Annotated in this window: 163 protein-coding genes and 8 pseudogenes (2 of these 171 running past the window's edge); 54 read left to right on the forward strand and 117 right to left on the reverse strand. The window is 59.3% G+C overall.

The annotated features are described in order from the left end of the window. Nucleotides 1–27, reverse strand: partial view of a helix-turn-helix domain-containing protein gene (locus CFter6_RS11905; RefSeq protein WP_150118720.1) — the start only. The gene continues 678 nt to the left of window position 1, outside the view; the window shows 27 of its 705 coding nt (coding positions 1–27); the start codon lies at nucleotides 25–27; the stop codon falls past the left edge of the window. Between the two features lie 225 nt (nucleotides 28–252). Here CFter6_RS11905 and CFter6_RS11910 point away from each other — a divergent pair, with 225 nt between their 5' ends. From CFter6_RS11910 to CFter6_RS11940, 7 genes are all read left to right on the forward strand, one after another. Next, nucleotides 253–1,017 (forward strand): SDR family oxidoreductase, encoded by a 765-nt coding sequence (locus tag CFter6_RS11910; RefSeq protein WP_061540099.1) that lies wholly within the window; start codon nucleotides 253–255, stop codon nucleotides 1,015–1,017. A gap of 39 nt (nucleotides 1,018–1,056) precedes the next feature. Continuing rightward, the gene (locus tag CFter6_RS11915) at nucleotides 1,057–1,911 is read left to right on the forward strand and encodes a fumarylacetoacetate hydrolase family protein (protein WP_061540100.1); all 855 of its coding nucleotides are present in this window, start codon (nucleotides 1,057–1,059) and stop codon (nucleotides 1,909–1,911) included. Nucleotides 1,912–1,922: 11 nt separating this feature from the next. Then, a complete protein-coding gene (locus CFter6_RS11920) occupies nucleotides 1,923–3,200 on the forward strand; it encodes an L-fuconate dehydratase (RefSeq protein WP_061540101.1) in 1,278 nt (425 codons plus the stop codon). A gap of 93 nt (nucleotides 3,201–3,293) precedes the next feature. Further along, the gene (locus CFter6_RS11925; RefSeq protein WP_061542337.1) at nucleotides 3,294–4,070 is read left to right on the forward strand and encodes an SDR family oxidoreductase; all 777 of its coding nucleotides are present in this window, start codon (nucleotides 3,294–3,296) and stop codon (nucleotides 4,068–4,070) included. A gap of 66 nt (nucleotides 4,071–4,136) precedes the next feature. Next, a complete protein-coding gene (locus tag CFter6_RS11930; protein WP_150118721.1) occupies nucleotides 4,137–5,693 on the forward strand; it encodes a sugar ABC transporter ATP-binding protein in 1,557 nt (518 codons plus the stop codon). A gap of 33 nt (nucleotides 5,694–5,726) precedes the next feature. Next, a complete protein-coding gene (locus CFter6_RS11935; RefSeq protein WP_050808548.1) occupies nucleotides 5,727–6,761 on the forward strand; it encodes an ABC transporter permease in 1,035 nt (344 codons plus the stop codon). Between the two features lie 79 nt (nucleotides 6,762–6,840). Further along, nucleotides 6,841–7,779, forward strand: coding sequence for an ABC transporter substrate-binding protein (locus CFter6_RS11940; RefSeq protein ID WP_061540103.1), 939 nt, complete (start codon nucleotides 6,841–6,843; stop codon nucleotides 7,777–7,779). 133 nt (nucleotides 7,780–7,912) lie between these two features. On the opposite strand, the gene CFter6_RS11945 is transcribed toward CFter6_RS11940, so the two are convergent. Further along, the gene (locus tag CFter6_RS11945; protein WP_061540104.1) at nucleotides 7,913–8,401 is read right to left on the reverse strand and encodes a GFA family protein; all 489 of its coding nucleotides are present in this window, start codon (nucleotides 8,399–8,401) and stop codon (nucleotides 7,913–7,915) included. A gap of 349 nt (nucleotides 8,402–8,750) precedes the next feature. Between CFter6_RS11945 and CFter6_RS11950 the strand changes: the two genes are divergently transcribed. Both CFter6_RS11950 and CFter6_RS11955 read left to right on the forward strand, forming a co-directional pair. Then, complete coding sequence (locus CFter6_RS11950) at nucleotides 8,751–9,062, forward strand: hypothetical protein (RefSeq protein WP_061540105.1); 312 nt, start codon at nucleotides 8,751–8,753, stop codon at nucleotides 9,060–9,062. 181 nt (nucleotides 9,063–9,243) lie between these two features. Next, nucleotides 9,244–9,528: a hypothetical protein gene (locus CFter6_RS11955; RefSeq protein WP_061540106.1), complete on the forward strand. Its 285-nt coding sequence runs from the start codon at nucleotides 9,244–9,246 to the stop codon at nucleotides 9,526–9,528. Nucleotides 9,529–9,552: 24 nt separating this feature from the next. Here CFter6_RS11955 and CFter6_RS11960 read toward each other — a convergent pair whose 3' ends face one another. Further along, nucleotides 9,553–10,350, reverse strand: a complete 798-nt coding sequence (locus tag CFter6_RS11960; protein WP_061540107.1) for a hypothetical protein — start codon at nucleotides 10,348–10,350, stop codon at nucleotides 9,553–9,555. A gap of 264 nt (nucleotides 10,351–10,614) precedes the next feature. Here CFter6_RS11960 and CFter6_RS11965 point away from each other — a divergent pair, with 264 nt between their 5' ends. Next, a complete protein-coding gene (locus CFter6_RS11965; RefSeq protein WP_061542338.1) occupies nucleotides 10,615–12,252 on the forward strand; it encodes a VRR-NUC domain-containing protein in 1,638 nt (545 codons plus the stop codon). Continuing rightward, on the forward strand, nucleotides 12,249–14,504 hold the full coding sequence (locus CFter6_RS11970; RefSeq protein ID WP_236904654.1) for an ATP-dependent DNA helicase: 2,256 nt from the start codon (nucleotides 12,249–12,251) through the stop codon (nucleotides 14,502–14,504). The genes CFter6_RS11965 and CFter6_RS11970 overlap by 4 nt, the downstream gene beginning before the upstream one ends. 13 nt (nucleotides 14,505–14,517) lie before the next feature. Here CFter6_RS11970 and CFter6_RS11975 read toward each other — a convergent pair whose 3' ends face one another. Beyond that, nucleotides 14,518–16,341: a phospholipase D-like domain-containing protein gene (locus CFter6_RS11975; RefSeq protein ID WP_236904655.1), complete on the reverse strand. Its 1,824-nt coding sequence runs from the start codon at nucleotides 16,339–16,341 to the stop codon at nucleotides 14,518–14,520. Between the two features lie 307 nt (nucleotides 16,342–16,648). Here CFter6_RS11975 and CFter6_RS11980 point away from each other — a divergent pair, with 307 nt between their 5' ends. The 3 genes from CFter6_RS11980 to CFter6_RS11990 all read left to right on the forward strand — a co-directional run bounded on the left by CFter6_RS11980 (nucleotide 16,649) and on the right by CFter6_RS11990 (nucleotide 21,674). Beyond that, complete coding sequence (locus CFter6_RS11980; RefSeq protein ID WP_150118722.1) at nucleotides 16,649–19,441, forward strand: DUF3857 domain-containing protein; 2,793 nt, start codon at nucleotides 16,649–16,651, stop codon at nucleotides 19,439–19,441. Nucleotides 19,442–19,474: 33 nt separating this feature from the next. After that, nucleotides 19,475–20,686, forward strand: a complete 1,212-nt coding sequence (locus CFter6_RS11985) for a DUF2059 domain-containing protein (protein WP_061540111.1) — start codon at nucleotides 19,475–19,477, stop codon at nucleotides 20,684–20,686. A 70-nt stretch (nucleotides 20,687–20,756) separates the two neighbouring features. After that, nucleotides 20,757–21,674, forward strand: a complete 918-nt coding sequence (locus CFter6_RS11990; RefSeq protein ID WP_061540112.1) for an energy transducer TonB — start codon at nucleotides 20,757–20,759, stop codon at nucleotides 21,672–21,674. 28 nt (nucleotides 21,675–21,702) lie between these two features. On the opposite strand, the gene CFter6_RS11995 is transcribed toward CFter6_RS11990, so the two are convergent. From CFter6_RS11995 to pcaC, 9 genes are all read right to left on the reverse strand, one after another. Next, nucleotides 21,703–22,698: a porin gene (locus CFter6_RS11995; protein WP_082814722.1), complete on the reverse strand. Its 996-nt coding sequence runs from the start codon at nucleotides 22,696–22,698 to the stop codon at nucleotides 21,703–21,705. 59 nt (nucleotides 22,699–22,757) lie between these two features. Beyond that, complete coding sequence (locus CFter6_RS12000; RefSeq protein ID WP_082814723.1) at nucleotides 22,758–23,552, reverse strand: phosphate/phosphite/phosphonate ABC transporter substrate-binding protein; 795 nt, start codon at nucleotides 23,550–23,552, stop codon at nucleotides 22,758–22,760. Next, the gene (locus tag CFter6_RS12005; protein ID WP_061540115.1) at nucleotides 23,549–24,307 is read right to left on the reverse strand and encodes an ABC transporter permease; all 759 of its coding nucleotides are present in this window, start codon (nucleotides 24,305–24,307) and stop codon (nucleotides 23,549–23,551) included. The genes CFter6_RS12000 and CFter6_RS12005 overlap by 4 nt, the downstream gene beginning before the upstream one ends. Next, nucleotides 24,304–25,248 (reverse strand): ABC transporter ATP-binding protein, encoded by a 945-nt coding sequence (locus CFter6_RS12010; RefSeq protein WP_061540116.1) that lies wholly within the window; start codon nucleotides 25,246–25,248, stop codon nucleotides 24,304–24,306. Before CFter6_RS12010 ends, CFter6_RS12005 begins: the two co-directional genes overlap by 4 nt. Beyond that, complete coding sequence (locus CFter6_RS12015; protein WP_061540117.1) at nucleotides 25,241–26,446, reverse strand: ABC transporter permease; 1,206 nt, start codon at nucleotides 26,444–26,446, stop codon at nucleotides 25,241–25,243. Before CFter6_RS12015 ends, CFter6_RS12010 begins: the two co-directional genes overlap by 8 nt. Further along, the gene (osmF, locus tag CFter6_RS12020) at nucleotides 26,443–27,372 is read right to left on the reverse strand and encodes a glycine betaine ABC transporter substrate-binding protein OsmF (protein WP_061540118.1); all 930 of its coding nucleotides are present in this window, start codon (nucleotides 27,370–27,372) and stop codon (nucleotides 26,443–26,445) included. Before osmF ends, CFter6_RS12015 begins: the two co-directional genes overlap by 4 nt. A 28-nt stretch (nucleotides 27,373–27,400) precedes the next feature. Beyond that, a complete protein-coding gene (locus CFter6_RS12025) occupies nucleotides 27,401–28,369 on the reverse strand; it encodes a fatty acid desaturase (protein ID WP_236904656.1) in 969 nt (322 codons plus the stop codon). A gap of 115 nt (nucleotides 28,370–28,484) precedes the next feature. Continuing rightward, complete coding sequence (locus tag CFter6_RS12030; protein ID WP_061540120.1) at nucleotides 28,485–29,087, reverse strand: DUF2726 domain-containing protein; 603 nt, start codon at nucleotides 29,085–29,087, stop codon at nucleotides 28,485–28,487. A gap of 88 nt (nucleotides 29,088–29,175) precedes the next feature. After that, entirely contained in the window at nucleotides 29,176–29,559 is a 384-nt protein-coding gene (pcaC, locus tag CFter6_RS12035; RefSeq protein ID WP_061540121.1) for a 4-carboxymuconolactone decarboxylase, read from the reverse strand. Between the two features lie 125 nt (nucleotides 29,560–29,684). Here pcaC and CFter6_RS12040 point away from each other — a divergent pair, with 125 nt between their 5' ends. The 9 genes from CFter6_RS12040 to CFter6_RS25600 all read left to right on the forward strand — a co-directional run bounded on the left by CFter6_RS12040 (nucleotide 29,685) and on the right by CFter6_RS25600 (nucleotide 37,261). Beyond that, nucleotides 29,685–30,119 (forward strand): YeeE/YedE family protein, encoded by a 435-nt coding sequence (locus CFter6_RS12040; RefSeq protein WP_061540122.1) that lies wholly within the window; start codon nucleotides 29,685–29,687, stop codon nucleotides 30,117–30,119. A 10-nt stretch (nucleotides 30,120–30,129) separates the two neighbouring features. Continuing rightward, nucleotides 30,130–30,564 carry a YeeE/YedE family protein gene (locus tag CFter6_RS12045; RefSeq protein ID WP_061540123.1) on the forward strand — a complete coding sequence of 145 codons (435 nt, stop codon included), beginning with the start codon at nucleotides 30,130–30,132 and terminating at the stop codon, nucleotides 30,562–30,564. Between the two features lie 211 nt (nucleotides 30,565–30,775). Next, nucleotides 30,776–33,217 carry a pilus assembly protein TadG-related protein gene (locus CFter6_RS12050; RefSeq protein ID WP_061540124.1) on the forward strand — a complete coding sequence of 814 codons (2,442 nt, stop codon included), beginning with the start codon at nucleotides 30,776–30,778 and terminating at the stop codon, nucleotides 33,215–33,217. A gap of 31 nt (nucleotides 33,218–33,248) precedes the next feature. After that, the gene (locus CFter6_RS12055; RefSeq protein ID WP_061540125.1) at nucleotides 33,249–33,908 is read left to right on the forward strand and encodes a hypothetical protein; all 660 of its coding nucleotides are present in this window, start codon (nucleotides 33,249–33,251) and stop codon (nucleotides 33,906–33,908) included. Between the two features lie 2 nt (nucleotides 33,909–33,910). After that, nucleotides 33,911–34,396 (forward strand): hypothetical protein, encoded by a 486-nt coding sequence (locus tag CFter6_RS12060; RefSeq protein ID WP_061540126.1) that lies wholly within the window; start codon nucleotides 33,911–33,913, stop codon nucleotides 34,394–34,396. 289 nt (nucleotides 34,397–34,685) lie between these two features. Beyond that, nucleotides 34,686–34,916 carry a hypothetical protein gene (locus tag CFter6_RS12065; protein ID WP_150118723.1) on the forward strand — a complete coding sequence of 77 codons (231 nt, stop codon included), beginning with the start codon at nucleotides 34,686–34,688 and terminating at the stop codon, nucleotides 34,914–34,916. After that, complete coding sequence (locus tag CFter6_RS12070; protein ID WP_061540128.1) at nucleotides 34,900–36,501, forward strand: aldo-keto reductase family protein; 1,602 nt, start codon at nucleotides 34,900–34,902, stop codon at nucleotides 36,499–36,501. Before CFter6_RS12065 ends, CFter6_RS12070 begins: the two co-directional genes overlap by 17 nt. Then, nucleotides 36,462–36,878 carry a hypothetical protein gene (locus CFter6_RS12075; RefSeq protein WP_061540129.1) on the forward strand — a complete coding sequence of 139 codons (417 nt, stop codon included), beginning with the start codon at nucleotides 36,462–36,464 and terminating at the stop codon, nucleotides 36,876–36,878. Before CFter6_RS12070 ends, CFter6_RS12075 begins: the two co-directional genes overlap by 40 nt. A gap of 152 nt (nucleotides 36,879–37,030) precedes the next feature. Beyond that, the gene (locus CFter6_RS25600; protein WP_150118724.1) at nucleotides 37,031–37,261 is read left to right on the forward strand and encodes a hypothetical protein; all 231 of its coding nucleotides are present in this window, start codon (nucleotides 37,031–37,033) and stop codon (nucleotides 37,259–37,261) included. Nucleotides 37,262–37,301: 40 nt separating this feature from the next. Here the strand turns inward: CFter6_RS25600 and CFter6_RS12085 are convergent, their stop codons facing one another. Beyond that, a complete protein-coding gene (locus tag CFter6_RS12085; RefSeq protein ID WP_061540131.1) occupies nucleotides 37,302–37,793 on the reverse strand; it encodes an SgcJ/EcaC family oxidoreductase in 492 nt (163 codons plus the stop codon). Nucleotides 37,794–38,269: 476 nt separating this feature from the next. Here CFter6_RS12085 and CFter6_RS12090 point away from each other — a divergent pair, with 476 nt between their 5' ends. Together CFter6_RS12090 and CFter6_RS12095 are read left to right on the forward strand one after the other, a co-directional pair. Continuing rightward, the gene (locus CFter6_RS12090; RefSeq protein WP_150118725.1) at nucleotides 38,270–39,511 is read left to right on the forward strand and encodes an alginate lyase family protein; all 1,242 of its coding nucleotides are present in this window, start codon (nucleotides 38,270–38,272) and stop codon (nucleotides 39,509–39,511) included. A gap of 61 nt (nucleotides 39,512–39,572) precedes the next feature. Next, the gene (locus CFter6_RS12095) at nucleotides 39,573–41,843 is read left to right on the forward strand and encodes a carbohydrate-binding protein (protein WP_205631467.1); all 2,271 of its coding nucleotides are present in this window, start codon (nucleotides 39,573–39,575) and stop codon (nucleotides 41,841–41,843) included. Between the two features lie 148 nt (nucleotides 41,844–41,991). Here CFter6_RS12095 and CFter6_RS12100 read toward each other — a convergent pair whose 3' ends face one another. Next, a complete protein-coding gene (locus CFter6_RS12100; RefSeq protein ID WP_061540133.1) occupies nucleotides 41,992–42,918 on the reverse strand; it encodes a LysR family transcriptional regulator in 927 nt (308 codons plus the stop codon). 105 nt (nucleotides 42,919–43,023) lie between these two features. Between CFter6_RS12100 and pcaD the strand changes: the two genes are divergently transcribed. Continuing rightward, the gene (pcaD, locus tag CFter6_RS12105) at nucleotides 43,024–43,815 is read left to right on the forward strand and encodes a 3-oxoadipate enol-lactonase (RefSeq protein ID WP_061540134.1); all 792 of its coding nucleotides are present in this window, start codon (nucleotides 43,024–43,026) and stop codon (nucleotides 43,813–43,815) included. A 1-nt stretch (nucleotide 43,816) separates the two neighbouring features. Here the strand turns inward: pcaD and CFter6_RS12110 are convergent, their stop codons facing one another. From CFter6_RS12110 to CFter6_RS12120, 3 genes are all read right to left on the reverse strand, one after another. Continuing rightward, nucleotides 43,817–45,142, reverse strand: coding sequence for an FUSC family protein (locus CFter6_RS12110; RefSeq protein WP_236904668.1), 1,326 nt, complete (start codon nucleotides 45,140–45,142; stop codon nucleotides 43,817–43,819). Between the two features lie 118 nt (nucleotides 45,143–45,260). After that, nucleotides 45,261–45,890, reverse strand: a complete 630-nt coding sequence (locus CFter6_RS12115) for a glutathione S-transferase family protein (RefSeq protein WP_061542340.1) — start codon at nucleotides 45,888–45,890, stop codon at nucleotides 45,261–45,263. A gap of 238 nt (nucleotides 45,891–46,128) precedes the next feature. Beyond that, on the reverse strand, nucleotides 46,129–46,647 hold the full coding sequence (locus CFter6_RS12120; RefSeq protein ID WP_150118727.1) for a hypothetical protein: 519 nt from the start codon (nucleotides 46,645–46,647) through the stop codon (nucleotides 46,129–46,131). On the opposite strand from CFter6_RS12120, the gene CFter6_RS25070 reads away from it, so the two are divergent. Beyond that, the gene (locus CFter6_RS25070) at nucleotides 46,634–46,810 is read left to right on the forward strand and encodes a type 2 periplasmic-binding domain-containing protein (RefSeq protein ID WP_205631468.1); all 177 of its coding nucleotides are present in this window, start codon (nucleotides 46,634–46,636) and stop codon (nucleotides 46,808–46,810) included. The genes CFter6_RS12120 and CFter6_RS25070 overlap by 14 nt on opposite strands. Nucleotides 46,811–46,884: 74 nt before the next feature. On the opposite strand, the gene CFter6_RS12125 is transcribed toward CFter6_RS25070, so the two are convergent. Together CFter6_RS12125 and CFter6_RS12130 are read right to left on the reverse strand one after the other, a co-directional pair. Continuing rightward, entirely contained in the window at nucleotides 46,885–47,763 is an 879-nt protein-coding gene (locus CFter6_RS12125) for an NmrA family NAD(P)-binding protein (protein WP_061540137.1), read from the reverse strand. A gap of 85 nt (nucleotides 47,764–47,848) precedes the next feature. After that, nucleotides 47,849–48,244, reverse strand: a complete 396-nt coding sequence (locus tag CFter6_RS12130; RefSeq protein ID WP_061540138.1) for a DoxX family protein — start codon at nucleotides 48,242–48,244, stop codon at nucleotides 47,849–47,851. Between the two features lie 124 nt (nucleotides 48,245–48,368). Between CFter6_RS12130 and CFter6_RS12135 the strand changes: the two genes are divergently transcribed. After that, complete coding sequence (locus tag CFter6_RS12135) at nucleotides 48,369–49,274, forward strand: LysR family transcriptional regulator (RefSeq protein WP_061540139.1); 906 nt, start codon at nucleotides 48,369–48,371, stop codon at nucleotides 49,272–49,274. Nucleotides 49,275–49,297: 23 nt separating this feature from the next. Here the strand turns inward: CFter6_RS12135 and CFter6_RS12140 are convergent, their stop codons facing one another. Next, nucleotides 49,298–49,558 carry a helix-turn-helix domain-containing protein gene (locus CFter6_RS12140; protein WP_061540140.1) on the reverse strand — a complete coding sequence of 87 codons (261 nt, stop codon included), beginning with the start codon at nucleotides 49,556–49,558 and terminating at the stop codon, nucleotides 49,298–49,300. Between the two features lie 479 nt (nucleotides 49,559–50,037). On the opposite strand from CFter6_RS12140, the gene CFter6_RS26945 reads away from it, so the two are divergent. After that, the gene (locus tag CFter6_RS26945; RefSeq protein ID WP_150118893.1) at nucleotides 50,038–50,190 is read left to right on the forward strand and encodes a DNA cytosine methyltransferase; all 153 of its coding nucleotides are present in this window, start codon (nucleotides 50,038–50,040) and stop codon (nucleotides 50,188–50,190) included. Here CFter6_RS26945 and CFter6_RS25075 read toward each other — a convergent pair. The 3 genes and pseudogenes from CFter6_RS25075 to CFter6_RS26185 all read right to left on the reverse strand — a co-directional run. Next, nucleotides 50,181–50,321, reverse strand: a pseudogene (locus CFter6_RS25075) (Sec-independent protein translocase subunit TatA/TatB); the annotation flags it as partial. The gene CFter6_RS26945 and the pseudogene CFter6_RS25075 sit on opposite strands and share 10 nt — an antisense overlap. Nucleotides 50,322–50,380: 59 nt before the next feature. Beyond that, nucleotides 50,381–50,590 (reverse strand): Sec-independent protein translocase subunit TatA, encoded by a 210-nt coding sequence (gene tatA, locus CFter6_RS12145; RefSeq protein WP_061540141.1) that lies wholly within the window; start codon nucleotides 50,588–50,590, stop codon nucleotides 50,381–50,383. A 259-nt stretch (nucleotides 50,591–50,849) separates the two neighbouring features. Further along, nucleotides 50,850–54,275, reverse strand: a complete 3,426-nt coding sequence (locus CFter6_RS26185) for a glycosyl hydrolase family 95 catalytic domain-containing protein (RefSeq protein WP_150118728.1) — start codon at nucleotides 54,273–54,275, stop codon at nucleotides 50,850–50,852. Nucleotides 54,276–54,792: 517 nt separating this feature from the next. Here CFter6_RS26185 and CFter6_RS26815 point away from each other — a divergent pair. After that, a pseudogene (locus CFter6_RS26815) lies at nucleotides 54,793–54,939 on the forward strand (malate:quinone oxidoreductase); the annotation flags it as partial. A gap of 363 nt (nucleotides 54,940–55,302) precedes the next feature. On the opposite strand, the gene CFter6_RS12160 reads toward CFter6_RS26815, so the two are convergent. From CFter6_RS12160 to CFter6_RS12170, 3 genes are all read right to left on the reverse strand, one after another. Then, nucleotides 55,303–56,160 carry an outer membrane protein assembly factor BamE domain-containing protein gene (locus CFter6_RS12160; RefSeq protein WP_061540144.1) on the reverse strand — a complete coding sequence of 286 codons (858 nt, stop codon included), beginning with the start codon at nucleotides 56,158–56,160 and terminating at the stop codon, nucleotides 55,303–55,305. Nucleotides 56,161–56,240: 80 nt separating this feature from the next. Then, nucleotides 56,241–60,338, reverse strand: a complete 4,098-nt coding sequence (locus tag CFter6_RS12165; protein ID WP_082814727.1) for a YadA-like family protein — start codon at nucleotides 60,336–60,338, stop codon at nucleotides 56,241–56,243. A gap of 115 nt (nucleotides 60,339–60,453) precedes the next feature. Beyond that, nucleotides 60,454–60,963, reverse strand: coding sequence for a DUF4019 domain-containing protein (locus tag CFter6_RS12170; protein WP_061540146.1), 510 nt, complete (start codon nucleotides 60,961–60,963; stop codon nucleotides 60,454–60,456). A gap of 563 nt (nucleotides 60,964–61,526) precedes the next feature. Between CFter6_RS12170 and mqo the strand changes: the two genes are divergently transcribed. Next, entirely contained in the window at nucleotides 61,527–63,245 is a 1,719-nt protein-coding gene (gene mqo, locus CFter6_RS12175; RefSeq protein ID WP_061540147.1) for a malate dehydrogenase (quinone), read from the forward strand. 196 nt (nucleotides 63,246–63,441) lie between these two features. Here mqo and CFter6_RS12180 read toward each other — a convergent pair whose 3' ends face one another. The 3 genes from CFter6_RS12180 to CFter6_RS12190 all read right to left on the reverse strand — a co-directional run bounded on the left by CFter6_RS12180 (nucleotide 63,442) and on the right by CFter6_RS12190 (nucleotide 65,577). Then, the gene (locus CFter6_RS12180) at nucleotides 63,442–64,143 is read right to left on the reverse strand and encodes a helix-turn-helix transcriptional regulator (protein WP_167351380.1); all 702 of its coding nucleotides are present in this window, start codon (nucleotides 64,141–64,143) and stop codon (nucleotides 63,442–63,444) included. 2 nt (nucleotides 64,144–64,145) lie between these two features. Further along, a complete protein-coding gene (locus CFter6_RS12185; RefSeq protein ID WP_061540149.1) occupies nucleotides 64,146–65,078 on the reverse strand; it encodes an NAD(P)-dependent alcohol dehydrogenase in 933 nt (310 codons plus the stop codon). A 199-nt stretch (nucleotides 65,079–65,277) separates the two neighbouring features. Continuing rightward, entirely contained in the window at nucleotides 65,278–65,577 is a 300-nt protein-coding gene (locus CFter6_RS12190) for a DUF1330 domain-containing protein (protein ID WP_061540150.1), read from the reverse strand. A gap of 114 nt (nucleotides 65,578–65,691) precedes the next feature. On the opposite strand from CFter6_RS12190, the gene CFter6_RS12195 reads away from it, so the two are divergent. Then, the gene (locus CFter6_RS12195; RefSeq protein ID WP_236904244.1) at nucleotides 65,692–67,353 is read left to right on the forward strand and encodes a glycoside hydrolase family 64 protein; all 1,662 of its coding nucleotides are present in this window, start codon (nucleotides 65,692–65,694) and stop codon (nucleotides 67,351–67,353) included. A 74-nt stretch (nucleotides 67,354–67,427) separates the two neighbouring features. Here the strand turns inward: CFter6_RS12195 and CFter6_RS12200 are convergent, their stop codons facing one another. Further along, nucleotides 67,428–68,312 carry a LysR substrate-binding domain-containing protein gene (locus CFter6_RS12200; protein WP_061540151.1) on the reverse strand — a complete coding sequence of 295 codons (885 nt, stop codon included), beginning with the start codon at nucleotides 68,310–68,312 and terminating at the stop codon, nucleotides 67,428–67,430. 218 nt (nucleotides 68,313–68,530) lie between these two features. Between CFter6_RS12200 and psrA the strand changes: the two genes are divergently transcribed. The 4 genes and pseudogenes from psrA (at nucleotide 68,531) to phnY (ending at nucleotide 73,995) form a co-directional block, all read left to right on the forward strand. Beyond that, nucleotides 68,531–69,634 (forward strand): iron-containing alcohol dehydrogenase PsrA, encoded by a 1,104-nt coding sequence (psrA, locus tag CFter6_RS12205; RefSeq protein ID WP_061540152.1) that lies wholly within the window; start codon nucleotides 68,531–68,533, stop codon nucleotides 69,632–69,634. A 159-nt stretch (nucleotides 69,635–69,793) separates the two neighbouring features. Next, the gene (locus CFter6_RS12210; RefSeq protein WP_061540153.1) at nucleotides 69,794–71,092 is read left to right on the forward strand and encodes an MFS transporter; all 1,299 of its coding nucleotides are present in this window, start codon (nucleotides 69,794–69,796) and stop codon (nucleotides 71,090–71,092) included. 126 nt (nucleotides 71,093–71,218) lie between these two features. Beyond that, a pseudogene (gene phnA / locus CFter6_RS12215) lies at nucleotides 71,219–72,456 on the forward strand (phosphonoacetate hydrolase). A gap of 81 nt (nucleotides 72,457–72,537) precedes the next feature. Beyond that, a complete protein-coding gene (phnY, locus tag CFter6_RS12220) occupies nucleotides 72,538–73,995 on the forward strand; it encodes a phosphonoacetaldehyde dehydrogenase (RefSeq protein ID WP_061542342.1) in 1,458 nt (485 codons plus the stop codon). A gap of 20 nt (nucleotides 73,996–74,015) precedes the next feature. Here phnY and CFter6_RS12225 read toward each other — a convergent pair whose 3' ends face one another. Then, nucleotides 74,016–75,719 (reverse strand): NAD(P)H dependent flavin oxidoreductase family protein, encoded by a 1,704-nt coding sequence (locus CFter6_RS12225; RefSeq protein WP_061540154.1) that lies wholly within the window; start codon nucleotides 75,717–75,719, stop codon nucleotides 74,016–74,018. Between the two features lie 87 nt (nucleotides 75,720–75,806). Between CFter6_RS12225 and pdxR (CFter6_RS12230) the strand changes: the two genes are divergently transcribed. Then, nucleotides 75,807–77,324: a MocR-like pyridoxine biosynthesis transcription factor PdxR gene (gene pdxR / locus CFter6_RS12230; protein ID WP_061540155.1), complete on the forward strand. Its 1,518-nt coding sequence runs from the start codon at nucleotides 75,807–75,809 to the stop codon at nucleotides 77,322–77,324. Between the two features lie 134 nt (nucleotides 77,325–77,458). Here the strand turns inward: pdxR (CFter6_RS12230) and CFter6_RS12235 are convergent, their stop codons facing one another. From CFter6_RS12235 to CFter6_RS12245, 3 genes are all read right to left on the reverse strand, one after another. Beyond that, the gene (locus tag CFter6_RS12235) at nucleotides 77,459–77,830 is read right to left on the reverse strand and encodes an EF-hand domain-containing protein (protein WP_061540156.1); all 372 of its coding nucleotides are present in this window, start codon (nucleotides 77,828–77,830) and stop codon (nucleotides 77,459–77,461) included. 78 nt (nucleotides 77,831–77,908) lie between these two features. Next, nucleotides 77,909–79,549, reverse strand: coding sequence for a S10 family serine carboxypeptidase-like protein (locus tag CFter6_RS12240; protein ID WP_082814731.1), 1,641 nt, complete (start codon nucleotides 79,547–79,549; stop codon nucleotides 77,909–77,911). A 506-nt stretch (nucleotides 79,550–80,055) separates the two neighbouring features. Next, nucleotides 80,056–81,165 carry an agmatine deiminase family protein gene (locus CFter6_RS12245; RefSeq protein ID WP_061540158.1) on the reverse strand — a complete coding sequence of 370 codons (1,110 nt, stop codon included), beginning with the start codon at nucleotides 81,163–81,165 and terminating at the stop codon, nucleotides 80,056–80,058. Between the two features lie 138 nt (nucleotides 81,166–81,303). Here CFter6_RS12245 and CFter6_RS12250 point away from each other — a divergent pair, with 138 nt between their 5' ends. The 4 genes from CFter6_RS12250 to CFter6_RS12260 are packed head-to-tail and all read left to right on the forward strand — an operon-like array spanning nucleotide 81,304 to nucleotide 84,631. Then, the gene (locus CFter6_RS12250; RefSeq protein ID WP_061540159.1) at nucleotides 81,304–82,197 is read left to right on the forward strand and encodes a LysR family transcriptional regulator; all 894 of its coding nucleotides are present in this window, start codon (nucleotides 81,304–81,306) and stop codon (nucleotides 82,195–82,197) included. A 6-nt stretch (nucleotides 82,198–82,203) separates the two neighbouring features. Next, the gene (locus tag CFter6_RS12255; RefSeq protein WP_061540160.1) at nucleotides 82,204–83,022 is read left to right on the forward strand and encodes a helix-turn-helix domain-containing protein; all 819 of its coding nucleotides are present in this window, start codon (nucleotides 82,204–82,206) and stop codon (nucleotides 83,020–83,022) included. 53 nt (nucleotides 83,023–83,075) lie between these two features. Continuing rightward, nucleotides 83,076–83,474, forward strand: a complete 399-nt coding sequence (locus CFter6_RS26820; RefSeq protein ID WP_335340277.1) for an FAD-dependent oxidoreductase — start codon at nucleotides 83,076–83,078, stop codon at nucleotides 83,472–83,474. Nucleotides 83,475–83,482: 8 nt separating this feature from the next. Continuing rightward, nucleotides 83,483–84,631, forward strand: coding sequence for an FAD-dependent monooxygenase (locus CFter6_RS12260; RefSeq protein ID WP_335340278.1), 1,149 nt, complete (start codon nucleotides 83,483–83,485; stop codon nucleotides 84,629–84,631). A gap of 1 nt (nucleotide 84,632) precedes the next feature. Here CFter6_RS12260 and CFter6_RS12265 read toward each other — a convergent pair whose 3' ends face one another. The 6 genes from CFter6_RS12265 to CFter6_RS12290 form a co-directional block, all read right to left on the reverse strand. Further along, the gene (locus CFter6_RS12265; protein WP_061540161.1) at nucleotides 84,633–85,772 is read right to left on the reverse strand and encodes a porin; all 1,140 of its coding nucleotides are present in this window, start codon (nucleotides 85,770–85,772) and stop codon (nucleotides 84,633–84,635) included. Nucleotides 85,773–85,816: 44 nt separating this feature from the next. Further along, nucleotides 85,817–87,025, reverse strand: a complete 1,209-nt coding sequence (gene mhpT / locus CFter6_RS12270; protein ID WP_150118729.1) for a 3-(3-hydroxy-phenyl)propionate transporter MhpT — start codon at nucleotides 87,023–87,025, stop codon at nucleotides 85,817–85,819. A gap of 139 nt (nucleotides 87,026–87,164) precedes the next feature. Then, on the reverse strand, nucleotides 87,165–89,021 hold the full coding sequence (locus CFter6_RS12275; protein WP_061540163.1) for a feruloyl-CoA synthase: 1,857 nt from the start codon (nucleotides 89,019–89,021) through the stop codon (nucleotides 87,165–87,167). Between the two features lie 81 nt (nucleotides 89,022–89,102). Further along, on the reverse strand, nucleotides 89,103–90,554 hold the full coding sequence (locus tag CFter6_RS12280; protein WP_061540164.1) for an aldehyde dehydrogenase: 1,452 nt from the start codon (nucleotides 90,552–90,554) through the stop codon (nucleotides 89,103–89,105). 40 nt (nucleotides 90,555–90,594) lie between these two features. Then, complete coding sequence (locus CFter6_RS12285; RefSeq protein ID WP_061540165.1) at nucleotides 90,595–91,425, reverse strand: p-hydroxycinnamoyl CoA hydratase/lyase; 831 nt, start codon at nucleotides 91,423–91,425, stop codon at nucleotides 90,595–90,597. 150 nt (nucleotides 91,426–91,575) lie between these two features. Beyond that, complete coding sequence (locus CFter6_RS12290; protein ID WP_061540166.1) at nucleotides 91,576–92,046, reverse strand: MarR family winged helix-turn-helix transcriptional regulator; 471 nt, start codon at nucleotides 92,044–92,046, stop codon at nucleotides 91,576–91,578. Nucleotides 92,047–92,329: 283 nt separating this feature from the next. On the opposite strand from CFter6_RS12290, the gene CFter6_RS12295 reads away from it, so the two are divergent. The 5 genes and pseudogenes from CFter6_RS12295 (at nucleotide 92,330) to msrB (ending at nucleotide 97,786) form a co-directional block, all read left to right on the forward strand. After that, a complete protein-coding gene (locus CFter6_RS12295) occupies nucleotides 92,330–93,247 on the forward strand; it encodes a LysR family transcriptional regulator (RefSeq protein WP_061540167.1) in 918 nt (305 codons plus the stop codon). Nucleotides 93,248–93,358: 111 nt separating this feature from the next. Further along, nucleotides 93,359–94,561, forward strand: coding sequence for an NAD-dependent formate dehydrogenase (locus tag CFter6_RS12300; protein ID WP_061540168.1), 1,203 nt, complete (start codon nucleotides 93,359–93,361; stop codon nucleotides 94,559–94,561). Between the two features lie 55 nt (nucleotides 94,562–94,616). Continuing rightward, nucleotides 94,617–95,129, forward strand: a complete 513-nt coding sequence (locus CFter6_RS12305; RefSeq protein ID WP_061540169.1) for an HPP family protein — start codon at nucleotides 94,617–94,619, stop codon at nucleotides 95,127–95,129. 285 nt (nucleotides 95,130–95,414) lie between these two features. After that, nucleotides 95,415–97,175: pseudogene (locus CFter6_RS12310) on the forward strand (cytochrome c biogenesis protein DipZ). A gap of 74 nt (nucleotides 97,176–97,249) precedes the next feature. Further along, nucleotides 97,250–97,786 carry a peptide-methionine (R)-S-oxide reductase MsrB gene (gene msrB, locus CFter6_RS12315; protein ID WP_205631491.1) on the forward strand — a complete coding sequence of 179 codons (537 nt, stop codon included), beginning with the start codon at nucleotides 97,250–97,252 and terminating at the stop codon, nucleotides 97,784–97,786. A gap of 130 nt (nucleotides 97,787–97,916) precedes the next feature. Here msrB and xylB read toward each other — a convergent pair whose 3' ends face one another. The 10 genes and pseudogenes from xylB to CFter6_RS12365 all read right to left on the reverse strand — a co-directional run bounded on the left by xylB (nucleotide 97,917) and on the right by CFter6_RS12365 (nucleotide 108,428). After that, nucleotides 97,917–99,404, reverse strand: a complete 1,488-nt coding sequence (xylB, locus tag CFter6_RS12320; protein WP_061540171.1) for a xylulokinase — start codon at nucleotides 99,402–99,404, stop codon at nucleotides 97,917–97,919. A gap of 15 nt (nucleotides 99,405–99,419) precedes the next feature. Continuing rightward, a complete protein-coding gene (locus tag CFter6_RS12325) occupies nucleotides 99,420–100,310 on the reverse strand; it encodes an AraC family transcriptional regulator (RefSeq protein ID WP_061540172.1) in 891 nt (296 codons plus the stop codon). Between the two features lie 37 nt (nucleotides 100,311–100,347). Then, nucleotides 100,348–101,439, reverse strand: a complete 1,092-nt coding sequence (locus CFter6_RS12330; protein ID WP_061540173.1) for an ABC transporter ATP-binding protein — start codon at nucleotides 101,437–101,439, stop codon at nucleotides 100,348–100,350. Between the two features lie 5 nt (nucleotides 101,440–101,444). Continuing rightward, nucleotides 101,445–102,479 carry an NAD(P)-dependent alcohol dehydrogenase gene (locus tag CFter6_RS12335; protein ID WP_061540174.1) on the reverse strand — a complete coding sequence of 345 codons (1,035 nt, stop codon included), beginning with the start codon at nucleotides 102,477–102,479 and terminating at the stop codon, nucleotides 101,445–101,447. Between the two features lie 66 nt (nucleotides 102,480–102,545). Further along, nucleotides 102,546–103,417 (reverse strand): annotated as a pseudogene (locus CFter6_RS12340) (carbohydrate ABC transporter permease). 8 nt (nucleotides 103,418–103,425) lie between these two features. Continuing rightward, nucleotides 103,426–104,304, reverse strand: a complete 879-nt coding sequence (locus CFter6_RS12345; protein WP_061540175.1) for a carbohydrate ABC transporter permease — start codon at nucleotides 104,302–104,304, stop codon at nucleotides 103,426–103,428. 67 nt (nucleotides 104,305–104,371) lie between these two features. Beyond that, a complete protein-coding gene (locus CFter6_RS12350; RefSeq protein ID WP_061540176.1) occupies nucleotides 104,372–105,649 on the reverse strand; it encodes an ABC transporter substrate-binding protein in 1,278 nt (425 codons plus the stop codon). A 189-nt stretch (nucleotides 105,650–105,838) separates the two neighbouring features. Next, a pseudogene (locus CFter6_RS12355) lies at nucleotides 105,839–106,839 on the reverse strand (NADP-dependent oxidoreductase). Between the two features lie 24 nt (nucleotides 106,840–106,863). Continuing rightward, on the reverse strand, nucleotides 106,864–107,718 hold the full coding sequence (locus CFter6_RS12360; protein ID WP_082814732.1) for an oxidoreductase: 855 nt from the start codon (nucleotides 107,716–107,718) through the stop codon (nucleotides 106,864–106,866). An 89-nt stretch (nucleotides 107,719–107,807) separates the two neighbouring features. Further along, complete coding sequence (locus CFter6_RS12365) at nucleotides 107,808–108,428, reverse strand: TetR/AcrR family transcriptional regulator (RefSeq protein WP_061540178.1); 621 nt, start codon at nucleotides 108,426–108,428, stop codon at nucleotides 107,808–107,810. Nucleotides 108,429–108,879: 451 nt separating this feature from the next. Here CFter6_RS12365 and CFter6_RS12370 point away from each other — a divergent pair, with 451 nt between their 5' ends. After that, nucleotides 108,880–109,971 carry a tartrate dehydrogenase gene (locus tag CFter6_RS12370; RefSeq protein WP_061540179.1) on the forward strand — a complete coding sequence of 364 codons (1,092 nt, stop codon included), beginning with the start codon at nucleotides 108,880–108,882 and terminating at the stop codon, nucleotides 109,969–109,971. 14 nt (nucleotides 109,972–109,985) lie between these two features. Here the strand turns inward: CFter6_RS12370 and CFter6_RS12375 are convergent, their stop codons facing one another. The 13 genes and pseudogenes from CFter6_RS12375 to CFter6_RS12435 form a co-directional block, all read right to left on the reverse strand. After that, nucleotides 109,986–110,486: a hypothetical protein gene (locus CFter6_RS12375; protein WP_061540180.1), complete on the reverse strand. Its 501-nt coding sequence runs from the start codon at nucleotides 110,484–110,486 to the stop codon at nucleotides 109,986–109,988. Between the two features lie 119 nt (nucleotides 110,487–110,605). Beyond that, on the reverse strand, nucleotides 110,606–111,178 hold the full coding sequence (locus CFter6_RS12380) for a TetR/AcrR family transcriptional regulator (RefSeq protein ID WP_061540181.1): 573 nt from the start codon (nucleotides 111,176–111,178) through the stop codon (nucleotides 110,606–110,608). Nucleotides 111,179–111,320: 142 nt separating this feature from the next. Beyond that, complete coding sequence (locus tag CFter6_RS12385) at nucleotides 111,321–111,833, reverse strand: GNAT family N-acetyltransferase (RefSeq protein ID WP_061542343.1); 513 nt, start codon at nucleotides 111,831–111,833, stop codon at nucleotides 111,321–111,323. Between the two features lie 56 nt (nucleotides 111,834–111,889). Continuing rightward, nucleotides 111,890–112,419 (reverse strand): annotated as a pseudogene (locus CFter6_RS26950) (lipocalin-like domain-containing protein). Between the two features lie 72 nt (nucleotides 112,420–112,491). Beyond that, entirely contained in the window at nucleotides 112,492–112,947 is a 456-nt protein-coding gene (gene arr / locus CFter6_RS12395) for an NAD(+)--rifampin ADP-ribosyltransferase (protein WP_061540182.1), read from the reverse strand. 90 nt (nucleotides 112,948–113,037) lie between these two features. Next, complete coding sequence (locus CFter6_RS12400; RefSeq protein ID WP_061540183.1) at nucleotides 113,038–113,433, reverse strand: RidA family protein; 396 nt, start codon at nucleotides 113,431–113,433, stop codon at nucleotides 113,038–113,040. A gap of 17 nt (nucleotides 113,434–113,450) precedes the next feature. After that, nucleotides 113,451–113,678 carry a hypothetical protein gene (locus CFter6_RS12405; protein ID WP_061540184.1) on the reverse strand — a complete coding sequence of 76 codons (228 nt, stop codon included), beginning with the start codon at nucleotides 113,676–113,678 and terminating at the stop codon, nucleotides 113,451–113,453. 293 nt (nucleotides 113,679–113,971) lie between these two features. Then, nucleotides 113,972–114,892, reverse strand: a complete 921-nt coding sequence (locus tag CFter6_RS12410) for an NAD(P)/FAD-dependent oxidoreductase (protein ID WP_061540185.1) — start codon at nucleotides 114,890–114,892, stop codon at nucleotides 113,972–113,974. Then, nucleotides 114,867–115,331: an RrF2 family transcriptional regulator gene (locus CFter6_RS12415; protein ID WP_061540186.1), complete on the reverse strand. Its 465-nt coding sequence runs from the start codon at nucleotides 115,329–115,331 to the stop codon at nucleotides 114,867–114,869. The genes CFter6_RS12410 and CFter6_RS12415 overlap by 26 nt, the downstream gene beginning before the upstream one ends. Before the next feature lie 125 nt (nucleotides 115,332–115,456). After that, a complete protein-coding gene (locus tag CFter6_RS12420) occupies nucleotides 115,457–117,289 on the reverse strand; it encodes a carbohydrate-binding protein (RefSeq protein WP_167351381.1) in 1,833 nt (610 codons plus the stop codon). 92 nt (nucleotides 117,290–117,381) lie between these two features. Further along, nucleotides 117,382–118,632, reverse strand: a complete 1,251-nt coding sequence (locus CFter6_RS12425) for a glycosyl hydrolase family 18 protein (RefSeq protein ID WP_236904247.1) — start codon at nucleotides 118,630–118,632, stop codon at nucleotides 117,382–117,384. 424 nt (nucleotides 118,633–119,056) lie between these two features. Further along, on the reverse strand, nucleotides 119,057–119,491 hold the full coding sequence (locus tag CFter6_RS12430) for a hypothetical protein (protein ID WP_061540188.1): 435 nt from the start codon (nucleotides 119,489–119,491) through the stop codon (nucleotides 119,057–119,059). Nucleotides 119,492–119,538: 47 nt separating this feature from the next. Next, complete coding sequence (locus tag CFter6_RS12435) at nucleotides 119,539–120,258, reverse strand: substrate-binding domain-containing protein (protein ID WP_236904248.1); 720 nt, start codon at nucleotides 120,256–120,258, stop codon at nucleotides 119,539–119,541. 283 nt (nucleotides 120,259–120,541) lie between these two features. On the opposite strand from CFter6_RS12435, the gene CFter6_RS12440 reads away from it, so the two are divergent. Further along, nucleotides 120,542–121,270 carry a hypothetical protein gene (locus CFter6_RS12440; RefSeq protein WP_061540190.1) on the forward strand — a complete coding sequence of 243 codons (729 nt, stop codon included), beginning with the start codon at nucleotides 120,542–120,544 and terminating at the stop codon, nucleotides 121,268–121,270. A gap of 44 nt (nucleotides 121,271–121,314) precedes the next feature. On the opposite strand, the gene CFter6_RS12445 is transcribed toward CFter6_RS12440, so the two are convergent. The 3 genes from CFter6_RS12445 to CFter6_RS12455 are packed head-to-tail and all read right to left on the reverse strand — an operon-like array spanning nucleotide 121,315 to nucleotide 127,050. Then, nucleotides 121,315–124,395, reverse strand: a complete 3,081-nt coding sequence (locus CFter6_RS12445) for an efflux RND transporter permease subunit (protein WP_061540191.1) — start codon at nucleotides 124,393–124,395, stop codon at nucleotides 121,315–121,317. After that, entirely contained in the window at nucleotides 124,392–125,531 is a 1,140-nt protein-coding gene (locus CFter6_RS12450; RefSeq protein ID WP_082814734.1) for an efflux RND transporter periplasmic adaptor subunit, read from the reverse strand. The genes CFter6_RS12445 and CFter6_RS12450 overlap by 4 nt, the downstream gene beginning before the upstream one ends. A 58-nt stretch (nucleotides 125,532–125,589) precedes the next feature. Then, a complete protein-coding gene (locus CFter6_RS12455) occupies nucleotides 125,590–127,050 on the reverse strand; it encodes an efflux transporter outer membrane subunit (RefSeq protein WP_082814735.1) in 1,461 nt (486 codons plus the stop codon). A gap of 167 nt (nucleotides 127,051–127,217) precedes the next feature. Between CFter6_RS12455 and CFter6_RS12460 the strand changes: the two genes are divergently transcribed. Next, nucleotides 127,218–127,853, forward strand: a complete 636-nt coding sequence (locus tag CFter6_RS12460; protein ID WP_061540192.1) for a TetR/AcrR family transcriptional regulator — start codon at nucleotides 127,218–127,220, stop codon at nucleotides 127,851–127,853. A gap of 78 nt (nucleotides 127,854–127,931) precedes the next feature. On the opposite strand, the gene CFter6_RS12465 is transcribed toward CFter6_RS12460, so the two are convergent. Then, nucleotides 127,932–129,125 carry a glycerophosphodiester phosphodiesterase family protein gene (locus CFter6_RS12465; RefSeq protein WP_061540193.1) on the reverse strand — a complete coding sequence of 398 codons (1,194 nt, stop codon included), beginning with the start codon at nucleotides 129,123–129,125 and terminating at the stop codon, nucleotides 127,932–127,934. A gap of 289 nt (nucleotides 129,126–129,414) precedes the next feature. After that, nucleotides 129,415–130,446 carry an MBL fold metallo-hydrolase gene (locus CFter6_RS12470; protein ID WP_061540194.1) on the reverse strand — a complete coding sequence of 344 codons (1,032 nt, stop codon included), beginning with the start codon at nucleotides 130,444–130,446 and terminating at the stop codon, nucleotides 129,415–129,417. 170 nt (nucleotides 130,447–130,616) lie between these two features. On the opposite strand from CFter6_RS12470, the gene CFter6_RS12475 reads away from it, so the two are divergent. Beyond that, nucleotides 130,617–131,180, forward strand: a complete 564-nt coding sequence (locus CFter6_RS12475) for a LysR substrate-binding domain-containing protein (protein ID WP_257722417.1) — start codon at nucleotides 130,617–130,619, stop codon at nucleotides 131,178–131,180. 11 nt (nucleotides 131,181–131,191) lie between these two features. On the opposite strand, the gene CFter6_RS12480 is transcribed toward CFter6_RS12475, so the two are convergent. The 3 genes and pseudogenes from CFter6_RS12480 to CFter6_RS12490 all read right to left on the reverse strand — a co-directional run. Then, a complete protein-coding gene (locus CFter6_RS12480; RefSeq protein WP_061540196.1) occupies nucleotides 131,192–132,409 on the reverse strand; it encodes an aspartate aminotransferase type Ic in 1,218 nt (405 codons plus the stop codon). A gap of 60 nt (nucleotides 132,410–132,469) precedes the next feature. Further along, complete coding sequence (ggt, locus tag CFter6_RS12485; RefSeq protein WP_236904672.1) at nucleotides 132,470–134,092, reverse strand: gamma-glutamyltransferase; 1,623 nt, start codon at nucleotides 134,090–134,092, stop codon at nucleotides 132,470–132,472. A 226-nt stretch (nucleotides 134,093–134,318) separates the two neighbouring features. Beyond that, nucleotides 134,319–135,038: pseudogene (locus CFter6_RS12490) on the reverse strand (GNAT family N-acetyltransferase); the annotation flags it as partial. A gap of 123 nt (nucleotides 135,039–135,161) precedes the next feature. Here CFter6_RS12490 and pdxR (CFter6_RS12495) point away from each other — a divergent pair. Beyond that, on the forward strand, nucleotides 135,162–136,646 hold the full coding sequence (gene pdxR / locus CFter6_RS12495) for a MocR-like pyridoxine biosynthesis transcription factor PdxR (protein ID WP_061540198.1): 1,485 nt from the start codon (nucleotides 135,162–135,164) through the stop codon (nucleotides 136,644–136,646). Here the strand turns inward: pdxR (CFter6_RS12495) and CFter6_RS12500 are convergent. The 22 genes from CFter6_RS12500 to CFter6_RS12615 all read right to left on the reverse strand — a co-directional run bounded on the left by CFter6_RS12500 (nucleotide 136,643) and on the right by CFter6_RS12615 (nucleotide 176,861). Next, a complete protein-coding gene (locus CFter6_RS12500; RefSeq protein WP_061540199.1) occupies nucleotides 136,643–137,026 on the reverse strand; it encodes a DUF427 domain-containing protein in 384 nt (127 codons plus the stop codon). The two genes, pdxR (CFter6_RS12495) and CFter6_RS12500, sit on opposite strands and share 4 nt — an antisense overlap. A gap of 338 nt (nucleotides 137,027–137,364) precedes the next feature. Further along, nucleotides 137,365–137,823: a hypothetical protein gene (locus tag CFter6_RS12505; RefSeq protein WP_061540200.1), complete on the reverse strand. Its 459-nt coding sequence runs from the start codon at nucleotides 137,821–137,823 to the stop codon at nucleotides 137,365–137,367. Then, nucleotides 137,820–143,519: an RHS repeat-associated core domain-containing protein gene (locus tag CFter6_RS12510; protein ID WP_082814736.1), complete on the reverse strand. Its 5,700-nt coding sequence runs from the start codon at nucleotides 143,517–143,519 to the stop codon at nucleotides 137,820–137,822. Before CFter6_RS12510 ends, CFter6_RS12505 begins: the two co-directional genes overlap by 4 nt. Then, nucleotides 143,516–149,251 carry an RHS repeat domain-containing protein gene (locus tag CFter6_RS25085; RefSeq protein ID WP_167351382.1) on the reverse strand — a complete coding sequence of 1,912 codons (5,736 nt, stop codon included), beginning with the start codon at nucleotides 149,249–149,251 and terminating at the stop codon, nucleotides 143,516–143,518. The genes CFter6_RS12510 and CFter6_RS25085 overlap by 4 nt, the downstream gene beginning before the upstream one ends. A gap of 448 nt (nucleotides 149,252–149,699) precedes the next feature. Next, nucleotides 149,700–150,119: a pentapeptide repeat-containing protein gene (locus CFter6_RS12530; RefSeq protein WP_167351383.1), complete on the reverse strand. Its 420-nt coding sequence runs from the start codon at nucleotides 150,117–150,119 to the stop codon at nucleotides 149,700–149,702. Nucleotides 150,120–150,177: 58 nt separating this feature from the next. Further along, nucleotides 150,178–153,501 carry an RHS repeat-associated core domain-containing protein gene (locus tag CFter6_RS12535; protein ID WP_335340329.1) on the reverse strand — a complete coding sequence of 1,108 codons (3,324 nt, stop codon included), beginning with the start codon at nucleotides 153,499–153,501 and terminating at the stop codon, nucleotides 150,178–150,180. Next, complete coding sequence (locus tag CFter6_RS27040; protein ID WP_061540207.1) at nucleotides 153,390–154,577, reverse strand: transthyretin-like family protein; 1,188 nt, start codon at nucleotides 154,575–154,577, stop codon at nucleotides 153,390–153,392. The genes CFter6_RS12535 and CFter6_RS27040 overlap by 112 nt, the downstream gene beginning before the upstream one ends. Next, nucleotides 154,541–155,911, reverse strand: a complete 1,371-nt coding sequence (locus CFter6_RS12545; protein ID WP_082814738.1) for an Ig-like domain-containing protein — start codon at nucleotides 155,909–155,911, stop codon at nucleotides 154,541–154,543. Before CFter6_RS12545 ends, CFter6_RS27040 begins: the two co-directional genes overlap by 37 nt. Next, nucleotides 155,908–164,679 (reverse strand): pre-peptidase C-terminal domain-containing protein, encoded by an 8,772-nt coding sequence (locus CFter6_RS12550; protein WP_150118731.1) that lies wholly within the window; start codon nucleotides 164,677–164,679, stop codon nucleotides 155,908–155,910. Before CFter6_RS12550 ends, CFter6_RS12545 begins: the two co-directional genes overlap by 4 nt. Continuing rightward, complete coding sequence (locus CFter6_RS12555) at nucleotides 164,646–165,323, reverse strand: IPT/TIG domain-containing protein (RefSeq protein ID WP_061540210.1); 678 nt, start codon at nucleotides 165,321–165,323, stop codon at nucleotides 164,646–164,648. Before CFter6_RS12555 ends, CFter6_RS12550 begins: the two co-directional genes overlap by 34 nt. Before the next feature lie 410 nt (nucleotides 165,324–165,733). Beyond that, nucleotides 165,734–166,237, reverse strand: coding sequence for a hypothetical protein (locus CFter6_RS12560; protein ID WP_061540211.1), 504 nt, complete (start codon nucleotides 166,235–166,237; stop codon nucleotides 165,734–165,736). A gap of 4 nt (nucleotides 166,238–166,241) precedes the next feature. Next, nucleotides 166,242–166,646 (reverse strand): type II secretion system protein, encoded by a 405-nt coding sequence (locus tag CFter6_RS12565; protein WP_236904249.1) that lies wholly within the window; start codon nucleotides 166,644–166,646, stop codon nucleotides 166,242–166,244. A 5-nt stretch (nucleotides 166,647–166,651) separates the two neighbouring features. Continuing rightward, nucleotides 166,652–167,170 (reverse strand): type II secretion system protein, encoded by a 519-nt coding sequence (locus CFter6_RS12570; RefSeq protein WP_236904250.1) that lies wholly within the window; start codon nucleotides 167,168–167,170, stop codon nucleotides 166,652–166,654. Then, nucleotides 167,167–169,584: a secretin N-terminal domain-containing protein gene (locus CFter6_RS12575; protein WP_236904251.1), complete on the reverse strand. Its 2,418-nt coding sequence runs from the start codon at nucleotides 169,582–169,584 to the stop codon at nucleotides 167,167–167,169. The genes CFter6_RS12570 and CFter6_RS12575 overlap by 4 nt, the downstream gene beginning before the upstream one ends. Further along, nucleotides 169,581–170,111: a hypothetical protein gene (locus tag CFter6_RS25620; RefSeq protein WP_150118732.1), complete on the reverse strand. Its 531-nt coding sequence runs from the start codon at nucleotides 170,109–170,111 to the stop codon at nucleotides 169,581–169,583. Before CFter6_RS25620 ends, CFter6_RS12575 begins: the two co-directional genes overlap by 4 nt. After that, nucleotides 170,111–170,824, reverse strand: coding sequence for a hypothetical protein (locus tag CFter6_RS12585; protein ID WP_150118733.1), 714 nt, complete (start codon nucleotides 170,822–170,824; stop codon nucleotides 170,111–170,113). Before CFter6_RS12585 ends, CFter6_RS25620 begins: the two co-directional genes overlap by 1 nt. A gap of 1 nt (nucleotide 170,825) precedes the next feature. Then, the gene (locus CFter6_RS12590; RefSeq protein WP_061540215.1) at nucleotides 170,826–171,365 is read right to left on the reverse strand and encodes a hypothetical protein; all 540 of its coding nucleotides are present in this window, start codon (nucleotides 171,363–171,365) and stop codon (nucleotides 170,826–170,828) included. After that, nucleotides 171,362–172,147 (reverse strand): hypothetical protein, encoded by a 786-nt coding sequence (locus tag CFter6_RS12595; protein ID WP_150118734.1) that lies wholly within the window; start codon nucleotides 172,145–172,147, stop codon nucleotides 171,362–171,364. The genes CFter6_RS12590 and CFter6_RS12595 overlap by 4 nt, the downstream gene beginning before the upstream one ends. After that, complete coding sequence (locus CFter6_RS12600) at nucleotides 172,128–173,837, reverse strand: GspE/PulE family protein (protein WP_061542350.1); 1,710 nt, start codon at nucleotides 173,835–173,837, stop codon at nucleotides 172,128–172,130. Before CFter6_RS12600 ends, CFter6_RS12595 begins: the two co-directional genes overlap by 20 nt. A 41-nt stretch (nucleotides 173,838–173,878) precedes the next feature. After that, the gene (locus CFter6_RS12605) at nucleotides 173,879–175,069 is read right to left on the reverse strand and encodes a type II secretion system F family protein (protein WP_061540217.1); all 1,191 of its coding nucleotides are present in this window, start codon (nucleotides 175,067–175,069) and stop codon (nucleotides 173,879–173,881) included. Nucleotides 175,070–175,110: 41 nt separating this feature from the next. Further along, the gene (gene gspG / locus CFter6_RS12610; RefSeq protein ID WP_061542351.1) at nucleotides 175,111–175,572 is read right to left on the reverse strand and encodes a type II secretion system major pseudopilin GspG; all 462 of its coding nucleotides are present in this window, start codon (nucleotides 175,570–175,572) and stop codon (nucleotides 175,111–175,113) included. A 47-nt stretch (nucleotides 175,573–175,619) separates the two neighbouring features. Further along, entirely contained in the window at nucleotides 175,620–176,861 is a 1,242-nt protein-coding gene (locus CFter6_RS12615; RefSeq protein ID WP_082814740.1) for a cytochrome-c peroxidase, read from the reverse strand. A 390-nt stretch (nucleotides 176,862–177,251) separates the two neighbouring features. On the opposite strand from CFter6_RS12615, the gene CFter6_RS12620 reads away from it, so the two are divergent. Then, nucleotides 177,252–178,451 (forward strand): IscS subfamily cysteine desulfurase, encoded by a 1,200-nt coding sequence (locus CFter6_RS12620; RefSeq protein WP_082814741.1) that lies wholly within the window; start codon nucleotides 177,252–177,254, stop codon nucleotides 178,449–178,451. Here the strand turns inward: CFter6_RS12620 and CFter6_RS12625 are convergent. From CFter6_RS12625 to deoC, 19 genes are all read right to left on the reverse strand, one after another. Continuing rightward, complete coding sequence (locus CFter6_RS12625; RefSeq protein WP_061540219.1) at nucleotides 178,448–178,852, reverse strand: VOC family protein; 405 nt, start codon at nucleotides 178,850–178,852, stop codon at nucleotides 178,448–178,450. The two genes, CFter6_RS12620 and CFter6_RS12625, sit on opposite strands and share 4 nt — an antisense overlap. Before the next feature lie 2 nt (nucleotides 178,853–178,854). Beyond that, nucleotides 178,855–179,673: an alpha/beta fold hydrolase gene (locus CFter6_RS12630; RefSeq protein ID WP_061540220.1), complete on the reverse strand. Its 819-nt coding sequence runs from the start codon at nucleotides 179,671–179,673 to the stop codon at nucleotides 178,855–178,857. A gap of 17 nt (nucleotides 179,674–179,690) precedes the next feature. Next, nucleotides 179,691–180,794 (reverse strand): ABC transporter substrate-binding protein, encoded by a 1,104-nt coding sequence (locus CFter6_RS12635; RefSeq protein WP_082814742.1) that lies wholly within the window; start codon nucleotides 180,792–180,794, stop codon nucleotides 179,691–179,693. A gap of 128 nt (nucleotides 180,795–180,922) precedes the next feature. Continuing rightward, nucleotides 180,923–182,086: a JmjC domain-containing protein gene (locus CFter6_RS12640; protein WP_061540222.1), complete on the reverse strand. Its 1,164-nt coding sequence runs from the start codon at nucleotides 182,084–182,086 to the stop codon at nucleotides 180,923–180,925. A 164-nt stretch (nucleotides 182,087–182,250) separates the two neighbouring features. Continuing rightward, nucleotides 182,251–183,435 (reverse strand): hypothetical protein, encoded by a 1,185-nt coding sequence (locus tag CFter6_RS12645; RefSeq protein WP_061540223.1) that lies wholly within the window; start codon nucleotides 183,433–183,435, stop codon nucleotides 182,251–182,253. 47 nt (nucleotides 183,436–183,482) lie between these two features. Next, nucleotides 183,483–184,400: a TauD/TfdA family dioxygenase gene (locus tag CFter6_RS12650; protein WP_061540224.1), complete on the reverse strand. Its 918-nt coding sequence runs from the start codon at nucleotides 184,398–184,400 to the stop codon at nucleotides 183,483–183,485. 52 nt (nucleotides 184,401–184,452) lie between these two features. After that, complete coding sequence (locus CFter6_RS12655; RefSeq protein ID WP_061540225.1) at nucleotides 184,453–185,406, reverse strand: TauD/TfdA family dioxygenase; 954 nt, start codon at nucleotides 185,404–185,406, stop codon at nucleotides 184,453–184,455. 24 nt (nucleotides 185,407–185,430) lie between these two features. Beyond that, complete coding sequence (locus CFter6_RS12660) at nucleotides 185,431–193,722, reverse strand: non-ribosomal peptide synthetase (RefSeq protein WP_061540226.1); 8,292 nt, start codon at nucleotides 193,720–193,722, stop codon at nucleotides 185,431–185,433. Next, nucleotides 193,719–197,231, reverse strand: coding sequence for a non-ribosomal peptide synthetase (locus CFter6_RS12665; protein ID WP_061540227.1), 3,513 nt, complete (start codon nucleotides 197,229–197,231; stop codon nucleotides 193,719–193,721). Before CFter6_RS12665 ends, CFter6_RS12660 begins: the two co-directional genes overlap by 4 nt. After that, entirely contained in the window at nucleotides 197,228–213,313 is a 16,086-nt protein-coding gene (locus CFter6_RS12670) for a non-ribosomal peptide synthetase (protein ID WP_082814744.1), read from the reverse strand. Before CFter6_RS12670 ends, CFter6_RS12665 begins: the two co-directional genes overlap by 4 nt. Nucleotides 213,314–213,386: 73 nt before the next feature. Continuing rightward, nucleotides 213,387–214,688 carry an MFS transporter gene (locus tag CFter6_RS12675; RefSeq protein WP_061540229.1) on the reverse strand — a complete coding sequence of 434 codons (1,302 nt, stop codon included), beginning with the start codon at nucleotides 214,686–214,688 and terminating at the stop codon, nucleotides 213,387–213,389. A 701-nt stretch (nucleotides 214,689–215,389) separates the two neighbouring features. Continuing rightward, entirely contained in the window at nucleotides 215,390–216,427 is a 1,038-nt protein-coding gene (locus CFter6_RS12680; protein WP_061540230.1) for an ABC transporter permease, read from the reverse strand. Continuing rightward, complete coding sequence (locus CFter6_RS12685) at nucleotides 216,424–218,001, reverse strand: sugar ABC transporter ATP-binding protein (protein WP_236904254.1); 1,578 nt, start codon at nucleotides 217,999–218,001, stop codon at nucleotides 216,424–216,426. The genes CFter6_RS12680 and CFter6_RS12685 overlap by 4 nt, the downstream gene beginning before the upstream one ends. Nucleotides 218,002–218,072: 71 nt before the next feature. After that, on the reverse strand, nucleotides 218,073–219,083 hold the full coding sequence (locus CFter6_RS12690; RefSeq protein ID WP_061540231.1) for a substrate-binding domain-containing protein: 1,011 nt from the start codon (nucleotides 219,081–219,083) through the stop codon (nucleotides 218,073–218,075). A 16-nt stretch (nucleotides 219,084–219,099) separates the two neighbouring features. Beyond that, nucleotides 219,100–220,137 (reverse strand): ABC transporter permease, encoded by a 1,038-nt coding sequence (locus CFter6_RS12695; RefSeq protein ID WP_061540232.1) that lies wholly within the window; start codon nucleotides 220,135–220,137, stop codon nucleotides 219,100–219,102. Between the two features lie 32 nt (nucleotides 220,138–220,169). Then, nucleotides 220,170–221,111, reverse strand: coding sequence for a ribokinase (locus CFter6_RS12700; protein ID WP_061540233.1), 942 nt, complete (start codon nucleotides 221,109–221,111; stop codon nucleotides 220,170–220,172). A gap of 4 nt (nucleotides 221,112–221,115) precedes the next feature. Continuing rightward, on the reverse strand, nucleotides 221,116–221,568 hold the full coding sequence (locus CFter6_RS12705) for an RbsD/FucU family protein (RefSeq protein WP_061540234.1): 453 nt from the start codon (nucleotides 221,566–221,568) through the stop codon (nucleotides 221,116–221,118). Between the two features lie 56 nt (nucleotides 221,569–221,624). Further along, nucleotides 221,625–224,015, reverse strand: coding sequence for an aldehyde dehydrogenase family protein (locus CFter6_RS12710; protein WP_061540235.1), 2,391 nt, complete (start codon nucleotides 224,013–224,015; stop codon nucleotides 221,625–221,627). Between the two features lie 3 nt (nucleotides 224,016–224,018). Then, on the reverse strand, nucleotides 224,019–225,083 hold the full coding sequence (deoC, locus tag CFter6_RS12715; protein WP_150118735.1) for a deoxyribose-phosphate aldolase: 1,065 nt from the start codon (nucleotides 225,081–225,083) through the stop codon (nucleotides 224,019–224,021). A gap of 288 nt (nucleotides 225,084–225,371) precedes the next feature. On the opposite strand from deoC, the gene CFter6_RS12720 reads away from it, so the two are divergent. Further along, nucleotides 225,372–226,163 (forward strand): DeoR/GlpR family DNA-binding transcription regulator, encoded by a 792-nt coding sequence (locus tag CFter6_RS12720; RefSeq protein ID WP_061540236.1) that lies wholly within the window; start codon nucleotides 225,372–225,374, stop codon nucleotides 226,161–226,163. A 105-nt stretch (nucleotides 226,164–226,268) separates the two neighbouring features. On the opposite strand, the gene CFter6_RS12725 is transcribed toward CFter6_RS12720, so the two are convergent. Next, complete coding sequence (locus CFter6_RS12725; RefSeq protein ID WP_150118736.1) at nucleotides 226,269–226,868, reverse strand: energy transducer TonB; 600 nt, start codon at nucleotides 226,866–226,868, stop codon at nucleotides 226,269–226,271. Nucleotides 226,869–227,215: 347 nt separating this feature from the next. On the opposite strand from CFter6_RS12725, the gene CFter6_RS12730 reads away from it, so the two are divergent. Then, complete coding sequence (locus tag CFter6_RS12730) at nucleotides 227,216–228,673, forward strand: sensor histidine kinase (RefSeq protein ID WP_061540238.1); 1,458 nt, start codon at nucleotides 227,216–227,218, stop codon at nucleotides 228,671–228,673. A 33-nt stretch (nucleotides 228,674–228,706) separates the two neighbouring features. Here the strand turns inward: CFter6_RS12730 and CFter6_RS12735 are convergent, their stop codons facing one another. From CFter6_RS12735 to CFter6_RS12745, 3 genes are all read right to left on the reverse strand, one after another. Further along, nucleotides 228,707–229,246, reverse strand: coding sequence for an acyl-CoA thioesterase (locus CFter6_RS12735; RefSeq protein WP_061540239.1), 540 nt, complete (start codon nucleotides 229,244–229,246; stop codon nucleotides 228,707–228,709). 163 nt (nucleotides 229,247–229,409) lie between these two features. Then, nucleotides 229,410–229,946, reverse strand: coding sequence for a response regulator transcription factor (locus CFter6_RS12740; RefSeq protein WP_061540240.1), 537 nt, complete (start codon nucleotides 229,944–229,946; stop codon nucleotides 229,410–229,412). Further along, on the reverse strand, nucleotides 229,936–230,686 hold the 3' portion of the coding sequence (locus CFter6_RS12745; RefSeq protein WP_061540241.1) for an ATP-binding protein. The gene runs 599 nt beyond the window's last position; 751 of the gene's 1,350 nt are visible here — the last part of the coding sequence; its start codon lies off the right edge, out of view; it ends in the stop codon at nucleotides 229,936–229,938. The genes CFter6_RS12740 and CFter6_RS12745 overlap by 11 nt, the downstream gene beginning before the upstream one ends.

Below are 230,686 nucleotides of genomic sequence, written 5' to 3' on the forward strand. Positions count from 1 at the left end.
GCTGGGCGTCTGTTGAAAGCTGGGCATGCGGGTTAAGGGCGGGTGATTATCTGTTGCATATTGCGGCATATCATTGCTCATTGGCAAGCCAGCCAGCGACCGGTCCCATCAGTTAATTAGATGAGCGGCTTCAATTATGTATTGCAAAGCCAAAATTTAACCATTAATATTGACCCAAGCGATTGGTCCAACCAATAGACCTATGGACCGAAATCAAACAGGTCCAGGCACGATAACAAGGAGACAGTTTTAATGAGGCTACAAGGAAAGCGCATCCTGGTGACTGCGGCAGGCCAGGGCATAGGGCGCGCCAGCGCCGTGATGTTCGCCCGCGAGGGTGCGCAGGTGCTGGCTACCGACATCAACCAGGCGGCGCTGGACGAAACCGCCGCGCTGGCCCGCGCCGCCGGCGCCGAGCTGGCCACCCGCCATCTCGACGTCACCGACGCCCAGGCCGTGGCCGCATTGGCGCAGACCGGTTCGCCTTTCGACGTGCTGTTCAATTGCGCCGGTTTTGTCCATCACGGCAGCATCCTCGATTGCACCGAACAGGACTGGGAGTTCTCCTGGAACCTCAACGTGTCCTCCATGTACCGCCTGATCCGCACGCTGCTGCCAGGCATGCTGGCGCAGGGCGGCGGTTCCATCATCAACATGGCGTCGGCCGCTTCCAGCGTCAAAGGCGTGCCCAATCGTTTCGTGTACGGCGCCACCAAGGCGGCGGTGATCGGCCTGACCAAGGCGGTGGCCGCCGATTTCGTCGCCAAGGGCATCCGCTGCAACGCTATCTGCCCCGGCACCGTTGAATCGCCTTCTCTCGAAGCGCGGATCAAGGAACAGGCGCGCCAGCAAGGCGTGCCGATCGCCGACATCGAGGCCGCGTTTGTCGCCCGCCAGCCGATGGGACGGGTCGGCAAGGCCGAAGAAATCGCGGCCCTGGCCTTGTACCTGGCTTCCGACGAATCTTCCTTTACTACCGGCGCCATCCATCTGATCGATGGCGGCTGGTCCAATTAATCAATCCCTGTTGAATAACGTCACCATGAAAGCGAAACCATGAAGTTGTTGAGATACGGCCAGAAGGGCCAGGAAAAACCCGGCGTGCTGGATGCACAGGGACGTGTGCGCGATTTGTCCGGCGTGGTAACGGATATCGCCGGCAGCTTCCTGACGCCGCAGGAACTGGACAAGCTGCGGGCGCTGGACCTGGACAGCCTGCCGCTGGTCGCCGGCACGCCGCAGCAGGATTTGCGCCTCGGACCTTGCGTCGGCGCCGTCGGCAAATTCATCTGCATCGGCTTGAACTATTCCGACCACGCCGCCGAATCGGGCATGGAAGTGCCGTCGGAACCGGTGGTGTTCAACAAATGGACCAGTGCGATCTGCGGTCCGGACGACGACGTCGAAATCCCGCGCGGCTCCCTGAAGACCGACTGGGAAGTCGAGCTTGGCGTGGTGATTGGCCAGGGCGGGCGCTACATCAGCGAAGCCGACGCCCTCAAGCACGTCGCCGGCTATTGCGTGATCAACGATGTCTCCGAGCGCCAATACCAGCTGGAACTGGGCGGCACCTGGGACAAGGGCAAGGGTTGCGACACTTTTGGCCCACTCGGCCCCTGGCTGGTGACCGCCGACGAAGTGGCCGATCCGCACGCCCTCGGTCTGTGGCTGGAGGTGGACGGTCATCGCTACCAGAACGGCAATACCTCGACCATGGTGTTCCAGGTGCCGGCGCTGGTCAGCTACCTGAGCCGCTTCATGAGCTTGCAGCCTGGCGATGTGATTTCCACCGGCACGCCGCCCGGCGTCGGTCTCGGACAGAAGCCGCCGGTCTACCTGCGTGCGGGCCAGGTGATGCGGCTCGGCATAGACGGGCTGGGAGAACAGCGCCAACGCACCATCTCACTTTAAAGAGAACCACGATGACGACAATTCGATCAATACGCGTGCTGGATGTGCGTTTTCCGACCTCGCAAATGCTGGACGGCTCGGACGCGATGAATCCGGACCCCGATTACTCCGCCGCCTATGTCGTTCTGGAAACCGACCAGCCCGGCCTGGAAGGGCACGGCCTGACTTTTACAATCGGCCGCGGCAATGAAATCTGCTGCGCCGCGATCAAGGCGATGGAACACCTGGTGGTCGGCCTCAAGCTGGACTGGATCAGCGCCGACATGGGACGCTTCTGGCGCCACATCACCTCCGACAGCCAGCTGCGCTGGATCGGTCCCGACAAGGGCGCGATCCACCTGGCCACCGGCGCTGTCGTCAATGCGGTGTGGGATTTGTGGGCCAAGGCGGAAGGCAAGCCGCTGTGGCGGCTGGTGACCGACATGTCGCCCGAGGAACTGGTGCGCGCCATCGATTTCCGCTACCTGACCGACTGCATCACGCCGGAAGAAGCGCTGGCCATGCTGCGCGCGCAGGAACCGGGCAAGGCCGAGCGTATCCGCTTGCTGCAGCAGGACGGTTATCCGTGCTACACCACTTCCGCCGGCTGGCTGGGTTATGAAGACGCCAAGCTGCGCCGGCTGTGCCAGGAAGCGATCGACAATGGCTTCAACCATATCAAGCTCAAGGTCGGGCGTGACCTGGAAGACGACATCCGGCGTGTCACCATCGCCCGCGAAGTGATCGGCCAGGAGCGGCAGCTGATGATAGACGCCAACCAGGTGTGGGAGGTTGACCAGGCCATCGATTGGGTTAACAAGCTGGCGTTTGCCAAACCCTGGTTCATCGAAGAGCCGACCAGCCCGGACGACGTCGAGGGCCATCGCAAGATCCGCGAAGGCATAGGCGCGGTCAAGGTCGCCACCGGCGAAATGTGCCAGAACCGCATTATTTTCAAGCAGCTCATCATGCGCGGCGCGATCGACGTGGTGCAGATCGACTCCTGCCGTCTCGGCGGCGTCAATGAAATACTGGCGGTGCTGCTGATGGCTGCCAAATACAAGCTGCCGGTGTGTCCGCATGCCGGCGGAGTCGGCCTGTGCGAGTATGTGCAGCACCTGTCGATGATCGATTATGTCTGCATTGCGGGCACCAAGGCGGGGCGAGTCACGGAGTATGTCGATCACCTGCATGAACATTTTGTCGATCCTTGCGTCATACGCAATGCATCGTACATGCCGCCGACGGCGCCCGGGTTTTCGATTACGATGAAACCTGAATCGCTGCAGCAATACCAGTTTCGCGGGTAGGGTGGGCACCTGTGCCCACGCAGTAGAATATCCAGCGTGGGCAAGAAGACCTGCCCACGCTACAAAAAAACAAATAAAAACGGAGACGGCAAAGTGGATCTACATTTAGCAGGAAAAGTGGTGATCGTGACCGGCGGCGGCGCAGGAATAGGTGCTGCGATTTCGCTGCAACTGGCGGCGGAAGGCGCGATTCCCGTGATCCTGGGCAAAAGCCAGCCGGCGCCCGAATTCAAGACGGCGTTGCTGGCCTTGCAAGGCAAGTCGCTCATCCTCCAGCTCGACCTGATGGATGAGGACAAATGCCGGCAGGCCGTGGCGCAGACCATAGCCGAATTCGGAAGGCTGGACGGCCTGGTGAACAACGCCGGCATCAACGACAACATCGGCCTCGACGCCGGCCGGGCCGCCTTCGTGCTGTCGCTGGAAAAAAACCTGATCCACTACTACACGATGGCGCATTTCTGCGTGCCGCACCTGAAAGCCAGCCGTGGCGCCATCGTCAACATTTCTTCGAAGACAGCCGTGACCGGCCAGGGCAACACCAGCGGCTATTGCGCCGCCAAGGGCGGGCAGCTGGCGCTGACGCGTGAATGGGCCGCTGCACTGGCGAATGACGGGGTACGGGTCAACGCCGTGATCCCGGCCGAAGTGATGACGCCGCTGTACCGCAACTGGATCGCCAGTTTCGACAATCCAGAGCAGAAGCTGGCCGCGATCACCAGCAAGATACCGCTCGGCAAACGGCTCACCACGGCCGAGGAGATTGCAGACACCGCGGTATTTCTCTTGTCGCAGCGCGCCGCGCATACGACCGGGCAATGGGTATACGTGGACGGCGGCTACAGCCACCTCGATCGCGCCTTGACCTGAATGCATCTTGATAGACTGATTTAACACGGTCAGCGCCAGCGCCGGCAGTGCATCATGAGAGTAGATATGCAGCAATCAGATATTCCTACGCCGGATTGCCTTATTTCGCTGGAAAACGTCACCAAGCGTTTTCCCGGCGTGCTGGCGCTCGACAACTGCCGCTTCGACCTGATGCGCGGCGAGGTCCATGCGCTGATGGGTGAAAACGGCGCCGGCAAATCGACGCTGATGAAAGTGCTGGCCGGGGTGTACCCGAAGGACAGCGGTGAAATCCGCATTGAAGGGCTGCCGGTCGAGATTCCCTCGCCGCGCGCTGCACAAGCGCTGGGCATCGGCATCATCCATCAGGAACTCAACCTGATGAACCACCTGAGCGCCGCGCAAAACATCTTCATCGGCCGCGAGCCGCGCGGACGCTACGGCCTGTTCCTTGACGAGGAAGCCCTGAACCGGCAAACCAAGGTGATTTTTGAACGCATGCGGCTGGACCTCGATCCGCGCACGCTGGTCAGTGAGCTGACGGTGGCCAAGCAGCAGATGGTGGAAATCGCCAAGGCGCTTTCCTTCGATTCGCGCGTACTGATCATGGATGAACCGACGGCGGCGCTCAACAACGCCGAAATCGAAGATCTGTTCCGCATCATCCGCCAGCTGCAGTCGCACGGCGTCGGCATCATCTACATTTCGCACAAGATGGACGAGCTGCGGCAGATTTCCAACCGCGTCACGGTCATGCGCGACGGCAAATACATCGCCACCGTGCCGACCGCCACCACTTCCATGGAGACCATCATCGGCATGATGGTGGGACGCCAGCTCGACAGCGGCGGCCAGGCCATGCCCGACACGTCCGCCAATGATGTTGTGCTGGAGGTGAGGGGGCTGCAGCGTGGCGCCCTCATCAAGGATGTCAGTTTCAGCCTGCGCAAGGGCGAGATCCTCGGTTTTGCAGGGCTGATGGGCGCCGGCCGCACCGAAGTGGCGCGCGCCATCTTCGGCGCCGACCGCATCGACGCCGGCGAAATCCGGGTGCACGGCGCCAAGGTGACGATCAAGTCGCCGCGGGATGCGGTAGCGCACGGCATAGGTTACCTGTCGGAAGACCGCAAGCATTTCGGCCTGGCTACCGGGCTGGACGTCAAGACCAACGTCGCCATGTCGAGCATGAACCGGTTCCTGACCCAGGGCCTGTTCCTGGACCAGGCCGCGATCCGCGACACCGCGCAGGATTTCGTGCGGCAGCTGAGCATCAAGACGCCGTCGGTCGATCAGCCGGTGCGGCTGCTGTCGGGCGGCAACCAGCAAAAGATCGTGATTGCCAAATGGCTGCTGCGCGATTGCGACATTCTGTTTTTCGACGAACCCACGCGTGGCATCGACATCGGCGCCAAGAGCGAAATCTACAAGCTGCTTAATACGCTGGCGGAACAAGGCAAGGCGATTGTGATGATTTCTTCGGAACTGCCGGAGGTGCTGCGCATGAGCCACCGCATCCTGGTCATGTGCGAGGGCCGCATCACCGGCGAACTGTCTGCCGCGGAAGCTTCGCAAGAAAAGATCATGCAACTGGCGACCCAGCGTGAAGAAAAGCGCGATGATCAGCGCGCGGCCCAAGCCGCTTGACACCCGAATCACTTACATACAATGAAAACCACCATGGCAAATATCCAGAATCCCGCGTCGCAAGCACAGCAGCCAGGCCAGGGCGTATTCGCGGCGGTCAAGGCCAAGATCTTTCATCCCGCCACCCGGCAGAAACTGCTGGCCTTCGCCAGCTTGCTGGCGCTGCTGGTGTTTTTCAGTTTCGCCTCGCCGAATTTCCTGGAAATCGACAACCTGGTCGGCATCCTGCAGTCGACCGCGGTCAATGGCGTGCTGGCGATCGCCTGCACCTTTGTCATCATCACCGCCGGCATCGACCTGTCGGTCGGCACCCTGATGACCTTCTGCGCCGTCATGGCCGGCGTGTTCCTCACCTACTGGGGCATGCCGCTCTACGTCGGCGTCATCGCCGCGATCGTGTTCGGCGCCTTGTGCGGCTGGATTTCCGGCGTGCTGGTGGCCAAGCTGAAGATCCCGCCTTTCATCGCGACGCTGGGCATGATGATGCTGCTCAAGGGGCTGTCGCTGGTGATCTCCGGCACCAAGCCGATCTACTTCAACGACACCGAGGGATTTTCAGCCATCTCGCAGGATTCCCTGATCGGCAGCCTGATTCCTGCCTTGCCGATCCCGAATGCGGTGCTGATCCTGTTCCTGGTTGCCATCGCCGCCGGCATCGTGCTGAACAAGACCATCTTCGGGCGCTACACCTTTGCTTTGGGCAGCAACGAAGAAGCGCTGCGGCTGTCGGGCGTCAATGTCGATTTCTGGAAAGTCGCGGTGTACACCGTGGGCGGCGCCATTTGCGGCATCGCCGGGCTGCTGATCGCGTCGCGGCTGAATTCGGCGCAGCCGGCGCTGGGGCAGGGTTATGAGCTGGATGCGATCGCCGCGGTGGTGATCGGCGGCACTTCCTTGTCAGGCGGCACCGGCACCATCCTCGGCACCATCATCGGCGCTTTCATCATGAGCGTACTAATCAACGGCTTGCGCATGATGTCGGTGGCGCAGGAATGGCAGACCGTGGTGACCGGCGTGATCATCATCCTGGCGGTATACATGGATATCCTGCGCCGCCGGCGCCAGTGAAAAGAACAGGTTTTGCAGGTGCAGTTACGGGCTGTTGCAGCAAGGCCCACCGTTTTATAACCATAAGAGGAGACTTGAAATGATAAAGAGAAGAGCAGTCAACATCGCCGTCGGCCTGGCGCTTGCGCTTGGATTCAGCGCCGCGGCGGTAGCCGAGGATGTCTATATTCCCCTGATCTCGAAAGGCTTCCAGCACCAGTTCTGGCAAGCGGTGAAAGCCGGATCGGAACAGGCCGCCAAGGATTTCAATGTGAAGGTATCGTTCGAAGGACCGGAAACCGAAGCCATGGTCGACAAGCAGATCGACATGCTGTCGGCGGCGCTGGGTAAGAAACCGAAGGCCATCGGCTTCGCCGCGCTGGACAGCAAGGCCGCCTTGCCTTTGCTGAAAAAGGCCCAGGCCGCGCATATCCCTATCGTTGCGTTTGACTCGGGCGTCGACAGCGACATTCCGGTGACTACCGCCACTACCGACAACAAGGCAGCGGCAGCGCTGGCGGCTGACAAGATGGCGGAGCTGATCGGCAAGGAAGGCGAAGTGGCCGTAGTCGCGCATGACCAGACCAGCCGCACCGGCATCGACCGCCGCGACGGCTTTGTCGAACGCATGAAGGCTTATCCCAAGATCAAGATCGTCAGCATCCAGTACGGCGCCGGCGACCAGCTGAAATCGACCGAGATCACCAAGTCCATCCTACAGGCCTATCCACATCTGAAGGGCGCCTTCGGCACCAACGAAGGTTCGGCCATCGGCGTGCTGAATGGCGCCAAGGAAACGAAGCGCAAGCTGGTGATCATCGGCTACGATTCCGGCAAGCAGCAGAAAGATGCGATCAAGGACGGCAGCATGGCCGGCGCCATCACCCAGAACCCGGTCGGCATCGGCTACAAGACAGTAGAGGCGGCGGTCAAGGCACTCAAGGGTGAAAAACTGCCGAAGGTGATCGATACCGGTTTCTACTGGTACGACAAGAGCAATATCAACGATCCCAAGATCGCTGCCGTACTGTACGACTGATCCGGTTTAAGTGCGAGCCTGATGCCGTTCAGCTAAGCCTGAACGGCATTTTTTGTTTACGCGGACCGTCGGTCACGCGAGATCTGTCCACGACCACTATGCCGTTTGGATATCCACTGAATGGCATTCCCCGTCATTTCAGCAAATCCAGCCGCTGATGCCATTCAAACAAGGATTCGTGCGGAAACTGCGTGAACTGCTTGTCCTTGCGGCCGGTCTTGACTTCCACCCATGGTGCTTTATAGGCCAGCAGCAGGTGGGTATATTCAGGCGGCGCCGGCAGCGGCGTATCGATGGCGGAAGCGAACGGGTGGACCAGTTCCGGCCATTCCGGGCTGTAGAGCCACAGCGCGCTGCCGCAGCGCCGGCAGAAATGTCGTTGCGCGGTGCTGGTATGGAGGCGTGATTCGCCTTGCCGTTTGAGTTTTGCATGGTAGACGCTGACATCGTCCTGGCCTTGCACCTTCAGGGTGCTGGCGTCGCCGCCGATGTTGACGGCGTATCCGCCGCCGCCCTGGGTCTTGCGGCAGATCGAACAATAACAGCGCTGGTAAGGATAGGGCGTATCGCTTTCCAGGCTGAAACGGACTGCGCCGCAATGGCAGGATCCCTTGAGTTTCATGGTTCTCTCCTAGTTATCGCCGCCTCCAGTATCGCCGATCCCGGCGGCAAGCCAGTGTTAAGCACCGAACATACAGGCCCGCTGTTGAAGTTCATCATGCTTCCCTCTTATTCCGGCGCCGCCGGTAATGGCTAGTGTCGTGTCACGGGCTCGATCACGACGATTGCCGTTTTCGGCAGCGAGCGAGCCGGCAGAACCGGCGCGCCGACCATCACTCCGATATCGCCCTCATCGCAAATTGCGCCGCCCAGGCGGCTGCTGGGGCCGGAACTCGAGCGCGTGAACATCGATGGCAGTATAGTTAAAAGAACCTGAAGCATTCAGCTGCAGGCAGATCAAGGAAATGGTTATGGAGCTGGTTCGTACTTACATGATTGAAACCACGAATGCCCTGTTTACGCTGGTCGTCACGGAAGCCGGCCATGGCGGCCCCTATAAGGCGACATATGTCGGGACGCGGCAGAAAGTCGAACTGCCATGGGTGGACAATCCCGGGCTGGGCGAGAAGGATCTTGACGGCGAAGCGGCAGACGTGGATTTCGATGTGCTGATCGCCACCTGTCATCGGCAGATCGCGCAACGCGGCGGCGAAATACTCGGTATCCAGGACATCTCGGTCATCGACGAGCGTCCTCGCAGAGACTGGGGATCCGGGCGCTGACAAATTCGCCGCCGCTGGCAAGCAAAAAACCTGCAGAATCGTTTTTCATGGAGAACTATTTGATCTCCAGCCCCTCTCATTCCCAATAAAAAAGCCAATGCCTGGAGCACCAGGCCGGTTGGCGCACGCCAACATTTCCACGAAGGTTGTTCATTTAACACCTGAGACAAGGAGATTTCTCATGAGGCCTATCAGTACCTACATCATTGAAACCGACAACGCACTTTTTACCCTGGTAGTTACGGAGTCGGATGACGGCGGTCCATACAGTGCGTCGTATATCGGAACCAGCCCGAAATTCGAACAGACCGATACGGATGACGACGCCGACCCGGTACAAGAAGATATCGAAGGCGAAATGGAAGACCCGGATTTTGACGTGCTGCTGGCGGCCTGCCATCGGGAAATCGTGGAGCGCGGCGGCAACATCGTCAGCATCGAAGATATATCTGATGATGAACGCTAACGTCTTTCCAGTAGCGACGCCCGATCAGAAGCGAACCTTCAGATAAGCGCTGGGCCCGACCAGCTTGACGCCCAGGTTGGCCTCATAGTTGGAGCTATCCCGGTACAGCTGGATCTTGGTGATGCCGTAGTCGGCGCCGATGCCGACATTCTTGAACGGAAACCACTCGACGCCGACATTGCCGTTATAGATATGGCCGTTGATGTTGCCGCCGTTTTTCTTGATGCCGGAAGCCTCGGCGTACAGCCGCACATTGTCGCTCAGCGCCGTGCGCACGCCCACTTCCAGCAGCGGCGCGATGGCGTTGTCGCTGCGCGAATCGCTGGCCGTGCCGCTGACGCCGTCCAGCGAACCGCGCGCCATGGTGTCGAGGTCGGCTTGGTAATAGGCGGCGCCGGCGCCGAGGCCGAATACCGTATTGCCGGATCCGAACCACCATTTATAGGCCAGTTGCGCCAGTTCCACCTTGAGGCGGGCATTGGCGGAAGCGTCGCCGGTGACGACCTGGCCGTTGACGGTGGCGGTGCGGGCGATGGCGGCGTCAAAATTGTTGGTGTAGCGGTAGTAATCGAACGCCAGGCCCTGGTGGTCGCCCAGCAGCACATCGGCGCGCACCCGGCCCAGCGTCTTGTGGTCGCGCGTCAGGTCGCCGGTTTCGGCGCGGCCGTATTTGGTGTTGACGCCGATATTGAAAGTCGGCTCGACATAATAGCCGCCGACCGACAGGCTGAAACGGTCCAGCGCCGGCGACGGATCGGCCAGCGCGCTTGCAGACGCCAGGCACAAGCCTGTTGCGGCCAGGGATTTGGTCACGATGCTCATCGGGAGATCCTCATTCAAGTTTATCCGCCTGGGGAGAAAATGCCTGGATAAAAGCTTAGCAGGAGCAACTTGGGGCGAATGAGCGATAGCTAACATTTCAGATTGGAATGCCAGGATTTTTTATGGCTGGCAGCGGCTCTTTGCGGCGCAAGCAAGGGGTTTTCAATGGTTGATATATACTGCAACATGACTGTATATTCATACAGTCAATCATCTTTCAACTTTTACCTGGCGCGCAATATGTCGAGCCGCGGTGTCCGTAACATGGTCAGAGTGCTGGAAAACCGTTTTTATTATCTCGACAATTTCCTTGCCGTGGTGGCATCGGTACGCGCCCGTTATCGCCATTTGCTGAACGGCGAGGAGCAGGCTTTCGTCTGCGGTTTCGAAGCGTTGCCGCTGGCGTCGCGTGCGTTGCTGGTGCGGATGGTGATGCGCAAGGGCGAGCTGTTTCGCCTGGGCCGGCTGAGCTATGATGAAATCGGCTGCGCGCGCAGCGCCGTGGCGCCCCTGATCATCGCCGGCTGGCTGGACGGCGAACCAGCCATCGATATCGTACAACTGTGCGGCCTGCTGACAAAAACCGAACTGGCGGCGGCGTTTCCGCTGTTGCCGCGCAATGTACGCAAGGCAGAGCAGCTTGAAATCCTGCGCGCCGAGCATGGCGACGCGCTACGCACGCTCGGCGGCTGGCGTATCGACGACCAGCTGCTGCGGCTGCGCATTGCGCCCCTGTGCGACCGGCTGCGGCTGATGTTTTTCGGTAACCTGCATCAGGACTGGTCGGAATTCGTACTGTCGGAACTGGGGATATTCAGGTACGAACAGGTCGATTTGTCGCTTGCACAAGGTTTCAGCAGCAGGCAGGACATCGACGATTACCTGCATCTGCACGCTTGCCGCGAACGGTTCCGCGACGGCGCAGCACCGCAAGCCGTGCTGGGCGACTTGCCAGGCGCGCCTTATCCGAACGACTGGCTGGAGCAGCGCCGCAGCAAGCTGCTGTTCCAGATCGCCCAGCATTACGAACGAAGCGCCGAGCTGGCGGCGGCGCTGCGCATTTATGCGGATTGCGCGTGGCCGGGCGCGCGCCTGCGCGCGATCCGGGTGCTGGAGCGCTGCGGCCAGCCCGATGCGGCTTTCGGACTGGCGCAGCAGGCTGAGTTGCAGCCGGAAAGCGAGGCTGAAAAACAGCAGCTGCTGCGCGTCATGCCGCGTTTGCGGCGCCAGCTTGGCCGTGGAAAGATGCCGCAAGCCGCCGCTGCGCCCATCATCCGCCACGACCTGGCGCTGCAGCGGGCCGAGCCCGGCGTCTCAGTCGAAACCGTGCTCGCCAGTCATCTGTCGCGCGCCGGCGCACCCGCGGTCTATGTCGAAAACACGCTGATCAACTCGCTGTTCGGCCTGCTGTTCTGGGATGCCGTTTTTGCGCCGCTCCCGGGCGCATTTTTCCATCCATTCCAGAGCGGCCCGGCCGACCTGCACAGCGCCGATTTCCGGCTGCGCCGCGCCAGCCGGTTCGACGCCGGTTTCGCCGAGATCGACAGCGGCGGCTACCGGCAGACCATCTGGCGGAACTTCCGCGCCAAGGCCGGCATCCAGTCGCCATTCGTATTCTGGGAGGCTATCGATGAACAGCTGCTGGTTATGGCGCTGGATTGCCTGCCGCCGCTGCATCTGCGGAAATGCTTCGAACGCATCCTGCAGGATATCAAGACCAACCGTTCCGGCCTGCCGGATCTTATCCAGTTCTGGCCGGCGGAAAAACGCTACCAGATGATCGAAGTCAAAGGTCCGGGCGACCGCCTGCAGGACAACCAGGTCCGCTGGCTGCACTATTTTGCCGAACACGGCATGCCGGTCGCCGTCTGTTACGTGCAGTGGGCGGAGCAGTGCGCGTGAGCGAACCCGCCTATATCGTAGCCGTCCGCGCGCTGTGCGAGTTCACGGCCAAGCAGGGCGACCTCGACCTGCGCTTCACGCCGGCGCCGACCGCTCTGGAAGGCATCGCCGGCCACGCCACGGTGGCCTCGCGCCGCGATGCCGGCTATGAGAAAGAAGTCAGCCTGAGCGGCCGCTGCGGACCTTTGCTGGTGCGCGGCCGCGCCGACGGCTACGATCCGGCTCTGAACCGGCTGGAAGAAATCAAGACCTTCCGCGGCGATCTGGAGCGCATGCCGGACAACCACCGTCATCTGCATTGGGCGCAGCTGCGAATCTACGGCCACTTGCTGTGCCAGGCGCGCCAGCTGCCGGAACTGCAGCTGGCGCTGGTGTATTACGACATCGGCAGGCAGAAGGAAACCCTGCTGACCGAATATGCGACTGCCGCCGGCCTGCAACGGTTTTTCGAAGAGCAGTGCGGCCGTTTCCTGGCCTGGGCGCAGCAGGAACTGGCGCATCGCGCCGCGCGTGACGAGCAATTGACCGCCTTGCGCTTCCCGCACGCCGATTTCCGCCCCGGCCAGCGCGCCTTGGCGGAAGCCGTATACAAGGGCGCCAGCGCCGGCCGTTGCTTGTTGGCCCAAGCGCCGACCGGCATCGGCAAGACCATCGGCAGCCTGTTTCCCTTGCTCAAGGCCAGCCCGGGCCAAGGATTGGACAAGATATTTTTCCTTTCCGCCAAGACCTCGGGCCGGGCGCTGGCGCTGGAAGCCACCGCGCGCATCAAGCAAAGCGCGGCTGGATTGCCGTTGCGCGTGCTGGAACTGGTTGCGCGCGACAAGGCGTGCGAGCATCCGGACAAGGCCTGCCACGGCGAATCCTGTCCGCTGGCCCAGGGATTTTACGATCGCCTGCCGCAAGCGCGCAGCGCCGCCGTTGCCAGCGGCGCGATGGATCGCGAAAGCCTGCGCGCAATCGCGGCTGAACATGGTGTTTGCCCTTATTACCTGAGCCAGGACCTGGTGCGCTGGTCAGATGTGATCGTCGGCGACTATAACTACTATTTCGACCTGAGCGCCATGCTGTACGGCTTCACCATGGCCAACCAGTGGCGGGTAGGGGTGCTGGTCGACGAAGCGCACAACATGATCGAGCGGGCGCGCAAGATGTATTCGGCCGACATGGAGCAAGCCGCTCTGAGGAGCGTGCGGCAAACGGCGCCGCCGGCGCTCAAGCGCGCGCTGGACCGTGTCAACCGCCAGTGGAACGCCCTGTACAAGACCCAGGAAGGCGAATACCAGCGCTACGCCGAGCTGCCGGATGCCTTTATCCAGGCGCTGCAACAGGCGGCGGCAGACATCACCGACTACATGGTCGAACATCCGGCCGCCGTCGACAGCCGCCTGCTGCAATTCTATTTCGACGCCATGCACTTTACCCGCATCGCCGAACTGTTCGACAGCCACTCGCTGTTCGACATCACACGGCAAGGCGGCCACGGCGCCACGCTATGCCTGCGCAACATCGTGCCGGCAACGTTCCTGGCGCCGCGCTTCGCCGCGGCCCATTCGACCACGCTGTTCTCGGCCACGCTCAGCCCCTGGCATTTTTACAGCAAGACGCTGGGCATGCCGGACAACACCGCCTGGCTCGACGTGCCGTCGCCGTTCACCGCGGACCAGTTGTCGGTGCGCCTGGTGACCGGCATTTCAACCCGTTTCCAGCATCGCGACCGTTCACTGGCGCCGATCGTGGAGCTGATTGCCAAACAGTACACAGGGCAGCCAGGCAACTACCTGACTTTTTTCAGCAGCTACGATTACCTGGAAAAAGTCGCCGCCATGTTCGCCTTGCGCTATCCCGATATCCCTTTGTGGCAGCAGGCGCGCCGCATGGATGAGCGAGAACGGGAAGGCTTCTTGTCACGGTTTACCGAAACTTCGCAAGGAGTGGGTTTTGCCGTGCTCGGCGGCGCGTTTGCCGAAGGCATCGACTTGCCCGGCGCGCGCCTGATCGGCGCCTTCATCGCCACCCTGGGGCTGCCGCAGATCAATCCGGTCAATGAGCAGGTCATGCTGCAGATGGATAAAATCTTCGGCCAGGGTTACGACTGCACCTACCTGTATCCCGGCCTGCAGAAAGTGGTGCAGGCCGCCGGCCGGGTGATCCGCACCCAGCAGGACCGCGGCGTGGTGTACCTGATCGACGACCGGTTTGCGCGGCAGGAAGTCAGGCAGCTGCTGCCTGCATGGTGGCAGCTCGGCTGCTGACCTTGTTCAAACATCAGGCAAACAACAGACGGTCGGTAAAATGCGAATCGTTGGGATCGAAATAGGGCAGGGCCCAGCGGTCGGTGGTAGATAAAAACCAGCCTACGGCAATCGCAGCCTGCTGTTTCGAGGCGGGAACTTGCCCTTTCATCGCTGCCGGCGCGCTGGCCGCCATCCGGTTCAGGAACTGGAAATGGTCGACCAGCCCCACGGCCTCGATGGCGAATACCGTTGCGACGTCGCCGTCGTGGATCGCCAGCAAGTTGTCGCCGTTCGCCTGTTCCCCGCCTAAGGCAAGGTTGGACGAACCGCAGAAGACAACAGGGTTGTCGCCATTGAAGCTGCATACGACAAATTTATGGTGGATCTGGTGGCCGACGCCGCCGATGGAACGGACCTGGTCAAACGGCGGAGGGAGTATCGATTTACCCGGCTTGCCGGTCACCAGCACGCCGGTTTTCTTGCCCGGCGCGTACAGGGAAATGCCGGTACTGCTGTCCGAAATGCCATAGCTGAAGACATTGCCGTCGGCGTGCAAATCATTCAGGGCGGCATAGACCGGACTGGTGCCGTTGTCGATCGCCATCACGGCGAACAGCACGCTGCCGTTGCCGGCGGGCTTGGTTTGTTCCTGCTGGATGCGGGCGGCGATGTCGCCCAGGTTCTGGGTGACAAATTCGGCCGTGTGAGGGGCGAAAGTGATATCGGTTCGCGGCGACGCCCCAGCGGGAATCGAGAAAGTGGCGGAGGAAAACGGCGATAGCAGATAAGCGCCCAGCTTGACGCCGCCATGCCAGACGGTCTCGAATAATTGCCCGTATTCGGCGGCGACACCGGGCTCGTCGAAGACCATGACGTGGTTGGAGTTGACGTACAGGCCTGTGACGGAAAAATTGGTCGATCCGGTCAGCACCTTCAGCGCGCTGTCCTTGTTGAAGGAAACAAACACCTTGTCATGGGCGTAGCGCTTGAAATGGCCGCGCAGGATATCGGCGGGGCTGACGGCAACAGCCCGGAACTGCGCCTCGAACTCATCCTCGGGCATGGGTTTTGCGGCCGAGTGATGCAGGGCCGCGTTGTCCAGGATGATCCGCACCCGGCCTTGCCTGCCCAGTTCCAGCAGGATCTTGCACAGGTCAGGTTCGTTCAGGTCATAGGCAAACACGTCGAGATACTGCGATGGATCCTGCAGCACCTCGTCGAGGAATTCGAAAATCCGCTCTCTTGCTGTCAGCCCGAGCCAGGCGTATTCGTCGGCAAAGGTGTACTGCATGCCGTCTTCGTTGACGCCGGATATCTGCGCAGTGTCAAACAGCAGTTCCCTGGTATTGGGCCGGATCAGCGCGTTGATGCCGAAATGATGGGTAAACGCCTGCGACTGCGTGTAGCCGCGGGTAAACCCGAGCTTGAACTTGTTTTTTGCAAACGGCCCTACGTATGCGCTGACCGACACGCCTAGCGTTTCGTCGAGGGCAAGCAATGACTGCTTGTCGTCAAAATAGCGCGGGATCACCGTGTAGGTGTATTCGCCGAAAAACGGCGTGAGTCCCTGGTGGACAGAGCCGGGCACATGCAGCCAGCGAAACTTGTGTATTGGCGCATTCACCGTCGAATTCGGCGGATCGCCCGGATCCTGGGCATGCGCGCCGGGACTTTCAAACTGCAGCGTGTTGTACAGGTAGTAGGGTGGCAAGCCATCGGGCTGGCAGCGGATCGTGAAACCCGCCAGGTCCTTGCTGCTTTCAGGCTGCAGCAGGTTGAACGCCAGCAGGGTCTTGCAGTCGCCGATATGGGCGGTGACCGACAGCAACTGGGATTGATCCGTGACAGACGCCATCGCCATCCTCCGCATTCAGTTAGACATGTTCCGGTTATCGAAGCACGATTTGCCCGGTGAAGCAGGCGTCCAACCCGATTGAGGAGGGATTACAAAATACTAGCGAATGAATGTTACCCGACGATGACTTGGTGAAACCGGGAGAAAATCTTCAGCATTTCGGTAGGAACGATGATCGAAATAGATATTTGCCACATTGCAATATTGATATTTCCATGGCAGGATACGCAAATAATTTTGCACACATATCGGTCTGAATAACATAGTGCAAAAAGGGGGAATATAAGTGGGGCGTCTGAGATTCGAAGTGGCATCAAAAAGTCTTTTCCTGTTTTTTTTGCTTGTTTTTTCCGGCTTTGTCGCCGCAGCTTCCAGCGACGTACAATCCGCATCGGATAAGCCTGCTCCTCAGGCATTGTCGCGCGACAAATTTGCGGAAAACGCATTCGAGAAAGGCGTGCCGGTTCCTGACTGGGTGGACCAAATATCGGTTATCCCGAGCGGGCTAGATAGCAATCCGCTCACCATGCGCCTCGCCGACGTTTATTTTTACGTCGACCAGCAAACCTCCATCTTCACCCATCGCGCAATCCAGGCCAATGAAGCATCGACGCTTGCCAGAATCGGGCAATCCGAAATTACCTTCCAGCCGGATTATCAGCGTGTGCAACTGCATATGCTGCGGGTGCATCGCGGCAGTCAGATACTGGATAAACAAAACGAAGCCGATATCCGTTTTCTGCGCCGCGAACCGGAACTGGATTCCGGTATCTATGGCGGGTCGGTAACCGCCGCGATTGTGATTAATGACGTGCGGGTGGGCGATACTCTGGAAATCGCCTACACGGTGATTGGGAAAAATCCCGTATTCGGCCATCGTTTCTTCGATGCCGCGGCCTGGGACAACATCTATCCGACGCTTAAGCGGCGCATTACGCTGAACGCGCCGGAGGGCCGGCCGATTCAATACCGGGTAATCGGCGCCAATCAGAAAAACCTGCCGCAGGCAAAGGAATCCCGGGTTGGCAACAGGCGCATCGTACGTTTCGAAGCCAGCGATATGCCGGTGACCGACCTGGAATCGTACATGCCGTCGGATTATCAGGCATTACGCTGGGTCCAGTTTTCCGAATTCGAATCGTGGAAGGACGTGACGCAGTGGGCCGACGGCCTGTTCACCGTGAATGCGGCGCCGACCGCCTTGCGCGATGCAGTGGCTGCCGCGCGCGCCGAGAGCAACCCGCGCGCAAAGGTAATGAAAGCGCTCGAATTCGTCCAGAACGAGATTCGTTATCTGTCAGTCTCGATTGGCGAAAATTCTCACAAGCCATACCCGCCTGAACAGGTGCTTGCGCGTCGTTACGGCGACTGCAAGGACAAGTCCTTGCTGCTGGTTGCCATGCTTCGGCAGCTCGGCATTGAAGCCGCTCCCGTGCTGGTGAGCACCTCCCACAAAAAAGACCTGGACCAGGTGTTGCCCTCGCCGCAGCTGTTCGACCACGCCATCGTACACGTGGTGGTGCAGGGCAAATCTTATTTTCTTGATCCGACCCGTCTTGGCCAAGTCGGCGAACTGGATCGCATGGGGCAGCCGCTTGCCTACTCGCAGGCATTGATAATTGCGCCAGGCACGGACAAGCTGGTGAGCATCGCCCCGCCGAGCAACGAGGAACTGATCACCAACACCCGGATAGAACGCGTCACCGTCCAGAAGATGAGTGAACCGGTGCTGATGTCTGTCCAGCTGCAATATGCAGGCGCCGATGCGGAAGGAATGCGCAATGGCCTGGCTCAGCTCAGTCCAGTGCAGTTGCGCAAGTTCTATGAAGGCAATATCGCAAAACGTTATCCGGACGCGGTGTTGCTGGGGGAGCCGAAGGTTAGCGATGAGCGCAATGAGAATCGCGTCTCGGTCGAGATCCAGTTCCGTATCCGCGATTTTTTCCAGGTCAACGGCGACAGGTGGTCGTTGCAATACGAGCCAAACAATTTGCGGGGATTGTTCCATGTGCCGAACAACGCGAACAGAAATGCTCCGCTTGCGGTGCCAAGTTTTCCTTCGATTGGCCGCTACCAGCTGGAAGTGACCTTGCCGGACGAGTTCGACGCTCGCTATTCGCCGTCCCATGCCACCTTGCAAAACCCCGCATTCAGCTTGAGCGAGTCGCTGTCGTTTTCCGGGAAAGTCATCAAGGTAACGCTGGAAATGAAACTGCTCGCCGACCGCCTTGCGGCGAACGACACCGCGGCCTTCCTGAGCGATCTGAACAAGGCCGGGCGAATGCTGCAGGGTACGCTGTACATAAAACAAACCGATCTAAGAACTGCCAGTGCAAATATTCCTTCCGATGTGCCATTCAAGCAAATGGTGATCGAACGCCTGGAAAAAATCGTCAAGGGTACTGCACAGGTGATCGCCGACGCCAAGCTGACCGGCCGCGACTCCAGCGCCGCCAGTTGCGAACGGGCGCGGGTAGAAGCTTATCTCGGGCGTAATGCGGAGGCAGCCGCGGACATCCAGAATGCCATTCGTCAGCAACCGAATACGCCGGAGATTTTGCGATGTCGCGCCGAATTGGGACTTGTGGCCGGGGATTTCAAGGCCAGCGAACAGGATTTTTCACGCGTCATGTCTTTGGGGCTGTCGGACGACGTGATTTTCCTGCAACGAGGGATTGCCAATTTTTATCTGGGAAAACAGGATGCTGCCATAAGTGATTTTTCGAAGGCGATCAGCCAGGCCAAGGGGAGCAACGAAAAGACCCGTGCCGTGATTTGGCGCACGCTTGCCTCGCAGCGTAGCGGGATGGCGGCAGTTGCCGACACTGCCGCCCAGACCACGGACGAATGGCCGGGCGCCGCCTTGGCCATGTTGTCGAACAAGACAACACCGGAAGTAATGTTGCGAGTGGTGCACAAAGAGAGCGGCAACGCCCTGGAGACGGCTTTGGCGGAGGCCTATTTTTATCTCGGCCAGCACTATCTGCAGGCAGGCGACAAGCTCAAGGCGCGTGTGTATTTCCAACATTCTGTCGATAAAGGCGTGTTGTACAGCGAATACCACTTCGCCGCACGCCAGGAACTGGCGCGGCTGAAATAATTCAACAATAAAAAACAGATCAGGGATGGGCCTATGAAATTCTTGCGCTACGCTATTTTTATCGCACTCGCGCTTGTCGCTGTGTCTTCGTTCGCACAGGAGGGGCAGGAATTAACCCAGGCGCACAAGGCGACCATCGAACGGATGTTGAAGGGGCTTCATGCAGGAGAGATTGCACAAATAGGGATGAAGCAAGGTTTTGATGCTTTGGAAGCATCAGATCCCCAAAGCGCCGCGTTTGCCCATCAGATCATGGATGGAATTACGCCGAGCCAGTTCCTCCAGAAACTCGTTCCGGTATATGCCAAATTCTTTTCCATCGACGATGCACAGGCGATTGCTCGATTTTTTGAGACCCCTGCCGGCATCAAGGTGTCGGAAACCATGCTGCAAGCTTTTGCCGTTGGCAAGAGGCCAACATTCGAGCATCTGTCTTCAGCCGACCGGCTTGCTCTAGGCGCATTCGAACAAAGTCATGCAGGCCAGATGTTCGGCCGCTCGGGAACAGGAATAAGGGCAGAGACCGGACATATGTTTCAAGACCTGGGGCAAGAAATCGTAGTGAGAAAGATGAAAAAGGCGTTTGCTCCTGTCGTGAAAGAACTGGACGCTCACTTGTCGAACGACGCCAACGATAATTTTTCGGCAGTCGGTGCATCGAGCCCTGTCAATAATCAAGCCGACGTCTTCGAGCAGGTAGCGGCGCTTGCGCTGGATGCCACCAAGCAGTCGCAGGCGATCGCGACGCGTTATCAGACAGAGCTGCAACAGCTTGGAGCCGAGACGGTCCTGAGTCCGGAAAACCTGGTATCGCAGGCCGCGATTACGGACGGTAAGCGAAAAATTCAGCTTTTGAACGATGACCTTGACCAATTCCTGCAGTCGAGTGACGACATGCGCAAGAAATTTTTCAACAAAATGGATGCCATCTCGCTGCCTCCCAGATACAAGGAAGCCTTCATGCGAGGAGCCGAGCGAAGCCAGGCGGCGATGTTCGACGAAAACCTGAGATTCAGCGAAAATCAGCGGACCCTGGCTGAGCTGTACCAACGCGTGCTTGACTTTGCCGAAGCACGCCTTGGACGAGTAACTGTCCGCGACAACACATTGGTGTTTTCCGAAACGGCAGACCTGGAGATTTTCCGGTCGCTGCAAGCTCAAATCAAGGTCGAAAGCCAGCGCGAAAAGGCTCTCAACCAGGAAAGCCGGGAGCGCGTAAAACAATTAATGCAGGGCATGCGCTGACATGCCTGGCCACCATCTATCGCGCATTTTCAGCCTTCCCAAACCGCACCATTCATGCAAAAGAATTGAAATGATGATCGTATCCCGTGGTTTTTCGATGCTGCCGCCGGTACGTCGGCAGGCGCTTGCCGCCGTCGGCGCTGCACTGCTTTCATTGAGCGGTTGCGCTTCGCTTACGCTGGCGCCAGCCTATGTGGCAAGCTCCGAAAATGTGTACACTCTGGCATCCCGTCCGGCAAGCAAGATTGCACTCGGTCCATTCATACAAAACGGCGAAACATTGAATAAGCTGACGCTTCGCGGCAGCCCATATGATTCACCATACAACGGTTCTTATGTCGAATACCTGAAAGCCGCGTTGCGCACTGAGCTGGAAGCGGCAGGCAAGCTGGACGAAACATCTACACTTGTTGTCTCCGCGGAGCTCCTGGAGAATTCCCTTGATGCGGCGTCGCCTTCCGAAAATACTGCCAGGATCAGCGCACATGTCATGGTGATGCGCGAAGGTTACAAGGCCTTCGACAAGGTTGTCAGCGCTGAAAGCCAGTGGCCGTCTTCTTCCATGGACGCGGTTGCAATTTCAGCGGCACGGCGCAACTATCCTGAAACCGTGAAGAAATTCCTGGCGAACCTGATTGAAAATCGCGACTTCCAGATAGCTATCATGCCGTTAAGACTACCGCCCGCAGCCATGAAAGCCAGCGCCACGCGCGTCTCGCCGGACGATATCCTTCCCGGCAATTGCGCAAAACCGGAGTATCCCAGGGTAGCGTTGCGCTATGAGCAGGAAGGCAGCGTCACTGTGAGGCTGGTTCTCGATACCGACGGTCATGTTATCGACGGCATGATTGAAAGAAGCAGCGGCTTCACGGCTTTGGATGACGCCACGATGCAAGCCTGGTTTATCTGTCGTTTCAAACCCGCAATTCGGAATGGCGTACCGATAAAGTCGACAGTAAGAATGAAATACATCTGGCGGCTAGAGTAAACGCGATTGAAGTGGCGTCGGAATTTCGCTAAAACGAATACTGCATGCCAGCCTGGCCGCCGCTCAGCCGGCCGCTCTGGGGATTGCGGTCGGTGTCGGCCTCGACATACAGCTTGGTGCGTTTCGACAGGCTGTAGCGCGCCACCGCCAGGAACTTGTTGTCGACTGCGCCGTCGGCGGTGGTGCGCCAATAGGCGGCGGTCAGTTCCCATGCCGGAACCGGGACATAAATGACGCCGATGCCGTTGGTGATCAGGCTGCGGGTGCCGGTATAGGGTTCGTTCCTGGTGTGATAGTGCACCAGCTGCGCCGTGACCGGGCCGATCTCGTAGTAACCGCCGGCGGTAAACGTAGTCTGGCCGCTGCCGTTGATGCCGCCATAGGCAATCGCCGCGCCGAACGGATGGCCGTTGTACATCAGGCTGGCGGCCTGCATGCTGCCATGCTGGGTGCCGGCCTGTTCGCCGGCGGCGTAACTGAGGTGGCCGATGAAATCGGAGAAACGGCCGGTATAGACGATGGCATTGTCCCAAGCGTAATTGAGCTGGTGGTTGACCGACGGCGACCAGCTGGATACGTAGGTCGGGTCGCTCAGCCACGAGCCGGCGTAATACAGAGCGTTGTACTGGCGGCCGAGGGTCAGCTCGCCATAGCTGTTGCTCAAGCCGATATAGGCGGTGCGGCCAAACAGGCGGCCGCCCTGGTTCAATTGTCCGTTGTCTAGCGAAAACCCGTTTTCCAGGTTGAAGATGGCCTTCATGCCGCCGCCCAGGTCCTCGCTGCCGATCAGGCCCCAGCGGCTGCCGGCCCAGCCCAGTTCGGCGCCGTCCACCACCGATAAGCTGTTGCCGGCCTTGGTCTGCTGGTAGCGCACGCTGCTGTCGATAAAGCCGTACAGGGTCACGCTGGTGCTGGCGATCTGCGCATTGGAAGCGCTGGATGCAAGGGCCAGCAAGGCGGCGGGGGCGATGCGCGAAAAGTGAGGAGAAATGCGGGGAGAAATACGGGTAGCGAATGTTTTCATTGTTTTTACTGAGTGTGGTTGGTAATCAGTTGCGCGCAGCACGCGCGATCGGCGCGGTGCTACCAGTCGGCCAGGCCGTCGGTCCGGTTCTGTTCCGCCTTCAGTGCGCAGATGCGGTAATCCTGCTGATCCAGGATGGAAAAGCCACTGATGCGCATGGCGCCGCGCGCGTTTTCCAGTTCCGGCGCCTCGACACTGGCCGCGAGGGCTCGGCGCAGCGCCGCCAGCGTGGCGCGTGCTGTAGCCGACGAGGTAATCAGCGGCAGGCCGGGCATAAGCGCAGTGAAGCCGATTGCCGCCAGGCGGGAGAAAGTCTCGGGCTCCTGGCGGCTCAGGAAGTAGGCGCTGACGCAATCGAGCGCGGCAATGTCAGCCTGGCCGCCGGCGACCAGCCGGGCCGACTGCCGATGGGCGCCGCTGAATACTACTTGCGAGAAAAATCTGCCGTTGACGGCGAATGGCGCAACCGCGCTGCGCAGCGCGTGATAGCCGGATTGCGAATGACGCTCGTTGCAGGCTGCAACAGTGCCGCCAAACGCCTGCAATGGTTTTGCCGCGTCCTCTTGCCGCACCCACAAGCTGCTGCTGTAATTTGCCTGCTCGCAGCCGGGCACATCGAAATGAAAGGCGCCGACCACTTGCACCTTGCCATGTAAAACCGTCGATACAGGATAACCGCAGGTCTGGCTCAGCAACAGGTCCGGCTCCTGCCAGTGCTGCAACAGATCTTGCGGCTGGCCGAGCCGATCCGAGACATTGTCCACGCCTTCCAGCCTGAGGTAATGGCGCAGTCCGCTCCAGAACTCGTCCAGGCTGGCGGCCGGAAACGGGTACATCGGCAACGCACACCTCATGCATTGCCTCCGCCATGCAAGCCTGCCTGCGGCGTCCAGCGCTGCGACAACAGGTCAAACAGCTGGTCGGCCACGATTGCCAGCAGCGCCACCAGCAGCGCCCCCTGGATCACATAGGCGGTGTTGAAACCGCTCAGGCCGACGATGATCGGCAGCCCCAGCGTCTTTGCGCCGACGGTGGATGCAATCGCCGCCGTGCCGATATTGATCACCACCGAAGTGCGTACGCCGGCCAGTATGACCGGCGCCGCCAGCGGCAGCTCAACCCGGTACAGTATCTGCCAGCGGTTCATGCCGATGCCGCGCGCAATTTCCAGGATGGCCGGCGAGATCGAGGATAAGCCGCTCATCGCGCCTTGCGCCACCGGCAGCACGCCGTACATGACCAGTGCAATCAGGGCAGGGGTTTCGCCGAAACCGATCAGCGGTACTGCCACAGCCAGCACTGCGACGGGAGGAAACGACTGGCTGATCGCCAGCACCGTTTCCAGGGAAGAGCGGAACGGCCGTCCTGCCGGCCTGGTCACCAGCAGGCCCGCCGCCACGCCGCCCACAACCGCAACGGCGCCCGACAGCAGCACGATGCTCAAATGCGCCAGCACCAGCGTGGTAAATGCATCTTGCATGTACATGGGACGCGCCAGTTGCGGGAAAACCGCGGCGAACAGCGGCGCCGTCAACGGCATGCCGAAGGTAAAAGCCAGCAGCAACAGGCTGCTGACGGCGAGCCAGCGATGGCGCTGGAGCCGCTTCATCGCGGCGCCTCGAGCAGGTCGGCGAAATGCAGCACGCCGGCCGCCCGGCCTTGCTCGTCGACTACCGGCAGGCTGTGCGCCTTGCGCGTGATGAAGGCGGACAAGGCTTCGCGCAGGGTGCTGCTGCTGCGGATCGGTTCGCCGAGTTCAATCCCGGCCATCTCCGGTTCGGTGCGTACCCGGCCGGCGATCTTGTCCAGCCCGAGCAGGCGGATGCCGACGTCGCTCTGGCCGACAAATTCGCGTACAAACTCGTTTTCCGGGGACAGCAGGAAGTCGCGCGGCGTGCCTTGCTGCACGATGCGGCCATGGTCCATCAGCACGATCCGCTGGCCCAGCGCCAGGGCTTCATCGATGTCATGGGTCACCAGCACGATGGTCTTGCCGGACAGCTTGTGGATATTCGCCAGCTCCTGCTGCAGGCTGGCGCGGGTCACCGGATCAAGGGCGCCGAAGGGTTCGTCCATCAGCAGCACGTCGGGATCGGCCGCCAGTGCGCGTGCAACGCCTACCCGTTGCTGCTGGCCGCCGGACAGCTGGTCGGGATAACGATGGCGGAATTTTTCGGGGGGCAGGTGCAGCAGTTCCAGCAGTTCGCTGACGCGCTCGTGGATCTTTGCTTTTGGCCATTTCAGCAGGACCGGGACGGCGCTGATGTTCTGCTCCACCGTCCAGTGCGGAAACAGGCCGACCGACTGGATCGCATAACCGATACGGCGCCGCAATTGTTCCGGCGAGTGTTCGACCACCGGCTTGCCGTGCAGCCTGATACTGCCGCTGTCCGGTTCCAGTAAACGGTTCAGCAGTTTCAGCAAGGTCGACTTGCCGGAGCCGGAAGTGCCGATCAGCACCACGAATTCACCGTCCTTGATGGTCAGGGACAGCTCGCTGACCGCTGGCCAGCCGTTGAACGATTTGCTGACTTCGCCGATTTCAATCATGGATTTTTCTCCTGAAGATGGCGATCGCCACCTTGAATAGCGTATCGACCCCGATGGCCAGCAGGATCACCGGGATCACGCCCAGCAGCACCAGATCCAGCGCGCTGCTCGACATGCCCTGGAACATGAGGACGCCGAAACCGCCGGCGCCGATCAGCGCCGCCACCACCGCCAGCCCGATGGCCTGCACCGTAGTGACGCGGACGCTGGCCAGGAACACCGGCAACGCCAACGGCAGTTCGACGCGGAAAAAGATCTGCCAGGGCGACATGCCGATGCCGCTGGCGGCCTCGCGCACATCAGCCGGCACTTGCTCCAGCCCGGCCAGGGTGCCGTGCGCCATCGGCAACAGCGAATACAAGGTCAGCGCCAGCAATGCCGGCGGCAGGCCGACGCCGCCGATGCCTGATTGCGGAAACAAGCTGCCCAGCAGCGCCAGCGGGCCGATCAGCAAGCCGAACAGGGCAATCGAGGGAATGGTCTGGATGACGTTGAGCACCGGGAACAGCAGCTTGCGCGCTCGCCGGCTGCGAAAAGACAGGGCGCCAAGCAGGGCGCCGAGCAGCACCGCGGGCAATACCGAAAACAGCACCAGCTGCAGGTGGCGCAGCAGCGCCAGGTTGAATGCTTCCTGGTGATTCTGGTATTCCTTCAGCAGCGACAGGCTATCCAGGTAACCCGATGCGAGCAGCGCCGCTATCGGCGCCAGCGCCGCCAATATCAGCGTTACCCGCGCCGGCAAACCGAGGCCGAAGCCGCGCAGCGCCTCCGCCAGTTGCAGCCAGGCAGTCAGCAGCAACAGCCAGAAGGCGCCGCCGAACGAGATCCGCGCCAGGGAATCAGCCTCGCCGCTGCGTAGCTGGGCTTCATGTCCGGCCAGGGCCAGCAGGCCGCCGCTGAGCGCCGCCGCTGCCGTCAGCAGGATAATATAAGTAAGGCGGCAGGGCCGCAGCCAAGGCGCCGCGAGCAGCGGCAGGGCCGGCAGCGCCAGCAGCCAGTAGCGCGCGGCAAGCTGGCTGAGCAAGATACCCTGGCCGCTGAGCAGCCGGTTAGGCGCATAGGTCAGCAAGGGCAGGTTGGTGGCGGCGACGATAGCGACGATCACCAGCAGCAGGTGCACCGGGTTGTGCAGCTTGAGTGACGGCAGCGCGACGTTGCCCACGCGCCATGGCTGGTTGGCCAGACGCGCCATGGTCATTTGATAAAACCTTTGCTGCGCAGGTAATCGCCGGCGACCTTGCGGCCGTCGCGTCCTTCGATGGCGATGCCGGCGTTGAGTTTCTGCAGCGTAGGACTATCCAGCGACAGGAACACCGGCTTCAGCAGATCCGCGATCTTGGGATATTTCGCCAGCACCTCGGCGCGGATCACCGCGGTCGGCGCATAGACCGGCTGCACCGACTTGACGTCGTCCAGCGCTACCAGCCCCAGCGCAGCCAGCGCGCCGTCGGTGCCGTACACCATCGCGGCGTTGACGCCGGAAGTCTGTTCCGCGGCAGCCTTGATCGTGGCCGCCGTATCGCCGCCCGCGAGGGTCAGCAGCTGGTCCTGTTTCAACTTGAATCCGTAGGTGTTTTCGAAAGCTGGCAAGGCGTCCGGGCGCTCGATGAATTCAGCCGAAGCCGCCAGCTTGAAGTGGCCGCCCTGGCTGATCCAGCGGCCCAGGTCAACCAGGGTCTTGAGCTTGTTGGCCTGCGCCACATCCTTGCGCACTGCGATCAGCCAGGTATTGTTGGCGGGAGACGGCGTCAGCCATGCCAGCTTGTTTTTATCGAGATCGAGTTTTTTCACCAGCTGGTAACCCGTTTCAGCATTTTTCCAGGCTGGATTCTTTTCGTCGGAAAAGAAAAAAGCGCCGTTGCCGGTGTATTCAGGATAAATGTCGACCTCGCCCGAGATCAGCGCGCCGCGCACTACCTTGGTGGTGCCCAGCTGCAGGCGGTTGACGGTCTTGATGCCGTTGGCTTCCAGTACCAGCTGGACCAGGTTGCCCAGCAGCGCGCCTTCGGTATCGATCTTGGAACCGACGCGGACCGGTTCGGCGGCCTGGGCCATGGGGGAAAGCAGGGCAGCGGCCAAAGAGGTGGCCAAGGCAGCGGCCAGCAGGCGAGTGTACAGACTCATGTTGACTCCGTTAGATAGCAATGCCGGTTCAGGCAAAGGGATGGATATCGGCAATCACCGGTGTGCTGCGATGGCGCCACAGCAGCGGCAGGTAGCCGCGCTCGACAAAGCCGTCGCTGCGCTCCAGGTAGGTCTCGCGTTCGGCCAGATAGGCTTGTCGTAGGTGGAACCATGGCAGTCCGGGATGCAGGTGATGTACAAGATGGTAATTCAAATTCAGGAACAGCAGGCGCCAGGGCCATGCCGCTTCATTGATTACCGAACGTCCATGTGTGGCTTCGACCGCCCGGTGTTCGTAGAAAGAACGCACCATGGTCAGGCTGAGGGCCGGATAAGCGACGGCGAAAAGGTAGAACCACGGGGATATTCCGGCGCCGTGCAGAAACAGCAGGAGCGCTGCCAGCAGCGTCAGGTGCCAACCCCAGGTAACAATGGTTGTCCGGTTGGGCTGCCGCCACGCGCTGCGGACGGTCTGCGACCATGCCAGCGCCGGCCCGGCCAGCAGGCGGCCGCCGGAGGTATTGCGGAAGCGGCGCAAGGCCCTTCCCAACGAGCTGCGGCTCTCCAGCGACACGTAATAGGTTTCCGGATCGGCGCCAGGCAGCGTCAGTATCTTTTCATCGCGATGATGGGCAAGGTGGCTGTCGCGATATACCGCGTATGGATACCACACTGCCAGCGGCAGCTGGCCGAACAAGGCGTTGAAACGGGCATGGCGGGTCGGATGACCGTGTATCAGCTCATGCTGCAGGGACATGTACCAGGCGCTCAGTGCGATCAGCAGAGGGGTACCGAGCCACGGGCCCAGTTCGCGCCAATGCAGCACGGTGGCCAGCCAGCCGCCGTAGATCAGGGCAATCAGCCCCCAGGTAGGCAATTCCAGGCGCGCCAGCCATGCTGCGGCCAGCGTCTTTTCTTCCGCCGGGGCTACAGCCGCGGTCAACAGCTCAGGTTGATCAAGGAAATGGAATTTTGGGTCGTGAGGTAAAAAGTACATGCGCGGCTCTCTTTCCATTAGCCGCGAATATATAGTAGGTATATGCCAAGAAAGAACGAATCATTTTGAACAACTATATACGGAATAAATATATGCCTTGGACGCCCGGCGCCGTTCAGGCGCCTGCGGCTTTTCTGCCCTGGGGAATGCCCTCCAGTTTGCGCGCCATGCCGAACAATTGCTGTTCAAGGATTTTGATCTTTTTTTCCTGCATGATTTCGACTGCCGATTTTTCCGCGACGGAGAGAGGGACAGCCGGGAATATTTTCCTGATTTCTTCGATCGAGGGCAGCGGAACAGCCGGCCAGCGGATGAGTTTTATGCCTGCGGCTGCCATGGCGCTGTTTTTTCTGGCGTCGCGTTTTTGTGCAGCCGCGCCGGCGTGGGATTTGTCGTCGATTTCAATACCCGCAAGGACGTCCAGGGAGCCATTGCAGATGACGAAATCCAGGCTTTTTGCACTGATCGTGTTGAACGCGCCTCCTTGTTTTTTTGCATCGATGCAGCTCGAAAGCGCCACCTGGGCCAGGACCACATAACCCGGAAGGGCGTCGATCAGTTCCCAGTACATTTCCCGTTCGTTCGGGGTCAGCAGCGCCTTGCTTTTGTACTGGTAGCCGCTCTTGGCGTCTGTTGCCTTGCCTTTTTTACTCGCCAGGGCAGCAATAACCGCCAGGACGATCAAACCGAGGATGATTAAACCGAATGCCTTTAGCATTTATTTCCCCTGATGGAATTTTTGCAACTTTATCAGCTTTAACGAAAGGGCAGCACATTTCGTCTCCAACTTTCGATCTGTAAACTCATTAGGGACCGGCCGACGCCATGTCAGCCAGAACCTCCTGGGCGGCGCGGAAAGCATCCACTGCCAGCGGCACGCCGCAGTACACGGTGGCATGCAGCAGCACTTCCTGTATTTCCTCCATCGTCGCGCCGTTGTTGCGGGCGCCGCGCACATGGCCTTTCAGTTCCTGGGTGCGGCCCAGCGCTGTCAGCATCGCCAGCGTCAGCAGGCTGCGGGTTTTCAGGTCGAGGCCGTCGCGCTGCCAGACCGTGCCCCAGGCGTTGCGGGTAATGTATTCCTGCAGCGGGCGCGTGAAGTCGTCGGCGCCGGCGAAAGCCTTGGCCACGAATTCCTCGCCCATAACCTGCTTGCGCATTTCCAGGCCGTCTTCGAATTGTTTGTCCATGCTGTCTTTCCTTTATCTGGAGGATTGATCTTGTCTTCTTTGGATCAGGCGCCGTATCAATCATGCGAGAATAAACAAGTTTCATCAACGGCCACGCAAAATATTCGTCCTCATGAGGAAAACCGATGTCTATCGACTGGAATGCATTCACACCATGGCCCGCATTGCTGGGCGGCCTGCTGATCGGCCTGGCCGCCGCCATGTTCGTGCTGCTCAATGGCCGCATCGCGGGCATCAGCGGAATCCTGGGCGGGCTGTTGCAGCCGGCGCCGGGAGATGCAAGCTGGCGCGCCGCGTTCATCCTGGGCCTGGTCGGCTCGCCGCTGGTATACGCTTTATTTGCAACGCTGCCAGCCGTGCAGATTGATGCCGGTTTCGGCGCCTTGACGGCGGCGGGGCTGCTGGTCGGCATCGGCACCCGTTATGGTTCCGGCTGCACCAGCGGCCACGGCGTCTGCGGCTTGTCGCGCCTGTCGCCGCGTTCGCTGGCGGCTACCGTCGTCTTCATGGGCTGCGGTTTCCTCACTGTCTACGCGCTGCGCCACCTGTTTGCCGCTTAAGGAAAAATCCATGCTCATCGTTACATCGTTGCTTGCCGGCCTGGTGTTCGGGCTGGGATTGATCGTATCCGGCATGGCGAATCCGGCCAAGGTGCTTGGTTTCCTCGATCTCGGCGGCGCCTGGGATCCGTCGCTGGCGTTCGTGATGGCCGGCGCCATCGCGCTGGGACTGGTGGCGTTTTCTTTTGCAAAAAAACGCAGCACGTCCTTGATCGGCGCCGAGATGAAGCTTCCGGCGGCGCGCCGTATAGATCGCCGCCTGCTGATTGGCAGCGCCTTGTTTGGCGCAGGGTGGGGGATTGCGGGCATCTGCCCAGGGCCGGGCCTGGTCGACCTCGGCATGGGCGAGACGAAGGCGCTGGTGTTTGTAGCGGCAATGCTGGCGGGCATGGCCGTGTTCGAGATTGCTGAAAAGCGCCGGCACGCGGACAAATCGCCGCATTGAATGATGTAGTGCCGGGGCTGCAGTTCTGCAATCCTTTCCATCGACGATCCAATATGTGCGCGTAGACTTGTTCTCGCCAGCGTCATTATCCCGTAACAAAACCTAGTTACCATCCGGAAAGATTTTTAACGCATGTTTTTAACACGCGTTGCCAAGAGCGGTGGATCCACCGCTCATTCGCGCAAATTTACTTTCCAATCAGGATGTCCACATGGTGCTGAAGCGATGCTTGCCGGACGTGAACAAGTGGTCTCGCTCCGGACGCCGCTGCCGCTTGCCGCGGCGCGAATTTAGCCACATACCCAATCACACCTACAGCCGCGGCGCGATACTGCCGATCGGGATCTTTTTCCTGGCGGTGCTGTGCGTCGGCATATTTTCCGTCTATAACATGGCGCAGGTGACCAGCGACAAGCGGCGCCTGGTCAACGCCGCCGATGCGATTGCCTACAGCACCGCCAATATCGCCGCGGAAGGCCTGAACTACACTGCCTACACCAACCGCGCCATGATCGCCAACTACCAGGCGGTGGGCCAGATGACGGCAATGTGGTCGAACATGACCATGTCGGACCAGTACTGGAAAAACAATACCAAGGTGATGAAGGCCACCGCTGCGCTGACCAAGTTCATCCCCTATATCGGCACCGGCCTGTCGAGCATTCTTAATGCCGTCTCCACCTTCGGCAAGTACTGGGAAAAAATCGTCGACGGCGTGCGCGTCACCAGCCAGGTGCTGGCCAATGCCGGCACCGCCACCACCTCGCTGACCAACTACGCGATTTTCGCCTCGCAGCAGGTGCACCTGACTACCACCGTCTCGGCCATGATCGCGATGCAAAAGGAACTGCTGACGGCCAACGCACCGCAAGCCGAGTATGTGCCGCAGACCATCATGTACCAGGTCGCCAAGAGCGTGGTGGACTTCGGCAGCATGATCAAGCTGCACCAGCCGCCGCGCAAGTTCATGGGCAGCACGGAGATGAAGACCAAGCTGCCGGACAGCACCGGCACCGCCGATTTCAACCTGGTGCACCGGGTGATGATGCAGGACATGATCAAGCTGACCAGCGCCATGGGCGGCCGTCGGCTGTTTCCCAACGCGGTGGGCCTGTGGGCGGTGGACGGCTGCAACCTGAGCGGCATCAACGGCATCCTCACCGGGCTCTCGGCCAACGGCCTGGAGCAGATCGTGCCGGCGCTGCAAGGCAATGTCGCGGCGGACGTCATCGGTCCGGTGATTGAAGCATTCATGAATACGGTGGGCCTGATCGTCAGCCCGATCATGTGCCTGTACGAGCGCACCGGCGGCACCCGCATGATCCAGATGCAGGACGGTACCTATGCCTGGAGCAATATCGACATCATGGAGATCAATCCGCACCTGTTCAACATCCACATCCCGATGGCCGGCGCGGTGACCATGTCCAAGGTCGGCCGCCAGGGCATGGACAAGAACCAGGAAGTGCCTGAAGACCTGGCCAAGTTCGTGGACGTGGTGAAAGATACTTCGTCCTGGAAGAAATCGTTCTGGGGCGAGGCTACCGGCATCGACGACTGCATGTATTTCACGCTGCCCAGCGGCGAGCTCTATGCGCCGCGCATAAGCGGCGCCTGCGGCTCGCTGTCTGCCGGCGCGGCCAAGAAATACTACGAGCGCGGCGTCATGAATATAGCCAAATCCTCCGGCGAGCGCGCGATGAAGGGCCAGCCGCAAATCGCCACAGCCAGCCAGACGCTCAACAACGCCGCCATGGCGACCCTGGAACCGGTGATCAATGCGGCGGGCGCAGGCGTCAATTCCTCCAATTCCTCAGAGTCCGCAGTAAATCTTCCAGACGCCAATGCCGGCAACCTGACCGGCGTGCTGGGCGGCGCTCCGGCCGGCATGCCGGCTTCCGGCGCCGCACTGAATGCACCTAATCCCGGCAGCGCCGATTCGGAAGTAGCGGTAGCGACGGCGATGGCGCAGCAGGCGGCGAATTTCCAGCAGCTGTCCAGCCTGGGCGGCAATGTCGCCAGCTCCATCTCAAACATGCTGGGCAGCGGTTTTTCGCTCGCCACCTCGGCGTTCGACGATCCGCTGGACGCACCCAACGGTTTTGTCCAATTCATCCTCAAGGCCCTGGGCCTGGGCGATTTGATCGACGTCCTTAGCATGCGCACCTCGCGCGGCACCGAAACGCTGTTCCAGAAACCCGGCCTGGGCGGCGTGGTGGCGGCCGACATGGGCCTGCCGGCGGAACGCTTCGGCCTGTGGGAAATGCGCGGCGCCAACATGGGCAACTACCAGCTGGGCGACCGCGAAGCCAGCAACCTGTTCGTGGCCAGCAAGGAAGTACAGGACAACGCCCTGAAGGATATCGGACCGTCGTTCGTGGTGGCGCTGCAGCAGAACGTCGACAAGACGCCGCTGCGTGCGGAAAGCAAATTCAACCTCGGACGCGAGCCCATGCATGACTACGATACGGAACTCAAGCAGGACTACCTGAAAGCAATCGGCAAGGCGCGCGTTTATTATCGGGCGCCGGTGGAGCGCTGGACCACGCGCGGCCAGATCGTTTCGCACGCCAACCTGATGCTGCCGTACTGGAACGCCCGGCTCGAAGGCTTGAACTACCCTGAGAAAGCACTGTTTTTCATCATCAACTGATCATCAACTGAACCCCGGCCGGAAAGACTTCATGCTCATGCTGCCCACCCGATCCACCGCATTGCCCAGGCTGCGCTGCCAGCGCGGCCAGGCGCTGGTCGAATCCATCATTGTCTGCAGCCTGTTCATGGTGTTCCTGTTCGGCCTGCAGTGGGTGTGGCGCTTCGGCGAACTGGCGCAGCTCAATGCCGAAGCCCCGCGCTTTGCGATCTGGGAGCGTACCGCTTACAAGACCAGCGGCGGCGCCGAAACGCAAGCGCTCTACAGCAGCGACGGCAACCTGGCGCCGCAGGTATTCCGCAACGTCTACCTGACGCCGCGCGGTGCGCGCCAGTCGCAAGGCGAGGGCAGCACCGCCTTGATGCAAGACCATCCGGACTGGATGAGCACCGCAGCGCGTTTTTTTACCGGCACGATGAAGGGCGCGACTTTCGGCTCACTCTCCGGCAATGCCTTGAGCGTAGTCACCAATTCAGACAAAACACCCGGCGGTCCGATGGGCTTCGATCCCACCCACAACACCTTGACCAGCCTGAAGCTCGATGACAAACCCTACGAGCGGGTGCAGGTCAACGGCGCCATCGGGCTGAGCGATTTCATCACCGATTTCCTGCAGCAGCGCTTCGGCATCGCGCCCGGGCCGACAGCCTGGCCGCCGGCGGCACCAACAGCACCGCGCTGGGCAGCCTGACCATGGTTACCAATTCCTGGTCGGCGCCGGGAGCGGTGGCGATCAAGCGCATGTTTGACGAGCTCAATCCGCTGGCTCCCAGCAACAATGTCGGCATGGTGCTCAACAACGGCAAGTACGGCAACCTGTCGCAGCTGATCGGCGGCGCCTCCGGTTTCGGCAGCAATTACCGGGTCGACAAGGTCGGCATCAACCCGGCGCAAGTGTCGACGCTGGTTTCGCAGGGCATGGGTTTTGATTACGACAGCCTGAAAAACCCAGGCGACCTGATAAAAATATTCAAGCCTACCGATGAATACAAGGAAAGCTTTGTATTCAAGGCGGCCACCATCGAGCCCGAATACGTCGGCATTATCTGCAAGGCGAAAGTACCGAATTCGATCCGGTTGACGCAGTACACCCAGGATGAGCTGTGCCCATCCGGCACGGTGCGCGCGCGTACGATTTCCATGTTCGACAATCCGGCGTGGCGGTTTGTCGCGCCGTAGGACGACATTTGGAATGCGGCGAGAGTTTTAAGAAAATTCATTAATATTCAATGTGTTGTAGATGAATCCTATGATTTAGATTAAATTCAGAGCGAAACTCAAAAGCCTTTTTATTCAATGGTTTACATCAATACCCTGTGAATTTAGATGAAATAACGAAGGTGCGCTTCCCCGGCCACGCACATGCTCCGCTAGGCAGTCATAATTCCTGGCAAGGATAGCCGCCGGTTCAAAACGAGGCAGGTATGCCGTTGCGCCAGCTTCTTTGTTTTTTGACATGGCGAAATATGTGCGGCGTCGTGAAGAATATATATATAATTTCCGCAGGGCAAATTTGCCCCTCATCATTCAACGCCAGCCTTCCCCAGGCCGAGTGGATCTTGATTCAACCGGCAGGCCTCAAGATTTTACAGATCGTCTTTCGGCTGCTGCATTGCTGTCTACAAGCCAGGTTTTTCTTTCCCCTGAAAAGGGCTCAAAAATGATAGTTTTTGGAGAAGAAAATGAATCGGAATTTTAGTGGATTAGCGTTAATTCTCAGCTTCGCCTGTTTTACTTCCAGCCTTGCCGTCGGCGCCATCATCACCAGGCAAATACCCAGCAGCGGCACGGTCAATATCCCTGCCACCACTGTCGGTGTCGACGGATTGTCCTCGCCTGAAATCTCACCGGTATTTTCGAACGCGCCAGATCTTGCCGACGGTCCTACCGCCGCGGGTACGGCAGGGTTGACCGGTAAAAGCGGAACGCAAAGCACCACCAGCGTGCTGGCGCGGGTGGCGAAGTTCAAGATAAACCGCAGTATCGCCAGGACGCAGGGCAAAGGACAGTGGACCGAAGCAGTAGGCAGAGATGCGCCCGACCGTCGGGTGCAAGTCAGTTTTGACGGCGAAAATTCACGCAATCAGCGGTTGGCAAGCAACGGCAACCAGTTTTCCATAGAACCGCCGGACCAGGGACTGTGCGCCGGCAACGGCTACGTCATGGAATCGCTGAATGACGTCATGAAAGTCTACAACCGCAAAGGCGTCGCATTGAGCGGCGATATCGCACTGAATGCGTTTTACGGCTATGCGCCGGCAATCAACCGCCAGGCCACGCCGCGTGTCTTTGGCCCGTCGATTACCGACCCGGCCTGCTATTTCGATCCGGATGTAAGACGCTGGTTTCACCTCGTGCTGACGCTGGACACCGATCCCGCCACTGGTGCGCAAACCGGCAAGAACCATCTCGACCTTGCGGTCAGTTCGTCTGCCGATCCGCTTGGGAGCTGGACGGTATACAAGATCGCCGTGCAGGATGACGGCACGCAAGGTACGCCCCAGCATGCAAATTGCCCATGCCTGGGCGATTATCCGCATATCGGCGCAGACGCCCATGGCATCTACCTGACAACCAATGAATTCCCGTTTTCCGGCGGCTTCAACAGCGCCCAGATATATGCCATATCGAAAAAAGCGTTGGTCAGCGGCAGCGCTTCGATACAAGTGGTACAGCTGGACACGGCCGACTATTTGCTCGACGGCAATCCGGGATTCACGGTATGGCCGGCAGTCTCGCCGGCCGGTGACTTTGAACGGAGCAACCGCGGCACCGAATACCTGCTGAGTTCAGTCGCGGTATTTTCCAATTCCGGCAACGACAATCGCCTGCGGGTATGGGCCATCGGCAATACCAGGTCGCTGAACGACGCGGCGCCTGCGCTGACGCTCCTGCACAACGTGGTCGGCGTCGACGGCTACGGTGTGCCGCCTGCGATTCCGCAGAAAGCCGGTAGTGCGCCATTGCGTGACTGTCTGAACGACCGTAGCATGGTGACGCCGGCTGGCGTCGGCTGCTGGAATTATCTGACCACTGTCCTGCCGGCAGTCCCGGAAACGCTGGCGGACCTGGATCCGAACGATTCGCGCATGCAGCAAGTGTTTTTCACCGGCGACCGCCTCTATGGCGCACTCGATACTGTCGTCAATGTCGCCGGCCAGGAGCAGACCGGGATTGCCTACTACGTGCTCAATCCCGCCGTCTCGGCCGGCCAGGTTGGCGCATCCGTGACCAGGCAGGCCAGGTGGCGCTTGCCGGCAACAGCGTTACGCGGCCGGCTATAGCGGCGCTGCCTAACGGCAAAGGCGTGATCGGCTTTACCGTCGCCGGTGCGGATCACTACCCGAGCGCCGGTTATATCCATTTCAGCCGTGACCGCGGACACAGGGGCGAAACGGTCAAGATCATTGCAAACGGACTCGGGCCAGACGACGAATTCGGTGCCTATAACGCCTTTGGTACGCCGCGCAGCCGGTGGGGCGATTACGGCGCGGCGGCAGTCGACGGCAACGATATCTGGCTAGGCGCCGAGTACATTGCGCATGGCTGTACGCTGGCGCAATACGCCAGTCTAGCCGACCCGGTAGCGCAGTTCAGCTGCAACGGCAGCCGCGTCGCCCTGACCAACTGGGCTACGCGCATCAGCAGGGTCGTGCCCTGAGGCATTAACAGGGAAGGAGGGGCCTGGAAGCGTTCGCCAGGCCCCTGGACCTGTTCGTGATCAGGGGGCTCCGTCGCAACTTCTGGCGGGTGACTGGCCGTATATAAAAAAACACGGAATATTTCTCTTTATTACTGAATTTGAAAACTCTTGTGAAATACCAGGAACGTCAATGTACATGGAGTGTCGATCTCGCTATCCTTGCCGTCATCCACGATGCATGCCGCTATCTCATCCTCGGCAAGCCGGGCGATTCCGAGCTTAACCTGCTGACGTTCAAGGAACAGCTCACCACCTTGGCGAACCACACTCACAGCAGCTTGCCGAATTACAGGAAGACCCTGGCCTATGCCGCCTCGCTGATTGTGATTCATCAAGTCTGACCAGGCTTCAATCCTCGGTATCCGGCCCCCACATCCCGGGCTATTCCTTCTCCGGCATGAATGACGAATGCTGGGTCGTGATCAGCCACTGTTTTCCATCCCATTTGTAAGTGAAGGTATAGCGGGCTTTCGCTTCTTGCCCCGTTTTCCCCAGCGTGAACGTATACAGGCCGATATCGATGGCGGTATTGCAATCGATCTTGATGGTGCGCGAATTGATTTTCCCGCTCGGTTTATTCGCCAGGAAATGCTCGAAATAATCAATCTGCTCTTCGCGGGTGGTGCGCGGCTTGTTTGACAGGGTGGCAAGCAAGACGGAGTTTTCCGCATAATTTGCGGCGACCGCGCGCGGGTTTCCGGTCTGTAGCGAACTGTTCCAGCGATCAAACAATGAGGCGATGTCAGCCTCGCTGGCTGCGACACAGGCTTGCGTGTTTTGCGGCCCTGGGGCTTCAGCTCCGTTTGGGCTCGTGGCGCAACCGGAGATCGCAAAAACAACGGCTGCTGTCAGGACTGCGCGGCTTATTTCCATGGTTTTCCTATTGAGTGAGAGAAATTGCCAATTTTCGGCATGGCTTGAAGTCGAGACGAATAGTGCCATAAGGCAATATTTTGGTGTGAAACAGATGCATGCAATTGCATGTGTTTTGGTTTGACGGTAAGAACGGGCAGCAATCCTCGCCCGCAGCAGCAAGTCCACTTGCAAAAACAACAGGTCAGATGACTTGCGGAAAAATTAATGTAAACAATGGCTTGGACGCACATCCGAGATACCGGAACAGGACCGGAATGCCTATCTTCCAATACCAGTCAGATACAGGTTGACAGCATTTTTCACAACTCCTACAGTCATCAGACAAGTGTTTCCACATGGAAATACCGAGGATAGATTAAACCGGCGCGACAAAAAAACGGGGCCAGCAATCTGTTTAACCAAGGCCACCGCAAACCGCGCCGACAGCAGGCAAGCCATCCCAATCTATCCAGGAGAATCAATTGAAATCGAAGATGACAAAAGGCCTCGCCATCGGCCTTGCATGCATGGCGTTTTCGGCGCACGGCGCCGAACAGGACGATGCGGCGGGAACCAGCGCCGCCAGCCTCACCACCTTTAAGCATCCCGGCGTGCTGGTCGACATAACGCGCCTGAACTACATAAAAGACCGGGTCAATGCCGGCGCCGAGCCCTTTCTTTCGGCTTATGAAGCAGCCAAAAGCAGCCGGCTGGGGTCCTTGAGCTACCGGGTGCAGGGGCCGCCGTCCAACCACTTGATCGAATGCGGTTCAGGCTCGGTGCCGGACCACGGCTGTTCCGCCGAGGACAGCGATGCCGCAGCAGCCTATACCCAGGCGCTGCTGTGGTTCATCTCCGGCAACGCTACTTATGCCAAGAATGCAATTGCCATCATGAACGCCTATGCCCGCAACCTGACCGGCGGGCACACCAATTCCAATGCGCCGCTGCAATCCGCGTGGACTGCGGAAAAATGGCCGGCAGCCGCTGAAATCATCCGTTACACCTATACCGGCTGGGCGGCTTCCGACATCACGGCCTTTAAAAAAATGCTGTCCACCCAGTACCTGCCGTATATCAACGGTAACCAGGCCGCCGGCAAGAACGGCAATTGGGAGCTGAGCATGATCGACGGCATGTTCGGCATTGCCGTGTTCACGGAAGACAAGGCGCTTTACGCGTCGACGGTTTCCTTGTGGAAGAAATGGGTGCCGGCCTACTTCTACAACTATGCCGCGGATGGCGGCGCACCTGTGAAATTCAGCGGCAGCCCGAGCAGCTGGAACGGGCAAACCGTGTTCAACGCGGCCACCAGCGGCGTGTCGCAAGAAACCTGTCGCGACACCCAGCACGTGCAGCTGGGGCTGGCTGCCGTCTTCAACGCTGCCGAGACCGCCTATGTCCAGGGTACGGACTTGTACACGCCGATGCAGACGCGCCTGACCACGTCGCTGGAATACCTCGCGCGCTCGCTGCAAGGCGTGCGCAACACCTCGCAGACAAACACGGTCAACGTGCCTGCCGGTTTTCCCGGCCTGTGCGACGGCAGCTATATCCCGGTGCTGAAGGGCACGATGGAACGCGCATACAACGGCTATCACAACCGCCTGGGCGTGGCGCTGCCGCAGACGTTGAAGCACCTGGTCAACGATGTCCGTCCGCATGCGAATCCCAACGATGAGCATGACGTCATCCTGGAAACGTTGACCCACGGCGGCAGCCCGGCAAGCAAATAAATTCAATGCCGCTGTAATCGACAACATCCCGATACCGAAGAAAATCCTATTGGAGAATATTTTGGATAATGCCTCCGTTTCATATTTACTCAAAAGCATTGCACTTGCCCTTGCCAGCGTGTGCATCCTGAGCGCCTGCGGCGACGGCGCCACATCCGCGTCCAGTTCGGCCGCTGCCAGCGCGAAACTTGCGGCCGCTGCCGGCTCTCCCTACGGCGGGACGCCATGGCAGCTACCGGGAACCGTCCAGGCTGAAAACTTTGATACCGGCGGACAGAACGTCGGCTACTTCAACGCTGCCAACACCAACCAGGGCGGCCAGTACCGCAGCGCCGAAGGCGTGGCGATTGAAGCCTCTACCGATACCGGCGCCGGTTACGATGTCGGCTGGACCACTGCGGGCGAGTGGCTCAACTACACCGTCAACGTAACGGCTGCCGGCAGCTATACGGCGCAAGTGCGGGTCGCTAGCCTGGGGCAGGGCGGCAGTTTCCACTTCAATGTGGACGGCGTATCTGCGACACCAAAACTCACGGTGCCGGACACCCAGGGCTGGCAAAACTGGCAAACGGTGTCGGCCACGATCAGCCTGAGCGCCGGCCAGCACGTCATCCAGCTGTTCATGGACAGCGCCGGCAGCGGCGGTGCGGTCGGCAATTTCAACTGGTTTGCGATAGGCAGCGCTGCCGCGGCGCCGGACTTCGGCCCGAACGTGCTGATCTTCGATCCGAGCATGTCAAGCTCGACTATCCAGGGGAGGTTGAACACGGTCTTCAACCAGCAGCAGAGCAACCAGTTCGGCGCCGCGCGCTATGCGCTCTTGTTCAAGCCCGGTTCATACAGCGTCGACGTGAATGTCGGGTTCTATACCCAGGTGCTGGGCTTGGGCAATTCGCCTGACGATGTCAACATTACCGGCGCGGTGCATGCCGAGGCCGACTGGTTCCAAGGTAATGCAACGCAGAATTTCTGGCGCGGCGCTGAAAACATCGCGGTCAATCCTGCCGGCGGCCTGAACCGCTGGGCGGTATCCCAGGGTTCGCCTTTGCGCCGCATGCATATCCGCGGCAACCTGGCGCTGGATGATGGCGGCTGGTCCAGCGGCGGTTTCCTGGCCGACTCCAAGATCGACGGCCAGGTGCAGTCCGGCGGCCAGCAGCAATGGTTTACCCGGAATTCCCAGATCGGCAGCTGGAGCGGCTCCAACTGGAACATGGTGTTTGCTGGCGTCGATGGCGCACCCGGCGGCGTCACCTGGCCGAATCCACCCGATATGATCCTGGCGACGACTCCCGTGGTCCGTGAAAAACCGTTCCTGACGATCGACGCCAGCGGCAAATACAGCGTTTTTGTCCCGGCGCTTGGCAGCAACGGCCACGGCACCACCTGGGCCAGCGCAGCGGCGCCAGGCCAGGCTATCGCCATCAGCGAATTTTATGTAGCGAAGGAGGGCAGCGATACAGCAGCCACCATCAACGCCGCGCTCGGCCAGGGCAAGAACCTGATATTGACTCCCGGTGTTTACCATCTCAACGATACGCTGCGCGTGACCCGCGCCAATACGGTGGTGCTGGGCCTGGGCCTTGCCACGCTGGCGCCGGATAATGGCGTGGTTGCCATGTCGGTAGCCGATGTCGATGGCGTCAAGGTCGCCGGCATATTGTTCGACGCCGGCCCGGTGAGTTCGCCGATCCTGCTGGAAGTCGGTCCTTCGGGCAGCGCGGCCAGCCACGCGGCCAACCCGACCTCCCTGCATGACCTGTTCTTCAGGGTCGGCGGCGCAGCCGTTGGCAAAGCCGCGGTCAGCCTCAAGATCAACAGCAGCGATGTTATCGGCGATCATTTCTGGATCTGGCGCGCCGACCACAGCAACGGCGTCGGCTGGACCACCAACACCACCACCAACGGCCTGATCGTGAATGGCGCCAACGTCACCATCTACGGCTTGTTTGTCGAGCATTTCCACCAATACCAGACCTTGTGGAACGGCAACGGCGGCCGCGTCTATTTTTACCAGAGCGAACTGCCATACGATGTGCCGAACCAAAGCAGCTGGATGAACGGCAGCAAGAACGGCTATGCCTCCTATAAAGTGGCGGACTCGGTGACCAGCCACCAGGCGTGGGGCGTCGGCATCTACTGCTATTTCAGCAGCAATAACAGCGTCAAGCTCGGCAGCGCCATCGAAGTGCCTGCCGCCGGCCTGAACGGAGCGATGATCCACAACATGACCACCGTGTCCCTGGGCGGCGTGGGTGAAATTACGCACGTGATCAATCAGTACGGCAATAGCGCGAACTCTGCGGCTAATGTGGTCAGGCTTGGGCAGTAAGGGTTTAGGCAGCTGTCTTGGCAAGCCCGATGGCAAGGTCCTTGAAGGCGTGAGATTTTCACGTTAGCAACCTGACGTCGTGGTTGAAATTCGCGGTTGAAATTATTGGCGGCTCCATGCGTGGAGCCGTTTCCATTCGAACGATCGCTTATTTGCCAGGTTTCCGAGCTTCGAGCGCATAGCGCAATTTTGGCGTCTCTTGCTGGATATGGTCCCACAAGCGGTTCGAGACCGGTCCGTGCGGCCGGTCGCGGCGGCGCGCCACCACCAGTTCCTCGGTACGGCCCGGCAGATGGCGACCGGCAATCGATTGCAGGCGGCCGTCGTGCAGTTCGTCTTCGATCAGGAAGCGCGGCATGTGGCCCCATCCGAGGCCCTGCAGGATGATTTCCTTCTTCATGCCCTGGTCGGCAACCATGCATTGAGGCGCGCCCTCGATCATGAAATAGTCTTGTTGCGGTGAATGGCGGGCGGTGTCGCGCATGATGCATTGGGTGAACGCGTGCATCTGGTCCGGCGCGACCGGACGCTTGCTGCGCTCCGGCAGGAAGCCCGGCGCCACTACCGGAATGAATGGCACTTTGCACAGGTCAACCCATTCCACGCGCGGGTCGCTTTTGTCGATCCAGTGCAGGATCAAATCGGCTTCGTCATCGAAAAGGCGCTCCCAGGGACCGCCCACCGCTTCGAAATGCAGATGCAGGCGCGTGCCCGGGCACCGGGCGAAGAACCGTCCGAGCATCCCCAGCGCCTGCGGGCGCGGGCACAGGTCGCCGATCACCACATGAATCTCGCTTTCCTCGCCCATTGACAACTGGGCAGCATGGATACGCAAGCCTTCCAGTTCGCGTAGCAGCGATTGCGCCCGGCGCTGGAAGGATAGCCCGGCCTCGGTAGGACGCACGCGATAGCCGCTGCGATCCAGAAGAACAAGGTCGAGTTGCCGTTCCAGCTTGGCGACGGCGGCGAACACCGCCGGGTGCGAGCGATGCAGCATGGCCGCGGCAGGCTGGAAGCCGCCGGAGCGGACCACGGCGTCGAAGCACTGCAGGTCGTGCAAGGTGAAATCCGACATGTCATGTTTTCCTACAGAGATCATTATATCTTTGTAATATCATGGAAATCGCGCCGCGGCTAGAATTTGCGTCATTCATCAATCAACAAGGAAGGTGTTTTCACCATGAATGAGCTGAATTTCGTTAGCGCCGGCGACGGCGCCCGCATTGCCTACCGCTTCGACGGCGACGCCGGGAAACCGGTGCTGGTGCTGTCCAACTCCATCGGCACCACATTGCGGATGTGGGACGCGCAGGTCGAGAGCCTGTCGCAGCATTTCCGGGTTTTGCGCTATGACTTCCGCGGCCACGGGGGATCAAGCGTTGCAGCCGGCGCCTATTCACTCGACCGCCTTGGCCGCGACGTCATCGAACTGCTCGATGCGCTTGGCATTGAACGGGCGCATTTCCTCGGCTTGTCGCTGGGCGGCTTCGTTGGCCAGTGGCTCGGCATCCACGCGCCCGAGCGGATCGACCGCCTAATCCTCAGCAACACCTCGTCCTATCTCGGACCGGCAAAGCAGTTTGATGAACGGATTGCCGCCGTGCAGCAGGCGCCGGACATGGCAGAGACCGCCGAGATGTTCCTGGGTAACTGGTTTCCTGCGCATATGCTTGCGGCGAAGGAGTCGGTCGTCGAGGATTTTCGCCACATGCTGCTGGCTATAGACAGGCAAGGCCTGGCTGGCTTGTTCGCGGCGGTGCGCGATGCGGACCTGCGCCGCACAATCGCCCTGATTTCGCGGCCGACGCTGGTGATCGCCGGCCAGTACGACACTGTGACTGCCGCCAGCCACAGCGAGCTGATCGCCGCCACGATTCCCGACGCCAAGCTGGTTGTGCTGCCCGCGGTTCACTTGTCGAATGTGGAGTATCCCGCCGAGTTCATGGAGGCCGTGCTTGGTTTTCTACGTTGAATTACTCCGTCATCGAACGATGCAAATTCTGCAAGGCCGGCAGGATCTCCTGGGGCTCACGCATGGACTTGCGTGCAGCACCGACAGCGCGGCGTACGCTGCCCGGCGTCTCGCCTTTGTCGATGAGCGCGATCGCGGGATCCCGGCACGCTGCCAGCGTATCGAGCCAGTCCGCAGGCTGCATAGGCTGGAAGCGCCGCGTCACGAAACGGCTTGCATTGAATGCTGGACGCATCTGCTCCACGTCGGCGACTGCGGCAACGAATTTGTCGGGGGTACGAATGGCGGTCGCCGGGTCCAAGGCGTCGGCAAGAGCCGCTAGCGCATCTGCCAAACGTCGCCGCAGCGCAGCGGTTGACCGTACCGGAAGCACCAGCCAGGCGGAGGCAACGCCTATGACCGCGCCGATTGCGATTTCTTCCAGGCGGGGCCACAGCATGTGCGGCGCCGGCGAGCCAGTGAAACCCTGCAATAGCGCCAGCGCGATAGTGACGAACAGCGCCCACCAGGCGTAACCCAGCGGCCGCAGCCATACCCCAAGAAAGATCGCGACGAGGATCTGCGCTACGGCGATCTGGCCGTGGGATCCGATTTGCATGCTGAGCGACAAGGCGATGACGGTTCCTGCTGCCGCTCCCAGCACCCGCAACACGCTCTTGTAGGCGACGTCCAGCCGGCCACGGCTGCCGCTGTTGACGATAAACGCGGTGAGTACGATCCATGACCAGCGTTCGGCAAAGAAGGCGTAGCCGATCACGAAGGATACTGCGAGCGCCGCGGCCATCTGGATCGCCATCCGAGTGGAAGCCATCGGGCGTAAAGAAGAGGCTGTGCGGGCCGGCGCGGGCGATTGCCGTTCCGGCATCTGTGCGGGACCAAGAAAGCGTGCGCGGCGGGCAAGCGCGTGCAACGCGCCCACCCACAGCAGGGCGAGCAATGCGACGACCACAGGCATCAATGGCGCCAGGGCAGGGCTGACACGCGTCGCCGGGATATACGGCGTGCTGAGCAACGCGACAAAGGGCAGTGCGATGAGAGAGCCGGCGCGGCGCGCCATGGGGCCGAACCGGCGCAGCCAGATCGAGAGGAACATGCCGGCGATGAAAACCAGCGCGCCAATCCATGGGGCGAGCCGCAATAACGCGCCGACACCGACTGCGACGAGGCCTACTGCCGGAAGCACGATGGCTGCCTCGATCCGGCCGCGGCGGTCGCGATCCAGCTGGCTGCGCGAAAGTGAAATGCAGAGCACCACCGCCAGCACCGCGGGACCCGGTTCCGGATCGATCGCCAATGCGCACAACAAGGTGGCAATGGCTGCGAGCATGGTCACTACAGCTTCCCGCAATGCGCGGAAGACGGTTGCTGCGCCGGGCGTGCGTCGGGCCAAGGCTGGAACGGTCATGGTTTAAGATTTGCTGACTGGCGCACAGTAAATTGTCATGTCAATTTTTCAGTTGAAGATTGGCAAACGCCTCGGCAATCCGCAGAGGAGCAGTCGGTCGCGCGTACATTCTATCCAGATAAGCGCGCAACCGAGGGTGTTCGTCGATCAAATGATATTCGTTGGCCCAATCCATCAAGTAGGCTGTCACACAATCGGCCACGGAGATGGTGTCGCCAACGATGAACTGTCGTCCTGCCATATGATTCTCCAGTATGGTCGCCATGGCAATAAATTCCTGGCTCGCGATAGTGATTTCTTCAGGTATCCGTTGATCTTCCGGGTACAGCCAGGTGTGGCGCGTGATGCGCCACAACGGTTGCTCCAGTTCCGTCATGGCAAACATCACCCAGCGATATGCTTGGGCTAATTGCTTGCGGTCAACAGGAAGCAGTCTTTTATCAGGGTATTTTTCAGCGAGGTAGACAACAATCGCCGCGGATTCGGTGAGTACCATGTCGCCATCGACGAGCACAGGCACCTTGCCGGCGGGGTTGATGCTGAGGAACTCGGGATGGCGATGTTCTCCAGCCAAGATGTTGACGGGTACAAATTCGAACTCGGCGCCGAGTTCATTTAATGCCCACAGCACGCGAATTGAGCGGGTGGCGGCAAAGCCATAGAGCTTCATCATGATCTTTCCTTTCAGGATTGGGTTGGTTGCCAATAACTAGTCGAATGGCGAAGTGCAGAATCGACTAAGCAAACTGGCTTATTGGCGACCTTTTCCTGAAAGAAAACTGAAACCCGGAGCGCCCGGATTGATTAGCGTGAACGCCGACTACGTCCAACTCTGGAGGATCTCGGCGAGCTTTTTCACTTGTTTTCGGGCGAGAGCCCGGCCTTCCCGACGCATTCGTAAGTCGAGTTCATTTGCGACGCGTGTAGCTGTAGCGATTTCCTAGCCATTTGACAGGGGTGCTCCCGGCGGCCGTGAAGTACTGGTCCTTCACTTCATGGTCCGCGTCCTGCCGCACGATCACCTGCTCCATTCGGAGCATTTGCCCGATTGCGCTGGTGCCGCTGATGTTTGGCGTGGCGAAGGGCTGGAAGCTCATGAACACGCGCTGCTCCGGGTCCGCGTCGAGGCTGAAGGCAGACATCAGTCCGTCCGGGGCACGGCTGTCCATCGACATGTATTGCCAGCGTCCTTCGAGCCGATTGAACGTCAAGAAATCCGCTCGGTTGAACGATGCTCCGCTTGCACCGGCAATCGGATGCAGGACCTCTTCCAGCATCGGCCCGATCATCCGGCGTTCGGCCACGAGCCCACTGAGGACGGCAGGTGTGGCGCCCGGCGCATCCCAGCTTGTGATGGTGACGTCCCGGGTGCCGGCGCGTCGGACCAGGGCCTGGGCTTCGGGACCGAATTCATTGAGCTGGTCCATCGCCAGCGGCAGGCTCGTGCGCATCCTGCCGGACTTTGATACCCCGTCGCGACCGATGCACCTGCTGTTCCATGCCGACAGGCGGCAGACGACCAAGCTGCGCAGCTTTGTGGATCTGGTCACGCGTGAACTCGGGCCCGAGAATCTCCTGAACTCGCCGTGAACCTGCAGCGATCGGGGCGCCTGACGAGCTGACGACGGCATCGCCGCCGTCCAAGGCGCGGACCCTCGAGTGGACTAGGGCAATGATGGAATGGCCTTCAGGGCCGCTGCGAAGACGTCGCGTGCGGATGTCGTACCCGCTACGTGTTCCGTACCCTCCACCCCAAGGTCCATCCATCCCGCATTCACGGCCTCATACATTTCTTCGACAGGTCCGGTGCGGCCCTTCGGGATGCCGAATTGCTCGAAAGTTTCCGCCCAACCCGCGCGTGGGATTGCAAAGGCTTTCACGTCGCGATTCAGGACTTCCCCCAATTGCTCCGCGACTTCATCCGCGCTGACCATCGACCCAAGCTCGACGACGCGCTGCCCGGACCACGCTGGCCCAGTCAACAGGGTTGCGACCTCGGCGCCGATGTCGTTCGTCGCGACCATGGTCGATTTCCGGTTGGTCGGATTGTAGTAGAGCGGTAGCGTTCCGCCCTGGGCGACCTGCAAGCCGTAGAGGAAGTTTTCGAAAAATCCGCCTGCGCGCACAAATGCGATTGGGGATGCCAGGTCGCGCAAACCTTGCTCCAGAAGCGACAGGGCCATGATGTTCCCGTGCCCGCTGGTTCTGTCCGCACCCATCGACGAAAGCGCAACCACCCGGGGCGGCGCTGCCTTGGTGAGCGCCTCGACATAGTTTGCAATCACGCCCTTGGCTTCTTTGTAATCGGGCGAGGGCGCCCAGACAGGTGGCAACATGACGAATGCGCCTTCGACGCCTTTGAGCGCTTGTTCGATAGCTGCCGAATCATTCCAATCGCCGTCTACCAGTTCCACGCCCCGGTTTGCCCAGCTTGACGCCTTTTCGCGATTGCGGACCAAGGCGCGCACATCATTGCCGTGCGCCAGCAGATGTTCCGCCGTTGCGCCGCCCACTTTTCCTGTGATTCCCATTACTAAAAACATGCTTTTTCTCCTGAAATTAAGGGACAGAACACTGCCCCTGTTACTAAAATTGAGGGCAGGACACTGCCCCAGCTGGATTAACGGATCACCGGATGAGCGGCAGAATGGCTCGGATACGGAGATCGCGCGCGTAGAGGCCGCCCCATGTCAGCGCGCCCAGAAGCAGTGAAATGATTTCCGGCGGCGACCCCAACTCGCCAATGCGGACATGGGCACAGATGGCCGCTCCCAAAAAGCCCGTCACCAGAATCGCGCCGAGGACGGCGGTGGCAGGGATGGCGTAAAGGATGGCGCAGGTGAGCACGATCGAGCCCACGATACGAGTCAGGTCCATCGCGAACCCTGTTTCCTGCAACATGCCCGCGATCTGTGCGGGTGCGAAAAGCTGAATTGCGCCGTCTGCCACCAAGGCAATAACGACTAACGCGCTCATTATCCGGCCGGCCCACAGGGCGCGATGCGAGCTCATTGTTTTGGTCATTTGTCATTCTCCGATGGGTGATCCCAATATTCGGAGCATACTGTGTCACTTAAGCGTGATAAACAGCGACGAAATGAACTCACTGTTCTCTTTAAAGAGAACAATGCCATGCCGAGGCACGAAAATGCAAAATCTCGAACCCATCCTCATTTTCATAACGGTTGCGGAAATGGGGAGCTTCACCCACGCAGCCGATAGCCTGGGCATTCAAAAGGGAAGAGCCTCAACGGCGGTCCGGAAGCTGGAGGAGGATATTGGCGTCAGGCTTTTGCACCGGACGACGCGCAGCGTGCAGTTGACAGAAGACGGGCGGGTATTTCATGCACGCGCCCGCGATCTACTGGCTGAAGTCGATGATCTGCACTCGATGTTCGCAAGCGACCGAGTGGCGCTGCGCGGGCGCTTACGGGTTGACCTGCCGAGCGAGCTGGCGCGCACCACCATCGTGCCGGCCTTGCCGGCCTTCATGGCGACTTATCCCGAGTTGGAGCTGGAGGTGTCGAGCACGGATCGCCAGGTCGATCTGGTTCAAGAGGGTTTTGACTGCGTATTGCGACTTGGTCCCATCGGTGACGAGACGCTGATTGCCCGCCCGCTGGGCAAGTTACGCATGGTCAACGCCGCCAGTCCTGCCTACCTGGCGCGCCATGGCGTCCCTCTATCGCTGGAAGATCTGCAGCATAAGGAACATCGGGCAGTTCATTTCGCAAGGACGCTCGGCGCAAAACCCTATGGATGGGAGTATCCGCGCGGCGACAGTTACGCGAGGCTTCAGTTGCGAGGCGCGCTGCACGTCAACAGCGTGCAGGCCTACGAAGCCGCCGGCGTCGCCGGCCTTGGCATGATTCAGGCGCCTCTTTTGGGGATTGGCCGTTATTTGGAGAGTGGGGCGTTGATAGAGTTTCTACCTGATTTTCAGCACAAGCCGCTCGACGTCTCCTTGGTAGTCGCGCATCGGCGCAACCTGTCGCGCCGAGTCCGCGCATTCATGAAATGGATCGAAACTGTGCTTGCGCCGCACCTGGAATAGCGAACGGACGTCCTGGCGCTGCATTACGACGTTTCGGTGTCCTGAACGATACCGGGCTTTTGCTTAGGCTGGACACCCATTCGATCGATGATGTGGTCGTGCTCCATGGCTTGCAGTCGCAGCAGCTCCGGCACCCAGAACGGTACTTTTCTTGTACCTTTGAGCCAATCAGATACAGCACGTTCGCTGCGGCGCAGCTTATGGGCCAGCTGGGCGAGCGGAATTCCTTGGGTGTAGTGCTTCATTGCTTGTGGGTTGCCGTACCTTAAATTTGGATACTTCATGTTGGTTTTCCTTCTATAAAATGGAAAAGCTTGGTCCTTGTTGGTAGTAGCTACAACTTCGCATAATTTGTATTATGTAAAATCACTTCTGCGGAAACGCCGCCTATTGACAGTGCTTGCATGGCTTGAACGGCTGCTTCTTGGCACTACACCTCTGCCGGCAACAAGCTAACAAATCCAGTATTTCCCTCTTACTCAGGCCTGCGATCAATGAATTTTTGCGCTTCAAGGATATGACCAAAAGCGCCGTCTTTGAAAAACTGCTGCGATCCCAACTCCTACGCAAACGTTGAAATGTCAGCGTTGCCTATCCCTGTCTTCTGTGATCGGCCAGGTGTGACTGCACCAGGACCTGTCACACCTGGTCAGTCACATATCTGTGACTCATCGATCGTGACCAACAGGCGCCGGTCACGGCAGCTCAGTCACAGCTAGCGCTGTCGATATTCCCGGGCATCGAGCAAGACGGCTTTCCCGTTATGCGTGGGCCGGACCCGCTGTTTGGCGGTGACATCCACACGTTTACTATTCCGGCCGGAAAATTCGACGGCATCATTGGTGGACCACCCTGCCCTGATTTTTCCAAGGCGCGCAGGTCGGCACCAACTGGATACGGCCTTGGTTTGACTTGATTAATGTAGCGTTGCGCGCGGCCGAGCAGAGAACCCGCCATACGCGCTACGGTCGGCAATTTTTTCGGCCCGACAACAATTAGTGCGACGACACCAATCAGAGCCAGTTTAGTGAGACCAATATCGATCATGAGAAGGGACGGAAAACATCACTTTCAGCCAGCTTGAGACGAGCACCGACCGCAATGAATCAGTTTCCGAACGCGTCCTTTTCTTTGACTGCAACGTCAATCGTCACTTTATCGGCGGCTGGCTTTTCTTCCTCGCCTTTGACGCCATCCTTGAAACCTTTGATTGCCGTGCCCAGATCAGAGCCCATATTCCCGATTTTTTTAGTGCCAAACACCAGCATGACAATCACCAGCACGATCAACCAGTGCCAAATGCTGAACGAACCCATTTCTTTCTCCCGTTGGACAAACTTGCTCAAGCCAGTTCGCTTCAGCATCCGTATTGATCCGCCTCGGACACCCAGGCCATGTGGCGGCTGACACGATGCACTTTCCTATAGTCCGCCGACATTGTCGACGACAACCACCATCAGTAAACTGGCAGTCTCCCAGCAAAACCGGGAGACTGCACGGCATCAATCACCGTCAAGACATCCGTCAACCATCAATGCCGTGACGGGCAAGAAACATCGATATAAAACAAGATGATCACGTTGGCGTGTAATCGGTTGCAGCTTGCCCTTGCAAACTTACTTTCACGGCAGATTTGTTTGGCGCCTTGTCGGCCACGATGCTGTACGACGTCACCGTCCCGTTTTCCCAGGCGCAGCTGACCTTGTAGCCACCCCTTGCTCGCAAGCCAGTAAATGACCCTGTCTGCCATTCCGATGGACATGCGGGCAACAGCGCGATTACGCCATTATGACTTTGCAACAGCATCTCGGCCATTGCACCGGGCATGCCCAAATCGCCATCTATTTGAAAGGCGTTATTACTATTCGTAAGGGTAAACAGGTTGCTAAAAGAGCTTTTTTCCAGGCTGCCTTTGATCATCGTCAGCGCATTCTCGCTATCTCCCAAACGTGCAAACAAGGCACATCGCCATGTCCAAACCCAGGACTGTTCACTGTCGCTCACCGACATGCCTGCCATGGTAACCGTTCCAGACTGGGTTCCCAAGGGAAGGCCGCAGCGAGCCAGCAGCGCGACCTCCGCAGCTTTCGCAAATGCTGGCGTGCCGGTCGGCGTAATCTGGCGTCCGGGAAACACCGCCATCAGCTGCGAAGTGTGCCGATGCGTCAAGCTGAGTCCCTTGCTTTGCATCAAAGTAGGATTGGATTCATAGTCTTCTCGGAATTCCTGCAACTGTCCTTTGGCGCCAATCAGGTTGGGTGCAAGATTACCCTGCGTGGCTTTCACCGTGCTGAGCAAACTGCTGTCGCTCGTTGGCGCCAAATTGGCGTTGCTCAATGCAGTCGTAGCGTCTTGAAAATTTTGAAACACGTCCCATACAAGCTGCTGCCCAAACGTCACACCGTCTTCAGCGGGCCCCTGTTCCGGCGAACCATAGTTGGTTACTAGCGCGTTTACAGGTTTCGCAGGGACAAGATACTTACCATTCGCATCAGTTCTGAGCTGCCCCGTGCTTGTCCAGAATTGGCAAACCTCTTTGATCATTGGATAAGCAACGTTCTGTAAATAAGTGATGTCCTGGCTGAAGGCATAGTGCTCCCACATATGCTGCACATTCCAAGCATTCATAGGAGTAAAGTACTCCCAGCTACTTCCGCCAAAGATGTTCTGGCTTGTACGTACTGTCCAGCCGGTGCTCCCGGGGAAGTTCGCCTGTGTTCTAATTCTGAGCGCAGGGGCCTGGTCAACAATGAAATCAGACAATGGCAAGTGACAGCCGGACAGGCCGGTAGACTCAGCCGACCAGTAACACATCTGAACATTGATATCGTCGTGGTAGTCGCTGTTCCAAGGCGGAGTGTTGGAGTTATTCCACAGGCCTTGCAGATTAGCTGGCAACCCACCTTTTCTTGAACAACTCGCAAGCAAATACCGCCCCAGGTGAAACCGGGTTTGCTCCAGTGTCGGGTCCGCGCTGCCACTAGTGCTTTTATAAGCGTTCAGTCGCAAATCTGTCGGCAGACTCGACACATTGACCGCGCTGTTACCCCAATTGACGTCAACTCCTGTCATCAATGCTTGAAAATCCGCAGCATGTGACGCGTATAAGGTACTGAACGATTTGGCCGCTGCCGCGCTCAAGGTTGAGTTGACAACGCTGAGAGGCGTCGCGCTGGTGCGCCAGCCGGCGCTATAGACAGGAGCATAGTTTGTTCTGGCATCGACCAAGAGCAGAATGCTGTCGCATTTGCTGAGTGCGATACTTGTCCCGCTTTGCGTCGCCGTTCCATTGGTCCGAATCAAACGCGCCTTAGCCGCATACTGCAAATTATTTGCAAGGCTGCCATTGAAAGAAATACTCTCTTCCGAGGTTGAAACCAGCGCTGTGGAGGTGTCAGCACTTTGGCCAGATGTGAGCTGCAATACGCCAGACAGGCCGCCGGACGCTTCTGACCTTAACTGCATGACGATCACATTATCGATATTACTGGCAAATGTCTCGCGAATAAAATAATTGCCGCCAACAAGGTAGCTGGTTGTCTGCAAGCCGTTTTGCATATTCAAGCGGCGTTCGTATTCACAAACTACGGTTTTTCCTGAAGTTGTAAATGCAGAGCCGTTCAGTGCAATTTCTGCGACCTGGAAGTGGCCGGTTTTGGGATCACCAGATCCGGCATCTTTGGGACAGCTAGTCGTATCAAAATTAAAACGCCAAAAGCGATATTTGGGCGAACCGCTTAATGCAAACGTTTGCAGCTGATTACGTGCCGAGAACAACGCATTGGATTGGCTGCCAGCCTGAGTCCAGGTGACGCCGTCATTAGACCCCATGAGCGTCCAGTTTTTAGGGTCTCTTGCTGCAACGTCATTGGCGCTGGTCAGCGCATAACTGGAAATGGTTTGATTCGATCCCAGATCAATCTGCCATTGCACGATGTCTCCCGGATTCACGAAGACACACCACTTGGTATTCGCCTTGCCGTCCACTGAACTGTCAATGCGTTCGCTGTTTGCCGCTGTCAACGCTCCCATTCCGTGGCCGGATGGGGAAAAGACATAGATCTGGGACGAGGCTTGTTGAAGATTTATCCCAGTCAGTCCTATTTCTGCTATCTGAAAATGCCCGTCAGTGGTGGCCGCCGCAGACATGGTAAAGTCGATTTTGTAAAAACTGAAAGCGGTGGAATTTGTAAATGTATAGCTGTTGGCCTGATTTCGGCTGGGAAATGGGGACGTTGAGAAATTTTGAGTGTCAAGCACCGTCCAACTGCTGCCGTCATTGGAACCGGAAACCGACCACTTCAACGGGTCTCTTGCCGGCACATCCTCCGCAGATGTCAGCGTGTAGCTGGAAACAACCGCCGCACTTGAAAGTGCTGCCTGCCAGGTGACCACGTTCGGAGGACCTGCAATGCACCACTTGGTCCTGATGCTGCCGTCAACGGTAGACAGGATGCCCTGACCTGAACTGGAGGCACTTGCACTGACATTCGGCGAAGTGATCGCCGGCGGGGAAACACCGCCCAGCGAAAGCGATAAATTGCCAAAATTCTGATAGCTGCCATTAGCAGCAGCACTGCCATCATCTGTATTATTAGTACCTGTCCACAAACTCTGTTCATTGAATTGCAACTGCTCAAGCAGCACGCCTCCGGCCAACATGGCACCTGTCCGGCCATTGCCGACTGGCAGCCAAGTACTCTGCCAATCATTGCCCGCAGCTTGATAGAAGAGGTTTTGGCTTGCAATGCTAGACGTTGGCGCTGTTCTCACAATACCGGGAACAACGGCCGACTTGCTGGTACTGGCGACGCCAGCTGGACTGGATGCAGCGGGATTGTCCTCATTGCCGCTGCCACAGGCGGCCAATAGCGGGGATGCCGCCAACGCCGTTATTTGGGTCAATATCTTTCGGCGCGATGGGTTCGATGGTGAGCCATTCTGAGCTCTGAAGCCTTCATCTGTTCCAGAAGAACGATTGGTAATTTTGTCTTTCGTCATGATCCCTGTCTCCATTTCTTTATAGCTGGGCTAATTTATTTTTTCAGACTGATGCTAAATGCAATAAAACAACCTACGGTAACGCGTGAAACATTACTGACAGTATCTCCAGTCACATACCCATCACAGCATCGTATTTGACAGCTTTGTCGCTCCATCCGCGGCACATGTCGCACTAACTTGTTTGCCAAGCCGCGGCTGTCGACAGCAATACCGCCTCACCAACAAACTCCAGCTGAACGCCTTGCTTTCGTATTGATATGGCAAAAAAACTGCGCGTTCCATTCACCCTTCCCATTCAAATACATAGCCGCTCCAGAACATTGCCGTATTGATATTTTTTATAAACGGCCATTTACACTGGTTCAATGGCTGGACCAATTTAACGTATTTGAATTTAAATGTAAAGTGCATCATTCGGGTCATGGTGACATAGCCAATTCTCCACGAACCCCGCACGCAGTGCCGTGGTTTCATTGCTGGCACGGCTAAGTTCACATCCGATCAATGCGATTGGAATGGCTGGAACAACGCGGGCATCGGCCACTCGGCGCTCTGCGAACTGAACTACACCCCGATGGACGACAAGAGTGAAGTGCATATTACCCAGGCGATCGGCATCAACGAGAACTTCCAGATCTCGCGCCAATTCTGGTCGCATAAATTCGCGAGATCGTTCCCACTTATGGACAAAAGCTCAATGAGAACCCGCAGCTGCTTGCGACGACATGGGCAAGCACCGCTGAAACTTTGCAATTGACTATCGACTATCGCATCGCCAAGTTTGGAGGGCTTCGTTCAAGGGGCCGCTCCCATCGAGCACCCTGGACAAGTGAAAAAAGTGCCAGATATCGCGCTATAGTGCTGCGAAGCTCGGTGTAAGCGGCATCCGCTTACTCTCTATCTGGTTGGCAATGGAGATTGGTGTGCACGAAGACGTCCATCTTCAGGCACGCCTACTACCGCTACCACCCCTCCTTTCCTTGACATGCTCGCTTATTTGTTGGATCTTCCTTAAATCACTAATTTACTTTCGCAATAGCGTCTTAGATTTCCCGGTAACTTCCAACTCCACGCGACGATCTGGCTGCAAACAAGAAATCAGCTCTACACGATTTATTTGATCACATGTAGTTATCGACTCTCGCTTGCCCCTCCCTTCAGCGTGCATTAATGCGGACTGAATTCCCGCGTCAGCAAGATAACTCACCACAGTTTTGGCGCGACTCGATGACAACGCGTCATTGTAGGCATCTGTGCCAAGACGATCTGTATGGCCAATGACAAGTATTTTCTCGACAGTCATCGTTTTTAATTGTTGAGCGAGTTGATCTAGCTTTACCCGTCCTTCGGGCAAAATATCTTTTCTCTCTCCATGAGCGAATCGAAATAATGCGTCAGTTGCCAAACTTATTTTTTGCACTTCCACTGGCGGTGCGACGGCGGCAAGCGCAGGGGGAGCAGCATTAGGCACTGGGTTCAGTATGTTTGCACATTCAGGACGATCCCAATACATAGCTCTGGTTAAGCTATTCGCATCAAAATCAACACGATATTGGCATGTGATGAACTCATCCCCTTTCCCTGTACGGAAATTGAAAATGTAATTCCATTGTTTCGGTCCAAAGAGCCCTTCGCTGAAATGTGGCTTGTCGATTAGCGCATAAAGCTGATTTTTCGACATCCCAGTTCTTATCTTCCGCAGGTTCTCCTCATTTGGAAAAGTACCCTCTTTAAGCCACGCCGTGGATCGAGCAGGAAACTTCACTTGTTGATCACCGCTTGCATCGGTAGTATTTTCAGCGGCGTTATGACTGGTAGCGCATCCACCTAGCAGCATCGCCACGAATGTTAGCGCGGCAAGCACTTTATGTTTGTTACTCATATATCACCCTTTATTTTTTGTTGTCCAGGTCCGAAGAACCTGGACAACATGGCGTAGATTAACGGTCTCCAAGGCGACAATCAGAAGTGGAAGCCAGCGCCGGCGCCGGCACCAAACTGACCTTGCGTGTTCGTCGTTACTGCAGCTTTGACCACCCAACGGCCGTTATCCGATACTTTGGAAACCCCTAATGCGAGCGAACTTTGTCCTTGATATGTACCGACTGCAGCAGATGCCATGCCGGCACCAGCGTAGATCGACTGCGTCAGCGACGCGACAGCAATCGCAGAAGCCGCGCCGGCATCAGCATTCTTGCCAATCTGATTGATATCGCGACGGACGCCAGCAATCTGGTTGTCCGTATAAGCATTTGCTTGACTGACAGCGCCTTGAAGCTGACCATAGTTGACGGCATCACCCGACGACACGCCATTGGCGACGTTATGAATTGCAACAGCACTACCGCCACTATTAAGTGTCACACTGGTGTCGTTCACCGAGCCATCCGCGTTAGCGTCATATTTGACTGCGCCCTTGGTTGCGCTATTTAGCTGTCCCACGTTGACGGCATCTGTATTAGCCGTACCCGCCGCCACATTGGCAATTTGACGCTCGTTCCCGGCAGATCCCACAGAAACCGTATTGACGCGATCGGCAACTGAACCGTTGCCCAAAGCAACCGAGTTATTGGCGGTTGCACTGGCATTGTGGCCAAGCGCAGTGGAGTTCGAGCCGGATGCAACGGCCCCCGATCCACCGGCCGCAGAACTGCTGCCTGTAGCCTTGGGGGCCGTGGTTGAGTCAGGACTTACCTGAAACATCCCAGTCGATCCGGTCCCAAGATTATTTGCAAGATTCTTGATCTGGTTATCGGTGTATTGGGCAGCCTGGGTCACAGCGCCATCCAATTGCCTGAGATTGACTGCATCGGTAGCTTGCGACCCATCGGCGACACTTGTCAGCTGACGTTCAGCACCTGGGGCGCCGATAGAAACCGTACCAGCAGTGTTGTTTTGCACGTTGGAATACGGGCCGACATAGTTTTGGGCACCGCGTGTCGCTTGAGAGCCGCTACCCAAGGCAACACTGTTGTCGGCGGACGCCGTTGCGCCATTGCCGATTGCAACACTGTTGGCATTGTTTGCAACCGCATTAGGTCCTGCCGCAAGGCTATTATTTCCGACTGCTTGTGAGTCCGGCTGCGTGGAATTCACATGGAAATACTTGATGCCACCACCGCCATTAATGTTGTTGAGGCTATTGTTCAAAGTGGTTAAGTTGTTGTCCACGGCGCCCAATGCACTACCCACATTATTGTAATTATTCCCCTGGACCGTATAGTTCGGCGCCGTGACCTGACCGGTCACCGGATCAAACGTCGAACCACCACCGAAGTTGTTTGCTATCGACGTCCCAGCCTTGTTCAACTGAGAACCATTGATCGCATCCGTTGATGCCGCACCCAAGCTGCCTGGTGCAACATTATGCAAAATCACCGGACCGGTAGCCGCGCCGACCAGGGTCAGATCCTGGGATGGTATGCCACCATTTGGCGTGGTCGGCGTTGCGGCATCCGAATATTGCACTGGGCCTACTCCGCCTGTGTTCAATTTTACGATCGCCTGATTCGTCGCAAACAACTCACTGCCGTTGATTGCATCCGTCGATGTCGCCGTCACCCGACCTGCCGCTACATTGGTGATGGTGCGCTCGCTGCCAACGGCGCCAACGCTGATTGTGCTGGTCGGCGCCGTGCCTGCGAAGGTGTAGACCGTACCGCCGATCGTCACTCCAGTGGTGGCGACCGCCGCCGCCGTCGCTGATCCCGAACCTAGAGCCACGTCGCCAGCGTTTGTAGCCGTCGCTAGGTTCCCAATGGCTAATGCAAAGTCTGCGGTTGCTCTCGAATTTGATCCTATCGCAACAGACCTTGTTGCCGACGAGAAGGACGTGTCTCCTAGCGCCAGCGCCTTCGTTCCCGAAGACACAGCGTTTCCCCCAATTGCAGTAGAGGAACTGCCAGTCGCGGTGGCACTCTGGCCGATCGCAATTGCAAATCCATTCGCTGGACCGCCATTGGTGCTCACATTCCCGACTGCCACCGCATTAGAACCCAGGGCAATCGAATTCCTGCCGCTTGCATTGGTGTTATACCCTAGCGCTATCGCATAGATATTGCTGGCCGTTGCCTGATTGCCAACCGCCACCGAGCTCACCCCTGCCGCGTTTGCGCCATTGCCATAGGCCGATGCGTTGATACCGGAGGCCACGGCCAGAGGCCCTGAAGCCACCGAATCCGTGCCAGTCGCCTGGCTATCCGCCAATATCGAATTGGCATGGAAATACTTAATGCCACCACCGTTGTTAATGTTCGTGACTGTCGTGCCAAGATTGGTCACTGCCGTGTCGGTGGCAAACAACTGGCTGCCGTTCACCGCATCGGTGCTGGTCGCAGTAATACGAGCTGCAGCCACATTGGTAATAGTGCGTTCGCTACCCAATGCTCCTACACTCACCGTGCTGGTGGGCGCAATACCTGCATAATTGTATGTAGTGCCGTTGATGGTGCCGGTTGCTGTCGCTACCGCCGCTGCCGTCGTCGAACCTGTGCCCAACGCAACATCGTTTGCATTGGTGGCGGTCGCGCCGGAACCCAGAGCTACGCCCTTCGCGGCGGATGCCCTGGCGGTATCACCCAATGCAATGCCGCCGGCGGCCGAAACTGTGGACGCATTACCCAACGCCACCGAGCCTTGGCCTGTCGCTGCGTTGCCGCTACCTTGCGCCAACGCACCGTTGCCATTGGCGGTATTGTTCGCACCCACTGCGACAGCACCGGTGCCGGTGGCTGAATTTGGATCACCAATCGCTACCGCACCATTGCCGCTTGCTGTCTGCTGGCTACCGATTGCTACCGCGCCGGTACCGCCGGTCACGTTCGACTTGTAGCCGATCGCGGTAGAACCCAAGCCGGCACCTGACGCTACTGACGATGTATCGCCAATTGCCACTGTGCTTGCCGCTCCGGCATTAGTGAAGCTACCCAAGGCTACCGCGCTCAGACCAGTAGCCTGCGATTGATTGCCCACCGCCGTACTGCCGAAATTCGACGCTACCGTGCCGATCCCCAAAGCCGTAGCGTTGGTTCCGCTTGCAGTAGAACCCAGGCCCAAAGCGGACGCCTGACCACCGGAAGCATTAGCCGTCGCACCGACTGCCGTGGAATTTCCTCCTGATGAGAGCGCATGATTACCAACCGCAGTGCTATTGCCGCCCGTCGCCGCGGAGGTCACGCCAATCGCTGTGTCCTGCGCGCCAGTTGCTTTTGCCTGGTTCCCGATTGCCGTGGCATCGGTGTTGGCAGCAACCGCCGCAAAACCGATCGCAATGCTGGTCGTGCCGCTGGAGGTAGCGCTATGGCCGAAGGCTACACTATCCACGCCCGAAGACACGGCGTTGCCGCCGATGGCCACCGTGTTGCCGCCTGTCGCCGACGCGCCAGCACCCAATGCGACATCATTGGCAATGGTGGCCGAGCCGCTGACGCCAGCAACCGCGCCGCTGCCCATGGCGATGCCATTGGTGTTGTAAGCACTGGCAGTTGAACCAACTGCAATGCTATTGGTGCCGGAAGAGATTGCACCTGTGCCAAGCGCAGTGCTAGAACCCCCTGTGGCCGCCGCAGCGGAGCCGAATGCCGAATCGCCGGTGTTTGTGGCTTTGGAGTTCTGCCCGACCGCAGTGGCGTTCGCGCCACTCACTACCGCTGCCCAGCCGACTCCAGTGCCGTTGTTGCCAGTCACACTAATCTGCCTGCCTATGCCCACCGAGTTGGTTCCAGTCGCAGTGGACGCATCACCGATAGCGACGCTGATATTCTGTGCATTGGCGCCGCTGCCGCCACCAATGGCAATCGAAAATGAGCCTGCCGTGGCAGGAGCACTGCCGCCACTACCCGTTGCGGAAGAGCCATTTATCTGGTCAATCTGAATAGCTGTGCCGGCAAACATGGGGCCACTGAAGGCGAACAGGATCGCAGCTGCAGTCGCGGTCAGCAAACCTGACTTTCTTGGCGTCTGCCCTGAGCGGCTAGACTTTCCTTTTCCTCGCGTGAGTTCTGATGCAACAATCCGATTGCGAAGCGCCTGGCTATAAACGATCCAATAAGATTTACTCATGCTTCCCTCTATTGAAGTTAAAGTGTTTCTCTACAATGAATCAGAGCCATTACCTGGATGAAATTGACTTGAGGTGCTGTGCTACAGGAAATGATCACCGGAAATTTGCTGCGACTTATTGAGCCGCCGCAGATATAGCACCTGCCTGATAGCCCACTGGGGCCCAGTGTTCGTCTTTCCAGATCAGAGAGACGCGTTCCCACGAAGAAGCCTTGGCATAGACCGAAACGAAGGTGATCCCGACAAATTCACCCTGAGGCAAACTCGGATTATTAATTTGGTGTTCCATCGATTGCCAGATACGGCTGCTGGGTGATGTTCCCAGCCGGATGCGCATATCGTTGACGTATTTGATCCAGGCGCCTTGCTCTGATTTCAACTTCATCAACGCATCGCTTTGTTCCCACATCTGATCGACTTGCTGGCTGTCGGCTAAAGTCAGCCATTGCCGAGCCGTTTCAATAGCGGCATCAGCAGACGCGGGTTGCGCCGAAGCGGTAACGGGAACAAGAATGATGGAAAAAATCAGGATGGCCAGCGTGGCCAACGGAGATAGTTTGCGTGGCATTGTGAAACGTAAATCGTTCCAAACCGTGAGTCCGTTTGCAAAACCCAATTTATCCATTGCTCCCCCGCTTGGAATGATTTGTCTGTGCAAATAATTTTATTTGGGTGCATCAAGGAATGCCCAATGTGCCGCATTGCGTACTTGAAAAATCTCACATTCTCAAGGGGATGAAGAAAATTTACTTGATGAAATGAAGACTAATTTTCAAAAGATAATTTTTCCAGAGAAATTTCGGGCAATTAACATAAGTTCACAAATTGCGTTGTGCAAAGGCACGTGAGCCTAGGCGACGGTTTTGGCTCAGCACAAAATTGCACTTCCGACAGTATTAAATAATAAAATAGCAATACTTGAATCTCGGAGCGCAACTTTCAACAGGCATCGCGCGCCCGCTGCGATCTGCGCAGATGGGGCTGCGCGAGCATTCCTGCACCACCTCGCACCACAAGTGTGTCTGGCGGCAGTGGTCGCTGGGTGAATTGTTTGTTTTGTGATGACCTCGCAAATCAAGCATAATTGAGCACCTGCTCCTCGATTGAATGAGGTTTTTTCAATATCCGGCACCGTTTTTGATTGAGGGTGCCGATCGCTTTCAATATTACTTACGACGAAAAATTTCCATGAGTCAAGAAAATAACAAGAACACGGTAGCAAACGCCAAAAGCAAGCGCTTCTCCCGGCGTAAATTTATTGGAACTGCCGTTGGCGCCGCAGCCGTATTGGGCGGCTACTCGGTCCTGTTCGGTGGCCAATTCCGCGCCGCCAAGGCGGATCGCACGGTGGACGTGCTGCTGATCGGCGGCGGCATCATGAGTGCGACGCTCGGCGTCTATCTGTCCGAGCTGGAGCCTGGCTGGACCTATGAAGTGTTCGAACGCCTGGACAAAGTGGCGGAAGAAAGCTCGAATGGCTGGAACAACGCGGGCACCGGCCACTCGGCGCTCTGCGAACTGAACTACACCCCGATGGACGACAAGGGTGAAGTGCATATTACCCAGGCGATCGGCATCAACGAGAACTTCCAGATCTCGCGCCAATTCTGGTCGCATCAGGTGCGCAAGGGCGTTCTGGGCAATCCGCGCGAATTCATCAATTCGACACCGCACATGAATTTGGTCTTTGGTCCGGAGAACCGTGAATTCATTCGCAAACGCGTCGCGGCCTTGAAGGCGTCGCCGCTGTTCGCTGGCATGGAAATGACGACGGAACCGACCAAGATTGCTGAATGGATTCCGATCATGATGGAAGGCCGGAAGCCGGACGAGATGGTCACCGCCACCCGTTCGCCGCTCGGCACCGATGTCAACCTGGGCGCGATTACCCGCCAGTTCTACAAGCATCTCAGCAGCAATGCGGGCGGCAAGATCAACACCGGATATGAGGTACGCTCGATCACCCGCAATGAGGATGGCTCCTGGCGTGTATCGGCTTTCGACATCAAGGATAGTTCCAAGGTCCAGACCGTTGATGCACGCCACATCTTCATCGGCGCCGGTGGCGCCGCATTGCCGCTGCTGCAGTTGTCGGGAATTCCTGAAGCGAAGCAGTATGGCGGTTTCCCGGTAGGCGGAGAATTCCTGGTCACGGATAATCCCGCCATTACCTCGCGCCATCTGGCCAAGGTCTACGGCCTTGCGGATACGGGTTCGCCACCGATGTCGGTGCCGCATCTGGATACCCGCGTGCTGGATGGTAAAACCGTGCTGCTGTTCGGGCCGTTCGCCACCTGGTCCACCAAATTCCTCAAGAACGGATCGTATTTCGATATCGCGAAGGCAACCACGCCCTCCAATATCATTCCGCAACTTCAAGTCGGCGCCCATGAGTTTGCACTCGTCAAATATCTCGCGCAGCAATTGGAGTTGTCCAGGGAAGACAAGATGGCGGCGCTGCGCCGCTACATGCCTGAGGCAAAGGACGAAGACTGGCGTTTGTGGCAAGCCGGCCAGCGTGTGCAGATCATCAAGAACATGCCCGACAAGGGCGGCGTATTGAAGCTGGGTACCGAAGTCGTGGTTTCCGAAGATCGCTCCGTGTCTGCATTGCTGGGCGCGTCACCTGGTGGCTCTACCTCGCCAGCGATCATGCTGTCACTGCTGGAGAAGGTTTTCCCCGATCGGATGAATACACCTGCCTGGCAGAAAAAAATTCGCGAGATCGTTCCCACTTATGGACAAAAGCTCAATGAGAACCCGCAGCTGCTTGCGACGACATGGGCAAGCACCGCTGAAACTTTGCAATTGACTATCGCATCGCCAAGTTTGGAGGGCTTCGTTCCAGGGACCGCTCCCGTCGAGCACCCTGGACAAGTGAAAAAAGTGCCAGATATCGCGCTATAGTGCTGTGAAGCTCGGTGTAAGCGACATCCGCTTACACTCTATCTGGTTGGCAATGGAGATGGGCGCGCACGAAGGCGTCCATCTGTTCGTTTGTGTGCCGAATTGCCCCGCTCAGTTTTGACCTTCCCTCCATTGCCTGGCGAACGCCGCCACCCTGTCGTAAGACTCCTTGAAACCCAATTCAGCTAGATGAGATTTAGCAGGCGCTTTTTCGTCGCTTGCAGGGATGCCCTTCCTGAGCCTGCCATTCCTTGACCAATTGCCGGCGAGTACCGGGATAGTGCTCATCCAAAAAATCTACCGTCACAATGCAGTCGGCACGAAAGCGACGAAAATCGCCAAGCGACTCGCACCAGGCAGCAATGGACCACCGTGACTCCACGAAACCGAGCATGATCGGCCAGATCGTTTGCTCCAGCACGGGCCCGTCTTCTTCTCTATACGCGATGTGCATTTTGCGCTGCTCGCGTAGCATCTGTCGAACCCGCGCCAGATCAACCCCTGTATCTTCGCTTTGCCGACTGATATACAGCGCATTGTCATCCAGCGCTCGTCTCATTTCTGACGGAAGCACTGCATCGATTTTTGCAATCGCGTTCAGCATGGCATGCGCCAGGGCATCATCCGTTTGGCGGCTGACCCATTGGGCGCCGGCCGCAAGTGCATGAATTTCTTCTGCCGTGAAGGACAGCGGCGGCAGAAGGAAGCCTGGTCGGAGTATGTAACCAATACCTGGCTCACCATTGATATCAGCACCTAATGCTTGCAGTGTCGCAATGTCGCGACGGATGGTGCGTAGCGATACGCCAACCTCGCGTGCAAGTACCTCACCGGACACCGTTCCACGGTGTCGGCGAAGGACTTGCAAAAGGTCGAATAACCGATGGCTTCGCGACATGCTCAATCCATTACGACGAGGCATTTTCCACTGAGCTTAAGACCTGCCTCAAGCTCGGTGATCAGTTGGATCGCGTCCCCCAAAGGTACGACTCTGGCGATCGGCAGTCGAAATTTTCCTTTTCTTGCGGCATCGGCAAGGCTATCGAGAATGTCGGGCCTCGGCGTACCCACAATCGGCTTCAGTCGGCGGTTAAAGATCGAACGGATGAACTTGCCCGGGGTTGGGTTGAGGTCGAGGAACACACCATCCTTTTTCAGCAGGCTGAGTCCTATCTCGGTGGTCATCGTGGCGGCTGTGTCGTACACCACATCGTAACGTTCACCGATCGCCGATAAAACGGTGGCTCGATAGTCAAAGACGGTTTGAATGCCGAGCGAGCGTACCCGTTCCATCGACCCTGCGCTGCAGCTGCCTGCAACCGAGGCCCCGAACATACGCGCTATCTGCACGGTCGCTTCGCCCACTGCACCAGCGCAGCCATTGACGAAAACGTGTTGGCCAGCGCTCAGCTTCGCCTTATCTACCAAACCGTTCCAGGCCGTTATACCCGGAGTGCCGATGCAAGCCGCATCCTCGAAAGAAACTTCGTCGGGCTTCTTTGCCAAGAAGGCTTCTTTGGTCACCACAGCCTGACCCAGGGCGCCGCTCTCCTTGAAACGGGCTAGACCGAACACGGCGTCCCCCGGACGAAAGCGCGTCACGCCTGCACCGATCTCGGTCACCACCCCAGAGAAGTCCATGCCCATCGCGCGGGGGAAGGTATTTCCCGTAACAATCTTCATCTGGCCATTGCGCAGTTTCCAGTCGATTGGGTTGATGGCTGCAAATTTGACCTTCACGGCCACTTCGCCTTTACCCGGCGCGGCCACTTCGAAGTCGTCGAGCCGCATCAGTTCCGGGCCGCCGTACTTGTTATATTGGATACGTTTCATGGCAGGCCATATCCCTCTGGTTCAGCGAGGCAAAACCGGGTGGTTTGCTGAGTATGTGTAGTCATGGATGGTTCTCTTTTGTTGTGTCGGGAAACGCAGTCTAGTTCACCATGGTGCCAATTTCTGGCACCATGATGGCTGCTCCCGCCCTTCTGCGTAGGGAAAAATGCCGTCAGGCACCATTCATGCGCTCGCACAGTTACTGACCGGAACCCTCGACAATACGGAAATCACGCTCGGCAGCGGTCCCCAGCACTCGCAGTGCTGCTTGGTAGGCCTCGCTGGCATATGTCCGTTGCGCATGTTCAAAGCTGGAGAATTCGACAAGGACCGTGCGCTGCTTCAGGCCCGCTTCGTGCACCTCGAGTCCGTCCGAGGTGCGCGCCAAGATGGTTCCGCCGTTCGCAGCAATCGCCACTCCGGCCAGCGCGCCGTATGCTTTCAATGCCGACTCGTCCGATATCGATCGATACGCAACTACCCAATATCCCTTGTTCATTTTCACTCCTTTAATGTGACAGACACTAATTGACGGCTTGACGTCGGCGTCACGCGGCACCGACGTCAAGAGACGGTTTTTCTTGACATTCCCACTAGTGTCAATGTTATAAGCTTGCCGAAAATCAACATTGGATCGCACCTGTTCACACCGGCCGAAATCATCAACCAGGCGTACGCGATGTTTTCTTCGCAGGTCATTGTCCGTTATCCAGGCAATGCCTGCATCTCTCGAGTGGCTTCAAACATCAAGAAAAGGGATCCGATGAAACGAACAGCGCTCTACTTCGTCAGTATATTGGCGAGCTTGTTTCTCTTCATGACTCAGGCGCAGGCACAATCCACGAATGACTATTCTCAAGGCGTCGATGTAGCAGGAAGCAGCGCCACTGTGTGGTTCCAGTCCAATGTTAATACCAGCTGGGTCGATATACATTACCAGCTCAACGGCGGCGATCTTCAAAACCTCCGCACCAGCAGTGCCAACGGCCGCTATGTTCAGGGAATAAACAGCGTCGGCACCGGCAGCAACATCAAATACTGGTTTACGTACAATAATGGGACGCCTGCATACAATACCCCCGCCTTCAACTTTACCGTGGGCGCCGGAAATCCACCTCCGCCGCCACCGCCGCCATCCGCAGGAAACTGGAGCGGTCTCACTACATTCAATCTGGTCAATGGCACGCGAGGCGCATATCCGGATAGCCAGGTTTATTGGGCAATCATCGGCAAGGACTGGAACAGCGGCCGCTTCGTGTATGTGGATACGGGCGGAAACCTGATCCCCATGGGTATCGGCGACAACGGAGCCTTGAACAAGAATGGACAAGGATATACAAACTATTTCCATTCGCTGGCGCAAGGAAAATCGGTCACCATTCCGCCGATAAATTCGGCGCGCCTGCTGCTCAGCGTGGGAAGTCCCATGTATATCAAAGTCAACCAGGACGTGAACGGCAATATTGGCTATGCCGGCGCCAATATCGAAAATCCGTCGGATCCGAATATTGACGTGACCTTCGATTTCGTCGAAATGGCGATCGTTCCAAACCAGGGATTTTTCGGCAATACCACCCGGGTAGATCAATTCGGCTTCCCCGTCTTGCTGCGCCTTCAGGGACTCGATGGCTACGACCAGACAGTTGGAGAAACAGATACGCGCGCCGCACTGTTTCAAAAATATCTGGCGGAAGTTCCTGATGAGTTCAAAGGCCTGGCCCAGGCGCCATATGCGCCGTACCGCATTATTGCTCCTGCCCACGCAAGCTTCAATAACGGCGGCGCCAACGGCAACTATCTGGACAGCTATATTGCATCTCTCTGGAACAAATACAGCACGCAAACTCTGACGTTCACGGATCAACAGGGAACATTTTCCGGCCGCGTTGTCGGCAATCGCTTCCAGTTCACCGATGGACAAGGAAGCTACTACATCAATAACCGCCCTACCACCGCAATGGCATTGTTAGGCAGCGGCGCATTGAACGACGGATCCGGAACCACGCCGGGAACACCGGCTTACGACAAGCAACTGCAAATCCAGGCGCAAATGACTGCGGCAATCAATCGCCACGTCGTCGAAGATCCCGCGCACTGGAGTAACGCGGCTTACTTCTATCCGAACGGACAGGTATCCAATTACTTCTCGAAATTCTGGCATGATCATAGCGTGAACAAGCTGGCCTACGGCTTTGCTTACGATGACGTATGGGGATTCAGTTCATCTCTTCATACTTCGGCGCCTACTACGGCAACAGTCACTATCGGCTGGTAGATGCGCGCAGACGTGCACGTAAAACGCACGCAGCCCGCCATTCGGCGGGCTGCGACGTCAAGTGACCCGCCGGACTATTTTTTACGAACGGTCTTCTGCAAGGTTTCCGACTCAAGTACGTTCCTGATGAGCGGCCGATTTTTTCGCACGACGAGTGAGCACATGTAATAGTCAATGGTTACCGGTGCATCTCTAAGCTTGATCGCTTTGGTTCCCGGTATCGCCATGTATTCGATCTCGGATACGAAGCCAATGCCCAAGCCTTCCGCAATCGCATGCATGGTGGCTTCCCGGCTATTCAGTTCCATTACACAATTGATCTGGATGCCCTGTTTCCGGCACGCGTTCTCGAGCAATTCTCTCGTCTTGGAGCCGGGTTCACGCATGATGACAGCTTCGTTTTTTATGCTCGCCAGCGGTACCGACGATCTGCTCGCCCAGGCGTGGTCTTCCCTGACCACCGCGACAATAGGATAGGTCCGGTACGGCACGACGTGCAATCGCTTGTCCGTTTCTATGAAAGCCAGGATTGCTATGTCGATGGTGAAATCATAGAGCCTGGCGAGCGCTTCTTTTTCCGTGTTGATGGAGATCGCGAATTCAATGCCCGGATGCTTGCGCATTAAATCGTAGGTCAGGTTCATCACGACAGGCGGTGAAACTGCCCCGATACGCAGCAATCCTGTTTTTTGGGAATGCAAGCTTTGCAATAGCTGAACCGCTTCGTCTTCCTGACCGAAAATCCCTTCAGTAATTTCGTACAGCCGCCGGCCCGCATCGGTCAATTCGACATGCCGGCCGCGGCGGTGGAACAGTTCGACGGCAAACCTGCTTTCCAGCGCCTTGACTTGCTCGCTGACGGTTGGCTGGCCTATTCTCAGGTAGGCCGCGGCGGCGGTGAAACTGTGTGTTTTGGCTACGGCATGGAACGAACGAATCCATTTATGGTACTGGTACATAAAGATCCTTCAGAAACACATCTTCCTCAGTGGCCATATGGCCGTCCTGTCATTTCCCGCGGCCATATCCCCAAAGTACATATATGCCATTCAAATATGACAATTTTTCATTATCGGTTAAAACGATAGAAATAGAAGAATAATCGATTTGTACTATGCGATGGGCGCACCGACAATCTATTTACTAAAAGTCCATAACCAATAAACAGGAGACATCGATGACACACCGGTTCTGCAATCCCGTCGCAACCCACTTCGGTCTGGGCAGCCTTGAAGAACTGCCCCGTATCGTCGGCGGCGCAAAGGTGGTGGTCGTGACGTTTCCCGAAGCGCGCTCCTTAGGCCTGCTTAAAAAACTGGAGGACTTGCTGGGCGACCAGCTGGTTTATGCCATTGAAAATGTCCGCCCTAATCCGGATGTTGCCCAGCTGGCGGAAATGTACGACCGGTTCTGGCAGGACGAACATGCATGCGATACGGTTGTGGCGCTGGGCGGCGGCAGCGCTATCGATACCGCCAAGGCATTGATGGTTGGCACGGAAGGCGGAAGCTTCGATGAGCTGCTGGCCCTGCTTGCCGGCGGCAAGCAGTTCACGCCAAGCCGGGTGAAGACGCTGATTGCCATCCCGACGACCGCGGGCACGGGCAGCGAAGTAACGCCGTGGGCCACGATCTGGGATGCCGCCAAACAAAAGAAATACTCGCTGCACCTGGATTGCACCTGGCCCAAAGCGGCTATCGTCGACCCGGAGCTGATGCTTACCCTGCCCAGGTCGATTACCGTTTCCACCGGACTGGACGCCTTGTCGCACGCGCTGGAATCGATCTGGAACGTCAATGCGAATCCGGTTTCCGACGCCTTTGCGATCGGCGCGATCCACGAAATCATGGCTTGCCTGCCGCTACTTGCCAAGGAACTCGACAACCGGGCGCTGCGATCGTCCATGGCGCTTGCAGCGATGAAGGCAGGACTGGCATTCTCCAACACCAAAACCGCTCTTGCTCACTCCATTTCGTACGAGATGACCCTGCGCTACGGCTTGCCGCATGGCATAGCCTGCTCGTTCACCCTCCCCCTGGTCCTCGGCATGGCATGGGGCGAGCGTCCCGATAGAGACGCCGCCTTGCAGAAAGCGTTCAACAGCGACCGGAAACCCGCGGTAGAGCGCTTGCGGAATTTCCTGCACCAGCTGGAAGTGCAGACCGAATTTTCCGACTATGGCGTTTCGGACGAAGAGGCGCAGGAGATGGTGCAGCATGCTATGCAGGGCGCGCGCGGGAAAAATTTTATCGGTGCAAAGGCCGCTGTCGCTTTGCCATGAACAGCTGACGATTTTTACATTTCCATGGGAGGACAAGAAGCCTGCAACACCGCAGTATCCATATCGATTACATAATAAAAATTACCTTTTCCAACCAAACAGGAATGAGGTTTTCCGGAGGAGTAGCAACCCGGTTAACCTCTATAAAGGAGACATGCAATGAGTTACGTCTATACGGCGTCGGAGCCGCTCGCGGCAACCGACTCCAGCTTTCGCCGGGCGCAATGGAGAATGCTGCTTGCGGCGATGCTTTGTTATCTGTTTTTCTACACCGGCAGGCAGACCTTTGGTTTTGCCATTCCAGGCATCCAAAAGGAATTTGGCTTTTCCAAGGAGACCTTGGGCTGGGTATCCAGTGCGATGTTGTGGGCGTATGCCATCGGACAGGCAATCAACGGCAATCTCGCCGACAAGTTCGGCGGCCGCCGGATCATGAGTTTAGGGGCCATTCTTTCCTGCCTGGCCAACTGGATCGTCAGCTTTTCGAGCGGATATGCGACCCTTATCGTTCCATGGGGAGTCAACGGCTACTTTCAAGCGTTAGGCTGGGCGCCAGGCAGCCGCTTGCTGTCAAACTGGTGGGGCATCGGCGAACGCGGGAAAGTATATGGTTTCTATGTGTTCGCCGCCGGTTGCGCCTCTGTACTTTCTTATGTCACGTCGATTGTCGTGCTCGACGTCATGCATCTTGACTGGCGATGGATATTCCGGATCCCCGTTCTTTTAATGCTTGGCGGCGGCATATTCTTCTATCTGGTTGCGCGCGAACGGCCGGAAGACTTGGGTTTCAAGCCGCTGGACACCGGCGTTGCCAACCAGGGAGATGCGGCGCACGCTATCCACGACGAGCAACAGGAATCTTCCTGGACACGGTATAAGGCCGTGTTGAATAACTGGCGCTTGATCGTGGCGGCCCTCTCCCTGGGTTTTCAGAACGCGGCGAGATACGGGCTCATTGTCTGGGTTCCCGTCCATTTTTTCGGATCGAACTGGGCGAAGTCGCCGGACGCTTTTATTGATCCCAAGTGGATCAGCGTCGCTCTTCCTGTGGGAATGGCCATCGGCGCGCTCAGCAACGGCTGGATATCGGACAAATTGTTCGGTTCGAAGAGATATAAGGCGATCATGCTCTACATGGTGCTGGGAGCGATAACCAGCGTCTGGATGTTTGCCATCCCCGGCCATTCGATGCTTGGAGTCATGGCGTTATTCCTCTGCGGTTTTTTTGTGTACGGGCCAGCATCATCGTTTTGGGCATTATGTCCGGATCTTGTCGGCTCGCGTCGCGCCGGCACCGCCACAGGCATCATGAATTTTTCATCGTATCTGTTTGCAGGCCTTGGTGAGCCGCTGATCGGACGATTGCTGGATCACTCAGGAAATACCGCACTGATCTTTCCAATTGTCGCCGTCAGCTGCGTAATCAGTGCGTTTGTTGCGATGTTCATCAAACGCTAGCAGGGCTGCCCGGCCGTCTCATGCCTGCTTGTCGGTCCGCAGCATAAGACAGCCGGTCCCTGCCGCAGGCTTTGTGTGCTTGCAGCTGCAGCTCCCTTATTCCCAAAAAACCCGAAAGGTTAAATCATGTCTGGCAATAAAACCCTGCAGGTCAACGGCCGCAGTTACCCGTGGATGGCTCAGCCTGTCGTCGTCGTATGTGTCGACGGTTGTGAACAGGAATATATCAATCAGGCAATCCAGGCTGGCGTCACCCCATTCCTGAAAAAGATGGCAGCCCAGGGAACCGTGCTTACCGGCGACTGCGTAGTGCCCAGCTTCACCAACCCGAACAACCTGTCGATAGTCACCGGAGCACCGCCTTCGGTGCACGGCATCTGCGGCAATTATTTCCTGGACCGCGAAGCAAATCAGGAAGTCATGATGAATGACGCCAAATACCTGCGCGCCGGTACGATATTTGCGGCCTTCTCCGACGCTGGCGCCAAGGTTGCCGTAATTACTGCCAAGGATAAATTGCGCAGTTTGCTTGGCCACAAGATGCGCGGCATCTGTTTCTCGGCAGAGAAGGCCGATCAGGCCACGCTAGAGCAAAACGGCGTGGAGAATCTGCTGGAACTGGTCGGCATGCCGTTGCCGTCGGTGTATAGCGCCGAATTGTCGGAGTTTGTATTCGCCGCCGGCGTCAAGCTGCTGGAAACGCAACGTCCGGACCTCATGTATCTTTCCACCACCGATTACATCCAGCACAAGTTTGCCCCGGCACGGCGGGCGCCAATGCCTTTTACGCCATGATGGATCACTACCTGACCCAGCTCGATGCGCTGGGCGCGGTGATCGGCCTGACCGCCGATCATGGCATGAACGCCAAGACCGACAGCGCCGGCACGCCTAACGTAATTTATCTGCAGGACCTGCTGGACGCCAATGTCGGCAATGTCGGCAATGGCAGAACCCGCGTCATCTTGCCGATTACCGATCCCTATGTCGTGCACCACGGCGCATTGGGCTCTTACGCCACCGTATACCTGAATGATGGCGCGAACCTGGCGAGCGTTTCACAGCAGGTGCGCGCGATTCCTGGCATCGAACTGGTGTTGACGCGCGCAGAAGCCGCTGCCCGCTTTGAGCTGCCCGAGGACCGTATCGGCGACCTGGTGGTAGTCAGCGAACGCCTGACGGTGATCGGCACTTCTGCCAGCCGCCACGACCTGTCCGAGCTGAAGTTGCCATTGCGCTCGCATGGCGGCATCTCGGAGCAGCGTGTGCCACTGATGTTCAATCGCAAGCTTGGGGCGATTCCTTCTGACCACCGGTTGCGCAATTTCGACGTGTTTTACCTGGCGATGAATGCTGCCGCCTGAGTTCTGTATTGCGCCGCTGGGCGAAACGAATGGTATCCGGCAGTGATGCCGGCGATTAATTAATCTGGAGATGAAATGTCGATGCTAAGCGAATTGAAAAAAATCAAAGAAGGCGAACCACTGCGTCAGAAGATGCGGATTGCCGGCAGGCTGGCAGGCAACGAGCGCCTGATCGAGGTACTCAATCCCTACAACGGCAAGCTGGTCGGGACAATTCCGAAAGCGACGGTCGGCGATATACGCGATGCCTTCCGTACCGCGCGTCAGTTCAAATCGACGCTGACGCGCTTCGAACGCTCCAAGATCATGTTGCGCGCCGCGGAAATACTGCGCGCCAATACCGATGCCGTTTCCGACCTGATCACCGCCGAAGCCGGACTGTGCAAGAAGGATTCGCTGTATGAAGTTGGCCGTGCCTGCGATGTCTTCGTATTTGCCGCCAATCAGGCGCTGGTGGACGACGGCCAGGTATTTTCCTGCGACCTGACGCCGCATGGCAAGCAGCGCAAGGTCTACACCATGAAAGAGCCGTTGCTCGGCGCAATCTCGGCCATTACGCCGTTCAATCATCCACTGAACCAGGTCGCGCACAAGGTGGCGCCATCGATTGCGACGAACAACCGGATGGTGTTGAAACCGACCGAGAAGACGCCGTTTTCCGCCTTGCTGCTGGCAGATATATTGTACGAAGCCGGATTGCCCCCGGAAATGTTTTCGGTTGTGACCGGCGATCCGAAAGAAATCGCCGACGAAATGCTGACCAATCCCGATGTCGACCTGGTCACCTTCACCGGCGGCGTGCCGATCGGGAAATACATCGCCGGCAAGGCCGTCTACAAGCGCCAGGTGCTGGAGTTAGGCGGCAACGATCCGATCATCGTGATGGAAGATGCCGATATCGAAGAAGCGGCGACCCTGGCGGTGTCGGGATCGTACAAGAATTCCGGCCAGCGTTGTACCGCGATCAAACGCATGATCGTGCACCAGGCGGTGGCGGATGAATTTGTCGAGAAGCTGGTCGCCAAGACACGGGCGATAAAGTTTGGCGACCCGATGGACCCGAACAACGACATGGGAACGGTGATCGACGAATGTGCGGCGATTGAGTTCGAAGCCAAGGTCAAGGATGCCGAGCGCCACGGCGCCAAACTGTTGTATGGCAATATCCGCAACGGAGCCGTGTACTCGCCGACCGTGCTGGATCACGTGCCGGCAGATTGCAAGCTGGTTGCCGAAGAAACTTTCGGGCCAGTATCACCGGTGATCCGCTGCACCGATATTGCTGACGCCATCCGGATTTCGAACTCGACGCCGTATGGCTTGTCGTCGTCGGTGTGCACCAACCGCATGGACTACATTACCCGTTTCATCCGCGAACTGGAAGTGGGTAGCGTCAACGTCAGAGAGGTGCCGGGCTATCGTCTGGAACTGACGCCGTTTGGCGGCATCAAGGACTCTGGCCTCGGCTACAAGGAAGGCGTGCTGGAAGCGATGAAAAGCTTCTGCAACACCAAGACCTATTCCCTGCCCTGGAACTGAACGGCAATTGCCCTGCCGGCTCAGGCCGAACCAGGTGTGCCGATCAGGATGTCCTCATAAAACGCACCGACAGGCTCGGTCGGGTGGCGCAACTGGATTTCCAGTACCCAGACCGTGCTGCTCGGCACGATTTCCATCTCCGCCAGTTTGGCCGGGCCGAACAAGGCATGCGGGAAATCCGATATCCGATGCCCGGCCAGGTTGCGTTCCAGCTGCCAACCGCCGCGTGCAGCGGCAGTTTCGGCGAAATCGTATAGTTCACGTCCGGTCAGGCCGGTCTGCCAAGCCTCCTTGGCGGCTGTGAAGACATCGCGCGCCGCCTGCGCGCAGGCGCGGTGCAGGCCGTTCTCCCCGAAGACGACGGTGTCGCCGAAATCGCCTTCATAACCGTCCCACACCGGACCGAGATCGATCACGGCAATGTCGGTGTCGCGCAGCCTGCGATCCTGCTCCACCCCCTGGCGCGGCGTTCTGACAGTATCGTCGCCGAAACGGATATAGGTCGGATGCCAGGTATGCGAGGACCCCATCCTGCACAAATGATCGTTGGCCATCGCCACGGCTTCGCCGGTAGTCATGCCTACGCGCAGCTTGCCGACGATTTGCGCGAGCGCGCGGATCGACTGCTCGCGCGCCGCCAGCATGCCGTCGAGCGAATACTTCGGACCGACGCGCTCCCATACCGGATCGAAACTGCCCTGCGCCAACGGCACCGAAATTGCACCCGACGGCACGAAAGCTTCGGCGATGAAGTGATGCGCCTGCAAGCCCAGCGCCATGCAGCGCTCGCGCACACCGGCCACCATGGCCGGATTGCCGCAAGCATAAACGCGCGCACTCTGCCACACGTAAGAATCGGTTACGGCGAAGTCTTGCACATAACCTTGCCGGAAACCCTCCACAACGTGGCTTGCGGAGCTGACGACACCGTACCAGCTGAAGCGTGCATTGCGCGCAGACAGCCGGCCGAGAAATTCCCGGTCGTAAAAATCATCGACGCGCGGGCCGCCCCAGTACAACACGACAGGCGTCGTATCCTGATCAGCCAGCGCAGCCAGCAGAACCGGCTTGATGCCTGCATAGCCGGTGCCGGTCGCAAACAGCAGCAAGGCTGAATGCGCGCCGGGTTGCCAGGTGCAGGCGCCGAACGCGCCTTCGATGCTGAGCATGTCGCCGACGGCAAGGCGGTCCAGCATCTGCTCCGAAAAAAATCCTCCGGCCACGCGACGGATATGGAAGACAAGTTTGCCATCATCGTCTGCGGGGATATTGGCGACAGAAAAGCAACGGCTGCTACCGTCGTCAAGATAAAATTTCACATACTGGCCTGCCCTGATGGACACCAATTGCGCGCGGCGTGGCGCCAGCACCAGTTGCGTGACGTCAGGCGTTAATATTTCCTTTTTCAGGATCTCGGCTTCAAAGCGCAATGCCTGTGCAGCCAGCGACCAGCCGGGGATGTCGATGCACATGTCGCCGCAGGCATGGCTCTGGCACAGCAGCATCTCATCGCCCGCCAGCGGATAAGGCGTACCGGCAGCGATATAGGGATTGCTTTCATGGGCGCCGCTGAGCACCTTGACCTTGCATGATCCGCACTCGCCACGGCGGCATGAAAACGGGATCGAGATGCCTTCGGCCAGCGCCGCATCCAGCAACAACTCGTCTCCTGCGGCAAAGGTGATGCCGGATTGTCCCAATGTGATGGTATGTTGGCCTGGCATCGTATCCCCTTGCGCTAGTGAAATAAGTGACGAACCATTATGGCGTTAGAATAGGACCATTGAAACCTCCAGATTTGAATAATCCACATGGTCCAGATGAGAAAATGGCAGCTCTTGCTTAACCTTGATCTCGACCATCCAGGCGGTAAAGCTTCCTATCGCAAGATCCTCGACTGCCTCATCGACGCCATTCAAAGCGGCCGTCTGGAGCCGGGAACCGCCCTGCCCGGCACGCGTGAACTGGCAGACATCCTTGACGTCAATCGCAAGACCGTGATCCTGGCTTACGAAGAAGGCGTCATCAAAGGCTGGCTGGTCAGTGAACCGCGCCGCGGAACGTTCGTCAATACGCTGTTTGCCTCGAAGACGGCGCCGCCCGACAAGCCGCAGAAGAAACGCAGCGTCTCTGACGACGAACGCTTTGCGCCGGATTTCATCGCGCTCGATTTGCCGCCTTACTTCAACGATCTTTACGTTCTCTCGGCGCGCACGGGCAGAACGCGCGACACCATGTATTTCGACAACGGCGCGCCGGATCATCGCCTGCTGCCGCAAGCCGTGCTGCATCGTTATTACCGCAACGCGATGAAAGCTGCCTTCAAATCCGATTGGGTCAAGTACGGCAACCATGAATCGGCCGAGCAGTTGCGCACGACGCTGGCCGAAATGCTGCGCACCACGCGTGGCCTGGCAGCCAACTCATCGAATATCTGCCTTACGCAGGGCACGCAGATGGCGCTGCATCTGGCTGCCGGGGCGCTGCTTCGCCCGGGCGATGTTGTACTGGTGGAACGGCTCAGTTACCCGCCGGCATGGGCGATATTTCGCGCACTCGGTGCGCAGATTGAAGTGGTCGACGTCGATCAGGACGGCTGCCGCGTGGACCAGGTCGAGGCGCTATGCCTGCAGCGGCAGGTACGATTGATTTATCTGACGCCGCATCACCAGTTTCCGAGCACGGTCAGCCTGCGTGTCGACCGTCGGCAAAAATTGCTGGCGCTGGCGCAGCAGCATCGCTTCACCATCATCGAAGAAGACTACGACCACGAATATCACTTCGACGGACGGCCTTACCTGCCGCTGGCCAGCGATGCACGACAGCGCAACGTGATTTATATCGGTTCGCTGTCGAAGCTGCTGGGTTCGTCATTTCGCTGCGGCTTTGTAGTCGGCCCCGAAAACCTGGTCGGCGCGCTGAGCAAAAATCAGTTGCTGATCTCCACCCACGGCGACGCCGTCATGCAAAAGATGCTGGCCGATCTGATCGCCGACGGCGAACTGCGCAGGCATGTGCGGCGCGTCTCCAGACTCTATCGCGCCCGCAAGGACGCCTTGCTGGAATCCTTGCATCGCCATTTCGGAGAGCGCATCACGCTGCGTAATCCCGAAGGCGGACTGGCCGTGTGGACCACCTTCAGGGAAGATATCGACGTCGATGCAATGGTGCGGCATGCCGCCGGCAAACAACTCTTCGTGCGCAGCGGCCGCCAATTCTCGCCGCTCAATCAACCGGTCAACGGTCTGCGACTGGGATTTGCGTCGATGACGCCGGATGAACTGGCGCTGGCGGTCGGGCGATTGCACGAAGCGTCACAACAGCGATGAGTGACCGGCAGGCGGCGTTGCTCGCAACAGCTGTCTTGGCATCAACACTGGATTTCTACAGCGATGCGAAAAAAGCGCAGCCGACCAGCTGGCGGCTGCGCTCTTCTCTACCACTCCTGGCCAGGGCGCCAGGTTTACGGTTGCGACTGCAGGTAATGCTTCACATCGTCAAATGTCACCTTGCCCCTTTTGTTGACATCGATCTTGCCGAAATTGTTGGCGACATAACCCAACCCGCTCTTCTGCGCCTGCGTCTGGGTCAGCGCCCCCGTCTTGGCGACGTCGGCAGCGTCAAAGTTTGATTTCAGGCGGCTCATGGCTTGCCCCTGCAGTACTGCGCCGGTCGACGCCGGAGCGGCCGGCGACGCTGGCCTTGCCGCCGGGAAGAACGGACCTTCCACGCCATGTTTCACGCTCGCGGCCGGGGTCGCAGCGGCATCGCTGGCTTGTGCCTGGCCTGCTATTGCACAAAGGGCAAATATCATTAGATAAAATGTATTTTTCATAGGATTTCCTATACGCCTTTCTTCATCATAGTCGATCCGGACGCCGTCGGCGCCGGTTCTGCGTATTGCCTCGCATTCCTAAGGTGTGCCTGCAGGTCCCATGTCGGACCACGGCGCCGGCAGCTCTGCGAACGTCATGGCGCCGGCGATCCGCCGACCTTCGTAATAGTTCACCAGATCGGCTTTCATGCGCGGCCGCGAGGTGTCCTCAAGGTAGATCATGTGGCCGCCGGCATAATGCGTCACCTGGATGTCGGGCCGGATGCCGGCTACGCTTTTCAGCCGCCCCAGGTCTTTCTCGGTCATGAAGAATGGCGTGACCAGGTCGTGGTAGCCATTTTCAACCAGCACCTTGATATGCGGATTGAGCGTGATTTCAGCCAGCAGATCGGGGATGGTATCCGGCACCGGCAAGCCGCCATGACTGAAATCCCAGTTGATGTTGGCGGCATCGCTCAAGGTTACGTAGGTGGTGTTCGGTGCGGTGTACTTCAGGTAGTCCGGCAGCTGCTGGCTGAGGATTACCGGGAACGGCTTGGCGATCAAGGCATCGGACGGATCGGAATCGCCCACCAGCATCGGGCTGTCGTTCGGCACCGACACCCGGCCGTCGTAGCCGCCGATGGTCGAACCTGGCACCAGCGCGGTGTTGAGCGGGTTCGGCCCCAGGTAGGCTTGCAAGGCGCTGACGTTGATATCGCTCTGGCGCGACATTTGCGCATACACCGCGGGCGTCGGGAATACCGGCGGGTTGGCCAGGCCGAGGAAAGTCGGGCCGTAAGGCAGGAATTCGGCGTAACGGCGGGTCGAGAAATCGCGCATGCGCCAGGCAAAGCTGCGCACCCCGAACGGCGGCGGCGTGACCTGTCCGAAGAATGCCGCTACTTCGGCATAACCCGGCAGCAGCGACACGGTGTAATCGGTGGCCCGCTGCAGGTCTGAAGCGCTTGGATACTGGTCGTTATAGTCAAGTATGCAAGACTGCAGGACGATGCCGCTCAGGCGCACGCCAGCCTGTTCCAGCAACGGCGCCAGCACATCGGTACGCGGCGTGCCATAGGATTCGCCGTAGAGGTAGATCGGCGAACGCGGACGCGGGTTGACCGCCAGATAGCGCAGGATGAAATCGCGCATCACGCCTGCATCTTGGTCGACGCCCCAGAAGGTTTGGTTGGTGTTGGGCAGCACCGCTTCGGAAAAGCCTGTGCCGGGCGGATCGATGAACACCATGTCGGTGGTGTCGATCAGGCTCTCCTGGTTATCCACCAGCGGAAAATTGGGCCAGCCGGTGGTGTACGGGTCTGGCGTGGCGACCCGGCTCGGCGCGAAGGAACCCAGGCGCAGCCAGATCGACGACGACCCCGGCCCGCCGTTATAGAAGAAAGTGACAGGACGCGGCCACGGTCCCCGGTTCTTTGCGGTATAAGCCACATAGAACATCGATGCCTCCGGCTTGCCGCTGGCGTCGGCCGCGGTCAGGTGTCCGGTGGTGGTGGTGTAATCCACACGCTTGCCGCTTTCGCGGTAAGTCAGCTGGTGATAAGCAACGGCTGCCTTCTCGTTGACAATGGACGCCGCCAGCCCGTCAGTGGGGCCGTAGGCATAAGCGGTGTTATCCATGTAAGGCTGGTCGGGCGGCAACCTTTCAGCCGCCGCCGGCGTTGAAAAAGCCGCGCAGAACCCGGCAAGCAGCGCCAGCGCCGCCGCTGCGGCTCGCATGTTGCTTCGGATTGTCTGAGGAGAGGTGCTGGCATTCATGGGACGATCTGTTTTCATCTCTAGCCCTTTCTTGTTAAAGACGTGCCGCCTGGCGGCGACACAACTGGGTGATTTGACTGACAAACGCGCTACCGTTACTTCGCCATCGCTTGCTGTGCCAGATAGGCTCCTGGTCGTTGCCGGCAAGCTGTTGCTCTCCCTTTTTTCAATTCGCCATGGAACAGGCGAGTCCTGTCCGAGCGACCGGTTCGGTGCTTCATCGATAAATTCAGATTGGATTGGCAGCCGCAAGACCTTGCGACCTGGCAGGCGAATCTCATTGCAGCCGTAAACCGAGCGAGATTCGACCCTGCCACCTCAGAGGTATACTACAAAAACACATTTCTTCAAGGAAAGTTTCAATTCAGCCGGAGCATGGAATGCAGCCGCCTGGCCACCTCTCATTTACAAGTAAACGGCGACCGGACGCACTGAATGCAGCCGGTCGCCGTGCAAGCCGGCATAGCTCAAACAGGTTGTTGCTGAGTTGTGCAATGAATACCGCCGCCGCCAGCAGCAATCGCGTCAATATTCAGTTGCAGCACTTCACGCGAGGGGAACAGGTCGCGCAAAATATCGTAGGTATTCCGATCGGATTTGGCGTCGCCAAATTCAGCGACCAGTACGGCGCGATTGCACACATAAAAATTGATATAGCCTGCAGCAAATTCCTTGTTCTCATATTTGCTGCGCACAGTGGACGGCCCTGGCAACACCACAACACGCAATTTGCGCCCCTTGGCGTCAGTAGCTTTACGCAATATGTCCAGATGGCGTTTGGTTACTGCATTCTCGGGCGAAGAAGAGTCAGGCTCGTAGCCTGCAAGCACCACGCCAGGGCCGGCAAAGCGAGCGTAGAAATCGGTATGGCCGTCGGTGATATCTTGCCCTGCGATCCCGGGCAGCCATACGATTTTTTCCAGGCCGAGCAAACGCATCAGCTCGGCCTCGCATTGCGCTTTGCTCACGCCAGGATTACGGTTGCGATTGAGGACGCAACTCTCGGTGATGATCGCGGTGCCCTCGCCATCGACTTCGATGCCGCCGCCCTCCAGGATGAGCTTGCTTCGCAATGGCCTGGCGCCGGTCTGTGCGCTTACGAAGCCGGCAACTTGGGCGTCGCGTTGGTAGTCCTGTTTTTCTCCCCAGCCGTTGAAATTGAAATTAACCGCGGCAATTTTCCCCTGCTCATTTTTAACGAATACGGGTCCGGTATCGCGCATCCACAGATCGTCAATCGGATGGATAATCAGCTTGGCCGCTGCACCGCATTTGCGGGCGGCGATCTCATAGTCCTCCTCCCGCACCAGCATGTTTACCGGTTCAAAAGCCGAAATGGCGTGGGCAATTTCGGCCAGGTTATCCTGGGCCCCTGCCTGCAGGCGCTTACCCCAGATTTCTTCCTCCGGCCCAAAAGCCATCCATGTCGCTGCATGCCGCTCTGCTTCGTCCGGCATGCGCCATTTGTCTCCGGCCGCAGCCAGGACCGGGCTGTTCAAGCCACCGAACAGGCCCGCAAACAGTACGGCGCCAGAGTTCCTAAGCCCATGTTCCAATACATCACGTCGTGTCGTCATTAATTCTTCCTCGGTAGCGGACCAACCCAATTCATTCAATCGATTTAGGCTATGCAAAGTGAATACAGGACGATTATGGCGCATGCTACACTTGAGGAATATTGATGTTTATTGGTTCGATTAATTAGATAATCTCATATGTCAGCCAGTCGGATCCCATCACTGAAGCTGTTGAGCGGCTTTGAAGCGGCTGCCCGCCTCGGCAATTTCTCGCGTGCGGCCGACGAGCTGTGCGTGTCGCAATCCGCAATCAGCCATCAGATACAACTGCTTGAAGAACAAATTGGCCAGCCGCTGTTTCACCGGATCGGACGCGGGGTGGAATTGAACGTTGCGGGAGAAGTCTTGCTGCAGAGCGTACAACGCTCATTTGGCACCTTGCACAGCGGTTTGACGCGCATCGCCACTTATCTGGATCCGGGACTGGTTGTACTGGTGTGCCCGGCGCCATTGCTGCATGGCTGGCTGCAGCCCCAGATAGAACTCCTGCAAGACCGGATTCCGGGGCTATTCCCCTTGTTCTCGACAGATGAAACCGCACGTTTCATCGACGAAATCGATGTCGACATCACTATCGGAAACCGCCCGATCCAGCAACCGGGTCTAATGGAAGTGCCATTTTTGCAAGATGAATGGGTCGTTGTGGGCAATACCGCACTGGCCGCCGAGCTGATAGATGTTCCCCTGGAGCAGCATCATCTGCATACCGGCCTGGTTTGTCTGGAGGAAAGCCTGACCGACGATGCGACTGCCGGCATTTTTCGTCATCAGCTGGCGGCGTTCCGGAAACATGCGATCTACGACGACGTACGTCTATTGCTGGATGCGGTGTTGCGCAAACGCGGCATCGCCTGCCTGCCCTACCTGCTGGCGCACGACAGCCTGGTTCGCGGACAAATCGCCATCCTGCCCGGCTATCCGCGCCTTCCCGGCAGTACATGGTGGTTATCTCGCGTCGCCGGCCAGCCCCGTTCCAGCATGGTCGTGGATATCGTTGATTACCTGCTCGCCAATTCAAACAAGGACGTATAAATCAATATGCTGCATCAGGAATTTGAATCTCTCGAAGAGCTGCGGGATGCCATAAAGTGCTTTTGGTATAACAGAAGAGATTTCGGAGATGTGGAATCGAATTTTGAAGTGCTGCCTGACGGCTATGCCGAGATCATTTTCTACTTCGGAAGCACCTGCAGTATTTCCAGCAATGGAGGCTTACAGCCATTGCCATCGCCATTCATGATGGGACTGCTCAATCAGCCCGTTCTTTTAAGCGCGAAAAACCGTTTAGAAATCATTGGCATCAGGTGCTTTCCCTGGGCCGTGTTCGATCTGCTCGGACTGCCGTCCGGTAAAGGCGGAGTGCGTATATTCGAGCACCCTATCGCCCAGCTTCAATCCACATTGAATGAGTCGATTCGCGCCGGAAGGATAGATGAAGCGCTGGTCCAGGTAAAACAGTATTTCCTTGATGCACAGTCGCGGGTCGCCATTGACAGCATGTTATTCAAAGCGGGAGTCGCCATGAGCGCAGCAAACGGCACCATGCCGGTAAGCCAGGTAGCGGCGGCGGCTCATGCGACCGTTCGTACATTGGAAAGGAAATTCAAGCGATCTTCCGGCCATAGCGTTAAAGACGTGTCCGGCCTGATGCGCTTTGAGCAGGCGCGAAACCAATTATGGCTTTATCCGGATTCCAGCCTTGCCGGCTTGGCGCGTGAACTGGGCTATACCGATCAATCCCACCTGAGCAGGGAGTTCAAGCGCTACAGCGGTACTACGCCGGCTGCATTCGCGCGCAAAGCAAAGAAAGGCAAACAGGCCGTGGGCAGCGATTTTGTCGCGTTTGTACAAGCCTGACGCCGAAGCATTCAAGTATCTTGCGTATCAGTCATTCCACATGAAAGCTACGCTTGAAAACCACGCTTGAAAGCAAGAAATCCGCACAAGATCATTTCATTTACGATGTAATCATTGCCGGCGCAGGGCCCGTAGGCCTGTTCCTTGCCTGTGAACTGGCCTTGGCCAAGTGTGCCGTCCTGCTATTGGAAAAGGCGGAGGATCCGCACTCGCCCTTAAAGCAGCTCCCTTTCGGCATGCGAGGGCTCTCGGCCCCAACTATTGAGGCGCTTTATCGTCGTGGATTGCTAAAAGAACTTGAGCTGCCAAAACGCCTTAAAGATCCCCATGGCGCGCCAGCTTCCGTACAAGAGACGCAACTCCGTCGTCCAGGGGGCACTTCGCCGGCATTCAATTCCAATACGACAATATTGACACCTCACAGTGGAAGTACCGCCTGCCGAGCTCGATAGATACCAGTTTGTTGTCTGAATTGGGGGAGTTTGAATCGGTGCTGACTCGCCGCGCAGAGGCCTTGGGGGTAGAAATCAAGCGCGGGCTTGCCATTACCGGCTTTCAGCAAACCGAGGACGGGGTGACGGTTCAGTCAGGTGAGCAATTTTTTAAAAGCAAATGGCTCGTCGGTTGCGATGGCAGCCGTAGCGTCGTTCGCAAGGCCGGTGGTTTTGAGTTCGCAGGTACGGAACCAGAATTTACCGGCTACTCCGCACTGTTGGATATTGCCGACCCGGAGAAACTCGGCCCAGGCCGAAACGTGACACCAAGAGGGATGTACTTCCAATCCCAGCCGGGTTACCTGATACTCCAGGATTTTGATGCCGGGGCATTTCATCATGCAAAGAAACCAGTTACGCTTGAACACGTGCAGGAGGTCGCGCGCCGCATCTCGGATACCGACGTGACCATCAGCACCCTGCATATCGCAACCACCTGGACCGACCGTGCACGGCAGGTTACAAGCTACCGCAACGGAAGGATATTTTTAGCTGGCGATGCAGCGCACATCCATTCGCCGTTGGGAGGCCAAGGACTCAACCTTGGGCTGGGCGATGCCATGAACCTGGGCTGGAAGCTCGCCGCAATCGTCCAGGACAAAGCGCCTGAAGGTTTGCTGGACAGTTATCATGCTGAACGATACCCAATTGGCGCACAGGTTCTGGATTGGTCGCGCGCCCAGGTTGCCATCATGAGACCGGACCCGCATGCCCGCGCGCTGAACGCAATTATGCGCGACCTTATCAATACCCGTGACGGCGCCACCTATTTTGCAGGAAGGGTGTGGGGTATTCTCACGCACTACAATCTCGGCGGCGGCCATCCTCTGGCAGGCCACAGCGTTCCCAACTTTGAGTTCGAGGACGGTACAAGAGTCGGCGAGTTGATGCATGGCGGCCAAGGGATACTGCTTGATTTCGATATGAATGCTTCCCTCGAAACTTTGGCGAGTGAATACGGCGGCCGAATCAAGTATGTTCCGGGCCGGGCGAAAGAACAGCTGGACTTGAGCACTGTACTGATACGCCCCGACGGAATTGTCGCCTGGGCTTCTGACAGCAAACCTGACGAGCAATCAATCAGGACAGCGGCTGCTTTCTGGTTTGCCCGATAGTCTAGAACATGTGCCGCATGCCGAGCATGATGCCCGCCTGCCCTGTTCCCGCGACCGGAGTTGTGCCGCCGCCACCGCCGCTGACGGAATATCGGGCCTTTGCGCTATTGGCAAGGTAAGAACCTTGCGCGTAGAGTGCGGTGCGTTTGGACAGGAAATAGGTGCCGCGCAAAGTTCCCATCGCCGCGCGCGTGTCGTGGTCCTTGTTGATGATCCGGTATGCCTCGCCATCGACCAGGAGCGCCGGCGTCGCCAGATACGATGCGCCTATGAAGAACAGGTTCGAGCGCACATCGGCCACCGCGGCCGATTCGGTATCGACGCGGCGATTCAGCCAGCCTGCGCTGATTTTGGCGTCTCCGAATTTCGCGTATGCGCTTATATGTGCGCGTGCGTCCTTGTCAGAGCTGCTCGCGAGTACTGTCGGCGCCACGCCGTCAAAAAAATTGGCAGCGGCATTCGGACCGCCGCGTTGCTCTTCATACGATGCGGCGACGCCGAAGGATGCTGCATCGTACTTGCCCATCACCGACCAGTCCCGGCATGCGGTGGCGGCGCCAGGCAGGGAACCGGCGCAAGTGCCCGCCCCGGGCGAATTCCCGGTGCCGGCGGCATCGCGCCCGAACGAGTAGCCGGCGCCAAGCGTCAGGTTGTGCAGCGTATTGACATAGGTAACCGAATTGTCGGCGCGGGCATTCGGCACATAGGCGTCCAGCGAGCCGAGGCCGTAGATGTCGGGGCCGATGAGGTCGGCGCCGGCCAGCGCCAGGTAGGTCATCGTATATTGCCGCCCGAATGCTAGCGTGCCCTGCGGCCCCTTTATCCCGACGAAAGCCTGGCGCCCGAACAGCCGCCCGCCTTGCCCGGAATCGCCTGCACGCACGTTGAAACCGCTTTCCAGGGTGAACACCGCGCTGTAACCGCTGCCGAGATCCTCGGTGCCGCGCACACCCCAGCGCGAGGGCAACTCGCCCGTGACGCCTGGCATGCGCAGCACGTGATCGCCTGCTGCATTCGCATGCGACACATATTCGATACCGGTATCGATCACCCCATACAGGGTTACGCTGGTTTGCGCTACGGCGGCCGTGCTTGCCGCACTGAGTGCGCTGCACATAAGAATGCGTTTGGACGTTAACATTATCGAACTCCCCAGGCAGTTATTATCGGATTTTCACGAAAGCATCAGTCATTCGCACGCGGCCGCTGCACCAGCAGCAGTGCTGCCGCCGCGGCCACCAGCGTGACAGGAATGCTGGCGCCGATGACAATGGCAGAACTGCTGCCCATCGCCAGCAGCTGGCCTGCTGCCAGCGGTCCGGCCACAGAACCAATGCGGCCGACAGCCACGGCGGCTCCGACGCCGGTGCCGCGCATCGCAGCGGGATAGAAGGCGGCTGACAGCGCATACAGAACCGACTGCCCGCCAATCACGAACATGCCGGCGCAGAACGCTGAAACTGTTAGCGCAGTGAAGCCAGGCGCCATGGACAAGGCGGCGAGCGAAGCGATAATGCAGATGTACATGCCTGCCACCACGGCCCTGGGAGGCATGCGATCCATCAGCATGCCGATGAACAATGCGCCGAGGCCACCGCCTACGTTGAAGAAAATCTGCACGTAGCCGACTTCGGGGCGCGTCAGACCGCGCGCTGCCATCAACGATGGCAGCCAGTTAAGCAGGAAATAGAGGACAATCAGCGTGCAAAAATAACTGATCCAGATCTGCAGCGTTGATATGGCCCGGCCGTCGCCGAAGAGTATCGCGCCGACAGGATCAGGTCTCGCCTTGCCGTCGCGCGACGCTTTCGCGAATGCCTTCGATTCAGGCAGGAATAACAGAAGCAGCGGCACCAGGACCAGCGGACCCACACCGCCGACGTAGAAGATATGGCGCCATTCCGCATCGCCCGCACTCGATACACCGATGGCTGAAGCGATCACGCCGCCGAATGGAATGCCGCAATACATCACGCTCACAGCGGTGCTGCGCAAGCGTGGCGGCACCGCTTCCGACGACAGTGCAATCAGGTTGGGCAGCGCGCCGCCCAGGCCGATGCCGGTCAGCACCCTTACAATCACCAGCGTATGGAAATCGCTCACCAGGGCGGTAGCGATCGATAGCAGGCCGAACAGGCAGGCCGATATCACCAGCACGCGCTTGCGCCCGATGCGGTCGGCAAGGCGGCCGCCGAACATTGCGCCAGGCAGCAGGCCGAAGGTCCCGGCGCTGAACGCCAGGCCCATCTGCGCCACCGACAATCCGAACTCATGCGCCATGCGGGGAGCGGCGACGCCGACCGACTGCAAGTCGAGCCCCTCCAGCAGCGCGACGGCAAAACACAGGCCCAATGTAGTCAGCGCTCCGGACCTGGCAACCGACGTAGTGGCCATGCCCTTATCCAACGATTCTGTTCCGAACGCTTTCATATTAATTATCCCTATTAATATTGAATATTGCGAAATGGTTGCCGATATGGCTTTGATGCATACAGCTAGCGCTGCAGCCAGGCTGGCCGCACAATGTCCGTTTTTATCTGCCGGGCGCAACAATCACACGCGGGTCAATGGGGCCGGGAGCGTGCAATGCTTCGATCAGGTCAGCCCGATGCTTTTGCACCATGCCCTGGTTGATCGAGCCCTTGTCGGTGATTTCTCCAAGATCAAGCGAAGGCGGCGCCTCGAGAACCAGCAGGCGGGCGATAAATGTCGTTGCTCCCGTCGACTGCCGGTTCAGGCGCGCCAGGAGATCGGCGAAAAATGCCCGCACCGGCCCGGCGTTGAGCACTTCGCTCAGATTGGCGTCAGGCGCAAGTGCAGCAAGCCGAAAACAATCATCAATGCGCGGGAATACCAGCAAGCCGACTTCCCCGCGGTTGATTCCGGTGACGACCGCGTCCTGTACATACGGCGCACCTTCCGATACTGCGCGAGCGCGCAACGGCCCGACGCTGACGAACGTGCCAGAGTTCAGTTTGAAATCTTCGGCAATACGGCCGTCAAACTGCAAGCCGATCTCAGGACGTTCAGGATCGACAAATTTTGCCGCGTCTCCGCTGCAATAGAAACCCTCTTCGTCGAACACTTGTGCGCCGGATGCTTCGTGACGCCAATATCCGGCCATCACGTGGGGGCCGCGAAAACGCAACTCCAGCTTGCCGCCTACCGGCGCCAGTTTTGTCTCGCAGCCTGGGGCCGGCAATCCGATGTAGCCTGCGCGCGTGCCTGTTCCGGTGGTGAACAGGCAGCAAGGCGAGGTTTCCGTCATGCCAAGGCCGGCCATGATGCGGATGCGCTCGCCGCAATATTGCTCCGTGACCCGTTCCAGCCGGCTCCAGGCCGCCTGCGACAGCCCTGCCCCGCCGAAAAAATACAGCTTCACGCGGGCAAAGAAGCGTTGCCGCAATACCTCGTCCGTTTCCAGCGCGATTGCGAGTTCTTCCCAGCCCTTGGGAACATTGAAGTAGGCAGTCGGCGATATTTCACGCAGGTTGCGCAACGTTTCCTCGAACTTGCCGGCGACCGGCTTGCCGTCGTCGATATAGAGCGAACCGCCGTTGTACAAGGCAATGCCGAGGTTATGGCTGCCGCCATAGGTGTGATTCCAGGGCAGCCAGTCGACCAGCATCGGCGGCTCTTTCGCGAACTCGGGAAACGTTTGCAACAGCATCTGCTGGTTACTGCACAACATGCGATGCGTGGTCGGAACCGCCTTGGGCTGCCGGGTGGAACCTGAGGTGAAGAGGATTTTGGCGATCGTACCGCCATCTATGCGTGCGGATACCGTATCGATGCTGGTCGGAATGTGCTCAAGCAAGCTGCCGACCGTGATGGAACGAGGCGTCGCCTGGTTCGTCGCCAATATGGCGTCGGCCGGGACAGTTGCATCGATAGCACGCGAGAACATCGCATGGTCACTTGCGTATACCAGCCCCGGATGCAACCGTTCCAGCATATAGCGGAGTTTGCTGAAATCGCTGGAAACCAGTGAATAAGCCGGCGACAGCGGTGCGAACGGGATACCGGCCAGCATTGCGCCGAAGGCGAGCTGCAAATGCTCCAGGTCGTTGCCGGACAAGATGGCAAGCGGCCGATCCGGCGTCAGGCCGAGATCGAGCAGCGCCTGGCCGATAGCTCGCGCACGCTGCAACATGTCGGCATAAGTGATCGTGATCCAAGCGCCGCTGTGGTCTCGGCGCGCCACCAGGATCCGCTCCGGATGCGCTTGCGCGCCGCTGACCAGGCGGTCAGTCAGGCGCAATGGGAATGCTTGCAACGGCTCGGCCGAACGTAAATACCAGGCATCGCCTTTCCTGGCGATTTCGGGTGCAGCGGTAGTCACCGCCACATCCCTGTAGCGAACACCCATGCCAGTTTCAACACTAGTCATGCTTTTGTCTCCTGCATTTCTGTTGTGGTCCGCCTTTCTGCATGAAGGCGTTGCGACCAGTGGTCATGATTGCATCCGGTGTTAGACCGGATAGTGCCGAGCCTCGTTCTGGATCGTGATCCAGCGCAAATCGGTAAATTCGGCAATCGATGCTTTGCTGCCGAAGCGTCCATAACCGCTGTTTTTTACGCCGCCGAAGGGCATTTGCGCCTCGTCGTGGACGGTGGGTCCGTTGATGTGGCAAATGCCGGATTGAATCTGTTTTGCGACGGCCAGCGCACGCGAGATGTCGCGGCTGAAGACAGCTGATGCAAGCCCGTATTCGCTGTCGTTGGCCAGTTGCACTGCTTCCTCGTCGCTGTCCACCCGCTGCACCGTCACTACCGGACCGAACGATTCCTCGCGATAGATCCGCATGTCTGGCGTAACGCCGTCAACGATAGCGGGCTGCATGACAGCGCCTTCGTACCTGCAGCCGACCGGCAAGCGCGCACCCTTGGCGCTGGCATCTGCAACCAGTGCCGCCACACGCGCTACTGCGCCGGCGTCGATCATGGCGCCGAGTACGCTGGTTGCCGCAAGCGGATTGCCGGCGACCAGGGATTGCGCCTTGGCGGCGAGCTTGTCGACGAACGCATCGGCAATCCGGCGATCCACGATCACACGCTCGGTCGACATGCAGATCTGGCCCTGGTTGAAAAATGCGCCAAATGCGATGGCGTTCACGGCAGCGTCGAGATCGGCGTCGGCCAGCACCAGCACAGCGGCCTTGCCGCCGAGTTCCAGCAACACCGGCTTCAGATGCTGCGCGGCGAGCTGGGCAACGATGCGTCCCACATGCGTCGAACCCGTGAAATTTATGCGGCGCACATGGCGGTGTGCAATCAGTCTTTCGACAATCGCCGCTGCGTCCTCCGGTGCATTGGTCACCACATTGACCACCCCCGCGCCGAGCCCGGCCTCAAGCAGGACCGCGCCGATCATCGCGTGTACCGCAGGGCATTGTTCCGACGCTTTCAATACAACCGTGTTGCCGCACGCCAGAGGCATCGCCAGCGCCCGTGTGCCAAGGATCACGGGCGCATTCCAGGGCGCGATTCCGAGCACCACGCCGCATGGCTGGCGCAGCGCAAACGCAAGATTGCCTGGCACGTCGGATGGAATCACGCTGCCGTCGATCTGGGTCGTCATCGACGCCGCCTCGCGCAGCATGTTGGCCGCCAGCATGACGTTAAAGCCGTACCAGTTCGGCATCGCGCCAGTCTCGCTGACGCCGGCCGCGATGAAATCGCCAGTGCGTGCATCCATCAGGTCGGCGGCTTTGAGCAGCCGCTTGCGGCGCTCGGTCGGCGCCAGTGCAGCCCATGCCGGAAACGCTGCCTGGGCGGCTTCCACCGCCGCATCGGCATCCGCCAGGCTGGCAGCTGGCGCACGGGTGGCGATGGCGCCGCTCAACGGGTTACGCCGCTCGAAGGTACGGCCGTCGGCGGCTGGCAGCTCCTTGCCGCCGATCAGCATGCTGATTTCGTTCATTCGATGGTCTCCTTTATAGTTATCGGACAGCGCCGTCGATTCAACGCTTATAGGCTTGCAGGCCGGGCTTGATCGCCTTGTCGTCGAGGAACTGCTTGAGGCCTTGTTCACGGCCTTGTTCGGGATCGCGCAACTGGGCCTGGTCGAGCTTCGCATACAGATAGTCTTCCGATTGCTCCCAGGTCAGTTCACGCGAACGCTTGAATCCATGTTTGGCGGCACGCAATACGACCGGGTTTTTTTCGAGCAGCTTGGCCGCCAGTGCGATGGTTTCGGCGCGCAGCTGCGCCAGCGGCACGCTCTTGTTGACCAGGCCCATGTCGGCCGCTTCGGCGCCGGTAAACGTGTCGCCCGTCATGATGAAATGCAACGCGCGCCGATGGCCTACCGTGTCCGCCATCGCCTTGCTCACCAGGTTGCCAGGCGGTATGCCCCAGTTGATCTCCGACAGGCCGAACACGGCTTCGTCGGCAGCAAGCGCCAGGTCGCATGCCACCAGCGGCGAGAATCCACCGCCGAAACACCAGCCGTTGACCATCGCGATGGTAGGTTTTGCATACATGCGCAGGCGCCGCCATTGCCATTCCGAAGCGTCGCGACGGATTTTTTCCTGCAGAATCTCGGGGCCACCGTCGACTTCACGGAAATATTCTTTCAGGTCCATGCCTGCAGTCCAGGCGGCGCCATTACCGGTCAGCACCAGCACCTTGGCGGCGTTGTCGAGTTCGATGGCGTCGAGCACCTGCAGCATTTCGCTGTTGAGCGTAGGGCTCATTGCATTGCGTTTCTCTGGGCGGTTGAACATTACCCATGCGATGCCGTGCTCGACCTTCACCTCTACTGTTTTCCAACGACCTTGGTAAGCGCTCATATCTAGTTCCTTATGAATATCACAAAAAAAAACTGGCGATGCCGGTTGCCGATCACCATCCTTGGAATTCACTTTATATCAGGTAGCCTGATATGTCAAACACGATTAAGTCGATAAAACAAAAAAACTTTTAAAAGAAAACGGGGAGTATCAGGCGCGCAGGTTGCGCACGAACAGCTCGAGGTAACTCTGCACGGAGCTCGCTACGTCCGGCGCCATGCCGGCAAGCATCTGGCCTTCGATCACGCTTACCGCTTGCTCGCATTGGCGCAGGATTGCGCGGCCCTCATCGGTAAGCTGGAGCAAGACGATGCGCCCGTGGGTCGGATCAGGTTCCTTGGTAATCCAGCCTCGTGTCGCCATGGCGTTCATGACTTCGTTGGCTGATTGCGGCGTGATCAAGGAACGTTCCGCCAGCTGGGCATTCGATGCCTGGCCGCCTGCATCCAGAACCGACATGACGGTGAATTGCCCGATGGTCAGGCCGAGCGGGGCAAGTGCTTCGGATATCCGGCGCCGGATGATCCGGTCAAGGCTGCCGATGACATAAGCCAGCCGCAGCTTGGGATGGGGTTTGCGCGCAGTGGCATCTTTCGGAGCTGGCTTGGGTTTTCTGGTCATTAATAAGGAAAATGAATCGGAAAATGAATCGGAAAAATGGTCAGAATTTGCCGAATCTTAACATGCAGATTCATATTGATACCCAGGCCATGCTGGTCTGGCAGGAAACCCTGTGATTATTTTCCATTAAGCTCAGTCGTCGATTCCAGCAGGTCACGTTATATTTTCATGGGAATAACGTAGTATACGTTTCAACCATAATTTCCCCAGTTGTGAAACCACTTGAAAAACCTGCCTTGATGCGTATTCATACCGTAGCCGAGCCTCAATTCTCATTGCCTCCATGTTTATAAGACAACTCAAATACCTGGTCACGTTGGCAGACGTAGGACATTTTTCGCGCGCTGCAGAAGCGTGTCATGTGTCACAGCCGGCCCTTTCCAATGCCATCCGCAACCTCGAAAAGGAACTTGACCTCAGCCTGGTGCGCCGCGGCAGGAATTATGAAGGCTTGACGACAGAAGGCGAACGGGTTGTCGGCTGGGCCCAGCAGATGCTGTCGAGTTACGACGCCATGCGCCAGGAGACGGTCGATGCGCATAAAAACCTGTCCGGGACATTGCGTATCGGCGCCATCCCTACCACCATGCCAGTCGTCCCTCTGCTGACCCAATCCTGCCAGGAGAGCTACGACCAGATCAAAGTCACGGTCCTGTCCTTGCCTTCCGATGAAATTGCGCGCCGCCTGGATACCTGCGACATCGATATAGGCCTGACTTTCATGGACGATAAATCGATGGACGGCTTCCAGGTTTATCCTTTGTTTGTTGAGCGCTACGTACTTGCAGTGCGCGACAATTCCGTGCTGCAAGGCCGTAAATCGTTGACCTGGGCCGAGGCGGCAGAACTGCCCTTGTGCTTGCTGACTGCAAACATGCAAAGCCGCCGCATCGTCGATGCGGCCTTCCGGCGCGCAGGAGTTAGTCCGCGCATCCGCATGGAAAGCGATTCGATTTTCGCCCTGTATTCACAGCTGCGCTGCAGCGATTTTTGCGCCGTCGTGCCGCACAGCGTGCTGAGCCTGATCGAGTTGCGGCAGGAAATCACCGTGGTGCCGATCACCCCTGCACTCTCGCGCGACATCGGACTTGTAGTGCGCCGCCAGGATCCCTACTCGCCGGTCATCACGGCCGCACTGGAAATGGCGCTCAAGACGCCGCTCCAGGCGCGCTTCGACAGTTTGATAAGCGGCATGTATTAAACGATTGCTTTACGGTATTGGATCGTTGACGCCTAACCGCCCAGAATCCTCCCTGTCCCTTTGCTTAAAGACCAGCAACGGCAACGACATAAACCTACCAGGAGGATTCAAATGGCAAAAATTGTCTGTGTTCTGTATGACGACCCGGTCACCGGCTATCCGAAAACCTACGCCCGCGACGACCTGCCGCAGCCGGAGCGCTATCCGGATGGGCAAACCCTGCCCACGCCGAAAGCCATCGATTTCAAGCCTGGCGCATTGCTGGGAAGCGTCTCGGGCGAATTAGGCCTGCGCAAATATCTCGAAGCCCAGGGCCACCAGCTGGTAGTCACTTCCAGCAAAGATGGCGATAACAGCGTCCTCGACCGCGAACTGCCGGATGCCGAGATTGTCATTTCGCAGCCGTTCTGGCCGGCGTACATGACTGCCGAACGCATCGCCAAGGCGAAAAAACTGAAAATGATCGTCACCGCCGGCATAGGTTCGGATCACACCGACCTGCAAGCTGCGATGGAACGCAACATCACTGTCGCCGAAGTGACCTACTGCAACAGCCACAGCGTAGCCGAGCACGTGGTCATGATGATACTGGCCCAGGTACGCAATTACATCCCGTCCTATAACTGGGTGGTCAAGGGCGGCTGGAATATCGCGGATTGCGTGGCGCGCTCCTATGACCTCGAAGCCATGAATGTCGGCACGGTCGCCGCCGGCCGCATCGGCTTGCGGGTCTTGCGCCTGCTCAAGCCGTTCGACGTCAAGCTGCATTACCTGGACCGCCACCGCCTGCCTGAGGCCGTGGAAAAAGAGTTAAACCTGACTTATCACTCCAACCTGGAAAGCCTCAGCAAGGTATGCGACGTCATCACGCTCAACTGCCCGCTGCATCCGGAAACGGAGCATATGATCAATGAGAAGTCGCTGAAGAATTTCAAGCGCGGCGCCTATCTGATCAACACCGCACGCGGCAAGCTGTGCGACCGCGACGCCATCGTCGGCGCACTGGAGAGCGGGCAACTGGCTGGTTATGCCGGCGACGTCTGGTTCCCGCAGCCGCCTCCGAACGACCATCCATGGCGGACCATGCCGCACCATGGCATGACGCCGCACATCTCGGGCACCAGCCTTTCGGCGCAGACACGCTACGCGGCGGGTACCAGGGAGATCCTGGAGTGCTACTTCGAAAGCCGGCCGATCCGCGACGAATATCTGATCGTACAAGGCGGCCAGCTGGCAGGTGTCGGCGCGCATTCCTACAGCAAGGGCAACGCCACCTCCGGTTCCGAAGAGGCAAGCCGTTTCAAGAAAGCCTAACCCGGCAGCTGGCCTGGCAATCCAGGCCAGCTGCAATTCCGTGCATGGGAATCCGATGAGCAATCTCCAGGAACAAACTCAACTTGGCAGGCCGCGCACGGCTGCCGCACCTTATAAACAGGCGCTGCTTGGTTTTTCCGGCGGCTTCTGTGCGATCGGCCTGCTAGGGCTGCTTGGACACCTGTCTGGCGCACCGCTGCTGATTGCGCCGTTCGGAGCGTCCAGCGTGCTGCTGTTTGCAGCTCCCGAAAGCCCGTTCGCCCTGCCCCGCAACCTGGTTCTTGGCCACCTGATCGCGACCTTGGTCGGATTATGCGTTTTCATGCTGGCAGGCAGCGGCCTCTGGCAAATGGCTTTGTCGGTCGGCCTGGCCATAGGGCTGATGCAGATAACACGCAGCGTACACCCGCCGGCTGGCGCCGATCCCCTGGTGATCATGCTAAGCGGGACGGCGACACCGATGTTCCTGCTTTTTCCAGTATTGATCGGCGTGCTGCTGTTGCTGGCGATCGCGCTGGCGTTCAACAATTTCTTCCATGACCGGCGCTGGCCGGCGCGCTGGCGCTAGAAAAAAACAAAAAGCCGGGCGCCATACTGCGGCGCCTATTTTGAATGACCAAATTGTCATTCATTTGTAATGCTTTTGCCCTCCCTCCTGCCCTACTCTGGATTCCTGGAGTTCCTCGGTGCAATTATCCGGTCCGACAAGCCAATGTCGCGTGTCACTCGTCGCAGCATATTATTGTAATGACTTGGCGAAACCGGCGACTAATCGATTGTAGCTCCAGGAAACACGGAAAGACTGCGTTGCTGCAGCTGACACGATGCCAATTGCATTGATAACGGAGAAAAAATGATCTTGTTTTTGCTGGTATTCCTGGGCGGAGTGCTGACCATTCTCAGCCCCTGCATCTTGCCGGTTTTACCTTTTGTGTTTGCCCGCGCAGAACAGCCATTCCTGCGGTCTGGACTGCCGATGCTGGTCGGCATGGCCGCAACCTTCGCCGGCATCGCTTCGCTGGCGGCGGTAGGCGGCGCCTGGGCTGTGCATATCAATCAATATGGTCGCGTGCTGGCGCTCATCATGCTTGCAGCATTCGCGTTGACGCTGTTGTCCAAGCGCCTGGCCGATATCGTTGCAAAACCATTCGTCTCGCTGGGAAATCGCCTGGTGCAAGGTGCATCGGATAACCAGGGCGGTTCCGGCGCGGTGCGGGCGTTCTTGCTGGGTATTGCCACTGGCCTGTTATGGGCGCCTTGCGCCGGGCCTATCCTGGGGCTGGTGCTCACCGGCGCGGCCATTTCCGGGCCGAACACGCACACCTCGCTATTGTTGTTTGCCTATGCGGCCGGTGCGGCAACGTCGCTTGGCGCGGCATTGCTGATTGGCGGCCGTGTCTTCACGCTGATGAAAAAATCCCTGGGCGCGGGCGAATGGATCCGGCGCGGCCTGGGCGTGGCAATCCTGTTTGCTGTTGTGGCCATTGCCGCCGGCTGGGACACCGATGTGCTGACGCGCTTGTCGCTCAACAGCACCAATCGCCTGGAACAATCGCTGATAGAGCGGATTAAGCCGGCGCCTGCCGACGGGACTCCCGTCGCAATGAGCGGCGGCAACGCCATGATGAGCAGCGCAGGCGCACATCCGAGCGTTGAAGGCCAGTTCCCGTCGTTGGCTGGCGCCACCGCGTGGATCAACTCGGCGCCGCTGACACCAGAAGCATTGCGCGGGAAAGTCGTCCTGGTCGATTTTTGGACTTATTCCTGCATCAATTGCCTGCGCTCGCTTCCTTACGTCAAAGCCTGGAGCGAGAAATACAAAGACTATGGCCTGGTCGTGCTAGGCGTTCACGCTCCCGAATTTGCCTTTGAAAAAGACCTGAAGAATGTGCAGCGCGCGGCCCAAGAAATGAAAATCGGCTATGCCGTCGCGCTGGATAACAATTTCAGTATCTGGCAGTCCTTCAATAACCAGTATTGGCCAGCACATTATTTTATCGACGCGCAGGGCCGGATCCGAGGCCATCATTTTGGCGAAGGCAACTATGACGAATCGGAAATGCTGATCCGCCAGCTTCTGGTTGATGCCGGAGCAAAGAACCTCCCTGCGCCGGGTGCATCGATCACTGCCGGCGGCGTGCAAGCCGCAGCCGACAGCGAACATATGCAGTCGCCGGAGACCTACCTGGGTTATGAGCGTGCCGACAATTTCGCCGCGGCGCCGGAGCTGCAGCCGAATCGTGTGGCCGAATACCGCTTGCCCAAGTCCTTGGCGCTGAATCAATGGGGGCTGGACGGCAAGTGACAAGTCGACAAAGAGAAAGCCACGCTAGCCGCCGCGACCGGCAAGATCTCTTTCCGCTTTTATGCACGTGACCTGCATCTGGTGATTGGCCCCGGAGCCGATGGCAAGCCAGTGCGGTTTCGCGTCACGCTTGACGGCCAGCCGCCTATGCAGTCGCACGGCGCTGACATCGGTGACAACGGCGACGGCACAGTCAGCGAACAACGGCTATATCAGCTGATCAGGCAAACAGGCAATGTCGGCGAGCACACCTTTTCTATTGAATTCCTCGATGGCGGCGCGCAGGCGTTCGCATTCACTTTCGGATAGGAGGCAATATGAATATCCCGGAAAACAAGGCAAAGGCCGGCGCAACCGCACCGGATGTCCAGCGCCGTATGTTCATGAAAATCGGCTTGGGCGCCGTCGCGGTCAGCAGTTTGCTGGGGCGAGCCGTAGCTGCGCCGCTGGCAGCTGCAAACCCGGGCACCGACGTGACCATCGATCTGTTTTCTCCCGCCGGCAAGCTGGACAAGACGGTCCGCGTCCCCAAACTGGTAAAGGCGGACGCCGACTGGCGCAAGCAGCTTTCCGAGATCGCCTATCTGGTTGCGCGTCAGGCAGGAACGGAGCGGCCATTTACTGGCAAAGACTGGAATAACCACAAAGATGGCTTGTATCGTTGCATCTGCTGCGATACCGCGGTGTTCGATTCCAGGACCAAGTTCGAATCGGGCACCGGCTGGCCGAGTTTCTGGCAACCGATTTCGGCGGCTAACGTTGTCGGCGAAACCGACCGCAGTTTTGGCATGCAGCGTACGGCCGTATCTTGCCGCCTGTGCGATGCCCATCTGGGGCATGTATTTGACGATGGCCCCAAGCCGACTGGCCTACGCTATTGCATGAACTCGGCAGCCATGCGATTTGCTGCCCGCGCATGAAGCTGATGCATGTGCGGACTCGGAATAGTCTTTGATGCTTATCGTTCAAGCTCTGCCGCAAATCGAGTAGCCTGCACGCGTGCTGGCACATATCGACAGCTTCATCCGCGAGCTGGACTCGACCGGCTGATCAGAAGTCTGCCAGGCCCGCCCGCGGCTGCTGCAGCGCGTTGTCATTCGTCGCCAGATACAAGCGCTTGTAACGTTCATAGCGCGGCTTGAGGCGCGCCGCCAGCACGGCGGACGGCACAATCAGCTCATCCCCCGGCAAGCTGCGGCATACCACCTCGGCCGCTTCGCCGGTAGCCGCCATGCGCGCCAGCCGGGCTGCACCGAAAGCGGCGCCAAGGTCGCCGCCTACCGGCCGCTGCAGCGCAAAGCCGCAGGACGAGGCCACCAGCGAACCCCAGAAACGGCTGCGGGCGCCGCCGCCGACGAATACAGCCTGGCTGACGCGAGTGCCTGCCGCCCCCAGCGCCGCATAGCCGTCGGCCAGCGAAAATGCCACGCCTTCCATCACGCTGTAGGCAATCGCAGCGGCATCGGTGTTCGAGCTCAGGCCGAAGAACATGCCGCTGGCCTGGGCATTGTTATGCGGCGTGCGTTCACCGTTCAGGTATGGCAGGAAAATCGGCGCCGTTTCGATCACGGCATCTTCCGCCAGCCGCGCAAACGCCGCTTCACTGCTGTGTCCGGTCAGGCGCGTGGCCCATGACAGGCTGGTGGTAGCGGCCAGCGTCACGCTCATCTGGCACCAGCGCTGCGGCAAGGCATGACAGAAAGCGTGCATCGCCTGCGCCGGATTCGGAGAAAAATGATCGTTCGAGACGAATATCACGCCTGAGCTGCCGAGCGACACCAGGGCGCTGCCGGGGGCCACAGCCCCCACCCCGACCGCGGCGGCGGCATTATCGCCGGCGCCGCCGGCTACCAGCACTTTGCCGCTGAAGCCCCACTGGCGAACCAGGTCATCCTTCAGCTGGCCGGCCACATCGCGCCCCTCGATCAAGACCGGCATCTGCTCGCGGCCGAGCCCGGTCGCTTCCAGCATGCGCTCCGACCAGTCGCGCCGTGCCACATCCAGCCACAAGGTGCCGGCGGCATCCGACATGTCCGACACCAGTTCCCCCGTAAGGCGGTACACCAGGTAATCCTTGGGCAGCAGCACCTTGGAGATACTGCGAAACACGGCTGGTTCATGCTTTTGCAGCCACAGCAGCTTGGGCGCGGTGAAACCCGGCATGGCCAGGTTGCCTGTGATCTGGCGCGATTCCGGCACCAGCGTTTCCAATTCGACGCATTCGGCGAAAGAACGGCTGTCGTTCCACAGGATCGCCGGCCGCAGCACCCGATGGCGCGCATCGAGCAGGACCGCGCCGTGCATCTGGCCCGAGATGCCGATCGCGCGCACCGCGGCAAATGCCGCCGGCGCCGCTGCCCGCAATTGATCCAGCGCGTCGCAGCTTGCTTGCCACCAGTTTTCGGGGCTTTGCTCCGACCACAGCGGATAGGGCCGGCTGATGCTCTGCTTGACGGCGCTGCTGGCGACCGCCTTGTTATCGCCATCCACCAGCATGGCTTTGATCTCGGAAGTGCCGAGGTCGATTCCCAGGTACATGAATGAATCCTTTTTTTATTGGGCGGCGGACTGGCTGGAGCCGCAACTGCCTTGCGTCAGATGGCAGGCCCTGAACTTGGACGGCGACATCTGCTTTTTCTGCAAGAACTGGTGATTGAAATGCGAGACGTTATTGAAGCCCACCCGATAACAGATATCGGTCACCGACAACTCGCTGTTCATCAACAGCTCGCAGGCGCGGTTGAGCCGCAGATGGTTGATGTACTGGACGAAGGTCAGGCCGGTATTCTTGCGGAAGAAGCGCGAGAAGGCGGCGCCGGCCATGCGCGCCAGCTCGGCAACGTCGGCTTCCCTCAGGTCGGCGGTGTAGTTTTCCAGGATATACGCCAGCACCTGGTTGATGACGGCGTTGCGGCGCTGGTCGATGCTGGGGTCGTAGCTGGGGCTGGCCAGCCGCACGCGCGGCGCATGCGACAGATAATCCAGCAAATCGAGGAACAAGATCACACGCCGGGTATCGCTGGCGCTGAGCATGGCGCTCATGGTTTCATGTGCGCGCGCCTCCGCCTCCTTGCCGAACTGCACGCCAAGGCGCGCTTCGCTGAGCAGGTTCTGTACCTGGCCGAATTCGGGAAACAACGCCATGCAATCCTGTACGAATTCAGCCCCGAACTGCAGCACCAGGTCGCGCTCCGCCACGCTGACGCCTGGCGCCAGTTCGCTCACCCAGTTGTGCGGAATGTTGGGGCCGGTAAACACTAGGTTGCCCGGTCCGCAATCGCCGATATAGTCGCCGACAAACATCTTGCCGCGGGTCTCGCGCAAATAGTGCAGCTCGTACTCGGGATGGTAATGCCAGCGCGCTACCTGGTGCGGATAGCCGTGGGACCAGACGCGGAACGACTGGTACTGCACTTTCTGGATAAGCTCAAGGTCCGGCTGCATGATGTCGTCTCCTATTATTGCCTGTGGCCAACATGCATCAATGGCGCAATACCAGGCTGCGACCTGTCTCTGCATCGAACACATGCAGGTCGTTCATCGAGACATTAAAACATACTTGCTCCCCTATTTGCGGACAACGGTTGGCGGGCACCAGCGCAGTGATTTCCTTTCCCGCGTGCAACAGGCTGACTAGCGACTCGGCTCCCAGCAGCTCCACAAGGTCGACCTGTCCCAGTATTTCAATCTGCTGGTCCCCTGCGCTGGTGGTGAACATGTGGTTAGGCCGTACTCCCAGCACGACGGATTGGCCGTCACCGATGGCAAACTGGGACTGCGGCAAGCGCCATCGGGCTTCGCCGCTATTCAGGACGATCATCCCATCTGCATGGCTAGCGACGCAATCGATGAAATTCATGGCCGGCGTGCCGATGAATCCGGCTGCGAACCTGGATATCGGGTGGTTGTAAATTTCCGCCGGCGTGCCGACCTGCTCGATCCGCCCCGCTTTCAGGAGCACAATGCGGTCGGCCAGCGTCATCGCTTCCAGCTGGTCGTGGGTAACATAGACCGAGGTGGTAGCCAATTGCCGGTGCAGGCGCTTGATGTCGCCGCGCAGCTGGGCACGCAGCTTGGCATCCAGGTTGGAGAGCGGCTCATCGAACAGGAATACCGCCGGCGTCTTGATCATGGCGCGGCCGATCGCCACCCGTTGCTGCTGGCCGCCCGACATCTGCTTCGGCTTGCGTTGCAACAGCGGCAACAGGTTGAGCATCTGCGCTACCTGCCCGACCCGCTGGCTGATCTCGCCTTCCGGCGTTTTCAGGCGACGCAGACCGAAAGCCATGTTGTCGTAGACCGTCATGTGCGGATACAAGGCGTAGTTCTGGAACACCATGGCGATATCGCGTTCGCGCGGCGGCAAGTCATTCACTTGCCTGGCGCCGATATGCAAGGCGCCGTCGCTGATTTCTTCCAGCCCGGCCATCATGCGCAAGATGGTCGATTTGCCGCAGCCGGAAGGGCCGAGCAGCACGATGAATTCGGCGTCCGCGATTTCCATGCTGAAATCGTGGACCACCGGGTTGCCTTCGTAGTGCTTTACTAGTTTTTCGCAAACAATGCTGGCCATGGTGCTTACTCCAATTCGATCTGGATCTTGACGTCGTGCGGATTGCCGCTGGCGGCAGCCTCGAAGGCAGCGACACCGTCGGCGAACTTGAAAGAACGCGAAATGAAAGGCTTGACGTCGATCTTGCCGGAAGCGATCAGGGCTAGTGCGCGCGGGAAGATATTCGCATAGCGGAATACCGATTCGATGCGGATTTCCTTGGCCTGGATCGCTACGATATCGATGGCCACCTTGTTGGCTGGCATGCCTACCAGCACCAGGCAGCCGCCCGGGCACAGCAGGTCGAAGATGCCATCGTAAGCCTTGTCGCTGCCGCTGGCCTCGAACACGATATCGGCGCCCCACTCGCCGCTCAGGCCGATCACGGTTTCCAGCAGCGATTGCTGGCGCAAATTGACCGTGGTGATGCCGGGATAGGCATGGATCAGATCCAGTTTTTCCTGCACCAGGTCGCAGATCACCACCCGGCTGCAGCCGCCTGCCAGCGCCGCCAGCGCCGTCATCATGCCGATTGTGCCGGCGCCGATCACCACCGCCAGGTCGCCCGGCTTGATCCTGGCCTTGGTGGCGGCCTGCAAGCCGATCGCCAGCGGCTCGACGATTGCGCCTTCGGCGAAGCTGACATTGTCCGGCAGCCTGAAAGTAAACGCAGCCGGATGCGAGACAAACGGCGTCAGGCAGCCATGGATCGGCGGTGTCGCCCAGAAGCGCACGGCCGGATCGAGATTGTAAAGGCCAAGTCGGACCGCCTTCGATTCAAAATCCGGCACGCCGGGCTCCATGCAGACGCGGTCGCCTACCTGCAGGTGCCTGACGTCGGCGCCGATTTCGGTCACCACGCCGGAGGCTTCATGCCCCAGCACCATCGGTTCGTGCATCACGAAGGAACCGATATTGCCGTGCTGATAATAATGCACGTCGCTGCCGCAGACGCCGACCGTATGGATCTTGATCTTGACGTCGCGCGGACCGATGGCCAGCGGCAAGTCAATTTCACGTAACCGGATGTCATGCTGTTTTTCGAGAACCAGGGCTTTCATCATCTACTCCGTTATCTTGTTAGCGCAGCGAGACGGCGCTGCTCCGTTTTTAGTCTTGTACAAAACTCAGCGATGCTTGAGCATGGAATTGAGCAGCTGGCTCAGCAAACCGAGGAATACCAGCGGCGGCAATGCCAGCAGCACGGTGGAAGCGTTGACCACGCCCCACGGCACTTCCTGCCCCATCGAGGTGAAAGTGGCGGCGATCACCGGCAGGGTCGCAGCCTGCTGCGAGGTCAGGGTCAGCGCCATCATCAGTTCGTTCCAGACCAGCACGAAGCTGAATACAACGCCGCCCAGCAAAGTCTTGGAAGCGATCGGCAAGGCAATGCGCCAGAACACCACATACGGTCCGTAGCCATCGATGGTCGCGGCCTCCTCGACTTCGCGCGGAACCCGCTGGAAAGCCGGGATCGAGAGCCAGATAATGGTCGACAAGGTGGTCAGGAGATAGGTCACTATCAGTGAAAGACGGGTGTCGTAGACGCCCAGGTCGATCCAGATTGCCATCAGCGGAATCGCCACCGCCACCGGCGGCAGGAAGCGCAACGACAACACGAAGAACTGGACGTCGTCGCGCCGGCGGAATGGATAGCGGGCGATGGCGTAAGCGGCGGGCACGCCCAGCAAGGCCCCAGCCCCACCGCAGCACCCACCACCAGGACGCTGTTGTACAGGCCGGACAGCACTTCCGGCGTGTGCAGCACCTGCCGATAGTTGTCCAGCGTCGGCCGGAACAGGAAACGCGGCGTCGGCGAGACGATATCCATCAATTCCTTGAGAGAATTGAGCAACGCCCACAGCACCGGGAACAGGGCCACCGTCACCAGCAGCGCCAGCCCCAGCCAGCTGAGTGCCTTGAATAACCCGCGTACCAGCTTGCCTCGGGCGGCAGCTTTGCCGGGCGCCGTCAATTGCGCCTCGGAGCTCGCCGGCATGTCTGCAATTATTCTTGCCATTTTTTTGCTCGCTTCCAAATGATTGTAAACAGCACGGTGGTCAGCACCATCATCAGGACCGCCATCGCGGAGGCGTAGGAGATATCGCCGGACAAACCGATTCCTTGGGAATAGGCGTACATGTCCAGCGTCTCGGTGGCGATGCCGGGACCGCCCTTGGTCATGACATAGATCAGGTCGAACGAACGCAGCGACTCGATCATCTTGATCAGCGCCAGGCTGACCAGCGGCGCCCGCAGCATCGGCAGCGCCACCAGGGCATACACTTCCCAGCTGCGGGCGTAGTCGATGCGCGCAGCTTCCAGCGGTTCCGGCGGCAAGGTTTCCAGCAGCTTCAGCACTATCACCGCAAAGAACAAACCCCATTGCCAGACATCGACAAACGCCACCGCCAGCAGCGCCAGGGCGGGATCGGACAGGAATGCGATGTTGCCAAGGCCGACAAAACCCAGCAGCCAGCTGACAATGCCCAGCAAGGGCGAGAACATGAATTTCCACAGGAAGGCTGCCGACACCCGCGGCAGCAGCACCGGGATAATCAGCAGCACCGATAGCAGGTTGCGCGCGCGAGGCGAGGTTTTGTCGAACAGCCAGACTGCCAGCAGCACACCCACCACCAGGGTGCCTAGCACGGTAACCGCTTCCCATTGCGCCGAGACTTTGATGGCGTTGAGGAAACGGCGGTCCGCCGCCAGCCGCAAAAAATTCTCGAACCAGACGAAATGGCTGTCGGCGTATTGCAGCATGCGGTCGCGCAGCGCCAGGTAGATCGCGCCGATGGTGGGCACCAGCGCTAGCACGGCCAGGATCAGCAGAGGCGGCAGCAGGAACACATAGGGCAAGGAAGAGCTATGGCGTTTATTCATTATCGTTTCTCGAAAGGCTGCGCCAGGCGGCGTCGGACCGGGGCCGCCTGGCAAGCCGGAGGGACGTTCAGTTGCGGCGGCCGGCGCGGGCGATGACGGCGTCGGTATATTTGGCGGCGTCGTCCAGCGCGGCCTTGGCATCGGTGCGGGTGCCGGTGAACAGTTCTTCCAGCACCACGCCGAGGTTGTCGCCAACCTGCGGCCACAGCGGCGACGACCAGATATTCAGCTTGGTGGTGTCGGTAATCGCGTTCAGGCCGGCGATGATCCCCGGCTTCACATGCTGCTGGAAGTATGGGCTGGCAATCGTGCTGCTGCGGTTATAGTCGCTGAACACGCCGTCCTTGAGACGGGCCTGCTCCTGTTCCTTGCTGCTGGCCCAAGCGATGAATTTCCCGGCAGCCTGGCGCGTGCATTCATCCTTGCTGCCGTATGCGGCAATCGCAAAGCCGTGACCGAAACCTGCCGAAGACAGCGGCGCCGGCGGCCGTGCATAACCGACCTTGCCTACAACCGACGATTTCGTAGGGTCTTCCATCCAGTCGGCGAACGGCGTCGATTCGATCATGAAGGCGACCTTGCCTGCACGGAAACTCTCGACCGCATTGCTCCAGTCATAGGTAGCAGTGCCGGGCGGCGTGTACTTCAACAGATCCATGTAGGTTTGCGTGGCTTTCACCCCGGCCGCCGAATTGAAACCGGCCTTGCCATCCTTGCCGACCCATTCGCCGCCCATGGCGGTAAAGAACGGCGACCAGCGCCACACATTCATGCCCGAACCGCGCTGGCCGCGCGCCACCCAGCCGTAGACCGCCGGCGGATTGTTCAGCTTCTTGATGGCGGCCTGCAGTTCTTCCAGCGTCTTCGGCACTGCGATGTGCGCCTTTTCCAGCAAATCCTTGCGGTAATAAAGGAAGTCGCCGCCGCCGTACAGCGGCGCAAAGTAGGCGACATCCTTGTAACTGGCGACGGCGCGGCGGCCAGGCAGGAAATCGTTGTAGTCGTATTCCCTCGGATAGTATTTCAGCAAGGGCAGAATCCAGCCGGCGGCGGCGAACTCCGCCACATTGGCTTCGTCCACGTAGTAGACCTGGTAGGCGCCGGCCTTGGTAGAGGCGTCCAGGCGCGACTTGCCGCGGCGATCGTTCTCGCCGAAATACACCAGGTCGACCTGGGTGCCGCTGGCCTTGCGGTAGTCGGCCAGCGACTTCTCAAGCGTGGTAAGGCCCAGGGTCTTCTGGGCCAGTACTTTCAATTGCGGAACGTTGCAGGAATCAGCCGCGGAAGCGGCTGGCATCAGGAATGCCAGGCCAGCAAGCGCACCGGCATAGGCGAGTTTATTCATCACTATTGTCTCCTCTGTTTTTTATGCACCACGTCTTTGTGACGCAGGGAGACTATAGAGTTGCCCGGCCGGCGGGCGCTACCACAAAAACCGGGGCCGGCTTGTACTATTTTCACATCCTGGCAGGCCAGTGAATTTTCTACAAACCTGCCCTTTTGGCAGTTTTCTGGATGGGCAAAAGGATCGCCGTCAGCGCACTTTGATCACGACTTTCCCTTTTGCGCGCCCGGTTTCGACATAGTCCAGCGCTTGCCTGGTTTGTTCGAATGGGAAGACCCGGTCGACTACCGGCCGGATGTGGCCGGCTTCGATCAGCCTGGTGATTTCGCTCAACTGCTGGCCGTTGGCGGTCATGAAATGGAAGGAGTAGCTGGCGCCGCTGCGCCTGGCTGCTTTGCGGATGCTGTAACTAAGCAGCCGCATTACCAGTCTGACAACGCCGTTCATGCCACGCAGCCTGGCAAAATCGGGATCTGGCGGGCCGGCGATGCCGATCAGTTTGCCGCCCGGCTTGAGAACGCTAAGGGATTTCTTCAGCGTGTCTCCGCCCTGCGTGTCGAGCACCAGATCGTAGTCTTTCAGCTGGGTCGAAAAATCTTCCTTCTTGTAATCGATGACGATGTCCGCCCCCAGGCCCTTCAACATGTCGGCGTTGGCCGCGCTGGCGGTGGTGGCGACCGTGGCGCCGATATGCTTCGCCAGTTGGATCGCGATCGTGCCTACGCCGCCCGAACCGGCGTGAATCAGCACTTTCTGGCCCTTCTTCAGCTGGCCTTTTTCGACCAGGGTCTGCCATGCGGTCAGCGCCACCAGCGGAATCGACGAGGCATCCTCCATCGTCAGGTTGACCGCTTGAGGGCCAGTGATTCTTCCTTAACCGCGATGAATTCGGCAAATGTGCCGATGCGGTCGTCGTCCGGCCGCGCATAGACTTCATCGCCAACCTTGAAACGACGCACGCGCGCACCGACGCGCACAACCACGCCTGCCAGGTCACAGCCCAAAATCAGCGGCATCTTATATGGCAACAGCAGCTTGAATTCGCCGTCCCGGATTTTATTGTCCACCGGATTGACACCGGCAGCATGGATCTGCACCAGGACGTCATCGTCGTGCAGTACCGGCTCGGGCCGGTCGCCCGATATGAGCACGTCCGACTTGCCGTAGCGGTTGATGAAGTAGGCTTTCATGTATTGCTCCCGTTTTATCGTAAATTATTGTGACAGAGCCGTGGCGCGTTTACGCAGCGCTGGCTGGGAGTCAAGCCTCAAGTCCTTGCGTACGCCGGCTTCGACCAGCGCGGCGGGCGCGAACCGGCGGAGGAAACGCAGGCGGCCGGCCAGTGCGCCAGAGGTGTAGCGCACTTTCGGCGTCGCCGCCAGCGCCACCTGCACTACCGTCTCGGCCACCACGCCCGGACCATCTGCGCCTTCCAGCGCTTGCTTCACGCGCAGGTCAAGTCCGGCGCGCAGGTCGCGATATTCGTCGAGCGCCTCATCGGGCTGCAGCTGGTTGGCGTCGAACGCTGACTTGATATAGGCGGGTTCGACCAGCGAAACACGAATGCCTTGGGTGCGCAGCTCTTGGTCCAGCGATTCCGAATAGCCTTCCACCGCATGCTTGGTGGCCGAATACAGGGCCATGTATGGCATCGGCACAAAACCCAATACCGAGCTGATGTTGATGATACGCCCGCTCCCGCGCTGCCGCATGTGCGGCACGACGGCGCGGATCATCCGGACGATGCCGAAGAAGTTGGTATCGAAGATCGCCTGCGCCTGCCGGATCGAGCTCTCTTCGGCCGCGGCCGGCGAGACGCCAAAACCTGCGTTATTAACCAACAGGTCGATGCGCCCTTCAAGCCGTAGCACTTCGTCGACAGCGGCTGCCACGGATTCTTCGCTGGTCACATCCAGCGCCAGCATCTCAAAGGCGCGCTTGCCGTTTCGCCCCTGTGTGCCACGGCGGCTAGTGCCATACACCCTGTAACCTGCCCTGACGAGCTGCTCGGCGGTGACTTCGCCGATACCCGATGACGCTCCGGTCACGATTGCGATCTTGCTGTTCATTATGTTTTCTCTCAATGCCATTATTAAATATGACGATCATCATATTATTTATCAAAAAAAAGCCCGGAACATGGGCCGCCAGGCCAGCCTTATTTGCCAGCCTCTGAAAAATGCTTAAGGGCCGCTGCACGCAGCGCCTCGGACAACCTGAGATCATCGACCGCGCGCGCCATCACCATCGTGCCGATCATCGAACTGACCATGAACATGGCCTGCTCGTGCGCACCGGGCGTTCCCCAGTCGGGCAGCTGGCGGGCCACCACATCGATCATCTCCTTGATGTGGCGCGTGGCCGCATGCCGCACCTCCGGCACCTGGCGGTGCATCTCTGAGCCCAGTGCTGCCACCGGGCAGCCGTTCTCAACCTCTTCCAGGTGCTGCTGCGACAAATAGGCGCGCATCACCTCCTGCAAAGACTGCCCTGGCGCCGCGGCGGCGGCAATATTGGCCGACAAGCTGACCGCTTCGGCGCCGGCGCGGTCGGCCGCTTCGGCCAGCAGCGCCTCACGCGAGGCGAAGTGCGCATAAAAGCCGCCGTGCGTCAATCCGGCTTCCTTCATGATATCCGCCACTCCGGTACCGGCATAACCGCTGCGACGGATCGCGCGCGCAGCCACCTCGACGATGCGGTCGTGCGTCGCCTCCTTGCGACTCTGGAGGGCGCGCTTGCTGCCTGGATGGGTTGATTTCATTCGCATGACGACCATCATATATCATTTTTGAAAAGAATGCACGGCTGCGCACCAATTTGATTGTTTGACGATCTGGCGCTGCTACCGCAAAGGCCTGTCCTGCACCAGAAGCCCAGAACTACTGCAAATAAATCCTTTAGAGGGTTGCGGCGTTTGATTGTGTGATCCAGATCCAGAAGTCTTGTTGGTCAGCAGGAGCGATCATGCCGTTAGAGCTTTCCGAGCGCCTTGAAAAATTGCCCGGTGTCGATACCCTGTTTCAACGTAAACTGTAAATGAACCTCATCGCGGGCCGCTACCGAAGGCATTGTCTGCGGGATTGCCATATCATTTGACCCTGTCTCTGTTCTCTGTGGGATCTTAAACCATATCCGCAGTCCGGTTGCAGCTGCGATGCGCGACGGGATAAGAAAACACAAATGACGAGAGTGCCCTTCCCTGTGCCGCCAACACCGATGAAAGAGGAAAAATGAAGACCACATACAAAATTGCAGTACTTCCCGGCGACGGCATCGGCAAGGAAGTCATGCCGGAAGGCTTGCGTGTGGTCGGCGCCGCCGCCAAACGCTTCGGCATCGCGCTGGAGCTGACGGAATTCGACTGGGCCAGCTGCCACTACTACGCGCAAACCGGCAGCATGATGCCGGAAGACTGGAAAGAGCAGCTGCTGCCGATGGATGCGATTTATTTTGGCGCAGTCGGCTGGCCCGTGATCGTCCCCGATCACATTTCCCTATGGGGTTCACTGCTGAAATTCCGGCGCGAATTCGACCAGTACATCAACCTGCGTCCGGCGCAGACCTTCGAAGGCGTCCGCAGCCCGCTGGCGGGACGCAACGCCGGCGACATCGACATGATGATCGTGCGCGAAAACACCGAAGGGGAATACTCATCGGTCGGCGGCATCATGTACCAGGACACGCCCAACGAGATCGTCATGCAGCAAGCCGTGTTCTCGCGCCGCGGCACCGAGCGGGTGCTGAAATACGCGTTCGAGCTTGCCAGGACCCGGCCCCGCAAGCATGTCACCGTCGCCACCAAAAGCAACGGCATTTCGATTTCCATGCCTTGGTGGGATGCCCGGGCGGCAGAAGTCGCCGGCGGCTATCCGGACATCACCTGGGACAAGCAGCATATCGACATCCTGTGCGCACGCTTCGTATTGCAGCCGCAGCGCTTCGACGTAGTGGTTGCCTCCAACCTGTTCGGCGACATCCTGTCCGACCTGGGCCCCGCATGCACCGGCACCATCGGCCTGGCGCCGTCGGCCAACCTGAATCCGGAACGCAGCTTCCCGTCCCTGTTTGAGCCGGTGCACGGTTCCGCACCCGACATCTACGGCAAGAATATCGCCAACCCGGTCGCCATGATCTGGTCGGGAGCCATGATGCTCGATTTTCTCACTGGCGGCAGCGGCGCCGGGCGGCAGGCACATGACGCTATCGTCGCCGCGATCAAATCGGTGCTGGCGAGCGGACCGCACACGGCCGACCTGGGCGGCAGTGCATCCACCACCGAGATGGGCGAAGCCATCGCTCGCCGCATCGAAGAAGCCGTCTGAAAAATGATCCTGCGTCACCCTTGCGGCTTAAACTCTATCGATCTTCCCTTTTTGCGCAGGAATATTATTTGAGCAGTCACCCCGATGACAAGAATGACGAGGAGACTACCCTGGAATCCAAGGAGAAGCGGAGACTTCAGGTCGGTTACGAATGGATGGCCATCCGGAACGCGGCGCAGCGTCTCGGTTACGGTGGGAACCATCAACAAGAATGCAGTAAGGCTGAGGCTAATGGTTTCGATGTAAATGGCAGCTCGCCCAACGGAAGCAATGTGCGCTATTCCGTAACCGGTCACCAAAAGCAGAATCGTGGCAATGGCAATGCCATAGCTCACTGGCTGATGCGCAACAAGAAATACCGTAGTTGCGCCTATCAGCATCGAAATGAAGTACACCATGCCCGGAGCACTGCGAGGCGCAATCCGGCCATACCGTGCAAACAAATATATGGCCAAAGGTATGGCAGGCAGACTGCCAATTGTATGTAACCAGCCTAGGGGCGTTATCCCGAACATGATGATTCCTTTCGTATATTGACAAAATGATGCTGCTAAATGAATCAAAACTACTCAAAAATATCCCTACTAGTTGGTAGGTATATAGGTGAAACTGAGCTCTATTTATGGCTGCAGATTTACAGGAGACGCTTCAGCAATGAACCGGTTATTACGCCGAATATCTTGGCGTCGCCGTAAGCACGTGCTGAGAGCATGGCGCCATGGACCGTGGCCATGAAACTTTCGGCCTCGATTTTGGCTGACGTTGCCAGTCGAATGCTGCCCTGTGCTGCGCCACGTTCCAGGACAGAAGCCAGCCAGGCCGACAGGGTCCGAAAATGGGCTCGTACTTCGAACGCAACTTCTTCGGGAAGAACCGGTAATTGCGTTGCGAGCAACGCGCACACGCAGAACGGGGCTGTAGCGTCAGTAATGCAGGATTCCCAATAATGAATGTATGCACGAAGCTGCTCAACCGGTTCAGGGACGTTACGCTCCAATTCGGTTATGCCCAGCTGAACTTCGCCTCGATAGTTAACAATAAGTACCTGAACCAGATTGGCTTTGGTTGGAAAGTGGTGATGAATGGTCGCATTGCGTACCCCAACCACTTTGGAAATGTCGGCATAGCTGAAGCCGTTATAGCCACCGGAAATTATCAGCGAACGAGCGCAATTTATGATTTCGTCGAATGTGTTGTTAGGTTTCATGCCCGTACTCTACATACTAGTAGGTAGCATGTCAAGACCCTTGAAATACTGTTATTATTTAGATAATAGCTCGGATGGAAATGACTGCCCTAGCCGTTTTGGGCCGTGGCGACAGGTGATTTCGACCTTTGCGGATAGTCAGTCATTTGACACTTAGAATTGCCTGGTAGACTGCGCATGGAGCGTTGTAATGGGTTTCGATGCCGCGATACTGCATGCCAAGCCGCTTCATCACCGCAATGGAGGCAATATTGCCGGGATTTGCCACGGCCACCACTTCTGGAATGCCTAGTTCTTTTGCGAACAAAACGATCCGTTCAGCAGCTTCAGTCGCATAGCCCTTCCCCCAGCAGTCTCGCCTTAAGCGCCAACCGATTTCCGGGACAGCACCTGCCTGAGCAGCCAATGGTTGCAATGTCGCAGCACCAATCATCAGATTGTCGTCTTTACGGAAAACACCCCACCATGAGAATCCGTGCGAGGTCCATCTCGGTTTTACGCGATCGATCATCGCCTGGCTTTCAGCCTCAGACATTGGGGTGCCGTTGCCGATGTAAGTCATGACCTCTGGATCACTATTAATCGCCGCCAGACCGGCTAGGTGTTCGTCAGAAAGCGGAATCAATTTCAGCCGCTTTGTTTCAAGAATAGTCATGATTTTCTGCATTGAGCGAGGACTTGCGACTAGTTGCGAACTCAGCGCAGGGAAAATTACTCGCGTCTAAAACTGAGAACAGCCCTTCCTGTTGGATTTCCTGGTATTAACGGGTTCGGCATCCAGGCCGTAAAGACGTCGAGCCTGTCTCCATCAAGCTTGTAGAATCGTTCCTGCTCGCTGCCGTTCCAGGCTTCATTCCAAGATGAGTCAACCTTTGTGATGAACCTATCCCCATCTATTCGATACCGTCCGGTATAGGCTATCGCAGTACGGAAAAGTGCCACCAGTTTCTCATCTGTATCCCCTGGCTCCCGCGCCATTGCGGTAACTAGTACCATCATTCGTCCGTCAGAGCCGAAAATAAGGTACCCATTGGGTTGCTGCCCCACGGTTGACTGCGCTCCTTTGAATCCTGAAGCTCAGTATCAAAAGAAACCAGCCGCCAGCTGCCGTGGAGCTTAGCGTCGCGTTCAGACATATTCCCTCCTGTCGTAATTCGCCTAAATGTACCCAGCTGTCGAGTGTTGGGTAAGTTGCCATGCACAAATTGCAATAACACCGTCAAATTCGCGGGATGCGCCATGGAGCGCTAATGGCCGATTGCCGACGGCAAGCAATTTTGGGCCTAGTGATTTGGATTGCACACTGGAATCCGCTAGTCTTCTATCGCGGCTAAGCCTTTATGCATTTTTTCTTTGAGACCGTCGAGCATCTGCTGAAGCACTTCCGGTGGGTGTCCCGTCCAATCATTCACCTCACCGACGATTCTCACGGGATCACGTGTGCGGTAGGATTGTGTAGGGTTGCCGGAAAATCGCTTATTTGTCAGGTTTGGGTCATCCTCAAAGGTGCCTGTGGGTTCGACGATGTAGATGTAACCACGGCCTTCCGCTCCGGTAAGCGAGGTGGACAATTCCGCACCCCAGACAGCCGGCTCTAAGAGGGCAGTGAAATAAACGTTGTTTGAAACCCGGCCTTCCTCGAAGTTGGATGCGAAACCTGGCACTAACAGGTCACCTATTTCGAGACGGTATTTAGTGCCATGGTAAAAAGGCCCTTTCACGTTGTTACAGCTCTCATGCGTGACCGGGTTCCACTCTAAATTGCTCATATGCACATCTCCTGATAGTTTTATTTTTGGCGGGTAACCTGCCCCTCCAGCGCTGGCTATATTGCCTTGGTGAACAGCTCTCAATATCAATCATGCAGAGACTGTAGCAATCGCATCAATCTCGACCAGCACATCAGGATGGAACAATGCCGCCACGCCGATCAGCGAACTGGCCGGCGGATGCGCCGTATCGACGAAGCGGTCGCGCACGGAGCGTATGAGCGGCAGTAATCCGGGATGGAAATCGCAGACGTAGATCGTCAACCGCGCCACATTGCCAAAACTGCTGCCGGCGGCTCTCAGTGTCGCCTCAAGATTGGAAAAAACCTGCTCAAGCTGGATCTCGAGTCCCGGTCCCGCGACTGAGCCGTCGGGCCGGAATGGCACGTGGCCGGAAAGCAGCAGCAGTTTGCCGCTTTCGATAATCGTCGCTTGCGAAATTCCCGGGATGGTGGGTCCAGGCGGATTGACTGCGCGGAATGTCATGGGCGAATTTCCTCGGGTTACATGTCAGGCATCTTCAATTCGGCTGCTTCAAGCCGGTGACCGGTGTCCTCAAGTTCCTTGATCGACAAGGCAACACGCAGGTCCTTCGCAATCGCCACGTAAATATCGTAGGCCGCACGAAAGGAAAGCTCCCCGGTTCCCACCTGACGTTCCAAGATCGAAAGGACATTGGCTAGCAGCATGTGATCTAAGCTGCCGGCTGCCTCTTGCCTGCTCTGGGCCATGATTTGTTCGCCTTGAAGTTGACGATAAGCAATTATGCCAGAAGCACAGAGAAAACCGTGCTATAAATTCCTGGCAACCAGAAAGCCAAGATCGTCGATGGCAAACGTCGGATGGCTGCGGCGGCGGTTGGTGGCAAGGCAGCCTCGTTCGGCGTCAGACCCCATTCGGCTTCGGTGGGTAGTCAAATGTTCCAGACAGATGTTCCATTTTCTCCACGATATCGCGCACGCTCAATATATTCGAGTACGTGTGTTGATTTTTATCAGCCGGGTATGGCCAGGTATGCCAAGCGCTAAACGGCAGCAACCGCACCAAAGATCAGCGACCGGTGCGCCGCCACGCCCGCCATGACGCCGTCGGCAACCGCGTGCGCCACGCCGGGAGCCATGCGCGCGGCGTCGCCGCAGCAATAGACGCCGGCCACGGTGCTGGCCTTCTGCATGTCGGTGCGGATGAACATGCCCGTCATCCCCTCGTCGAACGCGCAGCCCAGCTGCTCGGCCAGCGGACTGGCGGCGTGGGTGCGACTCATCACGAACAGCCCTGCCATCGACTGGATGCGGCCGTCGCTCAGTACGACATCGGCCTTGCCCGCAATGCGCGCCACCGGCGTGCGCTCAATCGTCACGCCGCGCTGAACCAGGCTGGACAGCTGTTCATCATCCGGCTCGAAAGCGCCGTTGAGAAACAGCGTGGTCTTGCCCCAGTCGGGCAGCATCAAAGCCTGGTGTATGGACAAAGGCCCGGTAGCCAGCACGCCGATGCTGCCTTGGTCGAGTTCGTAACCGTCACAGTACGGACAGCTGAACACGCTGCGGCCCCAGCGTTCAGCCAGTCCTTCAAGCTGCGGCAACTCGTCCACCACGCCAGTCGCCAGCACCAGCCGGCGCGCCTGCAGCAGTTCGCCGCTATCCAGCGTCACGCGGAAGCCGCCGTCATTGGCAGCAGCTGCCACCGCGCTGCCATCCTGCCAGGTGACGGTGGAATACGCCAGCAGCTGGGCGCGGCCCTTGGCGACAATGGCGGCGGCGTCGCGGCCGTCTTGCGTCAGGAAGCCGTGCGAATGGCTGGTAAAGCGGTTGCGGCGCTGGCCAGCGTCCAGCACCAGCACGCGGCGGCGCGCCCGCGCCAGCTGCAGCGCTGCCGACAGGCCGGCGTAGCTGCCGCCGACGACGACGGCGTCGAACTCATTTTTTGGGCGCTGGGTGGGCATAGTTTTCTTCCTTGTGTTTCGTGTATTGGACGTTGAAGCGCTCTGACAGGTCGGCCAGCGTGACGTCCTTGAAATGCTCGATCAGCAAGGCTTCGGCCGCGTCAAAAGCATTCGACAACGACTGGTTAACTACCTTTTCCACCAGGCAGTCCGGATGATCGGCACGGTGCCCCATTGCGAAAACGGTAGGCGCGCCGACGGCTTCGTAGATGTCGTGCAAGGTCACTTTGCGCAGGTCGCAGGTGATGGTCCAGCCGCCGCCGTGGCCCTTGCCGGAGCCGACATAGCCGCGTTCACGCAGGCCGGCCAGCACGCGCCGCACCAGCACCGGGTTGGTGCCGAGGTAGGCCGACAATTCTTCGGAGGTGAATGGACGCTCGCCGTGCGCCATATGCAGCAGCACGTGGAGGATCGATGAAAGTTTGCTGTCTCTTCTCATGTAACTAATGATAGTACATAATTGGAGTTTGCGCAGGCATGATTCAAAAAAGAAGTCGCCAGGATGTTTCGCTGCTTTTGGCAATGAAACATCCTGCGCTTCTTGTCGCTACGATCTCATGACAGCTATTGCGAGATTGGCCGTGTCGGCTCCAGCGTACGATCGCCGCTTAAAACGCGGTTGGCTTCCCGCGCAAGCCGCAGGTAAAAGTCGCTGGACAGGCTTTCTCCATCCGCGTCCAGCGTGATGAAGGGCGGACGGTTGGCCGATGCCGGCGGCTCGGTCGGGATCAGCGACTTGTTGGGGGCAACCTTGTACATCGCCGTACCCTCGTCCACTTCATCGAACATGGCGGTGTAGAAGATATTGTTGCCGGCCGATTTGAACTCGTAGAACTGGGTCCACCAGAAACGGCCGCCCTTGCGCGGCAAGTTGCGTCCGCCCGGGAACATGACCGGCATGTAGCGCCGCCCTACCCGCTTGGCTTCGGCCAGGTCCGGTGCGATAACGTCGCGCCGCCAGGCTTGCGCTCCGGCTTCATCGCCATACCGGCCGACGGTCCACGGACTGATGACATCGAAGCGGCGATAAACATCCGCCCATGCGGGATCCTGGAGCGAGTCGTCGCCCATCGTGCGCCAACGTGAAGGCACGCCGCCGATCACGAAGGCACGCTGGTTGTCGGGCGCGTTTTTCGTGAACCAGTCGATCAATTCGTTCGCCTGGGCCGGTGTGGCGTTGTGGCCGGTGAATCCCATGCCCCAGATCGAGATGACCGGACGTCCGCCCTGGTGCAGGTAGCGGCTAGACGCCAATGAGCCGTCCGCCGCCAGTGCCGCCCAGTGGTCCTTGATGCGCGGAATGATATTCTCCGATTTCTCTCCCGAGATATCGTACATCACCGCCCAGACCCGACCGTTTGCTTCTGCCCCGGCGCGCACGTTGGCCGTCACGCCATCGCGGAAACGGCGGTTGGCCGAGCCAGGTTCCAGTTCACCCACGAATTCCTGCAGGAAAACGCCGTCCAGGCCATAAGCCTTCATCCATTCGAAATGGCGGTTGACCGTGCTGCGGTTCCAGGCGCTGTAGAGCGTTGCGGGTGAGCCGTCGGGCATGACAAACGCCGTATTGCAACGCTCGCCGGCCGGTACGTCGCGCATGTCGGGCCACATGTCGACACTGACGTTTTGCGGGTTCGGCGTCGCGCTTGGCGCCCAGTGCCGCCAGCCGTTGCCGGCGGCGCTCAGAGGCGAGCCGTCGCCGTTGCAGGCAAACCAGCCCTGGTAGCCGAACATGTGCCTGCCGTCTATGGTGCTGGCGTCGACCACTGGCGTAGCGATGCCGATGCTGAACCAATTGAAGTTGCCAACCAGGCCGCCGTTGACTACGCTGTCCAGGTGCAGCTGGATCACGTGCTGCCCTGCGCTCAGAGTGATATTGGTGGAAACCGTTTGCCAGTTCTGCCAGCCTTGGGTATTCGGAATCGTCAGCTGCGGCGTGGCGCTGACGCCATCTACATTGAAATGGAAAGTGCCGCCCTGCCCCTGGCTGGCGACCCGGATTTGCGCCGCATAGCTGCCGGCAGCCGCGACATTGACCGTGTAGTTGAGCCATTCGCCGGCGGTGGTCCAGCCGACGTCGTAACCGGCGCCGGTATCGCTGGTCGCTTCGATCCCGATGCCTTCCGTTTTGCGATACTGGCCGCCCTGGTTGGCATTGGCTGAATTGAAGTAGCCGACATCCTGGCCGCCGGTGTCAAAGTCTTCCGCCTGGATGGTTCCCGGCAGCGGCCATGCCTTGCCGCCATAAGGGGAGCCGGCGCTGGCAGCCAGCTTCGCGCTGGCGCCGGCCGATATCGCATCGGAGCTTCCGCCGTCGCTGCAGCTGCTCAGGATGCACATGCCGATGAAGACGGGCGTGGCGCTTCTTAATAAATATCTGATGGCGGGAGTTTTCAAAATGCTTTCCAATATGTGTTGGACCATTGTTTGTCGCAGATAAGCAGGCCGCCGTGCTGCGGCGCTCGACGGCCTGGGTTGCGAAGTGCTTTTTATAGTCCGAGAGCTGAAATGAACTTGTTGGTATAACCCAGCGTGCCGGCCTTGCCATAGTCATTGCAGGTACCGGACGAGTGGTTGTCCGAACTCGGCGGAGCGCAATCGCGGTCGCGCGAGAAGGCCCAGAAATGGACGCCGGCCAGCTTCTTGGACAAGGCATAGTTCGACACCGTGACCGCATCGGCCAGGGTGAACGTCTCGGCGGTGCTGTCGTTGCCGCCTATCATCGGCGTCACCTCGATCTGGCTGTACGGCACCTTCCAGTGGTTGTGCAGACTTTCGGCGGCAGCGACGGTCGACTTGCCCATGTCGCATTTGCCGCTGCTGTTCAGCGTGCACAGCGCCGCGTTTTCCTGGCCCGATTCGGCAAAATCCATGGTCATCAGGTTGATCGTGTAGTTTTTCAATCCGTAATTCTGGATCGCCGTCATCACCTTCACCCCGGTGCCGCCCAGGCTCTGGCTTTCGTTGCCGCCGTCGGTCGCCAGCGTAAAGCTGTAACGCAGGTTCGGATATGCCGCCTGCGCCGCCGACACCCGCGCCACCAGGTTGTTGATGTCGCTCTGGGTCTGGCTGCTTTCTATGTCGAAATCGATGCCCAGCAGGTTCGCGCTGTAGTAAGTCTTGATGAATTTGGCGAAATTGGCGTCCGAAGTGCAGGTAAAGCTGCCACCGCCGCCGCCGGTCGCCACGATGTACTTCTTGCCCGCGTTGACGAAGCTGGCCACGTTCGCCTTGGCAAAGGCCGCGGCAGATACGCCGCTCCAGTTTTCGCTGCCGCAGTTGCCGGTGGCGAAGGCCCAGGTCACTGCCTGCAGCTTGGCCGGCATTACCTTCAGCAGGATTTGCGAGCTGCCGGTGACGGTAGTGTTGAGCTGGTCGCCGTCATAGTCGCCGGAGTAAAAATAAGGGCTGTAGATGAATCCGGTCGGCGGCGGCGTGGCCGGGCCGCTGCAGCTGGTGGGCTGCCAGTACCAGGTGCTGATGGTCGGATCGGTGCCATCGCTGCCGTTGCTGCCGGCATTGACCTCTTTGTAGAAAGAACCGTTGGCCGGATATTGCACCACGCTGCCGACCGCATAATTGATGCCGGCGGTCCAGGTGCTGTACTGGCAAGTTGCAGCGGGAGTTGCGGCGGCCTGGCTGATCGCCGTTTCCGCTGTTCCCTGCAGTCCGGCGCCATGCGCCGAAAACGCCAAACACGACAGACTGATGGCGAGTCCTTTTATCATTTTCGATTTCACTTGATTCTCCTGGATAGATTGAAATGGCTTGCCTGATGTGAGCGCGCTCCGGGTGCCATATCGCTGCGGCAAATTGCCGGCCCCGTTTTTTGTCGCGCCCTTGCGATCTATCCTCGATATTTCCGCATGGAAACATGTTGTCTGATGACTGTAAGGGTCACAAAAACCACTGTCAACCTGTATCTGAGTGGTATTGCCAGATTGCCCCACCGGCTATATTGCGGCGCAATGAATGCAGCTGCAGGCTGTTGTTTACATTGGCTTTACCGCAAGTCATCGGACCTGTTGTTTTTACAAGTGGACTTGCTGTTTTCCTGGCGGGAATTTAGTAAAAAAGAAGGAATACGATTGAAACCGGGGAGGATTCGGAAGAGGATTCGAAACGGCGGCGCAAGGAATGCGCCGCTGCGTACGATTCGAAGAATTACTGTGCGGCCTGCTGTGCTTTGTTATGCTCAGCCAGCGCTACCGCCTTATAGTCATAAGAAGGATAGAACTCCGTCCTGTAGCTGCCCCAAGCTGTGTCTTCGAGCACGCGGTTGACCTCGCGCAGGCGCGAGGCCGGCAAGCGCAGTGTGATGACTTGCCCGATGCCCATCGTTACATACCAGCTCACTACCTCTACTCCGGCTGGCGGGAATGCCTTGTAAAACCCCTGCTTGGCAAGCTGCGCGTTCAACTCGCCCAGCGGGCGCGACTGGTCGTGCTTCAGGAACACGGTCAGCAACAGCGCATTGTCCGGCGTGGCGACCGCATTGCCGGCAGCGGGGGCCGCCACCGATTGCGCTTTGGCGCCGCCATGGAAAGCGACAGATGCCAGCAGTGCGGACATCAACAACGATTTGAATTTTCCTTGCATGACGTTTTCCTTGTGCTTAACTGCAATCTAACTGCAATCGGTTTATTCTAAGGCTTGACCGCTTCCATCCCTTTTTCCTGCAGCACCCGCGCCGTTTCGGGGCTTGCCAGCAAATGCAGGAGCGCCTGTGCCGCTGCCTGTTCCTTGCTGGCGGCGCCGATGGCTGCGGTGTAGACGGTGAAATTCTGGATCTCGGCAGGCAATGGGCCAATCAGTGTTACGCCTTTGACCGCCAGGATTTCGCTGATCTGCTGGAAACCGAGCGTTGCTTCATTGTCCAGCAGATGATCGCCGACGTAACCGCCCTGCACTTTCACCGCCTTGCGCTCGATTTCATCGGCAATTCCCCATTGCCGGAACAGCTGCGCCAGGTAGATCCCGCTGGATCCGCCCGCCGCAGGATCGATATAGGCAACCGACCTGGCATTGAGCAGGGCTTGCTTGAAACGCTCCACGGTACTGATGTCCGGCTTCGGTGCGCCGGCCAGCACCATGGCGCCAATGCCGACCCGCGCCAGGTTCACCACGCTGGCGGCATTCGCTTTCTGCCTGGCGACCAGTTGCGCGATCAGGTCCGGCGTCATGATCACCACGTCGAACCCGGCGCCGCCTTCAATGCGTTTGGCAATGCCGCCGGCGGTGTCGTTCTGCAGGATGATCTTGTTGCCAGTGCTGGCCTCGAACTGCGGCGCCATGGCCATCACGACTTGTTTGTAGGCGCCGGCGGTAAGCACGGTCAGGTCAGCAGCCGGCGCTGAAAGCGGCAACAGGATCGCCGCCGCAGTCAAACTGGAAGCGATCCATTTTCTTATTCTGCTGAAATTGTTTTTCACAATTGATAACAATTATTGTCTGTAATATAATGACAGCGAGAATTCAGCCTCGCTGATTTACCCGTAAACCAGCTTGTAAATTTTTATCCGCACCGCGGATATCCTTCGCATCGATGCACGCCAGACGTCTCTACAAGATGTTCAGCCGCAACGATCGCTCCAGATAAGTTTTGCCAGCCGTACGCCAGCCAACATCTCACTGCTTTAAGGAAATCCTATGAGAAAACGCTTGCCCCGCCTGTTTCGTTCAAGCTCCATTATCGTCGCAGGCTTGCTTGCCGGACCTGCACCCGCATCGGCTGTCGACGTCGATCCCGAATTTTCTGGCGCTGAAAACCGCCTCAAAGCCAAGAATGCTTTCGACAGCCTCGGCCGCTCCAAGGCAAGGCGCGCTTTCGACGCCTTGCCGCCAGCCGATCGCGAGAGACTATTATCGTCGCGAATCAGAAAGGCTGCGCCGGATGCTGCCAAAACCAGGATTTTTCTGCGGGACGAGAGCGACGACTGTCGCAACATGCCAAGTTATAGCGAGAACAGCGTCGGCTTCAGAATCGGCGTGACGCCGGATGGCTTGAAATTCAGCGGCGGGCCCAGCGAACCGTTGCGGACTCCGTATTCATCCATGCATAAAGGCACAGGCTTTTGCGATTTTTCCCGGCATGGCATGACGCCGGCAGTCCGGCAAAATCCAGGCGAACAGCGGGGCAATTTGCACGGTGCGAATATCCCGCCTCCTTTTAGAAGCCGCCATTCGCCCGCTTCCGCGCTAGGCGAATCGCTGCGCAACCAGCGATATGCAGATGAACAGCAACGGCAATCGGCAAACCCGCCGCCGATGCCGGTAACCACGGATACCTATCGCGAAGGCCGCTCAAGCCGGACTCCCCATTTGCCAGGCAGGGTCATCGTTACCACACCTGGCGGCGGCCTCAGATTCAAGCCGTAGCAGCTACGGCCTGATCCGATTCGCTTGGGCGACGCTGGCCGTGGTCAGGTATTTGCGCCTGCTTCCTTGAGCCGGGCGTCGCTGTTGCAGGTCAGCAGCCTTCTGGCCCAATGCTCGAACTCGTCGATGTAGGTAAACACCACCGGCACCACCAGCAAGCTCAGCGCGGTCGAGGTCAGCAAGCCGCCGATGACAGCCACCGCCATCGGCTGCCGGAAGCTGGCGTCGGCGCCGAAGCCGAGGGCGATCGGCGCCATGCCGGCGATCATGGCGACGGTAGTCATCACGATCGGCCGCGCCCGTTTGTGGCAGGCGTCTATCAATGCCTCGAACACCGACATGCCGCGGTCGCGCTTGCCGACGATGGCGTATTCAACCAGCAGTATCGAATTCTTGGTCACGATTCCCATCAGCATGACCAGGCCGATCATCGATGGGATATCCAGTTCGCTGCGCGCCATCAGCAGCGCCAGGAAGGCGCCGCCCAGCGACAGCGGGATCGCCGACAGGATCGTGACCGGCTGCAGGAAATCGCGGAACAGCAGCACCAGCACGCAAAACACGCACAGCACGCCGATGACGATCGCCATCATGAAGCCGGCGCCCAGTTCCGCCGCTATTTCCGCATCGCCGGTCTGGATCAGCTGCACGCTGGACGGCATCTGCTTGACCGCCGGCAGCGCTTTCGCCGCCGCCAGGGCTTCGCCCAGAGGCATGCCGCCGAGATCGGCGCTGACCGTGACGTAACGCCGGCGGTCGTAGCGTTCGATTTTCGACGGCCCGCTCTCCACCGACAAACTTGCCACCGAAGAAAGCGGCACCAGGCCGTTGCGGCCAAGCACATGCAGGTTGGCAAACGTAGTCACGTCCTGGCGGTCAGTATCCGGCACGCTGACATTGATATCCACCTGCCGGTTGTCGAGGTTCAGCTTGGCCAGGTTTGCCGAAAAATCGCCGGCGGTGGCGATCCTCACCACCTGGCCGATGGCGGCGGTCGACACCCCCAGTTCGCTGGCGCGCTGGAGGTCGGGCCGCACGATGATTTCCGGGCGTTCCAGGCTGGCGGTGGAACTGATGTTGGCCAAGCTGCCGACGCCGCGCAACTGCCGCTCCATCGCCTGGGCAGTCGCCTTCAGCGCATTTTCATTGTCGCCGGCAAGGATCAGCTGCATTTTCTCGCCAGGACCGCCCGCACCCACCGTGAAACGGGCGCCTGGCACATTCAGCAAGGCGCGCCGCACGGCTTTCTCGATTTCCGTCTGGCGCGGACGTTTGGCGCGATCGGACAAGGAAAGCGTCAGCGATCCGTTGCGCACTTCGCCAGCCTGCAGCTGTCCGCCGCCGACCACCTGCGACACGCCTACCGTGGTAAAGATGTTATCGATGCCGCCCACGCTGCCAAGCGCGGTGCGCGCCCGCTCGGCTACCGCCAGCGTATTCTGCAATGAGCTGCCGGGCGGCAGTTCGACGTTGACTGTCGTATACCCGCGGTCGGCCGGCGGCATTAAACCGGTGGAGATGAATGGAATCAGCGCCACCGAACCGACAAAAAACAGCGTCGCCGCCAGCATGGTGGTCTTGCGATGCGCCATGCACCAGCGCACCGCATGCAGGTACCAGCGCATGATGCTGCCATCCTGCTGCTCAACCGCAGGCTTGGACTTCAACAGGTAGGCAGCCATCATCGGCGTCAGGATGCGCGCCACCAGCAGCGAGGTGAGGACGGCGATCACCGCGGTCCAGCCGAACTGTTTGAAGAACAGGCCCGCTATGCCACTCATCATGGCCGTCGGCAGGAACACCACGACCAGGGCCATGGTCGTGGCCATCACGGCCAGCGCGATTTCCGTGACCGCATCGCCGGCCGCCTGCAGGATCGGCTTGCCCATATGCGCATGGCGTTCGATATTCTCGATTTCGACAATTGCATCGTCCACCAGGATGCCTACGATCACCGCCAGCGCCAGCAAGGTCAGGGTATTCAGGGAAAAACCGAACCACGCCATGGCGGCGAAGGCTGGCAAGATCGACAGCGGCAACGCCGATGCCGCAACCAGGGTCGCACGCCAGTCGCGCAGGAACCACCAGACCACCAGCACCGCCAGGATCGAGCCTTCGTACAGCATGTCCATCGAGCCTTCATACTGCTCCTTGGTGTAGCCGACGGTTCCCGAAATCCGCGTGAACTTCAACGTGTGGTTGCTGGCTTGCAGCTTTTCCAGCGCCGCGGCGACGTTTTTCGCTATCACGGTTTCGTCGTAACCCTTGGCGCGGAACACCTTGAAGCCGACCACCGGCTTGCCGTCCAATAGTGCGATCTGGGCGCGCTCCGCGCTGGCGTCGCTGATGGTGGCGATCTGGTCCAGCCTGAGCTTGCGGCCGTTAGCCAGCGTTATCGGGAACGCGGCCAGCTCCGAGGCCTGGTGCACCGTGGCGATCACGCGCGCAGATTGTTCTTCCTGGCCGAATTGGCCGCGCCCGCCGGACGATTCCTGCTGCATGTTGCGCAACGCCTGCGAGACCTCGACCGCAGTCACGCCCTGCGCCGCCATGCGCACCGGATCGACGGCGACACGCACCTGGCGCGTCAGGCCGCCCACCCGGTCTATGCGGCCGATGCCCGGCACTGCCAGAATCGCCTTGCCGACCGTATCGTCAACAAACCACGACAGGGCCTCCTCACCCATGTCGGCGGCGATGGCGTACACCAGCACCGCATCGCCGCCGACGGTGACGGCGCTGACGGTCGGCTGCTGCAGGTCGGTCGGCAACTGCGAACGTACGCTGTCGACTGCATTCTTGGTGTCGATCAGGGCGTCCGAGAGATTTTTCTCAAGGACGAATTCCACCGTGATCTGCACCTGGCCGTCGGTGATCGAGCTGCGCAGGTGCTTGAGCCCGCTCATGGTCGCCAAGGCGTCTTCCACCTTGCGCGCCACCTCGGTTTCCAGCTGCGCCGGCGCCGCGCCCGGCTGCGTCAGCGTGACATTGATGGTGGGCAGGTCGATATCCGGCAGGTTTTGAATCGGCAACTTGTGGAAACCCATGATGCCGGCGATAGTCAGCAAGGCGAACAGCAGGATCGCCGGGATCGGGTTGCGGATGGACCACGTGGCGAAATTCATTTGGCCTCCTTGGCTGCCGGCCCAGCGCTTGCAACCCGCACGGTATCGCCTTCATTGAGGAAGCCGGCGCCGAGCACTACCACCTGGTCCGATTGCGCAACGCCTTTGACAATTTCAATGTCGGTTCCCTGCCGGCGCCCGGTGACGACCGCCAGCCGTTCCACTTTATTGCTGCCGTCGCCCCTGAACTTGAGCACATAAGTATGGCCGTCGCGAATCACTATGCTCTGCGCCGGCACTACCAGCGCCTGGGTCGGGCTGAGCGCGATCGAACCGTTTGCATACATGCCGGCCCGCACCGGCTGGCCGTCGGCGATATCGGCGTACACCAGTCCAAGCCGCGAGCCGCTGTCCAGTGACGGCGCGGTTTGCCGCACCACGGCGGATGCCGTGCCGCCGCCCGGCAGCGCCAGCGCCACCTGCTGGCTGGCGGCAATCCGGGCCAGCTGCTCCGCTGTCACCTCGCCGCGCCACTCCAGGCGACCTTTTAATATCATCCTGAACAGTTCCTGCCCGGTAGAGACCACGGAACCGGGAGTAGCGGAACGTGAGCTGATGACGCCGTCGTCGGGCGCAAGCACATCGGTATAACGCAGCTGCAGCTGCTTGAACGCCAGCTGCGCGCGCGCCGTCTTGGCCAGCGTAGTCGACTGCAGCACGTCCTGGTCGCTGATGCCGCCGCTGCCCTGCAAGGAGATCGCGCGTTTGGCATTGGCTTCGGCCTGCTCGTAAGCGGCTACCAGCTGTGCCTCTTCGGCACGCAGCAGGTCGGGATTGAGGCGCGCCAGGACCTGGCCTTTCTTGACCCGGTCGCCGACGTTGACGCGCACCTGGTCCAGCTGGTAGCCGCCGATCTGGCTGCCTATGATTGCCTCCTGCCAAGGCGCAATGGCGCCGGATGCGTTCAGCGTCTCGGCCCAGTTTGCCTGGGACGGCCTGGCCAGCGTCACTGTCAGCGCCGGCGTGGTCTGGACCGGCTTGGCTTCGGCCTTCCCGGATTTCACCATCATGGTGATGCCGGCGCCGGCCGCTACAGCGACAAAGGCGACGCCGATGGCGATGGCTACGCTTTTGCGACGCGGGGTGGATTTGGCAGAGGTTTTATCAAGTACGGCCAATGGTTCGGAGGCATTCATGGTCAAGGTTTCCTGGTGTATTGCTATCGTATGGTTGTGATGGCGTCCGCGTGCGGTATCAGCCCGGGCTATCGATTTGTCCGGTCGCCTGCATCAGGCTGATCCAGGCCTGGCCCTGGTCGCGTTTGGCGGCAATGAAGTTTTCTTCGGCGGTCTGGCGCTGGCGCCGGATATCTTCCAGCTCGAACATGCTGATGGCCCCGGCCCGCCACTGCGCCTGGCTGGCGCGGAAACTGAGCTGGGCGGCGTCGACCGCGTCCTGCGAAGATTTCACACGTTCCTCGGCCGAAGTCTGGAAGGCCAGCGCATCCTCCACGTTCTGCACCACGGTGCGTAAAGTCGACTGCAATGTGGCGGCTGCTTCCTGGTAGCGGCCGGTGGCGGCATCTACATTGGCCGCGCCGGCGCCGCCGTCGAACAAAGGAACGCTCAATCCCGGCCCGGCCGACCAGCTGGTGAAACTGACCGAATTGCCGACGGCGCGCAGCCATTGCCCCGACAGCATTGCACTGAGGCTGATGGTCGGCAGCCGCTGTGCGCGCGCCACGCCGATATCCGACCAGGCCGCGGCCAGCGAACGCTCGGCCGATACCAGGCTCGGATGGTCGCGCAGCACCGTCGCCGGCAGCGCCGGCTGCATCGCAGGCGGGGTCGGCATAACGTTCGCGACATCATCCAGGATCGCGCTGCTTTCCTGCGGATCGGCACTGGCTGCGGCCGGCAATAACAGGCGGCGCACTGCTGCCGCCGGCTGCCCGGTCAGCGCCACCAGCGCATCGACGCTGCGGGTGCACTGCTCTTGCTGGCTGATGCGCGCGGTGCGGGCGTTAGCCAGGTTGGTCAGCGCGCTGAATTCCGCCGAGGGTGCGATATAACCGACTGCACGCCGCTTGCGGGTGAGGACCAGTTCGGTTTCGCGAGATGCGATGTCGGCATCGCGCACCTGCAGCGAATAAGCACAGGCGCGCAGGGAAAGACTGTTGTTGGCGACTTGCGCCGCCAGCGACAGGCGGGCGCCCTGGGCATCCGCCGTGCGCGCATCCAGGCGCCGCTGTGCAGCGGTTACGGACTCGCGAATGCGTCCCCACAGGTCGATTTCCCAGCTGAAATCAGCGCCGACAGACGACGAACTCTCAAGCATGGTGGTAGAGCCGCCGCCGACGCCCAGGGTGTTCTGTGTCTGCGCGCGGGTGGCGCTGGCGTTGCCGTTAACCGCAGGCAAACGCTGGGCATTGGCTACGCCGGCAGCGGCCTTGGCCTGGTCGACCCTGGCAGCCGCCTGGGCCAGCGTCGGATTGTCGGCAAACGCCGATGCGATCAGGCTGTCTATGGCCTGGTCGCCCAACTGTGTCCACCACTGTCCGCTCGCCGCCACTGCGCTTGCTTTTCCGGGATGCGGAGTATTTTCCCAATCGGCAGGAACCGGCGCCTTGGGCGGCGTATAGGCGGGCTGGGTTGCGCATGCGCTCAGGAGCATGGCAACTGCCGCGGCGGCGGCAAACATTCTCATTTTCTGCATATCCGTTTCGATTCATTCCCGCTTTATTCGGAGCCCGACAGGTTTTGTCCGACTGACATTATTTAATAGATCGAGCATTCTATCTATTATATGCAGGAATGAGCCGCCGTCAATTTATGTTAGATTGATCGCTCTATTTTGTATCTTTTTGGTTTTAAGGAGGCGCCATGCGCAAAATCGACCCGGTAAAACATGAGCAAAAGCGGCGCGACATCCTCGAAGCCGCAGGCCGCTGCTTTGCCAAGGACGGCTTCCGCGGCGCCAGCATTTCCAGCATCTGCTCTGAGGCGAAAATCAGCGCCGGCCACCTTTATCACTACTTCGCCAGCAAGGAAGCCATCATCGAGGCCATGGCCGCAACCGGCCTCGAGCATGCGGAAGAACGCTTCAACCACCTGATGAAAAGCGAAAACCCAATCGAAGGCCTGATCGCGGAGATCGAGCAAGCCAACACCCAGAGCTGCACTGCGCAGCAGCATCAGATCGACATGCGCGCAAAAAAACAGCTGCACGTGGACATGCTGGCCGAAGCCGGCCGTAACCCCGCCATGGCGGAAATTGTCAACAAACACTCAGCGAAAATACGTGGGATGCTGGCTACCCTGCTGGAAACGGCGCAGAAACGCGGGCAGATCGACCAGGCACTGGATCCGGACTTGGCTGCCGCCATCTTGCTAGGCGCAATGGAAGGCGTCGGCAACATGACGATGCGCGACCCCGAGCTCGACATGAAAAAGAAACTGGAAATGCTGAGCACGCTGATCAAGCGTTTCCTGACGCCGGGCTCCAGTAAAGAAAAATAGAGCCCGGGGGATGGCGTTTACTCAAGCGCATCAACAGCGTGGGCACAAAAACCGTGCCCACCCTACCAAATACCTGGATTACCTGGCTTGCTTTATCGCCAGCCATTCGTTCAGCGCTGCCCTGGCAGTCGGGGTGAAGTCGGTGAACACGCCATCCACGCCCAGCTCGAAATAAGCCTTGTACTCCGCCTTCGGGTCGCCGCCGTAAGTGCGCGTCAGGCGCGCCGGTTCGTCGCGGTAGGTGAACGGATGCACGAACAAGCCCAGCCGGTGTGCATCGGGGATCAGATTTGTCGGCGCCATGTTGGATGCATCCGACAGCTTCTTCACGGCATTGCCGGCGGCATCCACGCCCTGCGGCGGCAGTATGTAAAGTTTCCATGGACCGATGCCGTCGGCATAGGTCTTGATTTCAGCCAGGCCTTCAGGCGTCGCCATTGCCGCGAAGGTGCGCGGATCGCCTTTTTGCAGCCAGGAAAAAGGCTTGGCGGTGTCCGGCGAGCCGTAAGTCATGGCGCCGGTCTTGAAATCGGTGCCGTCGCCGTCCATCAACTGGACTACCTTGGTTTTCAGGCCGAGGCGGCGCATCAGCTTCAGGCTTTCCGGCTCGAACGACTGCACAAACACTGGGGAATCATGGGTGTTCCAGCCTTCCTTGATCAGCATCGCGAGCAGTTTTTCTTCCAGCGGCACGCCCAGCGCGCGCTGGTAGATCGGGTTCTTGGTTTCCGGATAGATCGTCAGGGTGCTGCTGGGGTTTGCAGCACGCGTCGCTTTAGCGAAGTCGATGACTTCCTGGAACGTCGCCATCGGGTACATGCCGTCGTACTGGTGGCTGCGGACGGCGATCGGCTGCTTGACGCGCAGGGTCTTCAGTTCGGCCGCCGTGAAATCGCTGATATACCAGTCCGGCGCCACGGCTACGCCGTCGACCGTGCGCGATTTCTTGCGCGACGCGAATTCAGGATGACTGGCGACATCGGTGGTGTCGCTCAGGAACGGGTTGTGGCAGACGAACAGCACACCGTCGCTCGACGACATCAGGTCCATCTCCAGCGAGTCGGTGCCGGCGGCGATGGCTGCCTGGTAACCGGCAATGATTTCTTCCGGATACAGGCCAGCCAGCCCGCGGTGGCCGATGACCAGCGGCGGATTGCCATCGAGCGTCTTGAGGCCGGGATAATGCGCCTTGGCGCCGGGCGCCGGCTGGCTGGCGCAGCCCGCAGCCAGTGCGGCCGCGGCAAACAATGAAGCTGTCAGTACGTATTTCATATAGCTCCTGCAGGTTGTTCAGGGAAAGTGTCTGGAACGGCACAGCGACTATTGCACAATGTCTGCGCGTTGCAAGATATATGTCTGGTTCGGACATAACTTTGCCTGGGAATGCGAGCAAGATCCATACCCATACCGATGGGTGAAATGACTGCCTGGAAGAGTATTTAATCGATAAGCTATTTTAATTTTATATACAAATCATGTAATTACTTAAAATATCTAATCCATTACTTTAAATATTTTACTTCTAATATTTCACTTTAACTTCGTTGGTGTCCGGTCTCGCTCAGGCCACTTGCTCCCGCCACCAGCGACGCCCTGCCTGCGGCTCGGCGAGGCTGAGCTGCTCGCCCATCAGCGGCGTGCTGACCGGCACTCCATGCTGTTCGGCCAGCGCGACGATGCGCTCGAACGGGTCTTGCCAGACGTGCAAAGCGAGGTCGAAAGTGCCGTTATGCACCGGCAGCAGATGCTTGCCGCCCAGGTCCAGGTGGGCCTGCAAGGTCTGCTCAGGCTGCATGTGCACATCCGGCCAGTCAAGGTTGTAGGCCCCGGTTTCTATCATGGTCAGGTCGAATGGGCCGTAACGGTCGCCGATTTCCTTGAAGCCGCCGAAATAGCCGCTGTCGCCGCTGAAGAATAGCCGCAGGTCGTCATCCAGTATTACCCAGGATGCCCATAAAGTACGGTTGCCGTCGCTCAGGCCGCGCCCTGAAAAGTGGCGCGCCGGCGTGGCCACCAGCTGCAGGCCGCTTACCATGGTGGTTTGCCACCAGTCCAGCTGCTGTATCTTGTGCGCCGGCACGCCCCATTTGACCAGCGTATCCCCTACTCCCAGCGGCGTCAGGAAATGCTCCACCTTGCCGGCCAGCTGCAGGATGGCGGCATGGTCCAGATGGTCGTAATGGTCATGCGACAGGATCACGCCCTTGATCGGCGGCAGCTCGGCAATGCCGATCGGCGGCTGATGGAAGCGCTTGGGGCCGATCCACTGAAATGGAGAAGCGCGTTCGGAAAACACCGGATCGGTCAGCCAGAATTCGCCGCGCAGCTTCAGCAGCATGGTGGAATGTCCGAGGCGGAACAGCGAACGGTCCGGCGCCGCCAGCAGCTGTTCGCGGCTGATCGCCTGCACCGGGATGGGCTTGGCGGGCACCGTGCCGGCCGGCTTGTGGACGGCAAATCGCCAAATGATTTGCAAGGTCTTCCATAAGCCGTTCTTGTGCTTGGGAAGCTGGTTCCTGAACTTGCCGTCGCGCCGCTGCGATGACTTTGGGGGAATTGTGGTATCGAGAGTTGTGAGCGTTTCGCTTGCCATGCCGTTTATCCTGTTGCTACTGTGATTGGTCGAAGATTCCTTGCGGTGGCGAGGAATATTTACACTACACAGTGTAGTTTAAACGAGATAAAAGTAAACTTATTAGTGCAAATAATTTGTAACTGGCGCCAAACAGCCTGGCAAATTGCGGCGGTTTACAGGGATTCCGTATCGCGCGCGCCTTCCCGGCGGTCCGGCTTGAAGTGCACGTCAGCATGAATCTCGATTTGCCGGCAATGATTGCGGCGGATGAACTCGACCGGGCAGTAGTGATATCCCTGCCCCGCAGCGAGACCGGCACGGTATTGCGGCGCACCCGGCTGGCTTGGGTGGCGGCGGAAAATTCCGAGATAACGCCTGGCGCTTCGCTGCCGCTGGCGTTCTTTCCAGCACCATGCATCTACCGCCAGGCCGGCGTCGTGGAATTGGACCGTACTGCGCTGGAATGGCACGTGGTATTCACCTCGCCCAGCCAGCAAGGCTTGCGCGCAGCCGTACTGGGCGGGCTGGCGGTGACGGTGTTGACGCGCGACGACCTCGAGCCCGGCATGAAAATCGTCGATGGCCAGTACGGCTTGCCGCCCTTGCCCAGCGCCGATTTCTCCCTGATTTGGAGCGGCAGCGGCAAGACCCAGGCAGCCTGCGAGTTCGGCCAATTGATCCTGGAGATGCCGGAACCGCCGCCACTCCCCTTTACCCTTGGCCGTTCCGAGGCCCGCGCGACTTCCCTGTAGCAGCGCCCGCCCTATCCCGCGATGGCAACCCTCAGCGCCAGCGCAATCCCCTTGGCCGCTTGCGAGATCTCGTCCAGCGACGGGAAACTGGGAGCGATGCGGATATGGCGGTCCTCGACGTCATTCCCGTAGGGAAAAGCGGCGCCGGCAGACGTCAGCGTGATGCCCAGTTCTTTCGCCAGCGCGATAGTCCGTTTGGCACAGCCCGGCGGCGTGACTAGATCGATGAAATAGCCGCCGTGCGGCCGGGTCCAGGACACCCCTTCGTTCTCGCCAAGGTAGGCGTCGAATTGCGCCAGCACGGCGTCGAACTTCGGTTTCAGCAGCAGGCGGTGGCGCTCCATCAACGCTTCGACATTGGCCCGGTCTTTCAGAAAACGCACATGGCGCAACTGGTTGACCTTGTCCGGACCGATGGTGCGCACCGAGCTGTTGCGCTGCCACCAGGCTATGTTGGCGGCGGATGAGGCCAAAGCGGCCAGGCCGGAACCTGCCAGCGTGATCTTGGAAGTCGAGGCAAACACGATGGCGCGGTCCGGATTGCCGGCGTGTTCGCAGGCTTCCAGCACATTGATGGTGCTGTGCTTCTGCTCGCTCAGGTGATGCAGGCGGTAAGCGTCGTCCCACAGCAGCAGGAAGTCCGGCGCCGCAGTTCTCATGGCGGCCAGGCGTTGCACTACCTCGGCTGAATAGATGCTGCCGGAAGGATTGCTGTATTTGGGCACGCACCACATGCCCTTGATGCTGGCGTCGGCGGCAACCAGTCTTTCAACCAGTTCCATGTCCGGGCCATCGTCGTTCAGCGGCACGCTGACCATCTTGATGCCGAGCGACTGGCAGATCGAGAAATGGCGGTCGTAGCCTGGCACCGGGCACAGGAAAGTCACCGGCTGCTGTTGGCTCCAGGGCGTTTGGCCGGCAATCCCGTACAGCAGGCAAAACACGATGGCGTCGTGCATCAGCGCCAGGCTGGCGTTGCCGTCCACTACCACTTGTCCGGCAGGCACATCGAGCAGGCTGGCGAACAAGGCGCGTGCTTCCGGCAGGCCGCTGGCGATGCCGTAGTTACGGGTGTCGGTGCCGTCCACCGCGGTAAAACCGTCGAGCTGCTGCAGCAAGGCGCTGGACAGGTCCAGCTGTTCCGGAGCCGGCTTGCCGCGCGACATGTCGAGCTTGAGGCCGAGCTGCTTGAATGCATCGTATTGCGCTTGAATATCTTGTGAAATCATTGCTCCATCCTGCAGAAGCAGCCCCTGGCGGGGCTGCGCGTTAATTAATCAATAAGTCAATCAATAACCCAGTGCAAGCCCCGAGTTGCGGCGCGGATCGTTGGCGCCGTAGAAACGGTTCTTGCCTACCGGCTTGCCGCCCAGCGACGGCGCCCCGACCAGGATCGCGGCGACATGGTTGAACGGTTGCGGCACGGTGAATTTCTGGCCCCAGCCTTCAAGGATTTTCTGGGTGTCGGGGCTGAGGGTGAACGGTTCGAGATTGGTCGCCTCCGGCAGCCACTGCTGGTGGAAGCGCGGCGCATCGACTGCTTCCTGGATGTTCATGCCGTAGTCGATCACGTTGAGCATGGTCAGCAGGGTCGCCGTGATGATGCGGCTGCCGCCGGGCGTGCCAACCACCATCACGGTCTTGCCGTCCTTGGTGACGATGGTCGGGCTCATCGACGACAGCGGACGCTTGCCGGGAGCGATGGCGTTCGCTTCGCCCTGCACCAGGCCGTACATGTTGGGCACGCCGATCTTGGCCGTGAAGTCGTCCATCTCGTCATTGAGCATGATGCCGGTCTTGCTGGCCATGACGCCGGCGCCGAACCAGTCGTTCAGGGTGTAAGTCACCGACACCGCGTTGCCCCATTTGTCGACGATCGAATAATGCGTCGTATTGCTGCCTTCATGCGGCTCGACCCCAGGTTTGATGTCCTGCGATACGCCGGCCTTGTGCGGATCGATGGCGCTGCGGATCTTGGTCGCATAGCCTTTGTCGAGCAGGCGGGCCAGCGGGTTCTTCACGTAGTCGGGATCGCCCAGGTAGCTGTTGCGGTCGACATAGGCATGGCGCATGGCTTCGATCTGGTAATGCATCGCCTGCGCAGAGCGGAAGCCGAGGTTTTGCATCGGATAACCCTCGAGGATGTTCATGATCTCGCAGATGACCACGCCGCCCGAGCTGGGAGGCGGCGCCGAGACTACGTGGTAGCCGCGGTAATCGCATTCGACCGGCGCCAGTTCGCGGGTTTTGTACTGGTCGAGATCGGGCTGGGTGATGATGCCCCTGCCGGCCTGGCTGGAGACGACGATGGCTTGCGCCACCCAGCCCTTGTAGAAACCGTCGCTGCCCTTGGCGCTGATTTCACGCAAGGTCTTTGCCAGGTCCTTTTGCACCAGCTTCTGGCCGACGCGGAACGGCTCGCCTTTGTTCAGGAAAATGGCGCCCGAGCCGGCCGCATCTTTCCTGAAAACTTCGGTCGTGGTCTCCAGCATGTCGACGTCGCCCTGGTCCAGCACAAAACCGTCTTCGGCGTACTTGATGGCCGGCGCAATCACCGCCGCGCGTTTCATTGTGCCGTATTTGCTCAACGCCAGTTCCATGCCGGACACCGTGCCCGGCACGCCGACCGCCAGGTGGCCCTTGGTGCTGAGATTAGGGACCACGTTGCCGTTCTTGTCCAGATACATGTTGGCGGTGGCCGCCAGCGGCGCTTTTTCGCGGAAATCGAGGAAGGTCTTGCGGCCATCGGCCAGCTGGATGGTCATGAAACCGCCGCCGCCGATATTGCCTGCGGCCGGGTACACCACCGCCAGCGCATAACCGACCGCCACGGCTGCATCGACGGCATTGCCGCCGTCCTTCAGCACATCGACGCCGACGCGGGTAGCCAGGTGCTGGGCCGTGACCACCATGCCGTTTTCGGCAGCGGCCGGCGCTAGCGAAGCGGCTTGCGCGCAGGCAAAACAAAGGGCGAATGCCGTTGCAAGCAGCGACTTGGCCAGGGGATTGGATTTCATGTGCGGGTCTCCAGTGCTGAGGAAAGGGACGTTGCTGGCTGCGGCCTGGCGGCCGGACGACGCCAGGACCGTGCACAACATTCTATAGTGGATAAGCCGGAAATAGCAGAAACTAAGCTGTCGCCGACTCAACCTTGCGCAGCGCTGTCAACGATGCGCGCTGCCGCCCTTGCCCATCGAAATTTTCCGGCGCCAGCCATTTTTCAAAAGCGCTGCGCAGCTCGGGCCACTCGCTGTCGATGATGGAGAACCACGCCGTATCGCGCGAACGCCCCTTGTAGACGGTGGCCTGGCGGAATATGCCCTCGAACTGGAAACCGAGGCGCGCAGCGGCCTGGCGCGACGGAGCGTTCAGGCTGTCGCATTTCCATTCGTAGCGCCGGTAACCGAGCTGATCGAAGGCGTGCTTCATCAGCAGATACTGGGCCTCGGTGGAAACCGGCGTGCGTTTCAGCAAGGGCGAAAACGCCACAAAGCCGACCTCGACGACGCCGTTAGCCGGGTCGATCCGCATCAGGGACAAGGTGCCGACCGCGTTTCCCGTCTTCAGCTCGATCACCGCATAGTGCAAAGGATCGGCGCTGGCGGCTGCCTGTTCGGCATGCTTGCGGTAGCTGGCGGCGTCGGCGAACGGGCCGACCGACATATAGGTCCAGTCGCGGCCATCTTCCGCCTGGCTGTAGGCGGCATACAGGGCGGCGGCGTGGCGTTCCGCGTCCAGCGGCTCGAGGCGGCAGTAGCGTCCTTCGATGGCGGCGTTGTGCGGCGGACGCGCGCGCGCGCTCCATTCAGGCAATGCTGCGCCGATTGGCTGCTGGTAGGGATTCAAAGTGCTGGGCATAGAAGTTTCCTTGTTCGATGAGGCCGGTCATGCACTGGGCATGTGCTAAAGTAGGCTTTTCGTGGCACCGGAAAAAGAGCCACATCATATATATTTCATGGTGCCACCAGGCACATCTTGCCCATGACGACCATCCCAGCCCTCTTGCCGCAAGCCTTGCTCGAAGCGCCGCTGCTGAAACACAGCGGCGCGGCGCCGATGCAGCGCCAGTTGCACCATCGTATCAAGGAAACCATCCTCGATGGCCGGCTGGCGCCCGGCAGCCGTTTGCCCGGCTCGCGCGCCTTGGCCGAAGCGCTGTCGATCTCGCGCAACACGGTGACGGCCGCTTATGACCTGCTTGCCGCGGAAGGTTATGTCGAACCGGACCGCCAGGGCACCCGGGTGGCGACGCTCTCGCGCCCACCGCCGCGCGCCGAGCGCAACACGCCGCCGGCGCCGGCCACCGCACTGCGCCTGAGGCACATCCAGCCCAGTGCGCCGCGCAGCGACGCCAGCGCGACATTGCGGCCGGGCGTGCCGGCCTTGTCTCATTTTCCACTGGCGGCCTGGCGCCGCGTCGTCGACCGCGCGATCCGCCGCAGCGGGCCGTCGGCCCTGGGTTATGGCGATCCGCTGGGCGAACCGGCGCTGCGCGCCGCCATCGCTCGTCACCTTGGAGTCGCCCGCGGCGTGCGCTGCGATCCGGCCCAGGTCATCATTACCGAAGGCGCGCAGGAAGCGCTGGCGTTGTGCGTGCGTTTGTTGACCAATCCCGGCGATACCGCCTGGGTCGAGGATCCGGGTTATCGCGGCGCAAAGGCGGCGATGCATGCGGGCGACCTGCACATCGCGCCGCTGCGCGTCGACAGCGACGGCGTAATCGTGGCCGAAAGTGACTGGAAATCCCCGCCACCGCACTGGCCGCCGCGCCTGATCTACACCACGCCTTCGCATCAATACCCGGCAGGCGCCGTGCTGACTGTGGCCCGGCGCCTGGAGCTGATTGCGCAAGCGCGTCGCCATGGCGCCTGGATCATCGAAGACGACTACGACAGCGAATTCCGTCATGCAGGCGAATCCATCGGCGCCATGCAGGGACTGGTTGCGCAGGCGCCGGTGCTGTATGTGGGGACATTCAGCAAGACCATGTTCCCGTCGCTGCGGCTGGGATTCCTGGTGCTGCCGGCAGCGCTGCTGCCTCAATTGCAGACGCCGCTGGAGGAAATACTGCGCGGCGGCCACCGCTACGAACAGCTGGCGCTGGCCGAGTTTATCGAAAGCGGCCAGTTCGGCCGGCACCTGGGCCGCATGCGACGCCTGTACCGCGACCGCCAGCAGGCGCTGCGGCAAGCCATGGCCCAGCATATGCAGGTGCCGCACACCATTGAAGGCGGCCACTGCGGCTTGCACCTGACGGTACGGCTGCCGGCCCAATATCCGGACCGCAAGATCGCCGAGGCCGCCCGCCGTTACGGCATCGCGCCCTCCCCGCTGTCGGGTTTCGCGCTGCAGCCAAGGCCGGAAGACAATGGCCTGGTGCTCGGCTATGGCAACACCTCCGCCGAACTGTTCGAACCCCTGGTGCGGCGCCTGTCGCAGCTGGCGCGTGCCGCGGAAATCGCTTAACTCGCCGGCAGTTCTTCTATGGCGTCGACGCGGTCGGGGTAAAACGCCAGGTGGTCCTTGATCTCGGCTACGGCTGCATACGGCGCCTCATAACTCCAGACGCTGTTCACGGTACGGTCGCCGCCGCCGGGAATGCTGTAATAAGAACATTCGCCCTTGTAGGGACAGTAGGTGGTGTGAGTGCTCGACTCCAGCTGGGACATGTCGACATCCTGGCGCGGAATGTACTGCACCCCTGGATACGCCGCCTCGCGCAGCGTCAGCGCATTGCTGGTTTCGGCAATGATGCGTCCGGCGACGGTGACGCGGATCCACGCCGGGTTTGGCGTCACTGTGATCGGATGATCCGGGCCCGGGATCTTTATCGGCTTCTCAGTCATGGCGCTAGTCCTTTCCTGTGGCTTGCGTTAAACGTGTATCGGACAAGATATCACGCACCTGAATGAACCGTTCGAGCTAGTGGAAATCGGTCTAGCGAGACAACTCTTCCCACTGGTCTATTTCGTGGACTGCTGCACGCTGAGCTTGTCGCGCACGAGGCGCAAGGCATCCGTTCCGAACAGCAAATGCGCCGGCGGATTGTCCGCAGCGCCTAGCCTCAGGATTCCGCGTCCCACCTTGGTCGGATCGAATGGTTATTCTCCAGCCTTGAGCCTAAGCAGAAAAATCTATCTCGCCCTCATCCTCAATTGCGTTTCTTCTGATACAGGTGAAAGCTCTATATTTCTTTAACCCAACGTTGAGCCTCTTCTCTAATTGCATTATCAAAAAACTGTTTGTCATCTGGTCGCTCTTCCATTTCGCTCGCAGCATAGATAAAACTATCAAGCTCGTGGAATTCTCGGTCTTGAGCATTAATGGTCGCTCGCCAAATTAAATTTGCACCGTCTAATGGTGAAATTTTATCGGACAAAATCGAGGACGAAATCTGCTTTGCGTAATGCCTCAAAGCTTCAATCTTCGACATTGCACCGCCACCACCGTTTTTCAGAATTTGTTTAAAAAATTTCTGAATTTGTTCGGTCTCATTTGGAGAACAGATAGCTAATTGTAAAATCACCTCAGACTCGAAGCCATCAGTAAGTGCGGACCTCGCAAGTTTTGGCAACTCTGCACTCGGGAGCATTCCCAGCACCCACATTGCCTCAATTTGCAACAAATCAAATGTTTTATTCATTTAAATTTAAATCCTTCTCGAATACCGTTCACCAAATTTTGCCAATAATGAATAGTGATATTTTCGCCTGTAGTCAAATTTGTTTGAACATATTGCATTTTCGCCCAAATTTCCTCTGGGTAACGTGCGTCGTTAATTAATCCCTGCATTATTCTTTGCCCGAGTCCACTTTGCGCGGCCTCCATTGCTAGCTGTTCGGCCAGGTTTACGGCTGCTGTTCTAACACCTGTTATAGCGGCTGGCCCAATACAAATACTCGGTCCATTGCCTGTTGAAAAGCAACCATTGTCATCAACTATAGGAGTTGGAAATAGTGGCCCGCAACTTGTTCCATCGTCAAAAAGGGGATTTCCGCCTGCTTGATAACCTGGCATGAAGCCGCGTAGGCCAAACGGATCAACCCTCGAAATCGGATTTCCCCCGACATAGGAATATCCATTGGTTTGTCCGGCATTCCATCCAATTGGGTCCTGCGATACAAACCGTCCCCAAGCCGGTGAGTAATACCGTGCCCGGTAATAATACAACCCGATCGCATCATTCTCCCGCCCCGTGTACTGCTGGCTGTTGTCGTTAGTCCCAAGCTGTATCGTATTGCCATAGGCATCGTAGCTGTAACTCGTCACCGTCGCCTGCGTCGCGTCCGTCGCCAGAATGACGCTGCCCAGCGCATCGGTCAACATCGTATGATTGCCCGCAGTGCTTTGCCGCGTCAGCACATTGTCAACCCCGGGCTCGACGATCAGATTGGCCGTCACCCCGGCGCCGCTGCCGGTGCCGCTCTTCTCCTGCACAAAGTTGATGCCGTCATACAGATACCCGGTCGAGGTTGTGCCGATCGTCTTGCCTACCCGCCGTCCAAACGCGTCGTACTGGAAACTCGCCGTATTGCCGCCGCCTATGCTCTGCAGCTGGTTCCGTGCATCCCAGGTATAGGTATTGGTACCGTCGCTGGTCAGATTGCCGTTCGCATCGTACGTCAGCGTCTGCGCACCAAACGTCGTCAACTGGTTCGCTGCATTAAAACTGGTCGTGCTCACCGGCGTGCCGGGATTGGTTTGCGCCAGCGATCCACCAACGCCGGTACGGCGTCCCACCGTGTCGTAGGTGTAGCTCAAATCGCCGATCGCTGAACCATCCGCCTTGGTGTACGTGATCCCGGTCAGCTGGTTGCCATTGTCATAGCTATAGCCGGCATGGATGCCATTCGGATAGATGCGCTGGGTCAGGCGGTTGGCGTTGTCGTAGCTATAACCGGTGGTTTGCACCACATTGCCGTTGCTGCTGCCGGCGGCCTGCTGGATCTGCGTCAGCCGGTCCGCCACGTCGTAGCTATATGTAATCGTCGGCTGGCCGGTGACCGTCAGCGTCAGGCGCCGTCCGCCCGCATCAAATGTCCGGGTAACCGTCCCTTGCGGCGTGGTTTCGCTCAGTGTCCTGTCCAGCAGATCATAACTGCGCGTGATCGTGCCTGAAACCGAGTCGACGACCTGCGTGAGCCGGTTGCCGTTATCCCAGGTAAATGCCGTGCTGCTGGCACTACTCGTGCCGCCGGCATTGGCGCCGTAGCTGATGCTGGTGAGGCGCCCCAAGACATCGTAGGTACTGTTGGTGATCTGGCCCTTGTTATCGATGCTCTGGCTGACCTTGCCGCCCGCCTCATACGATGCCGTGGCCTTGTGCGCCAACGCATCGGTCATGCTGTTCATCCGGTCCCGGCCATCATAGGTGAAGCCGGTGGCGTTGTTGTTCTCATCAACCTGGCTCAGCACATTGCCGTTGCCGTCGTAGCTGATCTGCGCCGCCCCGCCCTTGGCATTGGTGATCGCCGTCGCACGATCCAGATCGTCATAGCCCACATAGGTGCGATTGCCCAGCATGTCCGTCACGCTGGTCGTACGGCCGATGATGTCGGTGTACGAACTCACCGTGCGTCCCAAGGCATCGGTGACTGCCTGCAGATCAGCGCCGGCATAGGCAAAGCTGGTGGCATGGCCCAGCGCATCCTTGACGCTGGTGCGCCGGCCCTTGCTGTCGTAGGTCATCACCACCGCATGGCCCAGTGCGTCCGTGGCCTGGATCAGGTTGCCCAGGTTGCTATAAGTCAGCGTCGTGCTGTTGCCGTTCGGATCCGTGATGCTGGTCGGCAGGCTGTACGTCAGGTCATACACGATATTGGTCGTCACCGCATTGCTGGTACCCGACAATTGGGTGATCTGCGTCTTGTTGCCCAGGCGGTCATACTGGTACGCCGTCACCCGGCCCATGGCATCGGTGCGGCTGTCGAGCAGATGTGTGGTGCTGTTCCAGTTATTGCTCGCCGTTTGCTGAAGGGACGTACCGAACGCGCTGATGACGCTGGTCGGAGCCCCATTCGTATCGAAGCTATAACGCGTGACCGTACCGCGTTCATCGGTGGCGTCGGTTTGCAGCACCGTATCGAAACCGGCCGTACTGGTCCCGGTGCCTGTTTGCGACGATTGCAATACATAGCTGAACTGGAAGAACCGGCCATCCGCATAAGTTTGCTTGCTCAGGCGGCCGTTGCCATCGAAGACATTGGTGGTCTTGACGTTGCCGTTCTTGTCCGTCACCGTCAGCATGTTGGTGCTGGACTTGACGCCGCCCAGGGAGTGGGCAGGATCGAGCGTCTGCGTCCCATAGGTATATCGGGTGGTCTTGCCTGCCGGATCGGTCACTGTCATCAACCGCCCGCTGGCATCGTAGGCATAACCGACCGTGCGCGCCAGGTCGTCCTTGACCTGGGTGATGCGGTTGCTTGCATCATAGGTCAGATACACATTGCGTCCGCTCGGCGAAATGATCTGGGTCAGGTTTGCGTTGGTGCGCACCAGTTGCGTCAGGTTGCCGAAACGGTCCTTCATAGCCAGCATGGCCCCCTGCCGCGCCGTGCCGCTGCCGTCGCCGACGCCAGGGAAATAATAGATGTCGCCGGTTTTAAGCGTCACGCTCCAGCTGGCGCCGGGATAGGTGGGATCCCATTTCACAATGGCGCCGTAATACGCCGTGGTCGGATCCGATGTGCTCTGGAATACCGCATTGGTATAGCCGGTGCCGCCCGAAACACGGACGAAATTGATCTGGCCACCGTCCGGCTTGATCAGCGCGGCATACGGCAGGATCTGGTCTTTGCTGGTATCGTAGCCGCCGGTCAGGAACATGTCGTAGGACAGGTTCGTACCAATACCGAAGGCGCGGCTGGCGTCATCGGCCTGGCGGTAACTGCGACTGACCCGGATCGGTACGATGTCGGCGATCGCCAGGTCGGTTTCATGATTGATGAACAGGCCCGAATAGGTATCGACCGGATCGGCTGCCTTGCAACCGCAATCCTTCGGGCCAGCGGATGGCGCATTCGTGGAAGGTGCCATTGTGGTGATCATCGCACCGGTAAATTCATAGATGCGCACATTCGCATCCGGCATCACCTGCTTGCCGTCGGCCGTCACCGTACCCTGGCCGTATTCAAACCAGCCGCGTTTGGCCGCGTCATAATCCCAGAACGTCATCCGTGTGCCAGGGGCCGCGTGAGGATAGTTTGGATAGACAATTTGCGCACCTTTGGCGCTGGCGGCATTGATGCCTTCCAAGTGCGAGCCACCCGGCTGCACTGTGAAATACACCGGCACGTTGATATGCGGCAGCGGGAACGGCGGCTGGTTGACCGGCACCGCAGTCATGCTGATTTCAGTGACGATCTTGCCGTGGGCGTCGCGAATGACCATACCGGCCGGAATCCGCAATTCCAGGCCCGGGATTTGCGGGTTGCTCAATACAGTGTCACCTTGGGTCGGCGAGGCAATCTTCAGCGTTTGCGGATTCAGGCGCGACATCCAGATCACGAACGGCAGCAAATTGGGCTTGCCAGCTTCCACATTAAACCCATATTCGTAGCGGCCATAGTGCTGTTCGCCGATGGTCGCCGACTCACCGTCAATGACCAGGATCTGGCGGCCGGACGGCACCGGCGAGAGCGTAAATTCACCATTGTCGTCGGTCTTGACCTGCCGCTCGCCGATCGAGAGCGTGGCGTTGACCAGCGGTTTGCCATTCAAGCGCAGCACCTGGCCCGAGACCGAGGTCACGCCGGTCGCTACCGGTTCGACATTCGGGATCCGTTTCAGGGCGACATCGGCCGGCGTCAGCGACATCAGTTCCGGGTAGCCGTACAGCACACGGCGCAAGGCCAGGTTCTTCGGCAGATGCTGCTGCGAGACATTGCGGTCGCCGCGTCGCCACTGGCCGTAATGATCGCCCACGCCAGGTACCCACAATTCGCCTTCTTCGGCAGTCGCTTCGCTCGTCACCAGGTCATTGGTCGGCGCCTTGGGTGTCGGCACCGGTGCCGCATCCTTGCTGGCGGGACCGCTGCTGGCGCCGGAGGCCGTGCTGCCGTTGCCTGCAGCTGCTGCACCCTGCACCAAAGTGGCCTGGGCGATGGCGGCAGCAGTGCTTGCCGTATTCAATGCCACCGTCTTGAAACCAACCGCCGTCAACGGCAAGGCCTGGCCAAACTGATCGGTGGCCCCTTGCACAAACAAGGTATAGGAACTGGCCGGCAGCAATTCCTGTTTCGGTGTCGCAAACAGCAGCACGCCATTGGCGGCAGCCACCGGCAGCACGCCTACTGCGCCATTCGGCCCCATCAGCGTGACGGTGGCGTTGTTGAACGAGCCGATCGCCATCTTCTGCGAGAAGCGCAGCACCACCCGTTGCGCCACCGGCACGTTGGCCGTGCCGCTGGCGGGCGCCTGGCCCAGCACCGCGGGAGCCTCACTACGATTCAGGCCGCCGGCAAGCTGCTGCACCTGCTCCATCGACAACGGTGCGAACTGGCCGCTCTCGGGTGAGTAGGCTTCCGCTGTCGATTGCACCTGCCCGCTCACCGTAGCGCCGGACCAGACCAGTACACGATTGTCTGGCAACAGCACGGCGATGGGCGCGATACGGTCGCTGCCCAGCTTGGCGGCGAGACGCTCTATCTTGCGCGACAACGGATCGTAGATATCCACGTCGCGGATCGGATTGCCGCGGCCATCGACGCCGCCGGCCAGCAGAACACGGCCGTCCATCAGCACCGTGGCGCTGTGGTCGCTACGCCCTGCCAGGCCCAGGCTGCCAAGGTCCGTGAACAAACCGGTCGCCGGATCGAACAATTCTGCGTCCGCCAATACCCCGCCATGGCCATCTACGCCGCCCAGCACCAGCACACGGCCATCAGCGAGCAAGGTCGCGCTATGGCGCGTACGCGCCAGGTGCAGCGTCGCCGGCAAGGCCGTGCGCTGACCATCAACCCCAATCCGCCAGGCCTGGTTGCCGGCAGCACCGGCACTGGCCCCACCGATGACCAGCCACTGGCCATCCGCCAGCTGCGTGGCGCTTTGCCCGGCAAGCAGCACCGGTTGTACTGCCAGCAGCCGCGATAGTGCATCAACTGCCGTGGCAGCCGTAGCGGTCGTACTCGCCACAGGCAAGGCCGGTGCCGCTGCCGCTGCCGCCGGCATCCCCCCTGCACAAACCAGCGCCAGCAACAAGGCGCCGGCAACCCGTCGCGAAACAAACGACGACGCATCCTGCATCATCTTGGTACGTAACGAGTGCTTCATGGCGTGGGTGCGTTCCATCATGGAGTGGGAAATGACTTTAAGGTTCTTAGGAAAAATGGCGACCATCATGGCTTCAAACCAAACTGCGTGACAGCAAGCGTGCCGCTAAAAGAAGTGGCCGCGCTAACCGGAGTAACTAGCAAGGTGTATGTACCCGTCAACGGCAAACCAGTACTCGTGGACGTGACTTCCGGTACATTCCAGGTAGCATCTCCCGTAGCCGTCATTGAACTTGTCACCATTGCTCCGTTTGGTCCGATAAGCGAAATACTGATGGGTGAATTTGCCGGGATCGTGGTAATTCCAGATAGCGTGATATTTAAGTACCATCCCATTGTCCCGGCAAAGGCATAAATCCCGGTTTGGCCCGCCACCTGACTGATGCCAAATTTCGCGCCATCGGTCGTCAGCATCCCCGTTGCTGGAGGCAACAGTTGAAGTGCAACCTGGCCTGTTCCACCAGCGTAGGGGATAACGGACACCGTATAAGTGCCGGTTTGCGACAAGTTGTTGAGTTGTATTTTTCCTGTCGGATTATTGTCGACACTGAAATATTGGGAGGTAACTTGCGAACCATCGGGTGCATAGACATACAGGTATGAATAGGTTCCGCTGAAAGTGGCGCCAGTCCATACCAAGCTGTAGTTATCACCAGCCGTGGCGCTAAAGGTGTAACGCGCATTCTGGCCGGCACGTGCCGTAAACGTAGTCGCCGCAGCATTCGCCGTCAGCACTCCGGTCACTTCGCTCGACAACGTCAATGTCGCTTGCACCGTAGTCGTAGCAGTGGGTGGGGTTAGCACCAGCGTGTACACTCCTGTCGCTGGCAACACCGGCAAGGTACAACTGCTGTTGGCGCTGAAACTGCTGCAGTTGCTCGTCAATGTCGTGCCATTCGGCGCAATCACCGACCAGCCGACGGAGCCTCCCGAAGGCGTAATCACCACATTCGCAACGCCTAAACCAAGGCGCTGGCCAACTGCGCCTGTGAACGTGTATTGCCCGTTGCCGCCTGCGATCTGATTAATCGCCAGCGGCGCGCCATCGACCGTAAGCACTCCTGTTGCCGGCGACAATAACTGCAACGCAACTTGGCCCGTCCTGCCCGAATAAGGAACCACGAACACCGTGTAAGTCCCGGTCTGTGGCAAATTATTGAGTTGAATCTTTCCCATCTGGTAATTAGCCGCATCAAAAAAAGAAGAAGCGACTTGCGAGCCGTCGGGCGCATAGACGTATATGTATGAATAAGATCCATCGAAGGTGGCGCCGGTCCAGGCTAGGCTGTAGTTATCGCCTGCCGTGGCACTGAAGGTATAACGCGCATTCTGGCCCGCACGTGTCGTCGCAAAGGTGGTTGCCGCAGCATTGGCTGTCAACACCCCGCTCACCTCACTCGACAACGTCAATGTCGCCTGTAATGCAGTCGCGACGGAGGATGGCAACAGCACTATTGTGTACGCGCCGGTGGCAGGCAATGCGGGCAAGGTACAACTGCTGTTGCTGTTGCTGTTGCTGCTGCTGAAACTGCTGCAATTGCTAGACAATGTCGTGCCGTTCGGCGCCATCACCGACCAGTCAATCGAACCTCCGCTTGGAGTGATCGTGATCCCTGATATACCCAATCCAAGGCGTTGACCAACAGTACCGTTAAACGTGTAACGGCCACCAACGCCAGCCACTTGACTGAGCGCCAGCGGCGCACCATCGACCACCAATGTCCCCGTCATCTGGGACAACAATTGAATCGCCACCTGTCCGGCGCCACCCAGATAAGGTGCGATAGCTACGGTATAAGCACCTGTCTGCGGAAGATTGCTGAACTGAATTTTTCCCATCGAATTATTATCACTAAAATACTGGGAAATAATTTGCGAGCCGTCCGGGGCGTAGACATTCAAATATGAATTAGATCCTTTGAAAGTAGCGCCGGTCCAAATCAAGGTGTAATTATCCCCGGCTGTGGCGCTGAAGGTATAACGCGCATTCTGTCCGGGACGTGCCGTTGTAAAGGTCGTCGCCGCGGCATTCGCCGTCAGCACTCCGCTCACTTCGCTCGACAACGTGAGCGCACCTTGCACGGAAGTCCCGCTACCTGGCGTCATCGTAACTGTGTACACACCAGCGGAATTCAATTGCGGCAATACACAATTGCTGTTGGCGTTGAAACTGCCGCAATTGAGCAATGTCGCGCCATTCGGCGCAATCACCGACCAGCTTACCGAACTTCCCGCCGGCGTAATGGTGATATTCGAAATACCCAAGTCAAGATGCTGGCCGACCGTACCGTTAAATGTGTAGTGGCCAATCGTGCCCGCAGCCTGACCGATCGCCAGAGATGCACCATCGATCACCACGGTTCCATCCGATGTGCCCGATCCCGGAGTGGTCGTTCCCGTTAAGATCAGCCCTAAAGATACCTGGCCTGTGCTGCCACGATAAGGAACGACAAGTACCGTGAAAACGCCGGTCTGCGCCAAATTAATCAGCTGTAGTGTCCCCGTCGGATTATTGCCAGCACTAAAATATTGGGAAGCGACTTGCGAACCGTCTGGAGCGTAGATATATAAGTATGAAAAGGATCCATTGAAGGTGGCGCCGTTCCAGGCCAGATTATAGTTATCGCCAGCCGTGGCACTGAAAGTGTAACGGGCGTTCTGACCGGCACGTGTTGTCGTAAAGGTTGTCGCCGCAGCGTTGGCTGTCAGCACTCCGCCCGCTTCGCTCGACAACGTCAATGTAGCTTGCACCGCAGTTGCTACGCTCTGCGGCAACAACGCTACCGTATAGATGCCCGTAGCGGGCAACGGCGGTAATGTACAACTGTTGCTGGCATTGAGACTGCTGCAGTTTGTGGTCAATGTCGTACCATTCGGCCCCATTACCGACCAGCTGACGGAGCTTCCGGATGGCGTAATGGTGACATCTGAGATACCTAAGCCTAAGCGTTGGCCGACTGTGCCGTTAAACGTGTAGCGGCCACTAACGCCAGCTGCCTGATTAATCGCCAGCGACGCACCGTCGATAATCAACGTTCCTGCCGCCGGCGACAGCAATTGAATCGCTACCTGTCCAATTTCACCGAGATAAGGCGCCACGAATACCGTATAAATGCCGGTCTGGGGCAAGTTGTTGAGCTGGACTTCTCCCGTCGGACTGCTTTGCGCGCTGAAATTGGCAGAAGAAATTTGTGAACCGTCTGGAGCATAGACAGTCAGAGCATTATTGTAATTATTGAAAGTTGCACCGATCCACGTCAAGCTGTAGTTATCGCCAGCAGTCGCATTGAACGTATAACGGGCGTTCTGGCCCGGACGTGTCGTCGCAAAATTTGTCACCGTAGCATTCGGTGTCAGCATACCACCCACTTCACTCGACAATGTTAATGTGGCTTGTAGCGCAGTCGCTATATCAGGTGGTAGCAATGCCACCGTATAGATACCGGCGGCGGGCAACGCTGGCAGTATACAACTGCTGTTCGCCGTAAAAGATCCGTTGCAGGTTGTCAATGTCGCCCCGTTAGGCGCAATGATTGACCAACTTACTGAGTGCCCGGCTGGTGTGATAGAAACATTTGAGATGCCCAAGCCTAGACGCTGTCCGACCGTACCGTTAAACGTGTAGCTGCCGCTAACACCAGCTGCTTGATTGAGTGCCAGCGACGCACCGTCGACCGTCAACGTTCCTGTTGCCGGCGACAACAACTGAATCGCTATCTGCCCGGTGCCACCCAGATAAGGCGCGACCACTACGGAATAAGTACCTGTTTGCAGCAGGTTGCTGAGTTGGATCTTTCCTGCCGGATTATTATCCGCACTAAAATACTGAGAGACAATTTGCGAACCGTCCGGGGCGTAGACATTCAAATATGAATAAGATCCTTTGAAAGTGGCGCCGGTCCAGATCAAGGTGTAATTATCTCCGGCCGCGGCACTGAAGGTATAGCGCGCATTCTGCCCTGCACGCGTGGTCGCGAAAGGCGTCGCCGTGGCATTCGGAGTCAGTACTCCACCCGCTTCGCTCGATAACGTCAGTGTAGCTTGTATCGCTGTTGTTATATCAGGCGGCACCATCGCCACCGCGTATACACCTGCAACAGGCAGCGCTGGTAGTGTACAACTACTATCTGCACTAAAATTGCTGCAAGTCGTCAATGTCGTGCCGTTCGGCGCAATTACCGACCAGCTTACTGAGCGTCCGGCCGGCGTGACGACTACGTTTGAAATACCTAAACTAAGGTGCTGACCCAACGTGCCGTTAAATGTGTAATGACCGCTGACGCCAACTGCCTGATTGAGAGGCAGTGGCGTACCATTAATCGTCAACACACCTGTGGCCTGCGACAACAACTGGATCGCAACCTGTCCGATGCCGCCGCTATCCGGAGTGACCAGTACCGTATAAGTACCGCTCTGCGACAAACTGCTGAGCTGTATTGCCCCAGTTGAATCGCTGCCGCCGCTGAAATACTTTGAAACCATTTGTGAGCCGCCTGGCGCGTAGACGTTCAGGGTATTGTAGGAGCCGGCGAAGGTGGCGCCAGCCCAAGTTAGCGTGTAATTATCGCCAGCGGCTCCGCTAAAAGTATAACGAGCGCTTTGCCCCACCCGCGTCGTTGCAAATGTTGTCGCCACAGTATTGGGCGTGAGAATACCTGCAACCGCACTCGACAACAGCAACTGCATATTTACTGTATGACTGCTGTCGATATAGAACAAAATTCGATACGCACCTGTTTGCGGTAAGGCAGCAAATGAGCATTTTCCAACGCCGGAGAGCGTACAGGTACTTACGACACTCCCCGTGGGACCATAGAGCTGGATCGATACGGAACCTGAGCCGCTTGGCGTAGGCGCATACGCAGACATTCCGAGGCTGAGTTGCTGACCCGCAGTGCCGTCAAACAGCAACATGGCATATTTTCCTGCGGTGGCAATGGCAGGTGTTACCGCATCGCCGTCAATGACGATGCGCCCAGTAGCCACGACATCAGCCACCGCAATATTGGAAGGAACAACAAAAAAATCTGTAGTGCTCGTGCCGGTACCTGCCGAGGTCTGTATAGTGACTTTCCCGGACTGTGCAGCGTTCGGCACCGTCATGACAGCCTGGCTTGGGGCTGTCAACGCCGTAATGATTCCACTGACATTACCAATGTACGCTTTGCTCTTGCCTGCACCTGCCTGGAAATTGGTCCCGTTGACAGTCACCGTCGTACCCGCAGCACCGACGGCCGGGGTAAAGCTGATAACAGTCGGCGTCGACAAGTCCGATCCGACCGTAAATGGCTGGGTCGAGGTGGCGCTACCATTCGTGTTGCTGACTTTGATCAGGCCAGTGGTGGCTGTTGCAGACACCGTCAGGCTGAGCTGCGTCGCACTGGCTGCCGTCACGGTGGCGGCAATATCGTTGATGGTGACGGTGTTGGATGCTGCGGCTGTACTAAAACCGCTGCCAAAGACGGTAACGTTGGTGCCGGCAGCACCGGAGGTGGGCGTAAAACTGGTGATGGCCAGGGTATTGACGGTATTGGCCTTGACCGCAGTGATATGGCCAACCGCATCATAGGCGTATTGGGTGCTGCCGCCATCGGCGGCAATCACTTGCACCAGGCGGCCAAGTTCATCATAGACATAATTCACGCCGGCGGCATGAGCGGCGCTGGTACAACTAAGAACACAAGCTAGAATGAATAGCAGATAGGGTCGTAATGTACGCGGCAAGAACGTCGACCATGCTGAAAAACCTGTTTGCGCAACGTACTGCACGCGGCATGTCGCCGCGCGGTTTGAATTCGCCATCTGCCCTGCTCCCTGACTCAATTTTATTGTTACCGACAATCTTGTCGATAATTTATACATTCAGCTAACACTGGCAGTCCGAGCAGACAGCAAACCGTGATTGCAGTCGCTTCTTTACAGCATGAATATATCTACATGGCAATATTATGGCCCGTCGACAACAGTTTTTTATTGCTCATGAAAAAAATATTTAAATGTTAAATATTTGCAACGCAGAAATTTTTTCTTCAAATAATCTTGACCAAGAGTGATTTCACCGATAGTAAAAAAATCAATCAATATTCCGCTATCAGTCGCACTATTAATCGTCGTCGCTTGATTATTCGCATCGAGTTATCGTATCAACTCACTGGCAACATCGGCCAATCCCGCACTATTTCACTCTTGTCACGTTCTGATAAAACCGATTTGTCAGGATTTAAGCTGCTTACTGACATCTTCTAAAAGGTTATGTGTTTTTCAATCGTAAACCTGCGGAGCCAGGTAAGAATCCTTCTGGGAATTTTGTCTGCATGCTATATAGAACACCATTAAAAATGGTGTCATTTAGGTTGGCATTGGTAAAGTCCGCGCCACTTAAATCTACCTCTCCTCCCATATTGTCAGCTAAGAAGGATGCACCGGTTAAGTCAGCATAGGAAAAATTCACGTCTTCGAAACTCCCACCAATAAGTTTCGTCTCACGCATTAACGCCCTCTCAAATGAAGCGCCCATGGCAAGCACCAAATAGAATTCGCATTTGCTTAAATCGGCATTGCAAAATGATGCCCCGAACATCGTTACCCCCTCGAAATACGCATCCGATAGCTTAGCTCTATCAAGATTACAGTCTTCCAGACTACCGCCTTGAAAATGCGCAATGCTCATAACTTTTCCCATGAATAACAAACTACAAAATTATACAAACACATGATTTGCGTATCAGTTACGGTATTGGTATAAGATTTCTCGGGGGGAACAATCTGCTACCTTCACTAATTATCCAATATAGAATAGTTAATCCTGTCGCTGTCCCTGCTGCTTTGGCTGCGGCTTCTTTAGTTCCGTCGTCGACCGGCTCAGGACATGGTGGTGGCGGTGGGCCGCATCTGTTGTTAAATTCGTTCTGTCTTTTCTGAAGCTGCTCACGATATTGATCACGTAGCTGTTCGTGTCCCCAAACTGAATCCTTCAAGGCTCCTCCGGGGCCAAAAAATCCCGGGGCATAATAAGGAAGATTTCCAGGATTATTGGCCAAATTGTCGATTTGTCGCTGAACGGCTTCTTTCAAATTTTCAATTGTTTTTTGAAGGTTTGTGCATCCATCACTATCAGGATCCATTGGACTATTTTTCCAACCGGCTTTAGCCAATCCGAATGGATCTATATTTTTAATTGGGTTACCTGCGACATAGGAATATCCATTGGTTTGTCCGGCATTCCATCCAATTGGGTCCTGCGATACAAACCGTCCCCAAGCCGGTGAGTAATACCGTGCCCGGTAATAATACAACCCGATCGCATCATTCTCCCGCCCCGTGTACTGCTGGCTGTTGTCGTTAGTCCCAAGCTGTATCGTATTGCCATAGGCATCGTAGCTGTAACTCGTCACCGTCGCCTGCGTCGCGTCCGTCGCCAGAATGACGCTGCCCAGCGCATCGGTCAACATCGTATGATTGCCCGCAGTGCTTTGCCGCGTCAGCACATTGTCAACCCCGGGCTCGACGATCAGATTGGCCGTCACCCCGGCGCCGCTGCCGGTGCCGCTCTTCTCCTGCACAAAGTTGATGCCGTCATACAGATACCCGGTCGAGGTTGTGCCGATCGTCTTGCCTACCCGCCGTCCAAACGCGTCGTACTGGAAACTCGCCGTATTGCCGCCGCCTATGCTCTGCAGCTGGTTCCGTGCATCCCAGGTATAGGTATTGGTACCGTCGCTGGTCAGATTGCCGTTCGCATCGTACGTCAGCGTCTGCGCACCAAACGTCGTCAACTGGTTCGCTGCATTAAAACTGGTCGTGCTCACCGGCGTGCCGGGATTGGTTTGCGCCAGCGATCCACCAACGCCGGTACGGCGTCCCACCGTGTCGTAGGTGTAGCTCAAATCGCCGATCGCTGAACCATCCGCCTTGGTGTACGTGATCCCGGTCAGCTGGTTGCCATTGTCATAGCTATAGCCGGCATGGATGCCATTCGGATAGATGCGCTGGGTCAGGCGGTTGGCGTTGTCGTAGCTATAACCGGTGGTTTGCACCACATTGCCGTTGCTGCTGCCGGCGGCCTGCTGGATCTGCGTCAGCCGGTCCGCCACGTCGTAGCTATATGTAATCGTCGGCTGGCCGGTGACCGTCAGCGTCAGGCGCCGTCCGCCCGCATCAAATGTCCGGGTAACCGTCCCTTGCGGCGTGGTTTCGCTCAGTGTCCTGTCCAGCAGATCATAACTGCGCGTGATCGTGCCTGAAACCGAGTCGACGACCTGCGTGAGCCGGTTGCCGTTATCCCAGGTAAATGCCGTGCTGCTGGCACTACTCGTGCCGCCGGCATTGGCGCCGTAGCTGATGCTGGTGAGGCGCCCCAAGACATCGTAGGTACTGTTGGTGATCTGGCCCTTGTTATCGATGCTCTGGCTGACCTTGCCGCCCGCCTCATACGATGCCGTGGCCTTGTGCGCCAACGCATCGGTCATGCTGTTCATCCGGTCCCGGCCATCATAGGTGAAGCCGGTGGCGTTGTTGTTCTCATCAACCTGGCTCAGCACATTGCCGTTGCCGTCGTAGCTGATCTGCGCCGCCCCGCCCTTGGCATTGGTGATCGCCGTCGCACGATCCAGATCGTCATAGCCCACATAGGTGCGATTGCCCAGCATGTCCGTCACGCTGGTCGTACGGCCGATGATGTCGGTGTACGAACTCACCGTGCGTCCCAAGGCATCGGTGACTGCCTGCAGATCAGCGCCGGCATAGGCAAAGCTGGTGGCATGGCCCAGCGCATCCTTGACGCTGGTGCGCCGGCCCTTGCTGTCGTAGGTCATCACCACCGCATGGCCCAGTGCGTCCGTGGCCTGGATCAGGTTGCCCAGGTTGCTATAAGTCAGCGTCGTGCTGTTGCCGTTCGGATCCGTGATGCTGGTCGGCAGGCTGTACGTCAGGTCATACACGATATTGGTCGTCACCGCATTGCTGGTACCCGACAATTGGGTGATCTGCGTCTTGTTGCCCAGGCGGTCATACTGGTACGCCGTCACCCGGCCCATGGCATCGGTGCGGCTGTCGAGCAGATGTGTGGTGCTGTTCCAGTTATTGCTCGCCGTTTGCTGAAGGGACGTACCGAACGCGCTGATGACGCTGGTCGGAGCCCCATTCGTATCGAAGCTATAACGCGTGACCGTACCGCGTTCATCGGTGGCGTCGGTTTGCAGCACCGTATCGAAACCGGCCGTACTGGTCCCGGTGCCTGTTTGCGACGATTGCAATACATAGCTGAACTGGAAGAACCGGCCATCCGCATAAGTTTGCTTGCTCAGGCGGCCGTTGCCATCGAAGACATTGGTGGTCTTGACGTTGCCGTTCTTGTCCGTCACCGTCAGCATGTTGGTGCTGGACTTGACGCCGCCCAGGGAGTGGGCAGGATCGAGCGTCTGCGTCCCATAGGTATATCGGGTGGTCTTGCCTGCCGGATCGGTCACTGTCATCAACCGCCCGCTGGCATCGTAGGCATAACCGACCGTGCGCGCCAGGTCGTCCTTGACCTGGGTGATGCGGTTGCTTGCATCATAGGTCAGATACACATTGCGTCCGCTCGGCGAAATGATCTGGGTCAGGTTTGCGTTGGTGCGCACCAGTTGCGTCAGGTTGCCGAAACGGTCCTTCATAGCCAGCATGGCCCCCTGCCGCGCCGTGCCGCTGCCGTCGCCGACGCCAGGGAAATAATAGATGTCGCCGGTTTTAAGCGTCACGCTCCAGCTGGCGCCGGGATAGGTGGGATCCCATTTCACAATGGCGCCGTAATACGCCGTGGTCGGATCCGATGTGCTCTGGAATACCGCATTGGTATAGCCGGTGCCGCCCGAAACACGGACGAAATTGATCTGGCCACCGTCCGGCTTGATCAGCGCGGCATACGGCAGGATCTGGTCTTTGCTGGTATCGTAGCCGCCGGTCAGGAACATGTCGTAGGACAGGTTCGTACCAATACCGAAGGCGCGGCTGGCGTCATCGGCCTGGCGGTAACTGCGACTGACCCGGATCGGTACGATGTCGGCGATCGCCAGGTCGGTTTCATGATTGATGAACAGGCCCGAATAGGTATCGACCGGATCGGCTGCCTTGCAACCGCAATCCTTCGGCCAGCGGATGGCGCATTCGTGGAAGGTGCCATTGTGGTGATCATCGCACCGGTAAATTCATAGATGCGCACATTCGCATCCGGCATCACCTGCTTGCCGTCGGCCGTCACCGTACCCTGGCCGTATTCAAACCAGCCGCGTTTGGCCGCGTCATAATCCCAGAACGTCATCCGTGTGCCAGGGGCCGCGTGAGGATAGTTTGGATAGACAATTTGCGCACCTTTGGCGCTGGCGGCATTGATGCCTTCCAAGTGCGAGCCACCCGGCTGCACTGTGAAATACACCGGCACGTTGATATGCGGCAGCGGGAACGGCGGCTGGTTGACCGGCACCGCAGTCATGCTGATTTCAGTGACGATCTTGCCGTGGGCGTCGCGAATGACCATACCGGCCGGAATCCGCAATTCCAGGCCCGGGATTTGCGGGTTGCTCAATACAGTGTCACCTTGGGTCGGCGAGGCAATCTTCAGCGTTTGCGGATTCAGGCGCGACATCCAGATCACGAACGGCAGCAAATTGGGCTTGCCAGCTTCCACATTAAACCCATATTCGTAGCGGCCATAGTGCTGTTCGCCGATGGTCGCCGACTCACCGTCAATGACCAGGATCTGGCGGCCGGACGGCACCGGCGAGAGCGTAAATTCACCATTGTCGTCGGTCTTGACCTGCCGCTCGCCGATCGAGAGCGTGGCGTTGACCAGCGGTTTGCCATTCAAGCGCAGCACCTGGCCCGAGACCGAGGTCACGCCGGTCGCTACCGGTTCGACATTCGGGATCCGTTTCAGGGCGACATCGGCCGGCGTCAGCGACATCAGTTCCGGGTAGCCGTACAGCACACGGCGCAAGGCCAGGTTCTTCGGCAGATGCTGCTGCGAGACATTGCGGTCGCCGCGTCGCCACTGGCCGTAATGATCGCCCACGCCAGGTACCCACAATTCGCCTTCTTCGGCAGTCGCTTCGCTCGTCACCAGGTCATTGGTCGGCGCCTTGGGTGTCGGCACCGGTGCCGCATCCTTGCTGGCGGACCGCTGCTGGCGCCGGAGGCCGTGCTGCCGTTGCCTGCAGCTGCTGCACCCTGCACCAAAGTGGCCTGGGCGATGGCGGCAGCAGTGCTTGCCGTATTCAATGCCACCGTCTTGAAACCAACCGCCGTCAACGGCAAGGCCTGGCCAAACTGATCGGTGGCCCCTTGCACAAACAAGGTATAGGAACTGGCCGGCAGCAATTCCTGTTTCGGTGTCGCAAACAGCAGCACGCCATTGGCGGCAGCCACCGGCAGCACGCCTACTGCGCCATTCGGCCCCATCAGCGTGACGGTGGCGTTGTTGAACGAGCCGATCGCCATCTTCTGCGAGAAGCGCAGCACCACCCGTTGCGCCACCGGCACGTTGGCCGTGCCGCTGGCGGGCGCCTGGCCCAGCACCGCGGGAGCCTCACTACGATTCAGGCCGCCGGCAAGCTGCTGCACCTGCTCCATCGACAACGGTGCGAACTGGCCGCTCTCGGGTGAGTAGGCTTCCGCTGTCGATTGCACCTGCCCGCTCACCGTAGCGCCGGACCAGACCAGTACACGATTGTCTGGCAACAGCACGGCGATGGGCGCGATACGGTCGCTGCCCAGCTTGGCGGCGAGACGCTCTATCTTGCGCGACAACGGATCGTAGATATCCACGTCGCGGATCGGATTGCCGCGGCCATCGACGCCGCCGGCCAGCAGAACACGGCCGTCCATCAGCACCGTGGCGCTGTGGTCGCTACGCCCTGCCAGGCCCAGGCTGCCAAGGTCCGTGAACAAACCGGTCGCCGGATCGAACAATTCTGCGTCCGCCAATACCCCGCCATGGCCATCTACGCCGCCCAGCACCAGCACACGGCCATCAGCGAGCAAGGTCGCGCTATGGCGCGTACGCGCCAGGTGCAGCGTCGCCGGCAAGGCCGTGCGCTGACCATCAACCCCAATCCGCCAGGCCTGGTTGCCGGCAGCACCGGCACTGGCCCCACCGATGACCAGCCACTGGCCATCCGCCAGCTGCGTGGCGCTTTGCCCGGCAAGCAGCACCGGTTGTACTGCCAGCAGCCGCGATAGTGCATCAACTGCCGTGGCAGCCGTAGCGGTCGTACTCGCCACAGGCAAGGCCGGTGCCGCTGCCGCTGCCGCCGGCATCCCCCCTGCACAAACCAGCGCCAGCAACAAGGCGCCGGCAACCCGTCGCGAAACAAACGACGACGCATCCTGCATCATCTTGGTACGTAACGAGTGCTTCATGGCGTGGGTGCGTTCCATCATGGAGTGGGAAATGACTTTAAGGTTCTTAGGAAAAATGGCGACCATCATGGCTTCAAACCAAACTGCGTGACAGCAAGCGTGCCGCTAAAAGAAGTGGCCGCGCTAACCGGAGTAACTAGCAAGGTGTATGTACCCGTCAACGGCAAACCAGTACTCGTGGACGTGACTTCCGGTACATTCCAGGTAATCGCCCCAGTGGCTGTCACGGAACTACTGAGCGTTACCCCGTTAGGTCCAATGATCGAGATGGTGGCTGATGAATTTGCAGGTGTTATTGCGACACCGGATAGCACGATCTTCAAGTACTGGCCTGCCGTCCCGGCGAAAGAATATGAGCCGTTTTGTCCTACCACTTGATTGACGGTCAATGGCGTACCGTCGATCGTCAACGTTCCCGTCGCAGGCGACAATAACTGCAACGCAACCTGTCCCGCACCGCCTAAATAAGGCACCACAAACACCGAATACGTACCGCTCTGCGACAAATTATTGAGCTGTATTTTCCCCGACGGCGTAGCAGTCCCGAAACTACCTGAAATGACTTGCGAACCATCCGGCGCATAAACATACAGATAAGAAGTGCCGTTGAAAGTGGTACCAGTCCAGAGCAAGGTGTAGTTATCGCCAGCCGTGGCACTAAAGGTGTAACGCGCATTCTGACCCGCACGTGTCGTCGCAAAGGTCGTTGCCGCAGCATTCGCCGTCAGCATCCCCGTCACTTCGCTCGACAACGTCAATGCCGCTTGCACCGTAGTCGTAGCAGTGGGTGGGGTTAGCACCAGCGTGTACACTCCTGTCGCTGGCAACACCGGCAAGGTACAACTGCTGTTGGCGCTGAAACTGCTGCAGTTGCTCGTCAATGTCGTACCATTCGGCGCCATCACCGACCAGGTGATTGAGCCACCCGCCGGCGCGATGGCAACACCGGAAACACCCAAGCCCAGGCGTTGACCAACAGTACCGTTAAACGTGTACTGACCATTGGCGCCAGCCGCTTGATTGATTGCCAACGGCGCACCGTCGATCGTCAACGTTCCCGTCGCCGGCGACAATAACTGCAATGCAACCTGCCCCGTACCGCCTTGATAGGGCACTACGAACACTGAATACGTGCCAGTCTGCGACAAATTACTGAGCTGGATTTTACCCGTCGGGTAGCTAACAGCATTGAAATATGAAGAAGTAACTTGCGAGCCGTCGGGCGCATAGACGTATAGATATGGATAGGATCCACTGAAAGTCGCACCAGTCCAAGCCAAGGTGTAGTTGTCTCCAGTCGTGGCATTGAAGGTATAACGCGCATTCTGGCCCGCACGTGTCGTCGCAAAGGTCGTTGCCGCAGCATTCGCCGTCAGCACCCCGGTCACTTCGCTCGACAACGTCAATGTCGCTTGCACCGTAGTCGTGGCAGTGGATGGCGTCAGCACCAGCGTGTACACGCCAGTAGCCGGTAACGCTGGCAAGGTACAACTGCTATTGGTGCTGAAACTGCTGCAGTTGCTCGTCAATGTCGTGCCGTTCGGCGCCATCACCGACCAGGTGATTGAGCCACCCGCCGGAGCGATGGCGACACCGGAAACACCCAAACCCAGGCGTTGACCAACGGTGCCGTTGAACGTGTACTGACCATTGGCGCCAGCCGCTTGATTGATTGCCAGCGGTGCACCGTCGATCGTCAACGTTCCCGTCGCCGGCGATAATAACTGCAACGCAACCTGCCCCGCACCGCCTTGATAGGGCACCACGAATACCGAATACGTACCGCTCTGTGTCAAATTGTTGAACTGAAGCTTACCTGTCGGGTAGCTTGCTCCAAAATAAGGAGAAGAGATGACTTGTGAACCGTCCGGTGCATAAACGTACACATAAGAGTACGAACCAATAAAGGTATTGCCAGTCCAGGCCAAGGTGTAGTTGTCACCAATCGTGGCATTGAAGGTATAACGCGCATTCTGTCCGGCACGTGTCGTTGCAAAGGTCGTCGCCGCGGCATTCGCTGTCAGCACCCCGGTCACTTCGCTCGACAATGTCAATGTCGCTTGCACCGCAGTCGTGGCAGTGGATGGAGTTAGCACCACCTTGTATGCGCCATTGGCAGGCAATGCTGGCAGCGTGCAATTGTTGTTGGTGCTGAAACTGTTGCAATTGGCTAGCGTCGCACCATTCGGCGCCACCACCGACCAGGTGATTGAGCCACCCGCCGGAGCGATGGTGACACCGGAAACACCCAAGCCCAGGCGTTGACCAACAGTACCGTTAAACGTGTACTGACCATTGGCGCCAGCCGCTTGATTGATTGCCAACGGCGCACCGTCGATCGTCAACGTTCCCGTCGCCGGCGACAATAACTGCAATGCAACCTGCCCCGTACCACCTAAATAAGGCACCACAAACACCGAATACGTGCCGCTCTGCGTCAAATTGTTGAGCTGGATTTTACCCGTCGGGTAGCTAACAGCATTGAAATATGAAGAAGTAACTTGCGAGCCGTCGGGCGCATAGACGTATAGATATGGATAAGATCCACTGAAAGTCGCACCAGTCCAAGCCAAGGTGTAGTTGTCTCCAGTCGTGGCATTGAAGGTATAACGCGCATTCTGGCCCGCACGTGTCGTCGCAAAGGTCGTCGCCGCGGCATTCGCTGTCAGCACCCCGGTCACTTCGCTCGACAACGTCAATGTCGCTTGCAGCGCAGTCGTGGCAGTGGATGGAGTCAGCACTACCGTATATGTACCGGTGGCATTCAACTGCGGCAGCACACAATTGCTGCCAGCGCTAAAACTATTGCAATTGACCAGCGTCGTACCATTCGGCGCAATGATTGACCAGCTTACAGAACTTCCCGCTGGTGTAATCGTGATCCCTGATATGCCCAAACCAAGCCGTTGCCCAGCTGTGCCGTTGAACGTGTATTGACCATTGGCGCCTGCCGCCTGATTGATTGCCAACGGCGCACCGTCGATCGCCAACGCTCCCGTCGCTGGCGATAACAACTGCAACGCAACCTGCCCCACACCACCTAAATAAGGCACCACAAACACCGAATACGTACCAGTCTGCGACAAGTTGTTGAGCTGGATTTTGCCCGTCGGGCTGCTGACGCCGAAATAAGGGGCCGCAATTTGCGAACCATCTGGCGCATAAACATACAGGTAAGACCAAGTGCCTGGGAAGGTGGCGCCTGTCCACGCCAAGGTATAGTTATCTCCTGCCGTGGCATTGAAGGTATAGCGCGCATTCTGTCCGGCACGTGTCGTTGCAAAGGTCGTCGCCGCGGCATTCGCTGTCAGCACTCCGGTCACTTCGCTCGACAACGTCAATGTCGCTTGCACCGTAGTCGTGGCAGTGGATGGAGTTAGCACCACCTTGTATGCGCCATTGGCAGGCAATGCCGGCAGCGTGCAATTGTTGTTGGTGCTGAAACTGTTGCAATTGGCTAGCGTCGCACCATTCGGCGCCACCACCGACCAGGTGATTGAGCCACCCGCCGGCGCGATAGTGACACCGGAAACACCCAAGCCCAGGCGTTGACCAACAGTACCGTTAAACGTGTACTGACCATTGGCGCCAGCCGCTTGATTGATTGCCAACGGCGCACCGTCGATCGTCAACGTTCCCGTCGCCGGCGATATTAACTGCAACGCAACCTGCCCCGTACCGCCTTGATAGGGCACTACGAACACTGAATACGTGCCAGTCTGCGACAAATTACTGAGCTGGATTTTACCCGTCGGGTAGCTAACAGCATTGAAATATGAAGAAGTAACTTGCGAGCCGTCGGGCGCATAGACGTATAGATATGGATAAGATCCACTGAAAGTCGCACCAGTCCAGACCAAGGTGTAGTTATCACCAGCCGTGACATTGAAGGTATAACGCGCGTTCTGGCCCGCACGTGTCGTCGCAAAGGTCGTTGCCGCAGCATTCGCCGTCAGCACTCCGGTCACTTCGCTCGACAATGTTAACGTACCTTGCACGGCAGTACCGCTGCTCGGCACTAGTACCATTGTGTATATGCCGGTTGCATTTAGTTTCGGCAGTACGCAACTGCCGCTGCTGGTTCCGAAACTTCCACAGTTAATTAATGTCGCTCCATTCGGAGCAATGACTGACCAGCTTATTGACCCTACGGCGGAAGTAAGAGTGATACCCATGCCAAGTTGTTGGCCGATTGTGCCGTTAAAAGAATAACGGCCACTGACCCCAAGGGCCTGATTAATCGCCAAAGACGCGCTGTCAGCCACTACGGTTCCATTCGACGTTCCCGTGCCAGGAGTGGTCGTGCCTGCCAACGCCACTCCTAAAGATATTCTTCCCACACTGGTCAAATACGGATCAACAAAAATGGTGTATGTGCCGGTTTGCTGTAAATTATTCAACATCAAACTCGCACTGGCACTATTGCCAAACGATGAGGAACCAACAATGCTGCCATCGGGTGCGTATACGGTCAGAGCGTTGCCCGATGCTGCTAATGTTGAATCAGTCAGACTCAAAGATAAATTCTGTTCCATCGTCGCGTTGAACGTATAACGCCCATTCTGACCAGCACGTGTTATTACAAACGCTGTCGCCGGTGCACCCACAGTAAACGTTCCTGTGCTATCAGAAGACAACGTGAGATTTGCTGTCAGTGCTGCAGTGGGTGTCGATGGCGTAATTAATATCGTGTAAACCCCGTTCGCTGGCAACACAGGTAGATTGCAACTCGCGTCTGCGGAGAATCCACTACAACTAATCAGTGTAGTACCAGTGGGAGTAATAATTGACCACCCCATTGAACTACCCGACGGGGTGATGGTGGCACCGGAAACACCCAAGCCAAGGCGTTGACCAACAGAGCCGCTAAACGTGTATTGACCATTGGCGCCAGCCGTCTGATTGATTGCCAGCGGTGCACCGTCGATCGTCAACGTTCCCGTCGCTGGCGATAATAACTGCAACGCAACCTGCCCCACACCGCCTTGATAGGGCACCACAAACACCGAATACATACCACTCTGCGACAAATTGCTGAACTGGATTTTTCCCGTCGGGGTATTGGCAGCACTGAAGTTGATGGAAGTTACCAACGAGCCGTCTGGCGCGTAGATATACAGGTAAGACCAGGTCCCACTGAAGGTAGTGCCAGTCCAAGTCAAGACGTAGTTATCACCAGTCGTGGCATTGAATGTGTAGCGCGCATTTTGTCCCGCACGTGTCGTCGCAAAGGTCGTTGCCGCAGTATTCGCCGTCAGCATCCCGGTCACTTCGCTCGACAATGTCAATGTCGCTTGCACTGCTGTCGCGGAGCTCGATGGCACTAAAGCTACCGTATACACGCCTGTGGCAGGTAGTGCCGGTAGCGTACAGTTGCTGTTGGCGCTGAAACTGCTGCAGTTGGTCGTCAACGTCGTACCATTCGGCGCCATCACCGACCAGGTGATTGAGCCACCCGCCGGCGCGATGGTGACACCGGAAACACCCAAGCCCAGGCGTTGACCAACAGTACCGTTAAACGTGTACTGACCATTGGCGCCAGCCGCTTGATTGATTGCCAACGGCGCACCGTCGATCGTCAACGTTCCCGTCGCCGGCGACAATAACTGCAATGCAACCTGCCCCGTACCGCCTTGATAGGGCACCACAAACACCGAATACGTACCGCTCTGCGACAAATTGCTGAGCTGGATTTTGCCCGCCGGGCTATTAGCAGCATTGAAGTTGATGGAAGTCACCAGCGAGCCGTCTGGCGCGTAGACATACAGGTAAGACCAGGTGCCACTGAAGGTAGTGCCAGCCCAGAGCAAGGTGTAGTTATCGCCAGCCGTGGCACTGAAGGTATAACGCGCATTCTGACCCGCACGTGTCGTCGCAAAGGTCGTTGCCGCAGCATTCGCCGTCAGCATCCCCGTCACTTCGCTCGACAACGTCAATGCCGCTTGCACCGTAGTCGTAGCAGTGGGTGGGGTTAGCACCAGCGTGTACACTCCTGTCGCTGGCAACACCGGCAAGGTACAACTGCTGTTGGCGCTGAAACTGCTGCAGTTGCTCGTCAATGTCGTACCATTCGGCGCCATCACCGACCAGGTGATTGAGCCACCCGCCGGCGCGATGGTGACACCGGAAACACCCAAGCCCAGGCGTTGACCAACAGTACCGTTAAACGTGTACTGACCATTGGCGCCAGCCGCTTGATTGATTGCCAACGGCGCACCGTCGATCGTCAACGTTCCCGTCGCCGGCGACAATAACTGCAATGCAACCTGCCCCGTACCACCTAAATAAGGCACCACAAACACCGAATACGTGCCGCTCTGCGACAAATTACTGAGCTGGATTTTACCCGTCGGATAGCTAACAGCATTGAAATATGAAGAAGTAACTTGCGAGCCGTCGGGCGCATAGACGTATAGATATGGATAGGATCCACTGAAAGTCGCACCAGTCCAAGCCAAGGTGTAGTTGTCTCCAGTCGTGGCATTGAAGGTATAACGCGCATTCTGGCCCGCACGTGTCGTCGCAAAGGTCGTTGCCGCAGCATTCGCCGTCAGCACCCCGGTCACTTCGCTCGACAACGTCAATGTCGCTTGCACCGTAGTCGTGGCAGTGGATGGCGTCAGCACCAGCGTGTACACGCCAGTAGCCGGTAACGCTGGCAAGGTACAACTGCTATTGGTGCTGAAACTGCTGCAGTTGCTCGTCAATGTCGTGCCGTTCGGCGCCATCACCGACCAGGTGATTGAGCCACCCGCCGGAGCGATGGCGACACCGGAAACACCCAAACCCAGGCGTTGACCAACGGTGCCGTTGAACGTGTACTGACCATTGGCGCCAGCCGCTTGATTGATTGCCAGCGGTGCACCGTCGATCGTCAACGTTCCCGTCGCCGGCGATAATAACTGCAACGCAACCTGCCCCGCACCGCCTTGATAGGGCACCACGAATACCGAATACGTACCGCTCTGTGTCAAATTGTTGAACTGAAGCTTACCTGTCGGGTAGCTTGCTCCAAAATAAGGAGAAGAGATGACTTGTGAACCGTCCGGTGCATAAACGTACACATAAGAGTACGAACCAATAAAGGTATTGCCAGTCCAGGCCAAGGTGTAGTTGTCACCAATCGTGGCATTGAAGGTATAACGCGCATTCTGTCCGGCACGTGTCGTTGCAAAGGTCGTCGCCGCGGCATTCGCTGTCAGCACCCCGGTCACTTCGCTCGACAATGTCAATGTCGCTTGCACCGCAGTCGTGGCAGTGGATGGAGTTAGCACCACCTTGTATGCGCCATTGGCAGGCAATGCTGGCAGCGTGCAATTGTTGTTGGTGCTGAAACTGTTGCAATTGGCTAGCGTCGCACCATTCGGCGCCACCACCGACCAGGTGATTGAGCCACCCGCCGGAGCGATGGTGACACCGGAAACACCCAAGCCCAGGCGTTGACCAACAGTACCGTTAAACGTGTACTGACCATTGGCGCCAGCCGCTTGATTGATTGCCAACGGCGCACCGTCGATCGTCAACGTTCCCGTCGCCGGCGACAATAACTGCAATGCAACCTGCCCCGTACCACCTAAATAAGGCACCACAAACACCGAATACGTGCCGCTCTGCGTCAAATTGTTGAGCTGGATTTTACCCGTCGGATAGCTAACAGCATTGAAATATGAAGAAGTAACTTGCGAGCCGTCGGGCGCATAGACGTATAGATATGGATAAGATCCACTGAAAGTCGCACCAGTCCAAGCCAAGGTGTAGTTGTCACCAGTTGTGGCATTGAAGGTATAACGGGCATTCTGGCCCGCACGTGTCGTCGCAAAGGTGGTCGCCGCAGCGTTCGCCGTCAGCACTCCGGTCACTTCGCTCGACAACGTCAATGTCGCTTGCAGCGCAGTCGTGGCAGTGGATGAAGTCAGCACTACCGTATATGTACCGGTGGCATTCAACTGCGGCAGCACACAATTGCTGCCGGCGCTAAAACTATTGCAATTGACCAGCGTCGTACCATTCGGCGCAATCACCAACCATCCCATTGAACCGCCAGCTGGCGTGAACGCGACGCCTGACATCCCCAGGCCAAGCCGTTGTCCAGCTGTACCGTTGAACGTGTAACGGCCGCTGGCGCCTGCCACCTGGCTGATCGCCAGCGGCGCACCGTCGATCGTCAACGCTCCCGTCGCCGGCGACAGCAACTGCAGCGCCACCTGCCCGGTTCCTGCCGTATAGGGAATGACGGTAACCGTATAAGCACCGGTCTGTGGCAAATTGCTAAGCTGGATGATGCCGCTCGGACCGCTGGCGCCGAAATAAGGAGCAGCTATCTGCGTGCCATTTGGCGCATAGACATACAGGTAAGACCAAGTGCCAGGGAAGGTGGCGCCTGTCCACGTCAAACTGTAGTTATCTCCTGCTGTCGCATTGAATGTATAACGAGCGGTCTGCCCGGCCCGCGTGGTCGCAAACGTGCTTGCCACCGCATTCGGCGTGAGGACGCCGGTAACCGCACTCGATAGCAGCAGGCTCATGCTTGCCGTGTGACTGCTGTCGATACCGACCAGGATCCTATACACACCGGTTTGCGGCAAAGCTGCAAACAAACATTTGTCCACTCCGGAGAACGAACAAGTAGTGACTATGCTGCCGGTGGGACCATAGAGCCGGATCGAGACTGTTCCCGAACCGCTCGGCGCGGGCGTAAACGTAGACATCCCGAGACTGAGTTGCTGACCGGCAGTACCGTCAAACAGCAACATGGCATATTTGCCTGCGGTGCCAATGGCAGGTGTTGCTGCAGCACCATCTGTCACGATGCGTCCGGTAGCCACGACATCGGCCACCGCAATGCCGGATGGAACAACAAAAAAATCCGCACTGCTCGTGCCGGCACCTGCGACAGTCTGTAACGCGATCTTCCCGGACTGGCCGCGCTCGGCACCGTCACCACAACCTGGTTCGGCGCCGTCGAACCCGTAAGAATTCCGCCGACATTCCCAAAAAATACCTTGTTGTTAGCCGTTCCGGCCTGGAAATTGGTCCCGTTGACGGTCACCGCCGTGCCTGCCGCGCCGATGGCAGGCGTAAAGCTGGTAATGGTCGGCGCCGACAAGTTCGATCCGACTGTAAAGGTCTGGGTCGAGATGACACTACCATTCGCATTGCTGACTTTGATCAGGCCAGTTGTAGCTGCTGCAGGTACCGTCAGGCTGAGCTGCGTCGCACTGGCTGCCGTCACGGTGGCAGCGATATCGTTGATGGTGACGGTATTGGATGCTGCCGTCGTACTAAAACCGCTGCCGAAGAGGGTGACGTTGGTGCCGGCAGCACCGGAGGTAGGGGCAAAACTGTTGATGGCCAGGGTATTGACGGTATCGGCCTTGACCGCGGTAATATTGCCGGCCGCATCGTAGGCGTATTGCGTGCTGCTGCCATCGGCGGCGATCACTTGCACCAGGCGGCCAAGTTCATCATAGACATAATTCACGCCGGCGGCATGGGCGATGCTACTACAACTCAGGATACAAGCCAGGACGAGGAGCAGATGAGATCGCAACATACGTTGCAAGAATATTAACCACTCTGAAAAAGCGGTTTGCGCAACGTACTGCACGCGACATGTCGCCGCGCGGTTCGAATTCGCCATCTGCCCTGCTCCCTGACTCAATTTTATTGTTACCGACAATCTTGTCGATGTTTTCTACAATCCCGCCGTCATCAGCGGCCAGAACAGACAGCAAGCCATAAGCGCGGCTATCTCGTTACAATATGAAACATATCCTTACGGTAACATTATGATTCAACGGCAACGCTTTTTATTGTCCGACAGCAAAAATTGTTCGAACGTTAAAAATTTGCAACGCAGCAAAATTTTCCATTGAACAATGTTGACTAAAATTAATTTGACGGATAGTAAAAAAATAACCAGTCTGCATATCGCTCAAGCTGATTGAATTGTTCAAATGGCGGAACGTACCCTGCCCGTCGGATTGGCCGATCGGTCGATGCGCTATGCAAACCCATAATCCCTCCTTCAGGAGCCAGGATAAATATCCAGTCACCCTTGCCAACAGGATCTGGATAGGCGGCGCGCAAATAACGGCGCGTGTCTGGGTAGCGCGGATCCTTTAGAAGCGCTTCGATGGTTGGCGGGAAGCGCTTCTGTCCCGGCGGGGTCGATTCGACGTATAGCTGAATTGCGGTCCGATACTGGCGACCAACATCCAACAAACGTTCTTCAGCGGCGCGGCGCGCGACCATGGCACTGGTCGTTGCGACAGCACTGGTTAACAAGCCTACCATGGCAAGAAAGATCAGCAGCGCCAAAAGGGCGAATCCTTGCTCCCTGAATAACGGCAACGGAGCACTGCACAACCGGACGATCTGCTTGATCTTTACCATGGCATCACAGCTGGCTGAAGGCAATGCCGTCGCGGGTGGCGCCCTGCGCGCCACTATGCAGGTCGAACAGCTTGCCCGACTTGATATCTTCTGGAGCGATCAGTATCCAGGTAGCCGTGCTATCGGTGATAGGATCGACCGGCAACGCACGCAAGTATTTTTTGGCGACCAGCTCGTCAAGATCATCCGGATAGTGACCGGCATCGGAATAATACTGGTCAATCGTCTTGCGCACGACACGCAAATTTTCCTTCAAAATCACCTCCTTCGAATAGTCGAGGCTATGAAAATATTTCGGCACCGATATCGACAGCAACAGCGCCACAATCGAGAGCACAACCAGAAGTTCGATGAGCGTGAAACCACATCTTCGGCAGCGAAGCGACATTCGACTGGAAATCTGAAACATAGCTATCACCATTTCCGATAGGCGATACCATTGAGACCGGTAGCTGCCGACAGCGAATAAACATCGAACACGTCAGCACCTTCGGCTGGCGCATCCGGCTCGCTGGCGTAGCTTCGCTTGCCCCAGGTGTCGGCGCTGGAGACTGACGCATCAGACATCATTGGATCTCGCGGAATGCTGCGCATGAAATAGATCTTGCGTTTGGCCGGGTCACGCGCGTCTTCGACGCCGCTAACCAGGGTAACCAGAGTCGCGGGATAGCCGCTGGCGCCGAGCGTGCGGGCAATGCGGCCGTTGTCATAGGCTCGCTTATAGTCATCGATGCCAATCCTGATTTCACGCAGGGCGCGCTGCAGTGCTACTTCACGCGTTCGCTGAACTTCAACCTGCGCTACGGGCAAGGCAATCGTCGCCAGAATCGCAAGGATCGCCAGGCTGATCAGCAATTCCAGCAACGTAAACCCATTCGACCGCTGCAACCGGTCATTATGAGTAAGCAGCCGGTCGAAAGGATTGCTCATCATGGAACTGCCGTTACAGCAATAGTCTGCGTAGGCGGCGTTAACGACAACGAACTGCCTCCGACTACCGACGGCGTGAGGGACAGCACTTTCAATTGCGTCGAGGCCGCGGCGATCAGCGGCGTGACATTCAAGGTAACCAATGCAGCTTGCCCCGTGGCGCCCGCGGCAGCGCTGGTACTGCGGGCGTCACTGATAAAAATCTGGCCGGTCGATGCATCGATACGTTGCGTAAAGGTCGTTGCAGTGCCGTCAGCACTCAGGAATGTGCCTTCGGTAGCGCGATCGATCCGCAGCACTGTCGGATCGTAACCGACTACAAAATTGACTCCGCTTACACCCTGCCCACTGGTCAACACCAACTGCTGCTGAATGTTTGTACCCACAACCGCCTGCGATGCACCTATCCAAACTACGGCATTTGCGTTGACGCTGCCACTACCTCCGGCATTACCTATATCACCTGCAGAATTTCCAGATGAACCTATACCGGCGGCGCTTGTTGCATCCGTGGAAGGCTTAGGAGTAGCGCTGCCGCCAGCATTGGTCGGCGTCGTCGGAACTGGCGGTGTCGGGCGTGAACCGCTATCCGAGCGTGGACTGAACCCGCCGTCTCCAGCGCCACGCAGGCTGGATTCCGTGCCACTCTGAAAATCCAGCAAATGACCGGCAGGTAGCACGCTGTTACGTATGAGATGCGGCGTGATGGACAATACAATTTCTGTTTTTTTATGATCAACGTGACGGCTGGAAAACAATCGCCCAAGATAAGGAATATCACCCAAGCCCGGGATCTTTGTCACAGCGTCAGTATCGTTGTCATTGATCAGACCGGCGAGTATCTGATTCTCGCCATCCTTCAACCGCAGGACCGTTGAAGCCGAGCGTGTGCCGATCTGGTATGCCACCGTACCGGCGGTAGTTGTAATCTGATTGGCAATATTACTGACTTCCAACGCAACCTTGATCGACACTTCATTGTCGATCGTGATCACCGGCGTGACTTCAAGCTTCAGGCCGACATCGAGATACTGGACGCTTTGCGAAACAAAACCGGTCGAGGTAGCGGTCGAAGTAATGTTCGGCACGCGATCCCCAATCAGTATCTTGGCTGATTCGCGGTTCTTGACTCGAATGCGCGGATTCGCCAGCAACCGGATGTCAGTATCGGTGGCGGTCAGATTGATCGCCAACGGGTCAATGGTAGCCCCTGTCGTGCTGGATTTTGCATGAATCAGGTCCGCCAGCGTTACTGCGCCGCCACTGGTCGATGCCAGCGGAGACAGCGAAAGTTTGGGTGGATAGCTGATGCCGACGTCTTTTAGTAGATTCCGGTTGATTTCGAGGATTTCAACTTCCAGCATGGTTTCTGGCGTCGGCAAATCAGCCATCGAAACAATTTTCTCGGCCATTTCGATTGCATCCGGCGTATCGCGCATGATGATCATGTTCTGATTCTTGTCGACGATCAGGTCACGTGTTTTCAGAATAGTCTTCAGCGTATTGGCCAATTGCTCAACATCGGCATTCGCTGTGTAGAAAGTGTGAACGCTCAGCGACTGATAGTCTTTCTGTTTGGCCGGCAAATTGGGATAAATCATTATTGCATTGCGGCCGATTACACGCTGTTCAAGCTGGTTGGTCATCAGTACTACATCAAGCGCATCCTTGACGGTGACGCCTTTCAGGAACACCGAGGTACGCTGATCGCTCTTGATGTCCTTGTCGAGAACAAAATTGATGTCAGAAGTGCGCGACAGGACTTCAAATACCTGCTTGAGCATTGCATCCTTGAATTCTATCGACAACTTTCGGCCCAGCGCTGCCTGCAATTCCGGATCCATCGATGGCTTGGATGCCTTGTCCGTCAGCGCTTTCATCAGGCGCCTGGCAGAACTGTTGTATGGATCCTCGGTCAGCACCGAGCGGGCAGTACGGGAGGCCGCGGCATAATCCTTGGCGTCGAAGGAAAACTGCGCATCCAGCATTGATTTTGCCAGCTGCGCATCGCGATCTATTTTCTCCAATTCTCCAGCAGCACGGCGATTGTCGGGATCAAGCGCCAAAATCCTGCGTAACAGCTGGGTGCGTTCGCTAGCCGATGTTGACGTCGCTTGCTGGTTTAACCAGCGATTAATCGCGCGTTCCCGCAAACCGAGATAAGTCACTCGCAGCTGTGCGTCTTGCGGATTCTTATTCAACGCATCCTGCAGCTGCGCCATACTGTCCTCGACCCGCCCTTCATCGAATGCTTGACGTGCACTTTGCTGCACAGCAATCTGAGTGCAGGCGGCTATCGAAGCGACTAACGTAAAAAGCAGAATGGTGCGGCTGCCGGCTGGTAACAAGGTAGCCGCACGCGACAAAACGGCGGGAAAAGTAAAACAGCTGATGCGGCCGAAATTCATGTGGGTCATTCAATCTGAAGAGAGGATTGCTCGTGCGTCGGCAGATACTCGAAGGTAATCGTCGAAGCCGTGATGGCGACAACCTTGTAATCGTCACCGATGATGTCTGACGCCGAAACGATGAACGTGTTGTCATTTTTTTCCAGGAATACTGTCCACCCCTTACCGCTGTCTTGCTTCCCTAGATACTTGAACGGCAATTCACGTGGAGCCTCCTGGACCGGTGCGGTGCTGGCCACTTGTACCGGCGCAAAGGAACGAGCGGCAAAAAGGTTGGTACGTGGCTCGCCGATATCCCTTCTGATCAGTGATTCACGTGGCAGCACTTCCAGCAGCATCACGGATGAAGGTGAACCTGGCACTTTGCTGGCAGTTGATCTGGCGCCTTCTGGGAGAGCGACAGGCGATTGAATGTTCTTTTTCTGCCCCCCTGATACCGCAGGCGCGCTGCCGGAACTGGGTGCGCGATCACCGAACAGGGCCACGCCCGCAGCCACCAATAGCAATATTCCCAGGAACCAATGGCGTCGCGTCATCACTTGACCTCGTCCAAAAGAGCTGTCCTGGATGACACTCCACCTGCGTCAATTACGCCGTGCGTTGTTGGATCGGCAGGTGAGGCCGGTTTGGCAGGCTCTACTTCCATCGCTGTTAGCTGGGCACCTTGCGCTGTCGGCAACAAATATAATGTGAAACGTACCTTTGCTTCAACACCGTCGGTAGCTACTGCCTCACGCCGTAACTGGATTGCATCAAGCGATGCAAACGGCAGCTCCAGCAGTACGTCCTCACAGAAAGCCTGCAACGAGGGGTAAGCGCCTTTAACCGGCAGCGCAACTTCGTAGGTCAGAAAACCGCCTTGCGGACTACTTCCGACGCGATACTCGCCTTCGGGCAACGCGACAGCGTAGCGGTGCGCAATCGCAAAAATGGCTTTGATGTAGTGCTCCGTAAGTTCGGGCTTGCCCAATGTATCGACAAAGATCTGCCGCCGTTGCGCCATCTGCGCCGGGCCATAAGCATCGCCCCGAGAAAGGATATTGTGCCGCTCGCGAATCCAATCGCGAATGTCTTGCACCGTCTGTTCGTCGTGACGCCGCTCCCAGGTCAGGCCAACCGTGAAATACACGGCAGCAACCGCAAGCAACATTATTCCTGCCCAATGCAGCGGACTCGCACGTCGGAAAACCAGCGACAGTTGCAGTACGATATGCCGTATTGAAAGGGATCTCAGTGAAAGATATTTCATTTCACCGTCTTTCTGCCAGCGACAATGTCACCGAAAACCGAAGAACATTATTGGGATCCACGGCGTCCAACTGGTGCCGCTTCATGCTTATCGCCGAAAAAACGGTTTGCTGCTTGAGATTCACGACATAGTCCAGCATCGCCTCGGAGGTTGCAGCTTCGGCTGTTAGGCGCAATAGCTGATGTTCCGGATCGGGGTCTAGCGCCAGCAAGGCAATTTCCGGCGGCGTAGCGGTCTCGACAGCATCGAAAAGATCTCGCCAGGGTAGATTCAAGTGACGCACCGCATCGTTAATGGCTGTAATCTGGGGCGTGCTTAATGACACGGAGGGGGCGCGATGAGCCTGGGCGAAAGCTGTATCCTTGATTTTCTCCGCCGCCAAGCGTGCCTGCAGCCGTTGACTGTGCCGTTGCCAGTCGCTTGCGTGCCATAACGCGCCACTCGCGACAACCAGACCCGACACCAGCAAAGTCACGCCCAAAGCGGTTGCACCTAGACGTTGACGCCGTGCCGGCGCAAAATCAATCGATAGTGGCTTCATGCGAAAGACTCCTGCTCCAGAAAATCTGGGCGCAACAGCACGACACCCACAGCATCGATGTGCTGACCGTGTAAGCTTTCCATCGCTCCCGATCTCGTTTGGCTAAGATACAATTTCGATGGCAATGGCCGGTCCCAGCGGAGTGATTCGCGCATCAATACTGCTCTCAATGCGTCGGCACCTTCTGCAGGCGGTCCGTTTGACATGCTGACCGCGACGACATGACCAGCGTTACTCGCTGCAAGCAGAATATGCCCCGCTCCAATCCGTGCAAACCAACCTTGAGGATCGCGCATACGGCGCGCGCAATCGTTCCAGATCCAGACGCTTTCAGGCTTCATTCCGCCCGACTGCCAGCCGCCAGCCTTTAATTCGCTCAACACCGTTGCCTTCAGGGTGCGCGGCAAGGCGCAAACCAGAAATGGCCGACCGGCAGCCCACTCAGCCTGCATCTCCCAGTCCACGGCCTTGTCGCCAAACAGCGTTAAAAAACGCAAAGCAGTAATCGTTCTCAGATCGGCAAAGCTGTTAAGCCGATCAGGCGGGGTCACGATGAAATAACGGGTCAGCCTGTCGTCGACGACAACAGATACCTCTCGACCTCGCGGTACGTGAGCCTTCAGGAGCTGCTGCAAACGCGGCTGGAAAGCAGTCGAAACGATCTGGGAGTTATAGTTAATGGCAGCACTGAACCGCCAAGGAGTTAGTCGAGTTCTCGTCGCCAATGTCAGGCTGTCGACGCCTAACGTCAGGCGGAAGCGCTCAGGATTGAAGCGTGACACGTTTCACCTCTTCCAATGTTGTGACACCGCGCCGAGCCAAATCGAGCGCAACCTCGCGCAAGCTGCGCGTTCCGTGCCTGGCTGCAGCATCCTTGATTTGGCGTACAGGTGCTTTCTCGACGATCAATTCCCGGATTTCGTCGTTGAGAGACAGAATTTCCGCAATTGCCGTACGCCCTTTGTAGCCAGTGCCGCGACAATCGCCGCAGCCGGTGCCGGCACGCAACCGAAAACCGGTGACATCTATCGCCGACATGCCAAGACGCTCCAGTTGCGCTGCATCCGGTGCAATGTCGACCGCGCAGTGCGGACAATTGTTGCGCACCAGGCGCTGGGCCCAGATACCATTCAAGGCAGAGACAAAAGCGTAGGGATCGATGCCCATATGGGTAAAACGGCCAAAAACATCGAATACATTGTTGGCGTGAACTGTGGTCAGCACCAGGTGTCCGGTCAGGGCGGATTGCACGGCAATTTCCGCCGTTTCGCGGTCTCGGATTTCACCCACCATGATCTTGTCCGGATCGTGGCGTAAAATCGAACGCAGCCCGCGGGCGAAAGTCAATCCCTTCTTGTCGTTAACCGGGATTTGCAGGATCCCCGGAAGTTGATATTCAACCGGATCTTCGATTGTGATGATCTTGTCGCGTCCGTTATTGACTTCAGTAAGTGCTCCATACAGTGTCGTGGTTTTACCGGAACCGGTCGGCCCCGTGACCAGCAACATGCCGTAGGGCTCATCCGCCAACCGCCGCAAGGTGCGTAACGATTGCTCATCGAACCCCAATGCTTCCAACGACAGCGAACCATAAGATTCAATCATCGCCCGCTTGTCGAGGATCCGGATTACCGCATCTTCGCCATGGATACTTGGCATGATCGACACACGCAAATCAATATCCCGGCCGCTGGATTCGACGCGAAAGCTACCGTCTTGAGGCGTACGGCGTTCGGAAATGTCCAATTCCGCCAGTACCTTCAAGCGCGAGATGACTTGTCCAGCCAGTTCGCGTCCAGCGATCGAACGAGCGTGATCCAGTACGCCGTCGATGCGGTATTTGATGGTCAGCCCCGATGTGGTGCTTTCCAGGTGAATGTCGGAGGCGGCAGCCTTCAGTGCGTCATACAGTGTCGAATTGACCAGTCGCACAGCTGGACTGGATGCAACATTCAGCGAGGCAAAAGACAGGACTTCAGCCGAACGGCCATCGCGATCACCGTCGCCGCCATCCGCAACTATGTTGTCGACGGCCCGGACATATTGTTCTTGCTTGCTCAAATAAGCCTGAATATCAGCTCGTAGCGCCAGATGAAAACATAATGGCTTCGAACAGCGAGCGCCGAGCCAGGTCTGTAGATCGGCATCGAACGGATCGCCGACCACGGCCAGTACATTGCCTGCTTGCTCCAACAACAAGGCTTGCCGCTGCATTGCGTCGGCAAGAGGCAAGAGGGAAAACAGTGGGGTTGTCAAATCCATGTCCGCTGTTTCGATCACAGGCCAACTGAACATTGCAGCCAAAGCAGCCACCACCGCACGTCCCTGCTCCGGGTGACGCTCTTCAATCTCGGTAATAACCGATCTGCCCGCCACTCGAGCAGCCGCGCGCAGATCGCGTAATGTAGTGGTGTCGAAAACCAGTCCGGATTCCTGGTGCAGTAACGCTTGGGCACCGTCGGTCTCTGGCATCAAGGTCGCCGTCAACATAATCGAAGTCGTGTCAATGAAGCTCATTGCAGTGTCGTCGCCAGGTCAAAGATCGGCAGATACAGCAAGACGACGATGCCGCCTACCACCAGCCCGATGAACATCATCAGAATCGGTTCGAACGCTCGCGTGAAGCGGTCAATGAAGCGCGTGATGTCGCCTTCATAGAAATTAGACGCCTGGATGAGCATGTCGCCCAGTTGGCCGGAACTTTCACCGACGCGCAGCATCCGATAGGAAATCGCTGTCGTCAACTCGCACTCCCGGAATGAATCGGAAAACAATGCGCCCGATTCTATAGCGGCCCGTGCTTGCTGCAGATGAATCAAAACGCGGCGCGAAACCACCCCCTCGCTCATCGCCAGGGCTGAGACAATCGGGATGCCACTTTCGAGCAGCATGCCTAACGTCAAATACAAGCGCGAGGTTTCATAGAGGCGGATACGGATACCCACGCCGGGCAAGCGCGCGGCCGCCCGCGACAACGCGCCGGTACGCGACAGCTGCCAGAACAGCCCGGCCAGGGCCGCCATAAGGAACAGCGTTGTCCCGGCGACCCCAGAAGTGTTATCCGATACGAATGCGCCAAATTTCAGCATCAGTGCCGACATCAAGGGCAACTCACGCCCAGTATCCTGGTAGATGGTGGCAAATCGCGGCACTACGTATCCACCCAAGAAGGCGGTCACCGCCGCTCCTACCACCAGCAAAATAGCCGGATAGATCGAGGAACTAATAATCTTGTTGCGTACGACATCGACGCGTTGCTGATAGGTCACGTAACGCGCCAGTACTGACGGAATGTCACCGGTACTTTCAGCCGCCTTCATCAATCCAACCAGCAGCGGCGGGAAAACGTCAGGCAATGTAGTCAGCGCATCGGAAAAGCGGGACCCGTCTCGAATGGTATTGATCAGGCGTTGAAGTACTACGCGTGACTCGCTAGCCCCATCCTTCTCGATCAACCCCTCCAACGCCTCCATCAGAGTCAGGCCTGCCAGCAGCAAGGCGTGCAATTCCTGGCAAAACAGCAATACCGAAAACTGCTTCCGGCGCCAGCGCAAGCCGGTCATTCTCTGGTCGACAGCATGCAGCGCGACAATCTGCAGAGACTGGCTTTGCAATTGACGGCGAGCATCTGCCTCGTTTGCCGCCTCAAGGGTTAGCTGCGAGAGCTCGTTTGACAATGACAAGACACGGATATCGAATCGCATGAAGAGGCTCTGATGTAGTCGCTTTAAAACTGCCAATCGGACTACGGCAACACGATATCGGCATCCTCGCCTGTACCGCCTGGCTGGCCATCCCTGCCGTAACTCACTATTTCCATGTCGCCGCGCGCGCCAGGAGTCCGGTACAGATATGGGTGTCCCCACGGATCGAGCGGAATTGCAGTCTTCATGTAAGGGCCATTCCATTTGGCAGCATCGTTCGGCGGTGCCGCCATCAGCCCTTGCAATCCCTCTTCATTGGTTGGATAGCGCCCCACATCCAGCCGGAATGTGTCTAGGGCCTTGTCGAACGCATCCATCTGACTCTTAGCGACAGTAACTTGCGACTTGCCGACCTGAGAGAAATATTTGGGTCCGACATAGGAAGCGAGCAATCCAATAATCACCAGCACGACCAGCAACTCCAGTAATGTAAAGCCGCGGTTCAACCGGCGTTGCGGGGCGAAACGCACGTTGGACAGAATGTATGGGTATTGGATGGGCATGATGTTTATATGAAAAATAATCGATGGCATTGACGGATTAACCAGTATCAGCCTGGCTGCCGATATACCTTGCCTCCGGTAATCGGAGGTAGCATCTGTTCTGCTACTTTTGACGCCTTTCGCTGTGCCTCTGTAGGCATTAATGCCTTCAACGACTCGGGGCTGCTGGTTAACGATTCAAGGAACGTGATCAAATCCTGGCGTTCCGGCGGCGTCAATAGGAGCGGATGCCCTTGTTCATTGCTGCGATAAAACACCTCCAGATCTACTGCTTCCGCCAGAGTCTTAACGCTACCGTCATGCATGTAAGGCGCCGTCATTGCGACGTTACGCAAGGTCGGCGTACGAAACGTTCCAATATCCTTTGGTTGCAGAGTCACCACGAAGCGTCCCAGCTCGGCAAAATCGTCGTCCGTCAACACGATGTCGTCGATTGGCACACCGCGTAATTTTTCGGCGGACAATTTCACAGTCAATTCGGGGAGGCGCGACGCAATCTGATTCAATCCAACTGACAGGGCATGAAATTCGTTGTCGGTGAAGAGCGCGTTCCGTGTATCAATCGTGTGGCATTTGACACATGCCGCTGCACCGACGAACAGCTTGTAGCCGCGCAGTGCTCCATCCGACATCGCACGTGCGTCACCGGCGTAGGCATATCGATCGAATGGAGAATCGCCGGCCACCAAGGTTTTTTGATAAGCCGCCAGAGCACTGACCACCGTGTCGATTGTAATATCGGCAGTCAATTGCGCGCCGAAGATACGTTTGAAATCGGCCCGGTAGTCTTTATCGAGCCGAATCACTGCCAGTACTGCCTCGTGGTCTGGCTGCCCCATTTCGCGCGGATTGACAAACGGCCGCAGCGCCTGGTGTTCAAGCGTATCGTCGCGGCCATCCCAGAACTGGGACGGGTTATAGCTGACGTTCAACAAGCTTGGCGCGTTGCGCGTACCCAGCTGGTTTCCTATTCCGCGCGACACATCCAATCCATCGGCAAAATATTTATCTGGCTGATGACAGCTGCTGCAACTGTGCAACCCATCGGCGCTCAATCTATTGTCATAGAATAATTTAGCGCCCAGATTTGCTAGCTGGTCATTTTTGGCAAGCACAGCTGCCGGCGTATTCGGTGGCGAGAGGAGTGGCGGCAAGCCCAAAAGCCGATTTAGCTCGGGCCGAATCGCAATTTTGGAGTTTTGCGAATAGGCAATCGATACCGAAATACTCAACACACATGCCAGTCCGACAAGCGCGCAACGCCCACATATTTTCCCAAAGATATTCATGCGTCTCGCGTTGCCGCTTCTCTGCTTTGGCTAATGCTCTTGCCTTTGTGCGCGCTCAGCGGACGTAGGTAAAGCTAACATTCATTAATTGGATATGTAACAAACGGAAACAAAAATTTTGCAAATTTTATCACGAGAAATTTGCCCATATTCAACTTTTTACTCGTTAGAAATGTTGTAATTTAACAACGTTAATTTTCTCCAATCACTTTGCGCGAGGAGTAAGAGATCAAATTGCGGAGAGTCGAATCGAACTTAAATCGCCGGACGATTTTAAAAAAACGACGTCATTGAATAACAATAAACGCATATTAAAATGAAATAATATTTGTTTTTCAAATAACGCTTTAAGCGTAAAGTACTGTTCGTGCCATTTCGGGATTTCTTAACATGATCGCAGCCAGTGCCTGTACCACCGTAGCACCAGATAAATCACAAGCGACAACCACGCCGCAGCTCCCGATCTACCTCGATTATTCAGCCACCACGCCAGTCGATCCGGCGGTGGCGGTCAAGATGTGCGAATACCTGACAGAGAAATTCGGCAATCCGGCCAGCAGTTCGCATGCGTTCGGCTGGGAAGCCAAGGCGGCGGTGGAACAGGCGCGCCGGCAGGTGGCCGCGCTGGTGGGAGCGCAGGCCAGCGAGATCGTCTGGACCTCCGGCGCCACCGAATCGAACAACCTGGCCTTGAAAGGCGCCGCCCACGTCTTGCGCGAGCGCGGCCGCGGACGCCACCTGGTGACCATGAGCACCGAGCACAAGGCGGTGCTGGACACCATGCGCACGCTGGAACGCGAAGGTTTCGAAGTGACTTACCTGGCGCCGCAGCCGAACGGCCTGATCGACCTGGAAGCATTCAAGGCGGCGCTGCGGACCGACACCATCATCGTTTCCGTCATGATGGTCAATAACGAGATCGGTGTGATCCAGCCGGTTGCCGAACTGGGAGAAATCTGCGCCGGGCGCGATATCGTGTTCCACGTCGACGCCGCGCAAGCGGCCGGCAAGGTCGCCATCGACTTGCGCAGCCTGAAAGTCAACCTGATGTCGTTCAGCGCGCACAAGGTCTACGGTCCGAAAGGAATAGGCGCGCTGTTCGTGCGCCACGATCCGGCGCTGAAGCTGGAAGCGCAGATCGACGGCGGCGGCCACGAAAACGGCATGCGTTCCGGCACCCTGGCCACCCACCAGATCGTCGGCACGGGCGAAGCATTCAGCCTGGCGGCCAAGCTGCTGGAGAGCGAAAGTGCAAGGATAAGCAGCTTGCAGGAGCGTTTGTGGGATGGCTTGCGCGATTGCCCTGGAGTGGTGCTCAACGGCGATCGCCGGCAGCGCGTTCCGCACAACCTCAACCTCAGTTTTGAAATCCCCGGCAGCACGCCTATCGCGGCGCAGCTGATGGATATCGCGGTTTCGGCCGGCTCGGCCTGCAACTCCGCCAACGCCGCGCCATCCTATGTGCTGTCCAGCCTGGGACGGCCGGATGCGCTGGCGCGCAGCGCGATCCGCTTTTCATTGGGACGCTACACCACCGCGCAGGAAATCGACTATACGGTGGCGACGCTGAGGCAATTGCTGAACTCTTAAGTCGTCCGGGTGGGACAGTTGAGCATCCACTGCACTCCGAAGCGGTCCGTCAGCTTGCCGAAGTAATCGCCCCAGGGCTGGATGGCAAGCGGCGTGGTGATATTTGCGCCTTGGCCCAAACATGCGAACAGCTGGTCGGTCTGCTCGCGGCTGTCGGTCATGAGGATATGCGCCGAGCCGCGCATCGGTTCGGCGTCGTCATTATCTGAAGCATAAAACCGCACGCCCGGCCCTTCAAACCTCGAATGCATGATCTTGCCGCGCATCGCCTCGTTCTTCAGCGGTATGCCGCCGGCGCCGTAATACATGACCTCGGCCACCTGGCCCAGCCCGCACTCGGTGTAGAAGGCCAGCGCCTGCTCGCAGCTGGTGGTGAAAAACAGGTAGTTGGATTGCTGCATCGTCATCGCTCCTGGAGTGCGCCGACCTTGTCGAGGAAAGCCTGCATTACACCATTGAATTGCGGCGGCCGCTGCAGCGGCGCAAAATGGCTGACGCCTGGAATCAGGATCAACTCCGCACCCGGAATGCTGCGGCTCAGGTACTCGGCGTGTTCGGCCTTGATGAATTCGTCATGTTCGCTTTGCACGATCACTACCGGCACTTTGATCTCGGCCAGGTCGCGCGCCGAATAATTGGGTTGCGTCTTCATCATCAGCCCCACCGCCTCGGCAAACGCGGAAAACTGATCCGGCGTCGCCGACAGTTGGGCGTAGTCCATGGCGTGCCGACTGAAACAGCGGTCGATGACGGGAGTCGGCTGGAATTCCTTGACGCCGCTCGGATCCATGTTACAGCCAAAGAAAAATACGCCGCCGACGCGCGCCGGAGATTGCATGGCCAGTACCAGTGCGGTGCAGGCGCCGTCGCTCCAGCCTACAAGCGGCGCTGTTTTTATATGCAAGACATTCATCACGGTCAATACGTCGGACGCCATCAGCTCGTAGCTGAACGGCCGCGAATCGCGCGTGCTGCGGCCGTGGCCGCGGCTATCGATCAGCACCACGCTACGGCCCGAGCCGACCAGCATGGGCAACTGGTAACCCCAGTTGCCGCTATGGCCGAGGCCGCCATGCAGCAGGATCACCGGCGGCCCCGAGCCATAGGTCGCGTACCAGATGCGGGCGCCGTCGTGGCTTACATGGCCCTGGTCTCCCGCCGCGGGCAGCGGCGTGGCGCCATGCGCTGCGAAATTGCTGAGGTCGTCGTCGAATGCTTCCACGCTGTTCCTTGCAGTGTTCAGCGTAAAATCGCGCCGTGTTTGCCGATCATGATCATTTCCACGAATTTCGAACCGTCATGATTGTTCGGTGTATAGGATACCCGCACTCCGCCCAGGTCGAAATCGCGCATGGTTTCCAGCGCCGCCATCAGTTTCTGCCTGGTCGGGTTGGGGCCGGCGCGGCGCAGCCCCTCTGTCAGCAGCTTGGCCGCCACAAAACCTTCGAATGTCGAATAGGAAGACGGCGGCGGCTTGGGTATGGCTTTCAGGACGCTCTGGAATTCGCGCGTCACGCTGGCGTCGAAATTCTTCGGGTACGGCATCACCTGCATCACGCTCACTCCGCGCCCGTCTTCGCCCAGCGATTCGAAAAAGCTGTCGGAGCTGACGTTGGAAAGCATCATGAAGCTGGGGTGGAATCCTTTCTTGTGGACCTGCTTGACAAAATCGGCGCAGGCCGACGGCGTGCAAGCCATCAGCACGGCCTGCGGATTGCCGGCGACTATGGCGTCGACCGCCTTGTCGATTTTCAGGTCCTTGCGGTCATAGCTGGCCGTCACCACGGCGCTCAGCTTGTGCGCCGCCAGGTTGCGCTGGAAGCCTGCCAGGCCGTCGCGGCCGAAACTGTCGTCCTGGTACAGGATCGCCACCTTGCGGATCGCCAGCGAACTGAACAGCTCGACCATCTTCGCCGTTTCGTCCTGGTAGCTGGCGCGCAAGTTGAACAGGTAAGGATTGAATGGCTGGTGCAGGTTCTGGCCGCCGGAAAACGGTGCGATCAGCGGCACTTTTTCCGCCTGCAGCATGGGCAGGACAGCTTCTACCGTCGGCGTGCTGCGATAGCCGAACAGCGCCAGCGCATTATCCTGCTTCAGGAGCTTCTCGGTATTGAGCCTGGTGGTTTCCGGCTTGCGCTGGTCGTCATAGGTTTTCAGTTCGATCGTGCGCCCATGCACCCCGCCCTGCGCATTGACCCAGCCGAAGTAAGCCAGCGCGCCCTCCATGTTTTCCTTGCCGGTGGCTTCGCCCGACAGCTCCACGGATTGGCCGATGACGATCTTTTCCTGGGCGCCGGCGCTTGCCATGGACGCCAGGAAAAGAAGTGCAAACAATGTCTTCATGCCGATTGTCTCCCTGATTATGATTATTTTTGGTCGACAATACTCTTCCGAAGCTTGCAAATAGCTTTCATTTTTCGAGCTATTTGATCTTCGAAAGATCAGGACAAGACAAACAGATTAATATTTCGTCAATAGTTATTCTTGCGCAGGATCAAACCGATCTCGGCAAACTCTTCCAGTATCTCCCCTATGCGTGCCGCCGCCACCGCACCCAGCGCCTGCACCGCATGGTGGCCGTGGAAAGGTCTTTTACGTGCGCTTATCCATTGCAGCACTTGCCGGGCGTCCGGCGCCAGGGTGCTGCGCTCGCGCCTGCGGCCCGATTTCATCACCAGCATTGCGTCGTTGCGGCTGCCGTCGATCTCGAATTCGACCTGCGGATTGCGCTCGAACGAGGCGGTAAACGTGCCGCCCCAGTCGGCCAGTAAAGCCGTGGCAGAGAGTGTCGCCACGGCCTCGCCGGTGGCGTCGATCAGGCTTTGCAGGCGCTGCCGCTTTTCTTCCTGCCCCACGGTGGAACCGAGGCCGAAGGCCAGTTCGCGGCCGGCGTCGTGCTTCAGCATGCGCTCCTTGATTTCTTCCATCAGCAGGTCGGTCCAGGACGGCGGGTTGATGGTGAACAGCAGGGACAGCGACGGTTCGTGGTTGAGGGTGCAATGCCAGTAGCCCGGATGCAGGTACACCAGGGTGCCGGGTTTGGCTTCGAAACTCTTGCAGCTGGACGGCATGCGCGTAGGGAACGGCTGGCGCGCATAGCGCTGCATGTGTTCGTTGACCGCCGCGCCGGAAGACCAGCCGACATGCGGGTTGACCACATGCTGGTTGGCGGCGACGCTCCACTGCTTGCTGCCGATCAGCTGTATGTTGATGGTGACGTTCGGATCGAAATGGAAAGTCGAGCCGGTGCCTTGCGAAATGAACGCTTCGAAATAGACATCGTCCTGGCGCAGCCCGAGGTCGCGTTCCAGTGCCCGCGCAATCGGTTCCAGCGCCGGCACATGGTCTTCCACCTTGCTCAGGTACAGCGTGTAGCCGCTTTCATAAAAAGCCGGCAATTGTCGCGCGGTGGCGTTGATCAGCGGGTTTTTGGTGTCGCGCGGGGCCCAGGCGTCGGCGTCGCCGCGCCAGGCTTCCAGCAGCGCATCGATGCTGGACAGTTCGCGGATGGCGGCGATGTCGGCGAAGCGTTGCGGTGAACCGTGGCACACATACGGTTTCTTTTGCCAGTAGCGCGCCATGAAGGCGTCTACCGCCAATGGATGTATCAGGTCGGCCAATCCCAGCTTTTTCATCGTCGCTCCCCTTGCTTGGAACTACCAGGGACAACTAGGAAACCAGGCCCGCTTCAGCGGGCTCCTCCAGAAGATTGATACGCTTGCATGATTGAGATTAGCACAATATTTCCATGTTGCAATATTAATTTTGTGCCACTGCCAGCTGGGCGCCGATGCAGCACTCAGCCGCCGTATTTCGCCAGGAATTCCAGGTTTTCGCTCAGCCCCGCCTCAAACTGGTCGCGCTGGGAAGGCACCCACATCGGCGGATCGAATGCCGCCACGATACGGTTGGCCTCGATGCGGATGGTGCCGGCAATGGGTTCGCGCACGACAAACGTATTACTCTCCAGGTTACCCTCCAGGTCGACCACAAAACCCAGCGCTTCGCTATCCTTGAGCCGCGCCTTGAACGATTCCTGCAGCCTGGCGGGACGGCCGGCGTGCGGCACCACGATTTCGATCGGCCGGAAATCCGGCAGCGGCACCAGCACCGCCGCGACCACGGTGGATTTTCCGCTGGAGGAAGGAAAGACCAGCTTCGCCACCGCCTGCTGCACCATGGCCTTGACCGCCGTCACCTCGGCCGAGGCGTCGTAGCCGGCCAGCGCCGTCACCAGGTTATCGGTCAGCACCGCGACCGATTCGACCGCGCCGGACGCCGCCACCGCAAGCCGGAAAGTGATCGTGCCCTGCACATCCTTGTGCTCCCTGGCCTGTTCGCCCAGCCGGCGCTGGCACTCCAGGATCACCTTGCGCGCCGCGGCGGCGTCCAGCGGACCGGTCACCAGCGGCGAGGTGGCGCGCAGGTGACCGACCAGGGCGATGCGCCCTTCGATCGGATCCATGCTGCCTTCGATGGTCTGGGTGCCGTGCACGATGCGGTCATCGAACAGCAGCAGCTGGTTGAAATGGGCCGGCACCAGTTCGTACAGCACTTCGCCATGGACATGGTGTTTCTTGTAGCTCGGCACGCCGTCGCGCATCAGCAGCGTCTCGCCGCCGGAAAATTTGCGGTTCTGCCAGCGCGTCAGCGAATAGACGAAACCCCAGGTGCCGTTGTGGAAATCACTGTGCAGCCCCAGAGTGCAGCCGTTGACCATCAGGTGCAGGTTGGGCGCACCGGTGGGGATCAGGCCGAGGTTGTCTATGCACCACTGCTTCATGTGCTGCATGAAGCGGCCGAACAGAGGCTCCGGGATCACCTGCTGCGGCACCGTGCGCAAGTAGGTGTACATCTGCGGCGCGCAAAAATACTGCCAGTTGACGGTCTGTTTGTACGAATCCTTGACGCGCGCATCAAAAGCCGTGCGCATGGCCTCCGCTTCTCCGAAAAAATCGCTCACTATGTGCTGGCGCTTGATCATCCTGCCTCCTGCCGAGATATGTTGAAAGATTGTGTTGGCGATTAGGGTCAAAGCGCTCCGTGCGCGCGCATGTCGCCCAGCGCGACCCGTATCTGGCGATTTCCCGAATACGGCCGGCGTCCGTGCGCCAGCAGCAGGTTGTTGACCAGCAGCACGTCGTTGGCCTGGGTCTGGATCCGCACCGAACATTCGTTGAGCGCGGTATCGATAGTCTTGATCCAGTCCGGCGGGATGCTGCTGCCGTCGCCGAAAAACACCGTGCGCGGAAACTTGTCGCGGCTGAAATGCTTGCTCAGCAAGGCCTCCACCTCCGGCGGCAAGGCATCGGGATGATGCAGCAGGATCTGGTTGAACCACGATTCCGTGCCCCGTTCCGGGATTTGCAGCAAGGCCTTGGTGCGATACGACACCGTGACGTCATTCTCGGATGGCGCGTCGATCTCGTGTCCGCTGGCGGCGACCTTCTGCTTCAGCTGCTGCAGGCTGTCGACCTTGAAGAACTGTTCCCACGATGCATCCAGCCCGCGGATGAAGCGGCGTCGGTAGACCAGCCCTTGCTGGCGAAAACGATCCAGCATGGCAGCCGGCAGTTTGCCGGCCACCAGGCGGCCGTCGGACAGGGTCCACTCGCCGCCTTCGGGCGCCGGTTCCAGGCAATAGAACAGCTGCCGTGACGGCCAGCTGCTGGTGTGCGAGGCTTCGTTATGGAACTGGATCTCGAGATGCTTGGGATACGGCGTCGCAAAATAGACATTCTCGCTGGCGCTGGCCAGCGGCAGGTCGCCATAGTGTTTGTAGAGCCTGTCGCAGGCAGATTCCGCGCAGCGCTCGAAGCCTTCGAGTCCGCCGACCTCGAAACCGCGGAACAGGACATAACCATCCGCCCACAGGGCTTCGTCGACCTGCTTGCGGTGCTGCCTGATCCAGGCTGCAAGCGGTTCTTGTCTGGTGCTTGAAATATTCATGGGTTTCCTGGATTGCGAAGTTGAAAAGGAATGCCTGGTCCGATAGCCAGCCTCATGACATGGCGACCAGTATCTGGCGCTGGCCGTCGAACGGCATGCGGCCATGGGCCGCCAATACGTTGTCGACCACCAGCAAATCGCCTTTCTGCCAGCGGAACATGGTCCTGGCGCCACGCATGACTTCGCGCACGGTCGCCAGCGTATCGTTGGCTATGCGGCCGCCGTCGCCGTAATAAGCCGCCATCGGCAAGCCGCTTTCGATCTGCGCGCTGAGGTTGCTCGCCAGCGGCGTGTTGGAGGCATGGAACAGGTGTGCCTGGTTGAACCAGACCAGTTCGCCGGTGACAGGATGGGTGCGCAAGGCCGGCCGGATTTCGCTGATGCGCAAGCCGCCGCTCGCCAGCCATTCAAAACCGATGTCCATGTCGCGGCAATACCCTTCCACCCTGGCCTTGTCGCCGGTGAGAAAAACCTTGGTCCAGGAGTTGTACCTGGATTCGGCCGAGGCCAGGTTGCGCACATACATCAGCTGGCGGCGCTCGAATTCCGAGACGATATCGGCCGGCATCGCGGCCAGGATTTTCCTGGAATCGGCGACCGGGGTTTCGCCGCCGCTGTCCGGCGGCGTATTGCAGAAAAAATACAGCCGCTGCGGCCAGCGGCTGGCGTAGGACATCTCGTTGTGGAGCGGGATCTCCAGGTGTTTTGGATATTCGGTCGAGGTATACACGCCGTCGGCCACCTGGCTGCGCGGCGAGGTGCCGCCGGAATAGTCGCGCAGTGCCGGCGCCATCGCCGCCACCGCCCGCCTGAAGTCTTCCGCATCCTGCAGCGGCAGACCCCTGAGCAGGACAGCGCCCGCCTGCAGCAGCAGCCTGCCCAGCTCCGGGGTTGACACCGCCAGCCACTGGTAGCAATCGGGAAGGTCTGGATCGACTTCCACCAGCGCTGGAAAACCCGTGCCGGCCGTCACCGTTGCCGCGATATTTTCTACAATGTTCTGCATATTGCTTCTCTCCTGAAAACGGCCTCAGCCGAGATACCAGTGTTTGCCGATCTCTTCCACCAGGCGTGCGACATGCGGCGGTTTCAGGATCGACAGATGATCGCTGCCGTCGACATGTAAGGCCCTCAGCCCGGGTTCGAGCCGTCGCCAGGCATCAAGGTCGAGACCCTCATCTTCATCTGCCTGCGCCGCACAGAACAGCAGCGGCAGTCCGCCGAACGGCTGCTGCGCCTGGTAACCGATGCCGCATTGCCGGCAAAACATCTCGATCACCGGTTCGAAGTCTTCCAGGCGCGCCCTGGCCGGAAGCACCCTGGCTTGCTTCATCTTTTCGAACACCAGCAGCACCTGCGACGGCCGGTCGCGGCTGGCGAGATCGGCGGCGCTGACACCCAGGCCGGCGGCGATGTTCAGGTCCATCAACTTGACATATTCATGCATGGCCTGGTCGCGGCCGGCGTGGCCGTGAACACGCGGCGCCTGGGTGTCGACCAGCACCACCGGGGCCACCACGGCGCCTGCCTCGATCAGCTGCCTGGCGATCTCCAGCGCGATCCAGCCGCCGAAGGAATGGCCCAGTAAATGGTAAGGGCCGGCCGGCTGCATCGACCTGATTGCTTCGACATAACGCTGCGCCGCCTCCTGCACCGACGGTGGCATTCCCTCCAGGCCGAGGAAACCCGCCGCCTCCAGTCCGATGAAACTGGCGTCGCCGGCGAATCCGGCGCATAGGTCGAGGAAGGAGGTGGCGTTGGCGCCGGCGCCCGGGATGCAGAACACCTTGCGCGTCTTGGCGCTGCCGGTCCGGATCGCTACCGCGGAAGCGTGCAGTGCCGGTTCGGCAGGCTTTGCCGCCCTGTCGATACCGGCCAGGATGGAAGAGATGGCGCTTCCTACCCGCCCGGCGCGCGCGGGATCCATCATGATGCTCCAGTGGTCGCCGCCGATCGGATGGACTTGCAGCCGCCCGCGCAGGACGGCGCTCCAGCCGTTGGCCGGATCGGAAGACTCCGGCGGATGCGCGGTGAACAGGTGTGCCGCGACATCGAGCGGCTGGGCGTAGTACCGGTGCGCGGCTGCCCTCAGGTTGAACCAGAGCTCAGCTCTGGCCTCGAACTCGCCGCTGCTCATTTCCTTCTTCAGCCAGCGGTTGTCCCTGGCGCAGGCGATGGCCGACGCCAGGTCTGTACTTGCGAGGATTTGCGCAACCTCGTCGTCGGCCAGCTTGTAGCCGAAATATTCGATGAAAGCGACCAGCAGCATCTGCTTGTCGCTCAGGCCGAGTTCCGATATCCCGCGGTCTGCAACGCCGCGATGCCAGCTGTCGATCAGGCCGAGGAATTCCACGCCCTGTCCCTGTTCCAGCAACTGCCTGGCGACTTCGTATGCAAGCACGCCGCCGGCAGACCAGCCGGCCAGGCGATACGGGCCGTCCGGCTGGGCCTGCCTGATGAGCGCGACATAACTTGCGGCCAGCGCTTCGTTGCTGCTGTCGGCGCTGACGGCGTTGCGGTCGGCCCGGATGCCGTAGATGCCGATCTCCTCGTCGATATGGCGGGTGAGGCGCTCATAGGACAGCACCTCGCCGCTAGGTTCGTGGATGAAGATCAGCGGCCGCCGGCTGCCGCCTTTGCGGATGTTGATCCACTGCTCGTTTTCCTGCTTACCGAGTTGCTTCCGGTTGACCGTAATCAGTTGCGCCAGCGTGCTCAGCTCCTGCGCCAGCAGGATATCTTGCAGCGCTACTTCGAAGCCCTTCTGCTTCAGTCCTTCTATCACCTGGAATATCATCAGAGAATAACCGCCGAGATCGAAGAAATTGTCGTGGCGCCCTATCCGTTCCACTCCCAGCAATTCCGACCACAACGTGGCGATCATCTGCTCGATTTCACCCTGCGGTTCGGTGTAAGCCTGCTGCGCCAGGCCCTGCCCGTCCGGCGCCGGCAGCGCTTTACGGTCCAGCTTGCCATTCGGCGTCAGGGGCAAAGCCGGCAACGGCACGAAAGCGACCGGCAGCATATATTCCGGCAACTTCTCGCCGAGAAGCGCACGCAGCCGGACCGGATCCGGCGCGGCGGCGTCCTGCACGGCCACGAAATATGCCACAAGTCGTTTGTCGCCCGGACTGTCTTCGCGGGCGATAACTACCGCTTCCCGCACGCCCGCCGTCTGCAGCAGCTGCGCTTCGATCTCGCCCAGTTCGATGCGGAAGCCGCGCAGCTTGACCTGGAAATCGTTGCGGCCGAGATAGGCTATGCTGCCGTCCTCGCGCCAGCGCCCAAGGTCGCCGGTCTGATACATACGGCCATTGGCCTCGGCCGCAAAGGGATCGTGCAGGAAACGTTCGGCGGTCAGCTCCGGCCGCTCGAGGTAACCGCGCGCCACACCGGCGCCGCCGATGTAGATTTCGCCGACGCAGCCCAGCGGCACCGGTTGCCGCTCCCGGTCCAGCAGGTAGATGCGCGCACCCGGCATGACATGGCCGATATGCGGCCGGCGGCCGTCGACCAGCCCGCAGCTGGCGTCGACGCTGCACTCCGTCGGGCCGTACATGTTGAAGAACAGGACATCGTCAACGGCGGCCAATGCTGCCCAGGTGGCGCTATCGATCGCCTCGCCGCCCAGCAGCAGCTTGCGCAGCGTCGGCGCCCGGCCTGTGAGGAAACCCGCGGCCTGCATGGTGCGCAGATGCGAGGGCGTGCATTCCATCGCCTCGATGTCGTGCTGCTCAAGGAAAGCCAGCAATTCTTCGGCGTTGAGGCGGGTCGCCTCGGGCACCAGGTACAAGGTCCGGCCCCAGGCCAGCTGTCCCCACGCTTTGACCGCCATGTCGAAACCGAAGGAAGAATTCCAGGCGATGCGACGGCAATCCGGCTGCAGGCCGTGGATGTTTTGTTCCATGCCATGCAGGAAATTGAGCAGGTTGCGATGCTCGATCATCACGCCCTTGGGCATGCCGGTGGAGCCCGAGGTGTAGATGAGATAGGCCAGGTGCGAGCCGGACAGGCCGGCCTCGCCAGCATCCGGATTGTTTACCGGCGCGGCGCCCCAGGGCGAATTTTCCCAAGGCGTAGCATCCAGCGTCAAGCAAGCACAGCCTTCCGTCAGTTCGAAGCGCGAGCGCAGTTTCTCCTGGGTCAGCAGCGCCACCGATGCGCTGTCGTGCAGCATGTGGGCCAGCCGTTCGTCGGGATAGACCGGGTCCAAAGGCACATAAGCGCCACCCGCTTTCAGCGTAGCCAGCAGCGCTACCACCAGCTCCAGGCTGCGCTCGACACAGATCGCAACCCGTTGGTCCGGACCGACGCCGAAGCGGCGCAGGTGATGCGCCAGCTGGTTGGCGCGCTGGTTGAGTTCGCGGTAGCTCAGGCGCTCGCCCTGGAATTCCAGCGCCACCGCATCGGGCTGTGCCGCTGCCTGCTGTTCGAACATGGCATGCACCAACATGTCTTGCCGCGGTTCGCGATGCACGGTGTTGAAAGCGCGGTTGAAAGTGTCCAGCACCAAGCTGCGTTCGGCTTCGCCCAGCAGGTCGATCTGGTCGACTGCCTGGCTTTCGTCTTCAACCATGCCCAGCAATACAGCTTGCAGATAACCCCAATGACGGCGAATCGTCGCTTCATCGAACAGCGCGGTGGCGTAATTCAGCTGGCCGCAGATCTGTTCACCGTCTTCACGCAGCTCCAGCGACAGTTCGAACTGGGCGCTGTCCGGCGCACCGCCTACGTTTTCCACCGTCAGCTGCGGCAATTCAAACGCCACCTTGGGCGTGTTGTGCCAGGACAGCATCACCTGGAACACCGGATGGTGCGCCATCGAACGCAGCGGATTGAGCGCTTCCACCAGCCGCTCGAACGGTACATCCTGAAGGCTCTGCGCCTGCACTGCGGTCTGCCGCACCTGAGCCAGCAAGGCCTGCACACTGGGGCGTCCTGCCAGGTCGACCTTGAGCGCCTGAGTATTGACGAAGAAACCGATCAGCGCTTCCACCTCGACCCGGTTGCGCCCGGCATGGGAGCTGCCGATAACCACCTGTTCCTGGCCGCTCAGACGCGCCAGCACCGTCGCCCAGGCTGCCAGCATGGTCATGTACAAGGTAGTGCCGTGGCGTTGGCTGAGTGCTTTCAGGTCTCGGCTGAGTCGACTGTCCAGGGCGATTTCGATATTCGCGCCACGGTAATCCTGGATCGCCGGACGCGGCCGGTCGGTGGGTAGGTCGAGCAGGCCGGGTGCGCCGCGCAGCTGTTGCACCCACTGCTGCAGTTGCTGTTGCAGCAGCGGCCCCTGCAGCCATTGCCGCTGCCACACGCCGTAATCGGCATACTGGATGGCCAATGGCGGCAAAGGGTCGGGCTGGCCTGCGCGCATTGCTTCGTAGAGGGCTGAAAACTCGCGCGCCAGCACGCCGCCCGACCAGCCGTCGGAGATGATGTGGTGCATGGTGACCAGCAGCACATGGTCGTCCGCGCCCAGCCGCAGCAGCCGGCCGCGGATCAGCGGACCAAGCGCCAGGTCGAACGGCAGGCCAGCCTCTTGTCGGCAGATCTGTTCCAGTTCGGCGTCGCTCGCACCTCCCAGCTCCTGTTGCACCAGCGTGAACCCGTGCGCCTCGTCGATCACCTGGCGCGCCTGGCCGCCGATGCCGACAAAACGCGTGCGCAGCACTTCATGGCGCTCGACGATGCGGTCCAGCGCAGCTTGCAGCGCCGCCTTGTCCAGCACGCCGCGCAGCCGCACCGCATCGGGGATGTGATAAGCCTTGCTGGCTTCCGGATCGACCCGGGCAATGAACCACAGCCGCTGCTGGGCGAACGATAGCGGCAGCGGCGCCGAGCGGTCGGCCCTGGCGATGGCGCTAAGCGTGTTCTGGCCCGCTTCTGCCACTTCATGGGCCAGTTCGTCCAGCTGCGGATGGGTAAACAGCGCAGTCAGCTGCAGCTCGATGCCCAGCCGTTCGCGCAGTTGCGAGATCAGGCGCACCGCCAGCAGCGAGTGGCCGCCCAGTTCGAAGAAATTATCGTGGCGGCCGACACGCTCGACGCCCAGCAGGTCCGACCATATCTCGGCCAGGGTCTGTTCGATGTCGCCGATGGTCGCCTCATAGGTGCGATGGATGAAAGCCTGCCCTTCGGGCGCCGGCAGCGCATTGCGGTCCAGCTTGCCGTTTGGCGTCAGCGGCAATGCCTGCAGCGTCACAAAAGCCAGCGGCAGCATGTACTCGGGAAGTTTCTCACCCAGCTGCGCACGCAAGGCGGCGGGATCTAGTCCGGCAGTTTCCTGATCTCCCACCACATAGGCAATCAGGCGCTTGTCGCCCGTTGCGTCTTCGCGCGCAATCACCGCTGCTTCGCGCACGCCGGCCAGCCGCGACAGCTGCGCCTCGATCTCGCCCAGCTCGATGCGGAAGCCGCGGATCTTGACCTGGAAATCGTTGCGGCCGAGATAGGCGATTGAGCCGTCGTCGCGCCAGCGGCCCAGGTCGCCGCTCTTGTACAATCGTTCTCCAGCGGCAAACGGGTCATCGATGAAGCGTTCCGCCGTCAATCCAGGCTGCTGCAGGTAGCCGCGCGCCACTTGCACGCCGCCGATGTAGATCTCGCCGGCGACGCCCAGCGGCACCGGCCGCAGATGCGCGTCCAGCAGGTAGATGCGGCAATTGTCGAGCGGCCGGCCGATAGGCGGCAAATCCTCCCAGGAGGTAGACGGCGCTGCCAGCACCTGGGCGCTAACCACGTGGCTTTCGGTAGGCCCGTAATGGTTGTGCAGCCGGGCCCCGCCGTCATGTTCGAACAAACGCCGGATCGCCGGTGTGATGCGCAGCTGTTCGCCTGCCGTGATCAGGTCCTGCAAGGCCGGCAGCGGCGCGGCCTGCTGCGACCACAGCTCGCTCAGGCTGTTCAGCGCAATGTAAGGCAGGAACAGGCGTTCGATCGCCTGGCTGCTGATCCAGGAAGCCAGCGCCGGCAAATCCTGGCGCAACGATTCATTCAGCAGCACCAGCGTGCCGCCGCCGGCCAGGGTCGAGAATATTTCCTGGAAGGCGACATCGAAGCCGAGGGCCGCGAACTGCAAGGTGCGCGCCGCCTGCGGCAATATGCCGCGCTGCCAGTTCAGCAGGTTGACCAGGCCGCGGTGCGGCATGGCTACGCCTTTCGGCTGGCCGGTGGAACCGGAGGTATAGATGACATAAGCCAGGTGCGAGGTCTGCAGGGTAATCAGCTCAGGGCTCGGGTCCGAGGTGGACGCCTGGCCCCAGGCGGACTGCTCCCATGCTGCCTGGTCCAGCACCAGGCGGATAGCGGCTGGCGGCGTCTCGATGCGCGCACCGAAGTTTTCCTGCGTCAGCAGCGCAAGCGGTGCACTGTCGCCCAGCATGTGCGCCAGGCGCTCGCCGGGGTATGCCGGATCGAGCGGCACGTAGGCGCCGCCGGACTTCAGCGTGGCAAGGATGGCGATCACCATCAGCGGTCCGCGTTCCAGGCAGATCGCCACCCGGTCGTCAGGACCGACGCCAATGCCGCGCAAATGATGGGCCAGCTGGTTGGCCTGCTGGTTGAGCTGGCGGTAGCTGAGTCGTTGCTGCTCGTATTCGACAGCGACGGCGTCGGGGCTGCGTGCCGCTTGCTGTTCGAACAGCACATGCACCAGGTTTGCGCCGCCGGGTTCGCATGCGCTGTTGTTGAGGCCGTGCAGCACTTGATCCCGTTCGCTGGCGGGCAGCACCTCGATTGCGTGCATCGGCGTCTGCGGCGCGTTTTCCAGTGCATGGACCAGCCCTTCCAGCACTGTTTGCACGAAGCCGCAGATGCGTTCCGCCGAGATGGTGTCGACGATCTCTGCGGTCAACGTAAAGCCTTGTCCCAGGTCATCGACGTGCAGCACAAACGGATAGTTGGTGCGGTCGCGGCTTTCCAGGTAGCGGATGCCGTCGATGACGGCGCCGCCGCCTGCATTTTCCGGTCGGCTGTAGCGATAGTTCAGCAAGGCCGAGAACAGCGGCGTGTTGGGCGGCATGGCGCTGCAGCGCTGCGCCAGGGTCAGCGAGGCATGTTCGTGGTGCAGCAATTCGATCAGCGCGCCATTGACCTGCTTCAGGCTCTGCTCGGCTCCCAACTCTCCCAGCCGTACCCGCAGCGGCAGCGTATTGATGAACATGCCCATGGCGCGGTCGGCGCCTGCGCCGCCCTGCATGCGGCCGAACAGCACGGTACCGAACACCACGTCGTCACGGCCGGTGCAGGCGGCCAGCACTTGCGCCCAGGCCAGGTGGAAAATGCTGGCCGGACTGACGCCGCGGCTGCGCGCCAGCCGCCGCAGCCGACCCGCCAGCGCATCCGGCACTGGCAGCTTGGACTGCACCGCATTGGCGCCATTGCCCTGCACATCCAGCAAGTCGAAAGGTGCGGTCGGCTGATCCACGTCGCCCAGCATCTGCCGGAAAAAAGCTTCGTGTTCCGCGGCGCTGGTGCCCAGGCGCGCCTGGGCGACGAAGTTGCTGAACGGCACCGGCTGCGGCAGCTCGGCCTGGCGATCTTGCAAAATCAGCACCACTTCCTGCACCAGCAATTCCAGGCTGATGTGATCCAGCGCCAAATGGTGGTACAGCAGCTGCAGCAGCCAGCGCTGTCCGTCAGGATCGAAGGCGGCAAAACCCTTCATCAGCGGCGCCTGGCGCACGTCGAGCCGGAAGCGGCGCGGATCCGCATGCGCCTGCAGCTGTGCCTGTAGTTGTATCGATGATTCGCCGCTGTCGAAGGCCATCACCTCGACATCCAGCCGCGCCTGGCGCCAGACTACCTGCACCGGTTCCGCCAGGCCGTCCCAATGGACGGCGGTGCGCAAGACGTCCTGGCGTGCGATCACCTGATCCATAGCCGCCACGAAGCGATCCAGCAGCTCCTTGCTGTCGAAGTCCATCAGCAAGCGCGTCAGATAGGCGTCGCCTTTTTGCTGCAGCAGATGATGAAAGAGGATTCCTTCCTGCAGCGGCGCCAGCGGGTAGATGTCCTGGATATTTGCGGCGCCGCCCGGCGTCGCCTCGACGATCCTGTCGATCTGCGCCGGCTCCAGCCGCACCAGGGGCAGCATCTCCGGCGTGATCCTGGGCGGCGGCGCGGCCGGCTGCCCTAGCGGGATGACGGCGGCCCAGCTCAGCAGCGCTTGCTTGTGCAGTTTCAGCGACGCCATCATGGCTGGCGTCAGGACGCCGCGCGGCGCCTTGATCACCAGCTCGCCATCTTCAACGCGGACGCTGATCTTGCTCTCTTCCAGCAGCTCGATCAGTGCTTCCGCTTCCGTTGCGCTCACAGCTTTCATAGTCTGAACTCCTCGGTTTCTTGTTCTGAATCCAACACTGCCAACTGTGCCGGGATGGTGTTGCGAGCCGGGCTGATGTCGGGGGTGCCCGGCATCAGCGACGGCGCGACCGCCGCCGCCATTGCGGCCAGGCTGGGCTGGGCAAACAAGGCGCGGATATCGATAGCCCAGCGGCGGCGGCGTAGATGCTCCAGCAGTTGCACCGCCAGCAGCGAGTGGCCGCCGAGCTCGAAGAAACTGTCGTGCCGTCCCACCCGCTCGACACCCAGCAGTTCGCTCCAGATCTGCGCCAGGACCAGTTCAATCTCGCCGGCCGGTGCTTCGTAGGTCTGGCGGTTAAAGGCATCGCCCTCAGGCGCGGGCAGCGCCTGGCGGTCGAGTTTGCCGTTGGCTGTCAGCGGCAAGGAATCGAGCAGCACATAGGCAGCCGGCAGCATGTAATCAGGCAAGCTCATCCCCAGCCGCGCACGCAGTAACGCCGGATCCAGCTGGCCGGCATCCGGCTCGGCCACTATGTAGGCCACCAGCCGCTGGCTGCCCAGGCCGTCCTCGCGCGCGACAACCACTGCTTCGCGCACGCCGGCGATAGTGGCCAGCTGGACATCGATCTCGCCAGGCTCGATGCGGAAGCCGCGAATCTTTACCTGGAAATCGTTGCGGCCCAGGTAGTCGATGGTGCCGTCATCGCGCCAGCGGCCGAGATCGCCGGTCTTGTAGATGCGACCGCCTTCGACGAAAGGATCGGCCAGGAAACGCTGCTCGCTCAGCGCCGGCTGGTTCAGGTAGCCGCGCGCCACCTGCACGCCGCCGATATAGAGTTCGCCCGCCACTCCAATCGGCGCCGGCCGCATGTGTTGATCCAGCAGGTAGATGCGGGTGTTGGCGATCGGCTTGCCGATCGGCACCGATGCAGCTTCGTCTGCAATGCAGGTCCAGGCGGTGACGTCTACCGCCGCTTCAGTCGGCCCGTACAGGTTATGCAAGCCAACATGCGGCAATTGCGCAAGGAATTGCCGCGCCAATGGCGCCGGCAGCGCCTCACCGCTGCATATCACCCTGGCCACGCTGGCGCAGGCAGATGCCGCTTCGTCATGGTTCAGGAAAACCTGCAGCATGGACGGCACGAAATGCAGCGTGGTTACGCCGCTGCCGCGGATCAGCTCGCTGAGGTAGGACGGATCCTTGTGCCCGCCCGGGCGCGCCATCACCAGCTGCGCGCCGGCCATCAGCGGCCAGAAGAATTCCCAGACCGATACATCAAAGCTGAACGGCGTTTTTTGCAGCACTACGTCATGCATATCCAGGCGATAAGCCTGCTGCATCCACTGGATGCGATTGACGATGCCCCGATGTTCGTTCATCACGCCTTTCGGCTGGCCGGTGGAGCCGGAGGTGTAGATCACGTAGGCAAGATGGTTTTCCGTCAATCCAAGTTCGGCGGCAACAAGATTACTTTCGTCGCCCTTGTGGTTTAGCGGATCGGTATCCGGCACCAGCAGCCGCGCCTGTCGCCCAGGCAGGCGGCTGGCCAGGTTCGCCTCGGTAAGTACCGTCACCGGCGCGCAGTCGCGCAGCATATGCTCCAGGCGCGTATCCGGATAGGCCGGGTCCAGCGGCACATAAGCGCCGCCGGCCTTGAGCGTCGCCAGCAAGGCCACCACCATCGCCGCGCTGCGTTCCAGGAAGATGCCGACCCTGGCGTCCGGCCCTACGCCCAGCGCACGCAGGCGCCGCGCCAGGTGGTTGGCCCTGGCGTTGAGCGCGGCATAGCTCAGGCAGCGTTCTTCGCACCGCACGGCAATGGCCTGTGGCTGTCGCACCACCTGCTGCTCGAACAGCTGGTGCAGCAACAAATGCCGCGGGTACTCGGTCGCCGTGCGATTGAAACCATGGATCAGCTGGTGGCGCTCGGCGGCGGGCATGGCCTCGATTGCCTGCAGTGGCATGTACGGTGCTTGTTCCAGCGCCTGCACCAGGCTGCGCAAGACTTGCTGCATGAAATCGCAGATCCGCGGCGCCGATACGCTGACATCGATTTCTGCGCACAGGTCGAAACCCGCGCCAAGGTCGTCGACATGCAGCACAAAGGGGTAGTTGGTGCGGTCGTGACCGCCCAGGTGCTGTATGCCTTCCATCGCCGTACTGTCTGCACCGCCCTCGTGGCTGTAACGGTAATTGAGCAGGCTGGTGAACAGCGGCAAGTTCGCCGGCAGGCCGCTGCAGCGCTGGACCAGGGTCAGCGATGCATGTTCGTGCCGCAGCAGTTCGATCAGCGCGGCATGGGTCTGCCTTAGCCCTTGTTCCACGCTGAGCCGCTCCAGCCGCACGCGCAACGGCAAGGTGTTGAGGAACATGCCCATGGCGCGCGCTGCTCCGGCACCGCCTTGCAGGCGGCCAAACAGTACGGTGCCGAACACCACGTCGTCGCGTCCGGTGAGACACGCCAGCGTCTTGGCCCATGCCAAGTGAAACAGGCTGGCGCAGCTTACGCCCGCGGCTTGCGCCTGTTGCCGCAAGCGCTGCGCCAAAGCCGGTTCCAGGCGCGACCTGGCTTGCCGTACATTGCTGCCGTCGCCCTGGACATCGAGCAGACCGAACGGCGCCGTCGGCTGCTCCACATCGCCCAGCTCCCGGCGAAAATAGGCCTCATGCTCAGCCGATCCCATGCCTTGCCTCGCCTGTGCCACGAAATGGCGGAATGGCACGGCAGCCAACAGCTCAGCCTGCCGCCCCTGCAGAATCAGCATGATCTCCTGCACCAGCAGCTGCGATGCAGTGTGGTCCAGCACCAGGTGATGGTGCAGCAGCTGCAGCAGCCAGGATTGGGTTGTGCCATCAGGTATTGCATAGGCGCGCAGCATAGGCGCCTGGCGCACATCGAGGCGGACGCGGCGCGGATCGGCATGTGCCAACAGCTGAGCCATTGCATCGTCGGCGTCGGCATCGAAGCTTAACGTCTGGATTGCAAGGCTGGCCTGGCGCTGGACCAGCTGGACCGGCTCCTTCAAGCCTTCCCAATGTACCGCGGTACGCAAGATGTCGTGTCGGGCGATAACCTGGTTGAGCGCCTGCACGAAGCGGTCCAGCCTTTGCCTGCTGTCGAAGCTCAGCAGAGTGGGCAGTACATAAGCGTCTCTTGCGCCTTGCAGGCGGTGGTGGAAGAGTATGCCCTCTTGCAGCGGCGCCAGCGGGTAGATGTCCTGGATATTGGCTGCGCCGCCCGGCGTGGCTTGCGCCAGCGCTTCGATTTGCGCCGGTTGCAGTTCCAGCAGCGGCAGCATGGCTGGGGTGATAAGTTGAGTCCCCACGGGGATGACGTAGCCCGCAGTATCCGTGGCCGCACGTTGCTGCAGCAGTGAGATGAGATCGCTCTTGTGGCTGCGCAGCGAAGCGATCAGGTCGCTGTCGGCCAGCAATTTCTGGTCGCCGACCACGGACAGCTTGTCGCCGTCGGCCCGCAAGGTGATGCCGATGGCATCTAGTGTATCCAGCAAATCTCGCGCGCTCATAGCACGATCTCCTCGAGTTGAATGGTGGCGCTGGCCAAATGGGCCAGGGTCGGCGCGTTGAAGATCATCTGCACATCGACCTGGAGCTGCTTTTCGCTCATGTTGTGGATCAGCTGGATCGCCAGCGCCGAGTGGCCGCCGAGTTCGAAGAAATTGTCGTGGCGCCCGACCCGTTCGACCCCGAGCAGCTGGCCCCAGATCGTCGCCAGCGCCTGTTCCGTCGGACCGGCAGGCGCTTCGTAACCCTGCTGCGCCAGGCCCTGCCCGTCCGGCGCCGGCAAGGCCTGGCGGTCAAGCTTGCCGTTGGCGGTCAGCGGCAGCGCCGCCAGGCTCACGTAAGCTGCCGGCAGCATATAGTCCGGCAGCTGCTCGCTCAGTTGTGCGCGCAGTTCGCCAGGTGCCGGAGCGGCCATGGCGGAATCCGGCACCACGTATGCCACCAGCCGCTGGCCGCCGGGACTGTCCTCGCGCGCCGTCACGGCTGCCTCGCGCACGCCGGGCAGCAGCATCAGCCTGGCCTCGATCTCGCCCAGTTCGATGCGGAAACCGCGGATCTTGACCTGGAAGTCGTTGCGGCCGAGGTATTCGATCGTGCCGTCCTGCCGCCAGCGGCCCAGGTCGCCAGTCTTGTACATGCGCGCGGCGGCAGTGGCCGCGAACGGATCGTCGAGAAACCGTTCCGCCGTCAGTTGCGGCCGGTGCAAGTAACCGCGCGCCACGCCGGCGCCGCCGATGTAGATTTCACCGGTCACGCCCAACGGCACCGGCTGACGGTATGGGTCCAGCAGGTAGATGCGGGCGTTCGGCATTACGCTGCCGATCTGCGGGATGTCGCCGGCGACCGCTCCGCAAGCAGCGTCGACGCTGCATTCGGTCGGTCCGTACATATTGAAGAAGCTAACGGTTTCTTCCCTGCCCAGGGTGCGCCAGGTCGCCGCATCGATCGCTTCGCCGCCCAGCAGCAACTTGCGCAGCGTATGTCCTCGTTCCTGAGGAAAACCGGCGCCCAGCATCATGCGCAGCTGCGACGGCGTGCATTCCATGGCATCGATGGCGTGTTTTTCGATGAAACCGAGCATTGCGTCTGCGCTGAGGCGAGTGTTTTCCGGAACGAGGAAAACCGTGCGCCCCATCGTCAGCTGGCCCCAGGCTTTGACAGCCATGTCGAAACCGAACGACGAATTCCAGGCAATGCGGCGGCAATCTGGCTGCAAGCCGTGGATGCGTTCTTCCAGCCCGCGCAGGAAAGTCAGCACGTTGCGGTGTTCCACCATCACGCCTTTGGGCGTGCCGGTGGAACCTGAAGTGTAGATGACGTAAGCCAGGTGCGAAGCGTCCAGTCCGGCCGCGCCGGGATCGGGATTGTGCGTCGGCGCCGCGGCCCAGGGCGATTGCTGCCACGCCGTGCCATCCAGCAACAGCGCCGTGCAGCCTTGTGGCAGGCGCAGTCGGTCATGCAGCCGCGCCTGAGTCAGCAGCACGACCGGCGCACTGTCTTCCAGCATGTGCGCAAGGCGCTGGTCGGGATGGATCGGGTCCAGCGGCACATAAGCGCCGCCGGCCTTCAGCGTGGCGATCAGCGCTACCGCCAGGTCCAGGCTGCGCTCCAGGCACAAGGCGACGCGATCGTCGGGCCTTACGCCCAGGCTGCGCAAGTGGTGCGCCAGCTGGTTGGCGCGCTGGTTGAGTTCGCCATAGCTTAGTTGCCCACTCAGTTTCCCATCTTCATACACCAGCGCTATCGCATCGGGATGTTCCGCCGCTTGTTGTTCAAACAAGCCATGCACCAGTGCGCCGGCGGGATAGGCGCGCTGCTTATCGTTGAATGTCTCCAGCAGCTGGCTGCGCTCGGCCGCGTCGAGCAGTGCGATCCGTTCGACCGGCTGGCTATCGTCGGCGGCCATGGCGCGCAGCATCGCTTGCAGGTAACCCCAGTGGCGCTGCACCGTGGCCTGGTCGAACAGAGCGCTTGCGTAATTGAACTGGCCGACGATGCGATCGCCGGCTTGCTCCAGGTCCAGCGACAGATCGAATTGCGCACTGCCGGCGCCGCTGCCGACGCTTTCGAAGCTCAATCCTTCCAGCTCAAGGCGCGTCTCGGGCGTGTTCTGCCATGCCAGCCGGACCTGGTAGATGGGGTTGTAGGCCATCGAACGCACCGGATTAATCGCTTCCACTACCTGTTCGAACGGCACATCGCGATGGTTTTGCGCCTGCAAGGAAACCTGCCTGGCCTGCGCCAGCAGCTGACGCACATCGGACTGCCGGTCGAGCTTGAAGCTAAGCGCCTGGGCGTTGACGAAAAAACCGATCAACGGTTCCAGTTCGGTCCGGTAGCGGCCAGCCACCGAACTGCCGATCACCACCTGCGCCTGCCCACTGAGTCGCCCCAGCACTGCCGCCCAGGCCGCCAGCACGGTCATGTACAAGGTGACGCCATGGCGCCGGGCCAGCACTTTCAGGCCGCGGCTGAGTTCTTCGTCCAGGGCTACATCGATGGACGCGCCGCGATAGTCCTGGATATCCGGCCGCGGCCGGTCCGTCGGCAGGCTGATCAGCCCGGGAGCGCCATGCAGCTGCCCTGTCCAGTATTGCAGCTGTTGTTGCAGCAGCGGTCCTTGCAGCCACTGCCGTTGCCATGCCGCGTAGTCGGCATACTGGATGGCCAGCGGCGGCAGCGGATCGGCTGCACCATGGCGCATGGCTCGGTACAGCGCAGAAAATTCCCGCGCCAGCACGCTCAGGGACCAGCCATCGGAAATGATATGGTGCATGGTCAGCAACAGCACGTGATCGTCGTCGCCCAGGCGCAGCAGGCGGCCGCGGATCAGCGGGCCGCGCGCCAGGTCAAACGGCTCGACCGCTTCCTGCCGGTAAATCCGCTTCAGCTCGTCCGGGCCGGCGCCGGAAAAATCCCTTTGCGAAAGTGCAAAACCGCTTGGCGCATCGATCACCTGGCAGGGTTGTCCATCGACGCTGACAAAACGGGTCCGCAGTATTTCGTGCCGTTCGACGATGCGATCCATGGCAGCCTGCAGCGCCTTCCGGTCCAGCGCGCCGCGTAGCCGCAATGCGCCGGGGATATGGTAGGCGGGACCGGCCTGCGCATCGATCTGGGTGACATACCACAAGCGTTGCTGGGCATGGGACAGCGGCATGGGCCTGGAACGATCCGTCGCTGTGATGGCGCTCAAGGTGCTCCGCCCTGCCGCGGCGACGTCACGCGCCAGCTCTGCCAGTTGCGGATGCGCAAACAGCGCGGCCAGCGGCAATTCAATCTCCAGGCGCTGACGCAATTGCGAGATCATGCGCACTGCCAGCAGCGAATGGCCGCCCAGTTCAAAAAAACTGTCCTGGCGGCCGACGCTTTCGACGCCAAGCAGGCCTGACCAGATTTGCGCCAGAATCTGTTCTATCTCGCCTAACGGTTCCTCGTAGACACGGCGGATGAAGGCATCGCCTTCCGGCGCCGGCAGCGCCCTGCGGTCCAACTTGCCGTTCGGCGCCAGCGGCAACATCTCCAGCGGCACATAAGCCGCCGGCAGCATATAGTCCGGCAACTGCGCGCTCAGCAAGGCTCGCAGCTGGGCCGGGTCGGGCCTCGATGCGCCTGTCGCGGCGACCAGGTAAGCCACCAGCCGCTGCTCGCCCGGCCGGTCCTCGCGGGCGATCACCACCGCTTCGCGTATGCCGGCGATGCGCGACAATTGCGCCTCGATTTCACCCAGTTCGATGCGGAAACCGCGGATCTTGACCTGGAAGTCGGTGCGGCCGAGGAATTCGATAGTGCCGTCTGCGCGCCAGCGCCCCAGGTCGCCGCTCTTGTACATGCGCGCTGCCGGCTTGCCCGCGAACGGATCGCGGACGAAACGTTCATTCGTCAGCTGTGGACGATGCAAATAACCCCGTGCGACGCCGGCGCCGCCGATACAGATTTCACCAGCCACGCCGATAGGCACTGGCTGGCCGTGCGCATCCAGCAGATAGATGCGGACGCCGGGCAACGGCCGCCCGATACTGGCGACGCCGTCCAGCGGTCCGCACCGCGCGACAGTTGCATTGATCGTGGTTTCCGTCGGGCCGTAGGCATTGTTCAGCGCCGGGCGATGGCCTTCACGCAGCCACCACGCCGCGATTGCAGCCGCGCTTGCGGCATCGCCGCCAATGACAATCTGGCGCAGCTGCGGCGGAATGGCAACGTCGGTTTCCTGCGCCAGGCGCTGCCAGAACAACGTCGGCAGGTTGGCGACGGTCAGCCTGTGGTCCGCGCACAGCTGGCACCAGCGTTGCGGATCGGTGATCCAGGCATCGCTGCGCAGCACCAGTGTGGCGCCGTGCAACAAGGCGCCGAAGATTTCTTCCGCGGCGACGTCGAAACTCAGCGCGGAGAATTGCAACACCCGGTCATCCGGCTGGAATGCATAGAGGCTGTTCAGGGCCGCCGCCTGATGGCTGAGCTGACGATGTTCCACCATCACGCCCTTGGGGACGCCGGTGGAGCCGGAAGTGTAGATAACGTAAGCCAGATGCGCAGGATTCAGTGCGATCTCGGCCGGATCGGGATTGTGCATCGGGCATGCCGCCCAGGGTGAATGTTCCCATGGCGTTTCGTCTATCGCCACGGTTGGCGTGCCCGGCGGCAGCCGTCCGCGCAAGCTGGCCTGAGTCAGCAGCGCGGCCGGCGCGCTGTCCTCCAGCATCTGGGCCAGGCGCTGGCGGGGATGGACCGGGTCCAGCGGCACATAGGCGGCGCCGGCTTTGAGCGTGGCGATCACGGCCACTACCATGTCGATGCCGCGTTCCAGGCACAGAGCGACGCGGTCGTCGGGCCGCACGCCTAGCTGGCGCAGGTAGTGCGCCAATTGGTTGGCGCGCCGGTTGAGCGCGCCATAGCTCAGTTTCCGGCCCTCGTGTTCCAGCGCGACCGCCTCCGGATGCCGGGCTGCCTGCTGCTCGAACAGCGCATGCACCAGGGTGTTGGTGGAATCATTGAGATCGGAATTGTTGAAGTCATGCAGCAGTCGCCTGCGTTCAGCTTCGCCGAGCAGTGCAATCCCGCCGACAGCCTGCTCGTCGTCCGCAACCATGCCGCGCAATATCGCCTGCAGGTAATCCCAGTGACGCCGCACCGTGGCCGGATCGAACAAGGCAGTGGCATAGTTCAGCTTGCCGGCGATGTGGCCGCCGACCTCTTCCAGGTCCAGCGCCAGGTCGAATTGCGCGCTGCCAGGCAGGCTCTCCACGCGCTCCACCGACAGGTCTGCCAAGGCAAGCTTCACCTGTGGCGTGTTATGCCAGGTCAGCATCAGCTGGAACAGCGGATGATGGGCCATCGAACGTACGGGATTGAGCACCTCCACTATTTGTTCGAACGGCACGTCCTGGAACTGTTGTGCCCGCAACGCCGTTTTCCTGGCCTGCGCCAGCAACTCTTTGACAGTGGGCGCTTGGTCCAGGTCGAACTTGAGTGCTTGCGTATTGATGAAAAAACCGATCAGCGATTCCGCCTCGGCCCGGCTGCGGCCGGCATGGGAACTGCCGAGCACGACTTGCGGCTGTCCGCTCAGCCGCGCCACCAGAGCCGCCCAGGCCGCCAGCACAGTCATGTACAAGGTTGCGCCATGCCTGCGGCCGAGTTCCTTTAATGCCTGGCTTAGTCCGGCGTCCAGCGCAACCTCGATGCTGGCGCCATGGTAGTCCTGCAGCGCCGGGCGCGGGCGATCGGTGGGCAGGCTCACCAGTTCGGGAGCGCCGCGCAGCTGTTCCGCCAGTGCGCCAAGCTGCTGTTGCAGCAGCGGCCCTTGCAGCCATCGGCGCTGCCAGGCTGCATAGTCGGCATACTGGATCGCCAGCGGCGGCAACGGATCCGGCTGGCCGTCGCGCATGGCGCTGTACAAGGCCGACAGCTCATGCATCAGCAGGCTCAGCGACCAGCCATCCGAGATGATGTGATGCATGACTACCAGCAGCACATGATCGTCGGCGCCCAGGCGCAGCAGGCGGCCGCGGATCAGCGGCCCTGCAGCCAGGTCGAAAGGTTCGGCTGCCGCCTGTTTGCAAAGGTTTTCCAGTGCGTGCGGGGCAAGGCCTTCGGCATCCTGCTGTGCCAGCAAGAATCCGCGTGCGGGAGTGATCAGCTGAGACGGCTGGCCGTCGGTGCTGACAAAACAAGTGCGTAACGCTTCATGTCGTTCGATAATCCGGTCCAGGGCGGCCTTCAGCGCCGGCTGGTCAAGCACTCCGCGCAAGCGCAGGGCCCCGGGGATGTGATAGGCAGCACTGGCTTGGGAATCGACGCCGGCAATGAACCACAACCGCTGCTGGGCGCAGGAAAGCGGCAGCGGGCCGGAGCGATCGGCCGGCATGATGTCGCTCAGGGTGTTCTGGCCTGCTTCGGCCACCTCCAGCGCCAGTTCGGCCAGCTGCGGATGTGCGAATAGGACGGCCAAAGGCAGTTCGATATCCAGCCGCTGGCGCAGCTGCGAGATGAGGCGGATAGCCAGCAGCGAATGTCCGCCCAGTTCGAAGAAATGGTCATGGCGGCCGATACGTTCAACGCCGAGCAGCTCCGACCAGATCTGAGCCAGCGCCTGTTCGATCTCGCCCTGCGGCGCCTCGTAGGCGCGCTGGATGAAAGCGTCTCCTTCCGGCGCCGGCAGCGCCTTGCGGTCAAGTTTGCCGTTAGGCGTCAGCGGCAACGATGCCAGCATCACATACGCTGCCGGCACCATGTATTCCGGCAGCTGCGCCTTGAGTTGTTCACGCAGTTCGGCCGGATCGAGAGGCGACACACCCGGCTCAGCCACCAGGTAGGCCACCAGGCGCTTGTCGCCCGGACTGTCTTCCCGAGCAATCACCACTGTTTCGCGTATACCTTCGATGCGCGACAGCTGTGCTTCGATCTCGCCCAATTCAATGCGGAAACCGCGGATCTTGACCTGAAAGTCGTTACGGCCAAGGTACTCAATCGAGCCGTCCTCCCGCCAGAGGCCCAGGTCGCCAGTCTTGTACAACCGCTCTCCCGCAACGAATGAATTGTCGATAAATCGCTCCGCCGTCAGTTCAGGCTGCTGCAAATAACCTCGGGCTACTTGCACGCCGCCGATATATATTTCGCCCGCGAGACCCAGCGGCACCGGCTGGCGGTGTGCATCGAGCAGGTAAATCCGGCTGTTGCCTATCGGACGCCCGATAGGCGGCAGGTCTTCCCATGCCTCGGCCGGTCCTTCCAGAATATGCGCGCTGACCACGTGGCTCTCGGTGGGTCCGTAGTGGTTGTGCAATCTTGCCTGTCCGTGCCTGGCGAACATGCGCCGGATCGCCGGCGTGATCCGCAACTGCTCGCCGGCCGTGATCAGGTCTTGCAGCATTGGCAACGGCTCGACGCGCTGCGACCACAATTCACTGAGGTTATTGAGCGCAATGTAAGGCAGGAACATCCTTTCGATCGACTCTGCGCCTAGCCAGTCCGCCAGCGCCGGCAGGTCTTGCCGCAACGCCTCATGCAGCAGCACCAGGGTGCCGCCGCTGGTCAAGGTCGAGAAGATTTCCTGGAACGCGACGTCGAAACCGAGCGCCGCGAACTGCAGGGTCCGCGCCGGTTCCGGCAGCACGCTGCGCTGCCAGCCCAGCAGATTCACCAGGGCATGGTGCGGCATGGCCACGCCCTTGGGCATGCCGGTGGAACCCGAGGTGTAGATCACGTAGGCAAGATGCCCGGGTTGAAGTCCCAGTTCGTCTGGATGCAAATTGGCAACCGAGGCATTTGCCCACGCCGGATCCTCTTCATCCAGCGCGATTGCCGTTGCATTTATTCGATCCAGCAGCGACTTCTGGGCCAGCACCACCACCGGTTCGCTATCCTGCAGCATCTGCGCCAGGCGCTCATCCGGGTAACTCGGGTCCAGCGGCACGTAGGCGCCGCCAGCCTTGAGCGTCGCTACGATCGCCACCACCATCGCCAGGCTGCGTTCGGCGCAGATCGCCACGCGTGTATCGGGACCAACGCCGAGGCCGCGCAGATGGCGCGCCAGCCGGTTGGCTTGTTCATTGAGCGCACGGTAAGTCAGCTGTTCGCCATCCAGTTCCAGCGCGATCCGTTCCGGATGCGCGGCTGCCTGCTGCTCGAATCCTTCGTGCACCAGCGCCGGCAAGTTGTATGTATGGCGGGTATTATTGAAACCGTGCAGTACCAGCTCACGTTCCGCCGCCGGCATCGCGCCGATGGCATGCAGCGGCGTCTGCGGCGCCTGTTCCAGGGCAAACGCCAGTTCTTCCAGCGTCTGCTGCATGAACAGGGCGATGCGCTGCGCCGACACCGATTCATCGACCTGGACCGTCAGTTCAAAATCACGGCCGGAATCATCGACATACAAGCCGAAGGGATAGTTGGTACGGTCGCGGACGCCGAGGAAGCGGACGCCTTCGAGGATCTCCATTTCGCCGGTGCTGGAAACGTGACTATGGCGATAGTTCAGCAAGGCCGAGAACAGCGGTGTATTGGCCGGCAGGCCGCTGCAGCGCTGGGCCAGCGCCAGAGAAGCGTGTTCGTGGTGCAGCAGCCCGGTCAACGCGGCATGTACTTGCTGCAAACCTTCCTCGACACCAAGTTCTCCCAGTTTCACGCGCAACGGCAAGGTGTTGATGAACAAGCCAACGGCGCGATCGGCGCCTGCGCCGCCCTGCATGCGGCCGAACAGCACTGTGCCGAACACCACGTCGTCGCGGCCCGCGCACCTGGCCAGAACTTGCGCCCAGGCCAGATGGAACAGGCTGGCTGCACTCAGGCCACGCGTTTTAACCTGTTTGCGTAGCCGCAGCGCCAACTCGAAAGGCAGGATCAGCCTGGTCTCTGTAATCCGCGAACCGTCGCCCTGCACATCCAGCAAGCCGAACGGCGCCGTCGGTTCATCGACGTCCGCCAGCATCTGCCGGAAAAAAACCTCGTGCTCGGCTTCGCTTACGCCCAACCGTGCTTGCGCCACGAAATTGCGGAATGGCACAGGCGCAGGAAGTTCTGCCTGCCGCCCCTGCTGTATCAATGCGACCTCTTGCAGCAACAGCTCCAGGGTGGTGTGGTCCATCACCAGGTGGTGATACCGCAGTTGCAGCAGCCAGCGCTGTCCAGGCGCATCGCAGGTGGCAAAACCCTGCAACATGGGTGCGCTGCGCACATCGAGCCGGAAACGGCGGGCATCGGCATGCTGCTGCAGCTGGGACTGTATCTCGCCCTGCTCCACTTCCAGCGCCAGCACCTGGACTGACAGCGCGGCATGGCGCCAGACGACTTGCAGCGGCTGGTCCAGCCCCTCCCACAGCACCGCCGTACGCAGGATGTCATGACGCGCGATGACGGCATTGAGTGCATCTGTAAAACGATCGAGCCGATCCTTGCTGTCGAAACCCAGCAAGGTAGGCAGGACATAAGCATCGCCCTCGATCTGCAGCAGATGGTGAAACAGGATGCCTTCCTGCAACGGCGCCAGCGGGTAGATGTCCTGGATATTGGCAGCGCCGCCCGGCGTAGCCTGCACGATCCGCGCGATATGCGTTTCATTCAATGCGGCCAGCGGCAGCATTGCTGGCCTGATGGCCGTTGCGCCTGGCGGGATGGCATTGGCAGGCGGTACGACTTCGCGTTTGCCCAGGCTGGCGGCGCGCCGGATGGCTGTCGCCAGGGCCGACAATTGAGGCTGGGCGAACAGGGAACGGATATCGATGAACCAGTCGCGCCGGCGCAATTGCTCGACCAACCGTATGGCCAGCAGCGAATGTCCGCCCAGTTCGAAGAAATGGTCATGACGGCCGATCCGTTCAACGCCAAGCAGCTCCGACCAGATCTGGGCCAGCGCCTGTTCGATCTCGCCCTGCGGCGCCTCGTAAGCACGCTGGATGAAAGCGTCTCCTTCCGGCGCCGGCAGCGCCTTGCGGTCAAGTTTGCCGTTAGGCGTCAGCGGCAAGGATGCCAGCATCACATATGCTGCCGGCACCATGTATTCGGGTAATTGTGCCTTGAGTTGTTCACGCAGTTCGGCCGGATCAGGATGGGATGTGCCCGGCTCAGTCACCAGGTAGGCCACCAGGCGCTTATCGCCTGGACTGTCTTCCCGTGCAATTACCACTGTTTCGCGTACACCTTCGATGCGCGACAACTGCGCTTCGATCTCACCGAGCTCAATGCGGAAACCGCGTATCTTGACCTGGAAGTCGTTGCGGCCGAGATATTCAATCGCCCCGTCCTCGCGCCAGCGCCCCAGGTCGCCGGTCTTGTACAGCCGTTCGCCCGCAACGAACGGATTGTCGATAAAACGCTCCGCCGTCAGTTCAGGCTGCTGCAAATAACCTCGGGCTACTTGCACGCCGCCGATATATATTTCGCCCGCGAGACCCAGCGGCACCGGCTGGCGGTGTGCATCGAGCAGATAAATCCGGCTGTTGCCGATGGGACGCCCGATAGGCGGCAGGTCTTCCCATGCCTCGGCCGGCCCCTCCAGCACATGCGCGCTGACCACGTGGCTTTCTGTCGGTCCGTAATGATTATGCAATCTTGCCTGTCCGTGCCTGGCGAACATGCGCCGGATCGCCGGCGTGATCCGCAACTGCTCGCCCGCCGTGATCAGGTCTTGCAACATCGGCAACGGCTCGGCGCGCTGCGACCACAATTCACTGAGGTTATTGAGTGCAATGTAAGGCAGGAACATCCTTTCGATCGACTCTGCGCCTAGCCAGTCCGCCAGCGCCGGCAGGTCTTGCCGCAACGCCTCATGCAGCAGCACCAGGGTGCCGCCGCTGGTCAAGGTCGAGAAGATTTCCTGGAACGCGACGTCGAAACCGAGCGCCGCGAACTGCAAGGTGCGCGCCGGTTCCGGCAGCACGCTGCGCTGCCAGCCCAGCAGATTCACCAGGGCATGGTGCGGCATGGCCACGCCCTTGGGCGTGCCGGTGGAACCCGAGGTGTAGATCACATAGGCAAGATGCCCGGGTTGAAGTCCCAGTTCGTCTGGATGCAAATTGGCAACCGAGGCATTTGCCCACGCCGGATCCTCTTCATCCAGCGCGATTGCCGTTGCATTTATTCGATCCAGCAGCGACTTCTGGGCCAGCACCACCACCGGTTCGCTATCCTGCAGCATCTGCGCCAGGCGCTCATCCGGGTAACTCGTGTCCAGCGGCACGTAGGCGCCGCCAGCCTTGAGCGTGGCCACGATCGCCACCACCATCGCCAGGCTGCGTTCGGCGCAGATCGCCACACGCGTATCGGGACCGACGCCGAGGCCGCGCAGATGGCGCGCCAATCGGTTGGCTTGTGCATTGAGCGCACGGTAAGTCAGCTGTTCGCCGTCCAGTTCCAGCGCGATCCGTTCCGGATGCGCGGCTGCCTGCTGCTCGAATCCCTCGTGCACCAGCGCCGGCAAACTGTATGTATGGCGGGTATTATTGAAACCGTGCAGTACCAGCTCACGTTCCGCCGCCGGCATCGCGCCGATGACATGCAGCGGCGTCTGCGGCGCCTGTTCCAGGGCAAACGCCAGTTCTTCCAGCGTCTGCTGCATGAACAAGGCGATGCGCTGCGCCGACACCGAATTGTGTATCTCTGCTGTCAGTACAAAGCCGGCGCCAAGATCGTCGACATAGAGACTGAAAGGATAGCTGGTAAGGTCACGCCCTCCCAGGTATTCCATGCCTTCCGCGATTTCCATCCGCTCAAGGCCCTGTGCCTGGCTGTGACGGTAGTTCAGCAGCGCCGAGAACAGCGGCGTATTGGCCGGCAGGCCGCTGCAGCGCTGGGCCAGCGCCAGAGAAGCGTGTTCGTGGTGCAGCAGTCCGGTCAACGCCGCATGCACCTGCTGCAAACCTTCCCCGACGCCAAGTTCTCCCAGTTTCACGCGCAGCGGCAAGGTGTTGATGAACATGCCCATGGCGCGATCGGCGCCTGCGCCGCCCTGCATGCGGCCGAACAGCACTGTGCCGAACACCACGTCGTCGCGGCCCGTGCACCTGGCCAGCACTTGCGCCCAGGCCAGGTGAAACAGGCTGGCCGCGCTCAGGCCACGTATCTTCGCCTGCCGGCGCAACCGCGCCGCCAGTTCAGATGGCAGCACCAGCCTGGCTTGTGCGACTTGCGTACCGTCGCCTTGCACATCCAGCAAACCGAACGGCGCCGTCGGTTCATCGACATCCGCCAGCATCTCCCGGAAAAAATCCTCATGCTCGGCTTCGCTCACGCCCAGCCTCGCCTGCGCCACAAAATTGCGGAATGGCACCGGCGCGGGAAGGTCCGCCTGGCGGTTCTGCAAGACCATTATTACTTCCTGCAAAATCAGCTCGGTTGTAGTGTGATCCAGGGTCAGGTGGTGATGCAGCAGTTGCAGCAGCCAGCGCTGTCCAGGCGCATCGCAGGCGGCAAAACCCCGCAGCATGGGTGCACTGCGCACATCGAGCCGGAAACGGCGGGCATCGGCATGCTGCTGCAGCTGGGACTGGATCTCGCCCTGCTCGGCTTCCAGCGCCAACACCTGGACTGACAGCGCGGCATGGCGCCAGACGACTTGCAGCGGCTGGTCCAGCCCCTCCCACAGCACCGCCGTGCGCAGGATGTCATGGCGCGCGATGACGGCATTGAGCGCATCCGTAAAACGATCGAGCCGATCCTTGCTGTCGAAGCGCAGCAAGGCCGGCAATACATAAGCATCGCCATCGGTCTGCAGCATGTGGTGAAACAGGATGCCTTCCTGCAGCGGCGCCAGCGGATAAATGTCCTGGATATTGCCCATGCCGCCGGAGACGACGTCGGCGATCAAGCTGATCTGTCCTGCACTCAGCTGCACCAGCGGCAGCATTTCGGGCGTAATGGCACTGCAGTCCTGGGGAATGCCGTTAGGCGGCGCCTCCAACTGCGACTCCGCTTGCCGGGCCGACACAACGGTCGCAGCCAGCGCGGCCAGGGTCGGTTCGGCGAAAAAACTGCGGATGTCAGAGAAAAATCCCTTGCCATGCATGCGTTCCAGCAGCTGGACCGCCAGTATCGAATGTCCGCCCAGTTCGAAGAAATGATCATGACGGCCGACGCTGTCGACCCCGAGCAGTTCCGACCAGATCTGTGCCAGCGCCTGTTCGCTTCCGCCTTGCGGCGCCTCGTAGGCACGCTGGATGAAAGCGTCCCCTTCCGGCGCCGGCAGCGCCTTGCGGTCAAGCTTGCCGTTAGGTGTCAGCGGCAAGGATGCCAGTGATACGTAAGCCGCCGGCACCATGTATTCGGGCAATTGCGCCCTGAGTTGCGCGCGCAGCACGGCCGGCTCCGGCGGCAAGATATCTGCTTGCGCCACCAGGTAGGCCACCAGCCGCTTGTCGCCGGGCTGGTCTTCGCGCGCCACCACCACCGCTTCACGCACGCCGGCCATCCGCGCCAGCTGCGCTTCGATCTCGCCCAGTTCGATGCGGAAACCGCGGATTTTCACCTGGCTGTCGTTGCGACCCAGGTATTCGAGGCTGCCGTCGTGCAGATAACGTCCCAGGTCGCCGCTGCGATACATCCTGGTGCCGGCTGTTGCGCTGAAAGGGTCCTGGAGGAATCGTTCAGCTGTGAGCTCGGGCCGCCGCAGGTAGCCGCGCGCCACGCCGGCGCCGCCGACGTATATTTCTCCCGTCATCCCGAGCGGCGCCGGCCGGCCCTGCGGATCCAGCACATACAGGCTCAGGTCGGGAATACGCATGCCGATCGGACTGGGCCCGGACCGCTCCGCATCGGCCGGAACCAGCACCCGGCAAGTCACGTGCACCGTGGTTTCGGTGATGCCGTACATGTTGACCAGGCGCGTGGCATGGTTGCGCGCCGACGCATACCAGGGCTTCAGGATGGCGGTTTCCAGCGCTTCGCCGCCGAAAATCACGTAGCGCAACTTGTGCTTCGCACCGCCATCCTGGTCGGCCGCGATGAACTGGCGGAACGCGCTGGGCGTCTGGTTCAGCACCGTGACGCCCTGTTTGCATACCAGCTGGTGGAACTCCTGCGGCGAACGGCTGGCTGCCTGCGAAACGATCACCAGCTTGCCGCCGTGGAGCAAGGCGCCCCACAATTCCCAGACCGAAAAATCGAAGGAAAACGAGTGGAACAAGGTCCAGACATCGTTATGATCGAAATGGAAGCAATCCCGGGTTGCAGTAAACAAGCGTGTGACGTTGCCGTGCTCAACCATGACACCCTTGGGTGTGCCGGTGGAACCGGAGGTATAAATGACATAAGCCAGGTGCGAAGCGTCCAGGCTGGTATCGGGGTTGCCGGTTGATGCATTGGCCCAGGCCGATTGCGCCCACGGCACCGCATCCACTACCAGCCGCACGCAATCCCGCGGCGCCTCGATCCGTCCGGCCAGACTGGCTTGGGTCAGCAAGGCCAGCGGTGCGCTGTCCTGCAGCATGTGCGCCAGGCGCTCCGGCGGATACACCGGGTCCAGCGGTACATAAGCAGCGCCGGCTTTCAGCGTGGCCAGGATCGCCACCACCATTTCCAGGCCACGCTCCATGCAGATCGCCACCAGGTCGTCGGGCCGCAGGCCGAGACCGCGCAGGTGATGCGCCAGCTGGTTGGCGCTCTGGTTGAGCTCCTGGTAGCTCAGCCGCCGGCCGTCATACTCGACGGCGGTTGCGTCGGGATCGCGCAACACCTGCTGCTCGAACAATTCATGGATCAGCGTGTTCCCTGCGCTTGCCAGTTGCGACTGGTTGAAGGCATGCAGCAGCCTGTTGCGTTCGACGTCATCCAATAAAGGCAGGTCGGCCACCTTCATGCCGGGCGTGTCGATAGCGGCCAGCACCAGCCGTTCGATGCGTTTGACGTGATTGCGTACGTCTTCCGGCGCCAGCACGTCCGGGTCGAAATTGAATTCGATGTGGACCGGCTTGTCCTGCTCGTAATCGCGGACATAAATGGCAAGCGGCTGCCGCTCATAGCCGTTATGCAAGGGAAATACCGCCGTATGGACTTCGTCTTCGAATGCGAGGTCGCCCTGGAATCCTTCGATGGATAAAGATATGTCAAACAAACCACGGCGGTCGCTCGCACCCGCCAGCAGATGGCGATGGATTTCCGCCAGCGGAAAACGCTGGTGCCGGTAGCAGCGCTTGAGCTCGGCAGCGACCACTTGCAGCAGGCTCGCGAACGGCTGTTGGTGGTCAACCGCAACCCCGACCGGGATAGCTGCCGAAAACATGCCTACCGTGCGCCGTTGCAGCGGGCCGGTGCGGTTATGCACCGGCATGCCGATGACGACCTCGTCGCGCCGGTTGAAGAAGCGCGAAAAATAGGCAGCCAGCGCAGCCAGCAAAAAATGCGTACTCGAACCGCCCTGCGCGGCCGCCGCCCGGTTCAGTCGTGAAAACGCCTGCCGCTCGAGCGGCCAGACGACTTGGCCGAACCGGCGGTCGGAGCGCCCCCGGCGCCCGGAAGCTCCCTCGAACAGCGGCTCAGGCAAGCTGGCGAAGCGTCCCAGCCAGAACTCGCGATCCTTGGCGAAACGCAGGGAAGACAGGTATTCGCTATCCTTCGCCAGGAAATCGCTATACGAAGCCGCTGCGCCGCCCGCGGCCAGAGGTTCGCCGCGCCGCAGGCGGCTGTAGGCTTCTACTACGGCGTTGCCGACCAGCGAGATCGACATGCCGTCCGCCACCAGGTGATGGAAACATAACAGCCAATAGGCGCGGTCTGGTCCCGCCTGCAGCCACTGCATGGTCCAGAGGCGGCCGCCATACAGTTCGAAAGGCGTGTCGAATATTTTCCTGATATGCGACCAGGCCTGTTCCTGCGGGTTATTGTGCAAAGAGAAATCGAAGCGCTGCAACGATGGCCGGCCATCTGTTGCAAAGCGCTGCATGCAGCCGGCTTGGTCCTGTTCCAGCACGATGCGCAAGGCTTCGTTTGTTTCAGCTACGTGCCGGACAGCCGCTTCGAAACGATCAACATCGTGCAAGCCATCCACTTGGACCACGGTGCCGATGTTATAGCACGGCAGGTCCGGCGCCAGGAGCTGGTCCAGCCACACCGCCTGCTGGGTTGAACTCAAGGGGTAAAGAACATCATTACTCATGGGGATGGGCTCGTGGTTGACAGCTCAAGGAAAGGAAGCGCGGCAGCGGCGCGTGCAAGGAACCGGCATAGGCTCAATCCTCCGCTCGCTCTGGCACCAGCGCATCGAGCCGCCGCAAGCGGCTGCTGGCGAGGGCCAGTAAAGTCAGCGTCAAGCCGCAGATGCCGCACAGGAAAAACAGGAAACCGATGCCGCGTCCCTTGCCGCTGCCGAACCAGCCGCCAATCGAAACGCTCAAGGCGCCGCCAGCGGCAAACGCCGGCTCCAGGATGGCGTCGGCCAGGTAGCCACCGACCAGCAGCACCAGGCACATGACCAGCATGTTGGACGCCGCCAATAGAGAAAAGACGCTACCCTGATGCGCCAGCGGCGCCTTGCGCATCCACAGGGCATATGAACAGGCGACCGAAGTGCTGCCGCAAAACAGGCAGGCGAATGCGCATGCGCACCAGACGGCGACCGAGGTTGACAGGCCGGCTCCGAGGACGGCTGCGGACTGGACTGCGTCGCAGACCAGTACCCACAGCATCAGGTCGCGCTTGATGACCGAGGTCGCTACCAGCATCGACCCCGCCAGGCCGCCGACGATGCCGACCGACATCACCATGCCGAGCACACCGGTGGCATGGGTCGACAGCACCATCGGCGTCAGCATGGTCGTCGCCAGCACCATCAGGCATTGCACCAGCGCGCCGTACAACAGCAAGCTGCGCATCAGGGGCTGCTCTTTCAGGTAACTCAAGGCGCCGGAAAATCCGGTCCTGGCGCTGCTCCAGAGCGAACCCTGCGCCCGCGCGGCAGAGCCGCCGCGCGCTGCGCCGCCGGCCCTGGTCAGCGCGCCGAACACCAGCAGCGCACCTGCCGCCAGCAGGCAGAACTGCACCGCCATCACCGCCTGCAAGCCGAAATAGCCCATCAGGAAACCGGATGCAGCCGGCGCGCCGACCTGCACGATGGACCGCGAAATGCCGGTCAGTCCGCCAACCTGGGCAAACCTGTCCTTGGGAACAAAATTGCTGACTGCAACCCGGATCGCCGGCCGCCGCAAGGCGCCGATCGCTGCCGCGGCGGCTGCATAGAGGTAGAAGGCAGCGACGCTCATGCGGTCTGCCAGCAGCGACAGCAGCACTGCGGCGGCGCAGAGTATGGCAACAATATCGCAGCCGAGCACTACCCAGCGCCGGTCATAACGGTCCGCCAGCGCGCCTGCCACCGGCGTCACCAGCATCGACGCCAGCGCCGCCGCCAGCACCGACAAGGAATAATCCTGAGCCGAACCGGTGTGGGAAAAAATCCAGACGCCGATGGCGAAACTCACCAAGGTGCTGCCGAGATCGAACGCGGTTTCGCTCAGCCACAGCAGCCCGAATGTCATCCTGGCGACTGCCGGCGATGCGGCTTGGCGGAACTGCTTCCTTATTTCTTCGTTCGACGGGGGTAGCTGGCCTTCAACGCTTACCTCGGGCATACGTCGGCCGCGCCTGCATGCCGGCAGGATTGATCGTGCGGCCGAAGCGGCGTCGCGCTGCTGCCACGGCGTACGAAAGGTGCGGTCCCGGCAATGAAGTTTTTGATGCAATGCGCTGTCATGGAGTAGTCCATCCTTTTGATTAATCGATAGCACTGCGCGGAAGCACGGCGCAGCAGCGCTTCGGAAAAAATTAGGCATAGCCGCGCTTCGCGGGACACAACCCTTTCATCCCGGAAAGCTTTCCTTGGAGATATGGTTATCGCTAAAGTTTCAAAAAATACTCAAATAAAACAATTATTTTAAATTTACCTAAAAATATCAGATGAATATAATGAATTAGTTGTTTTTTGAATTCAATTCCATGATCGTAAAATCAATATCGATGAGCAAATTGACATGGCGACAGGGCCATATGCGCCGTGGACGGCCTTGGGAAAAACAAGCTTAGTGGAGTTTATTTGGACTATCTACTGTCGGAGTTGACAGGATTTTTCCGGGCAGACGAAAGCCGGATGCAAGCGTCCCGTGCTCAGCGAGCAGGCACGGGACTTTGCAGATGAGGATAGACGGATGCACCGCCAAGGGCTGTGAATTTTGCTGCTGGTTCAGTCGACACGCTTGCTGGCGAACACCGTGCCGGCCAAGACGATGAACGCGCCGACAATCACCTTTTGCCAGGTGCTCGGCACCCCGGCCAGGATCAGCACATTATTGATCAGGGTAACCAGCACCACGCCCAGCAAGGTGCCAACCACGGTGCCGCTGCCGCCGGTGATGCGGGCTCCGCCCAGGATGACGGCAGCAATCACGTCCAGCTCGCTGCCCACCAGGTCGAAGGGATTGGCCAGGCGCGTGCTCGATACGTGCACGATGCCGGCCAGGCCCGACAGGAAGCCGGCGTAGCCGAAGACAAACAGGTGCACGGTGCGCAGGTTGTAGCCGAGCCGCTCGGCAATCGCCAGGCTGCCGCCGATGGCATACACCGCCCGCCCCATCAGCGTACGGTTGAGCAGCCACCAGGTCAGCAAGCCTGCGGCGACCAGCACCAGCACCGTGGCCGGCAGCACGGCATGCAATCCTTCGGCGGTATCGTGGCGCCATAGCGCCAGCTTGCCGAACGCGTCCATCGAGTGCGGGATATTCATGAAGAACACGGTGCCGACAAAAGTCAGCAACAGCCCGCGGTACAGGTATTGCGTGCCTATCGTCACGATCAGCGATGGCGCCTTGAGCCAGTCCACCAGCAGGCCGTTGAGCACGCCCAGGGCCGTGCCGCCGACAGCGCCGCTGGCCAGTATCAGCGCCATGCTCGCATCGGGGAAATAAACCAGCACGACCTTGGTGATGCTGTACATCGTCAAGGCGGCAATCGCCGCAAACGAAACGTCGATGCCGCCAGCCGCCAGCACAATCATCACGCCCAGGGAAAACAAGCCCAGCACGGTGCAGGCGCGAACGATGTCGAACAGCATCGCCAGCTGGAAGAAACCCGGGTTGAGCGCGCCGATGGCGATGCAGACCAGGACGATCAGCAGCAGCGTGAATGCGGAAGGATGGCGGGTGAGCCAGCTGCGCAGCAAAAACTTGCGCCTGGCCGGGCTCGCGGCCGTGGAAGCGTTGGTGGACAAAGTAGTAGTGTTCATGCAGTTGCCTTAGGAATGCTGTCGGAGACCAGGGTGCGGTACAGCTCGCTTTCGGTCAGCCCTTCGACGTCGAAATTGTGGGCGATGCGTCCCTTGCGCATCATCAGGATGCGGTCGCAGTTCTGCAGCAGCTCCGGTAGGTCGTCGCTGACCATGATCACGCCCAGCCCCTCTTCTGCCAGGCGTTGCACGATCTTGTAGATGATGTCCTTGGAGCCGACGTCGACACCGACCGTAGGCCCGTGCAGGATCAGCACCCGCGGCCGGATGGCAAGCCAGCGGCCGATCAGGACCCGCTGCTGGTTACCGCCTGACAGCGACTGCACTGGCCGGTCCACATCCGGCGTGGCGATCTGCAGGCTGGCCACGGTGTCTTCCGCCAGTTGCTGGCTGCGGCGCGCGTCGAGCGCGCCGAAACGGCCGCGCAGGCTGTTCAGCACGGTGGTGATGATGTTGTCGCGGATCGATTTGTCGAGGAACAGACCTTCGCTGAGGCGATCTTCCGGCACATAACCGATATTGTGGCGGATGGCGTCGCCGGGAGTGCGCAGAACCACCTCGCCGCCTTCCAGCGCGATGCTTCCCCGGTCTGCTGCCTGCACGCCTGCCAGCGCCAGCGCGAGTTCGTTGCGGCCGGAGTCGAGCAGGCCCGTGATGCCGAGGATTTCTCCCTTGTGCAGCACGAAGTCGACGTCCCTGAAATAGTCTTTGCGGCCCAGCCCCTCCACCTCCAGCAATTCGCCGTTACCGTACGAGCGATTGCGGTAGCGGGCGCCGTCCAGCTGCTTGCCGGTCATCCAGTGCGCCAGCTGCGCCTTGGTGAATCCCGCGATCGGTCCCTGCACCACCTTGGCGCCGTCGCGGAACACGATGGCCTGGCCGCCGATGGCAAAACATTCATCCAGCTTGTGGCTGACGAACAGCACCGCCACGCCCTGGGCCCGCAAGCCCTCGATCACCGCCACCAGGTTATCCACTTCCTTCTGCGTCAGCGAAGTGGTCGGCTCATCCATGATGACCATCTGCGCGCGAGTGGCGATGGCCCGCGCAATCGCCAACAGCTGCCTGGTGGCGATCGGCAGTTCGTCGGCGCGGGTGGCGAGGAAGGCGGCGTCGGTCGGCAGGTTCACTGTCGCCAGCGCCCGCATGGCGGTGGCCTCGACCGCAGCCCGGTCGAAACGCCGCACCAGCTTGCCGTTGCCGTTAACCAGCTGCTCGCTCAGCGCCACATTTTCCGCCACGCTCATGTTGGGCAGCAGCGACAGGTCCTGGTACACCGTTTCAATGCCTAGCGTCAGCGCTTGCAGCGGCGACAGCGAGGCGTGCGACACGCCGTTGATCAGCAGGCGGCCCTGGCTCGGGGCCTGGGCTCCGGAAATGATCTTGATCAAGGTGCTCTTGCCGCAGCCGTTCTCTCCCAGCAGGTGGTAGATTTCTCCGGCCTCGATAGTGAGGTCGATGCCGCGCAAGGCATGCACGCCGGCAAAGCGCTTGTGCACATCCTGCACTTCCAGGAATACGCGCTGGCGGCCGGTGTCGGCTGCGCCGTCGTGGCTGAGCATGGTACTGGTCATGGATAGCTTCTTTCTGCGATAGTCATTGCTGCCTTCCGGGCCGGCCCATGCGGTCCGACCCGGAAGAGATACTAGAACGCGTACTTCTTGTAATTGCTCTTGTCGACTTCGACCCATGCCTGGCCGGTGACAATGACGCCGGCGCCCGGGCCTTTTTTCACCACCACCTTGTTGTAGCCGGACACACCCATGTCCATGCCGTCGGTGATTTTCTTGCCCTGGACCAGCATCACCGCCGCCTTGTTCATCATGATGCCGGCGTCTTTCGGATCCCAGAAGGCAATCCCGCCGACCGCGCCGGATTCCAGGAATTTGGCGGCCTCGCTAGGCAAGCCGGTGCCGTACACGCAGATCTTGCCTTGCAGGCCGGCCTCTTCCACTGCCCGGCCGATGCCCAGCACATCGAGCGACGAAGAGCCCTGGAAACCCTTGATATCGGGATGCTTGCGCAGGATTTCCTTGGCCTTGGAATAGGCTTTTTCGGCATCATTGGCAGACTCGTTCTTGGGGTCGACCAGGGTCATGCCGGGATATTTCTTGGCGGCGTTGGAAGCGCCGCCATCGGCCCATTGCACTTGCGACTGGCTGCCCAGCGAACCGACCAGCGACGACCATTTGCCCTTTTGTCCCATGCAGGCGGCGAGCCGGTCGTTAAGCCGCGCACCGTAGGCGGTATTGTCGAAGGCTTCGATGTCGACCATCGTGTTCTTTTGATTGTCGGCTTCATGCGTCACCACCTTGATGCCGCGTTCCATTGCGCGCTTGAGCACCGGCTCCAGCGTCGGCGGATCCATCGACACCACGGCGATGGCGTCCACCTTCTTGGCGACCAGGTCTTCCACCAGGCGTTGCTGCTGGGCGGCGTCGGACTGTGCCGGACCGATCTGCCGGGTAGTGACGCCGGGATTGCTGGCGCCGAATTCCTTGACCCCGACTTCCATCCGGTTGAACCAGCTGATGCCGGTGATCTTGACCACGGTGACGACGTCAATCGGTTTGTTTTCTGCCTGGATTGCGCCGGTATAGGCCAGCGAGGCCAAGGCACCCAGGACCAGCGCAGCGCATGTAGTTTTTTTTAGCATGATGTCTCCTACCCCTCTAAAGGTTCGGCGTTTTTCCAGGAGGGGGCTGGTTCAACGGTGCGCTGTTGCGCGATGAAAACGGATGGAAATCCTTCAGGTTGATACGGGCGGATGCCAGGAAGCACAGCAACAGCAGCCCCCATGCGCAGTCGCGGAAAAAATTCGAAATGTCCAGCAGGTTGAAGGTGCTGGACAGCAGTTGCAGCGCCATGGCCGAGAAAAACAGGCAGACCATGCGCCCGTATCCGCCCTGCGGCCGCACTCCCGCCATCACTGCGATCAGGATCGCGATCAGCAGGTAGGAGCTGCCGTAATCGGCCTTGACGCTGGCGGTGCGCGCCGCAATGATCACTCCCGCCACCCCGGCCAGCAGGCCGCACAGCGTGTAGGTAGCGATCAGCATCCGCTCGCCGGGAATGCCGGCGTAGCGCGCCGCTTTGGCGTTGGTGCCGAGCAGGAACAGGCGGATGCCGAACGGGCTGTAGCGCAGCAGCCAGCCGATGCCGACCAGCAGCAGCATGAAAATGATGAAGGGAATCGGCACTCCGAACAGCATTTCGTTGCCGATAGCGGACATCGGATCGACGCTGCTGATGCGCAGGCTGGAGCCGTTGGTCAGCACCACCGCCAGGCCGGTAAAAATCAGCTGGCTGCCCAGCGTGCACAAGATCGGCGTCAGGCCGACGCGGGCAATCAGCCATCCGTTCAGGAATCCGCCGGCCAGTCCTACGCCCAACGCCACCAGCACGAACAACCCGGTGTACAGCCACGGCGAGGTATCGGCAACCACCAGCTGCGGCACCACGCTGGCAGCGACCACTCCCGCCAGGTTGGCCAGGCCGACGCCGGACAGGTCGATGCCGCCGTTGCCGGAAATCATCGCCAGCGCGACGCCGATCGCCAGCAGGCCCAGTTCAGGCAGCTGGCTGGCCATCGACTGGAAATTGTAGATATCGATGAAGCCGCCGTGCGAAAGGACCGTCGCGGTCAGCAGGATGAGCGCATTGATGCCCACCAGGAAATTGAGCTGAGGATCGGCAAACTTGAATTTCATGGGCGTGTCCAGTCGTGGTGGCGCGGCAAGGGTTATGCCGCCGAGCGCAGCAGCGCATCGATTTCGGCGCGGGTCGGCATGGAAGGCGCGGTGCCGGCACGGGTGACGGAAATGGCTGCGACGGCGGAGGCAAAGCGGGCGGCGTGCCTTGGACTGGCGCCTTCCGCCAGCGCGGTGGCGAAGCCGCCGGTGAAGGCATCGCCGGCGCCGGCCGTCTCGACCACCGGGCCAACGCAGAATGGCGCGATCAGCACCGACTCGCTGGCGCTATGCAATAAAGCTCCCTGCGCGCCGAGGGTGATCAAGGCGCAGCCCACTCCCCTGGCAAGGAATACATCGCCGGCGCGGCGCGCCTGTTCAAGCGTAGTCACTGGCAAACCGGTCAGCAGTGCGGCTTCGTGTTCGTTCGGCGTGATGTAATCGCACAGCGGATAAAAAGCGCTGTCGAACTCTACTGCCGGCGCCGGGTTGAAGACGGTGGTCGTGCCTGCGGCGCGGGCGATTTCCAGTCCGCGCCGGGCGGCGGCGGCCGGCTGCTCCAGCTGCGTCACAAAAACGCAGGCGCCGGCGATGGCGTCGGCGGCGGCCTCGACGTCAGCGGCGCAGATCAGGCTGGCGGCGCCGGGCACCACGATGATGGCGTTCTCGCCGTTGCTGTGATTGATATAGATGAAGGCGGCGCCGGTAGGCTGGTCGGCTACCTGCTGCACGCGCGGCACGATGCCTTCGCCGGCCCACAGGGCCAGTGCGTTATCGGCAAACGGATCGCGTCCGATGGTGGAGATGAAACTCACCCGGGCGCCGGCACGGGCGGCGGCCACGGCCTGGTTGGAACCCTTGCCGCCCGGACCCATCGCAAAACCGGAACCGGCAATGGTCTGGCCCACGCCCGGCATGTGGCTGGCGCGGAAAGCCAGGTCGGCGACATAAATGCCCAGGATGGCGACACCGGAGCGTTTGACGAACGCAGTCATGGATTCAGGCCTCAGGGGCGATGACGCCCTTTTTCAACAGGAAACAGCCGTAGAAACGGCGTTCGCCAGTGGCGATGACGCAGTAAGCCTTGCGCGCCGTCTCATAGAAAGCGAAACGCTCGACCGAGCCCATGATGCGCACCCGGCCTTCAGCCTGGTCGATTTCCAGCTGGACTTCCTGCTGCACCGGCGGCACATTGCCGGGTTCGCCGGAGACTTCCATGCGCCTGGCCGGATCGTCGACTGCGTTATCCAGCGGCAGTACCGACAAGATGGCGCGCGCCGCTTGCGCGGTGCCGACGCCGTCAATCCGCAACAACCGCCCGAGCGTAGTCTGGCGCGCCACCGAATCGGCCGGGAAGTTGGCGTCGCACAGCACCAGTTCATCACCGTGTCCCATGGCCCGCAGGGCATACAGCACATCGGCGTTGAGCAAGGGATCAATCAGTTTCAGCATGTATTCTCCTGGAAAACGGACTTGGGTTGGATCAAGGTTGCTGCGCTGCTTACTATTTACTCTCCGTACGGAATCCAGATATTCTTTACTTGCACCGCATGACGCAGGAAGGCGGGCCCTTCGGCGACCGTCGCATCGTGCCAGTCGGTCGCCAGTCCGTAGTCCACCAGCGTCCGTTTCAGGTTGCCCGCGGACAGCCGCTCGGTGGCCTGCGACCTGGCCTTGCCGCCGAACGTCCATACGGCGTCGACGTCGTCATGCGCCGCCAGCGTTTGCAGCAGGCTGTCGCTGGCGCCGGTGACGATATTGACCACGCCTGCCGGCAAGTCGGAGGTTTCCAGCACCTGGTAAAAATCGGTGGCTATCAGCGGATGGCGCTCGCTTGGCACGATCACCACCCGGTTGCCCATGGCAAGCAGAGGCGCCAGCAGGCTGATGAAAGCCAGCAGCGGCGCTTCATCCGGACACACCACGCCGGCCACGCCGATTGCCTCCACCATGGCCAGGGCCACGCCGCGCAACGGCGGCACGTGCACCGTGCCCTCGTATTTGTCGGCCCATGCGCCGTAGCTGAACAGGCGCTGGATGGATGCCTCTACCTCGGCCTGCGCCGCGCCGGCGCTGACGCCGGTGGAAGCGGCGATGCGTGCGGCAAATTCGGCCGAGCGGGCCGACAGGTTTTCGGCCAGGTAATACAGCCCCTGGGCGCGGCGGTGCGGCGTGGCGCTCGACCATGCTGCAGCGGCATGCGCAGCAGCGACCGCATTGCGGATATCCTTGCGGTTGCCGGCGCCGACCTCGCCGAACAGCTGTCCCGCGGCGCCGAACACGGCTTGCGCATGCTCGCCGTCCGGCCTGACCTGCTTGCCGCCGATGTACAGCTTGGCGGTGCGGTCGAGCGCGGGCAAGCGCGTTGCGCTGCGCGGCTCATGTGCCGCCGGTTCTACGTTCGCGGCGTTCGCGGCAATACGCTGGCGACGTTCAGCCCAGGCCCGCGGTTTAAGATATTCGTAGCAGCCTTCACGGCCGCCCTCGCGTCCGAATCCCGATTCGCGATAACCGCCGAATCCGACGCCGGCATCGAACAGGTTGGTCGAATTCACCCAGACCACGCCCGCCTTCAGCAGCGGCGCGATGCCTAGCGCCAGGCCGATGGTTTCGCTCCAGACGCTGGCGGCCAGGCCGTAGCGTGTGTTGTTGGCCAGTGCCACGGCTTCGTCGGGCGTGCGGAAAGTCATCGCGGCAAGCACCGGCCCGAAAATTTCTTCGGTGGCCACCGTGGAGCTGGGATGCACGTTGGTGAGCAGCGTCGGCGGGTAAAAACAGCCGCCCGCAGGCAGCTCGATGGAAGGCTGGTAGCAGCTGGCGCCCTCCTTGACGCCCAGCTCCACCAATGTGCGCACCCGTTCAAGCTGCGACGGCGCTATCAGCGAACCGATATCGATGGTCTTGTCCAGCGGCTGGCCGGCGCGCAAGCTTTGCATGCGGCGCTTGAGGCGCGTTATGAAATCCTCGGCGATGCCTTCCTGCACCAGCAGGCGCGCGCCGGCGCAGCAGACCTGGCCCTGGTTGAACCAGATCGCATCGACCACGCCTTCGATCGCAGCGTCGATGTCGGCGTCTTCGAACACGATGAACGGCGATTTTCCGCCCAGCTCCAGCGTCAGCGATTTGCCCGATCCCGCGGTTTGTTCGCGGATCAGGCGCCCGACTTCGGTCGAGCCGGTAAAGGCAATCTTGTTCACCCCTTGGTGCGCCACCAGCGCCGCGCCGGTGGCGCCGTCGCCGGTCAGCACATTCAGCACGCCGGCCGGCAAACCGGCTTGCGCCGCCAGCTCCGCAAACAGCAATGCGCTCAGCGACGTGAATTCCGCCGGCTTGAGCACTACCGTATTACCCAGCGCCAGCGCGGGCGCGATCTTCCAGGCCAGCATCAGCAAGGGAAAATTCCAGGGGACGATCTGGCCGATCACCCCCAGCGGCACCTGGTCGGCAAATTCGCGTTCCTGCAGCTGCGCCCAGCCGGCGTGATGGTAAAAATGCCGCGCGACCAGCGGCACGTCGATATCGCGCGTCTCGCGGATCGGCTTGCCGTTGTCGAGTGTTTCGATCACGGCAAACAGCCGGGCGTGCCGCTGCACCATGCGCGCCAACGCATACAGGTGGCGTGCCCGGCCGTGGCCGCCCAAAGTTTGCCAGGCTAGCTGGGCATTGCGCGCAGCGCCAACGGCAGCGTCGACGTCCGCTGCGCTGCCTTGCGCGATGCGGGCCAGCAGCTTGCCGGTGGCCGGTTCGGCCGTATCGAAATGGGCGGCAGCCGTGGTAAAGCGGCCGCCGATATGATGGCCGAAGCCGTCGGCATGACGCGCCAGCCACAGGCGGGCTTCGGAATCGCTTTCAGGTGCAGGGCCGTAGTCCATGGTGTCGAAATAATGTGAAACACTCATCGTTTATCCGATCGGGTGATGGTGGAAAGCCGAATAGCGGCCGGTGACGTGGTGCTCCAGCTGGCGCTCTATGTCGGCTAGCAGGGAAGAAGCGCCGACACGGAACAGTTCCGGTTCCAGCCAGGCCCTGCCCAGCTCTTCTTTCATAAGGACCTGGTAATCCAGCATGCCCTTGGCGCTGGATACGCCGCCGGCCGGCTTGTAGCCGACGCGAAAGCCGGTGCGCGCTTCATACAGGCGGATCATGCGCAGCATGACCAGCGTCACCAGCGGCGTGGCGTTGACGGCTTCCTTGCCGGTGGAAGTCTTGATGAAGTCGGCGCCGCCCATCATGCATATCATGGAAGCCTTGGCGACGTTGCGCATGGTCTTCAGCTCGCCGGTCGCGAGGATCGCCTTGACGTGGGCGCTGCCGGCGGCCTGGCGGAAATCCTGCATCTCGGCATACAGGGCGCGCCAATTCCCGGTCAGTACATGCTCCCTGGTAATGACGATGTCGATTTCCGCGGCGCCGTCGCGCACCGACGCTTCGATTTCCTTCAGCTTCAGCTCGTGCGGGATCAGTCCCGCCGGGAAACCGGTGGACACGGCTGCCACCGGAATCCCGGAATCGCCCAGCGCCTGCACCGCCGTGCTTACAAAACGGTGGTAAACGCACACCGCGCCGGTATGCAATGTGGGTTCGCCGAAGCCGAGCGCGTTCAACAGGTCCGGACGCACAGGCATGATGGCCTTGGCGCACAAGCGCTTGACGCGTTCGGCAGTGTCGTCGCCGTTGAGGGTGGTCAGGTCGATGCAGGTGATGGCCTTCAGCAGCCAGCCCGCCTGCGCATCTTTCTTCACCGAGCGGCGCCCGGGCAGCGTTGCTATGCGGCGCTCCGCTGCGGACAGGTTGACGCGGATGTCGTCGATCCAGCTGCTGTCGAAGCTGTGGCCGGCGTTGCGGGAATCTTCGTGCAATCCGCCAGGATTGCCGACGATGGGAGCGCTAACAATCTCACTAGCGGGATTGAGCGCAACGGCGCGCGGACGCGGCACGGCGCTTGGTGTTTTGGAGGCGGATGTCATAATCGTGGCGACGCCGCGAAGGCGTGCGCAAACCGGGTCGATAGGATGCTGGCAACAGGCATGTCGGTTATCTCCGTGAACGCATTGAATGCGTTTCCTTTTTTGGCGATCATGCGGACTGGTCGCCGCCGGCTGGTTTTGGCGGGACTGAAGCACGCAAGTTCACAATGAGTTTTATGTTACGCCAATAACATTTATTCCTGCAACATATTTTTTGTAATAACATATCGGCTAACATTGCATCAAATGACATCAAAATCGATCAACACTCACAACGGAAATTCCAAGATGCTGCAAACCGCTGGCGCCAAAGCCCGAACTCTCCGGCTGGTTCGGATGCAGGAACTGATCAACAGCAAGGGCCCGACGCAGCTCGGCAAGGTGGCGGAACAGCTGGGCGTGACGGAGATGACGATCCGCCGCGACCTGGCTTCGGCCGATTCGCCGCTGGCCTGCCTGGGCGGTTTTGTGCTGGAAGCCACCTTGCCGAGCGCTGACGAAAAATATTCCCTGGACGAAGAAATCGACCACCACACTGTACGCAAGCGCCTGGCCTGCCAGCGCGCGGCGCAGTGGGTGGAAGACGGCGACAGCCTGTTCATCGATTGCGGCACTACCATGATCCATTTCGCCGAGGCGCTGCCGCCCGGCATGACGCTCAGCGTGGTGTGCTATTCGATGAACATCGCCGCCATCGTCAGCCGGCGACCGAACACGCAGCTGATCCTGCTGGGAGGTTTGTACCACCCCTCCTCCGCCACTTTCTACTCGGATGAGGCGGTGCACTACCTGGGCAGCCTGGGCGTGAACAAGGCTTTCCTGTCGGCCGGCGGCGCAGACCTGCAGCGCGGCGCCAGCTGCTCGAATTTCCACGAGGTGGCGGTCAAGCAGGCGGCGATACGCAGCGCCGGGCAAAGTTTCCTGGTGGTGGACGAGAGCAAGCTGGGCCGGGTGCGGCCGGCGTTTTTCAGTCCGCTGGACGTGTTCTCGCGCATCGCCGTCGGCGGTACGCCAGATGCGGCCTTGCGCAAGCAGTTCAAGGGTTTGCCGCTGGATATCGCCAATCCGCCGATGGCTTGAATCACCGAAGAATCACATGCCCCGACAATGGCGGCATGTGGGTTCTTGTTGCATTATCCTGGCGCAGGCACGGATCCTGGCAGGACATCAATTAGCCGTGCAAAGTTAATGCTTAGTGCTACGTACGATATGGTAGGCAAAAGCCGAAGCCACTGGCGCCCCGTCCAGTTTTGCAGGTGAAAACTGCGTCGACTGCAGCCCTTTGATTGTCGTGTACGCCAGGATTCTTTCATCGTCGCTTAGCACGATTTCCCCATTGCTCTTGGCGCCTAAAATATCGACAGCGCTGACAGATCCGGTTTCGTCGACATGCACGATCAGTCTTACATCTTCCTTGTGAGAGCTTGTGTTATCCGAGCGGATTCCTCGCGACACCCCTAGATTTCGCAATAAGCTACGGATATTTGGCGACGGGAACGGAGGGATGACATTGTCATCGGTGATATCGACAAATTTCCGCCACAGCGATTTTTCATCGACAGACAACTCATCCCAGCTTTTATTGACGTCCACGCTAATTCCAAGCGAGGCACGGCTTTTGCTGAGGGATGACCCGGTTTGCGCATCGCCGACAGCGATGGAATATTCTCCTTCCGCCGCGTGCACGGGCAATAAAAGGCAACTCGCGATTAAAACCGGTGAAACCGTCCGAACCAAAAAATTGATCATGTATTTAATCTCAGGTAATAAAATCAAAAATTGCACCACTGTCTGCTGCTTAAAGAAAAACGGGAGGCACGGACGGAGTTGCCGCCCCGGCATTTTGCTTGCCGGACAGCTGACTTGTCAAACTGAAAACCGGCAGCAATCGGGAGACTGCTCGTGTTTTGCCAGAATATCGAGGAACGGCCCTTATGCCCATATAATCGGCAGTAAAAGCGCCATCCTCGGCATTTGAATGCTATATTGCCCCATTGCAACTTATTGTTTGGGTGAGGAACAGCGTAGTTTGCAGATATCCATCCCGGCAGGCCCGGTGCGGAGTTGTGAGTTATATAATGGATAACTTGCGCCACATCCACTACGCGGATACCCACCCTTAGACATTGCCAATGTACTCATTATTGCCCGCCTTAGTAGCCTCGGTTTTCCTCGGCTACGGCTTGTACGTACTTTGCACGCAGGGGTTCACCCGCATCGGCATCAGCTTTTCCGCGCTATGCATCATCTCGGCGTTCTGGCAGGGAACCTGGGCGGTGCTGTTCCAGGTCCACAGCCCGGGCCTGGCGATGTTCCTGATCAAGTTCGGCTACTTGCTGATCCTGTTCCTGCCGACCAGCCTGTATCACTTCCTGACCGAGGTTTCGGATCGGCCCAGGGAGCGCCACCTGGTTTACCTGTCCTACGGGATAGCTTCGATCCTGGCGATTTTCCTGGTCGGCAGCGACCTGTTCATTTCCGGTTTCTACGAATATTTCTGGGGCTACTACCCCAAGGCAGGACTGCTCCATCCCATCCACGTGCTGCAGACCGTGGTGGTGGTCAACCGCGGCCTGTACATCACCTTTCTCCAGCAGAAGAACGCGCCGCCCAACAAGCGCATCAGGCTGCGCCTGTGCATTGCCGGCATACTCACTTATTTTTTTGCCGCAGTCGACTACCTGTGCAACTACGGCTTCGAATTCTATCCGCCCGGCGTGCTGTTCATCGCCGTCAGCCTGGGCATCATCACTGTGGCGATCGTGAAGTATGGATTGTTCAATCCGATGGCGATTGCGGCCAGCGTGGCCCACGAAATGCGCACACCGCTGCTGTCGATCCGCAACCAGGCGCAAGGCATCAACAAATATATCCCGACGCTTCTGCACAGCTATGAGCTGGCGGTTGCCAACAACCTTTGCGAATCCTCGCTGCCGCCGTTCGCGATGAACTATCTGGCCACCATCGGCAAGACGCTGACACACGAGGTGGACCGCACCAATGCAGTGCTGGACATGATGCTGGCGTCGATCAAGATGGACCAGATCGACAAGACCAATTTCAGCCAGCATGGCATAGGACATTGCCTGGCCGAGGCGGTCGACCGCTACACCTATGACCGCCAGGACCGGGAGCGCATCGTGGTCGCCAACGCCGAAGAGTTCCGCTTTTACGGTTCGGATACGCTGCTGATACTGGTGCTGTTCAACCTGCTGAAAAATGCGCTGTACGCCATCAAGGCAGCCGGCAAGGGAGAAATCCGCATATCGACGGCGCGCGGTCCGACTGTCAACCGCATGTATTTCAGCGATACCGGAACCGGCATAACCGGCGAAGCGCTGCCGAATATTTTCGACGGATTCTTTACCACCAAACAAAGCGGCGGCACTGGCGTCGGCCTGACTTTCTGCCACCGGGTGATGGCCTCTTTCGGCGGCCGCATCCTGTGCGATTCGGTGGCCGGTCAATATACGACATTTACCCTGGAATTTCCGATGGTTGAGGACAACACATCGGGCGATTTGTTTGCGGCGCCGGGGCTGCTCCAGGCGGAGAAAGAGGCAGTTGCCTCTCCTCCGTATGGGCCTTAGATCAAGGACAGGCTAATACAGCCCGTTACGCCGTTACTCTCCTTTCTCGATTTCATATTGCCGGATCTTTTCAAGGATGTGCTCCGGCAGCCGCGCGATTTTTTTCTCCTTGTTGGCGAAGACTATCTGCTGCTGGCCGGTCGCCACAAGCTTGCCATCCACCAGGAAGCGGAACGCCAGGGAAAACGAACATTGCTTGATTGCGAAAGTATTTACCTCGCACGCAATCTTCTGGAATGCAAATGTCTCGCACACATACTGCTGCTGCGCCTCTTTGGTGATGAAGACGCCGAGCGACTGCAGCATGTCGGCGGAAATGCATTCGAAAAACCAGCGCTCGCGGCAAATCCCCTGCCACTCGAAATGCCGGGCGAAATAAATGTTGCCGGTGGCGTTCGAGTCTTTCAGGTACACGTCGATCGAGTGGTGGAAGGTTTTGGGCTGTGGCGCCCGCAAATAGCTGATCGGGAAAGGAATGGTTTCTATTACGGTTTCTTGGACGACAGGACGCTGAGTCAAGATTGCAGACATGATGGTAACTCCCATAAGCAAATGGAAAATGGCTGTTTTCAACAGCCGCTATTGCCTCCCTGCCCGGTCCAGGCGCGAGGAAGCAGCTTATAGTGTTAATCATGTGACGCCACTTACAAGTAAGGGCGCGACAAACGGCCGCCAGGCGGCAAACGGCAATATGTGGTAGTCGCCGCAGCTTGTTTGCAATGGTTATTTGCGATGGTTATTTGATACGCTGTTTTTCCAGCTTGCGCGCCAGCGTGCGCCGGTGCATTCCCAGGCGCCGCGCCGTTTCGGAAATGTTGAAACCGGTTTCCACCAGCACTTCGTGGATGCGCTCCCACTCCAGCGTCTTGATCGAGGTCGAGCGGTTGCTGAGTTCAATCTCGGCAGCGCCGGCGACATGGCCGAAAGCCGCCTCGATATCGTCGGTATTGGAAGGCTTGGCCAGATACTGGCAGGCGCCAAGCTTGATCGCTTCCACCGCCGTGTTGATGCTGGCGAAACCGGTCAGCACCACGATCAGCATGGCCGGATCGTGCTTGTGCAGCATCTGTACGCAAGCCAGCCCGGAGGTGCTGTCGTTGAGCTTGAGGTCGACCACTGCATATCCCGGCGAATGCTGGCGCAGCAGCGCAGCGGCCTCGCCCAGATTCGAGGCCAGCAGGACAGCGTAATCGCGGCGCTCGAACGAGCGGCCCAGCGTGCGCGCGAAAGTGGCGTCGTCCTCGATGATCAGCAGCAGGCGGTCAGTCGCCATGTCCGGCACCCTCCTCAAGGCTGATCGACGCCAGCGGCAGCGCAAGCTGGACCAGCGCTCCGCCCTGCTCCCGGTTGCGCGCGGTTACCGTGCCGCCCAGCTTGCGGGCGACGTTGACCACAAAAAACAGCCCAAGGCCACTGCCTGGCCGTCCCTTGCTCGACTGGTAAGGCTTGCCCAGGTGCGCCAGCATGGCAGGCGCAAAACCGGGACCGCTGTCGCTCACCACCAGGGTCAGCGCATCGGCTTCCCGCGTTGCTTCCAGGCTGACCCACTGCGGCGAGGCTTCGAGCGCGTTGTCGAGCACGTTGCAGATCATCTGCTTGAGGGCGGAATCGAAAGCCACCGGCATATCCTGCTCGATCCGGTTTTCATAGGCAAACGAAACGATCGGCCGGGTCGCACACCATTCCTTGGCCAGGTCGTTGAGGAAAGTGCTGATGGTGGTCTTCACCGACGATTCGCCGCGCGCCTCGCCGGCCGACAGCAGGATGCCGCTGACGATGCTCTTGCAGCGCTGCAGCTGGGCTTGCATCTCGCCGATTTCTTCCAGCAGTTCGCTGTTCTTGCTGAACTCCGGCATGCGCCGCCAGTCGCCCAGGATCACCGACAAGGTGGCCAGCGGCGTACCGAGTTCGTGCGCGGCGCCGGAAGCCAGCAGGCCCATGCGCACGATGTGGTCCTCCTCCGCCGCACGCTGGCGCAAATCGGCCAGCTGGGCGTCGCCGGCGCGCAGGTTG

The sequence above is a fragment of the Collimonas fungivorans genome (genome assembly GCF_001584145.1).
GTDB classification, from domain to species: Bacteria; Pseudomonadota; Gammaproteobacteria; order Burkholderiales; family Burkholderiaceae_D; genus Collimonas; species Collimonas fungivorans.

Bases quoted from the DNA above. Each gene is read 5' to 3' on its own strand.
- CFter6_RS12375 (WP_061540180.1), bottom strand. From the start codon at position 110,486: ATGTTCGGGATAACGCCCCTAGGCTGGTTACATACAATTGGCAGTCTG.
- CFter6_RS12225 (WP_061540154.1), bottom strand. From the start codon at position 75,719: ATGCCAGGCCAACATACCATCACATTGGGACAATCCGGCATCACCTTT.
- CFter6_RS11975 (WP_236904655.1), bottom strand. From the start codon at position 16,341: ATGGCGTCTGTCACGGATCAATCCCAGTTGCTGTCGGTCACCGCCCAT.
- CFter6_RS12245 (WP_061540158.1), bottom strand. From the start codon at position 81,165: ATGACGACACGACGTGATGTATTGGAACATGGGCTTAGGAACTCTGGC.
- CFter6_RS12060 (WP_061540126.1), top strand. From the start codon at position 33,911: ATGGTTACCAATTCCTGGTCGGCGCCGGGAGCGGTGGCGATCAAGCGC.
- phnY (WP_061542342.1), top strand. From the start codon at position 72,538: ATGCTAAGCGAATTGAAAAAAATCAAAGAAGGCGAACCACTGCGTCAG.
- CFter6_RS11920 (WP_061540101.1), top strand. From the start codon at position 1,923: ATGACGACAATTCGATCAATACGCGTGCTGGATGTGCGTTTTCCGACC.
- CFter6_RS12695 (WP_061540232.1), bottom strand. From the start codon at position 220,137: ATGAAATTCAAGTTTGCCGATCCTCAGCTCAATTTCCTGGTGGGCATC.
- CFter6_RS12345 (WP_061540175.1), bottom strand. From the start codon at position 104,304: ATGAATAAACGCCATAGCTCTTCCTTGCCCTATGTGTTCCTGCTGCCG.
- CFter6_RS11985 (WP_061540111.1), top strand. From the start codon at position 19,475: ATGAAATTCTTGCGCTACGCTATTTTTATCGCACTCGCGCTTGTCGCT.
- CFter6_RS12140 (WP_061540140.1), bottom strand. From the start codon at position 49,558: ATGAAGTATCCAAATTTAAGGTACGGCAACCCACAAGCAATGAAGCAC.
- CFter6_RS12450 (WP_082814734.1), bottom strand. From the start codon at position 125,531: ATGAATGCCTCCGAACCATTGGCCGTACTTGATAAAACCTCTGCCAAA.
- CFter6_RS11955 (WP_061540106.1), top strand. From the start codon at position 9,244: ATGAGGCCTATCAGTACCTACATCATTGAAACCGACAACGCACTTTTT.
- CFter6_RS12385 (WP_061542343.1), bottom strand. From the start codon at position 111,833: ATGACTATTCTTGAAACAAAGCGGCTGAAATTGATTCCGCTTTCTGAC.
- CFter6_RS12130 (WP_061540138.1), bottom strand. From the start codon at position 48,244: ATGACCAAAACAATGAGCTCGCATCGCGCCCTGTGGGCCGGCCGGATA.
- tatA (WP_061540141.1), bottom strand. From the start codon at position 50,590: ATGGGTTCGTTCAGCATTTGGCACTGGTTGATCGTGCTGGTGATTGTC.
- CFter6_RS12370 (WP_061540179.1), top strand. From the start codon at position 108,880: ATGAAGACCACATACAAAATTGCAGTACTTCCCGGCGACGGCATCGGC.
- CFter6_RS12600 (WP_061542350.1), bottom strand. From the start codon at position 173,837: ATGCCAGAGACCGACGGTGCCCAAGCGTTACTGCACCAGGAATCCGGA.
- CFter6_RS12275 (WP_061540163.1), bottom strand. From the start codon at position 89,021: ATGACTAGTGTTGAAACTGGCATGGGTGTTCGCTACAGGGATGTGGCG.
- CFter6_RS26185 (WP_150118728.1), bottom strand. From the start codon at position 54,275: ATGACGAAAGACAAAATTACCAATCGTTCTTCTGGAACAGATGAAGGC.
- CFter6_RS12350 (WP_061540176.1), bottom strand. From the start codon at position 105,649: ATGAATAAACTCGCCTATGCCGGTGCGCTTGCTGGCCTGGCATTCCTG.
- CFter6_RS12730 (WP_061540238.1), top strand. From the start codon at position 227,216: ATGTACTCATTATTGCCCGCCTTAGTAGCCTCGGTTTTCCTCGGCTAC.
- CFter6_RS12185 (WP_061540149.1), bottom strand. From the start codon at position 65,078: ATGAAACGTATCCAATATAACAAGTACGGCGGCCCGGAACTGATGCGG.
- CFter6_RS12700 (WP_061540233.1), bottom strand. From the start codon at position 221,111: ATGACTGCGTTCGTCAAACGCTCCGGTGTCGCCATCCTGGGCATTTAT.
- CFter6_RS12655 (WP_061540225.1), bottom strand. From the start codon at position 185,406: ATGCAGAACATTGTAGAAAATATCGCGGCAACGGTGACGGCCGGCACG.
- CFter6_RS12680 (WP_061540230.1), bottom strand. From the start codon at position 216,427: ATGAACACTACTACTTTGTCCACCAACGCTTCCACGGCCGCGAGCCCG.
- CFter6_RS12460 (WP_061540192.1), top strand. From the start codon at position 127,218: ATGCGCAAAATCGACCCGGTAAAACATGAGCAAAAGCGGCGCGACATC.
- CFter6_RS12005 (WP_061540115.1), bottom strand. From the start codon at position 24,307: ATGAAGCGGCTCCAGCGCCATCGCTGGCTCGCCGTCAGCAGCCTGTTG.
- CFter6_RS12300 (WP_061540168.1), top strand. From the start codon at position 93,359: ATGGCAAAAATTGTCTGTGTTCTGTATGACGACCCGGTCACCGGCTAT.
- CFter6_RS12645 (WP_061540223.1), bottom strand. From the start codon at position 183,435: ATGATCAAGCGCCAGCACATAGTGAGCGATTTTTTCGGAGAAGCGGAG.
- CFter6_RS12335 (WP_061540174.1), bottom strand. From the start codon at position 102,479: ATGAAAGCCCTGGTTCTCGAAAAACAGCATGACATCCGGTTACGTGAA.
- CFter6_RS12615 (WP_082814740.1), bottom strand. From the start codon at position 176,861: ATGAATATCTTTGGGAAAATATGTGGGCGTTGCGCGCTTGTCGGACTG.
- CFter6_RS12470 (WP_061540194.1), bottom strand. From the start codon at position 130,446: ATGGCAAGCGAAACGCTCACAACTCTCGATACCACAATTCCCCCAAAG.
- CFter6_RS12620 (WP_082814741.1), top strand. From the start codon at position 177,252: ATGATCGCAGCCAGTGCCTGTACCACCGTAGCACCAGATAAATCACAA.
- CFter6_RS12590 (WP_061540215.1), bottom strand. From the start codon at position 171,365: ATGAAGCCACTATCGATTGATTTTGCGCCGGCACGGCGTCAACGTCTA.
- CFter6_RS12705 (WP_061540234.1), bottom strand. From the start codon at position 221,568: ATGCTGAAACTGATTGATCCCTTGCTCAACGCCGATGTGCTGTATGCC.
- CFter6_RS11930 (WP_150118721.1), top strand. From the start codon at position 4,137: ATGCAGCAATCAGATATTCCTACGCCGGATTGCCTTATTTCGCTGGAA.
- CFter6_RS12410 (WP_061540185.1), bottom strand. From the start codon at position 114,892: ATGCCCACCCAGCGCCCAAAAAATGAGTTCGACGCCGTCGTCGTCGGC.
- CFter6_RS12545 (WP_082814738.1), bottom strand. From the start codon at position 155,911: ATGATGGTCGCCATTTTTCCTAAGAACCTTAAAGTCATTTCCCACTCC.
- CFter6_RS12090 (WP_150118725.1), top strand. From the start codon at position 38,270: ATGACAAAAGGCCTCGCCATCGGCCTTGCATGCATGGCGTTTTCGGCG.
- CFter6_RS12530 (WP_167351383.1), bottom strand. From the start codon at position 150,119: ATGAGCATTGCGCATTTTCAAGGCGGTAGTCTGGAAGACTGTAATCTT.
- CFter6_RS12290 (WP_061540166.1), bottom strand. From the start codon at position 92,046: ATGACCAGAAAACCCAAGCCAGCTCCGAAAGATGCCACTGCGCGCAAA.
- osmF (WP_061540118.1), bottom strand. From the start codon at position 27,372: ATGAGTCTGTACACTCGCCTGCTGGCCGCTGCCTTGGCCACCTCTTTG.
- CFter6_RS11960 (WP_061540107.1), bottom strand. From the start codon at position 10,350: ATGAGCATCGTGACCAAATCCCTGGCCGCAACAGGCTTGTGCCTGGCG.
- CFter6_RS12120 (WP_150118727.1), bottom strand. From the start codon at position 46,647: ATGGACCAGCTCAATGAATTCGGTCCCGAAGCCCAGGCCCTGGTCCGA.
- CFter6_RS12070 (WP_061540128.1), top strand. From the start codon at position 34,900: ATGAATCGGAATTTTAGTGGATTAGCGTTAATTCTCAGCTTCGCCTGT.
- CFter6_RS12010 (WP_061540116.1), bottom strand. From the start codon at position 25,248: ATGATTGAAATCGGCGAAGTCAGCAAATCGTTCAACGGCTGGCCAGCG.
- CFter6_RS11915 (WP_061540100.1), top strand. From the start codon at position 1,057: ATGAAGTTGTTGAGATACGGCCAGAAGGGCCAGGAAAAACCCGGCGTG.
- CFter6_RS12085 (WP_061540131.1), bottom strand. From the start codon at position 37,793: ATGGAAATAAGCCGCGCAGTCCTGACAGCAGCCGTTGTTTTTGCGATC.
- CFter6_RS12570 (WP_236904250.1), bottom strand. From the start codon at position 167,170: ATGATGAGCAATCCTTTCGACCGGCTGCTTACTCATAATGACCGGTTG.
- CFter6_RS12170 (WP_061540146.1), bottom strand. From the start codon at position 60,963: ATGGATAAATTGGGTTTTGCAAACGGACTCACGGTTTGGAACGATTTA.
- CFter6_RS12045 (WP_061540123.1), top strand. From the start codon at position 30,130: ATGCTCATCGTTACATCGTTGCTTGCCGGCCTGGTGTTCGGGCTGGGA.
- deoC (WP_150118735.1), bottom strand. From the start codon at position 225,083: ATGACATCCGCCTCCAAAACACCAAGCGCCGTGCCGCGTCCGCGCGCC.
- CFter6_RS12360 (WP_082814732.1), bottom strand. From the start codon at position 107,718: ATGAACAGCAAGATCGCAATCGTGACCGGAGCGTCATCGGGTATCGGC.
- CFter6_RS12235 (WP_061540156.1), bottom strand. From the start codon at position 77,830: ATGAAAAATACATTTTATCTAATGATATTTGCCCTTTGTGCAATAGCA.
- CFter6_RS12740 (WP_061540240.1), bottom strand. From the start codon at position 229,946: ATGGCGACTGACCGCCTGCTGCTGATCATCGAGGACGACGCCACTTTC.
- CFter6_RS12465 (WP_061540193.1), bottom strand. From the start codon at position 129,125: ATGAAATACGTACTGACAGCTTCATTGTTTGCCGCGGCCGCACTGGCT.
- CFter6_RS12040 (WP_061540122.1), top strand. From the start codon at position 29,685: ATGTCTATCGACTGGAATGCATTCACACCATGGCCCGCATTGCTGGGC.
- CFter6_RS12640 (WP_061540222.1), bottom strand. From the start codon at position 182,086: ATGAAAAAGCTGGGATTGGCCGACCTGATACATCCATTGGCGGTAGAC.
- CFter6_RS12575 (WP_236904251.1), bottom strand. From the start codon at position 169,584: ATGACCCACATGAATTTCGGCCGCATCAGCTGTTTTACTTTTCCCGCC.
- CFter6_RS26945 (WP_150118893.1), top strand. From the start codon at position 50,038: ATGCGTGGGCCGGACCCGCTGTTTGGCGGTGACATCCACACGTTTACT.
- CFter6_RS11950 (WP_061540105.1), top strand. From the start codon at position 8,751: ATGGAGCTGGTTCGTACTTACATGATTGAAACCACGAATGCCCTGTTT.
- CFter6_RS25085 (WP_167351382.1), bottom strand. From the start codon at position 149,251: ATGGCGAATTCAAACCGCGCGGCGACATGCCGCGTGCAGTACGTTGCG.
- CFter6_RS12135 (WP_061540139.1), top strand. From the start codon at position 48,369: ATGCAAAATCTCGAACCCATCCTCATTTTCATAACGGTTGCGGAAATG.
- CFter6_RS12445 (WP_061540191.1), bottom strand. From the start codon at position 124,395: ATGAATTTCGCCACGTGGTCCATCCGCAACCCGATCCCGGCGATCCTG.
- CFter6_RS12030 (WP_061540120.1), bottom strand. From the start codon at position 29,087: ATGCTAAAGGCATTCGGTTTAATCATCCTCGGTTTGATCGTCCTGGCG.
- CFter6_RS12415 (WP_061540186.1), bottom strand. From the start codon at position 115,331: ATGAGAAGAGACAGCAAACTTTCATCGATCCTCCACGTGCTGCTGCAT.
- ggt (WP_236904672.1), bottom strand. From the start codon at position 134,092: ATGGTGGTCACGGCCCAGCACCTGGCTACCCGCGTCGGCGTCGATGTG.
- pcaC (WP_061540121.1), bottom strand. From the start codon at position 29,559: ATGGACAAACAATTCGAAGACGGCCTGGAAATGCGCAAGCAGGTTATG.
- CFter6_RS12110 (WP_236904668.1), bottom strand. From the start codon at position 45,142: ATGCTCGCAGCCATTGCCACCTTGTTGTGCGCATTGGCGATCGATCCG.
- CFter6_RS12405 (WP_061540184.1), bottom strand. From the start codon at position 113,678: ATGGCCCAGAGCAGGCAAGAGGCAGCCGGCAGCTTAGATCACATGCTG.
- CFter6_RS12255 (WP_061540160.1), top strand. From the start codon at position 82,204: ATGCTGCATCAGGAATTTGAATCTCTCGAAGAGCTGCGGGATGCCATA.
- CFter6_RS11945 (WP_061540104.1), bottom strand. From the start codon at position 8,401: ATGAAACTCAAGGGATCCTGCCATTGCGGCGCAGTCCGTTTCAGCCTG.
- CFter6_RS12670 (WP_082814744.1), bottom strand. From the start codon at position 213,313: ATGAGTAATGATGTTCTTTACCCCTTGAGTTCAACCCAGCAGGCGGTG.
- CFter6_RS12365 (WP_061540178.1), bottom strand. From the start codon at position 108,428: ATGATGGTCGTCATGCGAATGAAATCAACCCATCCAGGCAGCAAGCGC.
- CFter6_RS12720 (WP_061540236.1), top strand. From the start codon at position 225,372: ATGCTGCAAACCGCTGGCGCCAAAGCCCGAACTCTCCGGCTGGTTCGG.
- CFter6_RS11990 (WP_061540112.1), top strand. From the start codon at position 20,757: ATGATGATCGTATCCCGTGGTTTTTCGATGCTGCCGCCGGTACGTCGG.
- CFter6_RS12295 (WP_061540167.1), top strand. From the start codon at position 92,330: ATGTTTATAAGACAACTCAAATACCTGGTCACGTTGGCAGACGTAGGA.
- CFter6_RS11995 (WP_082814722.1), bottom strand. From the start codon at position 22,698: ATGAAAACATTCGCTACCCGTATTTCTCCCCGCATTTCTCCTCACTTT.
- CFter6_RS12380 (WP_061540181.1), bottom strand. From the start codon at position 111,178: ATGAAACCTAACAACACATTCGACGAAATCATAAATTGCGCTCGTTCG.
- CFter6_RS12025 (WP_236904656.1), bottom strand. From the start codon at position 28,369: ATGTACTTTTTACCTCACGACCCAAAATTCCATTTCCTTGATCAACCT.
- CFter6_RS12480 (WP_061540196.1), bottom strand. From the start codon at position 132,409: ATGATTTCACAAGATATTCAAGCGCAATACGATGCATTCAAGCAGCTC.
- xylB (WP_061540171.1), bottom strand. From the start codon at position 99,404: ATGTACCTGGGAATCGACCTCGGCACTTCCGAGATCAAAGCCATGCTG.
- CFter6_RS12180 (WP_167351380.1), bottom strand. From the start codon at position 64,143: ATGTCGCGAAGCCATCGGTTATTCGACCTTTTGCAAGTCCTTCGCCGA.
- CFter6_RS12190 (WP_061540150.1), bottom strand. From the start codon at position 65,577: ATGAACAAGGGATATTGGGTAGTTGCGTATCGATCGATATCGGACGAG.
- CFter6_RS12710 (WP_061540235.1), bottom strand. From the start codon at position 224,015: ATGAGTGTTTCACATTATTTCGACACCATGGACTACGGCCCTGCACCT.
- CFter6_RS11935 (WP_050808548.1), top strand. From the start codon at position 5,727: ATGGCAAATATCCAGAATCCCGCGTCGCAAGCACAGCAGCCAGGCCAG.
- CFter6_RS12100 (WP_061540133.1), bottom strand. From the start codon at position 42,918: ATGTCGGATTTCACCTTGCACGACCTGCAGTGCTTCGACGCCGTGGTC.
- CFter6_RS12585 (WP_150118733.1), bottom strand. From the start codon at position 170,824: ATGAAATATCTTTCACTGAGATCCCTTTCAATACGGCATATCGTACTG.
- CFter6_RS12325 (WP_061540172.1), bottom strand. From the start codon at position 100,310: ATGCAGCCGGACCTTGAGCTTATCCAGAAAGTGCAGTACCAGTCGTTC.
- pdxR (WP_061540198.1), top strand. From the start codon at position 135,162: ATGACGACCATCCCAGCCCTCTTGCCGCAAGCCTTGCTCGAAGCGCCG.
- CFter6_RS12210 (WP_061540153.1), top strand. From the start codon at position 69,794: ATGAGTTACGTCTATACGGCGTCGGAGCCGCTCGCGGCAACCGACTCC.
- CFter6_RS12305 (WP_061540169.1), top strand. From the start codon at position 94,617: ATGAGCAATCTCCAGGAACAAACTCAACTTGGCAGGCCGCGCACGGCT.
- gspG (WP_061542351.1), bottom strand. From the start codon at position 175,572: ATGCCCATCCAATACCCATACATTCTGTCCAACGTGCGTTTCGCCCCG.
- CFter6_RS12505 (WP_061540200.1), bottom strand. From the start codon at position 137,823: ATGAATAAAACATTTGATTTGTTGCAAATTGAGGCAATGTGGGTGCTG.
- CFter6_RS12400 (WP_061540183.1), bottom strand. From the start codon at position 113,433: ATGACATTCCGCGCAGTCAATCCGCCTGGACCCACCATCCCGGGAATT.
- CFter6_RS12115 (WP_061542340.1), bottom strand. From the start codon at position 45,890: ATGAAGCTCTATGGCTTTGCCGCCACCCGCTCAATTCGCGTGCTGTGG.
- CFter6_RS12660 (WP_061540226.1), bottom strand. From the start codon at position 193,722: ATGAAAGCTGTGAGCGCAACGGAAGCGGAAGCACTGATCGAGCTGCTG.
- CFter6_RS12675 (WP_061540229.1), bottom strand. From the start codon at position 214,688: ATGACATTCGGGCTGCTGTGGCTGAGCGAAACCGCGTTCGATCTCGGC.
- CFter6_RS12265 (WP_061540161.1), bottom strand. From the start codon at position 85,772: ATGTTAACGTCCAAACGCATTCTTATGTGCAGCGCACTCAGTGCGGCA.
- CFter6_RS12605 (WP_061540217.1), bottom strand. From the start codon at position 175,069: ATGCGATTCGATATCCGTGTCTTGTCATTGTCAAACGAGCTCTCGCAG.
- CFter6_RS12455 (WP_082814735.1), bottom strand. From the start codon at position 127,050: ATGCAGAAAATGAGAATGTTTGCCGCCGCCGCGGCAGTTGCCATGCTC.
- CFter6_RS11910 (WP_061540099.1), top strand. From the start codon at position 253: ATGAGGCTACAAGGAAAGCGCATCCTGGTGACTGCGGCAGGCCAGGGC.
- CFter6_RS12690 (WP_061540231.1), bottom strand. From the start codon at position 219,083: ATGCTAAAAAAAACTACATGCGCTGCGCTGGTCCTGGGTGCCTTGGCC.
- CFter6_RS12200 (WP_061540151.1), bottom strand. From the start codon at position 68,312: ATGTACCAGTACCATAAATGGATTCGTTCGTTCCATGCCGTAGCCAAA.
- CFter6_RS12240 (WP_082814731.1), bottom strand. From the start codon at position 79,549: ATGCGAGCCGCAGCGGCGGCGCTGGCGCTGCTTGCCGGGTTCTGCGCG.
- psrA (WP_061540152.1), top strand. From the start codon at position 68,531: ATGACACACCGGTTCTGCAATCCCGTCGCAACCCACTTCGGTCTGGGC.
- CFter6_RS25620 (WP_150118732.1), bottom strand. From the start codon at position 170,111: ATGACGCGACGCCATTGGTTCCTGGGAATATTGCTATTGGTGGCTGCG.
- CFter6_RS12330 (WP_061540173.1), bottom strand. From the start codon at position 101,439: ATGGCCAGCATTGTTTGCGAAAAACTAGTAAAGCACTACGAAGGCAAC.
- CFter6_RS12565 (WP_236904249.1), bottom strand. From the start codon at position 166,646: ATGTTTCAGATTTCCAGTCGAATGTCGCTTCGCTGCCGAAGATGTGGT.
- mqo (WP_061540147.1), top strand. From the start codon at position 61,527: ATGAGTCAAGAAAATAACAAGAACACGGTAGCAAACGCCAAAAGCAAG.
- CFter6_RS12665 (WP_061540227.1), bottom strand. From the start codon at position 197,231: ATGAGCGCGCGAGATTTGCTGGATACACTAGATGCCATCGGCATCACC.
- CFter6_RS12625 (WP_061540219.1), bottom strand. From the start codon at position 178,852: ATGCAGCAATCCAACTACCTGTTTTTCACCACCAGCTGCGAGCAGGCG.
- pcaD (WP_061540134.1), top strand. From the start codon at position 43,024: ATGAATGAGCTGAATTTCGTTAGCGCCGGCGACGGCGCCCGCATTGCC.
- CFter6_RS12055 (WP_061540125.1), top strand. From the start codon at position 33,249: ATGCTCATGCTGCCCACCCGATCCACCGCATTGCCCAGGCTGCGCTGC.
- mhpT (WP_150118729.1), bottom strand. From the start codon at position 87,025: ATGGCCACTACGTCGGTTGCCAGGTCCGGAGCGCTGACTACATTGGGC.
- CFter6_RS11965 (WP_061542338.1), top strand. From the start codon at position 10,615: ATGGTCAGAGTGCTGGAAAACCGTTTTTATTATCTCGACAATTTCCTT.
- CFter6_RS12250 (WP_061540159.1), top strand. From the start codon at position 81,304: ATGTCAGCCAGTCGGATCCCATCACTGAAGCTGTTGAGCGGCTTTGAA.
- CFter6_RS12015 (WP_061540117.1), bottom strand. From the start codon at position 26,446: ATGACCATGGCGCGTCTGGCCAACCAGCCATGGCGCGTGGGCAACGTC.
- CFter6_RS11940 (WP_061540103.1), top strand. From the start codon at position 6,841: ATGATAAAGAGAAGAGCAGTCAACATCGCCGTCGGCCTGGCGCTTGCG.
- CFter6_RS12430 (WP_061540188.1), bottom strand. From the start codon at position 119,491: ATGCAAGGAAAATTCAAATCGTTGTTGATGTCCGCACTGCTGGCATCT.
- CFter6_RS12050 (WP_061540124.1), top strand. From the start codon at position 30,776: ATGGTGCTGAAGCGATGCTTGCCGGACGTGAACAAGTGGTCTCGCTCC.
- CFter6_RS12000 (WP_082814723.1), bottom strand. From the start codon at position 23,552: ATGAGGTGTGCGTTGCCGATGTACCCGTTTCCGGCCGCCAGCCTGGAC.
- CFter6_RS12160 (WP_061540144.1), bottom strand. From the start codon at position 56,160: ATGAGTAACAAACATAAAGTGCTTGCCGCGCTAACATTCGTGGCGATG.
- CFter6_RS12560 (WP_061540211.1), bottom strand. From the start codon at position 166,237: ATGGTAAAGATCAAGCAGATCGTCCGGTTGTGCAGTGCTCCGTTGCCG.
- CFter6_RS12635 (WP_082814742.1), bottom strand. From the start codon at position 180,794: ATGAAGACATTGTTTGCACTTCTTTTCCTGGCGTCCATGGCAAGCGCC.
- CFter6_RS12685 (WP_236904254.1), bottom strand. From the start codon at position 218,001: ATGACCAGTACCATGCTCAGCCACGACGGCGCAGCCGACACCGGCCGC.
- CFter6_RS12280 (WP_061540164.1), bottom strand. From the start codon at position 90,554: ATGAACGAAATCAGCATGCTGATCGGCGGCAAGGAGCTGCCAGCCGCC.
- CFter6_RS12500 (WP_061540199.1), bottom strand. From the start codon at position 137,026: ATGACTGAGAAGCCGATAAAGATCCCGGGCCCGGATCATCCGATCACA.
- CFter6_RS12125 (WP_061540137.1), bottom strand. From the start codon at position 47,763: ATGTTTTTAGTAATGGGAATCACAGGAAAAGTGGGCGGCGCAACGGCG.
- arr (WP_061540182.1), bottom strand. From the start codon at position 112,947: ATGAGCAATTTAGAGTGGAACCCGGTCACGCATGAGAGCTGTAACAAC.
- CFter6_RS12285 (WP_061540165.1), bottom strand. From the start codon at position 91,425: ATGAGCGCTTACCAAGGTCGTTGGAAAACAGTAGAGGTGAAGGTCGAG.
- CFter6_RS12440 (WP_061540190.1), top strand. From the start codon at position 120,542: ATGAGAAAACGCTTGCCCCGCCTGTTTCGTTCAAGCTCCATTATCGTC.
- pdxR (WP_061540155.1), top strand. From the start codon at position 75,807: ATGGTCCAGATGAGAAAATGGCAGCTCTTGCTTAACCTTGATCTCGAC.
- CFter6_RS12510 (WP_082814736.1), bottom strand. From the start codon at position 143,519: ATGATGGTCGCCATTTTTCCTAAGAACCTTAAAGTCATTTCCCACTCC.
- msrB (WP_205631491.1), top strand. From the start codon at position 97,250: ATGAAAATCGGCTTGGGCGCCGTCGCGGTCAGCAGTTTGCTGGGGCGA.
- CFter6_RS12650 (WP_061540224.1), bottom strand. From the start codon at position 184,400: ATGAATATTTCAAGCACCAGACAAGAACCGCTTGCAGCCTGGATCAGG.
- CFter6_RS12165 (WP_082814727.1), bottom strand. From the start codon at position 60,338: ATGAGTAAATCTTATTGGATCGTTTATAGCCAGGCGCTTCGCAATCGG.